212 protein-coding genes, 1 tRNA gene, 2 pseudogenes and 1 riboswitch (2 of these 216 cut by a window edge) are annotated in these 227,882 nt (G+C 75.2%); of the genes and pseudogenes, 85 read left to right on the top strand and 130 right to left on the bottom strand.

What is annotated here, in order from left to right:
* The 3 genes from WCD58_RS08840 to WCD58_RS08830 all read left to right on the top strand — a co-directional run.
* Positions 1 to 997, top strand: partial view of a M1 family aminopeptidase gene (locus tag WCD58_RS08840; RefSeq protein ID WP_337701716.1) — the 3' portion only. Its footprint begins 347 nt before the window's first position; 997 of the gene's 1,344 nt are visible here — the last part of the coding sequence; its start codon lies off the left edge, out of view; it ends in the stop codon at positions 995 to 997.
* Positions 998 to 1,006: 9 nt separating this feature from the next.
* Positions 1,007 to 2,227, top strand: coding sequence for a heparan-alpha-glucosaminide N-acetyltransferase domain-containing protein (locus tag WCD58_RS08835; protein WP_337701714.1), 1,221 nt, complete (start codon positions 1,007 to 1,009; stop codon positions 2,225 to 2,227).
* A gap of 108 nt (positions 2,228 to 2,335) precedes the next feature.
* On the top strand, positions 2,336 to 3,826 hold the full coding sequence (locus WCD58_RS08830) for an Hsp70 family protein (protein ID WP_337701713.1): 1,491 nt from the start codon (positions 2,336 to 2,338) through the stop codon (positions 3,824 to 3,826).
* A 124-nt stretch (positions 3,827 to 3,950) separates the two neighbouring features.
* Here the strand turns inward: WCD58_RS08830 and WCD58_RS08825 are convergent, their stop codons facing one another.
* Positions 3,951 to 4,694, bottom strand: a complete 744-nt coding sequence (locus tag WCD58_RS08825; protein ID WP_337701711.1) for an HAD-IA family hydrolase — start codon at positions 4,692 to 4,694, stop codon at positions 3,951 to 3,953.
* The gene (locus WCD58_RS08820) at positions 4,691 to 5,647 is read right to left on the bottom strand and encodes a phosphoribulokinase (RefSeq protein WP_337701709.1); all 957 of its coding nucleotides are present in this window, start codon (positions 5,645 to 5,647) and stop codon (positions 4,691 to 4,693) included. The genes WCD58_RS08825 and WCD58_RS08820 overlap by 4 nt, the downstream gene beginning before the upstream one ends.
* Before the next feature lie 114 nt (positions 5,648 to 5,761).
* Here WCD58_RS08820 and WCD58_RS08815 point away from each other — a divergent pair, with 114 nt between their 5' ends.
* Genes WCD58_RS08815 through WCD58_RS08790 form a run of 6 tightly spaced genes read left to right on the top strand, consistent with a single transcriptional unit; the run spans position 5,762 to position 11,532 of the window.
* The gene (locus WCD58_RS08815) at positions 5,762 to 6,424 is read left to right on the top strand and encodes a response regulator (RefSeq protein WP_337701707.1); all 663 of its coding nucleotides are present in this window, start codon (positions 5,762 to 5,764) and stop codon (positions 6,422 to 6,424) included.
* A gap of 28 nt (positions 6,425 to 6,452) precedes the next feature.
* Positions 6,453 to 7,682, top strand: a complete 1,230-nt coding sequence (locus WCD58_RS08810; protein ID WP_337701704.1) for a GAF domain-containing sensor histidine kinase — start codon at positions 6,453 to 6,455, stop codon at positions 7,680 to 7,682.
* A gap of 35 nt (positions 7,683 to 7,717) precedes the next feature.
* On the top strand, positions 7,718 to 9,142 hold the full coding sequence (locus WCD58_RS08805; protein WP_337701702.1) for a form I ribulose bisphosphate carboxylase large subunit: 1,425 nt from the start codon (positions 7,718 to 7,720) through the stop codon (positions 9,140 to 9,142).
* A gap of 10 nt (positions 9,143 to 9,152) precedes the next feature.
* On the top strand, positions 9,153 to 9,614 hold the full coding sequence (locus WCD58_RS08800) for a ribulose bisphosphate carboxylase small subunit (protein ID WP_337701700.1): 462 nt from the start codon (positions 9,153 to 9,155) through the stop codon (positions 9,612 to 9,614).
* On the top strand, positions 9,601 to 10,596 hold the full coding sequence (locus tag WCD58_RS08795; RefSeq protein ID WP_337701697.1) for an AAA family ATPase: 996 nt from the start codon (positions 9,601 to 9,603) through the stop codon (positions 10,594 to 10,596). Before WCD58_RS08800 ends, WCD58_RS08795 begins: the two co-directional genes overlap by 14 nt.
* 60 nt (positions 10,597 to 10,656) lie before the next feature.
* Positions 10,657 to 11,532 (top strand): LysR family transcriptional regulator, encoded by an 876-nt coding sequence (locus tag WCD58_RS08790; RefSeq protein ID WP_337701695.1) that lies wholly within the window; start codon positions 10,657 to 10,659, stop codon positions 11,530 to 11,532.
* 3 nt (positions 11,533 to 11,535) lie between these two features.
* On the opposite strand, the gene WCD58_RS08785 is transcribed toward WCD58_RS08790, so the two are convergent.
* The gene (locus tag WCD58_RS08785; RefSeq protein WP_337701693.1) at positions 11,536 to 12,555 is read right to left on the bottom strand and encodes a class I fructose-bisphosphate aldolase; all 1,020 of its coding nucleotides are present in this window, start codon (positions 12,553 to 12,555) and stop codon (positions 11,536 to 11,538) included.
* Between the two features lie 215 nt (positions 12,556 to 12,770).
* Here WCD58_RS08785 and WCD58_RS08780 point away from each other — a divergent pair, with 215 nt between their 5' ends.
* Positions 12,771 to 13,364 (top strand): hypothetical protein, encoded by a 594-nt coding sequence (locus WCD58_RS08780; RefSeq protein WP_337701691.1) that lies wholly within the window; start codon positions 12,771 to 12,773, stop codon positions 13,362 to 13,364.
* Between the two features lie 2 nt (positions 13,365 to 13,366).
* Here WCD58_RS08780 and WCD58_RS08775 read toward each other — a convergent pair whose 3' ends face one another.
* The 5 genes from WCD58_RS08775 to mftA all read right to left on the bottom strand — a co-directional run bounded on the left by WCD58_RS08775 (position 13,367) and on the right by mftA (position 16,378).
* Positions 13,367 to 13,693 (bottom strand): hypothetical protein, encoded by a 327-nt coding sequence (locus tag WCD58_RS08775; protein WP_337701688.1) that lies wholly within the window; start codon positions 13,691 to 13,693, stop codon positions 13,367 to 13,369.
* 97 nt (positions 13,694 to 13,790) lie between these two features.
* Entirely contained in the window at positions 13,791 to 14,624 is an 834-nt protein-coding gene (locus WCD58_RS08770; RefSeq protein WP_337701686.1) for an alpha/beta fold hydrolase, read from the bottom strand.
* 112 nt (positions 14,625 to 14,736) lie between these two features.
* Positions 14,737 to 15,954 (bottom strand): mycofactocin radical SAM maturase, encoded by a 1,218-nt coding sequence (gene mftC / locus WCD58_RS08765; RefSeq protein ID WP_337701684.1) that lies wholly within the window; start codon positions 15,952 to 15,954, stop codon positions 14,737 to 14,739.
* Complete coding sequence (gene mftB, locus WCD58_RS08760) at positions 15,951 to 16,268, bottom strand: mycofactocin biosynthesis chaperone MftB (protein WP_337702036.1); 318 nt, start codon at positions 16,266 to 16,268, stop codon at positions 15,951 to 15,953. Before mftB ends, mftC begins: the two co-directional genes overlap by 4 nt.
* A gap of 35 nt (positions 16,269 to 16,303) precedes the next feature.
* Positions 16,304 to 16,378, bottom strand: coding sequence for a mycofactocin precursor MftA (gene mftA / locus WCD58_RS08755; RefSeq protein ID WP_274283867.1), 75 nt, complete (start codon positions 16,376 to 16,378; stop codon positions 16,304 to 16,306).
* A 142-nt stretch (positions 16,379 to 16,520) separates the two neighbouring features.
* Between mftA and WCD58_RS08750 the strand changes: the two genes are divergently transcribed.
* Both WCD58_RS08750 and WCD58_RS08745 read left to right on the top strand, forming a co-directional pair.
* A complete protein-coding gene (locus tag WCD58_RS08750) occupies positions 16,521 to 17,111 on the top strand; it encodes an acyl-CoA-like ligand-binding transcription factor (RefSeq protein WP_337701682.1) in 591 nt (196 codons plus the stop codon).
* Positions 17,108 to 17,473 (top strand): GntR family transcriptional regulator, encoded by a 366-nt coding sequence (locus WCD58_RS08745; RefSeq protein ID WP_337701679.1) that lies wholly within the window; start codon positions 17,108 to 17,110, stop codon positions 17,471 to 17,473. Before WCD58_RS08750 ends, WCD58_RS08745 begins: the two co-directional genes overlap by 4 nt.
* 76 nt (positions 17,474 to 17,549) lie before the next feature.
* Here the strand turns inward: WCD58_RS08745 and WCD58_RS08740 are convergent, their stop codons facing one another.
* Entirely contained in the window at positions 17,550 to 18,257 is a 708-nt protein-coding gene (locus WCD58_RS08740; protein WP_337701677.1) for an SDR family NAD(P)-dependent oxidoreductase, read from the bottom strand.
* Positions 18,258 to 18,517: 260 nt separating this feature from the next.
* Between WCD58_RS08740 and mdo the strand changes: the two genes are divergently transcribed.
* The 4 genes from mdo to mftM all read left to right on the top strand — a co-directional run bounded on the left by mdo (position 18,518) and on the right by mftM (position 23,671).
* A complete protein-coding gene (mdo, locus tag WCD58_RS08735; protein WP_337701675.1) occupies positions 18,518 to 19,810 on the top strand; it encodes an NDMA-dependent methanol dehydrogenase in 1,293 nt (430 codons plus the stop codon).
* A 97-nt stretch (positions 19,811 to 19,907) separates the two neighbouring features.
* A complete protein-coding gene (locus WCD58_RS08730; protein ID WP_337701672.1) occupies positions 19,908 to 21,164 on the top strand; it encodes an AAA family ATPase in 1,257 nt (418 codons plus the stop codon).
* A 30-nt stretch (positions 21,165 to 21,194) separates the two neighbouring features.
* The gene (locus WCD58_RS08725) at positions 21,195 to 22,736 is read left to right on the top strand and encodes a VWA domain-containing protein (protein ID WP_337701670.1); all 1,542 of its coding nucleotides are present in this window, start codon (positions 21,195 to 21,197) and stop codon (positions 22,734 to 22,736) included.
* The gene (mftM, locus tag WCD58_RS08720; protein WP_337701668.1) at positions 22,733 to 23,671 is read left to right on the top strand and encodes a mycofactocin oligosaccharide methyltransferase MftM; all 939 of its coding nucleotides are present in this window, start codon (positions 22,733 to 22,735) and stop codon (positions 23,669 to 23,671) included. Before WCD58_RS08725 ends, mftM begins: the two co-directional genes overlap by 4 nt.
* Positions 23,672 to 23,746: 75 nt before the next feature.
* On the opposite strand, the gene WCD58_RS08715 is transcribed toward mftM, so the two are convergent.
* Positions 23,747 to 24,922: a nitric oxide synthase oxygenase gene (locus tag WCD58_RS08715; protein WP_337702029.1), complete on the bottom strand. Its 1,176-nt coding sequence runs from the start codon at positions 24,920 to 24,922 to the stop codon at positions 23,747 to 23,749.
* A 608-nt stretch (positions 24,923 to 25,530) separates the two neighbouring features.
* Positions 25,531 to 25,662 (bottom strand): hypothetical protein, encoded by a 132-nt coding sequence (locus WCD58_RS08710; protein ID WP_337701666.1) that lies wholly within the window; start codon positions 25,660 to 25,662, stop codon positions 25,531 to 25,533.
* A 205-nt stretch (positions 25,663 to 25,867) separates the two neighbouring features.
* Between WCD58_RS08710 and WCD58_RS08705 the strand changes: the two genes are divergently transcribed.
* On the top strand, positions 25,868 to 26,851 hold the full coding sequence (locus tag WCD58_RS08705) for a hypothetical protein (protein WP_337701664.1): 984 nt from the start codon (positions 25,868 to 25,870) through the stop codon (positions 26,849 to 26,851).
* Positions 26,852 to 27,679: 828 nt separating this feature from the next.
* Positions 27,680 to 28,834 (top strand): globin domain-containing protein, encoded by a 1,155-nt coding sequence (locus WCD58_RS08700; protein WP_373696198.1) that lies wholly within the window; start codon positions 27,680 to 27,682, stop codon positions 28,832 to 28,834.
* 125 nt (positions 28,835 to 28,959) lie between these two features.
* On the opposite strand, the gene WCD58_RS08695 is transcribed toward WCD58_RS08700, so the two are convergent.
* Positions 28,960 to 29,484, bottom strand: coding sequence for an OsmC family protein (locus tag WCD58_RS08695; RefSeq protein ID WP_337701660.1), 525 nt, complete (start codon positions 29,482 to 29,484; stop codon positions 28,960 to 28,962).
* Between the two features lie 32 nt (positions 29,485 to 29,516).
* Positions 29,517 to 30,899 carry an MFS transporter gene (locus tag WCD58_RS08690; protein ID WP_337701658.1) on the bottom strand — a complete coding sequence of 461 codons (1,383 nt, stop codon included), beginning with the start codon at positions 30,897 to 30,899 and terminating at the stop codon, positions 29,517 to 29,519.
* Between the two features lie 58 nt (positions 30,900 to 30,957).
* Here WCD58_RS08690 and WCD58_RS08685 point away from each other — a divergent pair, with 58 nt between their 5' ends.
* Positions 30,958 to 31,494, top strand: coding sequence for a winged helix-turn-helix transcriptional regulator (locus tag WCD58_RS08685; RefSeq protein ID WP_337701656.1), 537 nt, complete (start codon positions 30,958 to 30,960; stop codon positions 31,492 to 31,494).
* Between the two features lie 68 nt (positions 31,495 to 31,562).
* Here WCD58_RS08685 and WCD58_RS08680 read toward each other — a convergent pair whose 3' ends face one another.
* Positions 31,563 to 32,015 carry a carboxymuconolactone decarboxylase family protein gene (locus WCD58_RS08680; RefSeq protein WP_337701654.1) on the bottom strand — a complete coding sequence of 151 codons (453 nt, stop codon included), beginning with the start codon at positions 32,013 to 32,015 and terminating at the stop codon, positions 31,563 to 31,565.
* Between the two features lie 81 nt (positions 32,016 to 32,096).
* Between WCD58_RS08680 and WCD58_RS08675 the strand changes: the two genes are divergently transcribed.
* Complete coding sequence (locus WCD58_RS08675) at positions 32,097 to 32,975, top strand: sigma-70 family RNA polymerase sigma factor (RefSeq protein ID WP_337701651.1); 879 nt, start codon at positions 32,097 to 32,099, stop codon at positions 32,973 to 32,975.
* A gap of 61 nt (positions 32,976 to 33,036) precedes the next feature.
* On the opposite strand, the gene WCD58_RS08670 is transcribed toward WCD58_RS08675, so the two are convergent.
* From WCD58_RS08670 to WCD58_RS08640, 7 genes are all read right to left on the bottom strand, one after another.
* Positions 33,037 to 33,714, bottom strand: coding sequence for a MadR family response regulator transcription factor (locus WCD58_RS08670; protein ID WP_337701649.1), 678 nt, complete (start codon positions 33,712 to 33,714; stop codon positions 33,037 to 33,039).
* The gene (locus WCD58_RS08665) at positions 33,711 to 35,144 is read right to left on the bottom strand and encodes a MadS family sensor histidine kinase (RefSeq protein WP_337701647.1); all 1,434 of its coding nucleotides are present in this window, start codon (positions 35,142 to 35,144) and stop codon (positions 33,711 to 33,713) included. Before WCD58_RS08665 ends, WCD58_RS08670 begins: the two co-directional genes overlap by 4 nt.
* A gap of 34 nt (positions 35,145 to 35,178) precedes the next feature.
* Positions 35,179 to 36,411, bottom strand: a complete 1,233-nt coding sequence (locus WCD58_RS08660) for an iron-containing alcohol dehydrogenase (RefSeq protein WP_373696197.1) — start codon at positions 36,409 to 36,411, stop codon at positions 35,179 to 35,181.
* Positions 36,412 to 36,625: 214 nt separating this feature from the next.
* Positions 36,626 to 37,330, bottom strand: coding sequence for a PIG-L family deacetylase (locus tag WCD58_RS08655; RefSeq protein ID WP_337701643.1), 705 nt, complete (start codon positions 37,328 to 37,330; stop codon positions 36,626 to 36,628).
* Entirely contained in the window at positions 37,327 to 37,629 is a 303-nt protein-coding gene (locus WCD58_RS08650; protein WP_337701641.1) for an AzlD domain-containing protein, read from the bottom strand. Before WCD58_RS08650 ends, WCD58_RS08655 begins: the two co-directional genes overlap by 4 nt.
* On the bottom strand, positions 37,626 to 38,342 hold the full coding sequence (locus tag WCD58_RS08645; protein ID WP_337701639.1) for an AzlC family ABC transporter permease: 717 nt from the start codon (positions 38,340 to 38,342) through the stop codon (positions 37,626 to 37,628). The genes WCD58_RS08650 and WCD58_RS08645 overlap by 4 nt, the downstream gene beginning before the upstream one ends.
* Positions 38,343 to 38,561: 219 nt before the next feature.
* Positions 38,562 to 41,201, bottom strand: a complete 2,640-nt coding sequence (locus WCD58_RS08640) for an AAA family ATPase (RefSeq protein ID WP_337701636.1) — start codon at positions 41,199 to 41,201, stop codon at positions 38,562 to 38,564.
* Between the two features lie 152 nt (positions 41,202 to 41,353).
* On the opposite strand from WCD58_RS08640, the gene WCD58_RS08635 reads away from it, so the two are divergent.
* On the top strand, positions 41,354 to 42,190 hold the full coding sequence (locus WCD58_RS08635) for a class I SAM-dependent methyltransferase (protein ID WP_337701634.1): 837 nt from the start codon (positions 41,354 to 41,356) through the stop codon (positions 42,188 to 42,190).
* 7 nt (positions 42,191 to 42,197) lie between these two features.
* On the opposite strand, the gene WCD58_RS08630 is transcribed toward WCD58_RS08635, so the two are convergent.
* From WCD58_RS08630 to WCD58_RS08620, 3 genes are read right to left on the bottom strand one after another with little or no spacing between them, the layout of a single operon-like run.
* Positions 42,198 to 43,352 carry an XdhC family protein gene (locus WCD58_RS08630; RefSeq protein ID WP_337701631.1) on the bottom strand — a complete coding sequence of 385 codons (1,155 nt, stop codon included), beginning with the start codon at positions 43,350 to 43,352 and terminating at the stop codon, positions 42,198 to 42,200.
* Entirely contained in the window at positions 43,345 to 44,574 is a 1,230-nt protein-coding gene (locus WCD58_RS08625) for a vWA domain-containing protein (protein ID WP_337701629.1), read from the bottom strand. The genes WCD58_RS08630 and WCD58_RS08625 overlap by 8 nt, the downstream gene beginning before the upstream one ends.
* On the bottom strand, positions 44,571 to 45,461 hold the full coding sequence (locus WCD58_RS08620; RefSeq protein ID WP_337701626.1) for an AAA family ATPase: 891 nt from the start codon (positions 45,459 to 45,461) through the stop codon (positions 44,571 to 44,573). Before WCD58_RS08620 ends, WCD58_RS08625 begins: the two co-directional genes overlap by 4 nt.
* 532 nt (positions 45,462 to 45,993) lie before the next feature.
* Between WCD58_RS08620 and WCD58_RS08615 the strand changes: the two genes are divergently transcribed.
* A complete protein-coding gene (locus tag WCD58_RS08615) occupies positions 45,994 to 46,632 on the top strand; it encodes a LysM peptidoglycan-binding domain-containing protein (RefSeq protein WP_337701625.1) in 639 nt (212 codons plus the stop codon).
* Between the two features lie 413 nt (positions 46,633 to 47,045).
* A complete protein-coding gene (locus WCD58_RS08610; RefSeq protein ID WP_337701623.1) occupies positions 47,046 to 47,738 on the top strand; it encodes a transglycosylase family protein in 693 nt (230 codons plus the stop codon).
* Positions 47,739 to 47,864: 126 nt separating this feature from the next.
* On the opposite strand, the pseudogene WCD58_RS33595 reads toward WCD58_RS08610, so the two are convergent.
* The 5 genes and pseudogenes from WCD58_RS33595 to WCD58_RS08580 form a co-directional block, all read right to left on the bottom strand.
* Positions 47,865 to 48,817, bottom strand: a pseudogene (locus WCD58_RS33595) (molybdenum cofactor biosynthesis protein MoaE).
* Positions 48,789 to 49,277, bottom strand: coding sequence for a cyclic pyranopterin monophosphate synthase MoaC (gene moaC / locus WCD58_RS08595; protein WP_337701617.1), 489 nt, complete (start codon positions 49,275 to 49,277; stop codon positions 48,789 to 48,791). The pseudogene WCD58_RS33595 and the gene moaC overlap by 29 nt, the downstream one beginning before the upstream one ends.
* A gap of 27 nt (positions 49,278 to 49,304) precedes the next feature.
* Positions 49,305 to 50,765, bottom strand: a complete 1,461-nt coding sequence (locus WCD58_RS08590) for an NAD-dependent malic enzyme (protein ID WP_337701615.1) — start codon at positions 50,763 to 50,765, stop codon at positions 49,305 to 49,307.
* 25 nt (positions 50,766 to 50,790) lie between these two features.
* A complete protein-coding gene (locus WCD58_RS08585; protein WP_337701613.1) occupies positions 50,791 to 51,402 on the bottom strand; it encodes a nucleotidyltransferase family protein in 612 nt (203 codons plus the stop codon).
* A gap of 54 nt (positions 51,403 to 51,456) precedes the next feature.
* On the bottom strand, positions 51,457 to 51,660 hold the full coding sequence (locus WCD58_RS08580) for a hypothetical protein (protein WP_337701611.1): 204 nt from the start codon (positions 51,658 to 51,660) through the stop codon (positions 51,457 to 51,459).
* A gap of 85 nt (positions 51,661 to 51,745) precedes the next feature.
* Between WCD58_RS08580 and WCD58_RS08575 the strand changes: the two genes are divergently transcribed.
* A complete protein-coding gene (locus WCD58_RS08575) occupies positions 51,746 to 54,091 on the top strand; it encodes a helicase-associated domain-containing protein (RefSeq protein WP_337701609.1) in 2,346 nt (781 codons plus the stop codon).
* A gap of 9 nt (positions 54,092 to 54,100) precedes the next feature.
* Here the strand turns inward: WCD58_RS08575 and WCD58_RS08570 are convergent, their stop codons facing one another.
* The 4 genes from WCD58_RS08570 to WCD58_RS08555 are packed head-to-tail and all read right to left on the bottom strand — an operon-like array spanning position 54,101 to position 60,332.
* A complete protein-coding gene (locus WCD58_RS08570; protein WP_337701606.1) occupies positions 54,101 to 54,703 on the bottom strand; it encodes a GTP-binding protein in 603 nt (200 codons plus the stop codon).
* Positions 54,684 to 55,370: a DUF742 domain-containing protein gene (locus WCD58_RS08565; protein ID WP_337701604.1), complete on the bottom strand. Its 687-nt coding sequence runs from the start codon at positions 55,368 to 55,370 to the stop codon at positions 54,684 to 54,686. Before WCD58_RS08565 ends, WCD58_RS08570 begins: the two co-directional genes overlap by 20 nt.
* 22 nt (positions 55,371 to 55,392) lie before the next feature.
* Complete coding sequence (locus WCD58_RS08560) at positions 55,393 to 55,815, bottom strand: roadblock/LC7 domain-containing protein (RefSeq protein ID WP_133825801.1); 423 nt, start codon at positions 55,813 to 55,815, stop codon at positions 55,393 to 55,395.
* Positions 55,812 to 60,332, bottom strand: a complete 4,521-nt coding sequence (locus tag WCD58_RS08555) for a sensor histidine kinase (protein WP_337701597.1) — start codon at positions 60,330 to 60,332, stop codon at positions 55,812 to 55,814. Before WCD58_RS08555 ends, WCD58_RS08560 begins: the two co-directional genes overlap by 4 nt.
* Before the next feature lie 474 nt (positions 60,333 to 60,806).
* Here WCD58_RS08555 and WCD58_RS08550 point away from each other — a divergent pair, with 474 nt between their 5' ends.
* Positions 60,807 to 62,519: a DNA repair helicase XPB gene (locus WCD58_RS08550; RefSeq protein WP_337701596.1), complete on the top strand. Its 1,713-nt coding sequence runs from the start codon at positions 60,807 to 60,809 to the stop codon at positions 62,517 to 62,519.
* On the opposite strand, the gene WCD58_RS08545 is transcribed toward WCD58_RS08550, so the two are convergent.
* A complete protein-coding gene (locus WCD58_RS08545; RefSeq protein WP_337701595.1) occupies positions 62,516 to 63,070 on the bottom strand; it encodes a TetR/AcrR family transcriptional regulator in 555 nt (184 codons plus the stop codon). The two genes, WCD58_RS08550 and WCD58_RS08545, sit on opposite strands and share 4 nt — an antisense overlap.
* Before the next feature lie 96 nt (positions 63,071 to 63,166).
* Between WCD58_RS08545 and WCD58_RS08540 the strand changes: the two genes are divergently transcribed.
* Entirely contained in the window at positions 63,167 to 64,054 is an 888-nt protein-coding gene (locus tag WCD58_RS08540) for an LLM class flavin-dependent oxidoreductase (RefSeq protein ID WP_337701593.1), read from the top strand.
* On the opposite strand, the pseudogene WCD58_RS08535 reads toward WCD58_RS08540, so the two are convergent.
* Positions 63,997 to 64,362, bottom strand: a pseudogene (locus WCD58_RS08535) (MaoC/PaaZ C-terminal domain-containing protein); the annotation flags it as partial. The gene WCD58_RS08540 and the pseudogene WCD58_RS08535 sit on opposite strands and share 58 nt — an antisense overlap.
* Before the next feature lie 395 nt (positions 64,363 to 64,757).
* On the opposite strand from WCD58_RS08535, the gene WCD58_RS08530 reads away from it, so the two are divergent.
* Entirely contained in the window at positions 64,758 to 66,185 is a 1,428-nt protein-coding gene (locus tag WCD58_RS08530; protein ID WP_337701591.1) for an HNH endonuclease signature motif containing protein, read from the top strand.
* Between the two features lie 49 nt (positions 66,186 to 66,234).
* Here the strand turns inward: WCD58_RS08530 and WCD58_RS08525 are convergent, their stop codons facing one another.
* Entirely contained in the window at positions 66,235 to 66,675 is a 441-nt protein-coding gene (locus WCD58_RS08525; RefSeq protein WP_337701589.1) for an ester cyclase, read from the bottom strand.
* 247 nt (positions 66,676 to 66,922) lie between these two features.
* Here WCD58_RS08525 and WCD58_RS08520 point away from each other — a divergent pair, with 247 nt between their 5' ends.
* The 7 genes from WCD58_RS08520 (at position 66,923) to WCD58_RS08490 (ending at position 72,040) form a co-directional block, all read left to right on the top strand.
* The gene (locus tag WCD58_RS08520) at positions 66,923 to 67,495 is read left to right on the top strand and encodes an OsmC family protein (RefSeq protein ID WP_337701587.1); all 573 of its coding nucleotides are present in this window, start codon (positions 66,923 to 66,925) and stop codon (positions 67,493 to 67,495) included.
* A gap of 69 nt (positions 67,496 to 67,564) precedes the next feature.
* The gene (locus WCD58_RS08515; RefSeq protein WP_337701585.1) at positions 67,565 to 68,620 is read left to right on the top strand and encodes an NAD(P)/FAD-dependent oxidoreductase; all 1,056 of its coding nucleotides are present in this window, start codon (positions 67,565 to 67,567) and stop codon (positions 68,618 to 68,620) included.
* Positions 68,621 to 68,630: 10 nt separating this feature from the next.
* Positions 68,631 to 69,029 (top strand): hypothetical protein, encoded by a 399-nt coding sequence (locus WCD58_RS08510; protein ID WP_337701582.1) that lies wholly within the window; start codon positions 68,631 to 68,633, stop codon positions 69,027 to 69,029.
* Positions 69,030 to 69,052: 23 nt separating this feature from the next.
* Positions 69,053 to 69,523 (top strand): GNAT family N-acetyltransferase, encoded by a 471-nt coding sequence (locus tag WCD58_RS08505; protein WP_337701581.1) that lies wholly within the window; start codon positions 69,053 to 69,055, stop codon positions 69,521 to 69,523.
* A complete protein-coding gene (locus tag WCD58_RS08500) occupies positions 69,520 to 70,410 on the top strand; it encodes an AAA family ATPase (protein WP_337701579.1) in 891 nt (296 codons plus the stop codon). The genes WCD58_RS08505 and WCD58_RS08500 overlap by 4 nt, the downstream gene beginning before the upstream one ends.
* Positions 70,411 to 70,485: 75 nt before the next feature.
* A complete protein-coding gene (locus WCD58_RS08495) occupies positions 70,486 to 70,905 on the top strand; it encodes a YciI family protein (RefSeq protein WP_337701577.1) in 420 nt (139 codons plus the stop codon).
* The gene (locus WCD58_RS08490; protein ID WP_337701575.1) at positions 70,892 to 72,040 is read left to right on the top strand and encodes an RNA polymerase sigma factor; all 1,149 of its coding nucleotides are present in this window, start codon (positions 70,892 to 70,894) and stop codon (positions 72,038 to 72,040) included. Before WCD58_RS08495 ends, WCD58_RS08490 begins: the two co-directional genes overlap by 14 nt.
* A gap of 11 nt (positions 72,041 to 72,051) precedes the next feature.
* On the opposite strand, the gene WCD58_RS08485 is transcribed toward WCD58_RS08490, so the two are convergent.
* Positions 72,052 to 72,603, bottom strand: coding sequence for an NAD(P)/FAD-dependent oxidoreductase (locus WCD58_RS08485; RefSeq protein ID WP_337701573.1), 552 nt, complete (start codon positions 72,601 to 72,603; stop codon positions 72,052 to 72,054).
* 162 nt (positions 72,604 to 72,765) lie between these two features.
* Here WCD58_RS08485 and WCD58_RS08480 point away from each other — a divergent pair, with 162 nt between their 5' ends.
* The gene (locus WCD58_RS08480; RefSeq protein ID WP_337701571.1) at positions 72,766 to 73,347 is read left to right on the top strand and encodes a GNAT family N-acetyltransferase; all 582 of its coding nucleotides are present in this window, start codon (positions 72,766 to 72,768) and stop codon (positions 73,345 to 73,347) included.
* A gap of 17 nt (positions 73,348 to 73,364) precedes the next feature.
* Positions 73,365 to 73,892, top strand: coding sequence for a cysteine dioxygenase family protein (locus WCD58_RS08475; protein ID WP_337701569.1), 528 nt, complete (start codon positions 73,365 to 73,367; stop codon positions 73,890 to 73,892).
* Between the two features lie 62 nt (positions 73,893 to 73,954).
* Here WCD58_RS08475 and WCD58_RS08470 read toward each other — a convergent pair whose 3' ends face one another.
* The 6 genes from WCD58_RS08470 to WCD58_RS08445 all read right to left on the bottom strand — a co-directional run bounded on the left by WCD58_RS08470 (position 73,955) and on the right by WCD58_RS08445 (position 80,106).
* Positions 73,955 to 74,386 carry a YccF domain-containing protein gene (locus WCD58_RS08470; RefSeq protein ID WP_337702027.1) on the bottom strand — a complete coding sequence of 144 codons (432 nt, stop codon included), beginning with the start codon at positions 74,384 to 74,386 and terminating at the stop codon, positions 73,955 to 73,957.
* Positions 74,387 to 74,441: 55 nt separating this feature from the next.
* Positions 74,442 to 75,740, bottom strand: a complete 1,299-nt coding sequence (locus WCD58_RS08465; RefSeq protein ID WP_337701568.1) for an MFS transporter — start codon at positions 75,738 to 75,740, stop codon at positions 74,442 to 74,444.
* A gap of 65 nt (positions 75,741 to 75,805) precedes the next feature.
* Positions 75,806 to 76,840 carry a zinc-dependent alcohol dehydrogenase family protein gene (locus tag WCD58_RS08460; RefSeq protein WP_337701566.1) on the bottom strand — a complete coding sequence of 345 codons (1,035 nt, stop codon included), beginning with the start codon at positions 76,838 to 76,840 and terminating at the stop codon, positions 75,806 to 75,808.
* Position 76,841: 1 nt separating this feature from the next.
* Positions 76,842 to 78,503: an AMP-binding protein gene (locus tag WCD58_RS08455; protein WP_337701564.1), complete on the bottom strand. Its 1,662-nt coding sequence runs from the start codon at positions 78,501 to 78,503 to the stop codon at positions 76,842 to 76,844.
* Entirely contained in the window at positions 78,500 to 79,309 is an 810-nt protein-coding gene (locus WCD58_RS08450) for an alpha/beta fold hydrolase (RefSeq protein WP_337701562.1), read from the bottom strand. Before WCD58_RS08450 ends, WCD58_RS08455 begins: the two co-directional genes overlap by 4 nt.
* Positions 79,309 to 80,106, bottom strand: a complete 798-nt coding sequence (locus tag WCD58_RS08445) for a MaoC/PaaZ C-terminal domain-containing protein (protein WP_337701560.1) — start codon at positions 80,104 to 80,106, stop codon at positions 79,309 to 79,311. The genes WCD58_RS08450 and WCD58_RS08445 overlap by 1 nt, the downstream gene beginning before the upstream one ends.
* Before the next feature lie 97 nt (positions 80,107 to 80,203).
* Here WCD58_RS08445 and WCD58_RS08440 point away from each other — a divergent pair, with 97 nt between their 5' ends.
* The 3 genes from WCD58_RS08440 to WCD58_RS08430 all read left to right on the top strand — a co-directional run bounded on the left by WCD58_RS08440 (position 80,204) and on the right by WCD58_RS08430 (position 82,879).
* Positions 80,204 to 80,824, top strand: coding sequence for a TetR/AcrR family transcriptional regulator (locus WCD58_RS08440; protein ID WP_337701558.1), 621 nt, complete (start codon positions 80,204 to 80,206; stop codon positions 80,822 to 80,824).
* A gap of 91 nt (positions 80,825 to 80,915) precedes the next feature.
* The gene (locus WCD58_RS08435; RefSeq protein WP_337701555.1) at positions 80,916 to 82,283 is read left to right on the top strand and encodes an MFS transporter; all 1,368 of its coding nucleotides are present in this window, start codon (positions 80,916 to 80,918) and stop codon (positions 82,281 to 82,283) included.
* A gap of 23 nt (positions 82,284 to 82,306) precedes the next feature.
* Positions 82,307 to 82,879, top strand: a complete 573-nt coding sequence (locus WCD58_RS08430) for a hypothetical protein (RefSeq protein ID WP_337701553.1) — start codon at positions 82,307 to 82,309, stop codon at positions 82,877 to 82,879.
* A 330-nt stretch (positions 82,880 to 83,209) separates the two neighbouring features.
* Here the strand turns inward: WCD58_RS08430 and groL are convergent, their stop codons facing one another.
* Together groL and WCD58_RS08420 are read right to left on the bottom strand one after the other, a co-directional pair.
* Positions 83,210 to 84,841: a chaperonin GroEL gene (gene groL / locus WCD58_RS08425; protein WP_337701551.1), complete on the bottom strand. Its 1,632-nt coding sequence runs from the start codon at positions 84,839 to 84,841 to the stop codon at positions 83,210 to 83,212.
* Between the two features lie 190 nt (positions 84,842 to 85,031).
* Positions 85,032 to 86,555 (bottom strand): serine/threonine-protein kinase, encoded by a 1,524-nt coding sequence (locus tag WCD58_RS08420; protein ID WP_337701549.1) that lies wholly within the window; start codon positions 86,553 to 86,555, stop codon positions 85,032 to 85,034.
* 143 nt (positions 86,556 to 86,698) lie between these two features.
* Here WCD58_RS08420 and moeA point away from each other — a divergent pair, with 143 nt between their 5' ends.
* The 4 genes from moeA to WCD58_RS08400 all read left to right on the top strand — a co-directional run bounded on the left by moeA (position 86,699) and on the right by WCD58_RS08400 (position 92,395).
* Positions 86,699 to 87,913, top strand: a complete 1,215-nt coding sequence (moeA, locus tag WCD58_RS08415) for a molybdopterin molybdotransferase MoeA (protein ID WP_337702025.1) — start codon at positions 86,699 to 86,701, stop codon at positions 87,911 to 87,913.
* Between the two features lie 338 nt (positions 87,914 to 88,251).
* A complete protein-coding gene (locus WCD58_RS08410; RefSeq protein ID WP_337701547.1) occupies positions 88,252 to 89,049 on the top strand; it encodes a phosphatidylserine decarboxylase in 798 nt (265 codons plus the stop codon).
* Complete coding sequence (gene pssA / locus WCD58_RS08405) at positions 89,046 to 90,125, top strand: CDP-diacylglycerol--serine O-phosphatidyltransferase (RefSeq protein WP_337701545.1); 1,080 nt, start codon at positions 89,046 to 89,048, stop codon at positions 90,123 to 90,125. The genes WCD58_RS08410 and pssA overlap by 4 nt, the downstream gene beginning before the upstream one ends.
* Complete coding sequence (locus WCD58_RS08400; RefSeq protein WP_337701543.1) at positions 90,122 to 92,395, top strand: AAA family ATPase; 2,274 nt, start codon at positions 90,122 to 90,124, stop codon at positions 92,393 to 92,395. The genes pssA and WCD58_RS08400 overlap by 4 nt, the downstream gene beginning before the upstream one ends.
* A gap of 68 nt (positions 92,396 to 92,463) precedes the next feature.
* Here the strand turns inward: WCD58_RS08400 and WCD58_RS08395 are convergent, their stop codons facing one another.
* On the bottom strand, positions 92,464 to 93,198 hold the full coding sequence (locus WCD58_RS08395; RefSeq protein WP_337701541.1) for a LytR C-terminal domain-containing protein: 735 nt from the start codon (positions 93,196 to 93,198) through the stop codon (positions 92,464 to 92,466).
* Between the two features lie 77 nt (positions 93,199 to 93,275).
* A complete protein-coding gene (gene napA / locus WCD58_RS08390) occupies positions 93,276 to 93,575 on the bottom strand; it encodes a nucleoid-associated protein NapA (RefSeq protein WP_116707140.1) in 300 nt (99 codons plus the stop codon).
* 146 nt (positions 93,576 to 93,721) lie between these two features.
* Between napA and WCD58_RS08385 the strand changes: the two genes are divergently transcribed.
* From WCD58_RS08385 to thiD (WCD58_RS08365), 5 genes are all read left to right on the top strand, one after another.
* Complete coding sequence (locus tag WCD58_RS08385; RefSeq protein WP_337701538.1) at positions 93,722 to 94,309, top strand: peptide deformylase; 588 nt, start codon at positions 93,722 to 93,724, stop codon at positions 94,307 to 94,309.
* Positions 94,310 to 94,479: 170 nt separating this feature from the next.
* The gene (locus WCD58_RS08380; RefSeq protein WP_337701536.1) at positions 94,480 to 95,388 is read left to right on the top strand and encodes a S1C family serine protease; all 909 of its coding nucleotides are present in this window, start codon (positions 94,480 to 94,482) and stop codon (positions 95,386 to 95,388) included.
* A 66-nt stretch (positions 95,389 to 95,454) separates the two neighbouring features.
* Complete coding sequence (locus WCD58_RS08375) at positions 95,455 to 98,646, top strand: ATP-binding protein (RefSeq protein WP_337701534.1); 3,192 nt, start codon at positions 95,455 to 95,457, stop codon at positions 98,644 to 98,646.
* Positions 98,647 to 98,753: 107 nt separating this feature from the next.
* Positions 98,754 to 99,581, top strand: a complete 828-nt coding sequence (gene thiD, locus WCD58_RS08370) for a bifunctional hydroxymethylpyrimidine kinase/phosphomethylpyrimidine kinase (protein WP_337701532.1) — start codon at positions 98,754 to 98,756, stop codon at positions 99,579 to 99,581.
* Between the two features lie 60 nt (positions 99,582 to 99,641).
* Positions 99,642 to 100,481 (top strand): bifunctional hydroxymethylpyrimidine kinase/phosphomethylpyrimidine kinase, encoded by an 840-nt coding sequence (thiD, locus tag WCD58_RS08365; protein WP_337701530.1) that lies wholly within the window; start codon positions 99,642 to 99,644, stop codon positions 100,479 to 100,481.
* Between the two features lie 28 nt (positions 100,482 to 100,509).
* On the opposite strand, the gene WCD58_RS08360 is transcribed toward thiD (WCD58_RS08365), so the two are convergent.
* Positions 100,510 to 101,187: a hemerythrin domain-containing protein gene (locus WCD58_RS08360; RefSeq protein ID WP_337701527.1), complete on the bottom strand. Its 678-nt coding sequence runs from the start codon at positions 101,185 to 101,187 to the stop codon at positions 100,510 to 100,512.
* A gap of 79 nt (positions 101,188 to 101,266) precedes the next feature.
* On the bottom strand, positions 101,267 to 102,010 hold the full coding sequence (locus WCD58_RS08355) for a hemerythrin domain-containing protein (protein WP_337701525.1): 744 nt from the start codon (positions 102,008 to 102,010) through the stop codon (positions 101,267 to 101,269).
* A gap of 173 nt (positions 102,011 to 102,183) precedes the next feature.
* Between WCD58_RS08355 and WCD58_RS08350 the strand changes: the two genes are divergently transcribed.
* Positions 102,184 to 102,999, top strand: coding sequence for a hypothetical protein (locus WCD58_RS08350; RefSeq protein WP_337701523.1), 816 nt, complete (start codon positions 102,184 to 102,186; stop codon positions 102,997 to 102,999).
* Between the two features lie 69 nt (positions 103,000 to 103,068).
* The gene (locus tag WCD58_RS08345) at positions 103,069 to 104,355 is read left to right on the top strand and encodes a cytochrome P450 (protein ID WP_337702023.1); all 1,287 of its coding nucleotides are present in this window, start codon (positions 103,069 to 103,071) and stop codon (positions 104,353 to 104,355) included.
* Between the two features lie 471 nt (positions 104,356 to 104,826).
* Here WCD58_RS08345 and WCD58_RS08340 read toward each other — a convergent pair whose 3' ends face one another.
* The 3 genes from WCD58_RS08340 to thiO form a co-directional block, all read right to left on the bottom strand.
* Complete coding sequence (locus WCD58_RS08340; RefSeq protein ID WP_337701521.1) at positions 104,827 to 105,582, bottom strand: thiazole synthase; 756 nt, start codon at positions 105,580 to 105,582, stop codon at positions 104,827 to 104,829.
* 6 nt (positions 105,583 to 105,588) lie between these two features.
* Positions 105,589 to 105,792: a sulfur carrier protein ThiS gene (gene thiS / locus WCD58_RS08335; RefSeq protein ID WP_337701519.1), complete on the bottom strand. Its 204-nt coding sequence runs from the start codon at positions 105,790 to 105,792 to the stop codon at positions 105,589 to 105,591.
* Positions 105,787 to 105,895: riboswitch (TPP riboswitch) on the bottom strand. (Overlaps the previous gene by 6 nt.)
* Before the next feature lie 20 nt (positions 105,896 to 105,915).
* Positions 105,916 to 107,040, bottom strand: coding sequence for a glycine oxidase ThiO (gene thiO, locus WCD58_RS08330; RefSeq protein WP_337701517.1), 1,125 nt, complete (start codon positions 107,038 to 107,040; stop codon positions 105,916 to 105,918).
* Between the two features lie 53 nt (positions 107,041 to 107,093).
* Between thiO and thiE the strand changes: the two genes are divergently transcribed.
* On the top strand, positions 107,094 to 107,765 hold the full coding sequence (gene thiE / locus WCD58_RS08325) for a thiamine phosphate synthase (RefSeq protein ID WP_337701515.1): 672 nt from the start codon (positions 107,094 to 107,096) through the stop codon (positions 107,763 to 107,765).
* Here the strand turns inward: thiE and WCD58_RS08320 are convergent.
* The 6 genes from WCD58_RS08320 to WCD58_RS08295 form a co-directional block, all read right to left on the bottom strand.
* Positions 107,743 to 108,681 carry a S1 family peptidase gene (locus WCD58_RS08320; RefSeq protein ID WP_337701513.1) on the bottom strand — a complete coding sequence of 313 codons (939 nt, stop codon included), beginning with the start codon at positions 108,679 to 108,681 and terminating at the stop codon, positions 107,743 to 107,745. The two genes, thiE and WCD58_RS08320, sit on opposite strands and share 23 nt — an antisense overlap.
* Before the next feature lie 100 nt (positions 108,682 to 108,781).
* Complete coding sequence (locus tag WCD58_RS08315) at positions 108,782 to 110,026, bottom strand: hypothetical protein (RefSeq protein WP_337701511.1); 1,245 nt, start codon at positions 110,024 to 110,026, stop codon at positions 108,782 to 108,784.
* A 219-nt stretch (positions 110,027 to 110,245) separates the two neighbouring features.
* On the bottom strand, positions 110,246 to 110,950 hold the full coding sequence (locus WCD58_RS08310; protein ID WP_337701509.1) for a DUF3159 domain-containing protein: 705 nt from the start codon (positions 110,948 to 110,950) through the stop codon (positions 110,246 to 110,248).
* Positions 110,947 to 111,387 (bottom strand): VOC family protein, encoded by a 441-nt coding sequence (locus tag WCD58_RS08305; protein WP_337701506.1) that lies wholly within the window; start codon positions 111,385 to 111,387, stop codon positions 110,947 to 110,949. The genes WCD58_RS08310 and WCD58_RS08305 overlap by 4 nt, the downstream gene beginning before the upstream one ends.
* Positions 111,388 to 111,479: 92 nt before the next feature.
* Positions 111,480 to 112,124 (bottom strand): TetR/AcrR family transcriptional regulator, encoded by a 645-nt coding sequence (locus WCD58_RS08300; RefSeq protein ID WP_337701504.1) that lies wholly within the window; start codon positions 112,122 to 112,124, stop codon positions 111,480 to 111,482.
* A 61-nt stretch (positions 112,125 to 112,185) separates the two neighbouring features.
* A complete protein-coding gene (locus tag WCD58_RS08295; RefSeq protein WP_337701502.1) occupies positions 112,186 to 112,593 on the bottom strand; it encodes a hypothetical protein in 408 nt (135 codons plus the stop codon).
* Between the two features lie 151 nt (positions 112,594 to 112,744).
* Between WCD58_RS08295 and WCD58_RS08290 the strand changes: the two genes are divergently transcribed.
* From WCD58_RS08290 to WCD58_RS08280, 3 genes are all read left to right on the top strand, one after another.
* Positions 112,745 to 113,764, top strand: coding sequence for a helix-turn-helix domain-containing protein (locus tag WCD58_RS08290; protein ID WP_337701500.1), 1,020 nt, complete (start codon positions 112,745 to 112,747; stop codon positions 113,762 to 113,764).
* Between the two features lie 70 nt (positions 113,765 to 113,834).
* The gene (locus WCD58_RS08285) at positions 113,835 to 115,670 is read left to right on the top strand and encodes a helix-turn-helix domain-containing protein (RefSeq protein WP_337701498.1); all 1,836 of its coding nucleotides are present in this window, start codon (positions 113,835 to 113,837) and stop codon (positions 115,668 to 115,670) included.
* Between the two features lie 228 nt (positions 115,671 to 115,898).
* Positions 115,899 to 116,942 carry an alcohol dehydrogenase catalytic domain-containing protein gene (locus WCD58_RS08280; RefSeq protein WP_337701496.1) on the top strand — a complete coding sequence of 348 codons (1,044 nt, stop codon included), beginning with the start codon at positions 115,899 to 115,901 and terminating at the stop codon, positions 116,940 to 116,942.
* A 24-nt stretch (positions 116,943 to 116,966) separates the two neighbouring features.
* Here WCD58_RS08280 and WCD58_RS08275 read toward each other — a convergent pair whose 3' ends face one another.
* The 4 genes from WCD58_RS08275 to WCD58_RS08260 all read right to left on the bottom strand — a co-directional run bounded on the left by WCD58_RS08275 (position 116,967) and on the right by WCD58_RS08260 (position 118,012).
* A complete protein-coding gene (locus WCD58_RS08275) occupies positions 116,967 to 117,194 on the bottom strand; it encodes a hypothetical protein (protein ID WP_337701494.1) in 228 nt (75 codons plus the stop codon).
* Positions 117,195 to 117,306: 112 nt separating this feature from the next.
* The gene (locus WCD58_RS08270) at positions 117,307 to 117,465 is read right to left on the bottom strand and encodes a hypothetical protein (RefSeq protein WP_337701491.1); all 159 of its coding nucleotides are present in this window, start codon (positions 117,463 to 117,465) and stop codon (positions 117,307 to 117,309) included.
* A 16-nt stretch (positions 117,466 to 117,481) separates the two neighbouring features.
* Positions 117,482 to 117,730 carry an ANTAR domain-containing protein gene (locus WCD58_RS08265; protein ID WP_337701489.1) on the bottom strand — a complete coding sequence of 83 codons (249 nt, stop codon included), beginning with the start codon at positions 117,728 to 117,730 and terminating at the stop codon, positions 117,482 to 117,484.
* Positions 117,731 to 117,936: 206 nt separating this feature from the next.
* A tRNA-Thr gene (locus WCD58_RS08260) sits at positions 117,937 to 118,012 on the bottom strand.
* A 302-nt stretch (positions 118,013 to 118,314) separates the two neighbouring features.
* Between WCD58_RS08260 and WCD58_RS08255 the strand changes: the two genes are divergently transcribed.
* The gene (locus tag WCD58_RS08255) at positions 118,315 to 119,727 is read left to right on the top strand and encodes a threonine/serine exporter family protein (RefSeq protein ID WP_337701487.1); all 1,413 of its coding nucleotides are present in this window, start codon (positions 118,315 to 118,317) and stop codon (positions 119,725 to 119,727) included.
* Positions 119,693 to 121,093, top strand: a complete 1,401-nt coding sequence (locus tag WCD58_RS08250; RefSeq protein WP_337701485.1) for an alpha,alpha-trehalose-phosphate synthase (UDP-forming) — start codon at positions 119,693 to 119,695, stop codon at positions 121,091 to 121,093. The genes WCD58_RS08255 and WCD58_RS08250 overlap by 35 nt, the downstream gene beginning before the upstream one ends.
* Here the strand turns inward: WCD58_RS08250 and WCD58_RS08245 are convergent.
* The gene (locus tag WCD58_RS08245; RefSeq protein WP_337701483.1) at positions 121,086 to 122,177 is read right to left on the bottom strand and encodes a LacI family DNA-binding transcriptional regulator; all 1,092 of its coding nucleotides are present in this window, start codon (positions 122,175 to 122,177) and stop codon (positions 121,086 to 121,088) included. The genes WCD58_RS08250 and WCD58_RS08245 overlap by 8 nt on opposite strands.
* Positions 122,178 to 122,354: 177 nt before the next feature.
* Here WCD58_RS08245 and WCD58_RS08240 point away from each other — a divergent pair, with 177 nt between their 5' ends.
* Genes WCD58_RS08240 through WCD58_RS08225 form a run of 4 tightly spaced genes read left to right on the top strand, consistent with a single transcriptional unit; the run spans position 122,355 to position 126,626 of the window.
* Positions 122,355 to 123,302, top strand: coding sequence for a metal ABC transporter solute-binding protein, Zn/Mn family (locus WCD58_RS08240; RefSeq protein WP_337701481.1), 948 nt, complete (start codon positions 122,355 to 122,357; stop codon positions 123,300 to 123,302).
* Between the two features lie 25 nt (positions 123,303 to 123,327).
* Positions 123,328 to 124,128: a metal ABC transporter ATP-binding protein gene (locus WCD58_RS08235; protein ID WP_337701479.1), complete on the top strand. Its 801-nt coding sequence runs from the start codon at positions 123,328 to 123,330 to the stop codon at positions 124,126 to 124,128.
* Positions 124,125 to 124,976 (top strand): metal ABC transporter permease, encoded by an 852-nt coding sequence (locus WCD58_RS08230; RefSeq protein WP_337701477.1) that lies wholly within the window; start codon positions 124,125 to 124,127, stop codon positions 124,974 to 124,976. The genes WCD58_RS08235 and WCD58_RS08230 overlap by 4 nt, the downstream gene beginning before the upstream one ends.
* Before the next feature lie 42 nt (positions 124,977 to 125,018).
* Positions 125,019 to 126,626 carry an adenylate/guanylate cyclase domain-containing protein gene (locus WCD58_RS08225; protein WP_337701475.1) on the top strand — a complete coding sequence of 536 codons (1,608 nt, stop codon included), beginning with the start codon at positions 125,019 to 125,021 and terminating at the stop codon, positions 126,624 to 126,626.
* 24 nt (positions 126,627 to 126,650) lie between these two features.
* Here WCD58_RS08225 and rlmB read toward each other — a convergent pair whose 3' ends face one another.
* Together rlmB and cysS are read right to left on the bottom strand one after the other, a co-directional pair.
* A complete protein-coding gene (gene rlmB, locus WCD58_RS08220) occupies positions 126,651 to 127,673 on the bottom strand; it encodes a 23S rRNA (guanosine(2251)-2'-O)-methyltransferase RlmB (protein ID WP_337701474.1) in 1,023 nt (340 codons plus the stop codon).
* Positions 127,674 to 127,678: 5 nt separating this feature from the next.
* On the bottom strand, positions 127,679 to 129,079 hold the full coding sequence (gene cysS / locus WCD58_RS08215) for a cysteine--tRNA ligase (RefSeq protein WP_337701472.1): 1,401 nt from the start codon (positions 129,077 to 129,079) through the stop codon (positions 127,679 to 127,681).
* 162 nt (positions 129,080 to 129,241) lie between these two features.
* Here cysS and WCD58_RS08210 point away from each other — a divergent pair, with 162 nt between their 5' ends.
* From WCD58_RS08210 to WCD58_RS08200, 3 genes are all read left to right on the top strand, one after another.
* Positions 129,242 to 130,366: an NDMA-dependent alcohol dehydrogenase gene (locus WCD58_RS08210; RefSeq protein ID WP_337701470.1), complete on the top strand. Its 1,125-nt coding sequence runs from the start codon at positions 129,242 to 129,244 to the stop codon at positions 130,364 to 130,366.
* A 152-nt stretch (positions 130,367 to 130,518) separates the two neighbouring features.
* Positions 130,519 to 131,418: an AAA family ATPase gene (locus WCD58_RS08205; RefSeq protein ID WP_337701468.1), complete on the top strand. Its 900-nt coding sequence runs from the start codon at positions 130,519 to 130,521 to the stop codon at positions 131,416 to 131,418.
* Positions 131,419 to 131,477: 59 nt separating this feature from the next.
* Entirely contained in the window at positions 131,478 to 132,404 is a 927-nt protein-coding gene (locus tag WCD58_RS08200; RefSeq protein ID WP_337701466.1) for a VWA domain-containing protein, read from the top strand.
* Between the two features lie 268 nt (positions 132,405 to 132,672).
* Here WCD58_RS08200 and WCD58_RS08195 read toward each other — a convergent pair whose 3' ends face one another.
* The 5 genes from WCD58_RS08195 to WCD58_RS08175 all read right to left on the bottom strand — a co-directional run bounded on the left by WCD58_RS08195 (position 132,673) and on the right by WCD58_RS08175 (position 136,851).
* Positions 132,673 to 133,494: an ESX secretion-associated protein EspG gene (locus WCD58_RS08195; protein WP_337701464.1), complete on the bottom strand. Its 822-nt coding sequence runs from the start codon at positions 133,492 to 133,494 to the stop codon at positions 132,673 to 132,675.
* Positions 133,491 to 135,086 (bottom strand): hypothetical protein, encoded by a 1,596-nt coding sequence (locus WCD58_RS08190; RefSeq protein WP_337701460.1) that lies wholly within the window; start codon positions 135,084 to 135,086, stop codon positions 133,491 to 133,493. Before WCD58_RS08190 ends, WCD58_RS08195 begins: the two co-directional genes overlap by 4 nt.
* A 63-nt stretch (positions 135,087 to 135,149) precedes the next feature.
* Positions 135,150 to 135,614 carry a 2-C-methyl-D-erythritol 2,4-cyclodiphosphate synthase gene (gene ispF, locus WCD58_RS08185; RefSeq protein WP_337701458.1) on the bottom strand — a complete coding sequence of 155 codons (465 nt, stop codon included), beginning with the start codon at positions 135,612 to 135,614 and terminating at the stop codon, positions 135,150 to 135,152.
* 31 nt (positions 135,615 to 135,645) lie between these two features.
* Entirely contained in the window at positions 135,646 to 136,338 is a 693-nt protein-coding gene (gene ispD / locus WCD58_RS08180) for a 2-C-methyl-D-erythritol 4-phosphate cytidylyltransferase (RefSeq protein WP_337701456.1), read from the bottom strand.
* Positions 136,339 to 136,368: 30 nt separating this feature from the next.
* Positions 136,369 to 136,851: a CarD family transcriptional regulator gene (locus WCD58_RS08175; RefSeq protein ID WP_116707106.1), complete on the bottom strand. Its 483-nt coding sequence runs from the start codon at positions 136,849 to 136,851 to the stop codon at positions 136,369 to 136,371.
* Positions 136,852 to 137,068: 217 nt separating this feature from the next.
* On the opposite strand from WCD58_RS08175, the gene WCD58_RS08170 reads away from it, so the two are divergent.
* Positions 137,069 to 137,611, top strand: a complete 543-nt coding sequence (locus WCD58_RS08170) for a copper chaperone PCu(A)C domain-containing protein (protein WP_337701454.1) — start codon at positions 137,069 to 137,071, stop codon at positions 137,609 to 137,611.
* Positions 137,612 to 137,622: 11 nt separating this feature from the next.
* Here WCD58_RS08170 and WCD58_RS08165 read toward each other — a convergent pair whose 3' ends face one another.
* Entirely contained in the window at positions 137,623 to 140,178 is a 2,556-nt protein-coding gene (locus tag WCD58_RS08165; protein WP_337701452.1) for a TIR domain-containing protein, read from the bottom strand.
* Positions 140,179 to 140,444: 266 nt separating this feature from the next.
* Between WCD58_RS08165 and radA the strand changes: the two genes are divergently transcribed.
* The gene (radA, locus tag WCD58_RS08160; protein WP_337701450.1) at positions 140,445 to 141,854 is read left to right on the top strand and encodes a DNA repair protein RadA; all 1,410 of its coding nucleotides are present in this window, start codon (positions 140,445 to 140,447) and stop codon (positions 141,852 to 141,854) included.
* Here radA and WCD58_RS08155 read toward each other — a convergent pair.
* Complete coding sequence (locus WCD58_RS08155; RefSeq protein ID WP_337701448.1) at positions 141,851 to 142,759, bottom strand: hypothetical protein; 909 nt, start codon at positions 142,757 to 142,759, stop codon at positions 141,851 to 141,853. The two genes, radA and WCD58_RS08155, sit on opposite strands and share 4 nt — an antisense overlap.
* Before the next feature lie 111 nt (positions 142,760 to 142,870).
* Here WCD58_RS08155 and WCD58_RS08150 point away from each other — a divergent pair, with 111 nt between their 5' ends.
* The 3 genes from WCD58_RS08150 to WCD58_RS08140 all read left to right on the top strand — a co-directional run bounded on the left by WCD58_RS08150 (position 142,871) and on the right by WCD58_RS08140 (position 144,985).
* Complete coding sequence (locus tag WCD58_RS08150) at positions 142,871 to 143,836, top strand: HhH-GPD family protein (RefSeq protein WP_337701446.1); 966 nt, start codon at positions 142,871 to 142,873, stop codon at positions 143,834 to 143,836.
* Between the two features lie 4 nt (positions 143,837 to 143,840).
* Positions 143,841 to 144,155 carry an antibiotic biosynthesis monooxygenase family protein gene (locus WCD58_RS08145; protein WP_337701444.1) on the top strand — a complete coding sequence of 105 codons (315 nt, stop codon included), beginning with the start codon at positions 143,841 to 143,843 and terminating at the stop codon, positions 144,153 to 144,155.
* An 83-nt stretch (positions 144,156 to 144,238) separates the two neighbouring features.
* Positions 144,239 to 144,985 (top strand): SIR2 family NAD-dependent protein deacylase, encoded by a 747-nt coding sequence (locus WCD58_RS08140; RefSeq protein ID WP_337701442.1) that lies wholly within the window; start codon positions 144,239 to 144,241, stop codon positions 144,983 to 144,985.
* Positions 144,986 to 145,035: 50 nt separating this feature from the next.
* Here the strand turns inward: WCD58_RS08140 and WCD58_RS08135 are convergent, their stop codons facing one another.
* Positions 145,036 to 146,178 carry a DNA glycosylase AlkZ-like family protein gene (locus WCD58_RS08135; RefSeq protein ID WP_337701439.1) on the bottom strand — a complete coding sequence of 381 codons (1,143 nt, stop codon included), beginning with the start codon at positions 146,176 to 146,178 and terminating at the stop codon, positions 145,036 to 145,038.
* A gap of 62 nt (positions 146,179 to 146,240) precedes the next feature.
* On the opposite strand from WCD58_RS08135, the gene WCD58_RS08130 reads away from it, so the two are divergent.
* Together WCD58_RS08130 and WCD58_RS08125 are read left to right on the top strand one after the other, a co-directional pair.
* Entirely contained in the window at positions 146,241 to 147,305 is a 1,065-nt protein-coding gene (locus WCD58_RS08130) for a YihY/virulence factor BrkB family protein (protein ID WP_337701437.1), read from the top strand.
* 33 nt (positions 147,306 to 147,338) lie between these two features.
* Positions 147,339 to 148,334, top strand: a complete 996-nt coding sequence (locus WCD58_RS08125) for a helix-turn-helix transcriptional regulator (protein WP_337701435.1) — start codon at positions 147,339 to 147,341, stop codon at positions 148,332 to 148,334.
* A gap of 10 nt (positions 148,335 to 148,344) precedes the next feature.
* Here the strand turns inward: WCD58_RS08125 and WCD58_RS08120 are convergent, their stop codons facing one another.
* From WCD58_RS08120 to WCD58_RS08075, 10 genes are all read right to left on the bottom strand, one after another.
* Positions 148,345 to 149,061: an acyltransferase gene (locus WCD58_RS08120; RefSeq protein WP_337701433.1), complete on the bottom strand. Its 717-nt coding sequence runs from the start codon at positions 149,059 to 149,061 to the stop codon at positions 148,345 to 148,347.
* Complete coding sequence (locus tag WCD58_RS08115) at positions 149,051 to 150,160, bottom strand: GNAT family N-acetyltransferase (protein ID WP_337701431.1); 1,110 nt, start codon at positions 150,158 to 150,160, stop codon at positions 149,051 to 149,053. The genes WCD58_RS08120 and WCD58_RS08115 overlap by 11 nt, the downstream gene beginning before the upstream one ends.
* Complete coding sequence (locus tag WCD58_RS08110; RefSeq protein WP_337701429.1) at positions 150,157 to 151,584, bottom strand: oligosaccharide flippase family protein; 1,428 nt, start codon at positions 151,582 to 151,584, stop codon at positions 150,157 to 150,159. Before WCD58_RS08110 ends, WCD58_RS08115 begins: the two co-directional genes overlap by 4 nt.
* 11 nt (positions 151,585 to 151,595) lie before the next feature.
* On the bottom strand, positions 151,596 to 152,879 hold the full coding sequence (locus WCD58_RS08105; protein WP_337701427.1) for a glycosyltransferase family 4 protein: 1,284 nt from the start codon (positions 152,877 to 152,879) through the stop codon (positions 151,596 to 151,598).
* Entirely contained in the window at positions 152,876 to 154,174 is a 1,299-nt protein-coding gene (locus WCD58_RS08100) for a beta-galactosidase (protein ID WP_337701424.1), read from the bottom strand. Before WCD58_RS08100 ends, WCD58_RS08105 begins: the two co-directional genes overlap by 4 nt.
* Positions 154,175 to 154,199: 25 nt before the next feature.
* A complete protein-coding gene (locus WCD58_RS08095) occupies positions 154,200 to 156,131 on the bottom strand; it encodes an ArnT family glycosyltransferase (protein WP_337701422.1) in 1,932 nt (643 codons plus the stop codon).
* Positions 156,132 to 156,259: 128 nt separating this feature from the next.
* Positions 156,260 to 157,714 (bottom strand): glycosyltransferase family 4 protein, encoded by a 1,455-nt coding sequence (locus WCD58_RS08090; RefSeq protein ID WP_337701420.1) that lies wholly within the window; start codon positions 157,712 to 157,714, stop codon positions 156,260 to 156,262.
* Between the two features lie 191 nt (positions 157,715 to 157,905).
* The gene (locus tag WCD58_RS08085) at positions 157,906 to 158,637 is read right to left on the bottom strand and encodes a glycosyltransferase (protein WP_337701418.1); all 732 of its coding nucleotides are present in this window, start codon (positions 158,635 to 158,637) and stop codon (positions 157,906 to 157,908) included.
* A 146-nt stretch (positions 158,638 to 158,783) separates the two neighbouring features.
* On the bottom strand, positions 158,784 to 159,872 hold the full coding sequence (locus tag WCD58_RS08080; RefSeq protein ID WP_337701416.1) for a GNAT family N-acetyltransferase: 1,089 nt from the start codon (positions 159,870 to 159,872) through the stop codon (positions 158,784 to 158,786).
* Positions 159,869 to 160,654 carry a PIG-L deacetylase family protein gene (locus tag WCD58_RS08075; protein ID WP_337701414.1) on the bottom strand — a complete coding sequence of 262 codons (786 nt, stop codon included), beginning with the start codon at positions 160,652 to 160,654 and terminating at the stop codon, positions 159,869 to 159,871. Before WCD58_RS08075 ends, WCD58_RS08080 begins: the two co-directional genes overlap by 4 nt.
* Before the next feature lie 276 nt (positions 160,655 to 160,930).
* Between WCD58_RS08075 and WCD58_RS08070 the strand changes: the two genes are divergently transcribed.
* Entirely contained in the window at positions 160,931 to 161,872 is a 942-nt protein-coding gene (locus WCD58_RS08070; RefSeq protein WP_337701413.1) for a hypothetical protein, read from the top strand.
* Between the two features lie 150 nt (positions 161,873 to 162,022).
* On the opposite strand, the gene WCD58_RS08065 is transcribed toward WCD58_RS08070, so the two are convergent.
* Together WCD58_RS08065 and WCD58_RS08060 are read right to left on the bottom strand one after the other, a co-directional pair.
* Positions 162,023 to 164,560, bottom strand: a complete 2,538-nt coding sequence (locus tag WCD58_RS08065; protein ID WP_337701411.1) for an ATP-dependent Clp protease ATP-binding subunit — start codon at positions 164,558 to 164,560, stop codon at positions 162,023 to 162,025.
* A gap of 332 nt (positions 164,561 to 164,892) precedes the next feature.
* On the bottom strand, positions 164,893 to 166,182 hold the full coding sequence (locus tag WCD58_RS08060) for a M23 family metallopeptidase (protein WP_337701409.1): 1,290 nt from the start codon (positions 166,180 to 166,182) through the stop codon (positions 164,893 to 164,895).
* Between the two features lie 160 nt (positions 166,183 to 166,342).
* Here WCD58_RS08060 and WCD58_RS08055 point away from each other — a divergent pair, with 160 nt between their 5' ends.
* Positions 166,343 to 167,038 (top strand): Crp/Fnr family transcriptional regulator, encoded by a 696-nt coding sequence (locus WCD58_RS08055; RefSeq protein WP_337701407.1) that lies wholly within the window; start codon positions 166,343 to 166,345, stop codon positions 167,036 to 167,038.
* 11 nt (positions 167,039 to 167,049) lie between these two features.
* On the opposite strand, the gene WCD58_RS08050 is transcribed toward WCD58_RS08055, so the two are convergent.
* The 4 genes from WCD58_RS08050 to exaC all read right to left on the bottom strand — a co-directional run bounded on the left by WCD58_RS08050 (position 167,050) and on the right by exaC (position 170,229).
* Positions 167,050 to 167,421: a histone-like nucleoid-structuring protein Lsr2 gene (locus tag WCD58_RS08050; RefSeq protein ID WP_337701405.1), complete on the bottom strand. Its 372-nt coding sequence runs from the start codon at positions 167,419 to 167,421 to the stop codon at positions 167,050 to 167,052.
* 125 nt (positions 167,422 to 167,546) lie between these two features.
* Positions 167,547 to 168,158 carry a cysteine hydrolase family protein gene (locus WCD58_RS08045; RefSeq protein ID WP_337701402.1) on the bottom strand — a complete coding sequence of 204 codons (612 nt, stop codon included), beginning with the start codon at positions 168,156 to 168,158 and terminating at the stop codon, positions 167,547 to 167,549.
* Positions 168,159 to 168,268: 110 nt separating this feature from the next.
* Complete coding sequence (locus WCD58_RS08040) at positions 168,269 to 168,706, bottom strand: DUF779 domain-containing protein (RefSeq protein ID WP_337701400.1); 438 nt, start codon at positions 168,704 to 168,706, stop codon at positions 168,269 to 168,271.
* On the bottom strand, positions 168,706 to 170,229 hold the full coding sequence (gene exaC / locus WCD58_RS08035; protein WP_337701398.1) for an acetaldehyde dehydrogenase ExaC: 1,524 nt from the start codon (positions 170,227 to 170,229) through the stop codon (positions 168,706 to 168,708). Before exaC ends, WCD58_RS08040 begins: the two co-directional genes overlap by 1 nt.
* Before the next feature lie 267 nt (positions 170,230 to 170,496).
* Between exaC and WCD58_RS08030 the strand changes: the two genes are divergently transcribed.
* The gene (locus WCD58_RS08030) at positions 170,497 to 172,008 is read left to right on the top strand and encodes a GAF domain-containing protein (protein ID WP_337701396.1); all 1,512 of its coding nucleotides are present in this window, start codon (positions 170,497 to 170,499) and stop codon (positions 172,006 to 172,008) included.
* 3 nt (positions 172,009 to 172,011) lie between these two features.
* Here WCD58_RS08030 and WCD58_RS08025 read toward each other — a convergent pair whose 3' ends face one another.
* The 21 genes from WCD58_RS08025 to dacB all read right to left on the bottom strand — a co-directional run bounded on the left by WCD58_RS08025 (position 172,012) and on the right by dacB (position 193,927).
* Positions 172,012 to 172,836 carry a type III pantothenate kinase gene (locus WCD58_RS08025; protein WP_337701394.1) on the bottom strand — a complete coding sequence of 275 codons (825 nt, stop codon included), beginning with the start codon at positions 172,834 to 172,836 and terminating at the stop codon, positions 172,012 to 172,014.
* A 14-nt stretch (positions 172,837 to 172,850) separates the two neighbouring features.
* A complete protein-coding gene (gene panD, locus WCD58_RS08020) occupies positions 172,851 to 173,438 on the bottom strand; it encodes an aspartate 1-decarboxylase (RefSeq protein WP_337701392.1) in 588 nt (195 codons plus the stop codon).
* A gap of 1 nt (position 173,439) precedes the next feature.
* On the bottom strand, positions 173,440 to 174,339 hold the full coding sequence (gene panC, locus WCD58_RS08015) for a pantoate--beta-alanine ligase (RefSeq protein WP_337702021.1): 900 nt from the start codon (positions 174,337 to 174,339) through the stop codon (positions 173,440 to 173,442).
* 14 nt (positions 174,340 to 174,353) lie between these two features.
* Entirely contained in the window at positions 174,354 to 175,298 is a 945-nt protein-coding gene (locus tag WCD58_RS08010; protein ID WP_337702019.1) for a Rossmann-like and DUF2520 domain-containing protein, read from the bottom strand.
* A gap of 257 nt (positions 175,299 to 175,555) precedes the next feature.
* The gene (locus tag WCD58_RS08005) at positions 175,556 to 176,809 is read right to left on the bottom strand and encodes a PrsW family intramembrane metalloprotease (RefSeq protein ID WP_337701389.1); all 1,254 of its coding nucleotides are present in this window, start codon (positions 176,807 to 176,809) and stop codon (positions 175,556 to 175,558) included.
* 135 nt (positions 176,810 to 176,944) lie between these two features.
* Entirely contained in the window at positions 176,945 to 177,832 is an 888-nt protein-coding gene (locus tag WCD58_RS08000; RefSeq protein WP_337701387.1) for a DUF6779 domain-containing protein, read from the bottom strand.
* A 68-nt stretch (positions 177,833 to 177,900) separates the two neighbouring features.
* Positions 177,901 to 178,383 carry a DUF3180 domain-containing protein gene (locus WCD58_RS07995; RefSeq protein ID WP_337701385.1) on the bottom strand — a complete coding sequence of 161 codons (483 nt, stop codon included), beginning with the start codon at positions 178,381 to 178,383 and terminating at the stop codon, positions 177,901 to 177,903.
* Positions 178,384 to 178,396: 13 nt separating this feature from the next.
* The gene (gene folK / locus WCD58_RS07990) at positions 178,397 to 178,906 is read right to left on the bottom strand and encodes a 2-amino-4-hydroxy-6-hydroxymethyldihydropteridine diphosphokinase (RefSeq protein ID WP_337701383.1); all 510 of its coding nucleotides are present in this window, start codon (positions 178,904 to 178,906) and stop codon (positions 178,397 to 178,399) included.
* Positions 178,903 to 179,277, bottom strand: a complete 375-nt coding sequence (gene folB / locus WCD58_RS07985) for a dihydroneopterin aldolase (RefSeq protein WP_337701381.1) — start codon at positions 179,275 to 179,277, stop codon at positions 178,903 to 178,905. The genes folK and folB overlap by 4 nt, the downstream gene beginning before the upstream one ends.
* Positions 179,274 to 180,092 carry a dihydropteroate synthase gene (gene folP / locus WCD58_RS07980; protein WP_337702017.1) on the bottom strand — a complete coding sequence of 273 codons (819 nt, stop codon included), beginning with the start codon at positions 180,090 to 180,092 and terminating at the stop codon, positions 179,274 to 179,276. The genes folB and folP overlap by 4 nt, the downstream gene beginning before the upstream one ends.
* 67 nt (positions 180,093 to 180,159) lie before the next feature.
* Positions 180,160 to 180,834, bottom strand: a complete 675-nt coding sequence (gene folE, locus WCD58_RS07975) for a GTP cyclohydrolase I FolE (protein ID WP_337701379.1) — start codon at positions 180,832 to 180,834, stop codon at positions 180,160 to 180,162.
* A 74-nt stretch (positions 180,835 to 180,908) separates the two neighbouring features.
* Positions 180,909 to 183,518, bottom strand: a complete 2,610-nt coding sequence (gene ftsH, locus WCD58_RS07970; protein WP_337701376.1) for an ATP-dependent zinc metalloprotease FtsH — start codon at positions 183,516 to 183,518, stop codon at positions 180,909 to 180,911.
* Between the two features lie 173 nt (positions 183,519 to 183,691).
* The gene (locus WCD58_RS07965) at positions 183,692 to 185,257 is read right to left on the bottom strand and encodes a helicase HerA-like domain-containing protein (RefSeq protein WP_337701373.1); all 1,566 of its coding nucleotides are present in this window, start codon (positions 185,255 to 185,257) and stop codon (positions 183,692 to 183,694) included.
* A 133-nt stretch (positions 185,258 to 185,390) separates the two neighbouring features.
* The gene (locus WCD58_RS07960) at positions 185,391 to 185,996 is read right to left on the bottom strand and encodes a hypothetical protein (protein ID WP_337701370.1); all 606 of its coding nucleotides are present in this window, start codon (positions 185,994 to 185,996) and stop codon (positions 185,391 to 185,393) included.
* A 22-nt stretch (positions 185,997 to 186,018) separates the two neighbouring features.
* Positions 186,019 to 187,227 carry an ABC transporter permease gene (locus tag WCD58_RS07955; RefSeq protein ID WP_337701368.1) on the bottom strand — a complete coding sequence of 403 codons (1,209 nt, stop codon included), beginning with the start codon at positions 187,225 to 187,227 and terminating at the stop codon, positions 186,019 to 186,021.
* Positions 187,224 to 187,922, bottom strand: coding sequence for an ABC transporter ATP-binding protein (locus tag WCD58_RS07950; protein ID WP_337701366.1), 699 nt, complete (start codon positions 187,920 to 187,922; stop codon positions 187,224 to 187,226). The genes WCD58_RS07955 and WCD58_RS07950 overlap by 4 nt, the downstream gene beginning before the upstream one ends.
* Positions 187,919 to 189,619 carry an efflux RND transporter periplasmic adaptor subunit gene (locus WCD58_RS07945; protein ID WP_337701363.1) on the bottom strand — a complete coding sequence of 567 codons (1,701 nt, stop codon included), beginning with the start codon at positions 189,617 to 189,619 and terminating at the stop codon, positions 187,919 to 187,921. Before WCD58_RS07945 ends, WCD58_RS07950 begins: the two co-directional genes overlap by 4 nt.
* A 73-nt stretch (positions 189,620 to 189,692) precedes the next feature.
* Positions 189,693 to 190,238, bottom strand: a complete 546-nt coding sequence (gene hpt / locus WCD58_RS07940) for a hypoxanthine phosphoribosyltransferase (protein ID WP_337701361.1) — start codon at positions 190,236 to 190,238, stop codon at positions 189,693 to 189,695.
* 14 nt (positions 190,239 to 190,252) lie between these two features.
* Positions 190,253 to 191,311 carry a tRNA lysidine(34) synthetase TilS gene (gene tilS / locus WCD58_RS07935; protein ID WP_337701359.1) on the bottom strand — a complete coding sequence of 353 codons (1,059 nt, stop codon included), beginning with the start codon at positions 191,309 to 191,311 and terminating at the stop codon, positions 190,253 to 190,255.
* 6 nt (positions 191,312 to 191,317) lie between these two features.
* The gene (locus WCD58_RS07930) at positions 191,318 to 192,394 is read right to left on the bottom strand and encodes an Rv3626c family coenzyme F420 biosynthesis-associated protein (protein ID WP_337701357.1); all 1,077 of its coding nucleotides are present in this window, start codon (positions 192,392 to 192,394) and stop codon (positions 191,318 to 191,320) included.
* A gap of 66 nt (positions 192,395 to 192,460) precedes the next feature.
* Positions 192,461 to 193,927 carry a D-alanyl-D-alanine carboxypeptidase/D-alanyl-D-alanine endopeptidase gene (gene dacB / locus WCD58_RS07925; protein ID WP_337701355.1) on the bottom strand — a complete coding sequence of 489 codons (1,467 nt, stop codon included), beginning with the start codon at positions 193,925 to 193,927 and terminating at the stop codon, positions 192,461 to 192,463.
* Between the two features lie 199 nt (positions 193,928 to 194,126).
* On the opposite strand from dacB, the gene WCD58_RS07920 reads away from it, so the two are divergent.
* On the top strand, positions 194,127 to 194,627 hold the full coding sequence (locus WCD58_RS07920; RefSeq protein ID WP_337702015.1) for an inorganic diphosphatase: 501 nt from the start codon (positions 194,127 to 194,129) through the stop codon (positions 194,625 to 194,627).
* Between the two features lie 40 nt (positions 194,628 to 194,667).
* Here the strand turns inward: WCD58_RS07920 and WCD58_RS07915 are convergent, their stop codons facing one another.
* Together WCD58_RS07915 and WCD58_RS07910 are read right to left on the bottom strand one after the other, a co-directional pair.
* Positions 194,668 to 197,295: an MFS transporter gene (locus WCD58_RS07915; protein ID WP_337701354.1), complete on the bottom strand. Its 2,628-nt coding sequence runs from the start codon at positions 197,293 to 197,295 to the stop codon at positions 194,668 to 194,670.
* Complete coding sequence (locus tag WCD58_RS07910; protein ID WP_337701352.1) at positions 197,292 to 197,813, bottom strand: MarR family winged helix-turn-helix transcriptional regulator; 522 nt, start codon at positions 197,811 to 197,813, stop codon at positions 197,292 to 197,294. The genes WCD58_RS07915 and WCD58_RS07910 overlap by 4 nt, the downstream gene beginning before the upstream one ends.
* Positions 197,814 to 198,258: 445 nt before the next feature.
* On the opposite strand from WCD58_RS07910, the gene WCD58_RS07905 reads away from it, so the two are divergent.
* Complete coding sequence (locus WCD58_RS07905) at positions 198,259 to 199,038, top strand: enoyl-CoA hydratase/isomerase family protein (RefSeq protein WP_337701350.1); 780 nt, start codon at positions 198,259 to 198,261, stop codon at positions 199,036 to 199,038.
* Between the two features lie 224 nt (positions 199,039 to 199,262).
* Here WCD58_RS07905 and WCD58_RS07900 read toward each other — a convergent pair whose 3' ends face one another.
* From WCD58_RS07900 to WCD58_RS07890, 3 genes are read right to left on the bottom strand one after another with little or no spacing between them, the layout of a single operon-like run.
* On the bottom strand, positions 199,263 to 200,474 hold the full coding sequence (locus WCD58_RS07900) for an acetyl-CoA C-acetyltransferase (protein ID WP_337701348.1): 1,212 nt from the start codon (positions 200,472 to 200,474) through the stop codon (positions 199,263 to 199,265).
* Between the two features lie 19 nt (positions 200,475 to 200,493).
* A complete protein-coding gene (locus tag WCD58_RS07895; protein WP_337701346.1) occupies positions 200,494 to 200,946 on the bottom strand; it encodes a MaoC family dehydratase in 453 nt (150 codons plus the stop codon).
* Between the two features lie 12 nt (positions 200,947 to 200,958).
* Entirely contained in the window at positions 200,959 to 202,014 is a 1,056-nt protein-coding gene (locus WCD58_RS07890) for an LLM class F420-dependent oxidoreductase (RefSeq protein WP_337701344.1), read from the bottom strand.
* A gap of 51 nt (positions 202,015 to 202,065) precedes the next feature.
* Here WCD58_RS07890 and WCD58_RS07885 point away from each other — a divergent pair, with 51 nt between their 5' ends.
* On the top strand, positions 202,066 to 202,500 hold the full coding sequence (locus WCD58_RS07885) for an acyl-CoA thioesterase (protein WP_337701342.1): 435 nt from the start codon (positions 202,066 to 202,068) through the stop codon (positions 202,498 to 202,500).
* On the opposite strand, the gene WCD58_RS07880 is transcribed toward WCD58_RS07885, so the two are convergent.
* Together WCD58_RS07880 and WCD58_RS07875 are read right to left on the bottom strand one after the other, a co-directional pair.
* Positions 202,464 to 203,099: a flavin reductase family protein gene (locus WCD58_RS07880; RefSeq protein WP_337701340.1), complete on the bottom strand. Its 636-nt coding sequence runs from the start codon at positions 203,097 to 203,099 to the stop codon at positions 202,464 to 202,466. The two genes, WCD58_RS07885 and WCD58_RS07880, sit on opposite strands and share 37 nt — an antisense overlap.
* Before the next feature lie 2 nt (positions 203,100 to 203,101).
* Positions 203,102 to 204,616 (bottom strand): hypothetical protein, encoded by a 1,515-nt coding sequence (locus WCD58_RS07875; RefSeq protein ID WP_337701338.1) that lies wholly within the window; start codon positions 204,614 to 204,616, stop codon positions 203,102 to 203,104.
* 553 nt (positions 204,617 to 205,169) lie between these two features.
* Here WCD58_RS07875 and WCD58_RS07870 point away from each other — a divergent pair.
* The 3 genes from WCD58_RS07870 to WCD58_RS07860 are packed head-to-tail and all read left to right on the top strand — an operon-like array spanning position 205,170 to position 206,970.
* Positions 205,170 to 206,258 carry a sulfite oxidase gene (locus WCD58_RS07870; protein WP_337701336.1) on the top strand — a complete coding sequence of 363 codons (1,089 nt, stop codon included), beginning with the start codon at positions 205,170 to 205,172 and terminating at the stop codon, positions 206,256 to 206,258.
* Positions 206,259 to 206,284: 26 nt separating this feature from the next.
* A complete protein-coding gene (locus WCD58_RS07865) occupies positions 206,285 to 206,653 on the top strand; it encodes a YidH family protein (RefSeq protein ID WP_337701334.1) in 369 nt (122 codons plus the stop codon).
* The gene (locus WCD58_RS07860) at positions 206,650 to 206,970 is read left to right on the top strand and encodes a DUF202 domain-containing protein (protein WP_337701332.1); all 321 of its coding nucleotides are present in this window, start codon (positions 206,650 to 206,652) and stop codon (positions 206,968 to 206,970) included. Before WCD58_RS07865 ends, WCD58_RS07860 begins: the two co-directional genes overlap by 4 nt.
* Here the strand turns inward: WCD58_RS07860 and WCD58_RS07855 are convergent.
* Positions 206,942 to 207,847 (bottom strand): DMT family transporter, encoded by a 906-nt coding sequence (locus tag WCD58_RS07855; protein ID WP_337701330.1) that lies wholly within the window; start codon positions 207,845 to 207,847, stop codon positions 206,942 to 206,944. The two genes, WCD58_RS07860 and WCD58_RS07855, sit on opposite strands and share 29 nt — an antisense overlap.
* 1 nt (position 207,848) lies before the next feature.
* Positions 207,849 to 209,093 (bottom strand): acyl-CoA dehydrogenase family protein, encoded by a 1,245-nt coding sequence (locus WCD58_RS07850; RefSeq protein ID WP_337701328.1) that lies wholly within the window; start codon positions 209,091 to 209,093, stop codon positions 207,849 to 207,851.
* A 180-nt stretch (positions 209,094 to 209,273) separates the two neighbouring features.
* On the opposite strand from WCD58_RS07850, the gene WCD58_RS07845 reads away from it, so the two are divergent.
* Positions 209,274 to 210,266: an MSCRAMM family protein gene (locus WCD58_RS07845; protein WP_337701326.1), complete on the top strand. Its 993-nt coding sequence runs from the start codon at positions 209,274 to 209,276 to the stop codon at positions 210,264 to 210,266.
* Positions 210,263 to 211,102 carry a YceI family protein gene (locus WCD58_RS07840; RefSeq protein ID WP_337701324.1) on the top strand — a complete coding sequence of 280 codons (840 nt, stop codon included), beginning with the start codon at positions 210,263 to 210,265 and terminating at the stop codon, positions 211,100 to 211,102. Before WCD58_RS07845 ends, WCD58_RS07840 begins: the two co-directional genes overlap by 4 nt.
* An 80-nt stretch (positions 211,103 to 211,182) precedes the next feature.
* On the opposite strand, the gene WCD58_RS07835 is transcribed toward WCD58_RS07840, so the two are convergent.
* Both WCD58_RS07835 and WCD58_RS07830 read right to left on the bottom strand, forming a co-directional pair.
* A complete protein-coding gene (locus WCD58_RS07835) occupies positions 211,183 to 212,262 on the bottom strand; it encodes a DUF1275 family protein (RefSeq protein ID WP_337701322.1) in 1,080 nt (359 codons plus the stop codon).
* A gap of 83 nt (positions 212,263 to 212,345) precedes the next feature.
* Positions 212,346 to 214,379, bottom strand: a complete 2,034-nt coding sequence (locus WCD58_RS07830; RefSeq protein WP_337701320.1) for an MFS transporter — start codon at positions 214,377 to 214,379, stop codon at positions 212,346 to 212,348.
* 126 nt (positions 214,380 to 214,505) lie between these two features.
* Here WCD58_RS07830 and WCD58_RS07825 point away from each other — a divergent pair, with 126 nt between their 5' ends.
* On the top strand, positions 214,506 to 215,027 hold the full coding sequence (locus WCD58_RS07825; protein WP_337701318.1) for an FBP domain-containing protein: 522 nt from the start codon (positions 214,506 to 214,508) through the stop codon (positions 215,025 to 215,027).
* An 18-nt stretch (positions 215,028 to 215,045) separates the two neighbouring features.
* Here WCD58_RS07825 and WCD58_RS07820 read toward each other — a convergent pair whose 3' ends face one another.
* The 6 genes from WCD58_RS07820 to WCD58_RS07795 form a co-directional block, all read right to left on the bottom strand.
* Positions 215,046 to 215,705, bottom strand: coding sequence for a hypothetical protein (locus tag WCD58_RS07820; protein WP_337701316.1), 660 nt, complete (start codon positions 215,703 to 215,705; stop codon positions 215,046 to 215,048).
* A gap of 135 nt (positions 215,706 to 215,840) precedes the next feature.
* On the bottom strand, positions 215,841 to 216,236 hold the full coding sequence (gene pcaC, locus WCD58_RS07815) for a 4-carboxymuconolactone decarboxylase (RefSeq protein ID WP_337701314.1): 396 nt from the start codon (positions 216,234 to 216,236) through the stop codon (positions 215,841 to 215,843).
* Entirely contained in the window at positions 216,233 to 217,582 is a 1,350-nt protein-coding gene (locus WCD58_RS07810) for a lyase family protein (RefSeq protein WP_337701312.1), read from the bottom strand. Before WCD58_RS07810 ends, pcaC begins: the two co-directional genes overlap by 4 nt.
* Positions 217,583 to 217,589: 7 nt before the next feature.
* On the bottom strand, positions 217,590 to 218,174 hold the full coding sequence (locus WCD58_RS07805) for a type 1 glutamine amidotransferase domain-containing protein (protein WP_337701310.1): 585 nt from the start codon (positions 218,172 to 218,174) through the stop codon (positions 217,590 to 217,592).
* A gap of 77 nt (positions 218,175 to 218,251) precedes the next feature.
* Positions 218,252 to 218,728 carry a DUF309 domain-containing protein gene (locus WCD58_RS07800; RefSeq protein WP_337701308.1) on the bottom strand — a complete coding sequence of 159 codons (477 nt, stop codon included), beginning with the start codon at positions 218,726 to 218,728 and terminating at the stop codon, positions 218,252 to 218,254.
* A gap of 10 nt (positions 218,729 to 218,738) precedes the next feature.
* The gene (locus tag WCD58_RS07795) at positions 218,739 to 219,827 is read right to left on the bottom strand and encodes a TerC family protein (RefSeq protein WP_337701306.1); all 1,089 of its coding nucleotides are present in this window, start codon (positions 219,825 to 219,827) and stop codon (positions 218,739 to 218,741) included.
* A 405-nt stretch (positions 219,828 to 220,232) separates the two neighbouring features.
* Between WCD58_RS07795 and WCD58_RS07790 the strand changes: the two genes are divergently transcribed.
* Positions 220,233 to 221,351: a phosphodiester glycosidase family protein gene (locus WCD58_RS07790; RefSeq protein ID WP_337701304.1), complete on the top strand. Its 1,119-nt coding sequence runs from the start codon at positions 220,233 to 220,235 to the stop codon at positions 221,349 to 221,351.
* A 354-nt stretch (positions 221,352 to 221,705) separates the two neighbouring features.
* Here WCD58_RS07790 and WCD58_RS07785 read toward each other — a convergent pair whose 3' ends face one another.
* From WCD58_RS07785 to WCD58_RS07775, 3 genes are all read right to left on the bottom strand, one after another.
* The gene (locus WCD58_RS07785) at positions 221,706 to 222,269 is read right to left on the bottom strand and encodes a DUF4190 domain-containing protein (protein WP_337701301.1); all 564 of its coding nucleotides are present in this window, start codon (positions 222,267 to 222,269) and stop codon (positions 221,706 to 221,708) included.
* A gap of 256 nt (positions 222,270 to 222,525) precedes the next feature.
* On the bottom strand, positions 222,526 to 224,526 hold the full coding sequence (locus WCD58_RS07780; protein ID WP_337701299.1) for an acyl-CoA dehydrogenase family protein: 2,001 nt from the start codon (positions 224,524 to 224,526) through the stop codon (positions 222,526 to 222,528).
* Positions 224,527 to 224,568: 42 nt separating this feature from the next.
* On the bottom strand, positions 224,569 to 225,270 hold the full coding sequence (locus WCD58_RS07775; protein WP_337701297.1) for a TetR family transcriptional regulator: 702 nt from the start codon (positions 225,268 to 225,270) through the stop codon (positions 224,569 to 224,571).
* Between the two features lie 109 nt (positions 225,271 to 225,379).
* Here WCD58_RS07775 and WCD58_RS07770 point away from each other — a divergent pair, with 109 nt between their 5' ends.
* Both WCD58_RS07770 and WCD58_RS07765 read left to right on the top strand, forming a co-directional pair.
* Positions 225,380 to 226,681 (top strand): acetyl-CoA C-acetyltransferase, encoded by a 1,302-nt coding sequence (locus tag WCD58_RS07770; protein ID WP_337701296.1) that lies wholly within the window; start codon positions 225,380 to 225,382, stop codon positions 226,679 to 226,681.
* A gap of 3 nt (positions 226,682 to 226,684) precedes the next feature.
* On the top strand, positions 226,685 to 227,882 hold the 5' portion of the coding sequence (locus WCD58_RS07765) for a 3-oxoacyl-ACP reductase (protein ID WP_337701294.1). Its footprint extends 176 nt past the window's final position; 1,198 of the gene's 1,374 nt are visible here — the first part of the coding sequence; it begins with the start codon at positions 226,685 to 226,687; the stop codon falls past the right edge of the window.

Here is a 227,882-nt window from a genome sequence, read left to right as displayed (position 1 = left end):
CGTGCGCGCCGACCTCGGGTTCACCCTGCGCCTCGGTGCGGACGCCGACGAGCGTCTCGGGACGTCGGCGGGCACGGCCTGGTTCGGCTCCGGCTTCCCGCTGCTCGCGTGGGTGCGCGGGCAGGGCTGGGTCCGCGACGACGCCGTGCGCATCCCCGGCGAGACCGCCGTCAGCGAGGAGTTCCGCCTCGACGCGCTGCGCGTCACCGCCCCCGAGGGGGCCGCGGTGTCCGGGGTGGGCCGTCCCGACAGCGTCGTGCCCGGCGCGCGCCCCGGCACCGCCACGCACACGTTCCGCGCCGACGGCGTCCGGGACGTCAGCGTCGCGGTCGGCGCCTACCGGATGCTCGAGCGCGACCTGTCCGACGGCACCCGGCTGCACCTGCTCACGCCCGTCACCGGCACCCGCGTCGCCCCGGAGCGCTGGGCCGGCGAGATCGACGGCGCGCTCGGGCGCCTCGAGGAGCTCCTCGGCCCGGTGCCGCACGACGACCTGTGGGTGGCGATCGCGCCGTCGCAGTCCTCGGGGATCGAGTACCCGGGCGCGCTGCAGTTCGGCGACACCGCCCCCGGCGAGCTGCCCGAGCTCGTCGCCCACGAGCTCGCCCACCAGTGGTTCTACGGGCTCGTCGGCAACGACCAGGGCCGCCACCCCTGGCTCGACGAGGCCTTCGCGACCTATGCGGCGGCGCGCGTCACCGGTGCCGAGCGGGACTACGTCGTCGACGACGGGCGCGCCGACCTGGGCCTGCCCATGGCGGCGTGGGCCGAGCGCGGCTTCGGGCCCTACAACACCGGCGTCTACACCCAGGGCGCCGCGGTGCTGCTCGCCGCCCGCGAGCGCGCCGGCGCCGACGCGTTCGACGACGCCCTGCGCGCCTACCTGGCCGCGAACGCCCACGGCGTCGCGACCCCCGACGACGTCGCCCGCGCCTTCGCCGGGCTGCCCGCGGTGACCGACGCACTCACCCGCGCCGGGGCGCTGCCGCCGACCTGAGGAGGGACCATGACCGCCACCCTGCAGACCGGCCCCCGGCACGCCGCGCCACCCCCCGAGGACACGGGACGCGTGCTCGGCGTCGACGCCGCCCGCGGTGTCGCGCTGCTCGGGATGATGGCCGTGCACGCGCTGTACCTCACCGACGCGCGCGGCGAGGAGACGTGGGTCGGCACGATCGCCACCGGCAACGCCGCGGCGCTGTTCGCGGTGCTGGCCGGCGTGGGCATCGCGTTCCTCACCGGCCGCGCGCGGGTGCGCGGCGCGGTGGACGCCCGGCGCGCGGCGGCCTCGCTGACGGCCCGGGCCGCGGTGATCGGGCTGCTCGGGCTGCTCGTCGGGAGCCTCACCGACCCCGAGGTCGCGACCGTCATCCTCGTCTACTACGCGGCGCTGTTCCTGCTGGCGATCCCGCTGGTGCTGCTCCCGACCCGGGCGCTGGTCGCCGTCGCCGTCGCGGGGGCGGCCGGGATCCCGGTGCTGAGCCAGCTCGTGCGCGGCCACCTGCCGCCGCCGGCGCTGGACAACCCGTCCCTGTCGTGGCTGGTCACCGACCCGCTCGAGCTCGTCCGCGAGCTCTTCCTCACCGGCTCCTACCCGGCGCTGTCCTGGATCCCGTACCTCGCGGCCGGCCTCGCGGTCGGGCGGGCACGCCTGCGCTCGCCCCGGCTCGCGGCCGGGCTCGCCGGCGGCGGCACGGCGCTCGCGGCGGCGGCCGCGGGGACGTCGGCGCTGCTGCTCGGACCCGGCGGCGGGCTCGCGCGGATCAGCGAGGCGTCGACCGCCCTGGAGCCGCAGGAGCTGCGCGAGATGCTCACCGTCGGCCCCGACGGCACGACGCCGACCACGACGTGGTGGTGGCTCGCCGTCGACAGCCCGCACTCGTCGACCCCGCTCGACCTCGCGCGCACGACGGGCATCGCGCTCGCCGTGCTCGGGGTGATGCTGCTGCTCGACCGGGTCCGGCGCCCGGCGGCGCGGACCGCGCTGACCGTCGTGCGCGCCCCCCTGGCCGCGGCCGGGGCGATGACGCTGACCTTCTACACGCTGCACCTGCTGTTCCTGAACTCGCCGGTCGACGTGTACGACCCGGTGCCCGGCTACGTCGTCCAGGTCGTCGCGGTGCTGCTGCTCGGGCTCGCGTGGCGGGCCAGCGCCGGGCGCGGGCCGCTGGAGACGCTCGCGTCGGCGGCGGGCGCGCGGGCGGCCCGATGGGTGACTCCCACCTGATTTCGGCGGGTCCGCCCCGCGCCGGGTCGGGTCTTCCCTACTCCTCCTCCGGCTTCCGGCGAGCACGCTGATCATCACATCAGCAGGAGCCCGCCGGAGGAGACGACGATGACCTACCAGCTCGGTGTCGACCTCGGCGCCACCATCACCACCGCCGCCGTGCACCGCGCCCCTTGGGCCGGCGTCGTCCCCTTGGGCGAGCACAGCGCGGCGATGCCGTCGGTCCTGCTGTGGCCCGCCGAGGGCGCCCCGCTCGTCGGCGACGCCGCCGTGGCGCGGGCCGTTGACGAGCCCACCCGCGTCGCCCGCGGCATCCGCCCCCGCCTCACCGACCCGCACCCGTTCGTCCTCGACGGCTCCCCCTTCGCGGCGGGCGCGCTGCTCGGCGTCCTGCTGCGGCGGGTCGTCGACGTCGTCGCCGAGCGCGAGGGCGGCGCGCCCGAGGGCGTCGTGCTGACCCACCCCGCCACATGGGGCCCCGCGGAGCTCGAGGCGTTCGGCGCGGTCGCCGGGTCGCTCGGGCTGGGCCAGGTCGGGTTCGCGTCCACCGCGGAGGCGGCCGCCACCGAGTACGCCGCCGGGCGCACGCTCGCCGACGGCGCGACCGTCGCGGTCGTCGAGCTCGGCGTCGGCAGCGTCGACACCGCGGTGCTGCGCCACCGGGCGGGCCGGTTCACCGTCATCGGCACGCCCGAGGCCAAGCCGCACGAGGAGGACGCGGAGCCGAGCGACCGGGTGATCGCCGACCTCCTGAAGCGCACCCTCGCGAGCGCGCACGTCGCGCCCGCCGACCTCGACGGCGTGCTGCTCGTGGGCCGCTCGACCCGGATGGGGTCGGCGGCCGCGGCGCTCGGCGGCGAGATCGGGCGCCCCGTCACCACCGGTGTCGAGCCCGAGCACGCGGTCGCCGTCGGCGCGGCGATGGTCGCCGGCCGGCGCACCGTCACCGACGTCATGACCGGGCTCGCGTCCTTCGCGCCCGGCCTGACCTCGCCCCGGGCGGCGCACCCGCGCCCCGCCGCCGCCTCCGCGCAGGACCCGGTGACCGGCCCCGTGGGCCCGCCGGTGTCCGGCCCCCTCGCCGCCCCGCTCGCCGCCCCGCGGCTCGCGGCCCCGGCGCCGAAGCGCTCCCGGCGCCACGGCCTGGCGGTCGCCCTGGCCGCCGGCGCGATCGCGATCGGCGCGCTGGGTGGCGGCGCGATCGCGCTGTTCGGGGCCGTGTCCCCGGCGGCGGCCGAGTCGCCCGCGGTCGCCCCGCCGCCCGCGCCCGTCGCGGTCGCCGAGACCACCACCAGCGAGCCGGCGCCCGCGACCCCGGAGACGGCCGCCGTCACCGCCCCGTCCACCCGGTCCTCCGCCACCGAGCGCGCGACCCCGCGGACCCGCGAGACCACCCGCGCCGCGCGCCCGCAGCAGAGCTCGGGCTCGTCGAGCTCGTCCGACCACCGGCCGGGCAGCTCGAGCAGCGGCTCACACAACGACGACGACCACGACGACTCGGACCACGGCGGCGACGACACCGGCACCACCCCGGGCGGCGACACCGGCACGACCCCGGGCGGCACCGACACCACCCCCGGCACCAGCCAGTCCTGGTGACCGGTGCTGGTGACCGCGGCTGTGTCAGCGTGGCGGCCACGCTGACGTTGAACGTCAGGAAAGCCCCCACGATCTCGACGGGGCCGTGATCACGTCGAGCTGGTGGAGAAACTGACGTCGGACGTCAGCGTGGCCGCCACGCTGGAACATCCTCACCAGGCGCGGACGCGGGGGTGCGGACGAGGGCGGTGCCCAGTTCGGCCGCGGTCAGCGGGGTCGGGGTGTCGAAGGCCTCGCGGACGATCGCGGCGCCGGTGAGGTCGTGGTCGGCGGTGTAGTCGTTGGTCACCACCACCGTCGCCAGCCCCGCCGCCAGCGCCGCGGCCAGCCCGGGGGCCGAGTCCTCGATCGCCACGACCCGCGCGGCGTCCACGTCGAGGCGGGCGAGCGCGAGCCGGTAGGCCTCCGGGTCCGGCTTGAGCGCCGCCACGTCGTCGCCGCACACCACGACCTCGGCGGTGCCCTCGCCGAGCAGGTGGGAGAGCAGCGGCTCCACCCACGACCGCCGGCCCGTCGTCGCGACCGCGATCCGCACCCCGTGGGCGCGCAGGTCGTCGACGAGCGCCGGCAGCCCCGGGCGCGGCCCGATCTCCCCGCGCCGCACCACCTCGGTGAACAGCGCGGTCTTGGTGCGGTGCACCGCCGTCGCCACGGCGTCGGGGTCCTCGACACCCCGCTCCCGCAGCGCAGCCGCCACGCGCCGCCGCCCGCCGGTGATCGTGAGGAGTTCCCCGTAGCGGTCGACGTCCCAGCACAGGTCGAGACGGTGCGCCGCGAACGCGTCGTTGAACGCGATCCGGTGCCCGTCGCGCTCGGTGTCCGCGAGGGTGCCGTCGACGTCGAAGACGACCGCCTCCGGGAGCGTCACCGCGCGGCGTCCGTCAGGTGGTAGAGCAGCAGGAGCTGGGCGATCGCGAGCGGCTCGCTGCGCGCGTCACCCAACCGCCCCAGACAGTCCGGGGTCTCGGTGTCGGGCGTGCCCAGCGAGGTCCAGATCGCCTTCTCCACGGCGAGGCTCTCCTCGCGCGGCACGTAGCCGTGCACGTGCAGCGACTCGACCGGCCGCCCGTCGGGGTCGCGCTCGAGTTTGAGGTGCATCGCCCGCGACAGCCCGGGCTGCAGGGCCTCGGTGAGGTCGGGGTGGTCGATGGTCGGGCGCATCATCATCGTCGCCGAGAGCGGCGTGTCCGGCGGGTCGTCGCGGCCCTCGATCGGCGCGAACCGCACGACGAGGTCGGCGTTCGCGCGCTGCGGGCGGATGTACGCCTCGGACTCGGGCTCGCGACGCTCCAGCTCGGCGAGCACCTTCTCCTCGGTGTAGCCGCGCTTGCTGGTGTCGCGGGCGACCTTCCAGCCGCGGCGGATCTCCTCGGGAGGGTCGAGGAAGACGGTGACGTCGAAGCAGGCCCGCGAGAGCTTGCTCCACAGCGGGAAGAGCCCCTCGACGATGACGAACTCGGCGGGCTCAACCAGTTCGGGGCGCACGAGCTGCCCGGAGCCGTGGTCGTAGACCGGCTTGAGCACCGGCGAACCCGTCGCGAGCAGCTGCAGGTGCTGCTCCATGATCTCGAGGTGGTTGCAGTCGGGGTGGAGCGCGGTGAACGGCAGCTCCTTGCGCTCCTCCCGGTCGTAGGCGTGGTAGTCGTCGGTGCACAGTGAGACGCACCGCTCGGGGCCGAGGGCCTCCACCAACCCCTTGGTCATCGTCGTCTTGCCGGCGGCGCTGTCCCCGGCGATCGCGAGCATCACCGGGCGGCGCGGCGGCACGGCGTCGCGGCCGGAGCCGCCGGCGCGCCGGATGCGCAGGGACTTGTCGGGCACGAGGTCTCCCTTCCTCGACCGCGACGCTAGGGACCGCCACTCCACGTGTGCTCCCCCGTCACGGGGGGTCCGACGGGGGAGACGGGACCACGGAGCGTCCCTAGGGTGGTCAGGATGACGGCGACCGCACCGCTGCGCGTGGTCCTCGTCGACGACCACGAGATGGTGGTCGCCGGGCTCAAGGCGATGCTCGCGCCGTTCGCCGGGCGGGTCCGGGTGGTGGGCAGCGCCAACACCGCCCGCGAGGCCCTCGACGTCGCCGTGTCGCTCGCCCCCGACATCGTGCTCTGCGACGTGCGCCTGCGCGGCGACAGCGGCCTCGACCTGTGCCGCAGCCTCGCCGAGCGCGCCCCCGGCCAGAAGGTGGTGCTGCTGAGCGTCTACGACGACGAGCAGTACCTCTACCAGGCACTGCGGGCCGGCGCGGCCGGCTACCTGCTCAAGCACATCGGCGGCGAGGAGCTCGTGCGCCACCTGGAGCTCGCGGCGTCGGGCACGACGGTCGTCGACGTGACGATGGCCGGCCGCGCGGCGGCGTCGGCGGCCCGCCTCGAGCGCGACGAGTTCTGGCCGGGCGCGCACCTCGGGCTGACCCAGCGCGAGAGCGAGGTGCTCGCGCTGCTCGTCGCCGGGCACAGCAACCGGGCGATCGCCGCGCAGCTCGTCATCGGCGACGAGACGGTGAAGAGCCACGTGCGGGCGCTGCTGCGCAAGCTCGACGTGCCCGACCGCACGGCAGCCGTCGCCGCGGCGCTGCGGGAGGGGGTGTTCCGGTGACGGACACGAAGCGCAGCGGAGCTGGACCATGAATCCGGCCCCCCGGGGCCTCGGCCTCGCCGACCCCGAGCGCGAGAACGCCGTCCTGCTCGCGATCATCGAGGCCGCCACGAGCGGGCCGGGCGTCGAGCCGCTCGCCGCCGCCGTCGCGCGCGTCATCACCGAGGCCACGGCCACCGACGTCTGCTTCGTGCACGTCCTCGACGACACCGAGCCCTCGCTCACCCTCGCCGGCGCGACGCCGCCCTTCGACGCCCAGGTCGGCACGGTGCGGCTGCCGCTCGGGACGGGCGTGACGGGCTGGGTCGCGAGCCACCGCGAGCCCGTCGTGATCCCCGCCGACAAGCAGGACGACCCGCGCTACGTCGCGATCCCGGGGCTGCGCGGCGAGCAGTACACGTCGATGGTGTCGGTGCCGATGGAGAGCGAGCCGGCCGGGCTGGTCGGGGTGCTCAACGTGCACACCGTCGCCCGGCGCGAGTTCGACGACCGCGACGTGCGCGTGCTGCGCACGATCGGGCGGCTGGTCGCGGGCGCGGTGCACCAGGCGCGGATGCACCGGCGGCTCGCGGCCCGCGAGGAGGCGCACGGGCGGTTCGCCGAGCAGATGGTGGCCGCGCAGGAGGCGGAGCGGCAGCGGCTGGCGCGCGACATCCACGACGGCATCTCCCAGCGGCTGGTCACGCTGTCGTTCCACCTCGACGCCGTGCGCACGTTCCTCGACCGGTCCGAGGGGCAGGCCGCGCGGACCGACCTCACCACCGCGTGCGACCTCGTCCTCACCACCCTCGACGAGGCCCGCGCGGCGATCGGGGCGCTGCGCCCGCCGGTGCTCGACGACCTCGGGCTCGCCGGTGCCCTCGCCGCGCTGGCGCGCGGGCTGCCCGACGTGCACGTCGTCCTCGACCTCGACGACCGCCGGCTGCCCGAGCACGTCGAGGTCGCGCTGTACCGGATCGCCCAGGAGACCCTGCAGAACGTCCTCAAGCATGCCGGCGCCGAGGAGGTCGAGGTGCGCCTCGACGTCGCCGACGACGCGGCCCATCTCGTGCTCGCCGACGACGGCGTGGGGTTCGACCCCGCGACCCGAAGCCGCGGCTACGGCCTGGCGTCGGTGCGCGAGCGCGCGGAGCTGGTCGGGGGCACCGTGCGCGTGATCTCGCGACCCGGCACGGGGACCACGGTCACCGTCACCGTCCCCCTCGACAGCCAACCGAACACTCAACCGAACAGCGAAGAGTCCGCCGAGAACACTTGATTGTCCTGCGCACGGTCGGGCCGCACCCTCGTGCCATGGCCGATCGATGGAGTGCGGGCGTCATCCCCTACGCGGAGATGGGGTACTGGCAGCCCGACTACGAACCGAAGGACACCGACCTGCTCTGCGCGTTCCGCGTGACGCCGCAGGACGGCGTGCCCCCCGAAGAGGCGGGCGCCGCGGTCGCCGGGGAGTCCAGTACCGCGACGTGGACCGTCGTCTGGACCGACCGGCTCACGACCTTCGAGCACTACCAGGCGAAGTGCTACCGGGTGGAGCCCGTCCCCGGTGTCGAGGGGCAGTGGATCGCCTACATCGCCTACGACCTCGACCTCTTCGAGGAGGGGTCGATCGCGAACCTGACCAGCTCCATCATCGGCAACGTCTTCGGCTTCAAGCCGCTCAAGGCCCTGCGCCTGGAGGACATGCGCATCCCGGCGCACTACGTCAAGACGTTCCAGGGGCCGGCGCACGGGATCGTGACCGAGCGGGAGTACATCAACAAGTTCGGCCGCCCGCTGCTCGGCGCCACCACGAAGCCCAAGCTGGGGCTGTCGTCGCGCAACTACGGCCGCGTCGTCTACGAGGCCCTGCGCGGCGGGCTGGACTTCACCAAGGACGACGAGAACATCAACTCGCAGCCGTTCATGCGCTGGCGCGACCGCTTCCTCGCCTGCATGGAGGCGGTGAACAAGGCCCAGGCCGAGACCGGCGAGGTCAAGGGCCACTACCTCAACGTCACCGCCGCGGACATGGAGGACATCTACGAGCGCGCCGAGTTCGCCAAGGACCTCGGCAGCGTCATCGTCATGGTCGACCTGACCGTCGGCTACACCGCGATCCAGTCGCTGGCGAAGTGGGCGCGGCGCAACGGCGTGATCCTGCACCTGCACCGCGCGGGCCACGCGACCTACACACGCCAGAAGAACCACGGCGTGAGCTTCCGCGTGATCTCCAAGTGGATGCGGCTCGCGGGTGTCGACCACATCCACGCCGGCACCGTCGTCGGCAAGCTCGAGGGCGACCCGGCGTCGGTCCACGGGTTCTACGACGTGCTCCGCAAGGGCCGCTACGACGCCGACCCGTCGAAGGGCCTCTACTTCGAGCAGGACTGGGTGTCGATGCCCGCGACGATGCCCGTCGCGTCCGGCGGCATCCACGCCGGCCAGATGCACCAGCTGCTGCACCACCTCGGTGAGGACACCGTCCTGCAGTTCGGCGGCGGCACCATCGGCCACCCGATGGGCATCGCCTCGGGCGCCGAGGCCAACCGCGTCGCCGTCGAGTCGATGATCAAGGCGCGCAACGAGGGCAGGGACTACCTCGCCGAGGGCCCGGAGATCCTCCGCGACGCCGCGAAGCGCAACAAGCCGCTGGACATGGCGCTGTCGACCTGGGGCGACGTCACCTTCGACTACGCGTCCACCGACACCGTCGACGCCACCCCGACGCCCGCCTGAGGAGCTGGTCATGCGCATCACCCAGGGGACGTTCTCGTTCCTGCCCGACCTGACCGACGACGAGATCACCGCGCAGATCGCCTACGCGCTCGAGCACGGCTGGCCATGCTCGGTGGAGTTCACCGACGACCCGCACCCCCGCAACACCTACTGGGAGATGTGGGGCCTGCCGCTGTTCGACCTCGCCGACCCGGCCGCGGTGCTCGACGAGGTGCGCGCCTGCCGCGACGAGCACCCCGAGCACTACGTGCGCGTCAACGCCTACGACGCCTCGCTGGGCCGGCAGACCGTGGCCCTGTCGTTCATCGTCAACCGGCCGAGCGAGGAGCCCGGCTTCCGCCTCGACCGCCAGGAGGGCGTCGACCGGCGGATGCACTACTCGATCCACTCCTACGCCACCGAGCGGCCGTCGGGCTCGCGCTACGCGCCCGCGGTGCCGTCGGCCCGGGGGAACGGCAATGGTCACCACTGAGAACTCAGCGAACGGCCGCGTCTCCTTCGCGACGGGCGGGCGGGCCTCCCGCCCGGCCGTCGCGCCGGAGCCCGCGTCGAAGGAGTCCGACACGACCCTCGCTCCCGACGCCGTCGTCGACCTCGACGCCGTCCGCCGGGAGGCGGGTGTCGACGACGTCCTCGACGCCCTCGACCGCGAGCTGGTCGGGCTCGCGCCGGTCAAGGAGCGGCTGCGGGAGCTGGCGGCGCTGCTGGTCGTCGACCGGATCCGCGAGCGCTTCGGCGTCGCCACCGACCGCCCGACGCTGCACATGTGCTTCACCGGCAATCCGGGCACGGGCAAGACGACCGTGGCGCAGCGGATCGGGGACCTGCTCCGGGGCCTCGGCTACCTGCGGCGCGGGCACCTCGTCACCGCCACGCGCGACGACCTCGTCGGCCAGTACGTCGGGCACACCGCGCCGAAGACGAAGGAGATCGTCGGCAAGGCGCGCGGCGGCGTGCTGTTCGTCGACGAGGCGTACTACCTCCACCGGCCCGGCAACGAGCGCGACTACGGCGGCGAGGCCATCGAGATCCTGCTGCAGGCGATGGAGGAGCACCGTGACGACCTGGTCGTCGTGCTCGCGGGCTACAGCGACCGGATGGCGACGTTCTTCGAGGCCAACCCGGGGATGCAGAGCCGGATCGCGCACCACGTGGACTTCCCGGACTTCACCGCCGACGAGCTGGTGACGATCGCCGAGGGGATGGTCGCCGAGCAGGGGCTGGGGTTCTCGGCCGAGGCGCACGAGGCCTTGCGGGAGTACCTCGCGCTGCGCCGCGAGCAGGAGTGGTTCGCGGGCGCCCGCAGCGTGCGCAACGCGCTGGACCGCGCCCGCATGCGCCAGGCGCGCCGGCTCTCCGAGGGCGGCGGCGCGATCGGCCTCGCCGACCTCACCACCCTCCAGGCCGCCGACCTGCGCGCCAGCCGCGTCTTCGCCGGCGGCCACCGCAGCTGAGTCCCATGTGAGCGCTTTCCTGCCCTATAGGGCGGGAAAGCGCTCACATAGGTTCGGCGGGTGACCACCACCGCGCGCCTGCGGGCGTTCGTCGCGCTCGCCGACCAGGGGTCGGTGCGCGGGGCGGCGGCGGCGCTGGTGGTCACCGAGTCCACCGTGTCCGCCGCCGTGCGCGCGCTGGCCGACGAGGTGGGCGTCGCTCTCCTGGAGAAGGAGGGCCGCGGCGTGCGCCTGACCCCGGCCGGCGCCCGCTACGCCGACTACGCCCGGCGCATCCTCGGGCTGCTCGACGAGGCCACGACCGCCGCGCGGGGCGAGGCCGACCCGGAGCACGGCCACGTGCGCCTCGGCGCCGTCACCACCGCCGGCGAGCACCTGCTGCCCGCGCTGCTCGCGTCGTTCCGCGCCCGCCACCCGCACGTCGGCGTCGGGGTCGAGGTCTCCCCCAGCGCCGCGGTCTGGTCGATGCTGCGCCACCACGAGCTCGACGTCGTCGTCGCGGGCAGCCCGCCGGGCGACATCGACGCGCGGGTCCGCGCCCGCCGCGAGAACACCCTCACCGTCGTCGGCACCCCCGACGCCGCCGACGGCTTCGACCCGGCGATCGCCACCTGGCTGCTGCGCGAGCGCGGTTCGGGCATCCGCGCCACGCTCACCGCGCTGCTCGAGGACCTGCCCGGCGACCCGCCGCGCATGGTGATGGGCTCGCACGGCGCGACGATCGCCGCCGCCCGCTCGGGCCTGGGGGTGACGCTCGTGGCGCGCGAGGGGGTGGCGCGGCTGCTCGCCGAGGGCGCGCTGGTGGAGCTGGCGATGCCGGGGGTGCCGATCGCGCGCCCGTGGCACGTCGTGACCCACCCCGACGCGACCGCCAGCACCGAGCTCCTCGTCCGCCACCTGCTGGCCGACGAGGAGCTCGGGTGGCGCCGGGTGTGACCGTCAGGCCGCCACGGCCCGGGTGACCTCGCGGCGCAGCGCCGCCCGGCCCGCGTCCTGCGCCGCCGGGTCCCCGCGCCACGCGAGCAGCGCCGGCGACACGAGCGCCCGGCCGAACGAGAAGGTCAGCGCCCACGGCCCGCCGCGGCGGCGGATCGCGGCGAGGTTCGCGGCGGCGATCGCCGAGGGCTGGCCGCCGGAGAGGAACGCGACGCCCGCGAGCTCGTCGGGCATGGTCGCGCGCAGGGTGTCGACGGTGGCGCGCGCGACCTCGTCGGGTCCCGCGGTCTGCCGTGCGCCCTCGCCGGCGGTGACCATGTTCGGCTTGAGCACCATCGCCGCCGGGTCGACGCCGGCGCGGTCCAGGGCGCGGGACAGGGTGGCCAGGGTCCGGGCGGTCGCGGCGGCGCAGACCTCGATCCGGTGCCCGCCCGCGCTGAGGATCTCGGGCTCGACGACGGGCACCAGGCCGCCGTCCTGGCAGACGCGCGCGTAGGTCGCGAGGGCGTCCGCGTTGGTCTGGAGGGCGCGGGGCGACGGGCGGCCCGCGCCGAGCGGGAGCACCGCGCGCCACTTCGCGAACTCCGCGCCGAGCGCGACGTACTCGGCGACCCGGCCGGCGAGGCCGTCGAGGCCCTCGGTCAGCGTCTCGCCGTCCTCGCCGCGGGCGAGGGGCACGGTGCCGGTGTCGACCTTGATGCCGGTCTGGATCCCGGCGTCCTCGAGCGCGGCCGGGAACGGGCGGCCGTCGGCGAGGTGCTGGCGCAGCGTCTCGTCGCAGAGGATGACGCCGCTGACGCCGTCGGCGAGGTCGTCGGCGCCCAGGAGCAGCTCGCGGTAGGCGCGGCGGTGCTCCTCGGTCGGCGCGACGCCCGCGTCCTCGAGGCGCCGCGACATCGTCCGCGGGCTCTCGTCGGCGGCGAGGATCCCGCGGCCGCCGGCGACGAGGCGCGCGGCGGTGGCGCGGAGGTCGTCGGTGCTGGGCGTGGTGGTCGTGCTCGGCGTCGTGGCGGTCGTGGTCACGGCGGTCTCCTCGGCGTTCGGGTGACCCCGACGCTAGGAACCCGGGAGCGACGCGGCGTCCCCTGCGCGGTGGAGCGGGCGGGGGAACCGTCAGCGGTGGGCCACCGCTGACGTCCGGCGTCCGTATCGCCACACGCTCGCACGGAGAATGCCCGCGCGGCGATGACTACTCAGCGTCTTGTCAGTCACGGCGAACGGGGTAATACTCCTCGCTCATGAGCTTCCCGTTCGACGGAGCGTCACCAGGGGGCGGATCCGGACGGGCCGGGCTCCTGCTCGCCGTCGCGATCGTCGTCGAGGCCGTCGCGGTCCTCGCCTTCGTCACGGCCGTGGTGTCGGTGACCTCGATCCCGACCGGCTGGTTCGTCGCCGCGGTGCTGGCGTTCGTCGTCGCCACCATGCTCACCGTGCTCGCGGCGCTCAACCTCGTCCGCTCCCGCTTCCGCGCGGCGATGCTCGGCTCGGCACGGTCGGTCATGGCCGGCGCGGGACCCGGCGGGTACCGCGTGTCCGGAGGACCCGGGCCGTCCGGACGCTTCGGACACGTCGGTGGTCCGTGGGGCGGACCCGGGCCGTGGCCCGACCCGACGTGGGAGTACGGCCACCACGACGAGCACCACCACGGTCACCACGGCCATCACAGCCACCACGACCATCACCACGGCGGTCACCACGACCACGGCAGCTGGTCGGACTCCGGGTCGTGGAGCGACGGGGGCTCGTCGGGCGACTCCGGTTCCTCGTCGTCCAGCGACTCCGGATCGTCGAGCAGCGACTCCGGATCCTCGTCGAGCAGCTCGTCGGACTGACCTCAGCCCTCGCGGAGCACCCGCAGCGCCGGCCGGGCCGCCGGCGTCTCCTCGACCCCGTCGCTGTCGTGGACCAGCCGCAGCCCCGGCCCGGGCGGGTCCGCCGGGGTGCCGCCCTCGTCGATCACGGAGAGCGCCTCGACGAGGCAGTGCAGCAGTCCCTCCCGCGGCACCGACCGCGAGATCCACACCTGCCGGCTGTCGACGTCGGCGACCCACGCCGTCCGCCCGTCGAGCGGGACCCAGTAGACGCTGACGCCCGCCTCCGCGAGCAGCGGCAGGGCGGCGAGGGGTTCCGGCTCGGGCGCGGACGGTGATGACCCGGTCATGTCCGGTGAACGAGCTGATCATGGAACCGGATCGGAAGTGGGTACGTCCGGCCCGACCTGTCTCCGCACAAGGCGCAGCGGGCTCCGCGGATCGGAGTCAGGTCGCGACCGGGGACGACGCCGCGAGCCGCGCGAGCAGCGGGCGCACGATCTCCGCGTACTCGGGCAGGTGGGTGGCCTGCGGGAGATGCGCCCCGGGCGTCTCGACCAGCGGCGCTCCCAGCCCCTCGGCGACCCACTGCGCCGCCCCGTACATGCAGTGCAGGTTCGCGGCCGGGTCGCGGTTGTCGGCACCGGCGAGCACGACGGCGGGCACGGCGATCCGGCCGAGCTGGTCGGGCGTGGGCAGGTAGCTCAGCATCGGTTCCATCTCGGCGAACGAGGCTTCGCCGTCGTCGAGCATCCGGGCGCGGAACTCCGGGTCGAGCGCCTCGTAGACCTCGTTGCCGTCGGCCCAGCGCAGGAACAGCTCCATGGTCAGTCGCGGCCCCCCGCGTGCCATGGCGTCGCTGACGAGCCCCTGGAGCCCGTCGAGCACCTCCCGGCCGGCCGCGGTGACCGTGAAGTAGGCCGGCTCGTGGAAGACCGCGCCGCGCAGCACCCCGGGGCGGCGCATCGCGAGGCTCGTCAGGATGACCCCGCCGCCGCTGTGCCCGTACGCCACCGCGGGCGCGAGGTCCAGCGCCTCGAGCAGCGCCGCGGTGTCGTCGGCCTGCTCGTCCATGGTCGTCGCGGTCGGGTTCTCCGGCCGCGGACTGCGCGAGGTCCCTCGGCGGTCGTAGCTCAGCACCGTGAACTCGTCCGCGAGGAGATCGCCGATCTCCGTCCAGAACCCCGCGTCACCCGGTGCACCGGAGATGAACACGACCGGCGGACCGTCACCGCGCAGCTCGTAGTAGAGGGTCGTGCCGTTCACCGCGATCGTCGCCATCGGAGCAGCGTGGCGCCCAGGAGAGCCGCCGATCGCGTCCGGGCGGGAACTGCGTACGCCGGCGGCGGTCACCCCGGTGCCGCGAGGATCGCCCGCGGCACCGGGGGAGAATTCAGCCGACGCGGATACCCGCGGGAAGGCGCGTGCCCTCCCCGGCGAGGGGGTCGGAGTCGCACGCACGGTCCGGCCGCCGCACCGACAGCGTCAGCGGCACCGGCCCCCCGGCCCTCTCGCGGGGACTGGTGCGGTGCGAGTGGTCGAGCGACGGCTTGGGGATGACGGTGTCCATCTCCAGCTTCGCCAGCTCGCGCTCGCCGTTGCCGAGCACGCACTCGGGGTCGGGACCGTCGAGGGGCAGGCCGGTGAAGAACTTCGCCGCCATGCAGCCGCCCTGGCAGGCGTCGTAGTGCGAGCACTTGGTGCACGCCCCGCCCGACTGCGGCCCGCGCAGCTCGGCGAACAGCTCGCTGTCCTGCCACACCGTCCGGAACCCGCCCTCGGACCGGACGTTGCCGGCGAGGAACTGGTCGTGGATGGCGAACGGGCAGGCGTAGACGTCGCCGACCGGGTCGATCAGGCACACGACGCGCCCGGCGCCGCACAGGTTGAGCCCGGGCAGCTCCTCGCCGAACGCGGAGAGGTGGAAGAACGAGTCGCCGGTGAGGACGTCCTCGCCGCGGGCGACGAGCCAGTCGTAGAGCTGGCGCTGCTGCTCGCGGGTCGGGTGCAGCTCGTCCCACGAGTCGGCGCCGCGGCCGCTGGGACGGAAGCGGGTGATGCGCAGCTGGGCGCCGTACCGGTCGGCGATCGCCTTGAACTCGTCGAGCTGGTCGACGTTGTGGCGGGTCACGACGACGCTGATCTTGAACTGGCCGAAGCCCGCCTCGTGCAGGTTCTCCATCGCCCGGATCGCGGTGTCGTACGAGCCGGGGCCGCGGACGTGGTCGTTGACCTCGGCCGTCGCGCCGTCGAGGGAGATCTGGACGTCGACGTAGTCGGTCGCCGCGAGCTGGGCGGCGCGCGCCTTGTCCAACTTGACGCCGTTGGTGGAGAACTTGACGCCGACGTCGTGGGCGATCGCGTAGTCCAGCAGCTCCCAGAAGTCGCTGCGGACCGTCGGCTCGCCCCCGCCGATGTTGACGTAGAAGACCTGCATGCGCTGCAGCTCGTCGATGACGGCCTTGGCCTCGTCGGTCGACAGCTCGTTCGGGTCGCGACGACCGGAGCTCGACAGGCAGTGCACGCAGGACAGGTTGCAGGCGTAGGTGAGCTCCCAGGTCAGGCAGATCGGTGAGGTCAGGCCTTCGACGAAGTGCTCGACGAGCTTCATGGTGTGGTGTCCCCCTGTCGGCGGAGCTGGATCGTGCCCGCCTTCGCGAGGCCGGCGAGGGCCTTGAGGTACTGCTCCCGCTGGTGTGCAGGAACCTCGGCCGCCTCGAGGGCGCCGTGGACGTCGGGGTGGTCGGCGAGCGTCTCCACGACCCGGACCAGGAGCCGGGTCTTGAGGAACGACAGCCGCCGCGTGTGGAAGTCGTACACGAGGGCGCCGAAGGTCTCCGGACGCACCGACACCGATCCGGAGATGGCGTAGGGCACGTCGGGCGAGAAACCGTCGACGCCGGCGGGGGAGGCACCTCGGTGCATGCCCTGCGGTCCCGCCCCCGCCGCCGTCGTCGGCATCAGTAGACGCCGCACATACCGTCGATCGAGACCTCTTCGACGAGGGTCTCCTCGACCAGCTCCTGCTCCTCCATCGCGTCCTCCTCACCAGGGGTGCCTCGGGCGGAGGGAACGCTAAGCGGCACTCGGTGCCACCGCCAGGCCCGGTCCGGGTGGGATACACCCCTCCGGACAGGGGGGACGACGTGCCCCTCCCCGTGGTAGAGGATGGGCGGCGTGCCGACGACGAGAAGCGCGCGCACGGTGCCGGTCGCGCAGCGCCTCGAGAACGTCGCCCTGGAGCTGTTCGCGTCGCAGGGGTTCGACGAGACCACCGTCGACGAGCTCGCGGTGGCCGGCGGCGTCGGCCGGCGGACGTTCTTCCGGTACTTCCCCACCAAGCTCGACGTCGTCCTCGGCGAGCTGGACGACGGGCTGGCGGCGCTGGTCGCGGTGCTCGCCGACGAGCCGGGCGGCGACCCGATCGCCGCCGCCCGCGCCGCCTTCCTCGCCGTGAACCACTACGCCGACGCCGAGCTGCCCGCGCTGCGCCGGCGCCTCGGGCTCATCGAGGAGGTGCCGGAGCTCGCCGCGCGGGCCACGGTCCGCTACCGCGACTGGGAGCAGGCCCTCGCCGCCGACGCCGCCCGCCGGTGGGACGACGACGCCGGGTCGCTGCGCGCGCAGGTCTTCGGCCGGGCGGTGGTGGCGTCGATGCGCGCGGTGTTCAGCGCCTGGCACGACCGCCCCGAGGCCGACGCCGACGCGCTCGGCGCGCTGGTCGAGGAGGCGTTCGACGCCCTGTCGCGGGGGTTCGCGCCGCGGTGAGCACGGACCTCATCGACCTCGACCCCGACTCGACCGACCCGCCCTACGAGCAGCTGCGCGCGCGGGTCACCGAGCTCGCCCGCACCGGCGCGCTCGCCCCGCACACCCGCCTGCCCGCCGTGCGGCGCCTGGCCGGGGACCTGAACCTCGCGCCCGGCACCGTCGCCCGCGCCTACCGCGAGCTCGAGGCCGCCGGCGTCGTCGAGACCCGCGGGCGCCTCGGCACGTTCGTCGTCGGCGGCGACACCGCCACCGACCCGGCTCGCGAGCTCGCCGCCGAGTACGCGCGCCGGGTCACGGAGCTCGGCGTCTCCCGCGAACGCGCCCTCGACCTCGCCCGCGCGGCCCTGGCCGACTCGTAGCCCCGGACCGGCGGCGAGCGAGGGACTCCCTCGCTGCCTCCCAGGCACCCAGGGACGCCCTCGCTCCACCACCCCGCTACCAGGGCACCTCGGTCCGGTCCTCCCACAACCGCCCGGTGGGCGCCGGGTCCGACGGCGTCGAGGCCCGGCACGCGAGCCAGATCGCCGTGTCCGCGCCCTGGTCGATGGACCGGGGCGCGTCCGGCCCGCCCATGTCGGTGCGGCAGTGCCCGGGGCAGGTGGCGTCGACGAGCACGCCCCGCCGACCGAGGGCGAGCTCGTGGGCGAGGTTGCGCGTCAGGGCGTTGAGACCCGCCTTCGCGACGCGGTAGGGCGCGAGCCCGCCGGCCGTGCCCGGACCCGACATCCGCCCGAGGCACGCGCTCAGGTTGATCACGCGACCCCACCGCCGGCGCGCCATCCCCGGCACCAGGGCCGAGAGCAGGGCGAAGGGCGCGTCGAGGTCGACCGCGCGCACGTCCCGCCACTCCGCGAGCGACGCGTCGAGGGTCTTCGAGCGCGGGGAGCTCATCACCGCGGCCGCGTTGACCAGCACGTCCACCTCGAGCCCGTCGACGCGGGCGGCGATCCCGTCGACGTCGGCGAGGTCGTGCGCGAGGGCCCGGCCACCGAACGCGTCGCAGGCCTCGGCGAGGGCCGACGCGTCCCGCGCCATCCCCACCACCGTGGCCCCCGCGGACGCCAGCCCCGCGGCGACGGCCCGGCCCAGTCCCCGGCTCGCCCCGGTGACGAGCGCGGTGCGCCCGGACAAGTCCTCTGCCACCGGACCGAGGTTCCCCACCGCCGCCCCTTCCACCCACCGCGCTTGTCGCGTATGAATGGCAACAACCTGCTGGCCACAACGCCGTCGAGAGGGCAGGCCCGGAACCTGTCCGAAGGTCCAGGACGGGCACCGTCGCCGTGGTCGGGATCACCGCGTGCCTCTGTCCCCGTGACCGGGGCCACCCTTAGCGTCGCGCCGGATCGCGAGGGGCCCGCCTGCTGGGCAGGGCTCCCGGACCGACCCCGGACGAGAGGACTGCCATGCAGGTTGACGAGCTGCTCAAGCCCTTCCCGATCAAGGAGTTCCACCCGTTCCCCCGGGCGCTCCTCGGGCCCGGCTCGCACGAGATGATCGGGCCGGAGGCGCTGAAGCTCGGATTCAAGAAGACCCTGATCATGACGTCCGGCCTGCGCGGCACGGACATCGTCCACAAGATCAGCGAGTCCATGAAGTACCACGGGATCGACACCGTCATCTACGACAAGGTCGAGTCCAACCCCAAGGACTACAACTCCATGGACGCCGTGAAGCTGTACCAGGAGAACTCCTGTGACAGCTTCGTGTCCATCGGCGGCGGCTCCTCGCACGACGCCTGCAAGGGTGCCCGCGTCTCGGTCGCGCACGACGGCCGCAACGTCAACGAGTTCGAGGGCTTCAACAAGTCCGAGAACCCGAAGAACCCGCCGCACATCGCGGTGTCGACCACGGCCGGCACGGGCTCGGAGACCTCCTGGGCCTACGTCATCACCGACACCACGACGGACCCGAACAACCCGCACAAGTACGTCGCGTTCGACGACGCCTCGGTGACCACGCTGGCCATCGACGACCCGGTGCTCTACTTCGACTGCCCGATCGACTTCACCGCCCAGTGCGGGTTCGACGTCCTCGCGCACGCCTCGGAGCCCTACGTCTCGCGGCTGAACTTCGAGCCGAGCCTCGGCAACGCGATCCGCGCCATCGAGCTCACCGCGCAGAACCTGCGCGAGGCGGTCTGGAACGGCCAGGACCTCCCCGGCCGCGAGGGCATGATGTACGCGCAGTACATCGCCGCCCAGGCGTTCAACTCCGGCGGCCTCGGGATCATCCACTCGATCTCGCACGCGGTGTCGGCCTTCTACGACACCCACCACGGCCTGAACAACGCCATCGCGCTCCCCCGCGTGTGGGCGTTCAACATGCCGGTCGCCTACAAGCGCTTCGCCCGGATCGCCGAGGCCATGGGCGTGGACACCACGCACATGACCGACGTCCAGGCCGCGGAGGCCGCGCTCGCCGCGTCCATCCGTCTGCTGCGCGACGTGGGCATCCCGGAGAAGTTCACCGACGTCACCCAGGACTCGTACTCGAAGAACCGTCTGGGCCAGGGCCCGACGAAGTTCTACGAGAACGAGAAGACCATCACGGGCAACGACGCCGACGTGGACCGCATCACCAACCACGTCCTCGGTGACGCCTGCACCCCGGGCAACCCCAAGGAGTGCACGTTCACGACCGTGCGCCCCGTGGTCGACCACTGCCTCAACGGCGACCTGGACGACCTGCTCAGCTGATCGCCACCCCGGTGCCCGGTGCGGCCGGCCTCTGCGCTGGCCCACCGGGCACCGGTGTGTTTCCCTCGATCTGCCTCTTTCCCAGGAAGGACCCCGCGTGACCAGCACGACCGAGCAGCCCCCTTCGCCCTTCGGTTCGGTCGACGAGGTGGTCGACGCGCTCGCGAAGCAGGGCTACATCGCCGACCGGCGCCTCGCCACGACGGTGTTCCTGCTGACGCGGCTCGAGAAGCCGCTGCTGCTCGAGGGCCCCGCGGGGGTCGGCAAGACCGAGCTGGCCAAGATGCTCGCGCTGGCCACGGGACGGCGCTTCCTGCGCCTGCAGTGCTACGAGGGCCAGGACGAGACCAAGGCCCTCTACGAGTGGGACTACGGCAAGCAGCTGCTCTACACCCAGATGCTGCGCGAGAAGATCGCCGAGATCGTCCAGGACGCTCCCGACATCAAGACGTCGGTCGAGCGCATCGCGGCCCAGGACAGCGTGTTCTTCTCCGAGGAGTTCCTCGCCGAGCGGCCCCTCATGGAGGCCATCCGCTCCGACGAGCCCGTCGTGCTGCTGATCGACGAGGTCGACAGGGCGGACGAAGCGTTGGAGGCCGTCCTCCTCGAGACGCTCGGCGAGTTCCAGATCTCGGTCCCCGAGGTCGGCACGTTCCAGGCCGAGAACGCGCCCTACGTCATCCTGACCAGCAACAACACGCGTGACCTCGCCGCCGCCCTCAAGCGGCGCTGCCTGCACCTGTTCCTCGACTACCCGAGCGCCGAGCGCGAGCTGGAGATCGTCCGCTCGAAGGACACCGGGCTCCCCGAGGCCACCGCGCGCGAGCTCGTCGAGGTCGTGCGCGGGCTGCGCGAGCTCGAGCTGCGCAAGGCGCCGAGCATCTCCGAGACGATCGACTGGGCGCGCACGCTCGCCGTGCTCGGCGTCGAGGAGCTGAACAGCTCGATCCTGTCCGACACGGTGTCGGTGGTCGTCAAGTACGACAAGGACGTCACCAAGGCCCTGGGCGCGCTGCCGAAGCTGGTCGACCCGAACGCCGAGATCGACGACCACGGGCACGGACACGGCCATGGGCACGGCCATGGCCACGGGCACGAGGACAACGGCCACTCCGGCGGCCCCGCCCCGGCGACGTCGCGGCGCGTCCAGGACGACGACGAGGAGGACGGCCCCGACGGCCGGTCGGTGCGGGCGTCCAAGGACCAGGAGGGCCGCCACGTCGGGCACTACGCGGCCGGTGTGGAGCAGAAGGAGAAGGCCCGCAGCGGCGAGCTCGAGCCGGCCAAGCCCCGCAACGTGAGCTCCGGGCAGGGCAGCCGCTCGTTCGGGCTGGGCAAGAAGCGGGCCCTCTAGCAGCGGCGAGCACGTCAGAGGAGGCACCGCATGGAGGCCAGCATCCACCGGTTCGTCCGCCTGCTGCGCATCCGCCAGGTCCGGGTCTCGACCTCGGAGGTCGTGGACGCGATGCGCTGCGCGCGCGAACCGGGCGTCCTGCACGACCGCGAGACGCTCAAGGCAGGGCTGCGCGTCGCGCTGATCAAGGACATCCGCGACGACGCGACCTACGACGAGATCTTCGACGCCTTCTTCGCCCTGGTGCGGATCGGTGACGAGGAGCGCGGGCACGGCCACGGGCACGGCCACGAGGACCTGTCGGACGAGGGCAACCTCGAGAACTTCACGCTCTCCGACGAGCCGGGAGAGACCCCGCAGCAGGGGCACGACCACGGCAAGCCGGTGGACATCAAGGAGTTCTTCGACCCCGACGACCTGGCGCAGCAGTACAACCTGCACCAGGAGGCCAACAAGATCGACCTGGCGTCGATGACCGACGAGATCGTCTTCTCCAAGGACGGCGCCACCGACCAGACGAGCACCGGCGAGAAGGTCCAGATCGAGACCGACCGTCTGCACGGCGGCGGGCTGCCCGGCGAGATCTCCGACGCGGCGGGGACGAAGGTCGACGCCGACCTCAACGTCGCCCAGCAGGAGGCGCTGCTCGGCTGGCTGCAGGGCGTCGAGGACGGCATCGACGACGGGGGCGACGAGAGCGACGCGATGGCGCTGCGGCGGCGCCTGGCCGGGATGCTCGAGAACCTCCCCGAGGCGATCAAGCGTCACCTCGAGCGGCTCATGGAGATCGAGCAGCGTGTGATCGACGGCGGGCACGCCGACGAGGCCAACAAGGCCGAGGTCGACCGCGCCGAGGAGCACGAGCGCCAGCAGCTCGAGGACTCCCTGCGCCGGCTGGCCAAGACGCTGCACGGCGCCCTCACCCACAAACGCCGCGAGTCCCCGCGCGGGCGCATCGACCCCGGCCGCACGATGCGCCGCAACATGCGCTTCGACGGCATCCCGTTCCGGCCGGTCACGGTGTCGCGCGCCGAGGACAAGCCACGCCTGGTGATCCTCGCCGACGTGTCGCTGTCGGTGCGGGCCACCGCGCGCTTCACGCTGCACCTGGTGCACGGGCTGCAGGACATGTTCGGCCAGGTGCGGTCGTTCGCGTTCGTCTCCGACCTCATGGAGGTCACCGACCTGTTCGCCGACCACACCGTCGAGGACGCCCTCGGGCTGATCTTCGGCGGCGACCTCATCGACGTCGACGCCAACTCCGACTACGGCACGGCCTTCGGGACGTTCCTGGAGGACCACGGGTCGGCGGTGAACCGGCGCTCGACGGTGATCGTGCTGGGCGACGGCCGGGGCAACGGCAACGACCCGAACATGGAGGCGTTCGCCGAGATCACGCGCCGGGCGCGCGAGACGATCTGGCTGACGCCGGAGCCGCGCTACTCCTGGGGGCTCGGGGCGTGCGACCTGCCGCAGTACGCGGAGTTCGTCGACCGCATCCGTGTCGTCCGCGACCTCACCGGGCTCTCCGAGGTCAGCCACGACATGGCGGCCGAGATGATCGGGCGGTGACGGGCCTGGCTGACGTCTCGGCGGCGGCCACCGGGGTCGTGCGCATCGACCCGCTGGCCGCGTCGCACCCCGGGCGCTGGGAGGACGCGGACGTCGTCGTGTGCCACGTGGACCGGGCAGCGGTCCCGGTGCGCCTCGTCGCCGCGCGCCCGCCCGAGCGGGTCACGGCACACTTCGAGGTGCACCGCCCCGGCGAGCGCCTGCTCGTCCTGCACCGCCTGCGCCCCGACGAGCTCGACGACGACATCGCCGGGCTCGTCGCGAGCGAGCTCGCCGGGCTCGTGACCTCGGCCGCCGACTTCGAGCGGGTGTTCACGGGCATCGTGCGCTCGACGATCAGCGACCCGCTCACGGCCTGGTCGACGTTCTACGCCAACAGCCTCGCCGTCCTGCGCGATCCCCGGGCACCCGTCGACCCCGACGCGCCCCCCGAGTCGTCGCTCGCCGCCTTCGCGCCCGTGCACGAGCGCGCGATCGCCGAGATCCGGGGACGCACGGTGCTCGACGTGGGCTCGTGCTTCGGCTTCCTGCCGCTGCGCCTGGCGCAGGAGGGCTTCGACGTCGTCGCCACCGACCACACCCCCGGCACCATGGCGCTGCTCGGTGCCGTCGCCGAGCGCCGCGGCCAGTCCGTGCGCCCGGCGGTCGCCGACGCCCGCGCGCTACCCGCCGCTGCGCGCTCGGTGGACACCGTGACCGCCGTGCACCTGCTCGAGCACCTGCCGGCCACCGAGACCGTCACCGTGCTCGACGAGATGCTCCGCGTGGCCCGCCGGCGCGTCGTCGTCGCCGTGCCCTACGAGGACGTCCCGGAACCCGTCTACGGACACCTGCGGACCTTCGACCACGCCGCCCTGCACGCCCTCGGCGAGCGCACCGGACGCCCCTTCACCGTCGCCGACGACCACGGCGGCTGGCTCGTCGTCGACGTCTGAGCGGTGTCAGCGGTGGGCCACTGCTGACACCGAGCCTGTCCGAGTCCTGTTGAGCACGCCGATAGGGCCACACGCTCAGACCGGGCAGCCGCCCGCCCGCGCCGCGGCCTGGTCGTCGAGGCGGAACATCGGGCCGGTGTCGGTGGGCTCGTCGTAGTACCGGTGGAACACCGGCGTGAGGCCACCGGAGATCGGCGGGACGATCCAGCTCCAGTCCACCGGGCACTTGCGCCCGGAGGCCTCCTCCTTCTCGACGAAGCGCAGGAAGCGGCGGGACTCACCGTGGTGGTCGGCGAGCGAGACGCCGGCCTCGTCGAAGGAGTGCTGCACCGCGGCGGTCAGCTCGACGGCCGCGCGGTCGCGCCACAGCGTGCGGTCGCTGGAGGTGTCGAGACCCATGGCCTCGGCGACCTCGGCGAGCATGTCGTAGCGGTCGGCGTCGGCGAGGTTGCGGGCCGCGATCTCGGTGGCCATGTACCAGCCGTTGAACGGCGCCGCGGGGTAGGAGATCCCGCCGATGTCCAGGCGCATGTTGCTGATCACCGGCAGCGCGTGCCAGCGCAGCTCCATCTCGGCGAACCACGCGTGGTCGGGGTGGGTCAGCGGCACCTCGAGCACGGCGTCGGCCGGGATCTCGTGGACCTGCGGGCCCTCCTTGACGTGCTCCCCGCCCCCGCTCACGACCAGCGGCAGGACGTCGAACCGGCCCATCGGGCTCGGCGGCATCCAGCCCAGGGTGCGGGCGGTGTCGGTGAAGCCCGCGGTGCGCGGGTCGCCGAGCACGCGGCCGCCGGCGCGGTAGCCCGCGTAGCGGATGAGCTGCTCGTTCCAGATCCTCGGCCCGCGGCTCGACGGCCCATCCGGGGCGAAGATCGTGATCGTCGACCGGATGCGGCCCTTGCGGGTGGCCTCGCGCAGGTGCCCGACGCACTCGGCCGCGACCTCGTCCGGCGCGGTGACGTGGCGGCGGTCGCGCAGGTGCAGGCTGCGCCAGTAGAGGCGGCCGATGCAGCGCGCGGAGCTGCGCCAGGCGACGCGGGCGCCGAACTCCAGCTCCTCGCCGGTGTGGACGTAGGTGCCGGTGCGGTCGATCTCCTCGCGCACCGCGGCGACGCGCGGCTCGGCGGGCCCGGCGTTCGGGTTCTCGGCGTGGAAGAGCCGGATGAACTCCTCGGCCTCGGCCGGGTCGACGCCCGGACGGCTCGAGGGCTGCTCGGCGGGGGCGTCCTCGCCGATCCGGGCGGCGGGCACGACCGCCTGCGCGCCGGAGCCGACCTCGACCGTGCTCCCGGGAGCGGTCACGTCGACGGGCCGGGCGGTGTCGGCGGGCAGCGGCACCGCGACGGACGGCACGACGGCCGGCCCGGCGGCGGGGGCCACGGCCGGCGGCGCCACGGGCGCGCTCACCCGGGTCGCGCTCGGCGCGCCGGCGGCCGCCACGAAGGGCCTGCCGTTGCCGCGACCGCCGGCGGGCCAGCCGCCCGAGGCGGGCGGCGCGTCGGGGCCGGCCGGGTCGGAAGGGCCGGAGGAGCCCGGCGTGCCGTGCGGGTGTCCGGGGCCGTGCGGGTCGCCCGGGACGGCGGGGGGAGCTGTCGGCGCGGGAGCAGCGGTCCCCCCGACCGAGGGGACCCGGGGTGGGGTCCGCCCGTCCCGGGGGTGTGGGGAGGGGGACGTCCGGTCCCCGGAGCTCACGACATCGATCGCCGAGCCGCGCGTCATGCCACCTCCGTGTCTCGAGCCGTCCCCACGCGGCCGCCGTCCACTCTGCCGCCCCGGTGCCCGGAACGGATCTCGCTGTTCGGATCAATCTCCCCGGAGGACATCCGAACCGTGATGGTCTGTTCGGCGCAGCGGCGCACTCACGACCCGAGCACCTGCTGATGGAGGGCCGGGAGCACGAACACCACGATCGGGTTCGCGGGGGCGACGTCCGCCACGCGGCGTCCCGATCGCGACACCGCGCGCGGGCCGACGCGCTGAGACGGCTCCACGGCGGCCCACTGTAGAGGGTGGCTCGGCCACCCTGCGCACACACCGTCCGCTTCTCGACCGGCTGTCGCATCGTCCCAGCGCACGGGTCGTCCGTCGCCGGTCGATCGCATCTGGCACGCTGTCCGGTCGACAACGTGTGATGACCTCGTATACAGCGCGTGACGTCGTGGGGACGACACGCTCGCCGGGGTCGGGAGGTGCACCGTGACGCGAGCCCCGTGGCCCGCGAGCCACGAGCCGAACGGCACAGGTGGGACGCGCGCGCCCGGTTCCGGTCCGGCGGGGCCGCCCCCCGACGACCGCGAGACCGCCGTCCTGCCGGTGGTCCCGCCGGGCCCCCGGCCCGGCTCCGCTCCGGGCCCTGTCCCCGGCTCTGTCCCCGGCCCGGCCGACACCGGCCGGACCCCGCCCGCGGTGCCCGAGGTGCCGGCGATCGCCGACATCGCCGCGCCCGGACGTCCCGACGTCGACGCCGTCGTCGCCGCCGAGGGGCCGGGAGCGACCGGAGCCGCGGGGTGCCGCCGTCCGCGCCCGTCGCGGCACATGCGCGCCCGCGCGGACGAGATGGCCCGAATGCTCGGGCGCGCCGCGCCCGCGGCCCGCCGGCGCGGGCTCTCGTCGGTGCCGGCGGCCGCCGCGGTGATGGCCGCCGTCGCGGTCGGGGGCGTCGGGATCGCCCTGGGGCTCGACGCCCAGCGCACCGGCGCCGAGCTCGCGCTCCCCGGGCTGCCGGCGGTCCCCGCCGAGCAGACGCCGGTCCCCGAGACCCCCGCCGCCACGGTCCCGACCGTCGACACGAGCGTCGTCGACGCGCTCGACCCCGACGCGTCGAGCCGCGTCCCGGAGCCCTCGTCGGCCGCGGCGGCCGCGCGGCGTGCCCCGCAGCCCGCCTCGCCGCCCCGCGCCACGGCCCCGACCTCGCGGCCGCGGCCGACCTCCACCACGGCGAGATCCACCACACCCGATCGCTCGACCACGACCTCGACCCGCACGCCGCGCTCGAGCACGCCGTCGAGCCCGACGCCCCGGGCGGACGCGGGGACGAGCAGCGGGGCCGGCGGCGGCACCCCCGGGGACGCGGCCGTCGCGAGCCGCGGGACCGGCGGGCTCGAGGATCTCGACAGCGGGTCCGGGGACGCGCCGGCCCCGTCGTCACCCCTGGACGGCGGGGCCACCACCGCGGGGTGAGGCCCGTCCGGCGACCCGCCCCGATCGGACTCCACGGGCGCCGAGATCGACCACGGGGAACGGTCGTCGTACGACGCCGGATGACGCGCCCGTTCGGCCCTGTCACCCGATGTGGGCGCCCCCGGGTCCCGTTCACCGGGCGTGGCCCTACGCTGACCGCACGAACACACGTCGGGGCGGCGGTGTGCTCGACCCGGAGTAGCGTCTCTGGGTCGAGGACAACCGCTAGGGTGGCGCGACGCCGGGGGAGATCAGTCATCCGGGACGAGGAGTCGACCAGACGTGACCGCAGCGAGGGACGATCGCTCCCTGGCCGGGGGACCGCTCGGCCGGTCCCGCGCCACGGGTGCCGCCCACCCCGACCGTGACGACGCCCACACCGCCGACGCCTGGTACGGATCACGGTCCGAGCCCGACGGCTACGAGACGTCCACGACCGGCATCTCCCGCCCCCTCGGCACGGGTCGACCGACCGGCCCCGACGAGTCCGACAGCTCGGTCTTCGACATCGCCGACGACCACCGCGACGGGCCGTACCGCTCGTACCCGCCGACCGCACCCGGGCAAGACCGCACGGGTTCCTACCGCTCCGCGTCCGAGGGGAGCTCGATGACCTACCCGCCCGGGCCGTCCGGTCCGCCGTCCGGTGCGCGGTCCCCGTATCCGGGGTCCGCTCCGGCGGCCGCGCCGCCGCCGCCGTTCACCGGCGGCCGGCACACGGGCCCGCCGTCGGGACCGACACAGTTCGGTCCGGTCCCGACCGCACCCCCGCCGCCCATGCCGCAGTCCGCCGCGCCGGCTCCCGACGCGTCGTGGGCGCCCGACGGCATGGGCCTGCCCGCCCCCCGCGAGGCCTCGTCGTCCAACGACGTCAACCAGATGGTGACGTTGATCCGCACGAGCTTCAACGCGGTCTCGCACCGCACCGACGAGCTCGGGTCCCTGTTCTACGGGCTGCTGTTCCGCATCGCGCCGGAGACGCGCGACCTGTTCCCCGTGACGATGGAGCTGCAGCGCACCCGGCTGCTGCGCGCTCTCGTCCACGTGGTGCAGATGGTCGACCGTCCCGACGAGCTGTCGGTCTTCCTGCGCCAGCTCGGCCGCGACCACCGGAAGTTCGGGGTCATCGGCGAGCACTACGACAAGGTCGGCGAGGCCCTCCTCGGCGCCCTGGCGGAGATCGCGGGGCCGGCCTGGACCCGCGAGGTCGAGGACGCCTGGACCGGCGCCTACGAGCTCGTCGCCCAGATCATGCGCGAGGCCGCCGACGCCGAGCGCGGCCCGGCGGTGTGGATGGGCCGCGTGATGGAGCACCGGCGGATCTCCCAGGACCTCGCCGTGGTCCGGGTGCAGACCAGCCAGCCGGTGCCCTACCTCGCGGGCCAGTACGTCAGCGTCGAGACCCCGCAGCGCCCGCGCATGTGGCGCTCGATGTCGCCGGCCAACGCCCCCGGCCCGGACTGCGTGCTCGAGTTCCACGTCCGCACGGTGCCCGGCGGCTGGGTCAGCCGGGCGATCGTGTCGCACGCCCGCGTCGGCGACGTGTGGCGCATCGGCCCGCCCATGGGCCAGATGACGCTCGACCCGCGCTCGCGGTCCGACCTGCTCATGGTCGCCGGCGGCACCGGCCTCGCGCCGGCGCGGTCGATCATCGAGCAGCTCATCGTCGAGGGCACCGACCGCAAGGTCGCCCTGTTCGTCGGCGGCCGCACCTGGGCCGACCTCTACGACATCGAGGCCCTCCGGCGCAGCGCGCAGGAGAACCCCTGGCTGTCCGTGATCCCGGTGGTCGAGGACGACGGCCGTCAGCACGGGGCCGAGACGGGGACGGTCGGCGAGGTCGTCGCCCGCTACGGCGCCTGGGCCGACCGCGAGATCACCGTCAGCGGCTCCCCGCCGATGGTGCGGGCGACCGTGAGCGCGCTGCTCGACGCGGGCACGCCGTTCCTCAACATCCACTACGACCCGTACCACACGGACTGACCCGTCCGGCCCGGCGCGCTGGGCCGGCTGCGCCCGCCTCGTGACGAACGAACGGCGCTCTCGCTGCTTCGGTAGCAGCGAGAGCGCCGTTCGTTCGTTCCGGAGGGGCTCGCCGAGGGCCGTGCCTAGGCGGTGGCGGCCTGGCGCGGGGTCATCTCGACCGAGAGCTCCGGCGGCTTGGCGAGCGTCTGGAAGACGACGCAGTACCGCTCGGTGAGCTTGTGCAGGGTCGCGAGCGTGTCGGCGTCCGCGTCCGTGTCGAGGTCGAAGCGCAGGCGGACCTCGCGGAACCCGACCGGCGCGTCCTTGGCGACGCCCAGGGTGCCGCGGAAGTCGAGGTCGCCCTCGGCGTGCACGTTGCCGCCGCGGATCTCGACGCCCATCGACGTCGACACCGCGCGCAGGGTGACGCCCGCGCAGGCGACGAGCGCCTCGAGGAGCATGTCGCCCGAGCACAGCTGGGTGCCGTCACCGCCGGTGGCGGGGTGCAGGCCGGCCTCGACCAGCGCCTGCGAGGTCTGCACGCGACACGCGATGCCCGAGCCGTCGACGTCCCCGTCCGCCTTGAGCGTGACGACCGCCGACTCGGGGTCCTCCTTGTACTGCGACTTGAGCGGGCCCTGGGTCTCGGCGAGCTGCGACTTGTCCATACCCGTGATCCTCCCCCGGACGTGGCGCTGCGTCACCCGGTCGTCACGGGGGTGCGCACCCGTCGGGGCCGGCAGGCCGCCACCGCAGCCGCCCCGACCAGCGAGAACGCCACCGCGATCGGCACCGCGTCGTTCCAGCCCGCGACGAGCGCGGCCGGCCCGGCGCCGAGGGACGGGCGGGTGGCCACGACGGCGACGATCGTGACGCCGATGGCCGACCCGACGTAGCGGGCGGTGTTGTTGGCGCCGCCGCCCATCGCGCCGCGCCCCGGGGGCACGCTGGCGACCGCCTCGCGCCCGAGGGCGGCGTTGACGACGCCGGTCGCCGCGCCGGCCAGCGCGAGGCCGGGGGCGAGCGTCACCGGGGAGTCGCCCGGCTCGAGGCCGAGGAGCAGGAGCTGCCCGGCGGCGATGACGACCAGCCCGCCCGCGAGCAGCAGGCGACCCGACCAGGCCGCCGGGAGCCGGCGCGCCAGCAGGGCCGTCAGCACGCTCGTGCCCGACCACGCGAACAGCAGCGTCGCCCCGACCACCGCGGTGCTGCCGAGCCCGCGCTCGACGACCGTGGACAGGAACGACGACGACGCGATGATCCCCAGCCCGGTCGCGAGCGCGCCGACCGTCGCCGCGACGAACGCCGGCGTCGCGAAGAGCCCCATGTCGAGCATCGGGGAGGTCCGGCGCCGTTCGACGACCACGAACAGGGCGAGCAGCACCACGCCCGCCGCGAGCAGGGCGAGCACGCCGGGCCGCCCGAACCCGGACCGGCCCTCGGTGAGCCCGGCCAGCAGCGCGGCGAGCCCGGCGGCGAGGACGATCACGCCGGGCAGGTCGATCGGGCGGGGCTCCGCGGCGCGGGACTCGGGGACGAGCCGCTGGGTGACGATCGCGAGCACGGCGGCCGCGGCGGCCGCGGCCCAGTAGGCGCCGGACCAGCTCACCGCCCGGTCCAGGCCCGAGGACAGGAACGGCCCGACCGCGATCCCGGCGGCGAGGCTGGCGCCCCAGATGCCGCTGGCCGAGCGCGCCTCCGGGGTGCCGGCCGGGAACGCGTGGCCCAGCAGGCCCTGGCTGCACGCGACCAGCGCCGCCGCCCCGATGCCCTGCAGGATGCGCGCGACGACGAGCACGAGCGCGTTCGGCGCGAGCGCCCCGAGCACCGACGACGCGGCCAGCACCACGGCGCCGAGCACGAGGACGCGGCGGCGCCCGAGGTCGTCGCCCAGCGCGCCGACGCTCAGCAGCGCGACGCCGAGGCCGATGCTCATCGAGCTGAGGATCCAGGCCTGGGCCTCGGGGCCGGCGCCGAGCGCCGCGGCGGTCGAGGGCAGCGTCGCCAGCGGCGTGGTGAAGACCACGAGCGCGAGGAACGTGGCGGTGCCGGCGACGGCGAGGGTGGCGCGGGGCGAGCTCACGAGCGGGGACGCTAGCAGGTCCGGTTCGTTCATTGAACCGAACTGCTACCGTGGTCACGTGCCGCTGGGCCGCGACTACGACCGCCAGGACTGCGCGCTCGCCCGCGCTCTCGAGGTGGTCGGCGAGCGCTGGACGATGCTCGTGCTGCGCGACTGCTTCTTCGGCGTCCGCCGCTTCGCCGACCTGCGGGCCCACCTCGACGTCCCGCGCGCCGTGCTGTCGGACCGGCTCGCGACCCTCGTCGACGCCGGCATCCTCGAGCGCCGGCCCTACGCCCCGGGGCGCGAGGAGTACGTCCTCACCGGGACCGGGCTCGACCTCTGGCCGGCGCTGTACTCGCTGTCCCGCTGGGGCGACCGCCACCGCGTGGGCCCGGGCGGCGGGCGGCGCCGCTTCCGCCACGCCGACTGCCCCGCCGGCGGCGCCGACCTCGCCGCCGGCGCCGTGTGCCCGGCGTGCGGGACGCTCCCGGCCCCGGCGTCGCTCGAGACCCGGCTGCTCGACCTCGACGACGACCCCGACCGGCCGCTGCGCGACGACGCCGTCAGCGTCGCCCTGCGCCGGCCCCACCGCCTGCTGACGCCGCTGCCGTGAGGGCCTGACGGCCAGGTGAGGGAATGGGTCGCCGGGGCGACCCATTCCACTCACGTGGCCGGAGGCCATCACCAGGCGCCCACCGGGCGGCGGATGGCCACGTTGGCGTGGTTGAACAGGTTGGTCAGGGCGATCTGGGCGACGAGACCGGCCAGCGCCGTCTCGTCGAAGTGCCGCGCCGCCTCGTCCCACACCTCGTCGGGGACGGCGTCCGGGCGGTCGGCGATCCGCGTCGCCGCCTCCCCCAGCGCGAGCGCGGCCCGCTCGGCGTCCGAGTAGCCCGGCGCCTCCCGCCACACCGGCAGCATGTCGATGCGCTCGTCGGGCTCGCCGTTCTTGCGCAGGCCCTTCGTGCCCGTGTCGACGCAGAACGCGCACCCGTTGATCTGACTGACGCGCAGGTGGACGAGCTCCAGCGTGGTGTCCGGGACCCCCGCGGCGCGGATGGTGCCGATCATCGCGCCGACCGCCTCGCCGAAGCCGGGGAGGGCGCGGGTGAAGTGCTCGAGTCGTACGGTCATGACGGTCTCCCTGTCCCTGGTCACATCCGCCGGTGCGCGGCGGTCATCAGGGAGACGCCCCCGAGCGACGGGATGTGACCGATGGACGAGACCGATCTCGCCGAGCGCTTCGAGACCCACCGCCCCCACCTGCGCGCCGTGACGCTGCGGCTGCTGGGCAGCCCGGCCGAGGCCGACGACGCGGTGCAGGAGACCTGGCTGCGCCTGGCGCGCACCGACACCTCCGAGGTCGAGAACCTCCGCGCCTGGCTGACGACGGTCGCGAGCCGCGTCGCCCTGTCGATGCTGCGCTCGCGGGGGACCCGCGCGGAGTCGCCGATCGACGACGCCCCGGAGGCCGCCGACCCGGAGCCGAACCCCGAGGCCCGCGCGGCGCAGGCCGACGCGCTCGGCGGCGCGCTGCTCGTCGTGCTCGAGCGCCTCGACCCCGCCGAGCGCCTGGCGTTCGTGCTGCACGACATGTTCGCCGTGCCGTTCGACGAGATCGCGACCGTCGTCGAGCGCAGCCCCGCCGCGGCCCGCCAGCTCGCGAGCCGGGCGCGCCGGCGCGTCCGCGGCGGGTCGGCCGAGACGGACGCCGACCCCGCCCGGCGCCGGGAGGTCGTCGAGGCCTTCCTCACCGCCGCGCGCGAGGGCGACTTCGCCGGGCTGCTCAGCGTCCTCGACCCCGACGTGGAACTGCGGGCCGACCGCGTCGCCGTCGCCGCGGCCGCCGCGAACCCCGGGGCGCCGGCGGTGACCGACGCGATGCACGGCGCCGACGCCGTCGCCCGCGTCTTCTGCGGGCGCGCCCGGGCCGCCCAGCCGGCGCTGGTCGACGGCGCGCTCGGTGCCGCCTTCGCCCCGGGCGGGACGGTCTACTCGGCGTTCGACCTCGTCGTCGTCGGCGGCCGCATCGTCGCGATCGAGATGATCGCCGACCCCGACGTCCTCGCGAGCGTGGACGTCGAGCTGCGGTGATCGTGGCGGCTTTCCTGACGTTCAACGTGAGCGTGGCCGCCACGCTGACACACCCCGTGCGTCAGATCAGCCCCATCTTCGAGGCGGCGTAGACGGCCTCGGCGCGGCGGGTGACGTCGAGCTTGCGCATGAGGTTGCCGACGTGGAACTTCACCGTCGTCTCGGAGATGAACAGCTCGCGACCGATGGTGCGGTTCGACATCCCGCGGGCGAGCAGGCGCAGGACGTCGAGCTCGCGGCCGGTCAGCGGGTCGCCGTGGGGCTGCTGGCCGTTGAGCGAGCGCACGACGGCCGCCGCGGAGCGCGAGTCGAACGCCGACTCGCCGCGCGAGACCGCGCGGATCGCCGAGGTCAGCTCCGTGGTGTCGACGTCCTTGACGACGTAGCCGCGCGCCCCGGCGTGCACGGCCTCGACGACGAGGCGGTCGTCGAGGAACGTCGTCAGCACGAGCACGCCCACGCCCGGGTGCGCCTGCGTGAGCTGGCGGCACAGCTGCAGGCCCTCGGAGTCGGAGCTGGTCGAGAGCTTGAGGTCGAGCAGCACGATCGTCGGCCGCTGGTGGGCGACGACGGCGAGCGCCTCGGCCGCGCTGGACGCCTCGCCGACGATCGCGAACTGCGGCTCGCGCTCGAGCACCGAGCGCAGGCCCTGCCGGACGATGGCGTGGTCGTCGACCAGGACGATGCGCACCTCCCCGCGCTTGGCGGTGGAGCGTGCTGGCACGCGGATCTCGGTCATGACCTGCTCCTGGCTTCCTCGGCGTGCGGTGAGGGGTTCTCGGTGGGCTCGGTGGGCTCGGCGGGCGCGGACGGCGCCGCGGTCGGGCAGGGGGCCAGCGGCACGCCGACCTCGACCCGGATGCCGCCCTGGGGTGCGCGGCGGATGCGCAGGGTGCCGCCGATCTCGCGGGCCCGCTCGGCCATGTTCACCAGGCCGCGGTGGGAGCCGTCGAGGTCGCCGGCGGCGGCGACGCGCAGCGAGCGTCGCACGTGCTCGGGGTCGCCGGTGCCGTCGTCGGACACCGACAGCACCAGGCGGTCCTTGCGGTAGGCCAGCCGGACGACGGCGACGGTCGCCTCGGCGTGCACGGCCGCGTTGAACAGCGCCTCGCCGGCCACCCGGAACAGCGAGCGCTCGGCCGCCGACGACAGCGCGAGCGGCCGGCCCTCGATGCGCACCTGGACGCGCAGGTCCGACGGCATGTGCACCGTCGAGAGCTCCTCGAGCATCGCGGGCAGGCTCTGCGGGCCCCGGTCGCCGGAGTGGTTGAGCGCGTAGATCGCCGAGCGCAGCTGCTCGACGGCCCGCCGGGTGAGCGCCTTGGCGGTCTCGAGACGCTCGCGCTGGCGCTCGTCGCGGATCTCCGAGCGCACGACCTCGATCTGCATGCCGGCCGAGAGCGCGTACTGGGTCACCGAGTCGTGCAGCTCGCGCGCGATGCGGTGGCGCTCGGAGTCGAGCACCTCGCGCTGGCGGGCGACGGTGAGCGCGTCCCGGGTGCGCTGGAGCTGGTCGTTGCGCGCGGCGAGGTCCTCGGCGTGCCGGCTGGCCTCGCCGTAGAGGCGCATCGTGCGCTGGTGCAACGCCGAGTTCTGCAGCGCGGCGGCCGTCTGCCCGGCGAGGACGCGCAGCACCGAGGCGTCGGTGGCGTCGATCGCCCGCTCGGCGCCGGTCCAGGCCACGATCTCGCCGACGACGTCGCCGTCGAGGTGCACCGGGACGTGCAGGTGGTGGGGGTCGTGCTCGACGTCCGCACCATTGGTGGCGGCCCCGCTGTCCTCGTGGCGGTGGCCCTCCCCCGAGCGCACGGCGTGCAGGTGGGTGACGACCCACGGCGGCAGCTCCGGGTCGTCGGCGTCGACCTCGTCGCCGGCCGGGCCGAGCACCAGGTGGCGCGGCGCGGCCTCGGGGAGCGCGCCGTCGGCGAGGGCGAACACCACCCAGTGGGCGGTGAGGTGGTCGGCGGCCGCCTCGGCCACCGAGCGCACGAGCGTGCCCGGTCCCTCGGTGGTGCGGACCAGCGCGCGGGAGATCCGGTCGAGGGCGTGGATCACCCGGCGCAGCCGCTCGGCCGAGGCCAGGTACTCGATGTAGAAGGACGGCTTGCCCGACCGGATGCCGGTGAGCTGGTCGAGGTCGTGGTGGTCGGTCTCCGTCCGGCTGCTCACGGAGCGCTCCGCGCCCACATGACGCGCGACAGCACTACAGCGCCGCCCGGAACAGCGCCTCGATGTCGGCCTGGTCGGCCTCGCGGGGGTTGGTCGACAGGCAGGCGTCGGCGAGCGTCATCGTCGACAGGATCGGGACGTCGGCCTCGGTGACGCCGATCTCGCCGAGGCCCTTCGGCACCCCGAGCTCGTCGGCGATCCGGCGGACCTCCCCGGCCGCCCACTCCGCGGCCTCGACGGCCCCCGCGGTCGAGTCCGGCGCGACCCGCCCGGGCAGACCCAGCGCCTGGGCGATCGGCACGAACCGGTGCGGGTCGGGCTCGGCGTTGAAGCGGATGACGTGCGGCAGCAGCACCCCGTTGATGACGCCGTGCGGCAGGTCGAGCAGCCCGCCGATCTGGTGGCTCATCGCGTGGGCCGCCCCGAGGATCGCGTTGGTGAACGCCAGCCCGGCCTCCAGGGCCGCCTGGGCCATGTTGGTGCGCGCGTTGTCCTCGGCCGGGTGGTCCATGGTGCGCTCGAGGTTCTCGCCGACCAGCGCGATCGCCTGCAGCGCGTGGTGGTCGGTGAGCGGGTTGTGGGCGCGCGAGACGTAGGCCTCGATGCCGTGGGTGAGCGCGTCGAGCCCGGTGGCGGCGTTGAGCCAGTCCGGCATCGTGGTGAGCAGGTGCGGGTCGACGATCGACATGTCGGGCACCAGCGCCCGTCCCAGGATCGTGATCTTGGTGTTGCGCGCCGTGTCGGTGACGATGCAGAACTGCGACACGTCCGCGCCCGTGCCCGAGGTGGACGGCACCATGACCATCGGCGGGATGGGCAGCGCCATCCGGTCGACGCCCTCGTAGTCGGTGATGAGCCCGCCGTTGCCGGCCAGCAGCGCGATGCCCTTGGCCGCGTCGATCACCGAGCCGCCGCCGAGCGCGACGATGACGTCGCAGCCCTGCTCGCGGTAGACGACGTGCCCGGCCGCGATCTCGTGGTCCTTCGGGTTGGGCGTGACGCCGTCCCACACGGTGGTCCGCAGGCCCGCCTCCGCCAGGTGGGCGCACAGCTGCGTTGGCCAGCCGGCGGCGCACAGCCCGGGGTCGGTGACCAGCAGGGGCCGGCGCGCGCCGAGGCGCACCGCGGCGTGGGCCGCCTCGGACAGCGACCCGGGGCCGAAGAGGATCTCCGGGACGTGGAACTTCGCGAGGCGGGGGGTCCCCGTGCTCGAGCGTGAGGTGGCCCGTTCGGCCGGGCTCCGCGTCGGGGCGACGGCTCCCCCCACCGGCTCCTGCGAGCGGCGATGGGCGATGACCGACTCCCCGGCCCGGGTCACGCTGTCGACGAGGACCACGCTGCCCCCTCTCTGCCGACCGGCCGAATGGCCGACCAGCACGACGATGTTGCCCACGTTACAGAGAGACAGCGGGCGACGGCAGGGTGACGGACAGGTTCCTGTGGTGCCCGATCGGTGCAGGTCGCGACGCAGGTCACACCGGTCAGGCCGCCTGCGGCGAGGCCGGTCGATCCACGAGGAAGGCCTCCTCGGACCACCACCGCCGGAACGTCGCCGGGCCGGCCCCTTCGACCAGACGGCGGGTCTGGCTGTCCTGGGCCAGCATCGCCTCGATCTTGCGGTCCAGCCGGTCGCCGGAGAGCCGCAGGTGCAGGCCGGGGTCGACGTCGGCCGCGGGGTCGTCCATGAAGACGCCGAACGCGTCGTTGACCGCGGCGAACCGGCGGGTGAAGCCGGGCGCGAGCACGGCCCGCAGCAGCTCGACCTCCGGCGCGACGGCGTTGCGCGCGCGGGTGGTCCAGCGCCCCACCGCGCGGTGGTCCTCGTGGCCGGTCACGCCGTCGGGACCGAAGGTGACGATGGTGTCCGGGCGGACCTCCTCGATGACGGTGGCGATCCGCCGCGCCGCGAGGGGCTCGGCGGCGTCGGCGCACGCACCGTCGCCGTAGCCGAGGAAGCGGTGCTCGTCGACGCCCAGGACGGCGAGCGCGGACTCGAGCTCGCGCTCGCGCAGCCGTCCGAGGCGCTCGGGCGGCCAGCACGCGGGGTCGTCGGTGCCCTGCTCGCCGCGGGTGGCGGTGACGAGGACGACGCGGTCGCCGCGCTCGCGCGCCGCGAGGATCAGGCCGGAGGACAGGAAGGTCTCGTCGTCGGGGTGGGCCCAGACGCCGAGCAGCGTGCCGGTCATGACAGGACCTCCACGACGATCGCGACCGCGACGGCGGCCAGCACGGGCAGGGCGGGGTTCCGGAAGCGCCAGGCGACGAGGCCGGCGACCACGAGCGCGAGGTGGGTGGGGCCCGGCACGACCAGCGCCGCCGGGCCGGCGTGACCGACGACCGCGGTGACGACCAGGCCGGCGAGGGCGGCCGGCGCGAGGTGGGGCAGGCCTCGGCGCAGCGCGGCGGGCAGCCGGTGTGCGGGGACGAGGGTGATCAGGACGATCCGGAGGCCGTAGGTCGCGACGGCCGGGACGAGGAGGGTCATGACGCGCTCCGGTCGGTGAGGGTCGCCGCGACCACACCGGCGGCGATGCCGCACAGCAGGCCGAGGCCGGCGGGCAGGGACGCGGCGAGGGCGGCGGTGACCCCGGCGACGGCGGCACCGACACGGGCGGTGCGGGCGCGCAGCTGGGGCACGAGCATCGCGAGGAACATCGCGGGCGCCGCGACGTCGAGCGCCGACGACGTCGGCAGCACGGGGGCGAGCAGGGCGCCGACCGCGGTCAGGGCGGTCCACGCGATCCCGAGACCGACGCCCGCCGCCGTCCAGTAACGACGGAACGTGACGGGGTCGTCGAGCTCGGCGCCGGACAGCTCGCGACGGCGCGTGACCATCGCGTAGGTCGGGTCGACGACGAAGTGCGGGGCGACCCAGCGGAACCAGCGTGGCTGGCCGCGGAAGTGCGCCTCGAGCGCCGCGGCGTAGAGCAGGAAGCGCGCGTTGACGAGGCTGACCGCGGCGAGCACGGCACCGAGGCCGGCGCCGCCCGCCATCAGGGTCAGCGCGGTGAGCTGGCCGCTGCCGCCGTAGAGCAGCGGGGCGCTGAGGATGCCGGTACCCGCGCCGACGCCGCTGCGGACGGCGGTGACGCCGATGAGCAGCGCGAAGGGCGTGAGCCCGAGGACGACCGGCGCCAGGTCGCGCACGGCCGTGCGGACCTCGCCGCCGCGGAGGGTGTGACGCTCGGTGATGAACATGGGATGACCATGCCGTCGCGAGCCGGTTCCCTACATCGGTGCCTGCTCCCCATGTTGCTCTGCGTGCCCACCCACGCCAGGGGAGCGGGACTGCCCATCCCCGCCGGCGGAAGGGCACGGCTGGACGCGTGACGGCAGCTCCCCGCGAGCGGCACGTCCGGCGAGTCGGTCGACCCCTCGATCATGCCCACCGTGCCGGTCGCCGGCTCCCGGACGGGCCTAGCTGGGCTGCCTGACCCGGCGGTCCGGCACCACGCCCAGGGCCCGGGCGGCCGCGGCGGCCTCGCGCCGGGTGGGGACGTCGAGCTTCCCGAGGATCGCCGAGACGTGGTGGTCGGCGGTCTTCTCGGAGATGTAGAGCCGCGCGGCGATCCCCGCGTTCGTCAGCCCCTCGGCGAGCAGGCGCAGCACGTCGACCTGCCGCGCGGTGAGGCCCGCCGGGTTGGTGCGCGTCGTGGTCCGCGGGCGGGCGGGTACGCCGGTGACGCCGCGGGCGCGCAGGTCGCGACGGACCTTGGCGGCCACGGCGTCCGCGCCGAGCCCGTCGAGCAGCTCCAGGGCGGCGAACGCGTCCGTCGGCTCGCCGGTGTCGACCAGCGCGAGGGCCTGCTCGTAGGGCGAGCCGAGCTCCGCCCACGCCCGCGCGGCGCCGGCGGCGTCGCCGTCGAGCAGCAGGCGGTAGGGCCCGTCGGCGGGCGGGACGGGCGGAGTGGCCCAGTGCCCGAGCCGTCGCAGCCAGAGCGCGAGCTCCGCGGCCGACCACTCGGTGCCCGGGCGCGCGCCGATCTCGGCGAGCAGGTCGAGCACGTCGGCGAGGCGGGCGTCGGGCGCGCCGGTGACCCAGCACCGCTCGGCGAGCGCGGACGCGGCCGGGAGCAGGCGCAGCGGCTCGCCGAAGCGGACCGCGATGTCCCAGCCCCGCGCGAGGTGCGCGTCGGCGTCCTCGCCGCCCCGGCGCAGCGCGACCAGCCCGAGCATCAGCGAGGGCCACGTGTGCGTCAGCAGCGACCCGGAGTCGGTGAGCACGCCGCGGGCGTCGTGCGCGGCCTCGTCCCAGGCGCCGCGCAGCACGCGCAGCCGCGAGCGCACGCCGCGCTGCCAGTGCTCGCAGATCGGGTACTCCCACTGCACGGTCAGCGGCAGGCTCCGGTCGAGCACCTTCTCGGCCGCGTCGAGGCGCCGCTGCTCCACGTCGAGGTTGGCGAGCTGCGTCCAGCACGTGGAGTGCTCGACCTTGACGTCGTCGCCGACGGCCTCGAGGGCGCCCAGGAGCCGGTCCCGCCCGGAGGCGTCCCCGGTCATCATCGCCACGACGGTGTCGAGGAGCAGCAGCCGCACCTCGAGGGCGTCGTCGGCCGCGTCGGCGGCGTCCGCCGCGGCGGTGCGGGCGCGCTCGAGGAGCTCGCGGGCGGTGGCGAGGTCGTTGTCCTGCATCGCCAGGAACCCCTGGGCCGCCAGCGCGTGCCCGAGGAGCCCGGCGGCCGACGTGCCCGGCTCGGCGCGGGGACCGAGGACGTCGATGGCCGTGGTCGCGTGCTCGACGGCCCGGGCGCGCTCGCCGTGGTACCACTCGAACGACGCCAGCGACCGGTGCCCGGCGCCGACGCCGTCGGTGTCCCCCTCGACCTGCCGCCAGCGGATGGCGCGGTGGGTCGCCGCGATCGCCTCGTCGAGCCGGTTGGTGAGGAAGAGCTCGTGCGCGAGCAGCTCGCAGAGCCCGGCGCGCGCGGCGAGGGCCTCCTGCGGGGCGTGCTCCAGGGCCGTCGTGAAGAACCGTGCGGCCTCGGTGTGCGCGCCCGCCGTCGCGGCGCCGCGGCCGGCCCGCGCCGCGTACCGGAACGCGCGCCCGTCGTCGCCCGCGGCCAGCGCGTGGTGGGCGAGGACGGCCGGGTCCGGGTCCGGGAGCGTCTCCAAGGCGTCGATCATGCGGCGGTGCAGCGCGACCTCGCCGCCGGGCGGGATGGCGCCCGCGACCGCGAGCCGGCAGATGTCGTGGCGGTAGGTGACGCCGCGGCGGTCGCGGCCGATGAGGCCCGCCGAGTCCAGCGTTCGCAGCGGCGCGATGCCGACGCCCAGGGCGGGCAGCAGGGTGTCCGGGACGGGGCCCGGCGCGCAGGCGAGCAGGTCGGCGAGGTCGCGGGCGTCGGTGTCGAGGCCCGCGGTCCGGGCGAGGACGGCGTCGCGCACCGACACCGGCAGTTCCCCGGTGCCCTGGCTCACGACCTCGGTGACGAAGAACGAGTTGCCCCGGGTGAGCCGGTGCAGGTGGCCGGGGTCGATGCCGCGCCCGCCCACCAGCGCTGTCACCGCCGCGACCGACAGCGGGCCGAGCTCCAGCCGCGTCGCGGACGGGGTGCGGGCGACGTCGCCGAGCAGGGCGCGCAGGGCCGGCTGCGGATCCGGCTCGTCGGCCCGGTAGGTGGCGAGCACCAGCGAGCGCGTGCCCCCGACGCGGCGCAGCACGAAGCGCAGCAGGTCGATCGTCGCCTCGTCGGCCCACTGCAGGTCGTCGACGACGAGGAGCAGCGACCGGTCGCGCAGCATCGTGAGGAGCGCGCGGTGGATCTCGTGGGGGTGCACACCGGCGTGCAGGAGGCCCGCGACGGGCTCGCCGAGGTCGGCGGCGACGTCGTGCAGCGGGCCGAGGGGGCGGGGCACGCCGAGCGGGTCGCACACGCCCCACAGGACCTGCACCTCACCGGAACCGTCGTCGAGACCGGCCGCGAACTCCCGCGCGAGCGAGGTCTTGCCGATCCCCGACTCCCCCGCCAGCAGGACGACCGAACCCGCCCCGGCGCGCGCCTCCTGCCACGCGCGCGCGAGGAGGCGCTGCTCGGCCTCGCGCTCGAGAAGGTCCACTCCAGTGACGGTACGTGATCATCATCACCCACGAAATGTCCCGAACGGCCTAGTCATCCCGGCGGAACCTAGGGAGGTCCTCCCGATGACTGCTGCGCTGCGTGAGCGGAGCCTTCTCCTCACCAGCCGCACACCCGGACCGGGAGCACCTCATGACCGAGACGACCACCGCCACCGACGTCGCCGCCGACCAGGCCCTCAAGGCGCGCCACCGCACGATGTGGGGCCTCGGCGACTACCCCGACGTCGCCGCCCGGCTCATCGCCGAGCTGGGCCCGCGGCTCGTCACCGCGACCGGCATCAGCCCCGGGGAGCGCGTGATCGACGTGGCCGCGGGCACCGGGAACGTCGCCGTCCCCGCCGCACTCGCCGGCGCGGACGTCGTCGCCTCCGACCTCACCCCGGAGCTGTTCGTCGCCGGCCGCGAGTTCGCGGCCCGTCACGGCGTCGCGATGCGCTGGGAGGAGGGCGACGCCGAGGCGCTGCCCTACGACGACGACACCTTCGACGTCGCCACGTCCTGCGTCGGCATCATGTTCGCGCCGCACCACCAGCAGGCCGCCGACGAGATCGTCCGCGTCGTCCGTCCGGGCGGGCGGATCGGGATCATCAGCTGGACGCCCGCGGGCTTCGTCGGCGACCTGTTCAAGACGATGAAGCCGTACGCGCCGCCGCCCCCGCCGGGCGCTCAGCCCCCGCCGCTGTGGGGCGACGAGGAGCACGTGCGCACCCTGCTCGGCGACCGCGTCACCGACGTCGAGGCGCGCACGCAGACCGTGCGGGTGTCGTCGTTCGGCTCGCCCGAGGCCTTCCGCACGTACTGGAAGGTGACCTACGGGCCGACGATCGTGGCCTACCGCAACGTCGCCGACGACGCCGAGCGCACGGCCGCGCTCGACGCCGACATCGCCGGCGTCGCCGCCCGCCACGACCGCGGCGACGGGTCGATGGACTGGGAGTACCTGCTCCTGACCGCCCGGGTGGTCTAGGGGTCGTCTAGAGCGAGGCCGCGGAGATCGCCGGCTCGACGTTGGACTCGGAGTGGATGGGGCCCTCGCGGTCGGACAGCGGGGTGCCCCGTCCGCCCCACTGCTGGGCGATCATCTCCGCGGCGATGGACACCGCGGTCTCCTCCGGGGTGCGGGCGCCGAGGTCGAGGCCGATGGGGCTCGACATCCGGGCCAGCTCGGCCTGGGTCACGCCGGCCTCGATGAGCCGCTGCTCGCGGTCCTCGTGGGTGCGCCGCGACCCCATCGCCCCGATGTAGCCGATCTCGGGCAGCCGCAGGGCGACCTCGAGCAGCGGCACGTCGAACTTCGGGTCGTGGGTGAGCACGGCCAGCGAGGTGCGCGAGTCGATCCGCCCGGCCTCGGCCTCCTTGGCGAGGTAGCGGTGCGGCCACTCGACGACGACCTCGTGGGCCTCCGGGAAGCGGCTCGACGTCGCGAACACCGGGCGGGCGTCGCAGACAGTGACCCGCATGCCGAGGAAGGTGCCCATGCGCGCGACGGCGGCGGCGAAGTCGATGGCACCGAACACGATCAGGCGGGGCGGCGGGGCGAAGGACTCGACGAAGACCTGCAGGCCCTCGCCGCGGCGCTCGCCGTCGGTGCCGTAGGACACCAGCGCCGAGCGCCCGGCCGCGAGCAGGCCGCGGACGTCGTCGCGCAGCGCGTCGTCGAGGCGAGCCGAGCCCGTGCTGCCCTCGACCTCCTCGGGCCACACGACCAGCCGGCGCCCGATCCGGTCGGCGGGACCCGAGACGACGGTGGCGACGGCGACCGAGCGGTGCTCGCGCACGGCGGCGGCGATGGCCCCGAGCTGCGGGAACGACTCGCGGTCGACCTGCTCGACGTAGACGTCGAGGATGCCGCCGCAGGTCAGGCCGACGGCGAACGCGTCGTCGTCGGAGACGCCGTAGCGCTGCAGGGTCGCCTCGTCGGTGCCCTCGAGGATGCCCGAGCCGAGCTCGTACACCGCACCCTCGACGCAGCCGCCCGACACGCTCCCGACGGCCTGGCCGTCGTTGCCGACGAGCATCGAGGCCCCCGGCTGTCGCGGGGCGGACCGGAAGGTCCCGACGACGGTGGCGAGCGCCGTCGGACGGCCCTCCGACCACCAGGACTCCAACGTGGGCAGTACGTCACGCATCCCGCAGCACCTCCAGCAGCTCGGCCAACGTGGTGAGGGAGTGGCCCGCCAGCAACCGGTCAACGTGCGGGAGGGCCGCCGCGATTCCCCCCTGCACCGGCGCGTAGCCGCTCTTGCCGGCGTGGGGGTTCACCCAGACCACCCGATGGGCCAGACGGGCGAGCCGCGCGGCCTGCTCGCCGAGCAGGTCGGCGCCCCCGCGCTCCCAGCCGTCGGAGAACACGACGACGACCGCGCGCCGCGCGACCCCGCGCTGTCCCCAGCGGTCGAGGAACGCGCGCAGGACCTCGCCGAGCCGGGTGCCGCCCGACCAGTCCGGGATCGCGCGCCCGGCGTCGGCGAGCGCGCGCTCCGGGTCGCGCTGGCGCAGCTCGCGGGTCACCCGGGTCAGGCGCGTCCCGAGCGTGAACGTCTCGACGGCCTGCGGCGTGCGCCGGGTGACGACGTGCGCGAAGCGCAGCAGCGTGTCCGCGTAGGGGCTCATGGAACCGGACACGTCGATGAGCAGCACCACCCGGCGCGGGCGCTCGCGGCGGGCGCGGCGGCGCAGGTCGCCGATCTCGCCGCCGTTGGCCAGCGCCGCGCGCAGCGTGCGCCGTGGATCGGGCTCGCCGCGGCGGGCGGGCCGGCGGCGCCGGGCGCGACGCTTCGGCGGGGCGGGGCGCAGCAGGGCGAGCAGCTGTTTGAGGTGCTCGCGCTCGCCGATGGAGAGCTCGGCGATGTCGCGGTCGCGCAGCACCTCCTCGCCGGAGGCGGCGACTCGCAGCTCGGGGGTCTCCTCGTCGTCGCCCTCGCCGGAGCCGGGCGGCGGCTCGGTGAGCGCGGCCATCGTCGAGATCCGCGGCTTGGGCGGCGCGGGGCGGCCCATCCGCTGGTCGCGCGGGTCGGCCGAGAACCAGGCGGCGAACGCGTGGTCGTAGCGCACGACGTCGTCGGGGTCGGCGCACAGCGTCAAACGCCCGGCCCAGTAGGTGGCGACCTCGCTGGCCAGGTCCGACAGTCGTAGCGCCTGCAGGTAGGCGGCGACGCGGTCGGTGGTGACGGGGACGCCGGCGTTGCGGACGAGCCGGGTGAAGGCGACGAAGTCCTCGAGGACGGCGTCCTCGTCGGGCGGCGCGGCACCCCCGCGGAGGTCCTCGACGACCCCGGACGCCAGCACGGCACCGGCGTGGGGGCGGGGAGCCGGCGTGTCGCTGCTCCCACCCCTGTCGCTCGTGGTCATGAGGCGAGCAGGGCGTCCAGCTTGTCGCGCGCCCGGTCCGCGTCCTCGCGGTACTTCAGCACCGCGCCCAGCGTGGCCGTCGCCGACGCGAGGTCGAGGTGGCGGGCCCCGATCAGCTGCAGCGCCTGCGCCCAGTCGATCGACTCCGCGACACCGGGCGGCTTGAGCAGGTCGAGCCCGCGCAGCCCGTGCACGGCCTGGGCGACCTGGGCGGCGAGCTCCTCGGGGAGGTCGGGCAGGCGCCGGCGCAGGATCGCGGTCTCGCGGGCGAGGTCCGGGTGCTCGAGCCAGAGATAGAGGCAGCGGCGCTTGAGGGCGTCGTGCACCTCGCGCGTGCGGTTGGAGGTGAGGACGACCAGCGGGGGCGTCTCGGCGCGCACGACCCCGATCTCGGGGATCGTCACCGAGTTCTCGGCGAGCACCTCGAGCAGGAAGGCCTCGAACTCGTCGTCGGCGCGGTCGACCTCGTCGACGAGCAGCACGCACGGCGCGTCCTGCAGGGCCTGCAGCACCGGCCGCGCCAGGAGGAAGCGGCGGTCGTAGAGGGAGGACTCGACGGCGTCGACGTCGAGCTCGGTGTGCGAGGCGCTCGCCGACGCCTCGAGCGCGCGCAGGTGCAGCAGCTGGCGCGGGAAGTCCCAGTCGTAGAGGGCCTGCGAGGCGTCGATGCCCTCGTGGCACTGCAGGCGCACGAGGGGCAGGCCCAGGGACTCGGACAGCGCCTGCGCCAGGGCCGTCTTGCCGGTGCCCGGCTCGCCCTCGCAGAAGAGCGGGCGACCCATGCGCAGCGCCAGGAAGGCTGCGGACGCGAGGCCCTCGTCGGCGAGGTAGCCGGTGGTGTCGAGGGCCCGCGCCAGGTCGTCCGGGCTGCTGGGTTCGGTGGTCACGCTCACTGCTCCAGCATGTCCTAGCGCCGGTGGGGTAGCCACCGGACGGGCCTGTGACCGCTCCCGCGCCTGAGATGCGTTGGGCTGAACGGCCGTGTGGATGGCGTGAGGCCACGCACAGAACGGATCTGCGACGCGCCGGACGGAAACGCTTGCGCGAGAGATCGACTCCGTGCGTGAGCAGGAGATCCGTGCCCTCGTCCAGCACGACGGCGTCACGAACGGTCACGAGCGGGTGACGGCGGTCGCATGAGCACGGCTTGAAAGACGCGGTGTGCTCCGTACCGTCCCTGGCGGCCCTCTGCGAGCACCCGACCGGTGCCGAGGGCCCGACACCCTCGGGACCGCCGCGCCGACGCTCGTCCAGCGTTCCCGGGTGACCTGCCCCGAAACGAAAGTGGCGGACCGGACGAGCGCGAGGACAGCAGGGCCCCGGGTGCCCCTGAGCACCCACGGGCGGTGAGGCCGCGTGGAACCGGCCGTCGACCCGCTCGCGAGGCTCCGCCCGTGCGGCGCGGTACGGAGAGAGGTCATGGCTCGGAACACCGATGAGTCGCTGGCGCGCGCCCTCGGACGGCGCGCCGCCCAGTTCGCCCTGGTGGGCGCGGTCGCCGCGGCACCGATGGCCCTGACCACGGGCCTGGCGTCCGCCGACACGGACTGGGACGAGCTCGCCCAGTGCGAGAGCAGCGGCGACTGGAGCACGAACACCGGCAACGGGTTCGGCGGCGGCCTGCAGTTCACCGACTCCACCTGGCGCGCCTTCGGCGGCTCCGGCCAGCCGGAGGACGCCAGCCGCGAGGAGCAGATCCAGGTCGCGGAGCGCGTCAAGGCCGAGCAGGGCATGAACGCCTGGCCGACGTGCTCGAAGAAGACCGGCAACACCGACGACTCGGCGAACACCGAGTCCGACTCCGGTTCGTCGAGCTCCAGCTCGTCCGACTCCGACGACTCGGACTCCGAGGGCATCCGGTCCGCCGCGCCCGCCGAGAAGCCGGCCCAGCCGGCGGCCGCCCCGGCCGCTCCCGGCGCCGCCCACACCGTCGCCTCCGGCGACACCCTGAGCTCGATCGCCGCCGCCAACGGCGTCTCGTGGCAGTCCGTCGCCGAGCGCAACGGCCTGGCGAACCCGGACGACCTCAGCGTCGGGCAGCAGCTCGCCCTGCGCTGATCTCAGCCGTACCGCGCACCCGACGGCCCCGGCTCCCGCGTGGAGCCGGGGCCGTCGTGTATGTGAGCTGACTCACAGGTCTCAGGTACGCGGCGTTCCGTCCCGCTCACGGTCGGCCACATCGAGTCCCCGGAGCTGCACTTTCGTCACCCGTTCGTGACTTCCGCGGATTCTCACGAACCTGAGAGCCACGCGCCGTGACGCCGCCGGAGATCTAACCTCGGTCCGTCGGCCCGCGCGGCGGCGCCGACCGAGGCCCGGGCGCTCCCCCTGTCCGACGGGCTCGTTCCCCCGCATCATCTGTGCCCGGACAGGGGCGCCCGCGACCGGTGCTCCCCCGTCCGCTCCCCCACGCGACGGCCCGGCGCGACGCGCGCGCGGCCCCGTGGAGAAGCGTGGACATCGTTGACCCCGTGCTGCCCGCAGCACTCGCCGCTCGTGGACGTCACCGCGCGGCGCGCCGCCCCGGCCGCGTCGGCCGCGCCGCCCTCGCCGTCGTCGCGGCCGGCGCCCCCGTGGTCCCCGCCGCCCTGCTCGCGGCCCCGGCCGCGCACGCCGACACCGACTGGGACGCGCTGGCCCAGTGCGAGAGCGGCGGCGACTGGGGCATCAACACCGGCAACGGCTTCGGCGGCGGCCTGCAGTTCACCGACTCGACCTGGCGCGCCTTCGGCGGTTCGGGCCAGCCCGAGGACGCCAGCCGCTCGGAGCAGATCCGCGTCGCCGAGCGCGTCAAGGCCGAGCAGGGCATGAACGCCTGGCCCACGTGCTCCCGCAAGACCGGGCAGACCGACAACTCGCCGAACACCGGGTCGTCGGGCTCGTCGGGCTCGTCGTCGGCGTCCAGCGACTCCGACGACGATGATGATGACGACTCCGGCAGCAGCTCGAGCAGCAGCCGCTCGGAGACCCGCCAGGTGCGCGACTCGGGGTCGTCGTCCTCGTCGTCCTCGTCGGCGGGGTCCTACACCGTGAAGAACGGCGACACGCTCAGCTCGATCGCCGCGTCGCACGGTCAGACCTGGCGCACGCTCGCCGCGGCGAACACCGACGTCATCAGCGACCCGAACATGATCCTGCCGGGGCAGACGCTCTCGATGAGCTGACGGCTCCGCCCCGAGCACCGAGGGGTGGAGCGGCGGCGGGTGGCTCGGTGCGAGGGCCTCCCTGGCTGCGTCCCACGCATCCGGGGAGTCCCTCGCTCCCCACAGGGCGAGCCACCGGGGCGTGGGTCAGGGGCAGTTGACCCATTCCTCGGTGCCGTCGGTGAACTCCTGGCGCTTCCACACCGGCAGCTCGCGCTTGACGGCGTCCACGAGCTCGCTGCAGGCGTCGAACGCCTCGCGGCGGTGCTCGGCGGCGACGGCGCAGGCCAGCGCCACGTCGCCGATCCCCAGGGGGCCGACGCGGTGGGTCACGGCGAGCGCGCGCACCCCGGGGAACTGCCCGGCGACCTCGGCGGCGACCTTCTCCACCACGGCCGCGGCGCTCGGGTGGCCCTCGTAGTCCAGGGCGGTCACCGAGCGGCCGTGGTCATGGTCGCGGACGACGCCCGCGAAGGTGACGACGGCGCCGGCGGCCGCGTCGTCGACCATCGCGGCGTGCTCGGAGACGTCGAGCGGCTCCTCGGTGACGGTCGCGCGCAGGACGCGGGCGGTCTCCGGTGCACTCACTGGTGGTCCCCTCCCAGGATCTGGTCGACGGCGTGGGCCAGCACCGGCTCGAGCACGGCCAGCCCGTCGCGCACCCCGCCCGGGGAGCCGGGCAGGTTCACCACCAGGGTGCGCTTGGCGACCCCCGCCACGCCACGTGACAGCACCGACGCCGGCACCTTGTCCGCGCCGGCGCGGCGGACCGCGTCGGCGAGGCCCGGGATCTCGTAGTCGATGACCGCCCGGGTGGCCTCGGGCGTCGCGTCGGTGGGCGAGATGCCCGTGCCGCCGGTGGTGACGACGACGTGGGCGCCGTCGGCGACCGCCTCGCGCAGCGCCGCGGCGACGGGCTCGCCGTCCGGGACGACCACGGGGTCGGGCGTCGTGAACCCCTGCCCGCGCAGCCACTCGACGATGATCGGGCCGCCGCGGTCGGTGTAGACGCCGGACGCGGCGCGGTTGGACGCCGTGACGACGCGCGCCCGCCGGGTGGGGTCGGGCGGCTCAGCGGCCGTCGGGTCGGGTCCAGACACCGGAGCGGCCCCCTTCCTTGTGCTCGAGGCGCACCGCGTCCAGCGTCGCCGCCGGGTCGAGCGCCTTGATCATGTCGTGCAGGGTCAGCCCGGCGACGGCGACCGCGGTCAGCGCCTCCATCTCGACGCCGGTGCGGTCGGCGCTGCGGGCGGTGGCGGTGATGGCGACGTGGTCGTCCCCCACCTCGAGGTCGACGGTGACCCCGGCCAGCGGGATGGGGTGGCACAGCGGGACGAGGTCCGGCGTGCGCTTGGCGCCCATGATCCCCGCGACCCGCGCGACGCCGAGCGCGTCGCCCTTGGGGACGGTGTCGTCGCGCAGCGCCGCGGTGACCTCGGCCGTCGTGTGCATGACGCCGGTCGCGGTCGCGGTGCGGCGCGTGACCTCCTTGTCGCCGACGTCGACCATGCGCGCGGCGCCGGTCGCGTCGACGTGGGTCAGCCCCGAGCTCTCACTCATCGGTCCAGCTCCGCTTCGCTCCGTGTCCTACTCATCCGCCGCCTCCGTCGCCCTCGCGGTCTCCTCGCCGACGGCCAGCGCCTCGCCGACGGGGACGCGGTCGCCGTCGCGGTCGGACTCGGCGACCTTGCGCACCGCCGACGCCACCGCGGTCGCGACCGTGCTGTCGAAGACGCTGGGCACGATGAACAGCGGGTTCGGCTCGGCGACGACGTCGGCGATCGCGGCCGCCGCGGCGAGCAGCATGACGTCGGAGATGCCGCGCGCGTGGGCGTCGAGCAGCCCACGGAAGATGCCCGGGAAGGCGAGCACGTTGTTGATCTGGTTCGGGTAGTCGGACCGGCCGGTGGCCACCACCGAGGCGTGCCGCTGCGCGATCGCCGGGTCGATCTCCGGGTCCGGGTTGGCCAGCGCGAAGACCACGGCGCGCTCGGCCATCCCGGCGACGTCGGCCTCGGAGAGCAGGTTCGGCGCCGACACCCCGATGAACACGTCGGCGCCGGGCATCGCGTCGCGCAGGTCGCCGGTGCGGTGCTCGGCGTTGGTCTGCTCGGCCACCCACCGCAGGCTCTCGTGGAGGCCGGGGCGGTCCGGGTGGATGATCCCCTCGACGTCGACGGCGAGCAGGTCCTTCGGGGCGAGCGGCAGCAGCAGCCGGATGATCGCCGACCCCGCGGCGCCGACGCCGCAGACGACGATCCGGCAGTCGTTCATCTCCTTGCCGACGACGCGCAGCGCGTTGCGCAGGGCGCCGAGCACCACGACGGCGGTGCCGTGCTGGTCGTCGTGGAAGACGGGGATGTCGAGCATGTCCCGCAGCCGCTCCTCGATCTCGAAGCAGCGCGGCGCGGCGATGTCCTCGAGGTTGATCCCGCCGTAGACGGGGGCGAGCGCGCGGACGATCGAGATGATCTCCTCGGTGTCCTGGGTGTCGAGGCAGACCGGCCAGGCGTCGACGCCGGCGAAGCGCTTGAACAGCGCCGCCTTGCCCTCCATCACCGGCATCGACGCAGCGGCGCCCAGGTTGCCGAGCCCGAGCACCGCGGAGCCGTCGGTGACCACGGCGACCGTGTTGCGCTTGATCGTCAGGCTGCGGGCGTCGTCGGGTCGCTTCGCGATGGCCTGGCAGACCCGGGCGACGCCCGGCGTGTAGGCGCGCGAGAGGTCCTCACGGGTGCGCAGGCCGACCTTGGGGTTGACCTCGATCTTCCCGCCGAGGTGCACGAGGAAGGTGCGGTCGGAGACGTTGCGCACCCGCACGCCGTCGAGCGCGTCGAGGGCGTCGGTGATCTGGACCGTGTGCTCCTCGGACAGCGCGTTGCAGCTGATGTCGACGATGATCGAGTCGGTGCGCGACTCGACGACGTCGAACGCCGTCATGACGCCGCCGACGCGCCCCACGGCGACGGCGAGGTCGCCCGCCGCGGTGGCGCTCGCCGGCGCCTCGACGCGGGCCGTGATCGCGTAACCGGGTCCCGGGACGGTCACCGTGTCTCCTCTCGTCGAGCCGCACTCACCGGTCCGGCTCCGCTCCGCTTCGCGTCCCCACCCAGCGCTGCAGGTCGTCGGGGGTGTCGAGGTCGTCGTCGACGGCGACGTCCCCGATCTCCACGGCCGCCACGTCGTCCCGGCCGCGCAGGAAGCCCCGCGCCCCGGCGTCGCCGGCGGCCGCCGCGTGCACAGCCTCCCAGTGCGCCCGGCCGATCAGCACGGGGTGGCCCGCCCGGCCCCCGACGGCGCCGCGGGCGAGCACGTCGGGGCCCTCGGCGCGGGACGCGACCCGCGCGAGGGCCTCGGGCCCGATGCCCGGGGTGTCGACGAGCGTGACGAGCGCGGCGACGGCGTCGGTCTCCTCGAGGGCCTCCAGCCCCGCGCGCAGGGAGGCGGCCTGGCCCTCGGTGTCCCAGCCGGGCGCGGGCACCCAGGTGGTCCCGGGGTCGAGGAGCGCGGCGGTGTCGGGCAGGCCCGCCCCGAGCACGACGACGACGGGCGCGAGCCCCGCGGCCCTCAGCGCCCGGGCCGCGCGGCGCACCAGCGGCTCGCCGTCGAGCTCGACGGCGGCCTTGGGGCGGCCCATGCGCCGGCCCCCGCCCGCCGCGAGCAGGAGACCGGCGACAGGGCTCATGTCGATGGTCCGGCTCCCCTATCGGCGTGCTGAGCTCACGGCTTCGCGCCCTGTCTAGCGGTTGATCTCCGTGACCGGGTGCTCGTAGCCGAGCTGGTCGGCCGGCAGGGGGAACTCCGTCTCGCCGAACGGCGACGGCGAGCCCTGCGTGGGCGCCATCAGCTCCGTGATCGGGTGGCCGCCCTCGACCTCCGGCCACCAGGGATCCTGGCGCGGCGGGGTGTCGTGCTGTGCTCCGGTCGCGTGGTCGTCGGCCATCTCTCCCTGTCCTCCCGGTCGTCGGAGCCCCAGTCTGCCGCACCTCGGGGGTGTGCGCGCCCGGCCCCGACTACCGTGGGACGTGATGTCCGGCCGGACCCTCCTCGACCACCTGCGCGCCCAGGACGACGACACCCTGGGCGCGCTGCTGCGCGCCCGCCCGGATCTCGCCCTGCCCGCCCCCGCCGACACCGGCGTGGTGGCCACCCGCGCGAGCGTGCGGATGTCGGTCGGGCGCGCGTGCGAGGACCTCGACGCGTTCGGCCTCCAGGTGGTCGACGCGCTGCTCGTGGTGCGCGCCGACGAGGGCGCCGTGGCCGCGGGCGACGTCCTCGCGCTCCTCGGCCCGGACCGCGCGCAGGCCGGCCGGGCCGCGCTCGCGGACCTCGAGAGCCGCGCGCTGTGCTGGCCCGACGGCACCACGCCGGTCCCGGAGCTCGCGGCCGCCGACCCCGCCGCCCGCACGGGCCTGCGCGCGGTGCCGGCGTTGCGCGACGTGTCGGTGCGCTACCCCGGCGGGCTCGGGCGCCCCGCACCGGAGTTCTCGGAGATCGCCACCGCCGACGACCCCGCCGCCGTCGTCGACGCCCTGTCCGCCGACGAGCGCGCGGTCGTCGAGGCCCTGTCGGCGGACGGGCCGATCGGCCGCAGCCGCGCCCAGGGCCCCGACGACGGACCGGTGGGCCGGCTGCTCGCCGCGGGCCTGCTCGTGCGGGTCGACCACGAGACCGTCGAGCTCACCCGCGAGGCCGCCCTCGGCGTGCGCGGCGACCGCCCGCTCGGCGACGTCGCCCTCACCGACCCGATGCCGGCGCCGCGCGTGCGGGCTCCCGCCGACGTCGACGCCACCGCCGCCGGGGAGATCCTCGAGGTGGTGCGGCGCGCGGAGGCCGTGCTGACCGCGTGGTCGGACGCCCCGCCCGCGGTCCTGCGCTCCGGCGGGCTCGGGGTGCGCGACCTGCGCCGCGTCGCCCGCGACCTCGGGCTCACCGAGGCGGACGCGGCGCTGCTGGTGGAGGTGCTCGCCGGGGCCGGGCTCGTCGCCGTCTCCGAGGGGGCTGACGCCGCCTGGACGCCGACCGTCACCGTCGACCGCTGGTTCGCCGCGGGCCCCGACGTGCGCTGGGTGATGCTCGCCCGGGGCTGGCTCGACACCCCGCGCGCGCCCTCGCTGGTCGGGGCGCGCGACGTCGGCGACAAGCTCATCGGCCCGCTCTCCGACGAGGCCCGCCGGCCCTGGGCCCCGGCGCTGCGTCGCCGCGTGCTCGACCGGCTGCGCGAGTTCGACGACGGCGAGGGCCCGCCGAGCGCCGACGACCTCATCGCCTCCCTGGCCTGGCGCGCGCCGCGCAAGGGCGGGCGCCAGCGCGACGAGATGGTCCGCACGGTGCTGCGCGAGGCGACGACGATGGGGCTGGTCGCCCACGACGCGATCACCTCGGCGACCCGCGAGCTGCTCGTCCCGGTGCGCGGCCCGGGCGACGACCCGGACGCGGCCGCCGCCGCGGCGCTGCGTCGCGCGCTGCCCGACCCCGTCGACCACGTGCTGCTGCAGGCCGACCTCACCGCGGTCGCGCCCGGGCGCCTCGAGCCCGAGCTCGCCGCCGCGCTCGACCGCGTCGCCGACGTCGAGTCCGCGGGCAGCGCCACCGTCTACCGGATCAGCGAGGCCTCGGTGCGCCGCGCGCTCGACCTCGGGCAGACCGCGGCCGACCTGCACGAGCTGTTCTCCACGCGCTCGGCCACCCCGGTGCCCCAGGGCCTGACGTACCTCGTCGACGACGTCGCGCGCCGCCACGGGCGCCTGCGCGGCGGGGCGGCGGCGTCCTTCCTGCGCTCGGAGGACGAGGCGCTGGTCGCCGAGGTGATGGCGCACCCCGAGGCCGAGCGCCTCGAGCTGCGCCGCATCGCGCCGACCGTGCTCGTCAGCCCGCAGCCGCTGGTCGAGGTGCTCGAGGCGCTGCGCGCCGCCGGGCTGTCACCGGTCGCCGAGGACGAGGTCGGCGGGGTGCTCGACCTGCGCCCCCGGGGCCGGCGCACTCCCGCGAAGCGCCCCGAGCGCGCCGTCGGCACCACGCCGTCGCTCTCCGAGGACCAGATCACCGCGCTCGTCGCCCAGCTCCGCGCCGGCGACCGCGCCGCCACCGCGAACCGGGGCCGCCCGACCGGGGCGGGGGCCGGGCGCACGGCCACCTCGGCCACCGTCGCCGTCCTCGCCGAGGCCGCCCGCACCGGGCGCAGCGTGTGGATCGGGTACGTCGACGCCCACGGCACCGCGTCGCAGCGCGTCGTGCGCCCGCTGCGCGTCGGCGGCGGTGTGCTCGAGGGTGTCGAGGACGACGGCGAGACCAACGGCACCACGGTCGGCGCCACCCCGCTGTCCTTCGCGCTGCACCGGATCACCTCGGTGAGCGTGCTCGCCGACCGCTAGCCGGCGCGCTCAGGCCCGCGCGCCGACCGCCCACACCTGCATCGCGTGCTCCACGAGCGCGATGAGCGCCTGCTTCGTCGACTCCCGGTCGCGGGCGTCGACGGTCAGGATCGGCACCGCCGGGTCGATCGCGAGCGCCTCGCGGACGTCCTCGAGCTCGTGGCGCAGGATGCCGTCGAAGACGTTCACGCCGAGCACGTAGGGCAGGCGCCGGTCCTCGAAGAAGTCGACCGCCGCGAAGCAGTCGGCGAGCCGCCGGGTGTCCGCGAGCACCACCGCGCCGATCGCGCCGCGCACCAGGTCGTCCCACATGAACCAGAACCGGTCCTGCCCGGGGGTGCCGAACAGGTAGAGGATCAGGTCGGAGTCGAGCGAGACGCGGCCGAAGTCCATGGCCACCGTGGTGGTGCGCTTGTTCGGCACCGCCGAGAGGTCGTCGACGCCGGAGCTGGCGTCGGTCATCACGGCCTCGGTGGTCAGCGGGTCGATCTCGGAGACCGAGCCCACGAACGTGGTCTTGCCGACCCCGAACCCCCCGGCCACGACGATCTTGGCTGAGGTGGTGGTCGGGACCGGCTCGGCGCCCCCCGCGTCAGAGCCGTCGTAGTCCACTCAACACCCTTTCCATCAACGCCAGGTCCGGGACGTCGCCCGAGGTCGAGGCGGTCTGATGCACCACGACGGTGCCCTGCGAGGCCATGTCGCCGATGACCACCCGGGCCACGCCGAGGGGCAGCGTCAGCAACGCCGCCACCTCCGCGACGGACCGGGGTTCGCGACACAGCTCCGCCACGGCGCGGTGCTCGTACTGGGGGATCCGCGAGAGCTCGCGCCCCGCGGGGCCGACCGAGACGAGGGTCTCGACGGCGAGGTCGTAGACCGGGCGGGTCCGCCCGCCGGTCCAGGCGTAGGGACGCACGATCGCGACGTCGTCGGCGCGCTCGCCCGGTGGCTCGGGTTCCGGGAGCTCGTGCCGCGGGGGGCCGGCCTGCGGGACGCCGTAGGGAGCGGTCGGCGGCTCCCCGGGCGCCAGGGCGTGGGCGCCGTCGGGCACGCCCTCGCCGTACAGGTAGCCGTCGGGGGCGACGGTGCCGTCACTCGGCGGTCCGGCCTCGTCGCCCGCCGGCGCGGCGGGCGCCGACGGTGCCGGGGACTCCGGCGCCTCCTCGGCGTCGCGGCGTCGCCGGAAGAGCCCGCGGCGTTCGCCGCGCGGCGCCTTCGGTGCCCCGCTGATGCCGTTGAGGACGTCGGCGAAGGACTCGCCGGGGTCATCGCTCACCGGTCGTCACCCCCTCGTGACGTCATCGCACCGCCGACCCCTGGAGCTCGGCACGGAGCTCGGGGGTCAGCAGCTGCCCGACCCGGTCGACCAGCAAGGTCATCTCGTAGCCGACCAGCCCGATGTCGCAGTTCGGGGCGGCGAGCGTCGCGAGGCACGACCCGTCGCTGATCGACATGAGCAGGACGATGCCCCGCTCCATCTCCACCACCGTCTGCACGACCTCGCCGGCCTCGAAGCAGCGCGCGGCGCCCTGCGTGAGGCTGATGAGGCCGGACGCGACGGCGGCCAGCTGGTCGGCGCGGTCCCGCGGCAGGCGGTTCGACGCCGTGAGCAGCAGCCCGTCGGCCGACACCACGACCGCGTGCGCCACCCCCGGCACCCGCTCGGCGAAGTTCGAGACCAACCAGCCGAAGCGGCTCGGCTGCGACTGGGCTCCGGTCACTGCTCCTCCTCATCCCCGGGGCGAGCGTCCTGCTGCTCGCCCTCGGTCTCCCCCGGCCGGCCCCGGCGGGTGGACCGCCCGTCGGCCACGCCCTGCTGGTAGCTCGCGAGACGTCCGCGGATCGCGTCGGCGCTGCGCCGCGGGATCGCGGGCCCCGCCGGGCGGTCGCCCGGTGCCCCGCCCCCACCGGAGCGCGCGGCTCCCGGCACGAGCTGGGCGCGGGGCCGGCGCTTCGGCAGGCCCGACTCCGTCGTGCCGTCCCCGCTGACGCCGGCGTCGAGGGCGTCGGCGGTGGCCGCGGCCGCGCGCCAGCCCTCGTCGCCCGACGTCGAGGCCCACTCGGCCTCGTCCGGCCCGGCGGCCGGCGGCGCCTCGCGGAACCACGCGGACGCGACCTCGTCGTAGATCGGCGTCCGCTCCCGCTGCGGGCGCCCGGCCCGGCCGGGCAGTCGTTCCGGCACCGCCCGCGCGGGCGCGCCGTTGCCGCCGTTGCGGGTGTGGCCGTTGCCCTCGGCCGCCGGCGCCGGGTCGAAGAGCCGGTCCGGTGCGCCGCCGGTGGGTACCTGCGGCGCGGACGGCGGGGGCGGGACCTGCGGCGCGCCGCGGCGCGGGAGCGCACCGGGGGCCTGGGGACCCGCGGCCGGGCGCGGCGGCTCCTCCGCGGCCGGCGGCTCGGGGGGAGTCACCGGCTCGGCGAGCGGGGCCTCGTGCGCCACCGGGGTCTCCGGAGCGGCCTGCGCGTCCTCGGGCTCCCCGGTCGTGCGGCGCGGACGCAGTCGGGGGGCCATCCCCGGGGAGAAGGCCGCGCCGGTCGGCGGGAGACGCCGGCCCGACGGCCGCATCCCCCGCGGCTCGCCCGGCTCCGGCGGGGTCTCCGGCTCCGGGGACGCCGGCGCCTCGAGACCCTCCGCCGGTGTCTCCGCGGGACCACCCGGCTGCGGGGCGACGGGCGCCGCCCCGTCCGCTGGCGCCGCGGCCTCGGCCTCCGGCGAGCCCTCCTGCCACGCCGGGCGCGCCGCCGGGCGCACCACGCGCGGACGCAGCGGGAGCATGCCGCGGCGGTTCGGCAGCGCGTCCGGGGCCGGGGTCTCCTCCGGGGCGACCTCGTCGTCCACGGGGGCGGGCGCCTCGGCCTGCTCCTCGGCGAGCGCGACGGCCTCGTCGTGCGCCGCCTGGCCCTCGACGACCTCGGCGGGGACCTCGGCGCCCTCGACCTCCTGCGGCGGCTCCTCGCCGGCCGCGGGCCCGGGCGGCGGCACGACCGGCGCGCCGTTCCACATGGGCGGGCCGTCCGCGGGCCGCCGCGGCGGGGCGCCGTGCGGCGGCGGGCCGTACGGGCCACCAGGACCGGCCGGACCGCGCCCGGGCGGAGCCCCACGCCAGCCGGGAGGCGGTCCCTGACCGGGCCCAGCACCGGGACCGCCGGGCGGCGGGCCCCACACCGGGCCGCTCGGGCGGCCGGGCGCGCCGGGGGTCGGCGCGGCGCCGCCGCCACCGAAGCCGCCGGGGCCCGTGGGCGCCCCGGGTCCGCCGGGCCCGCCCGGCTGACCCGGACGGCCCGGGAGCGGGCCGTGCGGCTGACCCTGCGGCTGACCCTGCGGCGGGCCCTGCTGGGGACCCTGCGGCTGACCCTGCGGTGGGCCCTGCAGACCCTGCGGCGCGGCGTCGGGGGACTCGGCGCCCTCGACGGGCTCCTCGGTGTCCTCGGCCTGCGGCGCGACCTCCGGCGGCGCGACCTCCCCGGCCTGCTCGTCGGGGGCCTGCTCGTCGGGGGCCTGCTCGCCCGGGGCCTGCTCGTCGGGGGCCTCGCCGGCGGGCACGCCCTCGCCGGGCTCCTCCGGGCGGCGGCTGCGCCGGCGCGCGGCGGCCGCACCGATCAGCGCGGCGGCACCGCCCCCGGCCGCCGTGCCGCCCACGAAACCGTGACGGCCCTGCTCCTGGGCCTGCTCGGGGGCCTGCTCCGGAACCTGCTGCGACTCCTCGTCGACGACCTCGTCGCCGACCTTGGCGACGCGGTCGTCGTCGGCGTCGTCCAGGTCGTCGTCGTACGCGTCCGGGGCCTCGAGCTCCTCGAGCTCGTCGGCGGGCTCGGGCTCCGGGCGCTCGGGAGTCCCGGGCGGCGGTCCGCCCGGACGCCCGGGCGGGGGCGCGCCGGGGCCGGTCGGGCGGCCGGGCCCACCCGGTCCCGCGTGCCCGTTCGTCCCGTGCCCGTTGGTGCCCGGCGCGCCGGTCGAGGCCCCGCGGCGGGGCAGCAGCGGCCGGCGCTCGGCGCCGTTGTCCGGGGCCGGGCGGCCCTGCTCCTGCTCCGGGTCGACGCCAGGCGCGAAGAACGCCCCCGGCGCGCCGACCGCCCGCCGCTCCCGCTGGGGGAGGCCGGGAGCGCCGCCGCGCGCCTGCTCGGGCACACCGTTCGGGGCGCCGTTGAGAGCGCCGTTCGGAGCGCCGTTCGGAGCCCCGTTGGGGGCACCGTTCGGGCCGCCCTCGGGACGGCGGGCGCCGGCCGCACCGAGCGCCGGGCGGCCGTCCGTGCTGCCCGCGAGCACCGCGGACGCCGGGACCAGCGCCGTGGCGGCGACGCCGCCGTCGTCGCGGTTGCGCAGCTCGACGGTGATGCCGTGGCGGGTCGCGAGGCGGCCGACCACGAACAGGCCCATGCGCCGGGACGCCGACACGTCGACGGTCGGCGGCGAGTCGAGCCGCACGTTGGCCTCGTGCAGGTCCTCCTCGCTCATGCCGACGCCGGAGTCGAGGATCTCGACGAGCACCGAGCCGTCACCGTTCTGCGTCGCCTGCACCCGCACGCGGGTGTCGGGGGCGGAGAACGTGGTGGCGTTCTCGAGCAGCTCGGCCACGAGGTGCACGACGTCGCTCGCCGTGCGGCCCAGCAGCTGGGCCTGCGGCGGCGGGGCGAGGTCGATGCGCTGGTACTGCTCGACCTCCGACGCCGCGGCGCGCAGCACGTCGACCAGCGGCACCGGGCGGCTGCCGCGCCGCGAGAGGTCGGTGCCGGAGAGCACCAGCAGGTTCTCCGAGTTGCGGCGCATGCGCGTCGCGAGGTGGTCGAGCTGGAAGAGGTTGGAGAGCGCCTCCGGGTCCTCCTCGGAGTTCTCCAGCTGCTCGATCAGCCGCAGCTGGCGCTCGACCAGCGCCTGGGAGCGGCGCGACAGGTTGACGAAGATCGAGTTGAACGCCGAGCGCAGGCCGGCCTGCTCGGCGGCCAGGCGGACCGCCTGCTCGTGCACCTGGTCGAACGCGCGGGCGACCTGCCCGATCTCCTCGCGGGTGTTGATCGGCGTCGGGACGATCGTGGTGTCGGGCGTCTCGCCCTCGCGCAGGCTCTTCACCGCCTGCGGCAGGCGCCGCTCGGCGACGTCGAGCGCGGTGCGCCGCAGCAGCCGCAGCGGGCGCAGCAGCGAGCGGGTGACGAAGAAGACCACCGCCGCGCCGGCCATGAGCGCCAGCAGCAGGATCACCGACGAGATGCCGGCGTCGTTGCGCGCGGCGGCCTGCAGCGAGCCGGCCTGCTCCTGGAGCTGGCCGCGCAGCTGCTCGGAGGTCGCGGCGTCGCGGTCCTCGACCGCGGTGGACGCGCGCTCCCAGTCCGGGCCCGCGACCTGCAGCGGCAGGCCCGCCGCACCGCGGCCGAGCACGACCTGGGCGAGCAGGTCGCGGTTGTCGACGTCGGGGCCGACGACGGCGTCGGCCAGCGCGGCGTTGTCGGTGCCGACCGCCGAGCGGAAGTCGTCGACGGCGATGGAGCGGCGCAGCGTCGCGTTGCGCGCCTGGTCGATCGAGGGCGCGTCGATGCGGCCCGCGGCGATGCCGGCGGCGACGACGGCCTGGACGTAGGCGTCCTCCTCGCGCACCACCGAGAGCGAGTAGAGCCCGGAGGCGAGCCCGGCGACGCTCGGGTCGGCGGCCTCGCGGGAGAGCGAGCGGTCGAACACCTCGAGGGTGTCGATGGTCTCGGTGTAGCGCGCGATCGCGCCGGCGGCGTCGACCCGGCCGTCGATGACGTCGTCGCGCAGCCGGTCGAGCTGGTCGATCTCGTCGTCGGCCTGGTCGAACGCCGTGATCGTCTGCTGGTCGAGCGAGTCGGCCGCGCCTGCGGAGCGGCGCAGCTCGGAGGTCGCGTCGCGGGTGGCCTCGATGCGCTGCTCGACGGGCCCGGAGCCGCCGGCGCGGTTCGCCGCGACGTAGACCGCCGCCGCCGACCGCTCGTCGGCGAGGTCGCCCAGCACGCGGGACGTGCCGTCCTCGAGGGCCACGGCCTGCTGGACGCTGTCGTAGGACGCCGCCTCCTGCGTCTGCTCGACGATGCGCAGCACGCCGAGGGTCAGCACGAACAGTGTCGGCACCAGCAGGACCGCCGTCAGCTTGACCGGCAGGCTCCAGTTGCGCAGGGCCAGCCGCTCGGTCCAGTCGCCGCCGGAGCGGTCGTCGGCACCGGGGCGCCCGTCGTGCGGATCGTGGTACCGCACGGGGGTGCGCCCGGGTGCTCGCTCAGGGGTGGTCACGGACGGGTCCTCCCGGTTCCGCCGGTCGGTCGGACTTCGCCGGGCGACGCCACGCGCCGAAGGCGTCCCTGGTCGACGCTCGGTGACCAGGGATGGGCTATGGTCGCGGCCGTCCGGTTCGTGGAGTGGCACGTGGGTGACACCGTGCGGCCTCGCGGAGACACGTCGGTCCGACGATCGGGGAGCAGGGCGAGCGGGCGCATCAGTGTGGTCAGGCGTCCAGTGCGGTCGGCGCGAGGACCGGTGAGGGCCTCGCAGCGGACGAGCTCATGACGTGAAGGTGAGCTCGAGCGGGTCGGTGGTCGCTCCTCCAGGGCGGGTTCGAGCGGGCCCACTGTAGCCGTCCGGTGACGGGGAATGTCCGGCCCGCCTTCAGCGCTCCCCGAGCGGCGTCCCTGCTCCGCCCGACGGTGTGTCGGTCCCCCGGAGGAGAATGGGACGGACCACCCGCCGACGAGCCCGGAGGTCGAGAGGTTGAGTCAGCCCGGCAACGGACCGCTCATCGTCCAGTCCGACAAGACCCTGCTGCTCGAGGTCGACCACGAGGCGGCCCCCGCCGCTCGTCAGGCCATCGCGCCGTTCGCCGAGCTCGAGCGCGCCCCCGAGCACGTCCACACCTACCGGGTGACGCCGCTCGCGCTGTGGAACGCGCGCGCCGCGGGTCACGACGCCGAGCAGGTCGTCGACGCGCTCGTGCAGTACTCCCGCTACGCGGTGCCGCAGGCCCTGCTCGTCGACGTCGTCGACACCATGGGCCGTTACGGGCGCCTGCAGCTGACGAACTCCCCCGTGCACGGCCTGGTCATGCTGTCGAACGACCGCGCCGTGCTCGAGGAGGTCCTGCGCAACAAGAAGATCACCCCGATGCTCGGCGACCGCATCGACGACGACACCGTCGCGGTGCACCCGTCGGAGCGCGGGCGCCTCAAGCAGGCGCTGCTCAAGGTCGGCTGGCCCGCCGAGGACCTCGCGGGCTACGTCGACGGCGAGGCCCACCCCATCGAGCTCGACCAGTCCGACTGGGAGCTGCGCGACTACCAGGCCGACGCCGTCGAGGGCTTCTGGCACGGCGGCTCCGGGGTCGTCGTGCTGCCCTGCGGGGCGGGCAAGACGCTCGTCGGCGCCGCGGCGATGGCGAAGGCCGGGGCGACGACGCTGATCCTCGTCACCAACACCGTCGCCGGGCGGCAGTGGAAGCGCGAGCTCGTGGCGCGCACGTCGCTCACCGAGGACGAGATCGGCGAGTACTCGGGCGAGCGCAAGGAGATCCGCCCGGTCACCATCGCGACCTACCAGGTGATGACCCGCAAGACGAAGGGCGAGTTCCGGGCGCTCGAGCTGTTCGACACCCGCGACTGGGGCCTGATCATCTACGACGAGGTCCACCTGCTGCCCGCGCCGGTGTTCCGCATGACCTCGGACCTGCAGTCGCGGCGGCGCCTCGGCCTCACCGCGACGCTCGTGCGCGAGGACGGCCGCGAGGGCGACGTCTTCTCGCTCATCGGCCCGAAGCGCTACGACGCCCCGTGGCGCGACATCGAGGCCCAGGGCTGGGTGGCGCCCGCCGACTGCGTCGAGGTCCGCGTCACGATGACCGACAACGAGCGGATCATCTACGCCACCGCCGAGGCCGAGGAGCGCTACCGGCTCTGCGCCTGCGCGCGCACCAAGATCCCGGTGGTCAAGAGCATCCTCGCGCGCCACGAGGGCGAGCCGGCGCTGGTCATCGGCGCCTACCTCGACCAGCTCGACGAGCTCGGCGTCGCGCTCGACGCCCCGGTGATCCAGGGCTCGACGAAGAACAAGGAGCGCGAGGTCCTGTTCGACCAGTTCCGCCGGGGCGAGATCCCGGTGCTGGTCGTGTCGAAGGTCGCGAACTTCTCGATCGACCTGCCCGAGGCCTCGGTCGCGATCCAGGTGTCGGGGACGTTCGGGTCCCGCCAGGAGGAGGCCCAGCGCCTCGGCCGGCTCCTGCGCCCCAAGGGCGACGGCCGCCAGGCGCACTTCTACTCGGTGGTCGCGCGCGACTCGGTGGACGCGGAGTACGCCGCCCACCGCCAGCGCTTCCTCGCCGAGCAGGGCTACGCCTACCGGATCGTCGACGCCGACGACCTGCTCGGTCCCGCCATCCCGGGCACCGAGGCCGAGGACGAGCCGGAGTCCGAGCGGCCCGATCCCTCGAGCTAGGTCGCGCGCAGCCCGTCGAGCAGCACGCCGACCATCCGGCGGGCGTCGTAGCGGGCGTCGTCCGCGCCGATGCAGAGGTTCCCGACGGCCCGCATGAGCTGCAGCGGGGGCACGTCGTCGCGGATCTCGCCCGCCGCGGCGGCGGCGTCGAGCAGGCGCCCGCACACCGGCACGAGCCGGTCGAGGAAGTAGGCGTGCAGCGTCTCGAACTGGGGGCTGTCCGACTGCAGCGCGCCGGCCAGGCCGTGCTTGGTGACGAGGAAGTCGACGAACCGGTCGATCCAGCCCGCCAGCGCGTCGAACCGGCCGCCGGCCCGCTCGAGGGCCTCCTCGCCCGCCGCGACGCAGGCGTCGACCTGGTGGCGGTAGACGGCGACGACGAGGTCGGCGCGCGTCGGGAAGTGGCGGTAGACCGTGCCCACGCCGACGCCGGCCTTCGCCGCGACGTCGCGCACCGGCGCCTCGACCCCGGAGGTCACGAACACCGCCGCCGCGGCGTCGAGCAGCGCGCTCTCGTTGCGCCGGGCGTCGGCCCGCCTCTTGTCCGCCATCCGTCCCCTCGTCGACAAACGGAACTATGTTCCGTAGCGTTGACGGAACACGGTTCCGCCTCGGCTCAGGATAGGCGGCCGTACGAGGAGGACGCCATGACGACACCCAGCTTCGGCATCGTGACCGCGCCGCAACAGGTCGACTACGCCGACGTGGCGCGGGTGTGGCGCGAGGCCGACGCGATCCCGGAGATCGACCACGCGTGGCTGTTCGACCACCTCAAGCCGATCGGGGGCGCCGACCCCGAGGGACCGATCCTCGAGGGCTGGACGCTGCTCGCGGCGATGGCGGCGCAGACGGAGCGCCTGCGCCTCGGGCTGCTCGTCACCAGCAACCGGTTCCGGCCCCCGGCGCTGCTCGCGAAGATCGCGACGACGGTCGACATCGTGTCCGGCGGGCGGCTCGACCTCGGCATCGGCGCCGGTTCGCGCCCGAGCATCCCGTGGGCGCGCCGCGAGTACGACGCGCACGGCCTGCCGTACCACGACTTCGGCGACTCGGTGGCGGCGCTCGACGAGGCCTGCACGGTGATCCGCCGGCTCTGGACCGAGCCGGAACCCTTCGACTTCCACGGCGAGCACGTGCAGCTCACCGGGGCCTTCGGCAACCCGAAGCCGGTGCAGCGCCCGCACCCACCGATCCTCGTCGGGGGCCGGGCCGCGAAGACACTGCGCGTGGTGGCCCGTCACGCCGACGTCTGGAACATCCCGGGCGGCGACATCGCCGACTGCGTCGAGCGCAGCGCCCTGCTCGACCGCTACTGCGCCGAGATCGGCCGCGACCCCGCCACGATCACCCGCTCGATCCACCTGCCCGTCTCCTACGACGACCCCGGCGCGGTCCGCGCGGCGATCCGCGAGGCGCTCGACGCCGGGTTCACCCACGTCGTGCTCGGTCTGCCGGCGCCGTGGCCCGAGGGTGTGGCTCAGTGGGTCGCCGACGAGCTGGTGGTGCCGTCCCGGTCGTCGGTCGCGGTCGGCTGAGGTCGCGCCGTCCAGCAGACCGCGGCGCCCTCGACGGCGACGACCTCGTCGTCCCGCGTCACCCGCACGGCGAGCGCGGTGATCGGCTTGTCGGCCCGCGCCGCGGTGACCTCGGCCGACCCGGTGATGACGTCGCCCGGGCGCACCGGCGCGAGGAAGCGCAGGTCCAGCTGGAGGAAGACGCTGCCGGGACCGGGGAGGTCCTCGGCGACGACGGCGTTGAGCACGGCCGTGGTGACGCCGCCCTGGACGACGAGGCCGCCGAAGCGGGTCGCCGCGGCGAAGTCCTCGTCGTGGTGCAGGGGGTTGCGGTTGGTAGAAGCTCAGGGCGGGGTTCATCGGGCCTCCTCCGCAGGGGCGGTCGTCGTACCGAGGAGCTTGCGCGCGGGGTGCGGCCCGGCCGTCGGCAGCGATCGCTCCTGTCGGTCGGCGCCGCTGCCCAGGTCACCGCGGCGCGGCCGATCGCCGACGCACCGGGCCCGAGCGGCACATGCAGCATGATCGAAAACGCAGGCATCGGCGGAACGTGCCGCTCGCGCACCGGCCGCGCGGACGACACACGCGACCGGCGCGTTCCTCATGATCATCCGGTCGCTGAGCTGCGGAAGGTGCCGGTCGCGGGGTCGCTGAGGCGGTATCGACCCTACGAGATGAGCTGACGCGGCTGTCGCCGATGGCGCGCAGAGCTGGTAGACTCGAACACATGAGCGAACGGGTGCTCGGGCCGGTGGAACGGGAGGTGCTCGAGCGCGCCCGCCTCGGCGAGATCACCCGCCGCCGCGAGGGCTACGCCCGTCTCGAGCAGGTCGCCGAGCTCGACCGCGCCCAGGTCGCCGAGCTCTCCGGGGACCGCTGCACCCGCCGACTGCTCGAGACCCTGTGGCGCATCCCCGCCACCGAGGCGAAACGCCTCGTCGGCGAGGCCCGCGACCTGTGCCCCCGCAGCTCGCTGTCCGGTGAGCCGCTGCCGCCGCGGCTGCCGGCCACCGCGACGGTCGCGGCGGCGGGGGAGGTCGGGCCGGCGCACATCGCGATCATCCGCACCACCATGCGACGGCTCGACCGCGTCGACTCCCTGCCCGTCCACGACTGGACCGCCGCCGAGCAGACCCTCGCCGACGAGGCGACCCGGCTCGGACCGAAAGGGCTGCAGGCGGTCGCGGACCGGGTGTTGGCCCACCTCGACCCCGACGGCGAAGAACCCCCCGAGGAGGACGCCGGCCGGGATGACGAGCTGTGGTTCGTGCGCCGCCGCAACGGGATGTTGCTGTTCCGGGGGCGGATGTCGGATCCGGTCGACGCCGAAGCGTTCGTCGAGACCATCGACACCCTCGCGACCCCGTGCGGGCCCGACGACCAGCGCGAACTCAAACTGCGGCGCATCGAAGGACTCAAAGACCTCGTCAACGACGCCACCGGCCCCCACGGCATCGCCACCGACACCCGCCGCGACCCGGGCGAGACCAACGACGCGACCGACGACAGCACGACCGACGACAGCACGACCGGCGACAGCACGACCGGCGACAGCACGACCGGCGACACGGTCGCGGATGCGCTGATCCCTGCGCCCCGCCGCCCGGAGCCGACCGGGCACCCGGCGGGACGTACCGCGCGGGCCGCGCGGCCGGGGCGGGCACCGCTCACGATCACCCTCGACCAGCGCTGGCTCACCGACACCCTCACCACCCGCGGCCGCCACCGTGGCTACGGACTGCTCGACTCCGGCGCCCCCGTCCACCCCGCCACCCTGCGCCGCTGGGCCTGCGACGCCGACATCGTCCCCATCGTCCTCGGCCCGAAATCAGAACCCCTCGACGTCGGACGCCTCCAACGCACCGTCACCGACGCCATCCGCCGCGCGCTGAACCTGCGAGACGGCGGCTGCGCCTTCCCCGACTGCACCCGCCGCCCCCGCCGCTGCCACGCCCACCACATCCACCACTGGCGCGACCACGGCCCCACCCGAATCGACAACCTCGTGCTGCTGTGCAGCTACCACCACCAACTCCTGCACCACGGCCACTGGACCGTCACCATCCAAGACGGCCGACCCTGGTTCACCCCACCCGACTGGATCGACCCCCACCGACAACCCCGCCTCGGCGGACGACCCCGCGTCCCCGTCTGACCGCGGAACGCTTCGAAAATCGAAGCAATCCCCGAAAAGAGAACCGGTCCTACCCGGCCAGCGCGAGCACGCCCAGCCGGTGCAGGTTCGTCAGCTCGTCGGCGACCATGACGATCTCGCTGATCCGCCCGTCGGTGAGGGTGAGGACGTCGATCACGCGGATGTCCACGGGCCGGCCGGTGGCGGGCACCGTGCCCATCGGCGTCGCGATCGGGCCCGTGTGGGTCCCGAGCATGCGGAAGGCGACGACGAGTTTGCCCGGGGCCTCGACGCGCTCGAGGATCTCGCGGTCGAGGTCGCCGTAGGCGCCCTGGGTCGCGCGGGCGCGGGTCAGCAGGTCCGCCAGCGACATGTCCGTCCCGTTGATCCGCACAGGGTCGGTGTACAGCTCCCCGAACGCGGCCCGCGCGGCCGCGTCGTCCGCCGGCAGCGGGGTCGACCACAGGTCCATCAGGCGGGTCACGAAGTCGGTGGTGGTCGGGCTGGTCATGGCTCCTCCTGACGGCGCTCCGGCGGTGTCCTGTCCCGACGCTAAGGGCCGGCAGGGCGAGCGGTCAGCGCCACGACCACCTACTTCTCCGGCTCCGCCACCCAACTCGACACGGGTGTCGGTGACGCGGCCCGCGACGTGGGCACCTGCCGTCCCGGCTTGGGCATGCGCTGCCGATGCCCGCACCGTGCCCAGGACCGACGGTGGTGACACCGAAGAACGGCCCCGCGAACCCCCGGAGCACACGATGACCGAGACGATCACCCACACCGTCCGCAACGGCGTGGACACCACCAACCTCTTCGCCACGCTCGACGTGCTGAAGGCCCAGCCCGACCTCGCGCGGTTCCGCTTCCGGGCCCGCAACCAGTGGATGGGCGGCTCGCACAACCGCAGCACGATCAAGGACTTCTACGCGGCCGGCGGCGAGGACACCTCCCGCGCGGAGGCCTTCACCCTGGACGCGGGCGAGCCCGCGATCCTCATCGGCGAGGACGACGGCCCCAACCCGGCCGAGTTCCTGCTGCACGCCCTCGCCGCGTGCGTGACGACGTCGCTGGTCTACGCCGCGGCCGCCCGCAAGGTGAAGCTCACCGCCGTCTCCTCGGCCCTCGAGGGCGACCTGGACGTCCAGGGCGCCATGGGTCTCGACGACGGCGTGCGCAACGGCTTCGAGCAGATCCGCATCACGATCCACATCGCCGGCGAGGCGACCCCGGAGAAGCTCCGCGAGGTCGTGCAGCGCGGCACCGACCGCTCGGTGGTGTTCGACAGCATCACCCGCGGCGTGCCGGTGTCCGTCGAGGTGATCACCCCCTGAGTCCCCTCCGGTGGCCGGGCGCGACCCGCCCCGGCCACCGGTGGCCTCCAACCCCTGGGAGAGCCCGCCATGAGCACCCCGATCCGGCGCCACGACGCGATCGTCGTCGGTGGCCGCGCCGCCGGCGCCGCGACCGCGATGCTGCTGGCCCGCGGCGGCCGGGACGTCCTCGTCCTCGAGTCCGCCCGGCCCGGTACCGACACCCTGTCCACCCACGCGCTGATGCGCGGCGCCGTCGTCCAGCTCGAGCGCTGGGGGCTGCTGCCGACCATCGTCGCCGCCGGCACCCCGGCCGTCACGAGCACCGAGTTCCACTACGGCGACGACGTCCTGACCGTCGGCGCGCGCCCGGGGACGACGCCGCTGCGCGCCCCGCGCCGCACGGTCCTCGACCCGGTCCTCGTCGACGCCGCGCGCGGCGCCGGGGCGCAGGTCGTGTTCGGCGCCGACGGGCGGCGTTCCACGGTCGCCGAGGCCGTCGACGCGCCGGTCGAGCACGTCGGCACGGCGTCGAGCGCCGTCCTCTACTCCTACCTGCCCGGGTTCGGGACCGACCGCTACCGCTGGCACTACCGGCCGGGGTTCACCGCGGGCGTCATCCCGACCACCGGCGGCGACGCCTGCGTCTGGGCCGGCGTGCCCACCGCGCGCTTCGACGACGTCCGCGGCGACCTGGAGGGCGCCTACCGCACGCTGCTGGCACGCGACCTGGGCGAGCTCGACCCGGGGCCGCTGCGCGTCCGGGGCTTCCCGGGCGTCCCGGGGTTCGTCCGCCGCGCCGGGGGCCCGGGGTGGGCGCTGGTCGGGGACGCCGGCTACTTCAAGGATCCGCTGACCGCGCACGGCATCACCGACGCGCTGCGCGACGCCGAGCTGCTCGCCCGCGCGCTCCTGGGCTCCACCGACCGCACCCGCGACGACGCCCTGCGCGACTACCAGGACAGCCGCGACCGGCTCTCCGCCGACCTCGCCGCCATCACCGAGCGGATCGCCTCGTACCGCTGGGACCTCGCCGAGCTGCGCGAGCTGCTGCCCACGCTCAGCCGCGCGATGCGCCCCGAGGTCGAGGAGATCCGCGGCTTCGACGACACCGCAGACGACACCCCCACCGCCCTGGCCGCCTGAGGAGGACGCCATGCCCACCATCACCGACCCCGAGCTCGACGTCCGCCTCGGCGTCCTCGATGCCGCCGACACCGAGCGGATCGACCGCTACGCGACCGCCGCGTTCCTGTGGCGCCGGCTCAGCCAGCCCGACGCCCTCGACGTCGCCCGCGGCCTGCACTGGCGCGCCGTCGGCCGTGACGTCGCCGCCGACGCCGGCGAGGTCGTCGACGCCCTGTGCCTCGTCCCGCCGCCGGACGCCGAGCGCGCGCGCCTCGCCGCGGTGCTCACGACGCACTGGCAGCTCGACCACGCCGGCCCGGACCGCGCGATCGGCGACGGCGCCCCGCGGATCGACGACCTGCGCCGGCTCGGGCGACGCCTGTCGCTGGCGCTCAACCTGCTCGACAGCGCGCGCACGATCGCCTGAGGACGACCGGCAAGGGGGACGCGATGACCACCGGAGAAGGTCACGTGCGCGCGGCACGCGTCGACGAGGTGCCCGCGCTGGAGGACCTCATGCGCGAGGCCTCGCTGATGTGGCCCGACCACCGCGACGACCTGCTCGCCCACCCCGACGCGATCGAGGTGCCGCTGCGCGACGTGCGGGGCGGGCGGGTCCGTGTGCACGAGGTCGACGACGTCGTCACGGGCTTCGCGACGGTGCTGGCGCTGCCCGACGGCGACGCCGAGCTCGACGCGCTGTTCGTCCGCCCCGCCCTCATGCGCCGCGGCATCGGCGCCCGGCTCGTCGCGGACGCCGCGCGGCGGGCGCGTGACGAGGGCGCGGCGCGGATGGTCGTGACCGCCGACCCACGCGCCGAGGCGTTCTACGGACGCTGCGGGTTCCGCACGGTCGGCGAGGCGCCGACGCGCTTCGGCCCGGCGATCCGGATGCTGCTCGACCTGGCTCCACGGCCATGAGCACCGCCTACCGTGTCCCCGTGGGGGTGCGGGTGCTCGAGCGCGACGAGGTCCTCGCGGAGCTCGACGCGGCACTCGCGGACGCGCGGGCCGGCGAGGGCCGCACCGTCCTGCTCGCCGGCGAGGCGGGGCTCGGCAAGACGACCGTGCTGCGCACCTGGACCGACCGGCTCGACCCGTCGGTGCGCCTCCTCGAGGGCGCGTGCGACGACCTCGTCACCTCCCGCACGCTCGGGCCCTTCCACGACGCCGCCGCGGGCGCGCCCGCCCTGCGCACCGCGCTGGCGGGCGACACGGACGCGGTGCACGACGCGGTGCTGTCCGCGCTGGGCGAGCCCACGACCGTCCTCGTCGTCGAGGACGTCCACTGGGCCGACGAGGCGACGCTCGACGTCCTCGCCGTCGCCGCGCGCCGGGTCGCCCGTCTGCCCGCGGTGCTGGTGCTCAGCTACCGCGACGACGAGGTCGACCCCGGCTCGCAGCTGCAGCGCCTGCTCGGCGCCCTGCCCGCGGCATCGACCCGGCGCCCGGCGCTGCGCCCGCTGTCGGTCGGCGCGGTCACGGCGCTCGCCGGGGCCGCCGGCCTGCGCGTGCACGCCGCGACCCTCGGCAACCCGTTCCTCGTCACCGAGCTGGTCGCCGCGCAGAGCGAGGGGCTGCCGGTGTCGGTGCGCGACGCCGTCCTCGCCCGGGTCGCGGACCTCCCCCGCCCCGCCCAGGAGCTGCTCGACCTGCTCGCCGTCGTCCCCGGCCACGCCGACGCCGACCTCCTCGACGACCTGCGCCCCGGCTGGCGCGAGGACGTCGACCACCACGTCTCCGCGGTGCTCGCGAAGCTCGGCGTCGGCTCCCGCGAGGAGGCCGCGCGACATTTCCGGGATGCGTGAGGGCAAGCTGTCGAGAATCCGGTGATCGCTCCGTCCCCGGGGTACGAGCCGCACTCACGACGGAGGAGAACGACCATGAGGTACCTGATCCTCAAGCACTACCAGGGCGGCCCGGGGCACCCCGGGATGGACTACACGCCGATGGACCAGTGGCAGCCCGACGAGGTCGACGCGCACATGCAGTACATGTCGGACTTCGCGCACCGCCTGCAGGAGACCGGCGAGTTCGTCGACAGCCAGGCGCTCTCGGGCGAGGGCGCGTTCGTGCGCTTCGACGGCGAGGGCAGGCCGCCGGTCACCGACGGCCCGTTCGCCGAGACCAAGGACCTCATCGCCGGCTGGATGATCATCGACGTGGAGTCCTGGGACCGCGCGCTCGAGCTCGCCGGCGAGCTGTCGGCCGCGCCCGGGGCCGGCGGGGAGCCGATCGCCGAGTGGCTCGAGGTCCGCCCGTTCCTCACCGCGGCGCCGGGGAAGTTCGTTGACGCCGACTGAGCTGCGGGACCTCGTCCCCGCGGTGATCGCGGTCCTCGGCCGGCGCGGCGCGGACTTCGCGTCGGCCGAGGACGCCGTGCAGGAGGCCCTCATCCGGGCCCTGGAGACCTGGCCCGACGACCCGCCCCGCGACCCCAAGGGCTGGCTGGTCCAGGCCGCGTGGCGCAAGTTCCTCGACGCCACGCGCGCCGAGACGTCGCGGCGGGGCCGGGAGGTGGCCGTCGACGCCGAGCCGCCCGCCGGCCCGGCCGCCGCGACCGACGACACGCTGCGCCTCTACTTCCTGTGCGCCCACCCCACGCTGCCGGCGAGCGCCGCGGCGGCGCTGACCCTGCGCGCGGTCGGCGGCCTGACCACCCGGCAGATCGCGGCGGCCTACCTCGTCCCCGAGGCGACGATGGCCCAGCGGATCAGCCGGGCCAAGAAGCGGATCACCGGGCTGCCGCTGGACCAGCCCGGCGACCTCGCGACGGTGCTCCGGGTGCTCTACCTCGTGTTCAACGAGGGCTACAGCGGCGATCTCGACCTGGCCGCCGAGGCCGTCCGCGTCACCCGCCAGCTCGCCGCGCTGACCGACGAGCCCGAGGTCGCGGGCCTGCTCGCGCTCATGCTGCTGCACCACGCGCGCCGCGACTCGCGCACCGGGCCCGGCGGGCGCCTGGTCCCGCTCGCCGAGCAGGACCGGACGCGCTGGGACACCACGCTGATCGCCGAGGGCGTCGCGATCCTGCAGGCCGCCCTGGCCCGCGACCGGCTGGGCCAGTACCAGGCGCAGGCCGCGATCGCCGCCCTGCACGCGGACGCCCGCAGCGCCGACGAGACCGACTGGACGCAGATCGTCGGCTGGTACGACGAGCTGCTGGCGCTCACCGACAGCCCCGTGGTGCGCCTCAACCGCGCGGTGGCGGTCGGCGAGGCCGACGGCGCCGGGGCCGGTCTCGCGGCGCTGGCCGCCGTGGACGCCGACGTGCCCCGGTACGCGGCCGTGGCCGCGCACCTCCACGAGCACGCCGGCGACCTGGAGCGCGCGGCCGGCCTCTACGCCGACGCCGCCCGCGCCGCGGCGAGCGTGCCCGAGCGCGACCACCTCACCCGCGAGGCGGCGCGGGTGCGCGGGCGGCGCGCGACGAGCTGATCGGCGAGGTACTAGGCGTCGGGACCCACGCCGTCGAGGAAGCTCGACGAGCGCCGGGCCGGGCGCGGCAGCCGCGCCGGCTCGCGCGGTGCCTCGAGCCCGGTGCGCGTCACGTAGCCGTCGACCCGGGCGCGGAAGCGCACCGCGTTCTCCTCGGCCTCGGCGACCGAGGCGGGCAGGGAGTCGTCGAAGGCCGCCGTGCCGCCGCGCACGGCGACGAGCCGGCCGTGCGGGACGACGCCGTCGGCGACGAGCCGGTGCAGGTCCAGGTCCCGCGTCCCGCCGGCGAGCACCGCGTTGGGTGTGCGGGTCGCCGACGGGTCGGACAGCGAGTCCCGGGTGCGGGACAGGGTGCCCATGCGGTCCATCCACCAGTAGGTGTCGTGACCGCGGTAGCGGCGCGGCAGGCACTTGTGGCGCCCGACCGCGAGGTGGACCGTGCGGCCGGCGCGCGCGAGCTCGGCGGCGATCTGCTGGCCCGACGACCCGGCGCCGACGACGAGCACGCCGCCGGGCGGCGACTGGTCGGGACGGCGGTAGTCGCGGGTGTGGAGCTTGCCCATCCCGGGCCGTTGCCCTGCCCACCTCCCGGCGTGGGGACCGGCATGGGTACCGCCGGGTCGCGAGATGGGGAGCGTTCACCGACGAGGAGGGGCAGCGGCGCGGAGCACGCTCTGTGACGTCGCCGGGCACCGAGGTCCGGCACCGTCACCGGAGGTCCCCTCATGGCTGCCCTGCACCTCGTCACGAGCACTCCGGCCACGTCGATCGTGCCGGCGGGCGAGCAACCCCTGTTCCGACCCCGCGGTCGCCCTCCCGGGGTGACGCTGCGCGAGCTCGGTCCCGACGAGACCGACGTGCTCGACACCGTGTTCGCCGGGCTGTCGGACCAGAGCCGCTACCTGCGCTTCCACGGCGCCACCCCGCGCCTGCGCGGCGCCGTGCGCCGCAAGCTGGCCGCCGTCGACGGGCGCCGGCATCTCGCCGTCGCCGCGTTCGACGCCGACGGCGAGCCGATCGGCATCGCCCGGCTCATCGGACTGGGGCTCAGGGACGCCGAGCTCGCCATCGAGGTCGTCGACGCCTGGCAGGGCCAGGGTGTCGGGCGCCGGCTGCTCGCCGCGGTCGCCGTCCTGGGCCGCGAGCAGTGCTACTCGCGCCTCGTCGCCGACGTCCTGACCGAGAACACCGGGATGCGGGTCGTGCTCGCGTCCGTGCTGCCGATCCTCACCGTCGAGACCGACGGCTACGAGACCACCCTCACCGCCGACCTGCGCGCCGGGAGCCCGGCGTACGTCGCAGCCTGAACCTCGTGGAGCGCACCATGACCACCTCCGTCATCACCCCGCTGGCCGCGCTGACCTCCGACCTCGACGTCGCCGTCCGCCACTCGACGCCGGGCCTCGCCCGGGTCGACGCGGTCGGCGACGCCCTGGCCCCGTACCTCGGCGATCCACGACTGCTCTCGCCGGCCCAGTGCGTCGGCGACCCGGAGCACTACCGCCAGCACCTCCTGCACGTCGCCGACGACGGCGCGTTCTCGCTGGTGGCGCTCGTGTGGCTGCCGGGCCAGACGACCCCGATCCACGACCACCTCTCGTGGTGCGTGGTCGGCGTCCACACCGGCGAGGAGCACGAGACCCGCTACCTGCGCGTCGCCGACCGCCTCGTCGTCGACGGCGAGGACGTCGCGGGCCCGGGCACGGTCACCGGCCTGCTCCCGCCCGGCGACATCCACCAGGTCACCAACACCGCGCCGACCACGACGATCTCGCTGCACGTCTACGGCGTCGACGTGCGCAAGCTGGGCTCGAGCATCCGCCGCCGCTACGACCTCCCCGTCTACGGCTGAGGACGTGTCAGCGACGTGGCGTCGCTGTCATTGAGTGTCCGTAACGCCACGCGCTCGATCGCTCAGCGCGCGCCGACCGGCGGGGCGGCGCGGTGGCCGTCGACCCCGAAGCCGCGCGGGTCGTCGGTGTCGACGATCCGCCGGCCCAGCGGCGTGAGCGACACCGGGATCATCTTGAGGTTCGCCCAGGCGAACGGGATGCCGATGATGCTCACGGCCAGCGGGATCGCCGTGACGACGTGCCCGATCGCGAGCCACCACCCGGCCACGACGAACCAGATGACGTTGCCCAGCGTCGAGCCCACGCCGGCGTCGGCCCGGCGCTCGATGCTGCTGCCGAAGGGCCACAGCGCGAACAGCGCGATGCGGAACGACGCGATCCCCCACGGGATCGTGACGATGAGGATGCAGCAGATGATGCCGGCGACGAGATAGCCGAGCGCCATCCACACGCCCGCCAGCACCAGCCAAATCAGGTTGAGCAGTGTCCGCAGCAGGCCCATGGCTCCAGAGTGCCACCGGCTGCCCGGTTCGTCCGCTACGGAACCGCTACGTCAGCTGGCGGCCCTTCGTCTCCGGCAGCGTCAGGATGATCAGGAACGCCACGAGCGCGCCGCCCGAGACGTACCAGAAGAAGAGCTGCGGCCGGTCGGCGCTCGACAGCGCCGAGATCAGCAGCGGCGCGGTGCCGCCGAACAGCGCGACCGTGAGGTTGTACCAGGCCCCGATGCCCAGGGCGCGCAGCTCGGTCGGGAACAGCTCGCTCATGATCGCCGGCGCGATCGACGACATGAACGTGTAGAGCCCGAGGCCCACCGTGAACACGATGATCAGGTTGATCAGCGGCGGCCGCTCGGTGATGAGCAGGCTCAACGGCACGGTGATCACGGTCATCAGCGCCGACCAGATGAGCAGCTGGGGTCGCCGGCCGTAGCGGTCGGCGGCGTAGCCCATCGGGTACTGCAGCGCGATGAAGACGATGGTGCCGATCGAGAGCGCGAGGAACACCTCGCCGCCCGCGGCGTCACGGAACTGCACCGCGTACGGCGTCAGCGCGCTGAAGAACGTGTAGAAGCACAGCGTCGAGAGCAGCGTGAAGCCGAAGAGCTGCAGCACCGCCTTCGGGTGCTCGCGCAGGGTCAGCATCAGCGGGTTGCGCACGGCCTTCGCGCGCTCGCGGTTCTCCTCGAACTGCTCGGTCTCGGCCAGCGCCCGGCGCAGCCACATGCCGACCAGGCCCAGGACGCCGCCCACGAGGAACGCGATCCGCCAGCCCCAGGACTCGAGCTCGGGACGCGACAGCGTGGTGGTCAGCACCAGGCCCAGGACGCTCGCGGCCAGCAGGGCGATGCCGGTGGAGATGTAGAAGAAGCTCGAGTACCGCCCGCGGTGGCTCGCCGGCGCGATCTCGGCGAGGTAGGCGCTCGCGTTGGAGACCTCGCCGCCGAGGCTCAGGCCCTGCGCGATCCGGGCGAGCAGCAGCAGGATCGGCGCCAGCCAGCCCACCGCCTGGTAGGTCGGCAGGACCGCGATGACGAACGAGCCGCCCGCCATCAGCAGGATCGTCACGAGCATCGCCCAGCGCCGTCCGCGGATGTCGGCGAGGCGCCCGAGCAGGATGCCGCCGAGCGGGCGGAAGAAGAACGCGAGCGCGTAGGTGCTCGTCGTGCCGATCAGCGCCAGCGTCGGCGAGCTCTTGTCGAAGAACTGCGACGAGAAGTAGACGGCGAACGTCGCGTAGATCGTCCAGTCGAACCACTCGATCGCGTTGCCGATGCTGGCCGCGACCAGCGTCCGAACGGGCAACCGGTGGCGCTCGGTGCTCGTCGGATCGGACACCTGGCTCATCCGCGCTCCTTCCGCTCGCCCCCGACGCCACGCACGGTAGGCGAGCGGACGCCGTCGGTACAGGCTCAGTCGCGCACGATCCCCACCTTGCCGCGCGCCCCGGCGTCGGCGACCTCGTACGCGCGGGCCGCGTCGGCGAGCGGGAACCGGTCGGTGACCACCCGCTCGGGGTGCAGGTCCCACCGCGCGAGGCGCTCGAGCAGCTCGGTCATCCGCCAGGTCGGCGCCACCCAGGAGCCGTGCACGGTGAGCTGGCGGTGGATGAGGACCTCGCTGACGTCGACGGTCAGCGTCCCGCCCTCCCCGACCAGCGCGCAGCGGCCGTGGCGGCGGGTGTGGCGCAGGGCGGTCAGCTGGGCGACGCCCGCCCCCGAGCAGTCGACGGTGACCTCGGCGCCGTCACCGAGCAGGTCGTGGAGCTCGGCGTCGTCGGTGTCGGAGCCGTCGACCGCCACGTCCACGGCGCCCAGGTCGCGGGCCAGCGCGCGCCGGTCGGGCGACGGGTCGGTGCCGACGACCCACGGCGAGCCCATGGCCGACGCGAGCATCCCGGCCGCGAGCCCCACCGGCCCGAGGCCGGTGATGAGCACCTGCTCGCCGCCCGCGAGCGCCACGCGGCACAGCGCCTCGTAGGCCGTCGCGAACCCGCAGGCCACGCACGCCCCGTCGAGGAACGTGAGGCTGTCGGGCAGCGCGACGAGGTCGCGCTCCTCGGTCAGCAGCAGGTCGGCGTGCCCGCCGTCGCGCTGCCAGCCGTAGGCCGCGCGCCGCGGCGAGGTGCAGCTGATCTGGTAGCCGCGGCGGCACTCGTCGCACTGCCCGCAGCCGCTGATGTGGTAGACGACGACGCGGTCGCCGACCCGGATCCGCTCCACCTCGGCGCCCACGGCGACCACCTGCCCGCACGGCTCGTGCCCGCCGATCACGTCCTGGTAGGCCTCCGGCCCCTGGCCGAGGTGCTCGCGGTAGATCGCCCGCAGGTCGCTGCCGCAGATCGTCGAGGCGCGCATCTCGACGACGACCTGGCCGCGCCCGGGCTCCGGGTCGGGCACCTCGCGCAGGTCGACCCGTCGTCCCCCGGGCAGGTAGACACCTCGCACGTCAGCCCCTCTCGACCGCCCGCTCCGCCGCCCACCGGCGCAGCTCGGCCGCCTTGATCTTCGTGCCGTTCGTGCCCGACGTCGTCGGCATCGCGTCGACGACGTGCACCGCCGCCGGCACCTTGAACCCGGCGAGCGTCTCCCGGCACCACGCCACCAGATCGTCGCCCGTCGGCGTCGCCCCCGCCGCGCCGACCACGAAACCGACCGCGGACGTGGCCCCGTCCGCGCCGGTCACGCCGACGACCTTCGCCGTGTCGACGCCCGGGTGCGCGGCGAGCCGCAGCTCGATCTCGGCGGGGTCGACGAGGAAGCCGCGCAGGCGCAGGGCGTCGCCGCGGCGGCAGACGTAGACGAACACGCCCTCGTCGACGAGCACGCCGAGGTCGCCGGACCGGAACCAGCCGTCCGCCGTCCACACGTCCGGGGCCCCCGCGCCGAGATAGGCGTCGACGACGTTGGGCCCGCGGAAGTGCAGCTCGCCCTCGCGTCCGGGCTCGAGGACGGCCTCCGTGTCGGGGTCGACGACGCGGACCGCGATGTCGGGGTGCACGACGCGCCCGCCGCCGGCCCAGCGCGCGGGCGCGGGCTCGTCGGCGGGCCAGGCGGCGGTGAGCGCGAAGACCTCCGACGAGCCGTAGACCCCGCTGACCTGCGTCCCGGCCTCGTCGCGCAGCCACGCCGCGAGCTCCTGGCTGCGGCCCTGGAAGTCGGCGACACCCCACCAGCGCCAGCTCGAGAGGTCCCGCGGGCGCGCGGTCCACGCGTCGTGCAGGCGCAGCACGAGGTCGTCGCCGGAGCCGAGGTGGGTGACGCGGTGGGCGGCGATGTGGTCGAGCACGCGGTCGGCGTCGAAGGTCGGCTCGAAGAGCACCGTCGCGCCGGCGGCGAGCCCCGCCATGACCGCGTTGTAGCCGAACACGCCGGACATCGGCAGCGCGCCGAGCACCACGTCGCCCTCGCCGATCCCGAGGACCGCGGCGTCGGCCACCGCGTGGGACAGCACGGCGGCGCCGGTGTGCGCGGCGAGCTTCGGCAGCCCGGTCGAGCCGGAGGTGGTGAACGCGACCGCCAGCGCGCCGGGGTCGGAGGGCGCCGGCTCCGGGCCGTCGGCGCGCGTCGGCGTCCAGGCGCCGGCGCCGACGTCGCACGCGGCGGGGTCGGGAACCGGCCCGCCGGGCCCGGTGACGACGGCGACCTCGGGCGTCACGCCGGAGTGGTCGGCGGCGGCGCGGAGGCGTTCGAGCAGGTCGAGCCCGTGGAAGCCCCGGGCCAGCGCGACCAGCCGCGGGCGCGCGCGGCCGAGCACGTGCCCGGACTCCTCGATCCCGTAGCGGGTGTTGACGCCGACGACGTGCGCGCCGCGGGCGGCCACCGCGAACTGCCAGACCAGCGCGTCGCTCCAGTTCGGCATCCAGACCGCGACGGCGTCGCCGGGCCCGACGCCGTGCTCGCGCAGCTCCTCGGCCAGCGCGCGCACCCGTCGCCACAGCTCGCCGCGGCTCACGGCGTGGGTGGCGCCGTCGGGGGTCGTGTCGAGCACGACCGTGGCGTCGGGGTCGCGGTGGGCGAGGCGTCCGAGCAGGTCGGGGAGGTCGGTGGGCATCGCGCCCGGCGCGGGGAAGGGGCCGACGGGGTGCGGGGTCACCCCTCGCTCGGTCATGCCGGCACCGCCGTCAGCTCGGTGAGCCAGCCGTCGAGGACGGCGTCGAAGTCCGCGATCTCCTCCATCGGATAGTGCCCGATGCCCGCGAGGACCGTGCAGCGCGCGCCGGGGATGCGCGCCGCGGCCGCGCGGACCCGCTCGACGTCGAGCCACAGGTCGTCGTCGCCGACGACGAGGTGGGCCGGGCACGTGAGGCGGGGCAGGGCGTCGCGCAGGTCGTGGGTGGCCCAGCCCAGCAGGTCGGAGGTGGACACGGCCGGGTCCTCCCGTCGGTGCATCGTCGCGATGAGCTCGGCGCGCTCGCGCGGGACGTCGCGGCCGACGACCGCCAGTGTGCCGAGGTACGTGCGGTCGGTGCGGCTCGGCGCGGCGACGTCCGAGAGCTCGCGGCGCAGCCCCGACACCGACGGGCGCCCGCCGGTGTGGGCGTCGGCGGCCATGGCGACGACGGCGGCGAGGTGCTGCGACTTCACGGCGACGTCGAGGGCGATCTTGCCGCCGATCGAGCAGCCGACGACGGCGGGCCGCTCGAGGCCCAGCCGGTCGATCAGGGCGAGGCACCAGTCGGCGTAGACACCGAGGTCGGTGACGGGTCCGCCCGGCGCCGGCTCGGAGCGGCCGTGCCCGGGCAGGTCGGGGACGACGACGCGGTACCCGCGCGCGGCGAGCGCCGGGGCGACGTGGCGCCACTGCACGCCGCTCTGCCCCGCGGTGTGCAGGCAGAGCACGGGCGGGGCGTCCTCGGCTCCGTGCTGCTCGACGAAGGCGAGGGTGCCGCCCACGGTCAGGTAGTCGGCGCGCATCAGGCGATCTCCCGGGCGGCGTCGGCGAGGCGGTGGAGCGCGGAGGTCAGCCGCAGGTACTCGTAGCCGTCGCCGGTGACGGTGAAGCGCCCGGCCATCGCCAGGCGCATGAAGGGGTTGTCGGGGGCCTCGACCAGCTCCAGCCAGGTCGCGGGGTCGGCGCCGAGGGTGAAGGTCGCTCCCCGCGGGGCGCGGCGGGACACCTCGATGACCCGCCCGCGGTAGACGCGCAGGTGCGCCTCGTCCCCGCCGCTGTCGTCCCCGCTGCGCAGCCCGATCGTGCCGTCCCAGCCCGCGAGGTCGTCGGCGAGATCGACCTCGTCGGCCAGCGCCTCCGCCCAGGCCACCGTGCCGAACGCGCGCCCGACGGCGTCGGGCCCCTCGCGGCGCGCGGCGATCATCGCGGCCGTCGTGCCCTCCTGGACGGTCTCGCCGGCGTCGTTGCGCAGCCGCATGGCCCGCGTGACGACGCCGCGGTCGCCGGCCGACGTGCGCCGGCAGCGCACGATCGTCACCTCGAGGGTCAGCACGTCGCCGACGCGCACGGGTCGCCGGTAGGCCCAGTGGGTGTCGAGCAGGCCGAGCACGGCGTCGCCGTGGATGTCGAGACGCTGCAGCAGCCCCATCGCCACGGCCACCCCGAAGGGTCCCTGGAGGATCGCGTCGGGCCCGGCGTGCAGCGGGTGGTCGTCGCCGCTGACGCGGGTGAAGTCGGCGAGGTCCTCGGCCGTGACGGGGCGCGGCGGGCTGGTCCACCGCTCCCCGACGGCGAAGTCCTCGAACCAGCGATCGGCCACCCCGCCACCTCCACACGAACGACTGTTCGTATGCCAATCCATCATCCGGCGCGCCGACCCGTCAAGCGGGGCCTCGCGGGCCCTTACGCTGGCCGACATGAACGCGCGTTCGACGGTCTCGCTCGTCGGGGACACCGGCCGGGGCAACGAGGCCGCGATCCTCAACGCCGCGCTCGAGGCGTTCGGGGCGAAGGGGTTCCACGGGGCCTCGATGCGTGACGTGGCGCGCGGCGCCGGCACCAGCCTGTCGAACCTCTACAACTACTTCCCCTCGAAGTCGCGACTGCTCGCCGAGGTCCTGCGCCACGCCAACGACGAGCTCGTGACGCGCCTGCACGTGGCGGTCGACGAGGCCGGCGACGACGCGGTGTCGCGCATGCGGGAGGCGGTGCGCGCGTACGTCCGCTTCGTGGTGGACCACCAGCTCGCGATGGTCGTGTCCACCAACGAGGTGCGCTACCTCGACGGCGAGGACCGCGAGCGCCTCGTCGTCGACCGCGACGCCACGCAGGCGGTCTTCGAGCAGATCGTCGCCCAGGGCGCGGCGTCCGGCGAGTTCCGCACGCCGCACCCGGCCGACGCCGCGCGCACCGTGCTCTCGGGTCTGGCGGGCGTCGCCCAGTGGTACCGGCCCGACGGGCGGCTCTCGCGCGGCCAGCTCGCCGAGCAGCAGGCGCGCTACGCCCTGGCGCTGCTCGAGAGCCCGCTCGCGCACTGAGCCGCTCTTGCCGTGAGCGCCGCCACGCTCGTACGGTACGAACGATCGTTCTTGTGAACGCTCGCACCGTCGCGACCGAAGGGCAGCCGCCGTGACCCAGACCCACCCCGACGCTCCGCCCCGCATGGGGCGGCTCGCGACGGCGGCCGTGTTCGCCACGACCCTCGAGTGGTTCGACTTCCTGATCTACGCCACCGCGGCGGCGCTGGTGCTCGGGCCGCAGTTCTTCCCGTCGTCGAACCCGGTGGCCGGAACGCTGGCGTCGTTCGCGACGTTCGCGGTCGGCTTCGTCGCCCGTCCCCTCGGCGGGATCATCGCGGGCCACGCGGGCGACAGGTACGGCCGCAAGCCCCCACTGGTCGCCGCGATGCTGGTCATGGGCGTGGCGACGTTCGCGATCGGCGTGCTGCCCGGCTACGCCGCCATCGGCATCTGGGCGCCCGTCCTGCTCGTCGTCGCCCGGCTCGTGCAGGGCCTCGGGGTCGGCGCGCAGTGGGGCGGGGCGGCGCTGCTGCTCACCGAGCACGCGCCCGTCGAGCGCCGCGGCTTCTACGGCAGCCTCGTGCAGACCGGTGCCGTGCTCGGCGCCGTCGCCGGCAACCTGTTCTTCCTCATCCTCACCGCGACGCTGACCGACGAGCAGTTCACGAGCTGGGGATGGCGCGTCCCGTTCCTGTCCGGGCTGGTGCTCGTGCTGATCGGGCTCTACGTGCAGCTCAAGATCGAGGACACCCCGGTCTTCAAGGCGCTCCAGCAGAGCTCGGCGACGGCGAAGCGCGAGGCCGGCCTGCGCAAGGCGCCGCTGGTCGAGGCCGTGCGGAAGTACTGGAAGGAGATCCTCCAGGCGACCGGCGCGTTCTTCGTCGTCAACGCGACCTTCTACATCCTCATCAGCGGCGTGCTCGACTACGCCACCAAGACCGTCGGGATGAGCCGGACCTCGATCCTGCTGTGCGTGATGGGCGCCGGGCTCACCCAGGTGATCACGATGCCGTTCTTCGGCGCGCTCACCGACCGCATGGGCACACGCAAGAAGCTCTACCTCGCCGGCACGGTCGGCATGGCGATCTGGGCGTTCCCGCTGTTCTGGCTCATCGACACGGGCTCGGTGCCGCTGGTCTTCCTCGCGCTGCTGGTCGGGTTCACGATCCACGCGACGATGTACGGGCCGCAGGCCACGCTCTACGCCGAGATGTTCCCCGCCGACGTCCGCTACTCGGGCGCATCGCTGGGCTACCAGTTCGCGTCGGTGTTCGCGGGCGGGCTGGCGCCGTTCGTCATGACCGCGCTGCTCGCCGCCACCGGGGCCTCGTGGTCGGTGTCGCTGTACATCATCGGCACCGCCGCCCTGACCTTCCTCGCCGTGGTCACCATCCGCGAGCGCTTCCGCCGCGACCTCTACGAGACCTCGGCCGACGAGGAGGCCGCGCAGCAGGCGGAGCCCGCCACCACCCGGTGACGTGATCCGGTAGAAGTTCGCCCGTGACCACCAGCTGGATCCTGCTGATCGTCTGCGTCGGGCTGGGGGTCGGCTTCTACGCCCTCGGGGTCTGGGTGCTGCGCCGCGGGCAGGGACTCCGGGGCGCCCTGCTCGACCGGCGCCTGCTGGGCCTGCTCGTGGGGAGCCTGGTGTTCGGGGTGTTCGCGTACGTCGTCAACCAGTCGACCGCGCAGACCACGCTGTACGAGGTGGCGGTCGAGACGGGCGGGGTGCCGGTCACCCAGCCCTTCGCGATGACCGTCGAGCACCCCGGCGCCGAGCACACGATCCTCGTCGACCTCGACGCCCCGTCCCAGGTCGCCGGGGCCGCCGAGTTCGAGATCCGGGTGGTCGACGCGACCGGGCGCGTGCTCGCCGAGGGCCCCCGGTCGACGCCGTGGGAGTGCCGGGGCGACAGCGCCTGCGCGTTCGGCGGCTACTACGAGTACGTGACCCCGGGCGTGGGCGGCGCGCTGACGGTCACGATCACCGTGCTCACCCCGGGCATCGACGTCCTGCACGTCGCCGTCTTCGACGAGGACAAGACCGACGGCGAGCGGATGCCGGGGTACTGACCGCGGCCGCCACGGGTTCTGACCGAAGGGCACCTTCGGTCGGATAGATCGGCGAGGGGAACCCTCGGCCAGATCCTCGGTGGGCTGCCGGCGGCGTCGGGTCCCCGCGACCGGCCCGGTGCACATGATCGTCGGGCTCCGAGACTCGCGGACCGTGCCGCTCGCCGCCGCGTGCCTGGCGCGCGGTCCTGCCCGGCGGAGCGAGGGACTCCCTCGCTGCCTCCCACGCAGGCAGGGAGTCCCTCGCTCCCCACCACGCCACCCCGGGAACGACGAAGGGCCGCACCCCGGTGGGGTGCGGCCCTTCTGATGCCGTGGAGGCAGGGACTCCTAGAAGTCCATGCCGCCCATGCCGCCGGTCGGGTCGGCAGCAGCGCCGCCGCCCTTCTCCGGCTTGTCCGCGACCACGGCCTCCGTGGTCAGGAACAGCGCGGCGATCGACGCGGCGTTCTGCAGCGCCGAGCGGGTGACCTTGGCGGGGTCGATGATGCCCGCGGCGATCAGGTCCTTGTACTCGCCGGTGGCGGCGTCGAGGCCCTCACCGGTGTTGAGTCCACGGACCTTCTCGGCCACGACGCCGGGCTCGTGGCCGGCGTTGTGGGCGATCTGCTTCAGCGGCGCCTCGAGCGCGGTGCGCACGATGTTGGCGCCGGTGGCCTCGTCCCCGTCGAGCCCGAGGCCCGAGAAGACGTCGCCGACCGAGGCCTGCAGGAGCGCGACGCCGCCGCCGGCGACGATGCCCTCCTCGACCGCGGCCTTGGCGTTGCGGACCGCGTCCTCGATGCGGTGCTTGCGCTCCTTCAGCTCGACCTCGGTCGCGGCACCGGCGCGGATGACCGCGACGCCGCCGGCGAGCTTGGCGAGACGCTCCTGGAGCTTCTCGCGGTCGTAGTCGGAGTCGCTGCGCTCGATCTCGGAACGGATCTGCTGCACGCGGCCCTGGATCTGGTCCGCGGAGCCGGCGCCGTCGACGATCGTCGTCTCGTCCTTGGAGACGGTGACCTTGCGGGCACGGCCCAGCAGGCTCAGGTCGGCGGTCTCGAGCTTGAGGCCGACCTCCTCCGAGATGACCTCGCCGCCGGTGAGGATGGCCATGTCGGCCAGCATCGCCTTGCGGCGGTCACCGAAGCCGGGGGCCTTGACGGCGACCGACTTGAAGGTGCCGCGGATCTTGTTGACGACCAGGGTGGCCAGGGCCTCGCCCTCGACGTCCTCGGAGATGATCGCCAGCGGCTTGCCGGACTGCATGACCTTCTCCAGCAGCGGGAGGAGGTCCTTCACCGACGAGATCTTGGAGGACATGAGGAGGATGTACGGGTCATCCAGCTCCGCCTCCATCCGGTCCTGGTCGGTGACGAAGTAGGGCGAGATGTAGCCCTTGTCGAAGCGCATGCCCTCGGTGAGCTCGAGCTCGAGCCCGAAGGTCTGCGACTCCTCGACGGTGATGACGCCTTCCTTGCCGACCTTGTCCATCGCCTCGGCGATGAGCTCGCCGATCTGCGAGTCGCCGGCGGAGATCGACGCGGTGGCGGCGATCTGCTCCTTGGTCTCGACCTCCTTGGCCGACTTCAGGAGCTGCTGCGAGACGGCCTCGGTGGCCTTCTCGATGCCCTTCTTGAGCGACATCGGGTTGGCACCGGCGGCCACGTTGCGCAGACCCTCGCGGACGAGGGCCTGGGCGAGGACGGTCGCGGTGGTCGTGCCGTCACCGGCGACGTCGTCGGTCTTCTTCGCGACCTCCTTGACGAGCTCGGCGCCGATCTTCTCCCAGGCGTCCTCGAGCTCGATCTCCTTCGCGATCGAGACGCCGTCGTTGGTGATCGTGGGGGCGCCCCACTTCTTCTCCAGGACGACGTTGCGGCCGCGGGGGCCGAGGGTCACCTTGACGGCGTCCGCGAGGCTGTTCATGCCCCGCTCGAGGCCGCGACGGGCCTCCTCGTCGAACGCGATCATCTTGGCCATGCGGGTGGTCCTCCGATGAGAGACACGTACTCGGCCAGGCTCGGTGCCCGCGACGGACGACCGGCATCCAGACCACCGGTCTCACCGTCCCGACCTGGCACTCGACGATACCGAGTGCCAAATCCATGTTGGCACTCGGGTCGGGGGAGTGCAACCGACCCCCACCCCGGTGTCGTGCAGGGCGTGCCGCTCAGAGCAGCAGCAGCACGAGCAGCACGACGACCGCGAGGACGGCCACGCCGCCGATGATCAGGACCAGCGGCTTCGGACGGTCCGACGCCGCGCGGACGAAGGAGCCGTCGCGGTCGGGTGGCATGGGGTCGCGCAGCCGCATCGGCGGCGCGACCGACGAGCGCGTCAGCGGACCGGGCGGCGGGCTCCCCGGGGGCGGGCCGGGCGGACCCTGCGCCGCGAACGGGCCCGACGGCGGGCGACCCGGCGCCGGGAAGGGCCCGGACGGCGGACCGGGTGGCCGCCCGGCCGGACCGCCCCGGGGCGGGGTCGGTGGGGGCGGACCCGGGGGCGGGGTCGACGGCGGGGTCGACGGCGGGGTCGTCGGCGGGGTCGACGGCGGGACGGCTCGGCCCGCGGGCGGGCCGGACGGAGCGCGGGGCGGGACGCCGTTCGACGAGGCCGCCGGGCTCGCGACGTCGTCCGGGACGGACGTCGCGGGCTCCTCGACCGGCGTCGCGGGAGCCTCGGCGACGGGGTCCGCGGGCGCTGCCGCGGCCGGGGGCACCGGCGGGACGGGGGCCACGGGAGCGACCGGGGCGACGGGCGGCACCGCGGCCGCCGGGGGCACCGGACGTCCGTGCGGGGGCGGTCCGGCCGGGCGGCGAGCAGGCGGCGGGCCGACCAGCGGGCGCGGACCCGGCCCGGTCAGCGCGCCCCGGGCCGCCTCGACGACGGCGCTGGCGCTCTCGTGACGCCGGGGCCGGTCGGGGTCCATCCCGCGGCGCACGACGTCGTCGACGCGCGGGTCGAGGCCGACGAGGTCGGCGATCGAGGGCACGTCGCCCGCGAGGTGGCCGTCGATGACCTCGGTGACCGACCCGAGGTACGGCGCGCGCCCGGTGAGGCAGGTGAACAGCACGCAGGTCAGCGAGTAGACGTCGGTGCGGGCGTCGACGGGCTCGCCGCGCAGGTGCTCGGGGGCGGCGTAGGTCGGGGAGCCGAGGAAGTCGCCGCCCGAGGTCCGGTGGCCGGTGGCGCCGCGGCGGGTGAGGCCGAAGTCGGCGAGGTAGACGTGCTCGCCGGCCGACTCCCGCGTCGTCACCAGCACGTTCGCCGGCTTGACGTCGAGGTGCACGAGGCCGCGGGCGTGCACCGCGTCGAGGGCGTCGGCGACCTGCCCGAGCAGGCGCAGCGTCCGCGCGACCGTCAGCGGGCGGTTGTCGATGACGCTCGCGAGGTCCGGGCCCTCGACGTGGCGCATCGCGATGTAGAGGTGGCCGTCGGTCTCGTCGAAGTCGTAGAGCGGGACGACGTGGGAGTGGTCGACGGCGGAGGTGTTGCGGGCCTCGTCGACGAAGCGCTCGCGGAACTCGCGGTCGGCGGCCAGCGCCTCGTCGATGACCTTGAGCGCGACGCGGCGCCCGAGCCGGGTGTCGGTGGCGCGGTAGAGCACGCTCATGCCGCCGCGGCCGATGACGCCGTCGACGCGGAAGTGGCCGAGCCGCTGCCCGGTCAGGTCCTGCGCGCTCCGGTCCGCCACGCGGTGACCCTAACGCCGCGAGCGCGCCGTGCCGGGCAGATCGGCGCGCCCCGACGAGCAGGGACGCCGGCCCGCGCGGCACGATGCCCGCCGTGACGGGACACGGGCACGCACACGGTCACGACCACGGCGACCCCGCGGCGATGCGGCCGGTCGCCGAGCACGCCGCCACCGTCGCCGCGCTGCTCGGCCCGACAGCGACCGAGACGGTCCCGCTCGCGGACGCCCGCGAGCGGATTCTCGCCGAGGACCTCGTCGCGCCCCACCCGCTGCCGCCGTTCGCGAACTCGGCGATGGACGGCTACGCGGTGCGCGGCGCGGACCTCGCCGACACCCCCGTCCAGCTGCCCGTCGCCGCCGACATCCCGGCCGGGCGCACGGACGGCCCGCCCCTGGCGCGAGGCACCGCGCACCGGATCATGACCGGAGCCGCGATGCCCGAGGGCGCGGACGCGGTGGTGCAGGTCGAGTGGACCGACGGCGGCACCGACCGGGTGCGGGTCGACCGCGCGGTCGCCGCGGGCCAGAACGTGCGCGGCGCCGGCGAGGACGTCACGTCGGGCCAGGTCGTGCTGACGGCCGGCACGGTCCTCGGGCCCGCGCAGATCGGGCTCGCGGCCGCGATCGGGGCGGGCTCGCTGCGGGTGCGCCGCCGGCCGCGGGTGCTCGTGCTGTCCACCGGCTCGGAGCTCGTCGCGCCGGGCGAGCCGCTGCGCCACGGGCAGATCCACGAGTCCAACGGCCCCATGCTCGCCGCCGCGGTCGACGACGCGGGCGGGCGCGGCGAGCTGCTGCGCTTCGTCCCCGACGACGTCGAGCAGTTCACCCGCACGCTCGACGAGGCCCTCGCCGCCCGCGCCGACGACCCCGTCGACCTCGTCCTCACCTCCGGCGGGGTCAGCGCGGGCGCCTACGAGGTCGTCAAGGACGCGTTCACCGGCCGGGGCGTCACGTTCTCCAAGGTGGCGATGCAGCCGGGCATGCCACAGGGCGCCGGGCACCACGCGGGACCGGTCGGCGAGGTCGCGGTGGTGACGCTGCCCGGCAACCCGGTGAGCTCGCTGGTCTCGTTCGAGGTGTTCGTCCGGCCCGTCCTGCGCCGCGCGACGGGGCACCCGCAGCCCGACCGGGCGCGGGTGCGGGCACGCCTCGCCGAGCCGCTGGACTCCCCGGCGGGGCGCCAGCAGTTCCGGCGGGGGCGGATCGACGCGATCGCGGGCACCGTCGCCCCGGTCGGCGCGGCCGGGTCGCACCTGCTCGCCGCGCTCGCCCGCGCCGACTGCCTGGTCGTGGTCGACGCGCAGGTCACGCGCGTGGAGGCCGGCGAGGACGTCGAGGTCTGGCTCCTGGACGGGTGATCCTCAGGGGGCTCGATGGAGCCCCTCGAGCCCTGGTCGAGCGTCCCGTCGAGCAATCCCGTTGGACCGTTGGGGCGACTCGGACTTCCGCAGTCGCGCGACATCGGGCACCATGTGTGACAGGTGTCATGGACCCGCATCTGCGTGTGTCCGGGCACCGACCGGATGAGGACCAACCGCTTGTCGCTGGGGAGCGGACGAGCGGTTCCCGGCCGGGGTCGCCGACTCGGGGGTTGGCGGCCCCGGCCCCATCCGGCCCTTCCCACCTCGTCCCGGACACGGCCAGGCCGATAGGTTTTCTCCTCGCGCGCCGTCGAGGAGAGGGATCCGTACCGACGATGGTCAACTCCGACCAGTCCCCCGCCCAGCACGACACCCCCACGGGTCTCGGCGGCACGGTGCGCCACGCACTCGCCCTCGTGCGCGACACGATCCCGCCGCTGCACCCCGGCGGCGCGCCCGTCATCGGCGCGGTGGCCGCCGCCGCGTTCGGGGCCCGGGCCCTGCGCGGGCGCGGCACGTTCGGGGCGCTGGCCGTCACGGCCGGGGTCGCCGCGTTCTTCCGCTCGCCCCACCGCACGACGCCCCGCCGCCCCGGCATCGCGGTGGCGCCCGCCGACGGCACCGTGAGCCTCGTCGACACCGCCGAGCCGCCCGAGGATCTCGTCGCCCGGGGCCTGCCGCCCGGCCCGCGCCCGCGGGTCAGCGTCTTCCTCTCGGTCTACGACGTGCACGTCCAGCGCGTGCCCGTCGACGGGCAGGTCCGGGCCGTCGAGCACCGCCCGGGCAGCTACCTCTCCGCCGACCTCCCCGCGGCCAGCGACACCAACGCGCGGACGGCGGTGTGGGTGCACGGCACCGAGGGGCACGACCTGGCGGTGCTCCAGATCGCCGGGCTCGTGGCGCGCCGCATCGTCTGCGACGCCGCGCCCGGCGACGAGGTCCGCGCCGGCGACGTCTACGGGCTGATCCGCTTCGGTTCGCGGGTCGACCTGCTCCTGCCCCCGGGCAGCACCGTGCGCGTCGAGCCCGGGCAGCGGGCGGTGGGCGGCGAGACGGTGCTCGCCGATCTGCCCATTCCGGGCAGCGGGGCACGTAGCGCCGCGGAGCCGGACCCGGGTAGAAGGTCCCGATGACTCCCGAGACCGCGGCGGGGCGCGGCGGCGGGCGCGGCGTGCGGCTGCTGCCGAACGCCGTCACCGTGCTGGCGCTGTGCTCCGGGCTGTCCGGTGTGCAGTTCATGCTCGCCGAGAACCGCGTCGCCGCCCTGGCCTGCATCGCGCTGGCCGCGATCTTCGACGCGCTCGACGGCCGCCTGGCCCGCCTGCTCGACGCGACCAGCCGCATGGGCGCCGAGCTCGACTCCCTGTCCGACTGCGTGTCCTTCGGCGTCTCCCCCGCGCTGATCCTGTTCCTCTGGACGCTGAACGACATCCGGATCGGCTGGGTGGTCGCGCTGGTGCTGGTGGTGTCCGCCGCGCTGCGCCTGGCCCGGTTCAACACGCTCTCCGACGACGAGGAGGCCCCGCCCTACGCGGGCGAGTTCTTCGTCGGCGTCCCCTCGCCCGCCGGGGCGCTGGTGGCGCTGGCCCCGCTGGCGCTCGAGATCCAGCTCGGCCCGGGGTTCTGGTCGCTGCCCGCGGTGATCGCGGTCTGGACGATCATGGTCGGGACGCTGATGATCAGCCGGGTGCCGACCGCCTCGCTCAAGAGCGTCCGGGTGCCGCCGACGCTCGTGGCGCCGCTGCTGGTCGCGGTCGCGTTCGCCGCGGCGGCGCTGGTGACGTTCCCGTTCGTCGTCTACGCCGTGGCCGTCGCGGTCTACCTGCTGCACATCCCCTGGGCGGTCAGCCGCTACCGCTGGCTGGGCCGCCACCCCGAGGTCTGGCACGTGCCGCCGCGCCAGCGCCGCGCCGTGCGCCGCGCCCACCGCCGGCTCGGCCTCGCGCCGCCGCGGCGCAACCTGCGCCGGCGGGTGGCGGGCGCCGCGGCCCGTGCCGGCAGCGCCGCCCGCAACATCGGGCGCGACCGCGACCGGCGCGGCGGCGACCCGACGGCACCGTTCCCGCCGCCGGGCCCGCCCGAACGGTCCACCGAGCGGCCCCGGGAGCGGGGCACCAACGGCACGGGCGACGGGGTGCGCGACCGCCGGCCGCGGCCCCGCGGCTCGCGCCGCCTCGGTCTGCGCCGGCACCGGGACGACCGCCCGTGAGCGCCCCGGTCGGCGTCGACCTCCTCGCCCGCCTGGGCACCTCCGCCGGTGACGCGCGGCGCGGCGTCGTGCGCCTGCACCCCGAGGTGATCACCGCGCTGGGCCTCGAGGCGTGGGACGCGGTGCGCGTGACGGGCGTGCGCGCGACCGCCGCCCTCGTCGCCCCGGCGGCCGCCCCCGCCGCGCCGGGCACCGCCGTGCTGGACGAGACGACCATGGTCAACGCGGGCGTCGTCGACGGGTCGACCGTCGGGGTCGCCGCCGCGCCGGTCGCCGTCGCGCGCCAGGTCGAGGTCGCGGGCTCGCGCCTGGCCACCGCGTCGCTGCCGCCCGAGACGCTGCGCCTGGCGCTGACCGGCAAGGTCATGCTCTCCGGCGACACGCTCTCGCTGCTGCCCCAGGACCTCAGCCCGATCCCCGGCGCCGACGCCGCCGGGGCCCGCCGCGGGCTCGCTGCCGCGCTCGGCGGCACCTGGACCACCGAGCTCGTCACCGTCACCGCCGCCGAGCCGCCGAGCGGCGCCGACCCCGCCTCGGCGCTGGTCGTGGCGCCGACGACGGTCGTGCGCTGGCGCAACGGGGCGAGCACCGGGACGCCGACGGTCGTCGAGCCCCGCCCGGTCGCGGCGACCCCGGTCTCCGCGCCGGTCTCCGCGCCCGTCGCCCCGGCGGCCCCGGCCGCGCCGGTCGTCGAGGAGCCGGCCGTCGCCGTGGCCGACCTCGTCGGCCAGGCCGAGCCCGCCCGCCGCCTGGGCGAGTGGTTCGACCTGGTCTTCCGCCGCCCCGAGCTGCTCGAGCGCCTCGGCGCCGCGCCGCGGCTCGGGGTGCTCGTCAGCGGGCCCGAGGGCGTCGGCAAGACGACGCTCGTGCGGGCGGTCGCCGCGGACGTCGACGCACGGGTGGTGTGCCTGTTCGCCCCCGACGTCGCGGCGATCGAGGCGGGCGCGGCCGCGGCCCGGGTGCGCGAGGCCGTCGACGACGCGACCGCGAGCGCCCCGACGGTGCTGCTCGTGACCGACGCCGAGGTGCTGCTGCCCGCCGCCGACCCGCCGCCGCTGTCCACGCTCGTGCTCGAGGCGCTGCGCCGGGCCGCGGGGACGCCGGGCACGGCGCTGGTGCTCACCTCCTCGCGCGCGGAGGCGCTCGACCCGCGGGTGCGCGGCGCCGACCTCGTCGACCGCGAGCTCACCCTGCCCGCCCCCGGCGACCGCGACCGCGCCGAGCTGCTGCGGGTGCTGCTGCGCGGGGTGCCGCTGGCCAAGGACGTCGACCTGGCCTCGGTCGGCGCGCGGACCCCGGGGTTCGTCGCCGGGGACCTCGTCGCGCTGCGCCGGGAGGCCGCCGTCCGGGCCGCGTTGCGGGTGGGCGGCGACGAGGGCGACCCCTCCCTGACCACCGACGACCTCCTCGGCGCGGTGAGCTCGGTGCGCCCGGCGTCGCTGTCGTCGGGGTCGCAGACGCTGTCGTCGGGCGGGCTGACCCTGGACCGGGTCGGCGACATGGTGGAGACCAAGCAGGCGCTCACCGAGACGATCCTGTGGCCGCTGCGCTACCCCGACTCGTTCGCGCGGCTCGGGGTGTCGCCGCCGCGGGGCGTGCTGCTCTACGGGCCGCCGGGGTGCGGCAAGACGTTCCTCGTGCGGGCGCTGGCGGGCACCGGCTCGCTGAACGTGTTCGTGGTCAAGGGCGCCGAGGTGCTCGACAAGTTCGTCGGCGAGTCCGAGCGCGCCGTGCGCACGCTCTTCCGGCGGGCCGCGGCCGCCGCACCGGCGCTGGTGTTCCTCGACGAGATCGACGCGCTCGCCCCCCGCCGCGGCGGCTCCACCGACGCCGGCGTCTCCGACCGGGTCGTCGCCGCCCTGCTCACCGAGCTCGACGGCGCCGAGCCCCTGCGCGACGTCGTCGTCCTCGGCGCCACCAACCGGCCCGAGCTCATCGACCCGGCCCTCCTGCGCCCCGGGCGCCTCGAGCGCCGCGTGTACGTCCCGCCTCCGGACGCCGCGGCGCGCGCGGACATCCTGCGCGCCTCGGCCCGCGACACCCCCCTCGCCGACGACGTCGACCTCGACGCCCTCGCCGAGGACCTCGACCGCTACTCCGCCGCCGACTGCGCCGCGCTCATCCGCGAGGCGGCGCTGACGGCGATGCGCACCTCGCTGGAGTCGACCGAGGTGTCGGCGAGCGACCTCGCCACCGCCCGCGAGGCCGTCAAGCCGTCGCTCGACCCCCGCCAGCTCGCAGAGCTCGAGGCGTACGCGGGCGAGAACTGAGGTGTCAGCGGCGTGGCGTCGCTGACGTTGAGTGTCCGTAACGCCACGCGCTCGACCGGGGAGTACCGCTATCCGCGGCTCTGGCCCCAGTTGTTCGTCGCGATGACGATGACGCCGGGCGAGGCGTTCGCGATGCCGTCGAACCGGGGCATCGAGCGCAGCCCGAACTCGCCGGCGATGGCGTCGGCGGCGCCCTGCTCGCCGGTGCCGGGGCGGTAGTAGACGGTGCTCTCGGGGATGACGCCGCTGGGGTAGTTGCCGACCTCGACGACGTTCCAGCCCTGGGCGCGCATCTCGCCGGCCGCGCGGTCGGCGAGGCCCTGGATGGTCGAGTTGTTGAAGACCCGCACCGCGACCGCGGAGTTCACGCCACCGCCGCCACCGCCGCCTCCACCGGAACCGCCCCCGGACCCGCCGGAGCCACCGCCGGCCGGAGCGCCGCCGGCGCCGCCGCCGGGGACGATCGGCGCGCCCACCGCGGGCCCACCGGCACCGCCGGGTGCGGGGGTGCCGCCGACACCGCCGGGCGGCACCGGTCCGCCGGGCGGCACGGGGCCGCCGGGCAGACCCTGGCCGGGCACGCCGGCCTGGTTCGGGGCGGGAGCGGGCGCCGGCGCGGGCGAGCCGTTGCCGGTCGCGCCCGGGAGCGGCGCCGCCGGGCTCGCGGGCGCGGCCGTGGGGCTCGACGGCCCCTCGCCCCCGAGAGCGAGCAGGCCGACCACCGCGGCGACACCGGCGATCGCGAGCAGCACGATGCCCGCGATGCGCATGCGCGAGGCGTCGGCGGACCCGGGCCCAGTCATGTCCTGCTCCCCACCGCGGACCGTCGTCCGCTTCCTGCTCGCTCGGCGGAATGCCGCGTCAGGGAGTCAGGAGACCATCAACGAGGCTCCACACCGAGGCGACGCGCCGCACGGGCCCGCTGCCGGCTCTGTCTCAGGCGCCTCAGGCGTTTCACGAGCATCGGGTCGGCCGCAAGGGCCTCCGGCCGGTCGACCAGGGCGTTGAGCACCTGGTAGTAGCGGGTGGCGGACATGTCGAAGAGCTCGCGGATCGCCTGCTCCTTGGCGCCCGCGTACTTCCACCACTGGCGCTCGAACGCGAGGATCTCGCGGTCGCGACGGTCGAGCCCGTCCGACGGCTCGTCCTGCGGGGGATGCACCCGGACCGCGTCCGCCACGCTTCTCGCCTCCTGCCCACCACGGCGTCCCGCTGGCCTCGAATGACACGCCTGTCATTCGGGCTCCTCCATTCAATCACGGCGCCCCGACAGCGCGGGGCTCCACGCGTGGGAAGCCGTCGAACGGCGGGCACTACGGTGCGGCCGTGACCGTCAGGCCCGTCGTGATCGTCGGCGACCCGGTGCTGCACCGGCCGACCCGGCCCGTGACCCCCGAGGAGATCGGCGGGGAGTCGCTGCGCACCCTCGTCGAGGACCTCTACGAGACGATGGACGCCGCCAACGGCGTCGGCCTCGCCGCGAACCAGATCGGCGACGACCGGCGCGTCTTCGTCTTCGACTGCCCCGACCCCGAGCTGGACGGGGAGCGCCGGCGCGGCGTCGTCGTCAACCCGGTCCTCACCGCGGACGCGCCCTCGGGGACCATGCCCGACCCGGACGACGACGAGGAGGGCTGCCTGTCCGTGCCCGGCGAGTCCTTCCCGACGGGCCGGGCCGAGTGGGCCGAGGTGCGCGGGGTCGACGTCGACGGCGCCGAGGTCGTCGTCACGGGCACCGGCTATCTCGCCCGCTGCCTCCAGCACGAGACCGACCACCTCGACGGGTACCTCTACCTCGACCGCCTCGTCGGCCGGCACCGCCGCGCCGCCAAGCGCGCCGTGCGCGACCACGCCTGGGGCGTCCCGGGGAACTCGTGGATGCCGGGCGTCGACCCGGATCCGTTCGGTCACTAGAGGCGCCCGACGCCCCGGGGCCGTCGCCGAGAACGAACGAACGGCGCTCTCGCTGCTTCCGAAGCCGCGAGAGCGCCGTTCGTTCGTCACCGGGCGCACCTCCGCACCCCGGTTCCGCCCTCAGCGGACACGCCGACCGGAACGCCTGCAACGGTGTAAGCACGGTAGGTATGGACGAGCTCGACGCCTACTCCCGCACCGTGAGCACGGTCGCGGCCGCCGTGGGCCCGTCGGTCGCCGCGGTGCGCGCCGGCCGGGGCAGCGGGTCGGCCGTGGTCGTCGACGACGGTGTCCTGGTCACCAACGCCCACGTCGTCGCCGGCAACCGCGACGGCTCCGTCGCCTACGCCGACGGCACCGAGGGCCGGGTCGTGGTGCGCGGCACCGACCCGCTGTCCGACCTCGCCGTCCTGACGACGCGCGACCCCACCCCGCCGCCGCTGCCCCTGGGCGACGCCGCCGAGCTGGTGGTCGGCCAGCTCGTGGTGGCCGTCGGCAACCCGCTGGGGCTGGCCGGGTCGGTCACCGCCGGCGTCGTCAGCGGACTCGGGCGCGCCCTGCCCGTGCGCAGCGGCCGGGCGAGCCGGGTCGTCGAGGACGTCATCCAGACCGACGCCGCGCTCAACCCCGGCAACTCCGGCGGCGCGCTCGCCGACGCGTCGGGGCGCGTGGTCGGCATCAACACCGCGGTCGCCGGGGTCGGGCTGGGCCTCGCCGTGCCGATCACCGGCACCACCCGGCGCATCCTCGACGCCCTGCGGGAGGACGGCCGCGTCCGGCGCGGCTACCTCGGTCTCGTCGGCGCGCCCGCGCCGCTGCCCGCCGACATCGCCGCCCGCCTGGGCCGCGGGAAGGGCCTGCGCGTGGCCGAGGTCGTCCCCGGCAGCCCCGCGGCCCGCGCCGGGCTGCACGCCGGCGACCTCGTCGTCTCCGCCGACCGCGAGCCGGTCAGCGACGCCCAGGGGCTGCAACGGCGCCTGTTCGCGCCGTCGATCGGGCGCTCGATGCCGGTGACGGTGCTGCGCGGCGAGGCGATGGTCGACGTCATCGCGGTGCCCGCGGAGCTCACCGACGCGTGAGGACCACGACATGACCCCGGCCGGGTGACGCTGCCGGGGGCCGGAGGAACGACCTAGGCTCGGCCGGTGGGGGTAGACCGGTCCGCCGTCGAGATCGGTGTCCTGGGCCCGTTGCGCGCGGCCGTCGACGGCAGCCCGGTCGAGCTGGGCGGGCCGGCCCGGCGCGCGGTTCTCGCCCGGCTGGCCGTCGCGGGCGGAGAGGTCGTCACCGCCGACCGCCTGGTCGACGACCTCACCGGTGGGCGCCCGGGCCCGAACGCGCTGTCGTCGCTGCAGGTCCACGTCTCGCACCTGCGCCGGGCCCTGGAGCCGGGACGAGCGCCGCGGACGCCGCCGCAGGTCCTGGTCACCGCCGCCCCCGGCTACGCGCTGCGCCTGCCCGACCCCGACGCGCTCGACGCCGCCCGCCTCACCCGCCTCGTCGAGCGCGCCCGCGGCGAGGAGCCCGCCCGCGCCGCCGCGCTGCTGCGCGACGCCCTGGAGACGAGGCGCGGCCCCGCGTACGCCGAGTTCGCCGACGAGCCCTGGGCCCGCACCGAGGCGGCCCGGCTCGACGAGCTGGTGCTGACCGCGCGGGAGCGCCTCGCCGCCGCCGAGCTCGCGCTGGGCCGGCACGCCGACGTCGTCCCGCTGCTCGAGGGCCACGTCCACGACCACCCCCTGCGGGAGGAGGGCGTGCGCCTGCTCGCCACCGCCCTGCATCGCGGCGGGCGCACCCCGGAGTCGCTGGAGCTGCTGCGCCGCACGCGCGACCGCCTGCGCGAGGACCTCGGCCTCGATCCCGGGCCGGCGCTCGTCCGCCTCGAGGGCACCGTGCTGCAGCCGGAGGTCCCGCGTGAGGCCGCCGCGCCCCTCGGCCGCGACCACGAGCTCGCCCGCTGCGACGCCGCCGCGGACCGTGTGGCCCGGGGCGCCGTGGAGCTGGTGCTCGTCGCCGGCGAGGCCGGGTCGGGCAAGACGACGCTGGTCGACGCCGTCGCCGAGGGCCGCGCCCGCGCGGGCTGGACGGTCGCGCGCGGCCGGTGCCCCGAGGTCGACGGCGCGCCGCCGGCGTGGCCGTGGACCGAGGTGCTGCGCGACCTGGGCGTCTCCGCCGTCCCGGACGCCGACGAGGCCACCCCCTTCGCCCGCGGCCGGGCGGTCCTGGAGGCGCTCGTGGACCGCGCCCCCGTCCTCGTCACCCTCGACGACCTGCACCGCGCCGACGACGAGACCCTGCGCCTGCTCCGCATGGTCGCGACGGGCGCGGGCGCGGGGCTGCTCGTCGTCGGTACCCACCGCAGCGAGGAGGACACCGCCGCGCTCGACGCGACGTGGGCCGCGCTCGCGACCGTCGTGTCCGACCGGCTGACCGTCGGCGGGCTCGCCCCCGACGCCGTCGGGGCCCTGCTCGCGCGGCACGGGCTGCGGGCCGACGCCGCCACGGCGTCCGCCGTCACCGACCGCACCGGCGGCAACCCGCTGTTCGTCCGCGAGGTGGCCCGGCTGGTGGCGACGACCGGGGACGGCGGGACCGTGCCGGCGGGGGTCCGCGACGTGCTGCGCCGCCGGCTGCGCGAGCTGCCCGGGCGCTCGCGGGCGGTGCTGGCGCACGTGGCCCTGCTCGGGCGCTCCGCCGACGTCGACCTCGTGCTCGCCGTGGAGGCCGCGGTCGCGGGCCGCACGGTCGCCGAGGTCGAGGAGGAGGTGCTCGACGGGCTCGAGGCGGCCGTCGCCGCGGGGGTGATCGGCGAGGACGACGGGGCCCGCGCGGTGCGGTTCGTCCACGACCTGTGGCGCGAGGTCGTCGCCGACGAGGTCCCGCGCCTGCGGCGGGCGCGCCGGCACGCGCGGATCCTCGACGTGCTGGAGGCGGGGGTGGCGGGCACGGAGGGGCCCGCCGCGCTCGCCCACCACGCCCTCGCCGCCGGCGACCGCGTCGCCCCCGAGCGGATGCTCGCCCACGTCACCGCGGCCGCCGACGCCGCGATGGCGCGCGGGGCGTTCCGGTCGGCGGTCGCGCTGTGCCGGGGCGCGCTCGTGGCACCGGGCCCTCCGTCGCCGGCGGTCGTCGGGCTGCGCTGCGCCCTGGTCGCCGCGCTCGCCGCCTCCGGCGCCGGGGAGCACGCCCACGCCGAGCGCGAGATCGCCGTCGAGGCTGCGCGGGCGTCCGGCGACCCGGGGCTCCTCGCGCGGGCCCTGACCAGCCTCGACGCGCCGATGCCGTGGCCGGTGCGCGGGACGGGCGGGCGGATGGCGCCGCTGTTCGTCGCGCTGCTGGACGGTCCGCTGGACGACGGGATGCGCACCCGGCTGCTCCTCGCCCTCGCCCGCGAGGTGGAGTTCGTGGAGCCGGAGCGGGCCGCGGCGCTGGCCCGGGAGGCGCTGGAGCGGGCACGCGCGTCGGGGCGGACCCGGCTGCTGTGCACCGCGCTCAACACGGTCTTCCTCGTCAACTCGCAGCCCGAGTGGTGGGGCCGGATCGAGCCGGTGGGCCGGGAGATGCTCGACGCGGCGACCGCGGGCGGGCACGCCGACCACCGCGCCGAGGCCCACCACGTGCTGTTCTGCGCGGCCGTGGTGCGCGACGACCTCGCCGCCGCCCGCCACCACGCCGACGCCGCCCTGGCCGCCGCCACCGACGGGCAGCTCGAGATGACGCTGGCCTTCGTCGGGCTGCACGACGCGATGCTGGCGCTGACGCGCGGCCGCGACGATGTCGCCGAGCGCACCTACGCCGAGGAGGGCGGGCGCCTGGCCGCCGCCGGGGTGCCGCACGCGGGGGTGCTCGTCGAGGTCGCGCGGTTCACGCTCGCGCTCGCCCGCGGGGACACCTCCGGGACGCTGCCGGCGCTGCGCCGGATCGACGGGTCGTTCCCCCGCTACGTGCACGACCTGCTCGCCCTCGCGCTGCTCGACGCCGGGCGCGAGGAGGAGGCACGGGGGCTGTGGGCGCAACGCCTGCCGGTGCCGCGGGACTGGAGCTGGGGCGGGCTGCTCACCGTGCAGGGGCTCGTCGCCGCGCGGCTCGACGACCGCGAGCGCGCCGCCGAGGCGTTCGCCGCGCTCGAGCCGTTCGCGGGGCGGTGGGGGCTGTCGGTCACCGGGATCCTCGCCTTCGCGCCGATCGACCTGGTGCTCGCCCGGCTCGCGCGCGTGCTCGGGCACGGGGACGACGCCGTCGCGGCGCACCTGGCGCGGGCGCTGACCGTCGTCGGGGACTCCGGGCCGTGGCGTGACCGGGTCGACGAGTTGCTCCCCCTCGACGCGCGCGGTTAGCGTCCGCGCCGATTCGTCACGCGGGAGCCCGTCATGACCGGGCTGAGAGGGCGGGGAGCCGCCGACCGCTGGACCAGCCGGGTCATGCCGGCATGGGAGGAACGTCCGTGTCCGACACCCCGCCCGTCGCCCTCGCGATCGCCGGCACCGACTCCGGCGGCGGCGCCGGCCTCACCGCCGACGTCCGCGCCTTCACCGCCTGCGGGGTGCACGGCGCGGTCGCCGTCGCCGCGGTGACCGTGCAGAACTCCGTCGGCGTCCAGGACTTCCACCCGATCCCGCCCGAGGTCGTCGCCGCGCAGATCCGCGCCGTCGCCGGGGACATGGGCGTCGACGCGGCGAAGACCGGGATGCTCGCCTCGACCGCGATCATCACCGCCGTGGTGGAGGCCGGCGACCAGGTCGGGCTGGGGACCCGTGTGCCGTTCGTCGTCGACCCGGTGGCGGCGTCGATGCACGGGCACGCGCTGCTGGCTCCCGAGGCGCTCGAGGCGGTGCGCACGCTCCTGATCCCCCGCGCCACCCTCGTCACGCCGAACCTCGACGAGGTGCGGCTGCTGGTGGGGGTCGAGGTCGTCGACGACGACACCGCGCGCGAGGCCGCCCGCGCGCTGCTGGACCTCGGGGCGGGCGCGGCGCTGGTCAAGGGCGGGCACCTGGAGGGCTCGGCGGACGTCGTCGACCTGCTGGTCCTGGCCGACGGGACCGAGCACCGCTTCACCTCACCCCGCCGCTCGACCGAGCACACCCACGGCGGCGGCGACTCGCTCGCGTCGTCGATCACCGCCGGGCTGGCGCGCGGGATGGCGCTGGTCGAGGCGGTCGCGCTCGGGAAGGCGTACATCACCCGCGCCGTCGAGCACGCCTACCCGCTCGGCGCCGGCCACGGCCCGGTGTCGTCGGTGTGGTCGGTCGCGGCCTGGGAACGGTCGTGAGCACTTTCCGGCGCTATAGGGCCGGAAAGTACGCACGTACCGGGACGCGATGATGGCGTGATGGCCGAGACCCCACCGCGCGCGCTGACGATCGCCGGTTCCGACTCGGGCGGCGCCGCCGGGCTCGAGGCCGACCTGCGCGCGATGACCGCCTGCGGTGTGCACGGGTGCGTCGCGGTCACGGCGGTCACCGTGCAGAACTCGCTCGGCGTCTCCGGGGTGCACCTCGTGCCCCCGGAGACGGTCGCGGCGCAGGTCCGGGCGGTGGTCACCGACATCGGCGTGGGCGCGGCCAAGACCGGCATGCTCGCCTCGCGGGAGATCATCGACGCGGTCGCCGACGTCGTCGACGAGGTGGGGATCGGGCGCGGTCCCGGCGCCGTCCCGTTCGTCGTCGACCCCGTCGCCGCGTCCATGGCCGGCGAGCAGCTGCTCGCCGACGACGCGATGGAGGCCATCCGCACCCGGCTGTTCCCCCGCGCGGCGCTCGCGACCCCGAACCTCGACGAGGTGCGCCTGCTCGCCGGCATCACCGTCACCGACGCCGAGACCGCCCGCGAGGCCGCCCGGGCCCTGCACGCGATGGGCCCGCGGTACGTGCTGGTCAAGGGCGGGCACCTCCGCGGGTCGCCCGAGGTGATCGACCTGCTCTTCGACGGCGAGCAGACCTGGGAGTTCTCCGGCCCGCGCATCGACACCCCGCACGTCCACGGCGCCGGCGACGCCCTGGCCAGCGCGACCTGCGCCGCGCTGGCCCGGGGAGCCACCGTGCCCGACGCCGTCGCGGCCGCCGAGCGCTACATCCGCCGCGCCGTCGCCGAGTCGTACCCCCTCGGCGCCGGCGTCGGCCCGGTCTCGCCGCTGTGGGCGATCGATGATGCGCTCCGCGCACGTGAGTGAATCGGGTCGCCGGGGCGACCCGGAACGCTCACAAGCGCGAAGCGCCTCCGAAGACCAGCTTCTCCGCCCGGCGCAGGCGCCGGCGGGTGATCGGCAGCAGGACCATCAGGACCGGGCCGGCGGCGCGGCGCAGGTCGGCCATCTGCTCGGGGCTCGCGACGGCGGCGACGCGCGGCAGGACGAAGCCCATGTCGCCGCCCCGGTCGCGCACGGCGGCCTCGACGGCGCGCCACTCGTGCTGCGGGACGTGCGCCAGGATGATCGGGAAGACCTCGCGCTCCTCCTCGGCGATGTGCTCGGCGAGGACGTCGGCGAGCGCCGCGAGGTGCTGGGCGAGCGCGCGGGCCGCCGCGGCGTCGGTGGGCGCCCGGGCGAGGTCGCCGGCGGCGGCGCGGACCTCCGCGAGCAGCGGGTCGAGCGCCGCGTGGTCGTCGGTGAGCGCGGCGAGGTCGACGCGGTCGCCCGCCCGGGCCTCGAGCACCGGCCAGAGCACGTCGTCCTCGGCCTCGTGGTGGTGCCCGATCTCGTCGGCGAGGCGCCCGACCCAGCGCGCGATCGCGGCCGCGCGGGCCCGGTCGACGCGTTCGGCGCCGGTGACAATGCGGGACGCGAGGTCGGCGAGGCGGCGGCTGTCGGCACACATCGCGCGGTGCCCGAGGGTGATGCCGAGCAGGTCGTCCTGGCGGGTCGGGGTCGCGGTGGTCATCGTGGGTGCTCCGTTCGTGGCGGTCGCCGACCCTCGTGATCGGCATGGCGCGAGCATCGGCCGCGCGACTTGCGAACGACTAGGCGCCGAACACCAGCCGCTCGCGCCGGCGCAGGGCGCGCCGGGCCAGGACACCGGGCAGACCCCGGCCGCCGAGCGCGGCGTCGACGGCGGCGACGTCCTCGGGACCGGCCGTGACGTGGGCGCGGGCCGCGGTGAACGCCGGGTCGGGGGAACCGGTGTGCAGGGCGCGCACGGCGCCCAGCCAGTCCGCGCGCGGCACCCGGGGCAGCACGCCGACCAGCTCCCGCTCGGCGTCGTGGCGGTGCTCCTCGAGGAGCTCGGCCAGCTCGTCCAGCAGGCGCGCGAGGCGGCCGATGCGGGCGAAGTCCTCGGCACTCGCGACCGCGATCGGGCGCAGCAGCAGGGCGCCGACCATCCCGCGGGTGGCCCGCCGGACCTCGCCGAGCAGGCCGCGCAGGGCGACGTGGTCGTCCCGCAGCCCGGAGAGGTCCAGCGTGCGCCCGGCGTGCCGCTCGAGCACCGGCCAGAGCACGGCCTCCTCGCTCTCGTGCCGGTGGCGCACGGCCTCGCACACGCGCTCGGCCCAGTCGCCGACGGCCAGCGCACGCCGTTCGCCGAGGGCCACCGTCCCGGCCGCGATGCCGTCGGCGAGGCGCGCCAGGCGCCGGACGTCGGCGAGCAGGGCGCGATCGGTGACGCGCAGCGGCGCGCGGTCGCGGTCGGTCGGGGATGCGGGGCCTGTCTCGGGGTCGGTCTCGGGGTCGCTGGCGGTCTCGCTGGCGGGCGGGGCGATGGTCACGCCGGGCTCCTGGGGCTCACGTGCTCGTCGGATGCCCACAGGGTGGTCCTCACCGCTTGTCGTCGACTTGTCGCACGCTTACCGCCTCATCACCCGCCAGGGTGATCGATCGGTGACGTCGTGTCATCCGACTTGCGGGTGTGCTCCCCGGCGCCCGGGGGCACACAGCCGCCGTGACCGCCGACGCCCCCGTCCTGCGGCCGACCCGCGCGGGCTGGCCCGTCTACGCCGAACGCCCCCGGCGGCGGGCGCGCCAGTTCAGCGCCGACGTCGCCGTGCTCGTGTGGGTGGCGGTCGTCGTCTCGCTCGCGGTCCTGCTGTACGACGCCGTGCTGACCCTGCAGGGCCCCGGGCGGCAGATTGGCGCGGCGGGGTCCCGGGTGCGCGACACGTTCGCCGGGGCCGCCGACACCGCGTCGGGCGTGCCGTTCGTCGGCGACGACCTGGCCCGCGTCCTGTCGAGCGGCGCCGGGGCGGGCGACGACATCGTCGCGGCCGGCGACCAGCAGATCGCGGCGGTCGAGGCGCTCGCCACGGGGCTGGCGTGGGCGGTCGCGCTGCTCGCGATCGTCCCGGTGGTCGCCGCGTGGCTCTGGTTCCGGGTGCGCTGGATGATCGCGGCGCGGGCCGTGCTCGCCCTGCGCGACGGCCTGCGCGGCGGGGCGGGCGACGCCGACCTGCTCGCCCTGCGGGCCCTGGTCCACGCCACGCCGCGCCGGCTCGCGCGGGTCCCGGACGCGGCCGTCGGCTGGCGCCGGGGCGACCCCCACGTGCTGTCCCGGCTCGCCCAGCTCGAGCTCGCGCGCCTCGGTCTGCGGGCCCCGACCCTCGTGCGCGCCCCGGTCGGAGGCGTACCGTCGCGGGCGTTACCGGACGAATCGGACGACGCCGTGGAGGCGCCACCCGGGCATCTCCCCCGGGTCGACCCCGACGAACGGTGGGGTGACACACCCCCACCACCGGGTCCATCGGGCACTCAGACGTCCTAGCCTCGGCCCCCGAGCGGCGTCGTCCGGTGCGGGGAGGGCAGAGTGGACACAGTGGTGGACCGTTCACGACTGGCCGCGCTGCGGTCACGGGTCGTGGGCTGGGCGGCACGCCGGTACCTCGCCTGGCGCAGTCGCCGCGGCCTCGACCCGGTGACGCTGCTGCCGGACCACGCTCTGATGCCACTGCGGCGCGACGGCCTCGACCCGGTGCCCGCGCTGCGGGAGGCCCGCGAGGACAACCCGGTGCGGCACTTCCCGCTGCCGTTCGGGGTCACCGCGTGGCTGATCACCGGCCACGAGGAGGCGCGCGCCGTCCTCGGGCGCACCCGGGGGCTGTCGAACGACTTCGGCCACCTCGTCGGGCAGGCCGGCGTCACCGACGGGCAGAACCCCGGCGGGCTGGGCTTCACCGACCCGCCCGAGCACACCCGGCTGCGGCGCCTGCTGACCCCGGAGTTCACGTTCCGGCGCCTGGCGCGCCTCGGCCCGCGGATCACCGAGATCGTCGAGGGCCGCCTGGACGCCATGGAGGAGCTGGCCGCGGCGGGCGCGCCCGTCGACCTCGTCCGCGACTTCGCGACCCCGATCCCCTCGCTGACGATCTGTGAGCTGCTCGGCATCCCCTACGACGAGCGCGACGAGTTCCAGGCGCTGTCGACCGCGCGGTTCGACCTGTTCGGCGGCGCCGGCGCGGTGTTCGACAACATCTCCGGCTCGCTGCAGTACCTGCGCGGCGTCGTGGAGCGCCAGCGCGTCGAGCCCGGCGAGGGCCTGCTCGGCCAGCTGATCCGCGAGCACGGCGACGAGCTCGACACCGACGAGCTCGCCGAGCTCGCCGACGGCCTGCTCACCGGCGGCCTGGAGACCTCGGCGTCGATGCTCGCCCTCGGCGCCATGGTGCTGCTGCGCGACCCCGACAGCTTCGCCCTCGTGCGCGACGAGCCCGACGCCGTCCACGGGTTCGTCGAGGAGCTGCTGCGCTACCTGACCGTCGTCCAGATCGCGTTCCCCCGCTTCGCGACCGAGGACATGACCCTCGGCGGAGTGGAGATCAGCAAGGGCGACGGGCTGCTCGTGTCTCTCTCGGCCGCCGACCGCGACCCGCGCCTGGTCTCCGACCCCGAGACGTTCGACCCCCGCCGCCCGCCGACGCCCCACCTCGCGTTCGGGCACGGCATCCACCGCTGCATCGGGGCGGAACTCGCGCGGATGGAACTGCGCACGGCCTACCCGGCCCTCCTGCGCCGCTTCCCGCACCTGCACCTGGCCGACGACGCGGGCACGCTGGACGACCAGCCGTTCCGCAAGACGTCGATCGTCTACGGCGTCGACGCCCTCCCCGTCGCCCTGCGCTGACCCCCGACCCCGTACGAGCGATGCGGCGTTGCTGGCGTCTCATGCCAGGATCGCCACATCCTCGGTGGCGCGACACGCCGGTGTGGGCGTGGTGCGGGGTGTTTCAGCGTGGCGGCCACGCTGACGTTCAACGTCAGGAAATCCGCCCGCTCGATGAGGCCAAACCCGCGAGGCGAGCCTCCCGGCCGTGAACATCGGTTCCGTTGCGCCAGGCGCCTGCCTGAGCACGAACGCGCGCTCGCGCGCGCAGACGATCGATCGTGTCCGAGCCAGGCAGAGGAGGTCCGAGCGCTCGGGTCGACCTGATGATCGTGGGGGCTCTCCTGACGTTCAACGTCAGCGTGGCCGCCACGCTGGAACACCACGCACCTCGCCGACGCGGCTCCCCGGCGTGTCGCGCTGGCGAGGTTGTGGCGATCCTTGCGTGAGACGCCAGCAATGCCGCATCGCTCGTACCGCGAGAGGGCTCGGTCAGTCCACGTGCGGGCTGGAGGCCTGGGCCCAGTAGCGGCGGGGGATGCGGCCCGCGCCGTGGGCCAGCCGGCCCGCCTCCACACCCAGGCGCATGGCCGTCGCCATCGCCTCCGGGTCCGACGCGCGCGTGACCGCCGTGGCGAGCAGGACCGCGTCGCAGCCCAGCTCCATCGCCTGCGCCGCCTCGGACGCCGTGCCGATCCCCGCGTCGAGCACCACCGGCACGGAGGACGACGCAGTGATCATCTCGATGTTGTGCGGGTTCCGGATGCCCAGCCCGGTGCCGATGGGCGCGCCCAGCGGCATCACCGCCGCGCACCCCGCGTCGGCGAGCTTCGCCGCCAGCACCGGGTCGTCGTTCGTGTACGGCAGCACCGTGAACCCGTCGTCGACGAGCTGCTCGGCGGCGTCGAGGAGCTCGATCGGGTCGGGCAGCAGGGTGCGCTCGTCGGCGATCACCTCGAGCTTCACGAGGTCGGTCTCCAGCGCCTCGCGCGCCATCCGGGCCGTGTGGACGGCCTCGGCGGCGGTGCGGCACCCCGCGGTGTTGGGCAGGGCCTCGATGCCGAGGCGCCCGAGCAGCGCCAGCACCCCGGGACCGCCGCCGGCGTCGAGGCGCCGCATCGCCACCGTCGTCAGCTCGGTGCCCGACGCGACGAGCGCGCGCTCCAGCACCGCCAGCCCCGACGCGCCCCCGGTGCCCATGATCAGGCGCGACGAGAACTTCCGGCCGCCGATCACCAACGGGTCCACGAACGATCAGCCTCCCTGCACCGCGGTCAGCACCTCGACGTGCGAGCCCTCGAGCAACGCCACCGTCGCCCAGCTCGCGCGCGGCACCACGGTCCCGTCGACGGCCACCGCGACTCCGCGGGCGGGAACGCCGTGCTCGGCCATCAGGGCGGCGAGGGTGGTGCCGAGGCCGATCTCGCGGCGCTCGTCGTTCAGCCAGACGGTGGTCATCGCTGCCCTCCCTCCCTGCGCCGGCATGACCCGGATCAGGTTCGACGGTCGGAGCCCCGATGGCTCCCTCTCAGCCCGTGCCCGGGCTCCCGTGGTGTCCGTTTCCCACCGTACGCGCGGACGTCAGCCCCTCGCGACGGCCGACCGGTCGGCGGCCGCCGCCCGCGCCTCCTCCGGCAGCGGCTCCCCCCGCAGCACCGCCACCAGGGCGGACACCGTCACCGCCACCAGCAGCATCCCGTTGCGCCCGTGCCCCGTCGCGGCGACGAGCCCGGCGGGCCCGACCGGCCCGACCGGCCCGAGCAGCGGCAGGTTGTCGTCGGTTCCCGGACGGAACGAGGCGGCCGACTCCTCCAGCGCGTAGTCGGCGATCCCCGGCAGCACGCGCTCGACGTCCGCGACGAGGTCGCGCACGCCGCCCACCAGCACGTCCGCGTCGAAGCCGGCCTCGTACTGCGTCGCGCCGACCACCAGCCCGCCGCCGTCGCGCGGCACCGCGTAGACGGGCCGCCCGCTCACCGAGGCGCGCACGGTGCGTGACGGCGGCGGCAGCGACGACCGGCGCGCCCGCACCCGCAGGATCTCCCCCTTCACGGGACGCACCCGCCCCGCGAGCACCGGGTGCAGCCCCGCCGACCACGCCCCGGCGGCCACGACCACGCGCGAGGCCTCCAGCTCCCCGCCGTCCGCGAACGCCACCCCCGTCACCCGCTCCCCGTCGTCGACGACGCGCGCCACGGACCGCCGGGAGACGACCACCCCGCGAGAGGCCCCCGCCCGCGACAACGCCCCCAGCAGCACCCGGTTGTCGACGGCCAGGTCGTCGGGGATCGCCAGCCCCGCCCGCACCGACGGCCCCAGCGACGGCTCCAGGCGCCGGACCGCGCGCCCGCTCAAGCGCTCGACCACCCGCCCCCACGCGCGCAGGTGCTCCGCCACCCGGTCCAGGTCCTCGACGTCCGCGGCGTCGACGGCCACCTGCAGGGTCCCCTCGCGCCGCAGGCCCACCGAGCAGCCGGCATCGCGAGCCACCGCAGCGGCGAACGACGGCCACGCCGCCAGCGACGCCGCCCCCAGCTCGAGCACCTCCCGCTCGCCGGGCCACGCCTCGCTGATCGGCGCGAGCATGCCACCGGCCACACGCGAGGCCCCGGAGCCCGGGTCCGGGTCGACGAGCACCACCTCGCCCGCGAGCCCCTCGCGCGCCGCCGCCCAGGCGACCGCGCAGCCCACGGCCCCTGCACCCACGACGACGAGCCGGTCCCGCACGGTCGCCGAAACTACGCGATACCGTCGTCACGGTGAGTGCACCGAGGATCCGCAGCGACCGCCGCGCACGACTGCTGGACGCCCGCCTCTACCTGTGCACCGACTCGCGTTCCGCGCGCGGCGACCTCGCCGCGTTCGCCGACGCCGCCCTCCGCGGGGGCGTCGACGTCATCCAGCTGCGCGAGAAGGGCCTCGAGGCGCGCGACGAGCTCGCCGCGCTCGAGGTCCTCGGACACGCCGCGCGTCGCCACGGCGCGCTGCTCGCCGTCAACGACCGCGCCGACGTCGCCCTCGCCGCCGACGCCGACGTGCTCCACCTCGGCCAGGACGACCTGCCCGTCGAGTGGGCCCGCCGGGTGGTCGGCGACGACGTGCTCATCGGCCGCTCCACCCACGACGCCGACCAGGCCGCCGCGGGCGCCACCGAGGCGGGCGCCGACTACTTCTGCACCGGCCCGTGCTGGCCCACACCCACCAAGCCGGGCCGCCCCGCGCCGGGCCTCGACCTCGTCCGCACCACCGCCGCCGCGGCCCCCGCGCGCCCCTGGTTCGCGATCGGCGGGATCGACCACGCCCGCCTCGACGAGGTCCTCGCCGCCGGCGCCACGCGCGTCGTCGTCGTCCGGGCGATCACCGAGGCCGAGGACCCGGAGGAGGCCGCCCGCCGGCTGAGGGACCGCCTCAGCGCGCCACCGACAACGTGAGCCGCTCCGTTGCGAGCACCTCGTCGATCGGCTGGTAGAGGCTCGTGCCGCCGGCGGTCGTGCAGTCGCCCGTGCCGCCGGAGAGCAGCCCGAGCGCCGAGCTGCCCGACACGAACGGTCCGCCCGAGTCGCCGCCCTCGCTGCACGCGTCGGTGAGCACGAGGCCCTGCACGGGGCCCGCCGCGTAGTTGGCGGTGACGTTCACCGCGGTGACCTTGCCGCAGCGCCAGCCGGTCGTGGAGCCCGAGCGGCAGACGGTGGCGCCGACGGGCGCGGTCGCGGTCCCCGTGATCGACCGGGTCGTCGACCCCTCCGCGGCCACCGACGAGGTCGCGCGCCAGCCCGGTCCGACGTCGACGACGCCCCAGTCGCCGGTGCGGTCGAACACCGAGCTGCGCACGGGCCCGATCGGGCCGTTGTTCGCCCCGCTGACGTCGCCGCCGCGGTTCGTGCAGTGCCCCGCGGTGATCAGGCGGGGGTCGCCCGACGGGGCGGTCGCCGTGAACGCCAGCGAGCACCGCGTGCCGTTGACGCGGATCGCGTCGCCGCCGACGAGGTCGTACACCGGCGGGTCGGCCGGCGGGGCGGGGGCCGCCCGCGGGGTCGGCGCCGCCACGCCCTCGACGACCCGCACCGACGCGTCGACCTCGCGCGCCTCCCGGACGTACCCCGCGCTGCGCGCGTCCCGGGGGGCGGTGTTGAGCGCCAGCACGACCGAGCCGGTCGCGAGGTCCACCCACCACGCGCTCACCGCCGCCGGCGCGCCGCGGCGCTCCGCGAGGGCGTCGAGACGGTCCTTGACCGCGCCCAGCTCCGCGGGGCCCTCGGCGGGCGCCGCGCGGGCGGGCGACGGTGCGCCGACGAGCAGGCCGATCACCACGACGGCACCGAGCACCAGGCGCGCCGGCCGCCCCATGCCCACCTCCGACTCCGCTCGCGTCCGCCGGCACAGACACCGACGGCCGGACGAACGCTAAGGCGTCCGTCCGGCCGTCGGTGGGAGCCGGGGCGAGATCTCAGCCGTTGGTGGAACCCCCGCCGGACCCGCCGCCCGAGTCCCGCGGGACCAGGTTCGGCAGGAGCCCGTTCTGCGAGGACCGCGTCGACGGCTGGGACGTGCTCGTGTCGGGCTGCTGGGTGCCGGTGTTGCCCCCGCCGCCCTGCTGCTCGTCCTGCTGCTGCGAGGTCGTCGTCTCGCTCGGGGCGGTGGTGTCCTCGGTACCCAGGTCCTGGGTGGTGGTGGCCTGGGAGGTGCCGGTCTCCTGACCGAAGAGGCTCCCCACCGACGTCCCGCTCTCCCCGCCGGAGAGCGGACGCCCGGCGGCGGTCTCGACGCCGAACGTCGCCAGCAGGGCGATGACGAACACGCTGGCCGTGACGCCGCCGAGGGTCACCCAGGTCTTCCACCCGAGGCCCTTGAGCGCCGCGAGCATGCCCGCGAGGGTGACCTTGCGGCGCGCCGGCTCCGGCTCGAGCGGCGCGACCGTGGTCACCGCGTCGCCGGGCCCGCTCGGAGGGCCACCGGGACCACCCGGGCCACCGGGGCCACCAGGGCCCGTCGGACGACCCGGCTGCCCCATCACCGCGGTCGGCCCGCCGCCCGGGGGCGTCCCCGGCTGGCGGCTCTGCGGGATGAACGCGGTGGGCCGCACCTCGGTGGGAGCACCCGGCGCACCCGGGGCCAGCGACGTCGCCGGCGCGTTCGGGTCGACCCGCGCGTGCACCCGCGTCGGGTCGGCGCCCTCGGCGCGCACCGCCACACGGGTCTGGGGCACCGGCTGCTGGCCCGGCTGGCCCGGCTGACCGGGACGTCCGGTCGTCGGGCCCGCGGCGCCGGGCACCCGGCGGGTCGGGTCGGCCGGCGGCATCCCGGGCCGCACCTGGCGCTGTCCCGGCGGCATCGGGACGCCGGGACCGGGCGTGGGCGGCCCGGCGACCGGACGGGCCGGCTGACCGGGCTGACCGGGCTGGGCGGGCTGACCGGGCTGCTGCCCCTGGTTCGGGGCGGGCCGCACGCCCGCGACCTTGCCGACCGCGGTCGCCACGCGGGTGTTGTTCGGCCCGGCGACGACGAGGCGTTCCTTGACGCGGTCGCGCGTCACCTCGAGCGAGCGCTGGTAGAGCGCCGAGCCGATCGTGGTGACGATCGACGCCACCGCGGCGCCGCCGATGGTGCCGAGCACGCCGAGGAACGACCCGAGGATCGACGCGGTGGCCGCCGCGAGGGCGGCACCGATGATCTGGGGGAAGGTCAGTCCCACGCCGGAGGACTTGGTCTCCGACTTCGTTTCAGGGTTCGCAGGTGACATGGCTCCCGGTGGGCACGGATCGGGGTGGATCGGGCAGGTCGGGGTGCCGTCCGACGCGGCATCCCACAACGGACGACGCCCACCATGGTGCCGCGTTGTCCACCGGTGAGAGCGTTCACCCTTGGACCAAGTCAGCCCTGGCAGAAGGTCGTCGTCGCTGACCCGAACGGATCAAGCAGCGGGCACGACGGGATGCCGTGGGCCCGGATGCCCGGGAGGCAGGGCCGAACGAACCAACGGCCAGGACGCTGCGACGCACACCACGACGAGCGGCCACGTCAGCACGAGCTGGGCGACGGCCAGGGCCGCCGTCTGACCGGCGATCCACAGCCCGACGAACACCACGACCCGCACCGCGTACTGACCCGCCCACACCCAGCTCGCCCGGCTGTAGCCGCGGACGAGGTCCGGATCCCGGCGCCACAGCGTGGGGTGCCCGGTGAGCGTGCCCACGACGACGCCCAGCAGCGGCCAGCGGATCGCGATCGAGACCAGCCACGCGATCAGGCTGCCGGCGTTGGCGACGATGCGGGGCAGGAAGAAGTCCTCCGCGCGGCCCGTGTACAGCGCGAGCAGCGCCGCCCCCACCGCGAGCAGCAGGCCCACGGCGAGCGCCCGCGGCCGCTCCCCCCGCCGCAGGCGCCAGACCGCGATCACGGCGGCGACGGCGACCGCGGCGATGCCGCCGACGAGGATCGGCTGCGCCCACGCCAGCGCGTCGGCGGTCAACCAGACGGCGACGAACACCACGCCGGGCACCGAGGCGTCGATCGCCTGCCCGCGTCCCCCGAGGATCTCGGTGAACGGATTCGCCTCGCGCCGACGTCCCGGTGCCCGCTCCTCGCGCGTCTCCCCCACCCCAGGGTCGTCGGTCAACCGAGGGGCTCCGCGGTGCGGCCGCGGCGCGCGAGCTCGGCGGTGAAGGCCGGCGACGGCGTGCTCGGGCTCGAGATCTCCACGAGCATGCCGTTGGGGTCGGTGACGAGCATCTGGCGGCGGCCGTGGAACAGGTCCCGGGGCGGCGCCACGAGCGGCAGGCGCAGCCGCCGGGCCTCGGCGTGCACCGCGTCGACGTCGTCGACCATGAACGTGAGGATCACCCCGGCCGGCTCGGCCCGGTAGGGCGGCGGGACCAGCTCGTGGCCCACCGCCCAGATCGCGAGCTCGTGGACGTCGTCGCCCTCGGAGCGGGTGAGCGCCACGTACCAGTCGCTGTCGAAGGCGACCCGGAACCCGAGCAGCGCGACGTAGAAGTCCCGCGTCTCCGGCAGCCGGTCGGACAGGACGGTGGGGAACGAGCGGCTCATCGCCATGCCTCGGCATCCTCTCTCCGGCGGGCCTCCATCGTCCCGCATCACCGGCGTTCCCCCGGTCGGGGGGCCGATCTCGGGAGATCACGGCTCCGTCACGGGTCGACGGGGCCGACCGTCACCCGGATGACCGCCCAGCACGCCTCGGTGAGCTGGGTGGCGAGCTGGTCGCGCGTGGCGCCGTGCGGCGCGTCGAGCCAGTGCGCGCTCGCGGAGTCGACCATGCCCACGAGCCCGAAGGCGAGCGGGTGCGCGACCGGCGGCGCGATCTCCGCCCCCAGCGAGCCGTCGATCAGCATCCCCGCGACGTGCTCGGCGACGGTCGCGCGCACGTTGGTCGTCGCCGACTCGCCGCCGGTGCCGAACGAGGTGCGCTTGAGGTAGCGGTAGACGTTCGCGTTCGCCTCCAGCCAGCCCAGGTGCGCCCGCAGCGCCTTGGCCAGCATCTCGAACGGCCGTCCCGACGGGCGCCACACCGGCTCGAGCACGTGCACGAGGCGCTCGACCGAGCGCGCGGCGATGGCGCTCTGCAGGTCGTCGCGCCCCTCGAAGTGCCGGTAGAGCCCGGGGCGCGAGACGCCGGCCCGCGCGGCGATCTGCTCGGTGGTGACCTCGGGTCCGTGCTCGCCGATGGCCGCCACCGCGGCGTCGACGAGCTCGAGCCGGCGGGCCTCCCGGTGCCCGGCCCACCGCGCGGCACGCCCGTCCACGGGGGCGTCGTCGGGGATCTCCTCGGTCATGGTCCGACCAGGGTGGCACCGCGGGGGGTGACCGGCCAGTGAAACGCAGGTCAGGAGCGGGTCAGGTCCGGGTGCCGACGTGCTCGCTCGCGCGCCCGACCAGCACGAGCAGGCATCCGGCGAGCACGCCCGCGACCACGGCGCGGCCGCCGTGGGTCGGGTCGGCGAGGGCCACGAGCGAGGAGAACACCGTGACCGCCCACCCGAACACCGCGAGCCAGCTCGAGATCGGCCGCAGGCCGTCGACGGTCGTGGTGTCCCGGCGGGCCCGCACCGACCGCCACGCCGCGAGCACGAACGCCAGGACGACGGCCACGACCACGGCGGTCGTCCGGCCCGGACCCGGCGGCACCAGCCCCACGACCAGCAGCGTCGCCGCCGCCACCACCAGCGCCGCCCCGGTGACGAGCCAGCCGGCGCGGCGCACGCGGGCGTCCCCGCCCTCGCCGGCGGTGGTCCCGATGGGCATGGGCGAGAGGGTATCGGCGCGGTGGCCGATCGGGCGCGGGCGTGCTCGGTCGTGCGCGTTATGATTGCCGGCCCATCGGTTGACGTCCCAGCCGCTCGCCCGGCTGAGCGATGCCCATGGCCGGGCGGACCCTCGCCCGAGGAGAACCGCGATGGACTCGACCGCTCCCCCCGCGCCGAACCACACGGCCCGGAACGGCCCGCTGCGCCTCGACGCGGAGCAGGTCCCGGTCCCGGACCTGACGCGCCTGTGCCGGCACGCGCTGCGGGTGGCCGACGCGGTGCGGTGGGTGCAGATCGCGGTGCCGGTCCGGCACGGCACCACCGTGACCTCGTCGGCCGGGGAGCTCTCCGCCGCGGCCGTCGACGCCGTCGGGCGGGGCCCGCGCGCGACCGCCGCCCGCTCCGGGGTCCCGGTGGTCGTCGACGACGTCGCGACGGACTCGCGCTGGCCCACCCTGCGGCGCGAGACGGTCGGCGCCCCGGCGTCGCTGCTCGTGCTGCCGCTCGGTCCCGTGGGCGGCACGCTCACGCTCGCCGCCGACGCCACGCTGACCTTCGGTCCGGAGGTGCGCGCGGTCGCGGGCGAGGTCGCGCGCCTCGCCGGGCGCACGCTGGCCGCGCTCGACCACCCCGGCGCCGGCGACCCGGGCGTGCGGGCGCGCGACGTCCTCGTGGCCGCCCGCGCCCTGCTGGCCCGGCACGAGCAGGTGTCCCCGGACGCGGCGTTCGAGCTGCTGCTCGAGCGCGCGCACCGGCACTCCGAGACGGTCCTCGCCTGCGCCGAGCAGGTGCTCGACGAGCTCGGCGGCGTGCCGTCCGACGAGTACGGCCGCCCGCCCGAGCCCGCGACGCTGCGCCGGGCGATCGCGTACCTGGAGGAGCACGCGGCCGCCGACGTCGACGTCGCCGACGTGGCCGCCGCCGCGGGCCTCGGGGTGCGCGGGCTGCAGATGGCCTTCCGCCGCTGGCGGGACACCACCCCGCTCGCCTACCTGCGCGAGGTGCGCCTCTCCCGCGCCCACCAGGAGCTGCGGGCCGCCGACGCGCGCACCGGCGGCGAGACCGTCGCCGACATCGCCGCCCGCTGGCACTTCACCCACCCCGGGCGCTTCTCGGTGACCTATCGGGAGCGGTACGGCTGCTCGCCGAGCGAGACCCTGCGCGCCTGAACCTTCCCGGCGACGAGGAGACGCGCCTGAGCCCTCCCCGAGCCCGCGTCGGCCGTCTACCGTCGCGGGAGTGGGCCACGCGCGGGAGGTGGACGCCGCGCGGCGGCGCTTCCTGCGCCACGGCCGGGACGCGGTGATCCCCGGCGTCGTGCGGCCCGAGGTCCTCGCGTCGTGGGAGCGCTCGTCCGGGGTCGACACGTCGCGTCTCGTCGCGGCGCCGGGCGCCCTGGACGACGGGCCGCGCACGGCGGCGGCGCGCCGGGTCGCCGACCGCGTGCACCCCCGCGACCCGGACCTCGACGCCACCCTGCTCGTCGTCGACCGCGACGGGGTGGTGCTCGTGCGCCGCGACGGCGACCCGGCGCTCGCGGAGATCCTCGACGCGCTGCACCTCGTGCCGGGCGGCGCGTACGGCGAGCAGGTCGTCGGCACCACCGCGGCCGCGCTCGCCCTGCACGAGGGCGTCGCGACGACGGTCGAGGGACCCGAGCACCTGCACCCCGCGCTGGCCGTCCTCGCCGGGGCCGCGGCGCCGGTCGACCCGGGCGACCTCGCCGTCGTCGTCGTGCGCCACGCCGAGGACGGCGCGGTGCGCGACCTGCCGCTGGCCCGGGCGCTGGCCCGCGAGATCGCCGACGAGGACGCCGCCGGGCGCCGCGGGCGGATCCTCGCGGTGCACGACGCCCTCGCCGCCGCAGCCGCCGACGGCGCCTCGTGGGTGGTGGCGACCGACGGCGACGACCTCGTGCTGGGCGCCGGCGCGCGCCGTCTCCCGCCCGCCGACCAGCAGGTGCTCGCCGACCTCGCCCTCGCCGGCCTGGCCCTGGAGCGCCCGGACGCGCCGTACCACGTCGACCTGCCCTCGGGCGGCTGCGCGGAGGTCGCCGTGCGCGAGATCCGCCACGAGGACCGGCTCGTCGGGTGCGTGGTGGGCGGGCGGCCCGCCGTCGACGAGGGGGGTCGCCGGGAGGCGGAGGCGCGGCGTCGTCAGGGCTCGCACGTCGCGCCCACCTCGCGGCGCGACTTCGCCGCCGACGTCCGTGGCGACGAGCGCGCCCACGCCGAGGCCCGGGTGCGCGCCAACCGCGACCTGCTCACCCCGTCGCTGCGCGCCCGCCAGGAGCTGGCCGCGAACCTCGGGCAGCGCCGCCACCAGGTGCTCGTCGGCGAGGCCGGGGTCGGCAAGCGCACGCTGGCCGTCGAGCAGTTCGTCCGCCTGCACCGCGACGGCACCGTCACCGTCGTCAGCACCGACGCCTCCGACGACGGGGCGCGGGCCGTCGAGCCGCTCGAGCGCCTGGTCCACCGGCCGCCGGCGCGCCCGCACCTCGTCGTGCTCCGGGGGCTGCACGGCGTGACCCCGCTGGCCGCGCGGCGGCTCGACGAGCAGCTCGGCCTGCTGCTGGCGCGCTCGTCCCACGCGGTCGTCGTCGCGTGCCTGGACACGACGTCGGTGGACGCGAGCCGCCCCTACGGCCTGCTGCTGCGGCACTTCCACGAGACCGTCCGCGTCCCCGCCCTGCGCCACCGCGCCGACGAGCTCGCCGACATCGCGCTCTCGGTGCTGCACGCCATCGGCGGCGGACGCTCGCTGCGCCTGTCGCACCAGGTCATCCGCGTGCTCGAGGGCTACGCGTGGCCGGGCAACATCAACGAGCTCGAGGACGTGCTGCGCTACGTCGTCGCCCGCAAGCCGGTGGGCGTCGTCCAGGCGCCGGACCTGCCCGCGCTGTGCTTCACCAGCCGCCCGCGCCTGACGATGCTCGAGACCGCGCAGGCCGACGCGATCATCCAGGCGCTCTACGAGGCGCGGGGCAACCGCTACCAGGCGGCCGCGATGCTCGGGATCGCCCGCTCGTCGCTGTACCGCAAGATCGACGCCTTCGGGATCAGCTACATCGCCTGAGGGGCTCCGCCCAGGTGAGTGAAACGGGTCGCCCCAGCGACCCGTTTCACTCACCTGCGCCGCAGGCGCATCTGTCCCGGGACCGGGTCAGTGATCATTTCGGTGTCGTCGGGGGCCGGACGGGACGTCCCAGGATGGGACAGGCTCCTGTGTCCGGCGCCACTAGCGTCGGAGGGCGGCGGCACCGGGGAGCGGCCGGACCGCCGGAGCGAATCGACGGGAGTGGCGATGAAGGCACTGGTGTACCACGGCCCCGGCAACAAGGCCTGGGAGGACGTCCCCGACGCGAGGGTCGAGGAGCCCACCGACGTCGTGGTCAAGGTCGAGACGACGACGATCTGCGGCACCGACCTGCACATCCTGCAGGGCGACGTCGCCGCGGTCACCGATGGGCGCATCCTCGGCCACGAGGCCGTCGGCACGATCACGGCGGTCGGCGACGCCGTCCGCGGCTTCTCCGTGGGCGACCGGGTCCTCGTCCCCGCGATCACCAAGTGCGGGCGCTGCGAGTACTGCCAGCGCGGCATGCCCTCGCACTGCCAGACCGTCGGCGGCATCGGCTGGATCTTCGGCCACCTCATCGACGGCACCCAGGCCGAGTTCGTCCGCGTGCCCTACGCCGACACCTCGCTCTACGCCGTGCCGTCCGGGGTCACCGACGAGCAGGCGATCTTCCTCGCCGACTCGCTGCCCACCGGCTACGAGGTCGGCGTGCTCGCCGGCGGCGTCCGCCCCGGCAACACGGTCGCGGTGGTCGGCGCCGGCGCGGTCGGGCTGTCCGCGGTGCTGACGACGGGCCTGTGGGGCGCCTCGAAGGTGATCGCGGTGGACTCGAACAAGTTCCGCCTGGAGAAGGCCCTCGAGTTCGGCGCCACCGACGCCGTCGAGGTCGGCCCGGGCACGGTCGGCGACGTCGTCGCGCTCACCGACGGGCTCGGCGTCGATGTGGCCATCGAGGCCGTCGGCTACCCCGAGACCCTCCTGACCGCGGCCTCGCTGGTCCGGCCGGGCGGCACGATCGCGAACATCGGCGTCCACGGCACGCCGGTCGAGCTGCCGATGCAGGACATGTGGATCAGCAACGTCACGATGACCATGGGTCTCGTCGACACCGTGTCCATCCCGACCCTGCTCAAGATGGTCGCGTCCGGGCGCATCCCGGCCGAGAAGATGGGCACGCACTCGTTCACGTTCGCCCAGATCGACGAGGCCTACGACGTCTTCGCGAACGCGGCGGCGAACCTCGCCCTCAAGGTCGTCATCACGCCCTGAGATCGCTCGCCCGGTCCCCGTTGATCAGGGGACCAGCACGAGGACGGCGACCAGGCCGACCGCGACGAGCAGCGCGAGCCGGCCGACCCACGAGACGGTCGCCGCCTGGGACACGAGCCGGGCGGCGACCAGCTCCGGGTGCTCGTCCTGCTCGACCCTCGCGGCCCGCACGGTCATCGGCACGATGGCCGGGCGGGCCGCGGGCGTGCGCGGCGCCGGGATCGCGACGTGCTGGACCTCGGTGATCATCATGTGCCCTCTCCCCGCGGAGTCCGTGTCTCGCCGGGGACGTCGAGGCAGGTCAGGGCTTCGTTAGCGGATCTCCGCGGAGATCCACCCACCGGGTGGCGTGTCGCCCCGGCGGCTACGCCCCGTCGACGAGATGCCGCCCGAACGAGCCGTGGACGAGACGGGCCTCGCGGGCGTAGTGGGCGAGGTCGATGACGTCCTGGTCGGCGATCCACACCGACAGGTCGACCTCCTCGAAGCCTCCGGTGGGACGGGGGTCGTCGTGGTCCGGCACGGGGCCTCCTCGGCGCCTACGGGTTGCGGCGCCAGATGGCGCTGATGTCGTCGATCAGCCAGGCGGCGACGAGCGGGACGTCGATCGCGGTGTCGCGCGACCAGTCGGCGAGGCGCTGGGCGGCGGCCTCGGCGTCACAGCCGTAGCGCTCCATGAGGATCCCGGTGGCGCAGCTGACGGCGTCGAACGGATCGACCGCGGCCGCCGGCATCTCGATGGGATGTGCCTGCCGCTGATCGGGCGTGCCGTCCTCGTGCAGGGCCAAGTCCTGTCGCCTCCCGCACGGCCGTCTGGCCGACCGTGGAACGGCGACGGTACACCTCGCTCGTTCCACGTACACCGGGCCGCCATCCGGCGTCCCACGCGAGTTCACGAGCGACGTCATCCACTACGGCGCGGCCGCGCGGGTGCGTGAGGACGCCGCTGATCACCACGGAGCGGCGCGCCCGGCGTGTGCGACGCAGGCACAGATGGAGCCGGCGCGGGGAATCGAACCCCGGACCTTTCGCTTACAAGGCGAGTGCTCTGCCGATTGAGCTACGCCGGCACGGGGACCCATCGTACGAGGCCCCGTGCGTGCGGAGAGACCCCGCCCACAGGTGCAGGAAGTAATCTCTGTCGGTCGGCACGGTGGTCGGGCGGGGGTCGCCACCGCCCGTCGGGGTGGGACGTGGCGCACGCTCCCCGCCGGCAACCCTGATCGACTCCCGCACGTCTGGGCAGGTGGCCTTGATGAAGTTTCCCGGGGTGCCCCGTCCGCGGTTCGAGCACTCCGACGAGCAGGGAGAGGAAGGTCCGCCCGTGGGGGTGGCCCAGCGAGCCCGCGGTTCGCTCCGTCGACAGTTCCCCGTGGACGACATCCGTCGCGCCGCCGTGGACGCGCCGACCGTCCGCGACAACCTCCTCCCGGCGATCACCGGGCCGGAGGTCGCCGACGACACGCTGGTGCTGCGCGTGCTCGACCTCGCGCTGCGCATCGGCGAGGTGCAGATCGCCTCGGGCGCCGGGGCGGCGGTCGCGCACGACACGATGCTCGCGATCGCCGGCGCGTACGGCCTGCCGGCCTGTGACGTCGACATCGCGTTCTCGACGATCACCATGTGCTGTCACCGCGGCAACGAGGCCGGTCCGGTGACCACCATGCGCAACGTCCGCTACCGGACCCAGGACTACACGCGCCTCACCGAGGTCGACGAGATCATCGCCGCGATCGTCGACCGCGAGGAGCCGATGCGCGTCGAGGAGGCGATCACCCGCCTCGGCAACGCCGTGCGCGCGCCGCACCCGTACCCGCGCTTCGTGGCCGGGATCGCCCGCTCGCTGTTCGCGGGCGCGGTCGCCTTCCTGCTCGGCGGCGGCTTCTTCGTCGCCGCGCTGGCCACGGTCGCCACCGGCATCATCTGGGGCGTCGCCCGCTGGCTGGGCCGGCGCCGCGTGCCGATGTTCTTCCAGCAGATGGTCGGCGCCACCATCGTGACGCTCAGTGCGACGACGCTGGCGTGGTCCGGGACGCTCGACGACTCGCCGGCGTTCGTGATCGCGGCCGGGATCGTGGTGCTGCTCTCGGGGCTGTCCCTGGTCGGCCTGGTGCAGGACGCGATCTCGGGGTTCCCGCTGACGGCGGCCGGCCGGGCGGTCGAGGTCGTGCTCGCGTCGGCGGGGCTGCTGGTCGGCGTCGTCGTCAGCATCAAGCTGGTCGGGGCGGTTCTGGGCACCGACGCGGGCGCCTACGCGGCCGTGGTGCCGCCCAGCCCGGCGCCGTCGCTGCACCCGATCTCGCTCCTCGCCGCCGCGGCCGCCGGGATGCTGTTCGCCCTGTCGGCGTATGCGCCGTGGCGTTCGCTGCCGCTGGCGGCGGCCGCGGGCGCCGTGGCGTGGGGCGGCTACGGGCTCCTCGGCATCCTGGGCGCCGGGGAGGTCGTCGCCGCGGCCCTCGCGGCCGCCGCGCTCGGTCTCGTCGCGATGCTCCTGCCCCGCATGCTGGGTACACCCCCTCTGGTGCTGGTGATCGCCGGGATCACGCCGCTCCTACCGGGTCTGACGATGTACCGCGGGTTCTCGCAGCTCGCGTACGGCAGCGTCGCCGTCGGGGCGGTCACGATCCTGCTGGCCCTGACCTTCGGACTCGCGCTCGCGGCCGGGGTCTCGGTCGGGGAACAGGTCGGCTGGCCCCTGCAGCGGCTCGCCCGCCGCCTGCTGCCCGGAGTCTCCGCGGAGGACAGAGAACGTGACGCACGCCGAGGACGCCCACGGGTCTTCTGACCTGCTGGTGGTGGCCAACCGGTTGCCCTTCGACCTCGACGCCGACGGGGAGTGGCACCGCAGCCCGGGCGGGCTGGTGACCGCGCTCGAGCCGACCCTGCGCGCCCGTGGCGGCGCGTGGGTCGGCTGGCCGGGCCGCCCGGACGCCGACCCCGAGCCGTTCGACGACGACGGGCTCGCGATCCGGCCGGTCCCGATCAGCGCCGACGAGGTCGCGGCCTACTACGAGGGCTTCGCCAACGCGACGCTCTGGCCGCTCTACCACGACGTCGTCGCGACGCCGCGGTTCGAGCGGTCCTGGTGGGAGGCCTACCGGCGGGTGAACGAGCGCTTCGCCGACGCCGCGGCCGGGGCGGCGGCGGACGGGGCCACCGTCTGGGTGCAGGACTACCAGCTCCAGCTCGTGCCGCAGATGCTCCGCGAGCGCCGCCCGGACCTGCGGATCGGCTTCTTCCTGCACATCCCGTTCCCGCCCGCCGAGCTGTTCGCCCAGCTCCCGTGGCGGCGCCCGGTGGTGGAGGGCCTGCTCGGCGCGGACGTCGTCGGGTTCCAGACGGCCGGGGGCGCCGAGAACTTCCGGCACGTCGCGACCCGGCTCACCGACGCCACCCGGGACGGCGCCGGGCTCACCGCACCGGACGGGCGCGCGGTCGCCGTCGACGCCCACCCGATCTCGGTCGACTCCTCGCACCTCGACGGGACGGCCCGCGAGCCGGACACGGCCAAGCGCGCCGAGGCCCTGCGCCACGAGCTCGGCGACCCGCGCACGGTGCTGCTCGGCGTCGACCGCCTCGACTACACCAAGGGCATCGACGTGCGCCTGCAGGCGTTCGCCGAGGTCCTGGGCAGCGGGCGCCTCGACCCGGCCGGGACCGTGCTCATCCAGGTCGCGACGCCGAGCCGCGAGCGCGTCGAGCACTACGCCGAGATGCGCGACGACATCGAGCTCACCGTGGGGCGGATCAACGGCGAGTACGGCGCGGTCGGGCGCCCGGTCGTGCACTACGTGCACCAGTCGACCCCGCGCGACGAGCTCGTCGCCTTCTACCGCGCCGCCGACGTCATGCTCGTGACGCCCTACCGCGACGGCATGAACCTCGTCGCCAAGGAGTACGTCGCCTCCCGGCCCGACGGCGACGGCGCGCTCGTGCTCTCGGAGTTCACCGGCGCCGCCGACGAGCTGGCCGAGGGCGCGTACCTCGTCAACCCGCACGACCTGGACGGCGTCGCCGACGCGATCGTCGCCGCGGCCTCCCAGGACGCCGACGAGGCCCGCCGGCGGATGGGCCGGATGCGCGAGCAGGTGCTCGAGCACGACGTCGAACGCTGGGCCGCCGGATTCCTCGAGGCCCTGGGCGTCACCTGAACTCGCGGGCCGGCCCCGACGTCGCGCGGGCGAGCAGTTCGGTGGGCAGCAGGAGCGTGCGCGAGCGCTGGCGATCGCCGCGGTCGAGCAGGAGCTCGCCGGCCGCGCGGCCCTTGTCCAGGGTGGGCTGGCGGATGGTCGTCAGCTCCGCGCGCTCGGCGGCGGGGACGCCGTCGAACCCGGTGACCGCGATCTCGTCGGGCACCGCCCGCCCGGCCGTGCGGGCGTGGCGCAGCGCGCCGAGGGCGAGGATGTCCGAGGTGCACACGATGGCGGTGACGTCGTGCTGGGCGAGCAGCTGCTCGGCGGCCGAGGCCCCCGCCGACTCGCTGTGGTCGTAGCGCTCGACCACGGGCACCGCCGACCAGTCCACCCCGGCCTCGGCGAAGCCCTCGCGCAGCCCGGCGAGACGTCGGCGCTGGACCTCGTAGCGGGCGCGCTGCTGGCGTTCGACGCTCGCGAAGCCGTCGTTGCGCTCGGTGGACAGGCGCATGCAGAGCACGCCGACACGGCGATGGCCCAGGCCCGCGAGGTGGCGGGCCATGTCGACCATCGCGGCGTGGTCGTCGATGCCGACGCGGTCGACGTCGGGCACCGCGGTCGGCTGGTCGCACACGACGACGGGGACGGGCCGCTCGAGCACCGCATGGAAGTTGTCGTCGTCGTCTGGCATTGAGTAGACGACGAAGCCGTCGACGCCCGCCCGCGCGACGGCGCCGGGGTCGTCGGCCTCGGGGCTGACCGGGACGAGCAGCAGGCCCGAGCCGTTGTCCTCGCAGGCCAAGGCGAGGCCCTCGAGGAACTGGACGGCCACCGGGTCGCGGAACGCGTACGACAGGGCCTCGGTGAGCAGCAGGCCGACGGCGCCCGCCTTGCGCGTGCGCAGCGACCGCGCGACCGGGTCCGGGCCGGGGTAGCCGAGGCGCCGTGCGGTGTCCAGCACGCGGCGCCGCAGCGCCGGCGAGAGCTGGTCCGGGCGGTTGTAGGCGTTCGACACCGTGGTGCGCGACACGCCCAGCTCCGCCGCCAGCGAGGCCAGCGTGGCGGTGCGCCGCGATCGGCGCCCCTCGAGTGCCTCGGCCACCACCCGACGGTAGCGACTGTTTCGATCTAGGGCCACTCCACGCGACCGATGGACGTCCAGATGCGCCCGGTGTGACCTGGTCGGACCACCTCCCGACTCCCACTCGCAATCGATAACCGTTATCGTTTGCACGCCGGACACGATCGTGTCGGCTGGATCGACAGGAGGAGACGCCCCGTGCCCGTCCGTTCCGTGCCCCTGGTGGCCACCCTGCTCGGGGCGCTGCTGGTCCTGGTCGCCTGCGGGGGCTCCGGCGGCGCACCGGCCCCGTCCGCGGCGCCGGCGCCCGCCCCGGAGTCGCCCGCCCCCGCCCCGGGGCGCACGCTGACGGTCGTGGCCACCACGAACGTCTGGGGATCGGTCGCGAGCGCGATCGCCGGCCCCGGCGTCGAGGTGCGGTCGATCATCCAGGACCCCGCCGCCGACCCGCACTCCTACGAGAGCACGCCCGCCGACGCCGCCGCGCTGACGAACGCCGACCTCGTCGTGTTCAACGGCGGCCACTACGACGACTGGGTCGAGCAGGTCATCGACGGCGACCCGGCCGTGCGCGAGCGCTCGATCGAGGCCTTCGCCCTGCGCGGCGACCAGGCCCAGGAGAACGAGCACGTCTGGTTCGACCCGACCGCCGTCAAGGGCGTGGTGAACCAGGTCGCCGAGCGTCTCGCCGCCGTCGAGCCCGCCCAGGCCGCGGCGCTGCGCGAGCGGGCCGCCGCCTTCAACACCCGCGTCGACGACCAGGCCGCCCGCCTCGCGCAGATCGGGCAGGCCCGCCCGGGCGCCCGCGTCCTCGCCACCGAGCCGATCGCGCAGTATCTGCTGACCACCGCGGGCGTCGCCGACGCCACCCCGCCGGCGTTCAGCGAGGCGATCGAGAACGAGACCGACCCGGCCGCCGCCACCCTCGCCGAGGCGAACCAGCTGGTCGCGAGCCGCGGTGTCAACGCGCTCGTGTTCAACCCGCAGACCGAGACCCCGATCACCACCGGTCTGCGCGACGCCGCCACGGGGGCCGGCGTGCCGGTGGTGAACGTGACCGAGACACTGCCCGCCGGGCAGGACTACCTGACCTGGCTCGACGCGACCCGCGCCGAGCTCGCCCGCGCCCTGGGCGCCCCGGCCTGAGGTTCGACCGCGTGAGGTACCGATCGTGAGCAGTCCGTCCATCCGCCTGTCCGGAGCCGAGGTCCGCCGCGGCGGCCGCACGCTCTGGACGGGTCTCGACCTCGACGTCGCGCCCGGCGAGTTCGTCACCGTGCTCGGGCCCAACGGCTCGGGGAAGACGACGCTGCTCACGGTCCTGCTCGGCCTGCTCCCGCTGGCCGCGGGGACCTGCGAGGTCGCCGGGAGCCCGCCGCGCCGCGGCAGCGCCGACGTCGGGTACGTCCCGCAGCAGACGAGCGTCGACCCGCTGACGCCCCTGCGCGGTCGCGACCTCGTCGGGCTCGGGCTGGACGGGCACCGCTTCGGCCTGCCGTTCCGCGGGCGGGCCGAGCGCACGCGCCGCGTCCACGAGGCGCTGCTGCAGGTCGACGCCCTGGAGCTCGCCGACGCGCCGGTCGGCGCGCTCTCCGGCGGCGAGCAGCAGCGCCTGCGGATCGCGCAGGCGCTCGTCGGGGACCCGTCCCTGCTGCTCGCCGACGAGCCGCTGCACTCGCTCGACCTCGCCCGCCAGCGCACCGTCGTCGAGCTCCTCGAGCGCCGCCGCCGCGACCACGGCACGGCGATCGTGTTCGTGACCCACGAGCTCAACCCGGTCCTGCCCGTCACCGACAAGGTCCTCTACCTCGTCGACGGGCAGTTCCGGATCGGGACGCCCGACGAGGTGATGACCTCGGAGACGCTCTCCGAGCTCTACCGCACCGACGTCGACGTCGTCCGGGTGCGCGACCGGATCGTCGTCGTCGGCGCCGAGGACCGCCTCGTCCACACCGGGGGCGGGCCGCGGTGAGCACCCTCGACCTGCTCGCGCTCGACTTCGTCCGCAACGCGCTGATCGCGGGCGTCGTGCTGGCGGTGCTCGCGGGCCTGCTCGGCCCGATCGTCGTCGGGCGCGGGATGGCGTTCTCGGTGCACGGCACCGCCGAGCTCGCGTTCGCGGGCGGGGCCGGGGCCCTGCTGGTGTTCGGCACCGACGCGATCGGGTGGGGCGCGCTCGTGGGCGCCGTGCTCGTCGCGCTGCTGTTCGGGGCGCTCGGGCGGGCCCAGCGCGAGCGCGACTCCGTGATCGGTGTGCTGCTGTCGTTCGGCCTCGGGCTCGGCGTGCTGTTCCAGTCGCTCTACACCGGGCGCTCGGCCAACAAGTTCGGCCTGCTCGTGGGCCAGATCGTCGGCGTCGACGTCGGCGACGTGCTCACGCTGGCGGTCGTCGGCGTCGCGGTGCTGCTCGTCTTCGCCGTGGTCCGCCGGCCCCTGCTGTTCGCGAGCCTCGACCCCGACATGGCGGCCGCCCGCGGCGTGCCCGTGCGGGCGCTGTCGATCCTGTTCGCGGTGCTGCTGGGCGTCACCGTCGCGCTGGGCGTGCAGATCGTCGGCGCGCTGCTCGTGCTCTGCCTGCTCATCACGCCGGCCGCCGCGGCGGCGCAGGTGACGGCGTCGCCGACGCTCGCGTCGGTGCTCGCGGTGGTGTTCGCCGAGGTGGCGGTGATCGGCGGGATCGTGGCCTCGCTCGACGCCGGGCTGCCGATCAGCCCGTTCGTCGCGTCGATCGCGTTCGTGATCTACCTGGTCTGCCGCGGGCTCGGCTCGCTGCGGACCCGGCGGCGTGTCGCCCGAACGGCGGTTGCCACCGCCCGGTGAGCTGCCCCGCCCCGCTCGCCGGCCGACGATAGAGTTCGCCCCATGTCCGGAGCCACCCGCGGCGTGCGCGCCGAGGACCCCGAACACAGCGGCCTCCGACTGGTCACCCGGGTCGCCCTCGGCCTGGTCGTCGTCACCCCGAACATCGTGGGTGCCGGCGTCGTGCTGGTCGTGGCCGCGTGGGTGCTCCCGCTCGGCGAGCTGGTCGCGTTCGACCCCGCCGCGCTGTGGCGCAACCTCGTCGCGTTCGGCGCCTACCTGGTCGCGGCGATCCTCGTCGGGGCGATCTGGGGCCACTTCCGCGTGCGGGTCCCGCCCGCACCCGGGCCGGGTGCCGACGACGCCGCCGTCCGCCGGCACCGCAAGCGCGTGCGGCGCGTCGTCCTGCGCGGGCCGCTGCGGCTGGCGACGGTGCAGAGCGTCCTGTGGGCCGCGGCGCTCGTCCTGTTCGTCATGATCAACGTGTTCTCCAGCCCGCGGCTCGGGCTCTCGGTCGGCGTGACGGTCGCGCTCGGCGGGGTCGCGACGGTCGCCGTGACCTACCGGCTCGTCGAGCGGGTCCTGCGCCGCGAGGTCGCGCGGGTCCTCAACGACCGCCCGCCCCAGGGCCGCCCGCTGCCCGGGGTCGTGCTGCGGTCGGTCGGCTCGTGGTGGCTGGGCACCGCGGTGCCGCTGGTGGGCGTCCTGCTGGCCGCGGCGTCGGCGCTGGCGCTCGGCGGCTACTCCGTCGACCGGCTCGCGATCGTCGTGCTCGTGCTCGGCGGGGTCGCGCTCGTCGTGGGCTTCCTGGTCACGGTGCTGACGGCGATGTCCACGGCCGCGCCGGTGCTGGCCGTGCGCCGCGCGCAGCGCCGCGTCGAGGAGGGCGACTACGACGCCGAGGTGCCCGTCTTCGACACCACCGAGCTCGGCGTGCTGCAGGCCGGCTTCAACACGATGGTCGCGGGGCTGCGCGAGCGCGAGCGGGTCCGCGACCTGTTCGGCCGCCACGTCGGCGAGGACGTCGCCCGCACCGCGCTCGAGAACGACGTCGAGCTCGGCGGCGAGGTCCGCGAGGTCGCCGTACTGTTCGTCGACCTCGTCGGCTCCACGCGGCTCGCGGCGACCCGCCCGCCGCAGGAGGTCGTCGAGATGCTCAACGACTTCTTCGCCGTCGTCATCGACGTCGTCGAGCAGAACGACGGCTGGATCAACAAGTTCGAGGGGGACGCGGCGCTCGCGGTGTTCGGCGCGCCGATCGAGCGCGCCGACGCCGCCGCCTGCGCCCTGCGCGCCGGCCGCGAGCTGGGCCGGCGGATCGCCACCGAGCTCGACGACATCGCCGCGGGCATCGGCGTCTCGGCCGGCGAGGCGGTGGCGGGCAACATCGGCGACACCCGCCGCTACGAGTACACGGTGATCGGCGACCCCGTGAACGAGGCCGCCCGGCTCACCGAGGCCGCCAAGGAGATCGACGGCTGCGTCGTCGCCTCCGGCGCGGCGCTCGAGCGCGCGGGCAGCGAGGCGCAGCGCTGGGTCGTCGTCGACTCGCGCACCCTGCGCGGCCGGGACGCCGAGACCGAGCTCGCGGTCCCGCGCGAGCACGCGGGGACGTGCGTGGAGTCGGGGTCCGCCGAGGAGCCGGAGCGAGCGGGGAGTCTGCGCGCCTAGAAGCAGCGAACGCCACGTTCGCTGCTACCCCTGCGCGCGCCTCCGCCGGGCGACCTCGGCGAGCGCGACGCCCGCGGCGACCGAGGCGTTGAGCGACTCCACCTCGCCCGCCATCGGGATCGACACGACGCCCGTGCAGGTCTCGCGCACGAGGCGGGACAGGCCCTTGCCCTCGGAGCCGACGACGATCACCAGCGGCCCGCGCGCGGCGTCGGGGCCGGCGACGTCGTCGAGGTGGTCGATGTCGGCGCCCGCCTCGCCGTCGAGCCCCACGGTCACCAGGCCCTCGTCGAGCCAGGCCGACAGCGTGCGGTTGAGGTTGGTGGCGCGCCCGACGGGGACGCGTGCCGCCGCGCCCGCCGAGGTCCGCCACGCCACCGGCGTCACGCCCACCGAGCGCCGCGACGGCAGCAGCACCCCGTGCGCGCCGAACGCCGCCGCCGAGCGCAGCACGGCGCCGAGGTTGCGGGGGTCCTGCACCCCGTCCAGCGCCACCAGCAGGGGCTCCACCTTGTCGAGGTGGGCCCGCTGGCGCGCCTCCTCGAGCAGGTCGTCGGGGTGCCGGTACTCGAACGCCGGCACGGCGAGCGCGAGCCCCTGGTGCACGGCGCCGTCGGCCATCTTGTCGACGTCGCCGCGCGGCACCTCGAGCACCGAGACGCCCCGCTCGGAGGCCATCTTGATCGCCTCGCGGACGCGGTCGTCCACCTCGATGTTCTGGGCGACGTAGAGCGCAGTCGCGGGGCTGTGCGCCCGCAGGCTCTCGACGACCGGGTTGCGGCCCAGCACCGTCTGCGGGCCGTCGGGGTCCTCGCGACGGCCCGGGGCGCGCCGGGCGGGGGCCCGGTCGTCGCCCGCGGGCTTGCGCGGCGCCGACGACGCGGCCCCGCCGGAGCGGTAGGCCTTGTGGTTCGGGCGCTTGTCGGCGGGCGGGGTCGGACCCTTGCCCTCGAGGCTCTTGCGCCCCTTGCCGCCCGAGCCCTTCGTGGGGCCCTTCTTGGAGCCCGGGTTGCGCCGGGCTCCGGGGCGGCGGGAATTGCCGGCCATGAGGGCTACGCACCGTCCTTGAGCGTCCAGGTGGGGCCGTCCGCGGTGTCCTCGACGACGACGCCGGCCGCGGTGAGCTCGTCGCGCAGCGCGTCGGCGCGGGCGAAGTCGCGGTCGGCCCGCGCACGGGTGCGCTGCTCGAGGAGGGCGTCGACCAGCGAGCCCAGGGCCTGCCGGGCGGCGTCGCCCGGGCCCCCGGCGCCGGGCGCCTCGGCCCACACGACGGGGTCGAGACCGAGCACGCCGGTCATCGCGCGCACCGCGCCCGCGAGCGTGAGTGCCTCGGTGCGGTTGCCGGCGTCGAGGGCGGCGTTGCCGCGACGCACCGTCTCGTGCACCTCGGCGAGCGCGGCGGGGGTCGCGACGTCGTCGTCCAGCGCGGCGGCGAACGCGTCGCTGATCCGGCCGACCTCGACCGCCCCGACCCGGTCGTGCACGCGGTGCACGAAGGTCTCGATCCGGTGGTACGCGGCGGCGCCCTCGGCGAGCGCCTCCTCGGAGTACTCCAGCGTCGAGCGGTAGTGCGGCGCGACGAGGTAGTAGCGCAGCTCCACCGGGCGCACCCGCTCGAGCACCGCGGGGATCGTCAGCGTGTTGCCCAGCGACTTCGACATCTTCGCGCCCGACATCGTCACCCAGGCGTTGTGCAGCCAGTACTCGGCGAACCCGTCGCCCGCGGCGCGCGACTGCGCGAGCTCGTTCTCGTGGTGCGGGAAGACGAGGTCGAGCCCGCCGCCGTGGATGTCGAAGCGCGGCCCGAGGTAGCGCGTCGCCATGGCCGAGCACTCCAGGTGCCAGCCCGGGCGCCCGCGGCCCCACGGCGTCGGCCAGTCCGGCTCGCCGGGCTTGGCCGCCTTCCACAGCGTGAAGTCGCGGGGGTCGCGCTTGCCGCGGGGGTCGCTGCCCTCGCCCTGCTCCATCTCGTCGAGGCGCTGCCCGGAGAGCTCGCCGTACGAGGGCCAGGTGCCGACCGCGAAGTAGACGTCGCCGTCGACCGCGTAGGCGTGCCCGCGGTCGATGAGGCGCGCGATCAGCTCGACCATCTCGGTGACGTGGCCGGTCGCGCGCGGCTCCGCCGACGGCGGCAGGCAGCCGAGCACGTCGTAGGCCGCGGCGAACGCCCGTTCGTGGGTGGCGGCCCACTCCCACCACGGCCGGCCGGCGGCCTCGGCCTTGGTGAGGATCTTGTCGTCGATGTCGGTGACGTTGCGGACGAACAGCACGTCGTAGCCGCTGTGCGCGAGCCAGCGGCGCAGCACGTCGAAGTCGAGACCCGACCGGACGTGGCCGACGTGGGGGACGCCCTGCACGGTGGCCCCACACACGTACATCGACGCCGTGCCGGCGTGCTGCGGACGGAACTCCCGCAGCGCGCGTCGTGCGGTGTCGTACAGGTGCAGGCTCACCGCCCGGATCCTACGGAACGACGGATCCGTCGTTGTCGGCCCATCAGCCTACGCAGGGAGCCCGACCGATCGATCGTTCGGTAAGCCTCTTCCCAACCTGTGAGGGGGGACATAGAGTCGCGCTCGTCATTCGACGTTTCGCTACGCAAGGAGTGGTCAGCGTTGTCCATCACGTGCCGGACGTCTCTCGTCCGCCAGGCCCCGGGCAAGTACGAGACGGCGACGGTCGAGGTCGACGACCCGCGTCAGGACGAGATCCGGGTGAAGATGGTCGCCTCGGGCCTCTGCCACTCCGACGACCACATCGCCACCGGTGACATCCCCGTCGGCACCTACCCCTTCGCGGGCGGCCACGAGGGCGGCGGCATCGTCGAGTCGGTCGGCCCGAACACCTCGGGCTTCGCGCCGGGCGACAAGGTCCTCTTCTCGTTCCTGCCCGCCTGTGGGCAGTGCCGCTGGTGCGCCACCGGGCACTCGAACCTCTGCGACCTCGGCGCGGGCCTGCTCGCCGGCACCCGCTGGACCGAGGACTCCACCCGCCTGCACCTCGAGGACGGCACCAACGTCGGCCAGATGTGCGGCATCTCGACGTTCTCCGAGTACACGACCGTCGCGGTCGACTCGGCGATCAAGGTCGCGCCGGACACCAAGCTCGAGGTCGCCTGCCTGCTCGGCTGCTCGGTCGGCACCGGCTGGGGCACCGCCGTGAACACCGGCGAGGTCAAGCCCGGCGACACCGTGATCATCCAGGGCATCGGCGGCATCGGCGCCAACGCCGTCCAGGGTGCCGCGCACGCGGGCGCCGCGAACGTCCTCGCCGTCGACCCGGTCGCGTTCAAGCGCGAGAAGGCCCTCGAGCTCGGCGCCACCGAGGCGTTCGAGTCGATCGAGGAGGCCACCGAGGTGGCCAAGGGCTACACCAACGGCCAGGGCGCGGACGTCTCGATCGTCACGATCGGCATCACCAAGCCCGAGCACGTCGGCAACGCCTTCGCCTCGATCCGCAAGCAGGGCACGGTCGTCGTCACCGGCCTCGGCGACATCACCGAGGTCGGCGTGCCGATCCCGATCGGCGAGCTCACCCTGTTCGAGAAGAAGCTCAAGGGCTCGCTGTTCGGGTCGTCGAACCCCAAGGCCGACATCCCGAAGATGCTCGACCTCTACAACAAGGGCAAGGTCAAGCTCGACGAGCTCGTCACCAAGCAGTACAAGCTCGACGAGGTCGCCCAGGGCTACGAGGACATGCACGCCGGCAAGAACATCCGCGGCGTCCTGATCTTCGACTGATCTCCGGACAGAGGTAACCGACACCCGTGACGAACGGTTCCGCGGCCCCGGTGTCCCCAGAGCCCGAGGGCGCAGCTCCGCTGCGCTCCGTGCCCCAGGACGCCGGGGCCGCCCCCGGTCTGCCCACCGCCGGACCGCTCCCGGTCCGGTCCATGATCGACGCTTCCCACGCCCGGGTCGTCGGGCGCGTGCGCGAGTCCGAGGTCATCGCCGCCGCGCTCGCCGCCGGGCGCAGCATCCTGCTCGAGGGCCCGCCCGGCACCGGCAAGACGACCCTGCTGCGCGCGCTCGCCGAGGGCGCCGGCGTCGGCCTCGAGCTCGTCGAGGGCAACGCCGAGCTGTCCCCGGCGCGCCTCGTCGGGCACCACGACCCGTCCCGCGTGCTCACCGAGGACTACACGCCCGAGAACTTCGTGCCGGGCCCCTTGGTGCGCGCGCTGACCTCGGGCGCGCTGCTCTACGTCGAGGAGCTCAACCGCGTCCCCGAGGAGACGCTGAACGTGCTGCTCGGCGTGCTCTCCGAGCGCCGGCTGCACGTGCCGCGGCTCGGGATCGTCGACGCCGCGCCGAGCTTCCGGCTGGTCGCGGCGATGAACCCCTCCGACGCCGTCGGCACCGGGCGGATCACCCCGGCGCTCTACGACCGCTCCTGCCGCGTCGGGTTCGCGCACCAGAGCGCCGACGAGGAGACCGCGATCGTGCGCCGCGACCACGGCGTCGTCGACGCGGCGTTCGTCGAGCGGGCGGTGCGCGCCACGCGCTCCACCCGCGAGCACCCCGACCTGCGCCTCGGGTCCTCGGTGCGCGGGGCGCTCGACCTCGTCGCCGTCGCCGAGTCACTGGCCGAGCTGCGGACCGTGGCGCTCGCGGGCCGGCTCGCCCCGGCCGCGGAGTCGACGGGCACCGACGCCGCGCTCGCCGCGCTGTCCGGGCGCGTGCAGCTGCTCGAGGGCTCGACACGCACGGTCGAGGAGGTCGTCGCCGAGCTGTGGGCGGCGAGCGCGCCGGCCGATCCCGCGTCGTCCGGGAACGGGGACCCGGGAAAAGCCTGAGCCCCGGTGAGTCGCCGCCGCAGGAGTCGGGGCGCTCGCCCGGGGCACCGCCGCGCGTGGTGTCCGACCCCAAGGAGGTCGAGCAGCTGCTGCGCGACCAGGCCCGGCGCACCGAGACCCGCGCCGACCTGCAGCGCCGCCACGACGACCTCCAGCAGGTCAGCCCGACGGTCGGCGTGCTCGACGAGGCCGCCGTCGCCGGCGCCTACGACGAGGACCCGGACACGACCGTGGACCTGCTCGCCGACCTCGCCCGCGCCACCGACCCGACGCTGCGCGCGGCCGCCCGGCGACTGGCGGTCCGGCTGCTCGTGCCGCCGGCGCGGGCGGGCGAGACCGAGCGGCGGGGCTCGAGCCGGCTCACGACCGTCGCCGGCGACGGCCTCGACCTGGACCTCGACGCGACCCTCGAGCGCTCGCTGGCCCACCGCCCCATCCGCGCGGAGGACCTGCGCTGGCGGGGCTGGCGCTCGCCCGCGCGGGCGCTGATCCTGCTGGTCGACGCGTCCGGGTCGGTGGCCGGCAAGCCGCTGACCACGGCGGTGACGACGGCGGGCGCCCTGGCGGCGGGCCTCCGGGGTGACGACGAGCTCGCGGTCGTCGCGTTCTGGTCGCGCGCGGTGGTGCTGCGCCACCTGCACTCCCCCGCGCCCGCGTCCGCGGTGCTCGACTCCCTGCTCGACCTGCGCGGGGGCTCGACGACGGACCTGGGTCTGGGCCTGCGGGTGGCCCTGGCGCAGGCGACGGCGGCGCGCGTCCCCCACGCCGACGTCCTGGTGCTCACCGACGGGGCGTGGAACGAGGGCGAGGACCCGGCGCCGATCGCGGGCGGGTCGGGCGCGGCGCGCGTGCACACGCTGGTGACGGTCGACGACGAGGAGGCGCGTACGTCCTGCGCGCGCCTGGCCGCCGCGGGCGGCGGGCGCTCGGTGCCGCTGCACAAGCCCTCGGACGCCCCGGCGGCGGTGCGGGCGGTGCTGCGCTGAGGGGCGCGTCGCCGGCGGGGAGGAGGCGGCCTCTTTCACGGAAACGCTTTGCGGATCGAAGCATCGCGGGGTGTCAGCGGCGTGGCGTCGCTGTCATTGAGTGTCCGTAACGCCACGCGCTCGCCTCGAGATGTCAGCGGTGGGCCACCCCTGACACTGGGCGTCCGTCATGCCACACGCTCGCCTCGGATGTCAGCGGCGTGGCGTCGCTGACACCGAGCGTCCGTACCGCCACGCGCTCGCCGCCCGGGATCGCGGCGTTCGCGGGCTACGCCGGGCCGCGTCGGCCGGCGACGTCGCGGGCGTGCCCGTCGAGGAGCGCGCTCAGTTCCGCGCGCAGGCGGGACCGGTCGAGCGGATCGACGAGGACACGGCCGCCGGTGCCGTCGAGGCCCCACGCCACGCAGCCGACCGCGGTGTCGAGGACGGTGACGGTGCGCGGCCCGCGGCGGGGCGCGCCGTCGGCGTCGCGGGCGGTGACCCCGAAGGTCATCGCCCGGTCGGGCGCCGGCGTCCAGAGGGCCCGGAGGCGCTCGACGTGGTGCGGCGGGACCCCCGCCCGGCGCAGGCGTCGCGAGCGCTCGTCGAGGGTCAGCCCCGGCCCGAACAGGGCGTCCGCCGGCAGCGCCATCGGGACACCGGGCGCCGGGCGGACGTCGGGGAGGCGGGCGAGCAGGGCGCCGGCGAGGTCGTGCGGGTCGGTCGTCTCGAGCAGCAGGCCGTCGTCGTCGAGGCGCGCGACGAGGCCCAGCGCGCCGCGCGCCGCCGCCAGCGTCGCCCGGGTCGCGTGCCCGTCGGCGCGCACCACGACGTCGAGCTCGCAGGCCGGGCGCGCGAGCACCCCGAGCGCGTCGGCGAGCCCGGGGTCGGGGTCGCCGCGCTCGTCGACGAGCCCCTGCGCCGTCAGCCGACCCCACGCGGCGGCGTCGAGGGCGTCGCGCTCGTCGTAGGTGCGGCCGTGGTCGAGGACGTGCAGGACGACCGGGCGTGCGCCGAACCCCAGCCGGCGCCACAGCGCGAGGTACTGGCCGACGTCGAGCCGCGCGCCCGCGAACTGCGTGCCCAGCGCCATCGGCAGGACGCCCCTCACTCGCCGATCACCGGCGGCGCGGTCGCGGGCAGCACGCCGGCGATGGCGTCGGGATCGTCCTCGGAGAGGTAGTCGGGGCGCCGGCGCTGCCCGTCGCCGCCCTGGCCGCCGACCATGCCGGCGGGCGGGATCATCGGGACCGCGCCACCCCGGCCCTCGGCCGCGGCCGCGCCGGCCGCCCGCGCCGCGACGGTCTCCGCCGCGGCCCCACCGCCGACGCCGGCGCGCGCCCCCGAGCCGAGCTCGCCCGCCGCGCCGCCCCCGCCGGCGCGCGCGCCGGATCCCGGCTCGCCCGCGGCGCCACCGAGACCGCCCGCACGGCCCCCGGCCGCACCGCCCTCGCCGGCACCGACCGCCGCGCCCGGCAGCCGGGGCACGACACCGCCCGCACCGCCGGCCCGCCCGGCCCCGCCGGCGTCTCCCGTGGCGCCCGGCAGCCCGGGGACCCGCCCCGAGCCCGCCGCCGCGCCGGGTGAGGCGCCGGTCGTCGCGCCACCCGGCACGCGCCCGGACGCACCCGGGACACCGCCCACCGGCGGCACCACCGCGCCACCCGCGCCGGGTGCGCCCGCCCCGCCGGCACCGGCTCCCCCGGCCCCTCCTGCTCCGGGAATGCCACCGGGAGCTCCGGGAACAGCCGTACCCGGGGCCGCGGGCACCCCGGCTGCCGTCGTCGACGAACCGCCGGGCACGCCCGCAGCACCTCCCGGAACGGCGCCACCCGGAACAGCCCCAGCCGGAACAGCCCCAGCCGGAACAGCCCCACCCGCTCCGCCGCCACCCGGACCACCGGCGCCACCGGCGCCACCGGGCACCGCACCACCCGGCTCGACGCCCGGCACGACGCCCGGCACGACACCACCCCCGCCGGCTCCCGGCACACCGCCCGCACCGGGCACACCGCCACCCGGCACACCGCCACCCGGCACACCCCCGCCGGGCAGCCCCAGCGCCCCCTGCTGGGTCGCGGTGACCGGCGGGCCCGCTCCCGGCTGCACCGCGGACCCGTCCGGTCCGACGAACTGCGGCAGCGTCCCCATGCCCTGGCCGCTCGCCTGCTGGTAGGTGGTCATCGCCTCCTGGGCGAACTGCTCGGCCTGCTGGTAGCGCAGCATCGAGGCGACCGCGTCGGCACCGCCGATCGGCACGGTCAGCGGGGCGGTCGGGCCCACCGGCGGCACGGTGCCGAAAAGCGTGGAGCCGTCGAGGAAACCGTCGATGCCGGCCTCCATCGCCGACCCCGCGGACGGCGGCCCCTGGTCGAAGACGGCGTTCTGCACGGTGGTCAGCCGGTCGCCCTGCTCGACGTTGACGTTCTTGACCTGGGCCGCCAGCTCGCGCGCCTGGTCGGCCCACGGGCGCAGCGGCTCGATGCGCTCCTGCGCGGCGACGGAGGCGTCGCCGCCCCAGGCCACGCCCAGGGTGGCGTTGGCGCGGCCGACGGAGTCGGTGACCGCGATCATCCGGTCCGCCAGCCCCTGCCACCGGCCGCCGGCACCGCCGAAGCCGTCGCCGGCCTGCGGTTGCAGGGCGTCCCAGATGGCCTGGTGGGACACCGCGTTCCAGTGATGGTTGAACGGCTGCTCGGGCACAGGCCACCCCCTCGCGCGGATCGTAAGAAGCCCGCGCGGGCCGTGGGTGCGGTTTCGGGAAAGTCAGGCCGCGATCAGCAGCGCCGTCGCCACGGCGGCGAGACCTTCTCCACGGCCGGTGAGTCCCAGCCCGTCGGAGGTCGTGCCCGACACGGCCACCGGGCCCCCGAGCGCCTCGGAGAGCGCCGCCTGTGCCTCCGTCCGCCGGGTGCCGATCTTCGGCGCGTTGCCGATCACCTGGACCGCCGCGTTGCCGAGCACCCAGCCCTCCGCGCCGACGAGCCGGCGCACCTCGCCCAGCAGGCGCACCCCGGGCGCCCCGGCCCACTCCGGCCGTCCGGTGCCGAAGACCGCGCCGAGATCGCCGAGCCCGGCCGCCGAGAGCACGGCGTCGCACAGGGCGTGGGCGGCGACGTCGCCGTCGGAGTGCCCGGCGCAGCCGTCGACGCCCTCCCAGTAGAGACCGGCGACCCAGCACGGCACACCCGCAGAGACCGGGTGCACATCCGTACCCAGGCCTATCCGCATGGTCGAGCTCCGCAAGCTCCGTCTCCCGCCCTCACGCCGGCCCCGCCGTCACGAGCGCTTCGGCCATGGCGAGATCCAGCGGCGTCGTGACCTTGAACGCACGAGGATCACCCGGAACGGTCACGACGGGGACGCCGAGGTCCTCGGCGAGCCCGGCGTCGTCGGTGGCGACGACCGGCCCGCCGCCCGCGCGCAGCGTCCGGGCCCGCTCGTGGGCGGCCCGCAACGTCGCCGGGTCGAAACCCTGCGGCGTCTGGACGGCCGCGAGGCCGCTGCGGTCGACGGTGGCGGTCACGACGCCGGCGTCACCGGTGCGCTTGAGGGTGTCCGCGACGGCGGTCGCCGGGACGACGGCGGCGTGTCCCGCACGCACGGCGTCGATCACCGCGCGCACCACCTCGGGTGGGCACAGGCACCGGGCGGCGTCGTGCACGAGCACCACGTCGGTGTCGCCGGGCAGCGCGTCGAGCGCGGCCCCGACCGAGCCGACGCGGTCGTCGGCACCGGGCACGACGACGGCACGCCGCGCGCCGAGGGCGTCACGCACCGCCTCCTCGTCACCGGGCGGGGCGACCACCACCACGGCGTCCACACCACCGGCGACGAGGCCGTCGACGGCGCGCGCCACCAGCGCGAGCCCGCCGACGACCGCGAGCGCCTTCGGCCGGCCGAGGCCGAGCCGTTCTCCACGTCCCGCCGCCGGCACGATCGCCGCGACGGTCACCGCGTCTCCGCGGTCATCGTCCGTGCTGGATCAGGACGCCAGGACCTGGTCGAGCAGCGACTCGGCGGCCACCTCGTCGGTGCCCTCCGCGAGCGCGAGCTCACTGACCAGTATCTGCCGTGCCTTCGCCAGCATCCGCTTCTCACCCGCGGACAGGCCGCGGTCCTTCTCCCGGCGCCAGAGATCGCGGACGACCTCCGCCACCTTGTTCACGTCGCCCGACGCGAGCTTCTCGAGATTCGCCTTGTAGCGGCGCGACCAGTTCGTCGGCTCCTCGGTGTGAGGCGCACGCAGCACCTCGAACACTCGATCCAGCCCCTCCTGGCCCACCACGTCGCGGACGCCGACGATCTCGGCGTTGTCCGCGGGGACCCGGACGGTCAGGTCGCCCTGAGCAACCTTGAGGACGAGGTACTTCTTCTCCTCGCCCTTGATCGTCCTGGTCTCGATGGCCTCGATGAGAGCGGCACCGTGGTGCGGGTAGACGACGGTCTCGCCGACCTTGAAAACCATGTGTCCCGAGCCCCTTTCGCTTCTCCCAGGTTAACACGTCCGACGCACGGGCATTGCAGGGGATTGAGCCGTCTTCGCAGGTCAGGGACTTGACAACTCGCAGTGCGCCGTGCTCCCCCCGGTCACGCCGCGCGCCCGGACGGCCGGGGTGCGGCGCTGGTACTAGGGTGTCGCTGCCGCTGGAGCCCTGACCCCCACCCGAGAGGACGCTCGGATCATGAGCCGCCGCCCGCGCGGGCCCCGACCCGGGATCGTCGCCGCGACCCTGCTGACCGCGGCTCTCGCCCTCGCGGGCTGCAGCGCCGGGGCCGTCACCCAGACCGACACCATCGTCTCGCAGGCCGACGGCAGCACCGGGCAGGTCGGGCCGATCGGTGTCCAGGACGTCTCCCTGCTGGCCGGGCCCACCGGGTCCACGCCCTCGGGGAGCGAGGTCCCCGTCCGCGGGACGGTCGTCAACGACGGCCCCACCGCCGACCGCCTGGTCTCGGTGTCGACGCCCTACGCGCTGAACGTGCGCACCGAGGGCGCCACGACCATCCCGGCCGGCAACGCCGTGCGCATGGTCGGCGCCGAGCCCGGCCCGGTCGGACCGGCCGACGCCGCGCTGGGTGCCGGCGGCACGATGCGGGTGGTCCTCACCGGCACCACGCAGACGCTGGCCGGCGGCCCGACCTACCCGGTCACGTTCACCTTCGAGCGCGCCGGCGCCGTGACGATCCCGGTGATCGTCAGCGCCAACGAGCCCGCCGTCGGCTGACCGCGAACCGCTCAGCCGGGGATCTGGCTGCTCGGCCGCAACGGGAGCGCGGACAGCAGCTCGGCGGACTCCGCCAGGGTCCCGGTCGTGATCAGGAACCCGTACGGCACGTCGTCGTAGACGGCGGAGGTGGCGACGCCGGGAGCGGTGGACCGAGCGTGCACCGTGCCCTGGGGCACCCCGCCGACGGTCCAGCGATCGGTCCCCTCCAGGCTCTTCCCCTGGCGGATCTGGCTCGCCTGCCACCTCTGCGTGTCGGCGACGCTGTCCCACGCGAAGTAGACGACCTTCGCGTCCGGGGCCACCTCGGCGTGGGGGCACTCCACCGCCGCCGTCGCGGTCTGGTCGGGCCCGACGGCGACGGGTCGGCACGGCGAGCCCGGGTCCTCGATCTCCGGGAACGCCACGGCGAGCGTCGCCACACCCGTCGGCGACGCCCCGTCCGGCGGTGATCCGGGCTCGTCGGGCGGCGCGGACGTCGGGGCAGCCGCGACCGTCGGTGGCGAGGCGGGCGACGGGCCGATCGCGCTGCCGACCCCGACGGCCAGACCGATCACCGCCGCGGCGGCCGTCACGGCGCCGCCCACGAGCGTCCACCGGGTGCGACGGCGCGGGTCACGGGCAGGCTCGGGAGGCGGGGTTCCCGAGGGCCCCAGGGGCCCGAAGGGCGGCGGCATCGGTGACCGGGGCTCGGCGGGCGGGCGCGGCGACGGGATGCGCGCCGTGGGCGGAGCTCCCGCGACCGGCTCCGGCGACATCGACGCGGTGGCGAGGGGCGGGGGCGTCCCCGCCCGAGCGGGAGGGGACCCGACGGGGTCTCCCGACGGCGGCGCCGTGGGTATCCGCGCCCAGTGCAGCGCCCCGATCTCGGGCGGCGGCAGCCGCTGCGCCGGGTCGGCCGGCCGGGGCTCCTCCCAGTACACGGGGCGGATGAAGCCCTCGCGCCCCAGGCGCAGGGCGAACTCCCATTCGCGGCGGACCTGCGGCGACCGCATCGCGTGCCGCGACCAGAAGAGCTGGAAGACGTCCGCCCGCTCGATCAGCTCGTCCAGCCGCGGCTCCCATCGTTCACCGCTGCGCAGCGTCTGGCTGTCGATGACGTACCGGTCGCCGGTCACGGCGACGTAGTCGGCCACCGCCCGCACGACCGCGACGTCCCGCCGCGAGTAGGACGCGAAGATCTCCCGGTAGAAGCGGGCCGACACGGGTTCGGCCGAGTCCGCGAGGGCGGCCGACGCCGACACGGAGAGGGTGAAGGTGACGTCGCTCACGAGGACGACGCCGAGGTACACCCGTAGGCCCCCGGCGAGCTTCCTCCCGTCGTGCTCGGCGGGGACGCGGAGCCGGAAGGGGAGGCGGTGGACGGGCTCCTCCCACGCGAGCCACGCGCGGGGCGGGTTGACGACGCCCCCGTCCAGCCACGGCTCGACGACCAGCGTGCTGCCGCGGGCGAGCGGCATCGCGGTGTCCGCGACGACCGCGCCGAAGACGCCCTCCTCGTCGGCCAGGAGGCCGTCGGCCTGCTTCCGGACCATCGCGAGCGGGTCGAGGCTCCGCCCGGTGTCCGCGTCGATCGTCGGCTCGGAGCGGTGGACGAAGGCGAGCAGCGTGTACCACCGTTCCGGCCGGATGCGGGTCGGGCGGTAGACGGTCACCTGGACGTCGTCGTCGAGCTCCGGCGGCGCGGCCGGCGGCTCGGACGCCTCGAACGCGTCGCCGGCAACCGGTGCCCGCACGGCATCGCTCCCGACGGCCGCGGCCGCGCCGAGGACGACCGTCATCTCGGGGTCGGGGTCGACCGAGACGGCGCGCCCGAGGAGCTCCGAGAAGAGCGACGCGAGGCCCGGTTCCCGGCTCCACCTCCCGACCAGGAGCACGTCCTCGACGGCCCCGAGCTCCGTCCCCGCGTCGCGCAGCGCGCGGTGCACGGCCTCCGTCGAGGAGGAGGTGCCCGCCGGCGTCACGGACGGACGGCGCTCGGGCGAGAACGTGCTCGCCGGGCCCGCGAGCTCGGGGCCGGCGCGGTCCGCCCGCAGGACGGCCGCCTCGACACCCCGGTCGTCGAGACGGACCACGACGGCGTGTGCGCCGTCGGGGAGTCGGTCGCGGTGCCCCCGGAGGGCGGCGACCGGGGCCGGGACGAGACGCACCGACGCCGCGCACGCCCCGCGGGCGATCCGGACGAGGTGCGCCAGCGCCGAGTACGGGCAGGTGGCGGGATGCGTGAGCACCAGCTCGCCGGGTGGCCCGCCCTCGCGGGCGACCACCCGGGCCAGGACCTCGTCGATGAGGGCACGCACCCGCTCGGCCGTCGTGGGTGCGGTGCCGTTCGCTCCCGGGCTCGCGGTGGGGTCGAGATCGCTCAGGTCGAGGAGCGACGTCGGGGCGTCGTCCGGCTCGTCCACCACGACCGCTCCCGCGGGCGAGGAGCGCACCTCGGTCGACATCCAGGTGTGCCGGGGGTCGAGCGGAACGGCGGTGGCGACGCCCGCACGTCCGAGGGCGGCCGTCACCGTGGTGGTCCCGAGGTCGATCGCGAGGACGTAGGACCCCGGCCGGGCGGTCATCCGGTCCCCCGCGGGGGCGCGGCTCCGATCAGCCGCCCGACGATCGGCGCGTGGGGCGGCCGGGCGCAGGCTCGGACCTCGTCGCCGGACAAGAGCTTCTCCCCCTGAAGTACTGACAGTGACCATGCGCCGCGAGGACACCGCGTGGTACCGCCAGGCGTGCTACCCAGCGTGCGCATCGTCCGGCCACGTGACGGCACGGCGTGACCGTCGCCGGACATCGCGGCGCCACCACCGCTGTCGGGGGGCGGTCGTACGGTGCGCTCGTGCCAGCACGCGCCCGCGCCAGCCGCTTCGAATGCACCGCCTGCGGCCACCTCGCCGCGAAGTGGGTCGGTCGCTGCCCCGACTGCGGAGGGTGGGGCACGGTCGAGGAGGCGCCGGACATGTCCGGCGCCGGCCGCAGCGGGCGGCCCGGTGTCGCGCCGGCGCCCGCCGCGCGCCCCTCCAGTCCCGTGCGCCAGATCGCCGAGGTCAGCCTCGAGACCGCGACCGCCCGGCCGACGGGCGTGGCCGAGCTCGACCGGGTGCTCGGCGGCGGGCTGGTGCCCGGGGTGGTCGTCCTGCTCGCGGGTGAGCCGGGTGTGGGCAAGTCCACGCTGCTGCTCGAGGTCGCGGCCCGGCGGGCGCGCAGCGGGGCCACCGTGCTGTACGTCACGGGAGAGGAGTCGGCGGGCCAGGTCCGGCTGCGCGCCGAGCGCACCGGCGGTCTCGCGCCACACCTGTTCCTGTCCGCCACCGGCGATCTCGAGGAGGTCGCCGCGCACGTCGAGGCGGTCGACCCCGAGCTGCTCGTCGTCGACTCGGTGCAGACGGTCGGCACCGCCACCGCCGAGGGCACGCCCGGCGGGGTCTCACAGGTCCGCACGGTGACGACGGCGCTGGTCGCGCTGGCCAAGCAGCGCGATCTGCCGGTGGTGCTCATCGGCCACGTCACCAAGGACGGGGCGGTCGCGGGCCCGCGCACGCTCGAGCACCTGGTCGACGTGGTGCTGTCGTTCGAGGGCGAGCGCCACTCCCCGCTGCGACTGGTGCGCGGGCTGAAGAACCGCTTCGGGGCCACCGACGAGGTCGGCTGCTTCGAGATGAACGACGGCGGCATCGCCGAGGTCACCGACCCGTCGGGACTGTTCACCGGCGGCCTCGAGCGCACGGTCGCCGGGCAGGCCGTCACGGTGGCGATGGAGGGCAAGCGCCCGCTGATGGCCGAGGTGCAGGCGCTCGTCGCCCAGCGATCCGGCGACACCCCGGCCCGGCGCGTCGTGTCGGATCTCGACAGCGGACGCGTCGCCAAGATCCTCGCGGTCCTGCAGGAGCGGTGCGGCATCCGCCTGCACGACAAGGACGTGTTCGTCGCCACGGTCGGCGGCATGAAGCTGCGCGAGCCCTCCGCGGACCTCGCGGTGGCCATCGCCATTGCGTCGGCGTTCCGCAACGAGGCCGTGCGCTCCGGGTTGGTCGCGATCGGCGAGGTCGGGCTGGGCGGCGAGGTCCGTCGGGTGGTCGCGCTCGAGCGCCGTCTCGCCGAGGCGGCGCGGCTGGGCATCAGCCGCGCGATCGTGCCGCCCGGGCCGGTGAGCACACCGACGGGGCTGACGGCCGCGGCGGTCGACGATCTCCACGGGGCGCTGGAGCGCACCGGGATGCTGCGGGGCACGATCCGGCCCGACTTCTAGCCCTCGAGAGTGAACGGCGCCGGGTCGCTGACGATCCCGTCGAGCCGGGCCAGCAGCTGGTACGAGCCGGGCGGCACGACCGTCCGCTCCCCGGCGCACCCCGGGTTCGACGTGCGGCCCGACCAGGTCACCGAGAACACCGCCTCCTCGCCCGGGGCGAGCGTGCGCACGTCGTCGGTGTCGCCCGGGGAGCAGTCGTTGCTGCCCCACAGCCCGTCGCCGACCTTCTTCACCACCGCGACGGCCTGCTTGGCGGCGTCGAGGTCGCGCACGCAGGCGGCGTCGCTCGTGTTCTCGACGACGAGGCTCAGCACCGGCTTGCGACCGGCCGCGTAGCTCGGCGCGTCGGTGCGCGCGGTCACGCGGAGATCGCCGTCGGCGCAGGGGCCGGGCGCGGGGGCGGGCGCCGACCGCTCCTGCGCGGGCGGCTGGGCGGGCGGCTGGGCCGGTGCCGGGGTCGTGGCGGGAGGCGGCGTCGTCGTGGGGGTCTCCAGCAGCGGGCCCGCCGAGCCGGTCGGCACCCCGGGCGGGAGGAAGCCGCGGAAGTTGCCGCCGCCCGGCGGCACGAGCAGCGCGTCGCCGGGAGCCGGTGGCTGCGCGAGACCCGGCGCGTCGCCGGGCGGCAGCACCGAGGGCAGCGCCGCGGCGATGGGGCCGGGGGTGTCCTGCGGCGGGGCGACGTCGGGGGGCACGTCGGTCGCGGTGTCCGAGGTCTCCGGCGCCGCGGTGCCCTGCATCGCCGCCGCGCGGGCGCGCGCCTCGACCGTCGCCGGATCGGGCTCAGTGCCCGCCAGACCCGCGAGCGCCCAGACGAAGCCGCCGAGGACGAGGACCACGACGCCGAGCGCGAGCGACCGGCGCCGCCAGTAGACCGACGGCGCGAGCGGTCCGACCGGCTCCCACACGTCACGGAAAGTAGGGTCGCGCTCGCGGACCGCGACCGTTCGGCACGCGGTGGCCCGGCCGTTTCACCCGACGGTGGCGACGGCGGGGGCTCGGGGCAGGATCGGCGGTCGATGGGCACCACCACGTCCTCCACGTCCGCCGCGCCGACGGCCACCGCAGACGGGACCACGCTCGCCGACGTCCTCGTCCCGTGGTTCCGCGCGCACGCCCGCGACCTGCCCTGGCGACGCCCGGAGACCACCGCCTGGGGCGTCCTCGTCTCCGAGATCATGCTGCAGCAGACGCCGGTGGCGCGGGTCGAGGAGCCGTGGCGGGCGTGGCTGGAGCGCTGGCCGCGGCCGTCGGCGATGGCCGCCGCGCCCGCGTCCGACGTGCTGCGGGCGTGGGGGAAGCTCGGCTACCCGCGGCGTGCGCTGCGCCTGCACGCGGCGGCCCAGGCCATCGCCGCCGACCACGGCGACGTCGTCCCCGACGACGTCGCGACCCTCGAGTCGCTGCCGGGGATCGGGACGTACACCGCGCGGGCGGTGGCGGCGTTCGCACACGGGCAGCGCGTGCCGGTGGTCGACACCAACGTGCGGCGGGTGGTGGCCCGGGCGGTGCACGGCGACGCCGAGGCCGGGGCCGCGGCGGCGCGGGATCTCGCGGACGTCGAGGTGCTGCTGCCGGGCGCCGGAGCGGGGGACGCAGCGGAACGGAGCTCGACCCGGCACGACGACGCGGCGACGATGTCGGCGGCGTTGATGGAGCTCGGCGCGACCGTCTGCGTCGCCCGCGGCCCGCGGTGTGCCGACTGCCCGATCCTCGACCGCTGCGCCTGGCAGCGCCGGGGCCGACCCGCCTGGGACGGGCCGGTGCGCAAGGCCCAGACCTGGGCGGGCACCGACCGCCAGGTGCGCGGGCGCCTGCTCGACGTGCTGCGCGGCGCGCCGGGACCCGTCACCGCGGAGGCGCTCGAGGCCGCCTGGCTCACCAACCCCGCCCAGCGCGCCGGCTGCCTCGACTCGCTGCTCGTCGACGGTCTCGTGGAGCAGCTCGCCGACGGACGGTTCGCGCTGCCGGGGGACGTAGGCTGACGGCATGGCCGTCGTGAAGATCAACGCCATCCACATCCCCGAGGGCAGCGGCCCCGAGCTCGAGAAGCGCTTCGCCGCGCGGGGCGAGTCGATCAAGGACACCCCCGGGTTCCTCGGCTACGAGCTGCTGCGCCCCACCGCCGGCGAGAACCGCTACTTCGTCTACACGAAGTGGGAGTCCGAGGAGGCCTTCGCCAACTGGCGCGACGGGGGCGCCGCGGCCGCCGCGCACGCCGGCGAGCGCAAGCAGCCCGTGTCCTCCGGGGCCGACCTGCTGGAGTTCGAGCTCGTGCTGCGCGTCGACGGCGCCGGCTCCTGAACGAGGCCGATCCGGACGCCGTCGCCGAGGCCGCCGGGCGCCTCGGCGGGGCGTCGGCGCTGCTGATCTGCGCCGGCGCGGGGATGGGCGTCGACTCGGGCCTGCCCGACTTCCGCGGGCCCGAGGGCTTCTGGCGCGCCTACCCGCCCTACCGGCGTCTCGGGCTGCGCTTCGAGGAGATCGCCGACCCCGAGCACTTCGACGACGACCCCGAGCTCGCCTGGGGCTTCTACGGCCACCGGCTCGCGCTCTACCGCCGGACCGCGCCGCACGCCGGCTACGCGGTCCTGCGCCGGTGGGCCGACCGGTGGCCGGCGCGGGTGTTCACGTCGAACGTCGACGGGGCGTTCCAGGCGGCGGGCTTCGCCGACGGGGACGTCACCGAGTGCCACGGCGCGATCGGCATGCTCCAGTGCACAGGGCCGTGCCACGAGGGCACCTGGCCCGCCGACGACGTCGACGTGGCGATCGACGAGGACACGATGCGCGCCCGGCCGCCGCTGCCGGCGTGCCCGCGCTGCGGTCGCGTGGCGCGCCCGAACATCCTCATGTTCGGCGACGGCACCTGGGTGCCCGGCCACCACGCCGCCAAGGAGGCCGCCCACCGCGACTGGCTGCGCGGGATCGACGCGCGCCGGCTCGTCGTGGTCGAGCTCGGCGCGGGCACCGCCGTGCCGACCGTCCGCCGCCACGCCGAGCTCGCGTCGGCCGCCTCGGGCGCGCTGATCCGGATCAACGTCCGCGAGCCGGAGATCCGCCACGGGCGCGGGACCGCGCTCGCCTCGGGCGCCCGGGCGACGCTGGAGGCGATCGACGCGACCCTGGGCTGAGCGATCGACGGGGACGTCGCGCGTAGAGGCCGCGAGATACCCGTTCGCTGCTACACGCCCGTGGTCCCCGCCAGCCGCAGGCCCCGGGCGGCGGCGACGCGTTCCGCCTCCTCGTCGAGGCGGGCCCGGAAGTCCGGGGCCAGGGGCACGACGGGCGCGAGGTCCAGCGTCAGCTTCTTCCCCGACGCCTTCGGCCGCCAGGTGCCGACGATCTCGCCGTCGGCCAGCAGCGCGCCCGGGTTCCCGATGATCTTGTACAGGTCCTTGCGGAGGGCCTCGTCGGGCGCGAGCAGCGGGCGGTCGCGGGCCTGGAGCATCGGGTCCCACGGCGGCAGGAACCGGACGAGGTCGGGCTCGGGCGCGCCGAGGGCGGCGTCGAGGTCGTCGGCGGGCAGCCAGGCCCGGCGCCGATCACGGGTCGAGCTCCGCTGCGCTGCGTCTCCCACCTCGACGTCCACCTCGACCAGCCCCGGCAGCGCCGCCTCCCACGCCGGCGCGAACGCCGCGGCGGACGTCCCGACGAAGTCGGCGACCTCGCGCGGGCCCGCGGGGCCGAGCACCCGCAGGTAGTCGAGCACCAGGCGCGCGGCGCGCCCGGCGTCGCCGTCCACGGGGCGCGACCAGCCGGCGGGCGGCGGCGTCAGCAGCAGCGTCCTGCCGGTGGGGTCGAGGCCCACGCCGACCGGGAACGCCGAGAGGCGGAAGAGCTGCTCGTTGACGTGGACGCACCCACACGGGCGGCAGTCCCGGAGCAGGGCGTCCGGCAGCAGCTTCGTGACCCCGCCGCTCGCCGCGCCCTTGGTCATCGGCTCGGTCACGACGGCGACGAGCGCGTCGGCGGCGCGGTCGACGGCCTCGCGGGCGGGGATGCCGACGCGCCGCTGCTCGGGGCCGCTCCAGTGCAGGCGCGCGCCCGCGTCGGCGTCGTCGAAGGGGTGCGCGGCGGCGGCGATCGCGTTGCGCTCGGCGGGCGGGTGGTGGTGCGGCGCGCCGCGGTGGGTCCAGCCGTCGGCCAGCCCGCGCGCGAGGGGATCCGTCTCGCCGTCGGTGCGCGCCGCGAGCGCGAGCCGCGCCGTCGGCCCCGAGTCCTGCAGGCCGAGCGAGAACAGCGCATCGAGGGGCCGGTCGCGGTGCAGCCCCTGGGCGGCGATGCGGTGCGCCATGACCTGCTCGCGGGTCAGCGTGTCCACCATGGGACGAAGCTTCCCCCATCGAGGCTGACATCTCCGGTCAGCATCCTGGGCAAGATGGTGCCGTGAGCTCTGTGCGCGCGGTGCCCGTCACCACGGACATGGACGGCGACCTGCTGTCCGCCGACGACGCGTGGCACACCGCGCGCCGCGTCGGGCTCGTCACGCTGCTGCGCCACGCCCTCCAGCGCTTCCGCTTCGGCGACGGGTTCAGCCACGCCCGCGGGTTCGCGCTGCAGCTCGCGCTCGCGATCGTCCCGCTCGTGATCGCCGGCAGCGGGCTGGCGACGGCGGTGGGCGCCGAGTCGGTCGCGCAGGTCGTCGCGCGCACCGTCGTGGCGGTGTCCCCCGGCGCGGGCGACCAGCTGCTCGCCGACGTCGTCGCCCGCGGCCCCGCGGAGCTCCCCGAGGAGGACGGCGAGCCCGAGGACTCCCGCAGCGAGAACGTCGGCGAGCTCGCGGTCGCGTTCGGTCTGATCACCGCGTTCCTCGCGATGACCAGCGCCATCGCCCAGCTCGAGCGCGGCACCAACCGCATCTACGGCACCGAGCGCGACCGGCCGTTCCTGCGCAAGTACTCCCGCGCAGCCCTCCTCACGCTGACCGCGGGCACGTCGCTCGGGGTGGGGCTCGTCCTGATCATCGCCGGGGGCCCGCTCGGCGACGCCGTGGAGGACGTCTACCGGTGGGGCGACGTCGCCGAGACGATCTTCGACGTGCTGCGCTGGCCCGTCGGGCTCGCCGCGCTCGTCCTCGCGGTGACCGTGCTGTTCCGGTTCTCGCCGCGGCGACATCAACCCGGCCTGTCGTGGCTCGCGCTCGGCGCCGGGCTCACGGTGGTGCTCTGGCTCGCGGCCTCGGGCTGCGTGGCGCTCTACGTCGCGGTCTCCGGCGACTTCAGCGACACCTACGGCCCGCTCGCCGGGATCATGGCGCTGCTGCTGTGGGCGACGGTCACCGGCGTGGCGCTGCTGCTGGGCGTGGCCGTCGCCGCCCAGCTCGAGGCGGCCCGCGCCGGTCAGGGCGATCCGCTGCTCCGCGACGACGACGAGGACGGCATCCCGGACGAGCTCCAGCCCGCCGACGAGCAGTCGGTGGAAACCGTAGGCCCGGACGGGGGACGTGCCTGACAGCTCCTGTCAGCCATGGGGTACCACTGACGTGTGCGCGCCAGCCGCCTGCTCTCCGTCCTCCTGCTGCTGCAGAACCGCGGCCGCCTGACCGCGCGCGAGCTGGCCGACGAGCTCGAGGTCTCGATCCGCACGATCTACCGCGACATGGACGCGCTCTCGGCGTCCGGCGTCCCGGTCTACGCCGACCGCGGCCCGGACGGCGGCTATTCGCTGCTGGAGGGCTACCGCACCCACCTGACGGGCATGACGGCCGACGAGGCCGACGCCCTGGCGCTGTCCGGGATGCCCGACGCCGCCGCCGAGCTCGGGCTGGGCCGGGTGCTGGCGGCCGCCCAGCTCAAGGTCCAGGCGGCGCTGCCGGGCGAGCTCTCGGACCGGGCGGGGCGGATCGCCGAGCGCTTCCACCTCGACGCCCCCGGCTGGTTCCGCGAGGCCGACCACGTCCCCACGCTCACCGGCGTCGCCGACGCCGTGTGGAACCAGCGCCTGCTGCGCGTGCGCTACCGCCGCTGGGCGACGGGTGGGCGCGAGCCGGAGGTGGAGCGCGAGCTCGCCCCGCTCGGGCTCGTGCTCAAGGCGGGCACCTGGTACCTGGTCGCCCTGCCCGGTGACCAGGCCGACGCCGAGCCCCGCACCTACCGCATCGCGCGCATCCTCGAGCTCGAGACCCTCGACGTGCGCTTCGACCGCCCCGAGGGCTTCGACCTCTGGAAGTACTGGCACCAGCGCACCCAGGAGCTCACCGACGCGCTGTACCAGGCCGAGGCCGAGGTCCGCTTCTCGCCGCGGGCCCTCGAGCTCGCGCCGGTGATCCTGCGCCCGCACACCGCCCGCGCCCTCGCGGAGAGCAGCTGGCCCGCCGACGACGAGGGCTGGGTGCGGGCCGTGATCCCGATCGAGTCGCTCGCGCACGCCCGCTCGGAGCTGCTCGCGCTCGGCGCCGAGGTCGAGGTCCTCGGCCCGCCCGCGCTGCGCGAGCAGATGGCCGAGACCGCGCGCACGATGGCGTCGCTCTACCCGGTCTGAGCGCGCGGGGTCAGAGCTCCCAGGAGACGTCCTCGTCGACGACCCGCGCAGGGTGACCGCTGACGAGGCTGCGCGCCGGGACCGACTCGCGCACCACCGACGCCGCGCCGACCACGCTGCCCGCACCGAGGTCGACGCCCTTGAGGACGGTGGCACCGGCTCCGATCCAGACCCGGTCGCCGACCGTCACCGGCCTCGTCCTGCGGGCTGCGCGGCCGCGACGGACCAGCTGGTGCACGTCGCTGTCGGAGACGGTGACGTTCCACGAGATCGCGCAGCCGTCACCGATCGTCACGGATTCCGCGCACCAGACCGTGGTGCCGGTGTTGAGGAAGGTCTGCGCACCGATCGTGAGGTGGGCCCGGTCGTCGACGACGACGTGCGAGCCGCTCATGACGGTCACGACACCGCGGACGTCGAGCGTGGCACCGGGCTCGACCCGGATCTGCGTCGTGCGGCGTGGCATGGGTGACGTGCCCACGGACAGCACCGCGCCCGGGGCCATGCGCACCGTTGCATCCCGCGCCACCGAGAGTCGGGCTCCGCGACCCACCAGCACCGGCGCGCGGAAGCGCAGCGTCGCCCGCAGCGTGCGCAGCGGGGAGCAGCCGGTGACCAGTTCGGTGAGGACGCCCGGCCGGTAGCCCTGGGTCGCCGACGAGCCGCTCAGGCGCGCGAGCACGCTGTAGCTCCACCGTTCGAGCCGGAGGCCCACCTCACCGGTCACGAGCAGCCTCCCGACGCCTCGCGTGGATCTCCGAGGCCTTGGCGACGACGTGGCGCAGGCCCTTGTCCGCGCGCGTGAGCGGGAGCCGCTCGAAGCGCAGCGCCTCGTAGGAGATCGACGCGGCCCCGAAGTAGGCCTTGTAGCGCTCGGGGGCGGAGCCGGGGTCGGACTCGCCCATGTGGAACCAGTGCACGCCCTCGGCCGCGGCGTCGGCGAACGAGCGGGTGTGCAGGACGTAGGTCGCGAGCGTCTCGCGGGACAGCGCGTCGTCCATCGCCGACAGCCACCCGAGCGCGTGGCGCCCGTGCTGGAGGACGACGTTGACCGCGACCGGCCGGCCCTCGTGGAACGCCGACCACACCACGCACCGCTCCCCCATCGCGGCCGCAACGGCGGCGACCTGGCCGGGGCGGTCCTGCGCGGCGGCGACCCGGTGCGCGAGCCACAGCGGCTGCCCGCGCTGGGCGGCCCAGCGGTCGACCTGCTGACCGTAGAGCTCGGCGAACGCGCGGACGCCCACGCCGTCGGGGTCGTCGCCGCGCTCGCGGCGGACGTCGAGCGAGAAGCGCTCGGCCTTGCGCACGGAGTTGCGGACCTGGCGCTTGAACACCTTCTCCCACAGGTGGTCGTAGCCCGGGGAGAGGTCGACGACCTGCGCGGTGTACGGCACGCGGATCGCCCGCTCCGGCGCGGCGTCCGCCCAGGCCGCGCCGGCGAGCGATGTCGGGACCACCCCGGTGCGGACCACCGGGCGGCGCGCGAGGTCGGCGAGCACGACGCGGCAGTCGTCCGCGGTCACGCCGCCCTCGGCGACCAGCCCGCCGTAGCCCCATCCGTACGGGAACGACTCCTCGGCCACCGGCACCCCGGCGACGGTCCTCGCGACCAGGGGCAGGACCCCCCGGCGCCCGCCGGGGAGGTCGTAGAGCCTGCTGGCGTCGACGGTCTTCCAGGGTCGAGCTCCGCTGCGCTTCGTCTCCCGCCCGGTCCGAGCGCACAGGCAGTCGAGCCACTCGGGGGTCTGGGTGGCGACCGCCTGCGGGTCGGCGGCGAGGAGCCGGCGCCACTCGTCGCGGGGGGCGGGGCTGGTGATGCTCACGCGACGGCCTCCTCGACAGGCGCACGGCGGGTCAGGCGGGCGAGCAGGTCGCGGACGCGGGCGACGTCCTGCGCGGGCACGACGCCCCACCGGACGGCGAGCACCGCGTAGCCGACCAGGCCCAGGACGATCAACGGCAGGTCGAGCCCGGCGCCGGCCACGGCGGCGGCGACGAGCAGCCCGGCGAGCACGGCGAGCGCGGCGCTCCAGGCGACGGCGACGCGGGCCCGGACGCGGCCGGGGCGGTGGTGGCGCACGTACACCGAGGCCAGCGCGGCGACGCCGACCCAGGCGCCGACGGCGAACCCGGCGGCCGCGCCCATCGCGCCGTGGCCCGGCACCAGCACCACCATCGTCGCGACCTCCGCGATCGCGGCGAGCGGGATGCGCGCCGCGGCCTGCCCGGCGAACCCGCGGGCGAACAGCGCCTTGAGCAGCATGTCGCCGACGATCAGGCCGAGCGCGCCGATCGCCACGACGCGCGTGGGGCCGACGGCGGCGAGGTACTCGGCCGGGAACAGGCGCCCGACCAGCGTCTCCGGGGTCACGACGAGCACGAGCACGACGGGCGTCAGGGCCAGCGGGACCCAGCGGAACGCGGTGACGAACCATCCGTGCGCCTCGGCGGCGCCACGGGAGCGGGCGATGAAGGGGAAGACGGCCTCGGACAGCGCGCTGCCGGCGAGGAACGGCGCCTTGGCCAGGATCGCGGCCACCTGGTAGATGCCGACGGCGGCGAACGTGACGCCGTGGCCGTGGCCGAGCGCGCCGAGCAGCAGGACGTCGAGGGTGCCGATGAGGCCGAAGCCGGTGGTGCCCGCGGCCATCGGGGCGGCGGCGGCGAACGAGCGCCAGCCGGCGACCGCGCCGCGCAGGCTCGGGAGGCGGTCGCGCAGCGTCCACCAGGCCCAGCCGGCGGCCCCCGCGGCGCCGACCAGCAGCGCCCAGCCGACGCCCACCGCGCCGGAGCCGAGCAGCGCGACGATCCCGACGCCGAGCACGACCTTGACGATCACCTCGACGATGCGGGCGGTGCCGACGGCGGTGAACCGCTGGGCGCCCTGCAGCCCGCCGACCAGGACCTGGCCGAGCGCGAGCAGCACGATCGTGCCCGCGACCAGCAGCGTCAGCCCGGCACCGACGCCGGGCAGGATCGCGCCGGTCGTCAGCTGGACGGCGGCGAACCCGCCGGCGAGGGCGACCCCGAGGCCGACGTTGCCGAGCAGGGCGCCGCGGAAGGCGGAGTCGGTGTCCTCGTCGGCCTTCGCGATCGTGCGCGCGAGCGCCCACGGGAAGCCGGCGGCGAGCACCGAGGTCGCGAGGAGCAGCACGGTCAGCAGCACGCTCACCACGCCGAACTCCGCGGTGGGCAGCAGCCACGCCAGGGCGAGCCCGAAGCCGTAGTTCAGCGGTGCGGTCAGCACGATGCCGATCATCAGGACGGCGGTCCCGGTGGCTGCGGACTGGTGTCCTCGAAGCGCTCGCATCCTGGTTCGCCCTCCCCGTTCGCTGGTGGGACCAGCGTCGTCCCGGGGAGATCGACCGACGAGGGAGCCGACCCCCGAGGGGCGGGGGCTGTCCCTACTCCTGCGCGGGGCTCGGGGATCCGGTCGCCGACGTCGGGGACACCGGCGGCGACCTCCTCGAGCACCGCGAGCTGCGCCGCGGCGAGCGCGTCCCAGTCGTACGCACGGGCGAAGTCGCGCCCCGCGGCGCCCATGGCGGCCAGCCGGTCCGCGTCGGACGCCGCGTCCACCAGGCGCGCGGCCAGGGCGTCGGCGTCGAACGGCGGCACCGTCCACCCGACCTCGGGCGGGATCACCTCGCGCAGGCATGGGATGTCGAACGCGACGACCGGGGTGCCCGTCGCGAGCGCCTCGACCGCGACCATCCCGAACGTCTCGTGCCGCGACGGGACGACGACGAGCCGCGCGCCGGCGAGCAGCGCGGTCTTCCCGGGTCCGTCGCACCAGCCGAGGAACCGCACGTTCTCGACGCCGAGCTCCTCGGCGAAGCGCCGCACGCGGGGCTCCTCGGGGCCGCCGCCGGCGATGAGCAGCTCGCCGCCGACCTGCGCGCCGATCTTCTTCCAGGCCGTGAGCAGCAGGTCGAGGCCCTTGCCCTCGAGCTCCAGGCGCCCGAGGAACACGACGTCGTGGCCGACCCCGGCCGGAGCCTCGAGCAGGGCGCGGTCGACGCCGTTGCCGACGACGTCGACCCGCGCGGCGGGGTTGAGCCCGCGCAGCTTCTCGGCGGTGCCCTCGGAGACGGCGACGAGACGGTGGTGGCGGCGCACGCCCGCGCGCTCGACGAGGTGGAACGGCAGCTTGTACTGGCGCGCCTTGTCCCGGGCGTGCAGCCACTGGACGACGCCGACGGTCGGGCGCCCGGTCCACCGCGGCGCGGCCATGGTGGAGAACGGCGCGAAGAAGTCCTCGACGACCACGTCGGCGCCCGCGCGGTGGCGGCGCACGGCGGCGGGCAGGCCGAGCACGTACCCGGCGAGGCGGCTCAGCCGGTTGGTCCCCGTCCACGGCCCCACCGGGACGTAGCGCACGCCGTCGACGACGGCGTCGGTCGCCCCGGGGTATCGGGTGGTGAGCACGGTGACCCCGTGTCCCCGTGCGGCGATCCGGCGGTCGATCTCGTGGGTGCGCCGGGACCCGCCGCCGGCGCCGGGCATGCGCGGGTGCTCGAAGCCGAGGTGGAGGATCCTCATGACCCCGCCCCGGCGATGACGCGCCCGTAGGACTCCGGGTCGACCCCCGAGCCGGGCGTGAACAGGTCGTCCTCGAACGCCAGGTACAGCGCCTCGACGCCGCAGTCGCGGGCGTACCGCGCGGCCTGCACCATCTGGTCGGCCTCGCTGTCCGAGTACGGCGAGCCGCCCGTCGTCGGCCCGGGCGGGCCCGGGTTCTCGCCCACGACGCCGAGCCCCGCGGCGCGCGCGACCGCGATCGTCCAGCGCTGCGCCGCGCCGCGCTCGAGGCCCGCCGCGGCCAGGCTCTCCGGGGTGTCGCCGGGCGCGCACGTGTCCTGCGGGGCGTCGGCGGCACGGGCGCGGGTCGCGGTGTCGTCGTCGAGGCCCGTGTAGCCGACGAGGACGCGGCCCCGGCCGGCGAGATCGGCGAGGACGCCGAACTGCCGGGGGTAGTCCAGGCCCCGACCGAGGGCACCGTCCGGGTTGCCGCTGCCGTCCAGACGGCTGGCGATCGCCTCCTGGCGGTCGTCGGGGAGCACCCCGCGCCCGGCCGCCGGCACGTGCAGGTCCCCGGTGAAGCCCGCGGCGCGCCAGGTGTCGGCGAGCCAGACGACGCTGCCGATCAGCGAGGCGGTGTACCAGTCGTACCACCCCGCCACCTGCTCGTCGGTGACCTGCGCGCCCTGCCAGACCGGGACGGCCGGGAGCCAGCCGGGCATCGGCGAGGGCGACACCCCGTCCGCCAGCCCCGGGCCGCCCTGCGCGGCCTCGTCGAACGCCCAGAACGAGGGCCCCTGGACGGGGTCCGCCGGCGCCGGGTAGCCGAGCTCCCCCACCAGCCGCACCGCCGCCACGCCCTCGAAGCCGACGCCCGCCGCGACCCGGCGCACGTAGTCGGCGGCCGCCTCCCGGGCGGCGGCGCTGAACACGAGGTTGGCCTCGCCCTGAGACGACGTCGTGCCGAACTGGTCGACGTAGCCGGCGCCGGGCAGACCCAGCACCCAGGACGGCGGGTTGTGGATGCCCGCCCCGAGCACCACCCGCATGCCCGCGCCGGCGCAGGTCGCGATCCGCTGCCGGACCCCCGCGAGGTACCCGGCGTCGACGGCGCCGGGGGCGGGCTCGGTCGCGGCCCACTGCATCTCGACCATGACCGTCGTGACACCGGCCCGGCGCAGGGCGTCGATCCGGTCCGGATCGCACGAGGACCCGAGCACACCGAACGCGGGGCCGCCCGCGGGCGGGCGGGCCTCGGCGCGATCGCCCGACCCGCAGCCCGCGAGGACCGCGGTCAGCGCCACCACCAGAGCCACGACGGACCATCCGTGCGCCACGGTGTCACCCGCTCTCGGAGACCGGCGGCACGTCCTGACCGGCGGCGATCGCGGCGTCGAGCTCGGCCCGGTCGACCTTCCAGACGACGGTGTCGCCGTTGGAGGGCCCGTGGGCGACGAACACGGGCTCGGCGTTCTGCTCGAGCCAGGTGAGGACCTCGGGAGCGGCGTCGCCGTAGCCCTGCTGCAGCGGGCGCTGCGAGGTCAGGACGTACTGGGCGTCGTTGTCCCGCATCGCGGTCAGGCTCGGCCAGTCGCCCCAGTTCGGGCGGGGCAGGAACGCGAGCTGGGCGACGGGACCGGTGAGGCCGACCCGCGCGTCCGGCGGCAGCGTGTCGAGGTACGCCCGTGCCTGCGGGAAGCCGTCGTCGACGGTGAGGCGGGCGGTGACACCCAGCACCAGCGTGGCGGCGACGAAGACCGCGCCGGCGACCGCGAGCGGGCGGCGCAGCGGAGGCCTGCGGTCACGGAGCTCGGCGATCGCGGTCGCGCAGACGACGACCGAGACGACCACGGTGTAGTAGCCGAACTGCTCCTCGAGCGCCCCGGCGGACGCCGCGTAGACCCCGAACAGGCCGGTGGAGACCCCGATGAGCCCCATGAGGCGCCGGCCGGTCGGCTTCGCGAAGACCGTGCCGATGCCCGCGAACAGGCACAGCCCCAGCAGGACGTAGCTCGTGCCGAAGCGCGAGAGCTCCGCGATCAGGCGGTCGAGCAGGCTGACGTTGCTGGCGTGGAACCCGGTCATCTGGTCGATGCCGAACATCCGCCGGACGCCGCTGAGCTTCTGGGTGGTGAACTCACCGAGCAGGCCGTTCGCGGCGATCACCGCGATGAAGACGACGTAGGGCACCGCGGCGCCGAGCGCGATGCGCCCGACCTGCACCGCGGCGAGCGTCCTCCGCCAGAAGATCGCGAGGACGAGCGGCACCAGGATCTGGAAGACCGTCATGTCCTTGGTGGCCAGGGCGAGCCCGAAGACGACGCCGACCCCGACCTCGCGCCACTGCCGCACACGCGCGTCCGCCGGGTTGGTCAGCACCCCCAGGAGCAGCAGCCAGGCCGCGAGCGTCCACATGGTCGCCGGGGTCTCGAGCATCACCCGGCTGTCGCTGCGCAGGACGAACGGGTCGAACGCGAGCACCGCGGCGCCGCCGAGCGCGATCGGCAGCGGCGTGACCTTGCGCAGCAGGCGGAAGGCCAGCACTACGGTGATCGCGCCGAGGATCGCGGTGAGCCAGCGCAACCCGTAGACGAGGTCCATCACCGGCAGCGAGCCCAGACCGAAGGCCTTGATGAACACGGCGTCGAGCAGGAACGAGCCCACCGGGTGCAGGAAGAACGGGCTGTTCTCGAACGACGGGAGGTGGCCGTCGGCGACCGAGTTGCCGATCTGGGCGTAGAGCAGCTCGTCGACGAACAGGTCGTTGGCGCGCCCGAGGCCGATCGCCCGGATGACGAAGGCGACGACCCCGATGGCGATGGTCAGCGGCCACGCGCGCCCGACGGTCAGCTCGCCGAGCTTCTCGCGCGAGGCGAGCGGAACCAGCATCGTGCCCGCGGACGGGGCGCCGGCCGGGGCCGGCGTCGCGGTCCTGGCCTTCTCCTTCGTGCCCTTGTCCTTCTTGTCCTTCTTGCCCTTCGGGTCGCCCAGGGCCGGGGGCGGGGTGCCGGGAGCGAGAGGGGTGACGCCCTGCCCGCCGGGCCCCTGAGGGGCCTGAGGCGCCGGGGGGCGCTGCGGACCGGGGCCGCGCGGCGGCTGCTGGGGTGGCTGCTGGGGTGGGCGGCCGCCGGGCTGGGCGCCGGGACGGCCTGGCGGCGGACCCATCGGGCGGCCCGGTGCCGGGCCGTTCGGGCGCCCCGTCGGCGGGCCCGCGGGTCGCGGCGGGGGAACGGGCCGTCCGGAGCCGGGCGGCGTGCGGTGGCCGTCGCGCACGCCCCCACCTCCCCCTCGCCGACCATGGTGTGGCGTCGCCACTGACGGTGACGATGTCGCCTTCTGCTCGTGATCCATCACTCTAAAGCCTGACTCCCGGTCACGGACAGTCCCGAATTCTCGGCCGCTCACGCCGCGACGCCGACGCTCGCGGAGGGGCCGGCGAGCAGGTCGCGCTTCTCGGCGAGGCGGAACTGCGCGCCCGTGACACCGAGGCGCGCGAGCACGGCGGCGGCGTCGGTCTCGTCGCAGCCGGTGAGCAGGACCGCGACCTCGTTGCCCTCGACGTGGACCTGGTCGGTGCTGCGCAGGCCCGCGGTCAGCGCGTGGGCGTCGACCCCGGCGGGGCGGCGGAAGCGGGCGACGGTGGCCAGGTCGGAGCGGGCCGGGCGGGCGTCGGCGAGCAGGGCGCCGGCGAGCAGGTCGGCGCTGCGCTCCCAGGTGAACGCACCCGCCCACTCGCGGCACGCGGACTCCCAGACGGTCGCGCGGTCGTCGTCGGCGAGCTCGCGGAGGACCTCGGTGATCGCCGCGCCCATCGCGCTGACGTCCGGGACGAGGCGGCCGGTGACCCCGTCGACGACGGAGTCGCGGATGCCGGGCACGTCGACGGCGACGCAGGGCACGCCGTGCGCGGCGGCCTCGACGACCGTGCAGCCCCAGCCCTCGGCGTCGCTGGTGGACGTCGTGACCCAGGCGCGGCCGACGATCGCGTCGCGGACCTCGTCGGGGGCGAACCCGCGCAGGGTGACCGTGCCGGACAGGCCGAGCTCGGCGACGAGCGCCTCGAGGCGCGGGCGCTCCGGGCCGTCGCCGACGATGTCGACCTGCAGGCCGGGGACGGCGCGGGCGACCTCGGCGACCTGGCCCAGCAGCACGTCGACGCGCTTGTGGGGCACCAGGCGGCTGACCACCGCGACGGTCGGGGCCGCGGCGCGCTGGGGGCGCCGCGTGGGCAACGGCGCGCTGCCGTTGGGGACGATCGCGACCGGGCCGCGGAAGCCGAGCCGGCGGCGCAGCTCGCGGCGCGTCGACGGCGAGACCGCGGCGACGGTGCGCCGGCCGTAGACGCGACGGGCGGCGCGACCCTCGAGGAACCGGCCGAGCGCGGCGAGCGGGGCCGGGAAGCGGGTGGCGAACTGGTCCTGGTGCACGTGGTGCAGCACCTGCAGGACGGGCAGGTCGCCGGCGACCAGCGGGGAGAAGAAGGGGATGCCGTTCTGGCAGTCGACGATCGCGTCGAAGCGGCCGCGGGTGCGGGCCAGGCGGGCGAGCACCCGCGGGTAGAGGGTGAGCTCGCCGCCGCAGCGGACGATCTCGATGCCGTCGACGACCTCGCGGCGCGACAGGCCCTCGGGGCGGGCGGCGTACCAGGTGACCCGGACCCCGGCGGCGACCCAGCGGCGCGCGATCTCGTGCATGTACTGCTCGGCGCCGCCGGCCTGCGGGTGGCGGACGTCGCGCCAGTTGAGCACCAGCACGTGGCGGCCGGCGAGGCGGGCGATCTGGTGGTCGGACGGCGCCGGGGCCTCGCGACGGGCGCGACGCTCGGCGGCGAGGTCGATGATCTGCGTGGCGCTCATGGTGTGCTCCTCGGGCCGTTCTCCTGCTGCTGGGGACGACCCTGCTCCGCTCGCGCCGGTGATCGAATGGTGCGGACCCGCCGCCGTGCGGGGAGGACCCGCCGACCGGGGTGGGGTTCTCCCCCCAGGGGCTGCGCCCAGGTGAGCGATATGGGTCGCCGGGGCGACCCATATCGCTCACGTGCTGCGCATCAGGCCGCGTGCAGCTGCAGGACCGCGAGGAAGCTGGGGATGCCGTCGCGGACCGGGTGGAAGGTGGAGCGGGCGTCGTCGGTCCAGGTCACCGGGACCTCGACGATGTCGCCGCCGGCCTGGCGCACCCGGCGCAGGAGCTCGACGTCGAAGGCGAAGTTGGTGACCCGGCACTCCTCGAGCGCGCGGACGACCAGCTCGCGGGAGAAGAACTTGAACCCGCACTGGGAGTCGTGCACCCCGGGGACCAGCGAGCGGCTCAGCGCCCGGAACGCGGCGCCGCCCACGCGGCGGCCCAGCGGCTGCGGCTCGGCGAACGCGGCGCCGGGGGCGTGGCGGGAGGCGATGACGGCGCCGGCGCCCATCTGCAGGTGGTACATCGCGGCGGTCAGCGTCTCGACCGGCGTGCTCAGGTCGGCGTCCATGAACCCGACGAACCGCGCGGTGCTCGTCGACAGCCCGCGGGCCACGGCGGCGCCCTTGCCCTTGGTCGAGCAGCCGATGACCTCGATCTCGACGGTCCCAGCCCAGCGGGCGGCGACCCGGCGGGCGACCTCGGCCGTGTCGTCCACGCTGCCGTTGTCGACGACCACGATCCGCACGTCCCACGGCTGGCGCGCGAGGAACGCGGCGGTCGCCTCGAGGGTGCGGGGCAGCCGCTCGGCCTCGTTGTACGCGGGGATGACGATCTCGAGGTCGGCGGCCCGGCGGGTGGCGGTCACGGCGTTCACGGCGGGCTCCTGGGGCGATCTGCGATCCGTTCTGGCAGGAACCAGAGTCGTGAGTGATCGCCGTCGAGCCACTGGTGCCGACCCGCCGACCGGCGGTGGGGACCCGCCTCCCGGGGTGGGGTGATCCCCCGCTCCCCGGGTGGGGTTCAGCGCTGCAGGCGGTTCCTGAGCGCGAGGAGGCGCTCGCGCGTGGGCCCGGAGAGGCGGGCGACGGCGGCCTTGCGGAGGTCGGCGACCGCCTCGGTGCCCTTGCGCTGGACGGTGCCGAGGCCGGGCGTGGGGTAGACCCGCAGGCGCACCTGCTCGCGCACGCCGCTGGCGAGGTCGGCCTTGTAGGACTCGTTCTCGCCGAGCAGGTCGAGCTCGCGGACCTCGGGCTGGGCGAAGGCGTGGTCGATCAGCTGCTTCGTGATCATCATGCCGGGCCCGAGCTTGGCGTGGTCGTCGTCCATCCCGAGCTTGAGGAAGTGCAGCGTCGGGCCCTGCTGCAGGCAGTAGCCGAACGCGATCGCCCGCCCGTCGAGGCGCAGGAAGGCCAGGCGCAGGACACCGGCGTCCGCGGCCCACCGCGCCGCCTGCGTGTAGAAGCTGACGCGGGCGGGGCTGGACGCGATCGCCGAGCCGGCGGCGAGCTTCCACTCGCGGGCCTCCAGGCGCAGGCCGTCCCGGAGCAGCTCGCCGAGGTCCTCCTCGCGACCGTGGTGGACGTCGAAGGAGACCTCGCCGGCCTCGGCGAGGCGCTTGGCGAGGCGCTTGAGCCCGTGGCGGCGGTTCCTCGACAGGCGCTGGGGGAAGTCGGCGGCGTCGCCCGAGGTGTCGACCCAGGGCGACGAGCAGCGGACGGTCTCGGTGGCCGGGGTGCTCCCGGCTGCTGCGCGGACGGCCCTGGTCAGCGGGTGGTCGGCGAGGACGGCATCGAGATCGACCGTGCCGACGCGGCGCGCGAGGAGCCGCTGCGCGAGCTCGCCCGCGGCGTCGTCGTCCGCGGTCACCGGCGCGATCAGCGCGGTCTCGGAGTTCGTCGGCGTGCGCACGGCGAGCGGGCCGGCGGTCACGGGGAGCACGCCGACCAGCGCGCCGTCGCGGTGCACCGTGAGGGCCCGGAGATCGTCGCGCCTGCCGAACGCGTCCGCCCACGCCGTCAGCCAGCCGGGGCGCGCGAAGACCGGGGCGCCCGTGCGGAGGGCGAGCGCGTCCCAGGGGTCGATCAGGTCGGGGTCGAGCGGCTGGATCACGGGACGCTCGCCGGGTAGTAGATCTCGGGCGTCGCCGGGATCGTGCCGTCGTGGAAGAGGGCGTCGACCTGGGTGGCGTAGCCGCGGACCAGGCGCTCGCGGTCGGCGGCGCCGTCGGTGAAGGCGCGCCTGGTGGTGCCGTGGCCGGCGAGGAAGGCCGGGTCGGTGGGGTGGGTGAGGTCGTAGGGGAAGTCCGAGTAGTGGATCACCCGGAGACCCAGGGCCTCGCCGATCCGCCGGGTGAGCAGGTGGTCGACGTGGCGTCCGACGCCGACCGGGCAGAACACGGTGCGCGCCCCCGCCTCGTCGGCGAGCGCCCGGACGCGCGGGGTCACGGCCTCCACGAGCTCCCGGTCGCCGGCCGACACGCGGCCGAGGGCGATGTCGAACCGGTAGGTCGGGTAGCGGTGGACGAGCTCGGGGACACCGATCCTCTCGACGCGCGCCGGCACGTCGCGGCGCCGGAAGAGGGCGTCGACCTCGCCGAGGTGCTCGGTGCGCGCGCCGAGCCCGTCGAGCACCGCCCGGTCCTCGGCGCGGCGTTGCGCGAACAGCGACGCGGCGTCGTCGGCACCGCACTGGCGCAGGAACGTCCGCGCGGCCCGCGTGTGCGGCGGCTCCCCCGCCTCGCTGAAGATCGTGACGACGAGCAGGGGATGCCGACCGCTCACGGCGGCCATGAGCCCGCCGCACGAGAGGACGGCGTCGTCGAGGTGGGCGGAGAGGAACAGCAGCGCCTCACCCGGTGGCGTGTCGGCGAGGAAGGCCGGCGGACCCGTCACGGCGCCTCCTCTGCCTGCCTCTGCCCGCCCCGGGCTCTACCCGGCTGATCGATCGTCTCCGGCCGGGATCGTAGCCCCGCCTCCTGTCAGCGACGTGGCGCTGCAGACGTTGAATGTCCGTAACGCCACGCGCTCGATGCGACCGCCTCGATCCACAGGCCGCGGATCGCGAGAACGACGTGCCCGAAGTTGTCCACAGGCGACCCGAAACGGCGCACACGCTCGTACGGGGTTCGCGATCCTCGATCCGTGCGACGAGGGAAGTGGGCCCAGGAGTTGGAGCGGCTGCGCGCTGCGAGCTGGGAGGGCGTCATCTCGATCGACGAGCTGACTGCTCAGGGAGTGCCGGAGCGCACGGCGTACCGGCGAACCCAGGAGGACGGCCCGTGGCAGCTCATGGCACCGGCGACGTTCCTCCTGTCCAGCGGGGAGCCCACGTACCGGCAATGGGAGATCGCGGCGCTCGTCTACGCGGGCGAAGGGGCCATGCTGACCGGACTCGGCGGAGCCCGACACCACGGCATCCGGAGCGGTGACGATCCGACGACCGTGCACGTCCTCATCCACGATCCGCGTCGGGTCCTGAGCACGCCGAAGATCGTGATCGAGCGGACCAAGCGCCTTCCGAAGCCGATCAAACGCGGCGGGCTCGCTGTCGCCCCTGTCGTTCGCTGCCTCACCGACTGGTCGCGACGCCAGAAGGACCTCACGGCGATCTCCGCTGTCCTGGCCGAAGCCGTGCGGGAATGGAAGACGACCCCTGCCGACCTGCTCCAGGAACTCGATCACGGCTGCCGCAAGGGATCGGCGGCTCCGCGTCGGGTCCTGGCGGCCGTCGACGAGGGCGTCTGGTCGGCGGCGGAGTACGAGCTCCGGGAGTTCTGGCACCAGTGGGCCGACCTGCCGGAGATCGAGTGGAACGTGAAGCTCTACGACGAGGACGGCCGGTTCCTGGCCATCGCCGACGGATTCGTCAAGGACCTCGGATTCGTCCTGCAGGTCGACTCCGTCGAGCACCACTTCGCCACACCGGACCAGGTGCAGGAGACCCTCACCTACCACCGCCGCCTCCGAGCAGCCGGCCTGCAGGTCTTGAGTGTGCGTCCGGCTCAGCGGCGTGACGACCCCGACGGCCTGCACACCGACGTCCTCGACGCGCTGGCGACCGCCGCGCTCCTTCCCGCGCCGCGTGTGCGGTACGAGCCGGCTTCGGCCTGAGCACTCAAGATCGAAGCGAGCGCGTGGCGTTACGGACACTCAGCGTCCGCGACGCCACGTCGCTGACACCTCGCCGACCCCGGAAAACGCCGGAGCCCCGGGCCTTCGCGGACGAAGGACCGGGGCTCCGGGACGTGCGGGCGAGCGGGGTTACTCCGCCGCCGCGACCTCCGGGGTGTCCGGGACCGGGGTCGGCTTGGCCTCACCGCGGAAGGTGAAGGTCGCCGACTCCGGGGCCGGCTTGGTGACCCCGTTGTCGTCGGTCTCGGGCGACCAGCCCTCGACGTCGACGAGCACGATCTGGCCGGACTCGACCTCGCCGAAGAGGATCTTCTCGGAGAGCTGGTCCTCGATCTCGCGCTGGATCGTGCGGCGCAGCGGACGGGCGCCGAGCACCGGGTCGAAGCCGCGCTGCGCGAGCAGCTTCTTCGCGGCGTCGGTGAGCTCGATCGACATGTCCTTGTTCTGGAGCTGCTTCTCGGTGCGACCGATCATCAGGTCGACCATCTGCACGATCTCGTCCTCGCGCAGCTGGTGGAACACGATGATGTCGTCGATGCGGTTGAGGAACTCGGGACGGAAGTGCTTCTTGAGCTCGTCCGTCACCTTGTTCTTCATGCGCTCGTAGTTCGAGCCCGAGTCCTGCCCGGACTGGAACCCGAGGCCGACCGCCTTCGAGATGTCCTGCGTCCCGAGGTTCGACGTGAACACGATGACCGTGTTCTTGAAGTCGACGATGCGGCCCTGACCGTCGGTCAGGCGGCCGTCCTCGAGCACCTGCAGCAGCGTGTTGTAGACCTCGGAGTGGGCCTTCTCGATCTCGTCGAAGAGGACCACCGAGAACGGCTTGCGGCGCACCTTCTCGGTGAGCTGGCCGCCCTCCTCGTAACCGACGTACCCGGGGGGCGCGCCGAAGAGCCGCGAGGCGGTGTAGCGGTCGTGGAACTCGCCCATGTCGATCTGGACGAGCGCGTCGTCGTCGCCGAACAGGAACTCCGCGAGCGCCTTGGTGAGCTCGGTCTTCCCGACGCCCGAGGGGCCGGCGAAGATGAACGAGCCCGAGGGACGCTTCGGGTCCTTGAGGCCGGCGCGGGTGCGCCGCATGGACTGCGACACGGCCTTGACCGCGTCCTCCTGGCCGATGATGCGCTTGTGGAGCTCGTCCTCCATGCGCAGGAGACGCGTGGTCTCCTCCTCGGTCAGCTTGAACACGGGGATGCCGGTCCAGTTGGCCAGCACCTCGGCGATCTGCTCGTCGTCGACCTCCGCGACGACGTCGAGGTCACCGGACTTCCACTGCTTCTCGCGCTCGGTCTTCTGCCCGATGAGGGTCTTCTCCTCGTCGCGCAGGCGCGCCGCCTTCTCGAAGTCCTGCGCGTCGATCGCGGACTCCTTCTCGCGACGGACGTCGGCGATCTTCTCGTCGAACTCGCGCAGGTCCGGCGGCGCGGTCATGCGGCGGATGCGCATGCGGGCGCCGGCCTCGTCGATGAGGTCGATGGCCTTGTCCGGCAGGAAGCGGTCGTTGATGTAGCGGTCGGCCAGGGTGGCCGCCGCGACCAGCGCCGGGTCGGTGATCGAGACGCGGTGGTGCGCCTCGTACCGGTCGCGCAGCCCCTTGAGGATCTCGATGGAGTGGGCCACCGAGGGCTCCCCCACCTGGATCGGCTGGAAGCGGCGCTCGAGGGCGGCGTCCTTCTCGACGTGCTTGCGGTACTCGTCGAGCGTGGTGGCGCCGATGGTCTGCAGCTCGCCGCGGGCCAGCATCGGCTTGAGGATCGACGCGGCGTCGATCGCGCCCTCGGCGGCACCCGCGCCGACGAGCGTGTGGAGCTCGTCGATGAACAGGATGATGTCGCCGCGGGTGCGGATCTCCTTGAGGACCTTCTTGAGGCGCTCCTCGAAGTCACCGCGGTAGCGCGAGCCCGCCACCAGCGACCCGAGGTCGAGGGTGTAGAGCTGCTTGTCCTTCAGCGTCTCGGGCACCTCGCCCTTGACGATGGCCTGGCCGAGGCCCTCGACGACGGCGGTCTTGCCGACGCCGGGCTCGCCGATGAGGACCGGGTTGTTCTTGGTCCTGCGGGACAGGACCTGCATGACCCGCTCGATCTCCTTCTCCCGGCCGATGACCGGGTCCAGCTTGCCCTCGCGGGCCGACTGGGTGAGGTTGCGACCGAACTGGTCGAGCACCAGCGAGGACGACGGCGTGCCCTCGCCGCGCTGGCTGCCGGACTCCGCGGGCTCCTTGCCCTGGTAGCCCGAGAGCAGCTGCAGCACCTGCTGGCGCACACGGTTGAGGTCCGCGCCGAGCTTGACGAGCACCTGGGCGGCGACGCCCTCGCCCTCGCGGATGAGCCCGAGCAGGATGTGCTCGGTGCCGATGTAGTTGTGCCCGAGCTGCAGCGCCTCGCGCAGCGACAGCTCCAGCACCTTCTTGGCGCGCGGGGTGAACGGGATGTGGCCGGACGGGGCCTGCTGGCCCTGACCGATGATCTCCTCCACCTGCTGGCGCACGCCCTCCAGGGCGATGCCCAGCGACTCGAGGGCCTTGGCGGCGACGCCCTCGCCCTCGTGGATCAGCCCGAGCAGGATGTGCTCGGTGCCGATGTAGTTGTGGTTGAGCATCCGGGCCTCTTCTTGGGCCAGGACGACCACCCGCCTCGCGCGGTCGGTGAACCTCTCGAACATTCGTCACTCCTGACTGCTGCGCCGGCGGTCCTCCACCGAGTGTCCCCGAAGGAACGTCCCGGTGGCCCCTTGGCTGGTGCCCGATGACGGATCGGGACCCCCACGGTGCCCGAACTGCCACTGCACCGTAAGGCCATCCTAGTCGTCGCGCGTGACGTCACGGGACGGTGACGGTTGCACCACCGTGACGGGCGCCACCCGCGACGGGGCCCGATCCTGTCCCCCGGCCCATCGAGCACGGGGTCTTGCCCGTCCAACGATGCCCGGGGCCCGCGTCATCCCCGCCCGGTGTTCGCCGCCCGCGAAAACACCCGGGAGGAGGAAGCCCCGCGCTACGGACCGGGCGGGTAGGACATCACGTCGAGCACGAGCGGCATGGTCCCGCCGCGCGGACCGGCGCCGGCGCGGTCGACCCGGAACGGCACCGGCCCCTGCGCCCCCTCCTGCAGCGACTCCTGGGACACCACGCGGCCGTCGACGGTGTAGCTGTCGAACACGAACGGCAGCCCGTTCGACGCCAGCGGGTCGGGCCCGTCCATGACGTGGAAGTGCAGGTGCGGCCCGTCGGTGTTGCCCGAGTTGCCGAGCTTCCCGAGCACCTGGCCCCGCCGCAGCTGCTGCCCGACGGCGAGGTTCAGCGGGTTCCCGCTCTGCAGGTGCGCGTACAGCGCGTACCGGCCGTTCCCGAGGTCCTGCACGACGTGGTCGCCGCTGTACTCGTCGAGGCGCAGGCCGGTGGGGTCCGCGCCCGGCGGCTGCTGCGGGAGGTCGCCGACGAGGCCGACGATCGGGCCGTCGGCGACGGCGAGGATGTCGGCGCCGTCGAAGGGGTAGCTCGCGATGTCGGTCGGCGGGCCGGTCATCTGGCGGTCCTGCGCGTCGAGCCGGACGTAGTCGATGGCGAAGCGCTCCGGGGCGAACAGCCGCCCGTCGATCGGGCTCACCGCGGCCCGGTGGGCGGTGACCGTGCAGCAGCTGTTGCCGTCGAGCCAGCCCGCGCCGGCCAGGGGCGGGGAGATGCTCACTGGGGGCGTGCGGTCGACGGTCGTCGGGGCCACCGGTTCGGTGAGCGCGGCCGGGACCAGCGGCGGGTTCGGCTGGGCGAACTGCACGTCGAGGCGGTGCAGGAGCTGCGCCGGGACGGGGTCGGTCGGCGCCAGGGAGACGTCCAGCCACACCAGCGCGCCCTGCCCCGGCTGGAGCACGCGCGTGCCCAGGTCACTGCCGAACGGCTTGATCCACGGCGCGAGGCCGTCGCCCTCGAGGCGCAGCAGCGACCGGCCGTCCCCGACCACCTCGACGCCGCCGATCGTGGCGGGCTGGCCGATCGTGTTGGTCAGCACCAGCTCGTAGGCCAGGTGCACGCGTCCGTCCGAGGTCGGGACCGGGATCGGCGCGGCCGTCGTCGACGCCGTCACGGGCGTGAACGTCGACCCGGTGCCCGGCGTGGTGTCCGACGACGACGGGCCGCCGAACGGCCCCCGGACGACGCCGGCGGCGGCCGACGGCGCCCCGGGCGCCGGGGCCGGACCGGCGGCCGGGGACCCGCATCCCGCCACCACCAGTGCCGTCGCGAGCAGGGCCCCGACCAGCCCCGCCCGCCTGTTCCTCCACGTCCGCACGTCGGCCTCCCCGGCGTCCCGTGACCTCCGCTGTCGCAGATCCGACGGGAGCGTCGACGTGGGAGCCAAGCGCACCGATGATCGACGCGCTGTCGTCGCGACGACAGCGTCACTGGTCCGAACAGGTGAGAGATCACGACGCGACCTACGGAGGGTGTCCATGACGGTGACGTCGCCGGAGCTGGCCGGCCGCGGGGTGCGGTCCGCCCTGCGCACGTGCCCGCAGCTGCGCGCGCTGCACCCCGAGGCCCTCGAGGTCCTCGCCCGCGCGGCCGTGATCCGGCGGTACGCGTCCGGCGAGGCCCTGTTCCGGGCGGGTGACGCGGGCGACGCGATGTTCGTGCTGCTGCGCGGGTCGGTCGTCTCGCGGATCACGTCACCGGCCGGCGACGTCGTCGACCTCGGCGTCGCGTCGGTGGGCCACGCCTTCGGCTACTTCGAGCTGGTCGACCCCGGTCCGCGCACCGAGGACGCCGTCGCGACCCGCGACTCGGTGGTCCTCGCGCTGCCCGCGGCCGCCGCCCTGCGCGCCCTGCGGGTGAGCCCCGACACCCTGCTGGCCCTCGCCGGCGACCTCGTCCGGATCGTGCGCCAGTCCAACCGCGCCCGCGCCGGGCGCTCGTTCCACCCGGTGCCGCGCCGCCTCGCCACCCTGCTGCTCGAGCTCGACCACCACGGCGACCGCGTCGACTTCGGCGGCCCGCAGACCCTGCTCGCCCAGCGCCTCGGCATCGCCCGCCAGACGCTGAACACCGCCCTGCGCGGGCTGGCCGAGCGCGGGCTCATCGCCGTGCACCCGGGCGGGCGCGGGGCGACGCTCGACCGCCCCGCGCTCACCGCGTACGCCCTGCGCTGATCAGCGGGCGCTCAGTGCGCCTTGTGGTACGCCTCGCTGACCTCGCTGGGGATGCGCCCGCGCTCGGACACCGTCATCCCCTGCTTGCGCGCCCACTCGCGGATGGCCTGGTTCTGCTCGCGGTCGACCGCCGCGCGCCCGCCGCCGCGACGCGACGCGGGGGCCGCGGTCGCCGTCGACGCCGCGGACGCCGACGACTTCCGCCGGCCTCCGCTGCGCCGGGCGTGGGCGACGTAGTCAGCGAGCTTGTCACGCAGCGCCGACGCGTTGGCGTCGGAGAGGTCGATCTCGTACGTGGCACCGTCGAGGCCGAACTCGACGGTCTCGTCGGCTTCCGACTGGTCCAGGTCGTCGACGAGGGACACCACGACTTTCTGCGCCATCAGGCGACCTCCGCAGCCGATCCTCGGAATGAATAGGGCGGACCTTATTTCCGCGATCGGGACGTTGTCGAGTGATCCACGCCGCGATTCCGCACGGGATCGTGGGAGCGGGCGTGAATTGCGCGTCAGTCGGGGATCGCGGCGGTGTCGGGAACGACCACGGCGAACATGTCCGAGAGCGCGGCGAGACTGGCGCTCTGCAGCGACGACGCGGGAACCGTGCCGTCGGGACCGGGCAGGGCGCGGGTCGCCGTGGCCCCGGCGACGACCGCGGGCGCGAAACCGGCGTTGAACGCACCGCGGGCGGTGGAGTTCACGCACATGTGCGTCATGAAGCCCGCGAGCACGAGGTTCGACGCGGACCTGCTGCGCAGGTGGTCCTCGAGGTCGGTGCCGACGAACGAGTTCGGGAAGTTCTTCACGATGACGTGCTCGCCGTCGCGGGGCGCCACGCGGTCGACGATCGCCCCGATCTCGGCGCGCACGTCGTAGGGCGTGCCCTCCCCGGCGTCGTGCTGGACGTGGATGATCGGGATGCCCGCGCTGCGCGCGCGGTCGAGCAGGGCGGCGGCCTCGTCGATGGCCGGCTCGACGTTCTCGAGGGCCATCACGCCGCGCGTGTAGGTGTTCTGCAGGTCGATCATCACGAGCGCGGACTCGCGCAGCGACGCGGGCGCGGCCGGCATGCCGGTGAGCTCGCGCAGGGTCGTCGAGGGGGTGGCGGACGGGGTGCTCATCGTCGAACTCCTTCGTCGGGGAGGGGTGTCCGGACGTGCGAGGGGCGCCCCGGCTGCGTCGCGCGCAGCGGGGGCGCCCCTCGGTCCTACTCGGTGCGTCGGGGACCGCGCTACAGGTCGCCCAGGTCACGCATCTCGTCGTCGGTGAACAGCCGCGAGCGGATGATGAAGCGGACGCCCTCGGGCGCCTCCACCGAGAACCCGCTGCCGCGGCCCTTCACCACGTCGACGGTGAGGTGCGTGTGCTTCCAGTACTCGAACTGCGAGGCGGACATGTAGAAGCCGATCGGCTTCTCCAGGCCCTCCACCGTCAGGTCTCCGAGGTGCACGTCCTGGCCCCCGATCTTGAAGTCCCCGTCCGGGTAGCACATCGGGGCGCTGCCGTCGCAGCACCCGCCGGACTGGTGGAACATCAACGGGCCGTGGATGTCGGTGAGCGTGACCAGGAGCTCGGAGGCCTGCGGGGACAGGGCGACGCGACCCGTTCCCGACCCCGGCACCTCCGGCACCGCTTCGGTGACGTCGGTACTGGTGCTCACGGCGTCCATCAGAAGAATCCGAGCGCGTTGTCCGAGTAGCTCTGCAGGATGTTCTTGGTCTGCTGGTAGTGGTCCAGCATCATCTTGTGGTTCTCGCGGCCGATGCCGGACTGCTTGTACCCGCCGAAGGCCGCGTGGGCCGGGTAGGCGTGGTAGTTGTTCACCCAGACACGACCGGCCTGGATGTCGCGGCCGGCGCGGTAGGCCGTGTTGGTGTCGCGCGACCACACGCCGGCGCCGAGGCCGTAGAGCGTGTCGTTGGCCTGCTTCATGGCGTCCGCGTAGTCGTCGAACCGCGCGACCGAGAGCACCGGGCCGAAGATCTCCTCCTGGAAGATCCGCATCGAGTTCTGGCCCTCGAAGACGGTCGGCTGCACGTAGTAGCCGCCCGACAGGTCGCCACCGAGGTCGGCGCGCTCGCCGCCGGTGAGGACCTTGGCGCCCTCCTGGCGGCCGATGTCGATGTAGGACAGGATCTTCTCGAGCTGGTCGTTCGAGGCCTGCGCGCCCATCATCGTGTCGGTGTCGAGCGGGTTGCCCATCTTGACCTGCTCGGCCCGCTTGACGCCCTGCGCCACGAACTCGTCGTAGATCCCGCCCTGGACGAGGGCGCGCGACGGGCAGGTGCAGACCTCGCCCTGGTTGAGGGCGAACATCGCGAAGCCCTCGAGCGCCTTGTCGTAGAACGCGTCCTGCTGCGCGGCGACGTCGTCGAAGAAGATGTTCGGGCTCTTGCCGCCGAGCTCGAGCGTGACCGGGATGAGGTTCTCCGAGGCGTACTGGGAGATCAGGCGCCCGGTCGTGGTCTCGCCGGTGAAGGCGATCTTGCGGATGCGCGGCGACGACGCGAGCGGCTTGCCCGCCTCGACGCCGAAGCCGTTGACGATGTTGAGCACACCGGCCGGGAGGAGGTCGCCGATGACGTCCATGAGGACGTGGATCGAGGCGGGGGTCTGCTCGGCCGGCTTGAGGACGACCGCGTTGCCGGCGGCGAGGGCCGGGGCCAGCTTCCAGATCGCCATGAGGATCGGGAAGTTCCACGGGATGATCTGGCCGACCACGCCCAGCGGCTCGTGGAAGTGGTAGGCGATCGTGTCCTCGTCGATCTGCGACAGGTGACCCTCCTGCGCGCGGATCGCGCCGGAGAAGTACCGCAGGTGGTCGATCGCGAGCGGGATGTCGGCGACGAGGGTCTCGCGGACCGCCTTGCCGTTCTCCCAGCTCTCGGCGACGGCGATCTTCTCGAGGTTGGCCTCGATCCGGTCCGCCATCTTGTTGAGGATGTTGGCGCGCTCGCCGACGGAGGTCTTGCCCCACGCCGGAGCGGCGGCCTCGGCCGCGTCGAGGGCCTTCTCGATGTCGTCGGCCGTGCCGCGGGCGACCTCGGTGAACGTCTGCCCCGTCTGCGGGGTCGGGTTCTCGAAGTACTGGCCCTTCGCCGGCGCGACGTACTCGCCGCCGATGAAGTGGTCGTAACGGGGCTTGAACGAGACGACGCTGTCCGCCGACCCCGGTGCCGCGTAGATGGCCATCGGTGTTTCCCTCCACATCGTGGAATCCTGCGCAGTGGGACTACGTGATCGCGGACACTAGGTATGGGAGGGTTGCACCGGCGTTGCAACGCATCTGCGGCGTTGCTCTTGCCGAGAAGCCGCGCACGAGGGTTTGATGAAGGGTTGCCTAACCAGACGGGATGCAGGACCATCCTGAGGGAGGGGGCTTCCTCGTCCCCGGGCGAGCAGCATCGGTGCCGTGGCGGCGCCGACCCGCCCGTCACGCTCGGAGTGCAGGGGGCGCCGATGCCGGAGAGCCAGCGCGCCGCGCGCGGGGCGACCCGCCTGAAGGTCCCCGGGACGCTGTCGAGGCCGCTCACGCCCTCCGACCCGCTCGAACGCGCCCGCCTGCTCGAACGCATCCGCGACGCCGTGCTGTCCGGCTCCGCGAGCCCCGCCTCGCCCCGCGACGTCGTGTCGGCGTCCTGGCAGCGCTCGCTCGAGGCCCACGTCGACCCGGAGCGCGGTCGCCCGCGCCACGTCTACGAGAGCGACGAGCTCCGCGACGTCCGCGGCGGGCACCTGCTGGCCCCGGTGCTCCCGCTGCTGCGGCGCACGCTGCTCGACGTCGCCGACGACGCCGTGCACATGATGATCGTGACCGACGTGCGCGGGCACATCCTCTGGCGCGAGGGCAACACCGAGGTCCTGCGGCGCGCCGACAGCGTCGAGCTCGTCGAGGGCACGCGCTGGAGCGAGGACTCGGTGGGCACCAACGCGATGGGCACCGCGCTGGCCTCGGGCAACGCGGTCCAGATCCACTCCGCCGAGCACCTCGTGAAGCTCTACCACTCGTGGACCTGTGCCGCGGCGCCGATCCACGACCCCGACAGCGGCGCGGTCGTCGCCGCCATCGACCTCACCGGCCCGCTGCAGACGTTCCACCCGAGCACGCTGGCGCTGGTCAAGGCGGCCGCCGAGCTCGCCGAGGTCCACCTGCAGGCGCGGCTGGTCGAGCGTGACGAGCGGCTGCGCCACCGCAACCAGCCCCACCTCGAGGGCCTGCACGGCGCCCCCGGCGCGCTGCTCGCCCCGGGCGGGCGCGTGATCACCGCCCAGTCGGCCGACTGGCTGCCCGAGCGCCTGACCATCCCCGACGGCGGCGGGCGCGTCGATCTCGGCGAGCGCGGCGAGGGCGTCGTCGAGCCGCTCGCCGAGGGCTGGCTGCTGCGCGTGGCCCCACGGTCGTCGTCCGGGCCGACCCTGTCGCTGTCCTTCCTCGGGGCCGAGCGCCCGGTCGCCCGGCTCGACGGGCGCCCGGTGCGGCTGAGCCTGCGGCACGCCGAGATGCTCGTCGTGCTGGCCCTGCACCCCGACGGGCTCACCGCCGACGGCCTCGCGCAGGCGCTCTACGGCGACGCGGGCAACCCCGTCACGGTGCGCTCCGAGGTGCACCGCCTGCGCAACGCGCTCGGCACCTCGATCCTCAGCACCCAGCCCTACCGGCTGCGCGCCCGCGTCGACGCCGACTTCCTCGACGTCCGCGCCGCCCTGCGCGACCGCCGCCTGCCCCCGCCCGCGGTGCTGCGCCGCGGTGCGCTGCTCCCCACGTCCGACGCCCCCGGGGTGCGCGAGGAGCGCGACCACCTCGAGGTGGCCGTGCGCAGCGCCGTCCTGCGCCGCGGCGACGTCGAGGCCCTGTGGGCTCTCGCGCACACCCGCGCCGGCGGCGGCGACCCCGAGCTCGCCGATCGCCTGCGCCTGCTGCTGCCCGACGGCGACCCCCGCCGCGACGAGCTGGGCTCTCCGGTCCCCTGACCCTCAGGAGCGGGCGGCGCGGCGGGCGGAACGCTCGTCGCGCCGCTCGAGCCAGCGCCGGTGCACCGTGCGCAGGCCCAGCAGGGTCAGGTCGGGGACGTGCTCGGTAACCGTCGCGCACTCGTCGACGACCACCGGCGCGAGCCCGCCCGAGGCGACGACGGCGACGGGCGCGCGGCCCTCGGGATCGCGGGCGGTGATCTCCCGGCTCACCCGCGCGACGAGGCCGTCGACCTGCGCGGCGGCCCCGAGCACGAGACCGGCCTGCATGCTCTCGACCGTGGTGCGCCCGAGCACCGAGCGCGGCACCACGAGCTCGACCGGGCGCAGCGCCGCCGCCCGCATGGCCAGGGCCTCGGCGGACACCGCGACGCCCGCGGCGATCGCCCCGCCGAGGAACTCGCCGCGCGCCGACACCCCGTCCACCGTCGTCGACGTCCCGAAGGTGACGACGACGCAGGGCCCGCCGTGGCGCTCGAACGCCGCGAGGACCTGGACGACGCGGTCCGCGCCGACCTCCTTGGGGTTGTCGACGAGCAGCGGGACGCCGGTGCGCACGCCGGGCTCGACGAGCAGGTGGTCGAGCCCCGCGAAGTGCCTGGTGACCATGCCGCGCAGCTCGCGCAGCAGCGCCGGGACCGTGGAGAGCGCGGCCACCGAGGTCACGTCGCCGACCCGTGTCCCGAGGACACCGCGCACGAGCAGCGCCATCTCGTCACCCGTGGCCCGGGGCTCGGTGCGCAGGCGGGCGTCCCAGACCGCCGGGCCGTCCTCGGGGTAGAGGGCGAGCGCCGTCTGCGTGTTGCCGACGTCGATGCAGAGCAGCACGACGTCCCCCGGCCTCAGCTGTCCGCGGAGAGCAGCGCGTCGAGCCGGCGGGCGTCGGTGGTCTCGGCGCTGCCGCGGCGGCGGCGACCCTGGCCCGCCTGCTCCTGCGGCTCCGCGCCCCAGCTGCCGCTCACCGTCGTCATCGCCGGGCCCGCGGCAGCGCCGTGGCGCCGCGCCGGGCGGGCCTCGGTGCCCGGCCGCAGCAGCGACGTGGTGGGGGCGGCGTCGGGCACGTGCGTCGGGTCGGCGCCGCGGTCGAGGACGCGGTTGGCCTCGTCGACGAACACCACCCGCGGCTGGTAGGTGCGGGCCTCGGCGTCGTCCATGACGCCGTAGGAGATCAGGATGACGAGGTCGCCGGGCGAGACGAGGTGCGCGGCGGCGCCGTTGATCCCGATGACGCCGGAGCCGGCGGGACCGGTGATCACGTAGGTCTCGAGGCGCGCGCCGTTGGTGACGTCGACGATCGCGACCTGCTCGCCGGGCAGCAGGTCGGCCGCCCGCATGAGGTCCTCGTCGACGGTCACCGACCCCACGTAGTGCAGGTTCGCGTCCGTCACCGTCGCGCGGTGGATCTTGGACTTCAGCATCGTGCGCTGCACGTCAGACTCTCCTCACGAGGGACACCGCGGCGTTGTCGATCAGGCGGGTGGTGCCGGCCCGCGCGGCGACCAGCAGCCGCGCGGGGCCGATGTCGGGGGTGGGGCCGAGGTCCTCGTCGCGCAGCTCGAGGTAGTCGACCTGCAGGCTCGGCTCGGTGGCCAGGACGTCGCGGGCGGCGTCGAGGACGGCCTGCGGGCCCTGCTCGCCGGCGTACTGGCCGGCCGAGAGCGCCGCGGACAGGGCCACCGCGGCGTGCCGCTCGTCGGCGGACAGGTAGGCGTTGCGGCTCGAGCGCGCCATCCCGTCGGGCTCGCGGACGGTCGGCACGCCGACGACGTGGATGTCGATGTCGAGGTCGCGCGCCATGCGGCGGATCAGCGTGAGCTGCTGGTAGTCCTTCTCGCCGAAGAACGCGACGTCGGCCACGGAGATCGCGAAGAGCTTGTTGACCACCGTCAGCATCCCGGCGAAGTGCCCGGGCCGGACCGCACCCTCCAGCTCGCCGCCCAGCGGGCCGGGGTCGACCGAGGTGGTGAAGCCCTCCGGGTACATGTCCTCGACCGACGGCGCGAAGACCAGCTCGACGCCCTCCTCGCGGCAGATCTCGAGGTCGTTCTCGAAGGCGCGGGGGTAGCGGTCGAAGTCCTCGCCCGGCCCGAACTGGCGCGGGTTCACGAAGATCGACACGACGGTGGTGGCGCCGGGAACGCCGCGGGCGCGCCGCATGAGCTCGCGGTGGCCGTCGTGCAGGGCGCCCATCGTCGGCACGAGCGTGACGCGGCGCCCAGCCATGCGCAGGGCGCGGGTGACGCGGCGCAGGCCGGCAGGCTCGCGGTGCACGGTCAGCCGGTCGGCGCTGTACTGCGGGCGGGCGCGCCCGACGAGGTCGTTCGTGCGCAGGCTGGAGGGTCGGGTCACCGTCGGGGCCTCTCGAGGGCGGCCACCACGTCGTCGGCGGCGGCGGGGTCGACCAGTCCGCCGGCGCGGGCGCGCTCGGCGGTGCGCCGGGCCAGGGCCCGGTAGAGCGGGGCCGCGTCGGGGGCGCGGTCGTCGAGGTGGCGCAGGTGCGTGGCCACCGTGCCGGCGTCGCCGCGGACCACCGGGCCGGTGAGCGCGCGGTCGCCGTGGCGCAGCGCGTTGTCGAGGGCGGCGGAGAGCAGCGGCGCGAGGACGCGCTCGGCGGGCTCGATGCCGGCGCCGGACAGGATGTCGGCGGCCTCGCGCACGAGCGTGACCAGGTGGTTCGCGCCGTGGGCCAGCGCCGCGTGGTACAGCGGGCGCATCGCCTCGGGGATGCGGACCGGCTCGGCGCCCATCTCGACGACCAGCGCCTCGCCGACCAGCCACGCGGCGTCGGCGTCCTCGGAGACGGAGCTTGCGGAGGTCGACCATCGATCCGAGCCCTCGGGACCGGTCACCCCGATGCAGGCACCGGACAGGCGCGCGACGTCCTCGCGGCGTCCGGTGACCGTCATCGCCGGGTGCAGCGCGATCGGTAGCACGTCGTGCTCGGCGGCGGGCGCCAGGACGCCGACCCCGGCCGCGCCGCAGGTGTGGACGACGATCTGCCCGGGGCGCAGGCAGTCTGAGGCGGCGAGCCCGCGGACCAGGCCGGGGAGCACGTCGTCGGGGACCGCCAGCAGCGCGAGGTCGGCGCGGCGCACGACCTCGTCGGGCGGGAGGATCTCGGCGCCGGGAAGCAGCTCCTCGGCGCGGGCGCGCGAGGCGCGGGAGACCGCGGAGGCGGCGACGACCGTGTGCCCGGCGTTCGCGAGCGCGGCGCCCAGCACGGCGCCGACCCGCCCCGCGGACACGACGCCCACCGCGAGCCGGGATCCTTCGCGCGGGGTGGGGTGCAAGGCAGCGTCACTGCCCTCGTCCCACCGCCCGGCGCCCTCGCCGTCGGTGCCCACGCGCCACCTCACTCGTTCGGCTCGTTCCCGTCCCGCTCCCGCGGGTACCGGACGATCACTGCTGCCCACGGTAACCGTCCGGACGCCCCGCGGCGGGCGCGGTGAGCGGGTTCACGCCCCTTTGCGAGCGATGCGGCATCGCCGGCGCCTGGCGCCAGGATCGCCACATGCTCGCCCGCGCGACACGCCGAGGGGTCGTGCGCTCAGCCCATCGGCGGGCGCGGGGGCGCGCCCGGTCCGTAGGGCCCGGCGGGCCCCTGGGGAGCGCCGGGCCAGTTCGGCGGCGGGCCCCCGGGACCGGGCGCCGGGCCACCGGTCGGTCCCTGCACGCCCGGCGCGTTCACCGCGGCGAGCCGGGTGCGGACGACATTGTCGAGCAGTTCCGCGTGCCAGTCCGAGCGCGGCGGCAGCGCGCCCCGTTCCGCGCGGGCGCGCAGGAAGGCGAGCTCGGTGACGGCGTGCTGGTAGTCCTCGACGGCCCGGGCGGCCTGGGCGCCGGCGCGGCGGTGCACCGCGGTGCGCCAGCGGCGACGGCCGGCGAGGCTCGAGAGCAGCGGCACCTCGCTCGGCGCGATCCACCCGGCGGCGGCGAACCCCGGCATCTGGCGCGCGAGGACGTCGGCCTCGCGGCGTCGTTGCCACACGACCAGCCCGATCATCCCGGCGAACAGCGGCAGCATGATCAGCACGTAGACGCCGAAGAACCCGGCCCCGAGCTGCGTCGACGAGTTCCACAGCGCGTGCAGGACCACCGCGAGCACGTAGCCGCCGAGCACCGCCAGCGTGCCGACCACCCGCGACCGCGCCTGCGACGCGATCCCGACGCCGATCCCGATCATGGCCGTGAACAGGGGATGCGCGAACGGGGAGAGGACTCCGCGCAGCACGAACGTCGCGAGCACCGCGGGGCCGACGGCGCCCTCGGCGTCGGCGAACGCGCGGCCGAAGTAGATGATGTTCTCGGTGAACGCGAACCCCGCGGCCGTGATCCCCGCGTAGACGACGCCGTCGACGATCCCGTCGAACTCCCGGCGCCGCCACAGCAGCAGGCCGACCACGAACGCGCCCTTGACGAACTCCTCCACGAGCGGCGCCGAGATCACGGCACCGACGACGTCGCCCTGCCCGCGCCCGAGCAGCAGCTCCGCGGCGATGATCGCGCTGGAGTTGATGACGACCGCGACGAGCGCCGACAGGCCCGCGCCCCAGAGGAAGGCGCCGAGGAGCAGGCGCGGCGGCTCGGGCTCGAAGCGGTCGATCCACAGGAACGTCGCGACGACCAGCGCGACCGGCAGCAGCGCGAGCACGACGCCGATGACGACGCCGACCACCCCGATCTCGGTGCTGGCGAGGCCGACGGTCACGAGGGCGCAGATCCCGAGGAAGATCAGGCCGACGACCGGCCACACGAGCGTCCGGCGCTGTTGCGGCGCCAGGCGGACGGGAGGGGCGATCACCCTGCCGGAGGGTAACGACTCCGGCCCCGCCCCACCGGCCCCAGGGGTGTCCGGATCACGACGAGCCCGTCACGAACGCGGAGTTCGGACGCACAGAGGCAGCGAACAGCCCGTTCGTGGCGATCCGGGCGAGCCTCAGGGCTCGCGACGCCGCCGGCCGACGGTGCCGCCGGAGGCCGCGTGCGCGGCGAGGAGCTCGGCCACCGTGCGGCCCGAGGTCGCCGAGTCGGCGGGCGCGCGGCGGGGGCGCTCGTCGGGCGGCGGGTCGGCCGGGCGGTCGTAGCCCGCGGAGCGGACGTACTGGTCGACGAACGACCCGCCGGCCAGCACCGACGGGTCGGCCTGCGGGGCCTCGGGGTGCGCAGGCGGGGTGGGGCGCACCGGCGGGGACGGGACCGCGCGGGCGGCGGGTGGTGCCGGCACCCGCGGGGCCGGAGCGACAGGAGCGACCGGCGCCACGGGCCGGCGCGGCGCCGGCGGCGGGACCGACGGCAGGCCCGGCTGCGGGCCGGAGTCGCCGACGACGCGCAGGCGCGGGGTGCGGGGACGCGGCGGCGCACCGGCCGCGACGGGGAAGCCGACGCCCTGCAGCGTCACGGCGTCGGCGCTGCGCGACCGCTCGAGCTCCTCGCGCAGGGACGCCGCGTCCTCGCGGGCCCGGACGGCGTCCTGCTCGGCCTCCTCGCGGGCGGCGACCTCGCGGGCCACGCGGTCGTCGGCGTCGCGCTCGAGGGCGGCGAGCCGCTCGCCGGCGTCCTCCTCCGCCGCGGCGAGCTCGTCGGCGGTCTCACGGGCCTGCGCGGCGAGGTCGGCCTCGGTGCGGGCGCGCCGGGCGAGCACGACGGCCGCGAGCACCGCCGCCCACAGCGCGGCCACCACGGCCAGGCGCAGCAGGCGGGCGTCGTCGGACAGGAGCGTGGCGACGCCGGCGAGAGCGGCGAGCACGGCCGCGGCGGTCAGCAGCGCGGCGCGTCGGCGGTCGGGGCCGGCGCCGGTGCGCTGCTCCCCGTCCGGGGTGCTCATCGCTGCAGGATACCGAGCCTCCACCGGCGCCCCGCCGCCCCCGCGGACGCGGCCCGCCGGCACCGCGGTCACGATCGGCCGCGCGCGGAGTCGCGGGGGTCGTCGCTGCGCGGGTCGTCGGGCGTGCGCAGGCTGTGCTCCAGCCACAGGCCCGCCCCGACGAGCACCGCCGACCCGACGACGCCGACCACCGCGCTCGCGGTGTCCGCGCCGGCGGCGTCCACACGGTCGCGCAGCGGCAGCACGTAGGCGAGCAGACCGAGCCACGCGCCGCCGACGAGCGCCCCGGCCAGCGACGACGCCTTCGCCAGCGCGACGGCCCGCGCGGCGGCGAGCGCGTCGACGGGGCGGGCACCGGGCCGGCGGCGGATGCGGGCGCGCAGGACGGCCGCGAGCACCAGCTCGGCGACCCCGAGGACCAGCGGCGTCAGCCCCGCGAGCAGCGGCAACGGCGGCAGCTCGCCGTAGGCCGCCTGGACGAGCACGTTGACCGCCAGACCGGCGGCGACGGCCGCCACGACCAGCAGCGACGGGCTCGTCCGCGTCCTCACGGGGCCGTCCTCCTCACCGAGCCGCCTCCAGCGCCGTGTCGTCGCGGCGCACGCCGTCGCGCTCGTCGGCGGGCAGCGCGGCGAGCAGGTCCGCGACCCGCCCCCGGCCGGCGACCTCGGCGTCCGGGTCGACGTCGAACCACGGCACCAGCACGAACGCCCGCTCGTGGGCGCGCGGGTGCGGGAGCGTCAGCTCGGGGTCGTCGTCGACGGTCCCGTCCACGTCGAGGACGTCGACGTCGAGCGTCCGCGGCCCCCAGCGCACGTCACGGGTGCGGCCGGCGCGGCTCTCCGCGGCGCGGGCGCGCGTGAGCCAGTCGCGGGGCCGCGACACCGGGTCCTCGACGACGACGACGGCGTTGAGGAAGTCGTCCTGCTCGACCCCGCCCCAAGGTGCGGTCGCGTAGACCGGCGACACGGCGACCACCCGGGCCCCCGCGGCGCGCAGGGTGGCGAGGGCGCCGCGCAGGTTGCCAATGCGGTCGCCGATGTTCGAGCCCAGGGACAGGACGGCGCGGCTCATCGGGTCGCCCGCTCCCGCCGCAGCACCACCGCGACGTCGTCGAAGGGCACCGTGATCGGCGCCTGCGGCTTGTGCAGCGTCACCTCGACGGCCGCGACGCGGTCGTCGGCGAGCACCCGGGCGGCGACCTCGCCGGCCACGGCCTCGATCAGTCGCCGCGGCGGGCCCGCGACGATCGCCGCGGCGCCCTCGGCGAGCGCGCCGTAGTCGACGGTGTCGACGAGGTCGTCGGAGGACGCGGCGGCGGTGAGGTCGACCTCCAGCGCCAGGTCCAGCACGAAGTCCTGGCCGTCGCGGCGCTCGTGCTCGAACACGCCGTGGTGCCCGCGGACGCGCAGCCCGCGCAGCACGATCCGATCGGTCGAGGTCACGGCTCGACCTCCGCCGGCGACGTCCCCCACGACCACGCCGCGGCGACCGCGACGGCGTCGAGCGACGGGCCGACCTCGTGCACGCGCACGCCCCAGGCGCCGTTCGCCGCCGCGAGCGCGGACACGGCCGCGGTGGCGATCTCGCGCCCGTCGGGCGGGCGCGGGGTGCCGTCGTCGTCGGCGAGCAGCGCCCCGAGGAACCGCTTGCGCGACGCCCCGATCAGCACGGGGAAGCCGAGCCCCGTGAACACGGGCAGCTTGCGCAGCAACTGCCAGTTGTGCGCCGCGGTCTTCGCGAAGCCCAGGCCCGGGTCGAGCACCAGCAGCGACGGGTCGACGCCCGCGAGCACGGCCCGGTCGACCTGCTCGACCATCTCGGCGCGCACCTCGCCGACGACGTCCTCGTAGGAGGCGAGCGCGGTCATCCGGTTGCTCGGACCGCGCCAGTGCATGATCACCCAGGGCATGCCCGTCTCGGCGACCGTGCGGGCCATGTGCGGGTCGGCGAGGCCCCCGGAGACGTCGTTGATCATCGTGGCGCCGGCCTCGACCGCCGCTGCCGCGACCGCCGCGCGGGTGGTGTCGACGCTGACCCGCACGCCGTCGGCGACGAGCTCGCGGATCACCGGCACGACGCGCTGCGTCTCGGTCTGCGCGTCGACGCGCTCCGCGCCGGGCCGCGTGGACTCCCCGCCGACGTCGACCAGGTCGGCGCCGCGGCGGTGCAGCTCGATGCCGTGGGCCACCGCGTGGTCGCGGTCGAGCCAGCGCCCGCCGTCGGAGAACGAGTCGGGCGTGACGTTGAGGACGCCCATCACGACGCAGCGCCCCGGCTCCGGGAGGCGGTGCGCACGGGGTGTCGGGTCGGGCGGACCGCCCACGTCAGCCGCTCCGGATGAGGTTGAGGGCCTCCGCCCGCGTGCTGGCCGACGTCTTGAAGATGCCGCGGACCGCCGACGTCGTGGTGCGGGCGCCGGGCTTGCGCACGCCGCGCGCGGACATGCACTGGTGCTCGGCGTCGATCACCACGAGCGCGCCCCGGGTGTCGAGCTTCTGGTCCAGCGCGTCGGCGACCTGGCTGGTCAGGCGCTCCTGGACCTGCGGGCGCCGCGCGTAGAGGTCGACGAGGCGGGCGAGCTTGCTCAGGCCGGTGACGTGCCCCTGCGGCCCCGGGATGTAGGCGACGTGCGCCACCCCGTGGAACGGCAGCAGGTGGTGCTCGCACATCGAGAACATCGGGATGTCGCGGACGAGCACGAGCTCCTCGTGGTCCTCGGAGAACGTCCGCTCCAGCGCCTGCGCCGGGTCGGCCCGGAGCCCGGCGAAGAGCTCCTGGTACGAGCGGGCCACGCGCGCCGGCGTGTCCCGCAGGCCCTCGCGGTCCGGGTCCTCGCCGATGGCGATGAGCAGCTCGCGCACGGCGGCCTCGGCGCGCTCGGCGTCGAACCCCGGCCACGCCGGGGCGACCTCGGCGCCGACCGGTCCGCCGGTGCCGTCGTCGGTGGGGCGCACCCGGGCGTCGTCCAGGTCGCCGTCCAGTTCCTGACTGGTGGTCACGTCTCCCTCGCGGTCTCCCTCGACCCGGCCGGCCCGCCCGTCAGGACGCGCCGGCCCTCTCAGCCCTGGCCGTGTCAGCCGCGCGGGGTGTCGGAGGCGCCGGTCGACCCGGTGCCGCCGTCCGTGCCGGTGGTGCCGTCGTGGCCCCAGCTCGGGGACGTCCCCGAATGGCGGCCCTCCGAGCGGCCCTCACGGGTGCGGCCATCCGGGTCACCGTACGGGTTCGCGACGGACTCGCCAGCCGAGCGTGACGTGCCGTACGGGCTGGTCGCGCCGTCGCCGTACCCGCCGGAGCCGGCCTCGCCGTACGGGCCGGCCCCGCCGCGGCCGGCGCCGCCGGGGTTCCAGGTGGTGCCGTGCGGCACGGTCGCCGGGGTCCACCCGGGCGGGGCGCCGTAGTTCGGTGCCACCGACGAGGGCTTGTCGCCGCTCTCGCCGGCCCGCCGCCCGTTGGCGCCCGTGCGGTAGACGTCCGGGATGCCCGTCGCCGGCATGCCCGCCGGGGGCGTCGGCGTCGAGCCGCCGTCGGGGCCCTGCTGCCCCGGCTGCCCCGGCTGCCCCGGCTGCCCGGCGCCGTAGCCCGCGTCGTGGCCGTTGCCCGCGTGGGCGCCGGCGTAGCTGCCGTTGGCGCCGTGCGCGGCCTGCCCGTTGCCGCTGCCGTTGCCCGCGACCGACCCGACGGCCGTGCGCTCCGTGCGCTCGGTGTCGGTGGCCTCGCCGGGCGGCGGCCAGGGCTCGCCCCGCTCGGTGGCCAGCTCGCGCCGCGTCTTGATCGGCGGGCGGTCCGAGGGCAGGCGCTCGCCGAAGTCGTTGAACGTCGTGATGCGCGGCCGCTTGGTGACCGACGCGAAGATGCGCTCGAGGTCGCGACGCTGCAGCGTCTCGTGCTCGATCAGCTCGCCGGTCAGCGCGTCGAGCGCGTCGCGGTGGGTGTTGAGGATGTCCCACGCCTCGGTGTGCGCGGCCTCGATGAGCTTGCGCACCTCCTCGTCGATCTCGTGGGCCACCTCGAGCGAGTAGTCCGGCTGGCGTCCCGCCGAGCGGCCGAGGAACGGCTCGCCCTGCTCCTGGCCGTACTTCACGGCGCCGAGGCGGGCGCTCATGCCGTACTCGGTGACCATCGCGCGCGCGATCTTGGTCGCCTGCTCGATGTCGGACGACGCGCCGGTGGTCGGCTCGTGGAACACCAGCTCCTCGGCCGAGCGCCCGCCCATGGCGAACACCAGCCGGGCCAGCATCTCCGAGCGGGTCATGAGCTCCTTGTCGTCCTCGGGGACGACGAGCGCGTGCCCACCGGTGCGCCCGCGCGGCAGGATCGTGACCTTGTAGACCGGCTCGATGTCGGGCATCGCCCACGCGGCCAGCGCGTGGCCCGCCTCGTGGTAGGCCGCGACCTTCTTCTCCTGCTCGGAGATGATGCGGCTCTTGCGCGCCGGGCCGCCGATGACGCGGTCGACCGACTCCTCGAGCGCCGAGCCCGTGATCTGCGTCTGCCCGAGACGGGCGGTGAGCAGCGCGGCCTCGTTGATGACGTTCGCCAGGTCGGCGCCGGAGAACCCGACGGTGCGCTTGGCCAGGCCGTCGAGGTCGGCGTCGGGCGCGAGCGGCTTGCCCGCGGAGTGCACCTGCAGGATGGCGCGCCGGCCGGCGAGGTCGGGCGCCGCGACCGGGATCTGCCGGTCGAACCGGCCGGGGCGCAGCAGCGCCGGGTCGAGGATGTCGGGCCGGTTGGTGGCGGCGATGAGGATGATGCCGCCGCGCGAGTCGAACCCGTCCATCTCGACGAGCAGCTGGTTGAGCGTCTGCTCGCGCTCGTCGTGGCCGCCGCCCATGCCGGCGCCGCGGTGGCGCCCCACGGCGTCGATCTCGTCGACGAACACGATGCACGGGGAGTTCTGCTTGGCCTGCTCGAACAGGTCGCGCACCCGGGAGGCGCCGACGCCGACGAACATCTCCACGAAGTCCGAGCCGGAGATCGTGTAGAACGGCACGCCCGCCTCGCCGGCGACCGCGCGGGCGAGCAGCGTCTTGCCCGTGCCGGGCGGGCCGTAGAGCAGCACGCCCTTGGGGATCTTGGCGCCGAGCTGCTGGTAGCGCGTGGGGTTCTGGAGGAAGTCCTTGATCTCGTAGAGCTCCTCCACCGCCTCGTTCGCGCCCGCGACGTCGGCGAAGGTGGTCTTCGGCATGTCCTTGTTGAGCTGCTTGGCCTTGGACTTGCCGAAGGACAGGACGCGGTTGCCCCCGCCCTGGGAGTTCATCATCCAGAACAGCAGCAGCAGGACCAGGCCCAGCGGGATCAGGTAGATCAACATCTGGGTGAGGAACGAGTCCTGCGTGACCCGGGTGTCGAAGCCCGAGGGGGCCGGGTTGTCGCGGACCAGGGCGAACACCTGGTCGGTCGCGGCGGCCGGGTACTGCGCGTAGATCTGGTTGGTCGTCGTCGGCTGGGCGCCCTCGACGCCCGGCACCTGCACCGGGTTGGTGAGCGTCAGCCGCAGGCGCTGTTCCTTGTCCTCGATCGTGATCTCGGACGCGTTGCGGGCCTCGACCTGCTGCAGGGCGAGCGACGTCGGGGCCTCGGTGTACCCGCGGGTGTCGCTGAGCAGCGACGAGATCCCGAGGTAGACCAGGAAGAACACCACGATCCAGATGAGTGGATTGCGGAGAAGGCGCTTGCGGTCCATGCGGTTGCGGCCTCCAGGCGGCCCTCGACCCTCCCCGGGTGGACCCTGCGGTCGGTGTCAGTCGTCTCGGCTCGGGGTCCGCGCACGCACGGACGTCCGTGGGGCCCTGATCTGCTCAATGTACCCCCCGGTCACGACACCGGTCCGCGCGCGACCGGCCGGACCGGACGGGCCTACCGTCGCCGGCGCGCCGTCCCGAACAGACCTCGCGTGATCTCGCGGCCGAGCTGGCTCGCGAACGAGCGCACGAACGACTTCACCGCCGGGTTGGCCATCGCCTTCTCCACCAGCCCGGGCTCCTCGTCCTGCTCGGGCGGCGGGGCCTGTGGCGGTGCGGGCTGCGGGGGCTGGTCGGCCGGGACGGGCTCCGCCGGGGCGGGCGCGCCGGTCGCGCCGGTGGCCGCGGAGAGCTTCTCGTAGGCCGACTCGCGGTCGATCGGCGTGCCGTACTTCCCCCACAGCGGCGACGCCTTCGCCGCGTCGGTGACGGCAGACTCGCCGATCGCGGCCATGAGCGAGCGCGGCGCCCGCACCCGCGTCCACGCCACGGGCGTCGGGGCGCCCCGCTCGGAGAGCACGGTGACGATCGCCTCGCCGGTGCCCAGCGACGTCAGCGAGGTCTCGATGTCGTAGACCGACGACTTCGGGTAGGTGCGCGCGGTACGGGAGAGCGCCTTCTGGTCGTCGGGGGTGAAGGCGCGCAGCGCGTGCTGCACCCGGGCGCCGAGCTGCGAGAGGACGTCGTTGGGGACGTCGGTGGGCTGCTGGGTGCAGAAGAAGACGCCGACGCCCTTGGAGCGGATGAGCTTCACCGTCTGCTCGATGCGGTCGAGGAACGCCTTCGACGCGTCGGTGAACAGCAGGTGCGCCTCGTCGAAGAAGAAGACGAGCTTGGGCTTGTCGATGTCGCCGGCCTCGGGGAGGTCCTCGAAGAGCTCGGCGAGCAGCCACATGAGGAACGTCGAGTAGAGCATCGGGTCGGCCTGCTGGTCGGCGAGCTCCAGCAGCGTCACGCGGCCCTTGCCGTCGGGCTCGACGACGAGCAGGTCCGCGGGGTCGAACTCGGGCTCGCCGAAGAACTTGTCGCCGCCGCGCGCCTCGAGGTTGACCAGCGCGCGCAGGATCACGCCCGCCGTCGACGTCGAGACCCCGCCGATGCCCTTGAGCTGCTCCTTGCCCTCGTCCGAGAGCAGGTGCTGGATCACCGAGCGCAGGTCCTTGGTGTCCAGCAGCGCGAGACCCTGCTGGTCGGCCCAGTGGAAGATCAGGCCGAGCGTGGACTCCTGGGTCTCGTTGAGCCCGAGCACCTTCGACAGCAGGATCGGCCCGAACCCGGTGATCGTCGCGCGCACCGGGATGCCGATGCCCTCGCCGAGCGAGAGGAACTGCACCGGGTAGGCGGTCGGCGCCCAGTCGTCGCCGGTGTCGGTGGCGCGCTGGGTGACGCGGTCGTTCTTCTCGCCCTCGCGCGCGAGCCCGGAGAGGTCGCCCTTGATGTCGGCGAGCAGCACCGGCACCCCGGCGCCCGAGCACTGCTCGGCGAGGTTCTGCAGCGTCTTCGTCTTCCCGGTGCCCGTCGCGCCGGCCACCAGCCCGTGCCGGTTCAGCGTCGCGAACGGGATCCGGACCTTCGCCGCGGGGTCGACGGCGCCGTCGACGACGACGGTGCCCAGTTCGAGGGCCGCGCCCTCCGTCGCGTACCCGGCGGCGATCTCTGCAGCAGCTCCCTGATCGGCCACGGGGGCAGGCTAGCGGTGACCGTCCTCGCGGGGGTGGATCAGCGTGGCGCGGGGTGCCGGGGCGCGGAGCGAGGGCGTCCCTCGCTGCCTGTGACGCAGCCGGGGAGTCCCTCGCTCCCTCACCGGGGCGCGCTCAGGGGCCCGCGGGGACGTCGACGCGCACCGCGGTGATCGCGCCGTCGGTGCCGCGCTCCGCGTGCACGGTCACCTGCTGGCCGACGCGCAGGCCCGCGGGTCCGTCGAGGCGGGGCACGGCGACGCTCGTGCCGGCCGTCGTGCGCAGCGCGGTCTGCGTGCCGTCGCCCGCGCGGACCGTGACGATCGGGAAGCCGCCGCCGGTGGGCTGCACGGACTCGACGACGCCGAGCAGGTCGGGCACCGAGCCGGGCCCGGTGTCCGGGGCCGTCGCGCGGCCGACGAAGGCACCGAGCGCGAGGCAGACGATCCCGCCGAGCACGAGCAGCAGGATCCGCGTCGAGCGCGCCAGGCCGGGACGTCGCAGGCGGGTCGCGAGGTCGACGTCGTCCACCGGCTCGTCGAGCACCGTCGCGGCGTGGTCCTGCTGCGTCCGGTCCTCGTCGCGGTCCGGGTCCGCGCGGTCCGGGTCCGGGCGCTCCTGCTCCGCCGTGCGGGAGCTGCGCGGCGGCGGGTCCGAGCGGCGCGCGGCCTGCGGCACCGGGATCTGCTCGGTGGTCGAGGACGTGTCGGTCGGCCGGTCGCCGTCGGATGGCTGGGTCACGAGGTCCTCCCGGGGGCGCGCCTCACTCGCGGCGCAGCGCTTCGATGGGCCGCAGGCGCGCGGCACGGCGGGCGGGGTAGGCACCGAAGAAGATGCCGATGGCGGCCGAGACGCCGACCGCGGCGACGACGGCGGAGGGCAGCACGACCGGCCGGAAGTCGCCGAGCGGCACCAGCGTCCCGGCGTAGCCCACCGCGACGCCGAGCATGCCGCCGACCACGCTCAGGATGATCGACTCGACGAGGAACTGGCCGAGGATCGCCGACGGCGGCGCGCCGAGGGCCTTGCGGATGCCGATCTCGCGGGTCCGCTCGGTCACCGACACGAGCATGATGTTGGTGATCCCGATGCCGCCGACCACCAGCGAGATCGCCGCGATCGCCGCCAGCAGCAGCGTGAACGCGCCGAGCGTGTCGTCGAGGACGTCGGCGAGCTGGCGGGCGCTGAGCACCTGGTAGTCGCGGTTGTCCGGGTTCTCGATGCCGTGCCGGCGGTCCAGGATGCTGTTGATCTCGCTCTCCGCGGCGGCCTGCGCCTCGGTCGAGCGCGCCTGCACGACGATCTGGCTGAGGTCGCCGAAGCCGGTCAGCGATCCCTGCACGGCCGTGATCGGCGCGAGGACGTTCTCGTCGGGGTTCGCCAGGCCCTGCCCCTGGCCGGCCGGCGCCAGCGTGCCGATCACGTCGAACGGCACCCCGCGCACGAGCACGTCGCGCCCGACGGGATCGGAGCCGACGCCGAAGAGGTCGTCGGCGACCGTCCGCCCGAGCAGGATGACCTTGCGCCCGGCCTCGACGTCGGCGTCGGTGTAGGCGCGCCCGGTGCCGATCTGGACGTTGGCGCCCGGGAAGTAGGACGGGGTGCTGCCGACGACGGTGGCGTCGGTGCGCGACCGTCCCGCGTCGACCGACGCCGACAGCTGCGCCACCGGCGAGACCGACGCGACGTCCGGGGCACCCTGCGGGTCGGCGAGCGCGCGCACGTCACCGGTGGTCAGCGGGCGCCCGCTGGTGCCGGCGCTCTCGGGGGGCTGGCGCGGCAGGACCGTGATGCTGTTGGCGCCCAGCCCCGCGATCTGGCCCTGGATGTACTGCGACGCCCCGTTGCCCAGCGCGGTGAGCAGGATGACCGCCGCGATGCCGATGATGATCCCGAGCATCGTCAGCAGCGAGCGGAGCCGGTTGGCGATCAGGCCGCGGACCGCGAAGCGGACGATCTCCACGACGCTCATCGCCGCGCGCCGGCTTCCGTCAGGCGCCCGTCGGAGACCACCACGACCCGCTCCGCCCGCTCGGCGACCTCGTCGTCGTGGGTGATCAGCACGATCGTCCGGCCCGAGGCGTGCAGGCGGTCGAACAGGGCGAGCGCGTCGGCGGTGCTCTGCGAGTCGAGGTTGCCGGTGGGCTCGTCGGCGAGCAGCAGGGCCGGGGACGTGACGAGCGCACGCGCGACGGCGACGCGCTGCTGCTGGCCGCCGGAGAGCTGGTTGGGGCGGTGGTCCTCGCGGCCCTGCAGTCCGACGAGCGCCAGGGCGGCCATCGCCCGCTCGTGCCGCCGCCGCCGGCCCACCCCTGCGTAGACCAGCGGCAGCTCGACGTTCGCGAGCGCGGTGGTGCGCGGGATGAGGTTGAACGCCTGGAACACGAAGCCGATCTGCCGGTTGCGCAGCACGGCCTGCTGGCGCTCGTCGAGGTCGGCGACGTCGAGGCCCTCGAGCAGGTAGCGCCCGGAGGTCGGGGCGTCGAGGCAGCCGAGCATGTTCAGCAGCGTCGACTTCCCGGAGCCGGACTGGCCGATCACCGCCACGTACTCGCCGCGGCGCACGGTCAGGTCGACGTCGCGCAGCGCGTGGACCGCGGTCTCGCCCGCGCCGTAGACCTTCGAGAGCTTCCGGACGTCGAGGACGTGCTCGACCTTCCCGGTCATCCCCCGCCGCCCTGACCGCCCTGGGTGCTCGGCGGCGGGCCCTGGCCGGGACCGAACGGGTTGGCCGTGTCGGGGCCGGGCAGGACGACGAGCTCGCCCGGCGCGAGGCCCGAGCGGACCTCGGTGGTCGTGTCGGAGCTCAGCCCGAGGCCCACGGTGCGCGGCTGCGGCGTGCCGTCGGGCCCCAGCACCTGCACCGTCCCGGCGGTCGCCCCCTCGCCGCCGATCGGGATGACCGCCACGGACGGCAGGAACGCCACGTTCGGCGACTCCTGCACGGTGACCGCGACGCTCGCCGACATCCCGGGGCGCAGGTTCGGCGGCGGCCCGGTCAGCGTCACGACCGTGCCGTACTGGACCGACGTGCCGGCGCCGGGCAGGAGGTCGATCGCGGTCACGGTGCCCGGCAAGGCCTGCCCGGGCAGCGCGTTCACCGACACCTCGACCGGCTGGCCGACCGCGAGCCGGCCCACGTCGAGCTCGGGGACGTCCGCGCGGATCTGCAACGACGTGAGGTCGAGGATCGTCAACGCGGCCGGCGTGCTCGGCGAGCCCGTGACCGACGAGCCGCCCCCGCCCGTGGCGCCGCCACCCCCGGCGCTGCTCGCCCCGGAGGCGCCCGCCGCCGCCGCACCGGCCGCGGCGCCCGTGCCCCCGGCCGTGCCGTCGGGCAGCGTGCCGCCGGTGGGGTTGCCCGACGACGTCGAGCTCGTCGTCGTGCCGCCGGCGGGAACGAGCTGGCCCGGTCCGATGTCGAGGCTCACGACCGTGCCGTCCTGCGGCGACGAGAGCTCGAGGTCCTCGGCGGCGTTCTCGGCCTGGATCACCGACGCCTCCGCCTGCGCCAGCTGCGCCTCGGCGGACGCGACCTGACCCTCGGGCGTCGTCGCGGCGGCGCCGCCACCGGCTCCGGCGCCCGCCCCGGACGCGCCGCCCGCGGCGCCACCGCCGGCGGGAGGCGTCGTGGTCGGCGGCGCCGGCGCGGCGGCGGGTGCGGCCTTCGGGTCGGCGGTGGGCATGCTGCGCAGTCCGTTGACGCCGATGAGCGGTGCGTTCTGCTGTTGCTGCTGGGGCGCCGCGGGCGCCTGCGGACCACCCGCGCCGCCGGCTCCGCCCTGACCACCGTGGCCGCCGTTGCCGCCGATGAGGCCCGGCCCGCCCTGACCACCGGCGCCGCCGGGCCCTCCGGGACCGCCCGGCCCGCCGGGAGCGGGGGCGGGTGCGGGTGCGACGGGCTGCATGCCGGCTGCGGGAGCACCCGCCGCGCCCGCCGCCGGCTGCTGCGCCGGCGCCGCCGCGCTGGTCGTCGGGTTGTCGCGCGCCTCGCGGGCGTCACGCAGCGCCTGGCGGGCGGAGTCGCGCTGCGCCCGGGCGGCGTCGAGGTTGGCGTCGGCGTACTCGGCGTCGAGGGTCGCGACGACCTCGCCGGCCTCTACGCGGTCGCCGACCGCGACGCGCACGTCCGCGACGCGCCCACCCCCGGCGAAGTTCAGCGTGGAGCTCCGGGCGCTGGTGACCGCGCCGGACGCGGTGACCGTCTCGGCCACCGTGCCGCGGCCGACGGGGGTGGTCCGCAGGCCCGCGTCGTCGGTACCGCCGCTCGCCGTGAGCGCGACGATCGTGCCCCCGGCGGCGAGCAGCACCACCAGAGCAATGGCTCCGTTGACGAGCCACAGAGAGCGACGCGAACCCGCCATGTGGCGGACGCTATCCAGTGGTCACCGAGCGCTTCCGCCCGGGGTCCCGTTTGACTGAGTGAACGTTCAGCGATCAGGCGTACACGTGCGGGTCGAGCGTGCCGATGTAGGGCAGGTCCCGGTAGCGCTCCGCGTAGTCGAGCCCGAAGCCGACGACGAACTCGTTCGGGATGTCGAAGCCGACGTACGCGACGTCCACGTCGAGCTTGGCCGCCTCCGGCTTGCGCAGCAGCGTCACGACGTCGAGCGACGCCGGCCCGCGGGACTCGAGGTTCTTGCGCAGCCAGGACAGCGTGAGGCCGGAGTCGATGATGTCCTCGACGATCAGCACGCGGCGCCCGGAGATGTCCCGGTCGAGGTCCTTGAGGATGCGCACGACACCCGAGGACGACGTCGACGACCCGTACGAGCTGACCGCCATGAACTCGAGCTGCGTGGGCATCGGCAGCCGGCGGGCAAGGTCCGTCATGAACATCACGGCGCCCTTGAGGACGCCGACGAGGACGAGATCCGAGTCGCCCTCGCCGTACCCGGCCGCGATCTCCTCGGCCAGCTCGGCGATCTTGTCCTGGATCTGCTCCTCGGTGATCAGTACGGACGCGATGTCGCCGTCGTACACCGTTGTCGGGCTCCTCACCGGTTCGGGGACGGCCCGGCGGGGCGGGCCGGGACACCCGGGTCGTCGCCGGGGCCCTCGAGCACCCGAAGCCTGCCACGTGCCCGGACCACCACCAACTCGCCCGGGAGGGGCGGGACGCCCTGGCCACGCCACTGCGCGACGACGTTGTCCACAGCACGAAGGTGGGCGTCGGACAGCTCCCGGGCGCCCGCCGCGGCCAGCCACGACCGCAGGACGCGCCGGCGCACGGCGGGAGGCTCCGCGGCGAGGGCCACCGCGTCGAGGGACCCGTCGGCGTCCACGAGCACGTCCAGACGCTGCCCGGCCAGGGCGGAGAGCGCGGCGTCGTCGTCGGCGAGCTGCGCGGCCGTGCGGGCGAGGGCGGGCGCGACACCGCCGCCGAGGGCCTCCTCGAGCGCCGGCAGGACCTCGTGACGCAGCCGCGCGCGGGTGTAGCGCGGATCAGCGTTGTGAGGGTCGTCCCACACCGGGAGATCCAGCGCCGCGCACGCCGCCCGGGTCGTCGCCCGGCGCACGCCGAGCAGGGGTCGGCACCACGGCGGGTCCCACGCGGCCATGCCCGCGAGCGAGCGCGCCCCCGAGCCGCGCCCGAGCCCGAGCAGCACCGTCTCCGCCTGGTCGTCGAGCGTGTGCCCGAGCAGCACCGGCGCGTCCCCGTGCGTCCGCGACACCGCGCGCAGTGCCGCGTACCGCGCCGCGCGCGCCGCCGCCTCGGGCCCGCCCGCGGTGCCGACCTCGACGGCGACGACCTCCGCGCCCGTCACCCCGAGCCCGCGCAGCTGCCCCGCGACCCGCGCGGAATGCGCGGCGGAGCCGTCCTGCAGGCCGTGGTCGACGACGACGCCGTGCACCTCGCCGGGCGCCACGGCCACCGCGGCCGCGGCGAGCGCGAGGGAGTCCGCGCCGCCGGAGCACGCGATGATCAACGGGGAGTTCGCGCGCGGAGAGGCAGCGAATTCAGGGGAGCGCGCCGATAGGACGTTCGCTGCGTCACCCAGCACCTCGCGCACCGCGCGCCGGACCTCGGCGACCGGCTCCGGCACGCGCGCCACGGGAGGTCAGCCGTGGACGCGGGCGACCCAGGCGTCCGGGTCGGTGATCTCGGCACGCCGGGGCAGGGTGTCCGGCGAGGTCCACACCGCGTTGAGGCCGTCGAGGCCCACCCGCGCGACGACGTGGTCGACGAACACGCGGCCCTGCTCGTACTGCCGGATCTTCGCGTCGACGCCCAGCAGCGTGCGCAGCAGCCGGTCGACGAGGCTGCCGCCGCGGCGCCGGTGGGTGAAGCGCGCCCGGATCGTCGCCACCGACGGCACCACGGCGGGCCCGACGGCGTCCATGACGTGCTCGGCGTGGCCCTCGAGCAGCGTGGTCAGGGCGAGCAGCCGGTCGAGGACGGCGCGCTGCTCGGGGCCCTGGAACATCTCGACCAGCGCCATCCCGTCACGCGGCGGCTCGCGGCGGATCGCCTTGACGATCTCGGGCAGCCGGTCGACCGCCCCGGACGCGGAGCGGTCGAAGCCGCCGGCGAACGCCGCGACCTCGCCCTGGAAGTGGTCGCGCAGCCAGTCGACGGCGGTGAACTGCAGCCGGTGGGTGGCCTCGTGCAGGCACACCCACAGCGCGAAGTCGTCGCCGTCGACCTCGAGCGCCTGACGGGCGGCGACGACGTTCGGCGCGACGAGCAGCAGGCGCCCGGCCTGCTCGGGGCCGCCGAACGGGTCGTACTGCCCGAGCACCCGGCTGCCGAGGAACGCCAGCAGCGTGCCCATCTGCAGCCCGGCCGCCGAGCGCGTCACGCGCCCGACGGTGCTGCCGACGATCCCGTCGGGCGGGCCGGGCAGCGGCGCGTCGGCCAGCAGCGCGGCGATGCCGTCGACGGCGGAGTGGATCCACCCGGGGCGGTCGACGACGTCGGCCTCGGGCACCGGCAGGCCGGCGCCGAGACCGGTGAGCGCGCGCACGTGGCCCTCGGAGATGCGGGCGCCCTCGCGCAGCCGGGCCACCTCGGCGGCGGCCTCGGCGGGCGAGACCGCGGGGCCGGCGGGCACCAGGCGCGTGCCGGTGGCGATCGCGACGCCCCAGTCGACGGGCAGCCCCGTGCCGCGGGGCGCGGAGGTCAGGTCGACGGTCACCGCTCCACCGTACGTCGCGGGAGACGGAGCCTGCGGAGCTCGACCCGGGACGGCAGGCGGCGGCTCCTACCGGCAGCCACAGTCGTGCAGCGCCGCGGCCAGCGCGTCCAGGCGCGGGCGGGCGGTGCCTTGGTCGACGCCGTTGCTCATGAACGAGAAGACGAGCGTGCGCCCGTCGGCGGTGTCGACGACGCCGGCCAGCGCGTTCGCGGCCGTCAGCGTCCCCGTCTTCGCCCGCACCCACCCGCGGCCGTCGGCGCTCGGCGTCCCGGGCACGTAGCGCTCGGCGAGGGTGCCGCCCCCGCCCGCCACGGGCAGCCCGTCGAGCAGGGGGCGCAGGGCGGCGGTGCGCGGGTCGGCGCCGGTCGGGGCGGCGGCGGGCGCGAGCACCCCGGACAGGGCGTTCGCGGGCACCCGGTCGTTCACCGAGAGCCCGCTGGTGTCGGAGAGCACCACGCCGTCGGTGTCGATCTGCGCCTCGCCCAGCACGCGGATCACGGCCCGGGCGGCACCCTCGAAGGTCGTCGGCTCCCCGACGGCGCGGGCGACCTCGCGCCCGAGGGCCTCGGCGAGGACGTTGTCGGAGTTCTGCAGCGCGGTGCGCACGAGCTCGGTGACCGGCGGCGACTGCACCTGGCCGAGGACCGCCGCGTTCGGCGGCGCGGTGCCGACGGCCACCGTCGGCGCGGCGCCGCCGCGGGTGAGGCGGGCGCCGAGCTCGCGGGCGGCGTCGGAGGCCGGGGTGGCGGTGCGCGGCACGTCGAGGAGGGTCGGGTCACTGCGGCCGCCGTCGAGCATCACCGGCACGATCGGCGCCACGAACCCGCTCGCGACGTCGGTGGGGTCCCAGCCGGCGGCGACGCCGTTGCCGCCGCCGTTCTCGTAGTGCGAGACGTCCACCAGCACGCGCGTCACCGGCGGCTGGCCGGCCCGCGACGCGTTGACCGCGGCGACGAGGTCGTCGAGCCGCGCGGCGTCGGGGTAGACGGTCTGGCGCCCGGCGGGCAGCGACGAGAGCGTCGGGTCCCCGCCCCCGACCAGCACGATCGTGTCCGGGGTCGGGCCGGCGACCACCGAGGTCGTCAGCCGCATCGTCGGGTCGAGGCGCAGCAGGGCCGCGGCGCTGGTCAGCAGCTTCGTCACCGACGCCGGCACCTGCGGGTCGTCGGGGCGGCGGCTCCAGAGCGCGGTGCCGGTGGCCGGGTCGAGGACGGCGCCGGTGAGGTCGCCGAGGGCGGCGGCGCGCGCGTCGAGCGCCGTCGCGAGCCCGGCCGGGGTCGGCGCGGGCGCGTCGGCGCCGACCGCGGCGAGGCGCAGCCGGGGTGTCGTGGGGTCCGGCGGGTCGGCGGCCTCGCCGCCGAGCAGCGTCACCGGCAGGCCCGCGGCGCGGGCGAACGACGGCGCGGTGAGCGTCACGCCGACGACGACACCGGCCAGCAGGGCGACGACGACCGCGACGCTCAGGAGGCGCAGGCCCCACCGGCGAACGGCGGATGACGCGTCGGGGACCGCGCGGTGACCGTCGCCGCTCAACGCCCCGCACCCCTCCTCACCTGCAGTTCACCTCACCCGGACGAGAGCCGGGTCACCCGACGGTGTGCCGGGTCACCCCGGCCGGTGCCCCACACTAGAGAAGGGCGGGGACCCTCGGCCGACCCACGGGGGCGGGTCCACGCGAGGAGTCGCGGCCGACGTTGTGAAGAACCGAGCACAGGAAGCGGTGAGCGACGCCGTGGAGTTCGACGTACTGATCGAGATCCCCAAGGGGGTCCGCAACAAGTACGAGATGGACAAGACGACCAACCGGCTCCGGCTGGACCGCACGCTCTTCACGGCCACGCAGTACCCGGCCGACTACGGCTACATCGAGGAGACGCTCGGCCAGGACGGCGACCCGCTCGACGCGCTGGTCCTCATCCAGGAGCCGACGTTCCCGGGGTGCCTGGTCTCCGCCCGTGCGATCGGCATGTTCCGCATGACCGACGAGGCCGGCGGCGACGACAAGGTGCTCTGCGTGCCGGCGGGCGACCCCCGCCAGGAGCACCTGCGCGACATCCACCACCTCTCCGAGTACGACCGCCTGGAGATCCAGCACTTCTTCGAGGTCTACAAGGACCTCGAGCCCGGCAAGAGCGTCGAGGGCGCCTCCTGGGTCGGGCGCGCGGAGGCCGAGGCCGAGATCAAGGCGTCGCTGAAGCGGGCCGAGGACCTCAAGCAGCCCGCCACCTCGTAGGACCCGCCGGCCGCCGGGACCGTGGTCCCGGCGGCCGTCGTCAGCGGCCCGTGCGGGTCAGGTCGGCGTCCGGCTCGCGCTCCTCGTGACGCCCCGACGGGGCGGGCTGCGGGGGCGTGACCAGGAGCTCCACGCCCTCGGGCGTGACACCGCCGTCCACGACGACCTGCCTGCTGACCGGCGCGAACCCGCTCGCGGTGAGCATGTGCCGGCCGGGCGCGAGGTCGTCGAAGCGGAACCGGCCGTCGGCACCCGTGACCGCCGAGGCCACCACGCCGCCGTCGCGGCCCACGAGCACCACCAGCGACTCCGGCACCGGCGCCCCGCTCGCGGTGCGGACCGCGCCGACGAGGCCGTAGCGCGCCGGCGGCACCGTGACGTCCCCGCGGGCACCCTCGTCGTCGACGTCGACGCGCGAGGCCTGCGGCCCGCGGCCCGGGGCCAGTACGGTGAGCGTGTAGCCGCCGGGCGACAGCTCCCCGGCGTCCCAGCGGCCGTCGGCGTCGCTGCGGCGCACGCCGACCACCCCGCCGGCCCGGTCGGTGACCGTCACCGTGGCCCCTGCGACCGGCGTCCCGTCGGTCTCGGTGACGCGCCCGCCCAGCGTCGCGACGCGGGCCAGCGCGACGTCGCGGCGCACGGGCACCCCGTCGACGGTGACGAGCTCCGCGAACGGGCGGCGCCGGGGCGAGGCGGCGATGAGCACGTAGGTCCCCGCGGCCGGCGCGGCGAGGGTGTAGCCGCCGCGGTCGTCGATGCCCGTGCGCCGGATCGGCGCACCGTCGAGGCCGTGCAGGGAGACGGTGACCTCGTCCTGCGCGGTGACCGGGCTGCCGCCGGTGCCGGTGATGCGTCCGTGGACGGTCGGGCCGGCCGGGCCGGTCGCCGCGGCGTGCACCGGGCGGGCGTCCGCGGTGTCCGGCGGGCCCCAGTCGGCGGCCGTCGCGGCCGGGACCGGCGGCGTCGAGGCCGGCGTGTTCATCGCGGCGGCCGGCGCCGCGCCCTCGGCCCCGTCCGCTCCCTCGGCGCTGCGGGCCTGGATCCCGGACTGGGTGCGCAGCGGCACCTCGCGCAGGAACAGCACGAGCACGAAGCCGACGGCGATGACGCAGGCGGCGATGAGGAAGACCAGGTCCATCGCGTTCGAGAAGCCGACGAGGTAGGGCTCGGCCAGGCGCGGGTCCATCCGCTGCAGCACCGAGGAGTCCTGGGCGACCTGCGCCGCGCCCGTCACCGGGTCGAACGCGACCCGGTTGGCCGGGTTCGCGAGCGCCGCGGGGTCGGCGAGGGCCGCCTGGAACCCCGGGGTCGGGGCGATGGAGGTGAAGGCGTCGCGGATGCGGTCGCCGACGGTCGAGAACAGCACCGAGAGGAAGACGGCGACGCCGAGCGTGCCGCCCATCTGCCGGAAGAAGGTCGCCGACGCCGTCGCGACGCCCATGTCCTTGGCCGGCACGGCGTTCTGCACCGCGAGCACGAGGGTCTGCATGCAGTTCCCGAGCCCGAGGCCGAACACGACCATGAGCAGCGCGATCTCCCAGTACGGGGTGTCGGCGTGCAGCCGGAAGTGGAACAGCAGCATGCCCGCGGTCATCAGCCCGAGGCCGATCACCGGGAAGATCTTGTAGCGCCCGGTGCGGCTGGTCAGCTGGCCGGAGACGATCGAGGCGACCATGATCCCGCCGACCAGCGGGATCATCTGCAGGCCCGCCTGCGTGGGGTCGGAGCCGGTGACGATCTGCAGGTACTGCGGGACGATCGCGATGCCGCCGAACATGCCGACGCCGGTGATGATCGCGATGATCGAGGTCAGGCTGAATACGCCGTTGCGGAACAGGCGCAGGGGCAGCAGCGCGTCCTCGCCGTAGGCGCGCTCGGCGAGGTAGAAGGCGACGAGCCCGACGGCACCGATGGCGTAGCAGACGATCGCCGACGTGGAGCCCCAGCCCCACTCGCGGCCCTGCTCGGCGACGATCAGCAGCGGCACCAGCGCGACGGCCAGCGCGGCCGCACCCGGGAAGTCGAGCCGGTGCTCACGGCGGGTGTGCGGCAGGCGCAGGACGTTCCAGACGACGAGGAACGCGATCGCGCCGATCGGCACGTTGACGAGGAAGACCCAGCGCCAGCCGGTGATGCCGAGGATCGTGTCCTGGCCGGCGAGGAAGCCGCCGACGACCGGGCCGATGACGCTGGACGTGCCGAACACCGCGAGGAAGAAGCCCTGGTATCGGGCGCGCTCCCGCGGCGGGACGATGTCGCCGATGATCGTCAGGGCCAGCGACATGAGGCCGCCGGCGCCGAGGCCCTGGACGGCGCGGAAGGCCGCCAGCTCGTACATCGTCGTCGAGATCGTGCACAGCACCGAGCCGAGGACGAACAGCGCGATGGCGGTGAGGAAGAACGGCCGGCGCCCGTAGAGGTCGGAGAGCTTGCCGTAGAGCGGCGTCGTGATCGTCGCCGTGATCAGGTACGCCGTCGTCGCCCAGGCCTGGAGGTTCAGGCCCTGCAGGTCGTCGGCGATCGTGCGGATCGACGTCGAGACGATGTTCTGGTCGAGGGCGGCCAGGAACATGCCCAGCATGAGCCCCGAGAGGATCACGAGGATCTGGCGGTGGGTGAAGCCGGTGCTGCTGGTGGGGGGCGCCGCGGTGGTGGCGGGCGTGCTCATGAGGCCTCCTGGCCGCGCACGGCGGCCGACGGCGGGGTGGGGGCGTGGTGGCGCTCGAGGTCGCCGGCCAGCTGCTCGAGCAGTTCGACGAGGCGGACGCGGTCGCCCTCGTCCCAGTACTCGGTCATGGCGCCGATCTCGCGGTTGCGGCGGTCGCGGTTGGCGTGGAACACCCGCAGGCCCTCGTCGGTGGGCGCGAGCAGCGTGGCGCGGCCGTCCTCCGGGTCGGGGCGGCGCTCGACGAGCCCGGCGCGGACCAGCCCGGCGACCTGCCTGCTGACCGTCGACGGGTCCGAGTGCACGGACTCCGCCAGCGCGTTCGACCGGCGCGGTCCCTCGAGCACGAGGCGGGCGAGCAGCACGTAGGCGGCGCGCTCGACCCCGTCGGGACCCACGGACTTCCCGGCCTTCGCCCGCTCCACCGCGCGCATGACGCGGATGAGCTGGTGACCGAGGCGGTCGGAGACGAGCCAGCGGTCGTCCACCCCGGGCGGGGCCGGGAGCCGGGGAGATTCCATTGCATGCTCCGTACAATCGGTTGCTGCGTACAAGCATGCGCCTGCTGCCGCGGCGAGCGCCAGCCGGGTCCCCCCAACGAGCGCGTCACACTCGCGGGGCCCGGCGTTGTCGACCGAAGGGCACCGTCGATCGAACTAGCGGGTGAGGGGTGACCTTCGCCGGAATGCGGGGCGGGGGCTCGGGTCGGCGAGGGGCGCGGTGCGCAGGTGCGCGGGCCGTCCACGACGCGGAAGGTGCTTCTCGCGTCGCGGTGCCGCGCCATCGTGGTGATCAAGAGTGTCATATCCACCCTCGCCGGCGACGCGAGGTGGACGACGCGCTCGTGATCTTCGAGGACCCCGTCCCGGGCGTCGTCGGCGCTCCCCGGGCCGCAGGACCCAGAACCGTGGAGCGTTCGCTCCGGAGTCCCAGATCGTCGCGACAGGGGCTCTACGGTGTCGGACCGTGGAGAGCGAGCGCGTCACCTACGAGCGCGACGGGCACGTCGCGACGATCACCTACTCCCGCCCGGAGAAGCTCAACGCGATCGACGGGGCGATGCGCGAGGGGCTCAACGAGGCGTTCGACCGCTTCCGCGCCGACGACGAGGCATGGGTCGGGATCGTGACCGGCGAGGGGCGCGCGTTCTGCGTCGGCGCCGACGCGCGCGGCGAGGGCAACCCGGCCGGCGACTTCCCCGGCTCCTTCTGGGAGCGGCCCACCGTGAACTCGTTCGAGAGCGGCTGGGAGATCTACAAGCCGGTGATTGCGGCGGTGAACGGGCACTGCCTGGGCTACGGGCTGACGCTGGTGACCTGGTGCGACCTCGTGATCGCCAGCGAGCGGGCGACGTTCGGCTTCCCCGAGGTGCGCCTCGGCATCCCCACGATCGTCGGCGCCATCCGCCTGCCCCAGCGCATCGGGTGGCAGCCGGCGATGGAGCTGCTGCTCACCGGGGAGCGCGTCGACGCCGAGCGGGCGCGCGAGATGGGGCTGGTGTCGCGGGTGGTCCCGCACGACGAGCTCCTCGCCGAGGCCCGGGCGCTCGCCGACCGCCTCCTCGCCGGCGCGCCCCTCGCCCAGCGCGCGATCAAGGAGATGGCGCGCCGGGCCCCGTACCTGGGCGAGACCGACGCGATCCGGTTCGGCGAGGCCATGCGCCGCGTCGCCGGGGCCACCGAGGACGCCGCGGAAGGCGCGGCCGCCGCGCGCGAGCGTCGGGAACCCCGCTGGCAGGGGCGGTGATCACTCCGGGTGCTCCGACGGGTCGATGTGATCGACCGGCAGGAGCACCCGGGCGGATCATGAACAGCACGCCCCCGCTCGGGCGAGCTGGGGGATTTCCTGACGTTGAACGCGAGCGTGGCCGCCACGCTGACTCACCCCGTGCGTCGACGAGCTCGGCGTGTCGCGTCACCGAGGATGTGGCGATCCTGGCGTGAGACGCCAGCAACGCCGCATCGCTCGAACTAGGCGACGCGCTCGAAGACCGCGGCGAGGCCCTGGCCGCCGCCGATGCACATGGTCTCCAGGCCGTAGCGGGCCTCGCGGCGTGCCATCTCGCGCACCATCGTCGTCAGGATCCGCACGCCCGTGGCGCCGACCGGATGCCCCAGCGAGATCCCCGAGCCGTTGGGGTTCACGCGCTCGTCGGTGACCAGGTCGATGCCCCACTCGCGCCCCACCCCGAGCGCCTGGGCCGCGAACGCCTCGTTCAGCTCGATGACGTCGATGTCCGAGAGAGAAAGACCGGCGCGGCCGAGAGCGGCGGAGGTCGCCGGCACCGGCCCGATCCCCATCACCTCGGGCCCCACACCGGCCAGGCCCCACGACACCAGCCGCGCCAGCGGCCGCAGCCCCAGCTGCTCGGCGCGCTCCGGCGTCGTCACGATGCACACCGCCGCGCCGTCGTTCTGCCCCGACGCGTTCCCGGCGGTCACCGTGGCGTCCGGGTCCTGCTTCCCCATGATCGGCCGCAACCCCGACAGCGACTCCAGCGACGCGTCCGGCCGGATGTGCTCGTCGGCGTCGACGATCGTGTCCGACTTGCGCCCCGGCACCGTCACCGGCACCAGCTCGTCGGCGAACCGGCCGTCCTTGACCGCCGCGGTGGCCTTCTCGTGCGACCGCACCGCGAGGCGGTCCTGCTCCTCGCGCGGGATCGAGTAGCGCTCGCGCACGTTCTCCGCGGTCTCGATCATCCCGCCCCACACCGGGTGGTTCTTCCCGCCGGCGTGCACACGGCCCTGGGCCAGCGCGTCCTTGAACTCGAACCCGCCGGCCTTGGTGCCCCACCGCGGCGCCTGGCTGTAGTACGTGGCGCCCGACATCGACTCCGCGCCCCCGGCCAGCACCAGCGACGCCCCGCCGGTCTGCACCGCCATCGCCGCGTACAGCACGGCCTGCAGCCCCGACCCGCAGCGCCGGTCGACCTGGATCCCGGGCACCGACACCTCGAGCCCCGCGTCCAGCGCCGCCACGCGCCCGATCGCCGGCGCGTCCATCGTCGGGTAGCAGTGCCCGAAGATCACGTCGTCGACCTGGTCCGCCGCGAGACCGGTCCGCGCGACCAGCTCCCGGATCACCGTCGCCCCCAGCTCCTGGGGCGCCACGTCGCGCAACGCACCCCCGAACCCGCCCACCGGCGTCCGCAGGGGCTCACAGATCACCGCATCGGCCACGGCCGACCTCCTCGAAGAGCTAGAGCGCGTACCGCAGGATGACCTCGGCGACGCACGCCGGCTTCGGCCATCCCTCGATCTCCACCGTCCCCCCGATCGTCGCCTGCACGCCGTTCGCGACGTCGGTGACGTCCACCAGACGGCAGTGACCTCGCACACGGCTGGGCACCGGGACCGGCGCCGGGAACCGCACCTTGTTCAGCCCGTAGTTCACGGTCATCGACACCCCCTTCACCTCGAAGGTGTCCCAGCCGAACTTCGGCATGAGGGCGACGGTGAGGAAGCCGTGCGCGACGGTCTTCCCGAACGGCCCGTTCGCGGCGGCCTCGGGGTCGACGTGGATCCACTGATGGTCGTCGGTGGCGTCGGCGAAGATGTCGACGCGGCGCTGGTCGACCGTGACCCACTCGCTCGTCCCGAGGTCCTCCCCCACGGCAGCACGCAGCTCATCGACGTCGGCGAAGACACGCATCTCGGGAGGCTCCTAGAGATCGGCGGCGAGTTCCTTGACCTGCCCGACCAACGACACCCGCTCCGCCGGTGTCCCCGCCAGCGGCGTGACGTTGATCGTCGTGACGCCCGCGCCCGCGAAGGCCTGCAGCCGCTCGGCGACGTAGGAGCGCGGCCCGATCAGCGACATCGAGCGCACGAGGTCCTCGGGCACCGCCGCGGCCGCCTCGTCCTTCTTGCCGTCGAGGTAGAGGTCCTGGACCTTCGCGGCCTGCTCCTCGTAGCCGTAGCGCTGGGCGAGCTCGTTGTAGAAGTTCTTGCCCTTGGCGCCCATGCCGCCGACGTAGAGCGCGACGAACGGGCGCATGCCGTCGAGCATCTGCTGCGCGACGTCCGCGTCCTCGGTGATGCACAGCGACGCCTGGAGGTAGGTCTGCAGCGGGCCCAGCGAGGGGTCGCGCTTCGCCGTGCCGGCCTCCAGCGACTCGCCCCACACCTCGTGCGCGCGCTCGGGCACGAACAGGATCGGCAGCCAGCCCTCGGCGATCTCGGCGGTCAGCGCCACGTTCTTCGGGCCGATCGCGGCGAGGACGATCGGGATCCGGTCGCGCACCGGGTGGTTGATGATCTTCAGCGGCTTGCCGAGCCCGGTGCCCTGGTCGGGCGGCAGGGGGATGTCGTAGTACTTCCCGGAGTGCTGCACCTTCTCGCGGCGCCACACCTGCCGGCAGATGTCGACGATCTCGCGGGTGCGGCCCAGCGGGGCGTCGTAGCGCACGCCGTGGAAGCCCTCGATGACCTGCGGGCCCGACGCCCCGATGCCGAGCGTGAAGCGCCCGCCGGAGACGTAGTCCAGGCCCGCGGCGGTCATGGCCGTCAGCGACGGCGTGCGGGTGTAGATCTGCAGGATGCCCGAGGCGATCTCGAGCCGGGTCGTGCGCGCGGCGATGAAGCCGAGCTGGCTCACCGCGTCGAAGCTGTAGGCCTCGGGCACGAACGCGATGTCGAGCCCGGCCGCCTCGTGCTCGGCGAGCTCGGCGACCGTCTCCTCGAACCCGCCGCTGTAGTTCAACCCCATCCCGATGCGCACGGGGGCACCCTGCCACGATCGCGGCGATCACGGGCGGGCGGAGGAGGCCGGGTGTTCTCGACGACGGTGACGGTGCGCGGCTACGAGTGCGACGCGAACGGGCACGTCAACCACGCGGTCTACCACCAGTACGGCGAGCACGGCCGCACCGAGACGCTCCGGGACCTGGGCATCGAGATCGCCGACATGACCGCGGCCGGGCTCGGTCCCGTGATCCTCGAGACGACCGTGCGCTTCCTCGCCGAGCTGCGCGCCGGGGACGACGTCGACATCCTGCTCGACCTGCGCTTCGGCGAGGGCAAGACGTTCCGCATGGACATCGAGCTGCGGCGCCGCGACGTCGTCGCCGCCACGATCACCGGCACGATGGGCCTGCTCGACCACGACACCCGGCGCCTCGTCGCCGACCCGCGCGGACGGCTCCGGGCCCTCGCCGACCCGGAGGGCGTTCAGCTGCTCGACGACCCCGACGACTCCGTGAAGTGACCGGGCCAGTCGCTGTAGCGGATCCGCGGGGTCGCGACGACCTCGCCGAGCGTCGACCACTCGTCGCCCCCGAGACGCGCGAGCGGCGCCAGTCGCCGCACGTCGGGCTTGCCGTCGACGAGCACGTCGTCGGAGACCGCGATGTGCACGACCCGGCCGAGGACGAGCGTGCAGTTGCCGACGTCGAGGGTCTGCTCGAGACGGCACTCCAGCGCCACCGGTGACTCGGCGATCCGCGGTGTCTTCACGAGCAGCGAGGGCTCGCGGGTCAGGCCGGCCGCGTCGATCTCGCTCTCGTGCGACGGGAAGTCGGTCGCGGTGGCGTTGATGTGCTCGAGCAGCGGCTCGGGCGTCAGGCAGACCGTGAACTCCTCGGTGGCCTGCGCGTTGCGCAGCGAGTCCTTCTCCCCGACCGAGGTGAACTGCACGATCGGCGGGTCGGTGCTCGCCACCGTGAAGAACGAGTGCGGCGCGAGGTTGTCGACGCCCTCGGCCGAGCGCGTCACCACCCAGGCGATCGCGCGCGGCACGATCACCGCGGTCAGCAGCTTGTAGACGCCGCGGGCCCCCACGGCGTCGGGGTCGAAGTCGGTGCGCACGCTCAGTTGTTACCCGGCAGCAGCCCGGACGGGACCAACTGTGGGGCGCGCGACGTGGTGGTCGTCGACTCCGGTTCGCTGGTCTCGTCGGCGCCGCTCGTCGTGGTGGCCGGCGCCGAGGTCTCCTCGGAGCCGCCCTCGGGCGCGCTCGAGGTGGTCTCCGGCGCCGACGGGGCCGTGGAGGTCTCCGGGGCCGTGCCGAGCACCGAGCCGACGCTCGTGCCGGACTCCCCGCCGGACAGCGGCGAGCCCTTGATCCGCTCGATGCCGGTGACGGCCAGCATCGCGATCAGGAAGATCAGCAGCGCGGTGGCGGCGAGGAGCGCGTAGCGCCGCCAGGGCGGACGATTCGGGGGCGGGTCGTCGTCCGGGTCGTCGGGACCCCCGGGCGCACCGACCAGCGCGGTCTCGTCGTCCTCGGGCGAGTCCATCACCCGCGTGCCGGGCCCGACGACCTGCGTCCGGTCGTCGCCGGGGGTCACGCGGGTCGCGTCGTCCGACCCGATGACGACGGTCGGGGTGTCGTCCGGGACGTTCGTCGCGCGCGTCCGGTCGCCCGCGGGAGGGATGCCGGTGACCCGGGTGCGGTCGCCGGCCGCGCCGTCACCGACGGCCATCGCGCTGGCGACCATGGTGCGGTCGTCGGCGCGCTGCTCACCGCGCTCCGGGGCGTCGGGGCGGCGGGTGCGCAGGCGGCGCCGCACGGTGTCGCGGGTCCGCTCGATCGAGCGCTGGTACACCGCGTCGCCGACGGTCGTGATGACGGCGGCGATCCCCGCGCCGGCGACGGTGCCCATCGCACCGCCGACGAACGAGCCCACGCCGGCCGTCGTCACCGCCGCCGCGGCGCCGCCGCTGAGCTTGACGATCGACAGCGAGGACGCCTCCGGTGCGGCCGCGTGGGTCGTGGTGGCTTGGGTCGTCGGGGCGTCGGACGGGGCCGCACGGGTCGCCGGCGCGTCCGTGGGCGTCGCGTACGGCGGGGCCGCGTCGGCGGGTGCGCGACCGGGGGACGGCGCCCCGGGCGACGGCGGGCCACTCCAGCCGTTCGGGGCGGGCGGCCCGTACGGACCGCCCGGCGGGCGGCCGGGAGGACCGCCCGGCGGACCGGGCCGGCCCGCGCCGGGCGGGCCGTAGGGCGGCGGACCCTGGGGACTCTGCGGACCCTGCGGGCCGGCGCCCGGGGGCGGAGCCCCCGGACCCCCCGGACCCTGCTGACCCGGCTGGCCCTGCGGACCGGCGCCCGGGGGCGGGCCCGCCGGGCGCGACGGCATCGGTCCCGGAGGACCAGGCTGCTGGGGAGGCTGCTGGAGTGCGGACCCACCGGCCTGGTCCGCGCCGTGCCGGCCCCCGAACGCCGGGGCGTCGGGCGCCCGGAAGTCGGGCGGGACGTCGGGCGGGACGTCGGGCGGGACGTCGGGGTCGGCGCCGTGCCGCGACACGGCGGCGTCGTCGGGACCCGGCCCGGGCGCGGCGTGGCGCCCGCGGGCCCCAGGGGGTCCGGACTGCTCGCTCATCCTGCCCTCGCTGACCTCGACGATCCCCCGCGCCGGCACGGGGCGGGCGCCCTCAACCCTGCCCCACGGCCCCGGCGGCCCGCGGTCGGGGCCCCGGGAGGACACCGGGACGGGACACCGGGACGGCCGTCCGGGAGCGGACGATCAGCGGGCTCAGTCGCCCGAGCGCCGGTGCCGACCGCCGTTGCCACGGAGCATCACCGGCCGGGAGGGACGGTCCTCGCTCCCGCCCGCTCCGTCCTCGCGGAACGCACGCCGTTCGAAGCCGCGATCGGTACGACCGAACGCCCGGCGGACTTCCTCGTAGATCGGCGTCTGCGACATGTGCGGCACCCTACGACTCCGTCCGGGGGTGCCGAGCAGCACACCGACCCACGGTGCCATGCGTGTGATTCGGCCCCTGACCTGGGAACACTCCTCGGATCGCGGCGTCGCGGTGATCGTGTTCACCGGGCTCCGCCGGGTCGATCACGGACCCGGATCCGAGGTCCACCCGGTCGGATCAATCGGCCCCGCGACGCCCTCACCCGGTGTCGCCGAACCCAGGAGCAGCATGGACACCCAGCCGGCGGAGATGACCGTCCACTCGGCGCAGCCGTACAACGCGGAGCCCGCGCGGACCGCCCTCGCCGGCCGCGAGCTGACGCCCGTCGCGTCCTTCTACCACCGCAACCACGCCGCCGAACGGCCCGCGATCGACCCGGCGACGTGGACGCTGCGCGTCGACGGGATGGTCGAGCGCCCGGCGACGTTCTCGCTCGGCGCGCTGCGGGAGCGCTTCGCGGAGCACGCCGAGGTCGTGACGCTGCAGTGCGCGGGCAACCGCCGGTCGGGCCTCATGGAGGTCGCCGACCTCCCCGGCGAGACGCCCTGGGGCCCGGGCGCCACGGGCACCGCCCGGTGGGCCGGCGTGCGCCTGGCCGACGTGCTCCGCGACGTCGGGGCCGACCCGGCGGCGAGCGACGTCGTCCTCACCGGCGCCGACGTCGCCGACGAGCCCGGCGAGCCCTACGCGGTGTCCGTCCCGCTCGAGAAGGCGCTGGCGCCCGAGGTGCTGCTGGCCTGGTCGATGAACGACGCGCCGCTGCCCGACGCCCACGGGGCGCCCGTGCGCGTCGTGGTGCCCGGCTGGATCGGGGCGCGCAGCGTCAAGTGGCTCGATCGCGTCACCGTCGCGGACGCGCCGTCCTCGGGCTTCTACCAGTCGGTCGCCTACCGGCTCCTGCCCGCCGACGCCTCCCCCGCGCCGGGACGCGGCGTCGCGCTCGGCCCGATCGCGGTCAACGCCGACGTGCTCTCCCCCGCCGACGGCGCCGAGGTGCCGGCGGGCAGCGTCCGCGTCGCCGGGTACGCGCTGGCCGGCGGCGACCGGAGCGTCGTGCGGGTCGACGTCTCCACCGACGACGGGGCGACGTGGACCGAGGCGGAGCTCGCGCCGCAGGCGAGCCGCTGGAGCTGGCGGCTCTGGCACCACGACCTGGACCTGCCCGCGGGCACGACCCGCGTGGTCGCCCGCGCCTGGGACTCGGCGGGCGGGGTGCAGCCCGCGGACCCCGCCGAGCTCTGGAACCCCAAGGGCTACGTCAACAACTCCTGGGCGCGCGTGACGCTGCACGCGGTTCCCGGCACCATGGAGCGATAAATGTCCCGACATTAGGGAGACAGTCCGTGGGTGAGGCGCCCGACGAGCAGCGCGGCACCGAGCACGAGCCCGACTACCGCTTCACCCTCGCCAACGAGCGGACGTTCCTCGCCTGGCTGCGGACCTCGCTGTCGCTGCTCGCGGCGGGCGTGGCCGTCGTGCAGCTGCTCCCCGAGTTCGCCGTCCCGGGCACCCGCGGGGTCGTGGGCGCCCTGCTCGCCGCGCTCGCGGTCGTGACCGCCGCGGGCGGGGTGCTGCGCTGGCGCGGGGTGGAGTCCGCGATCCGGCGCAGCATGCCCCTGCCCCGCCAGCGCCTGCCCTGGGTGCTCGCCGGCGGGCTCGTGGTGCTCGCGCTGTTCGGGCTGGTCCTGGTGGCGATGCGGGCCACGGCGTGACCTCCCCGTCGGACGCCGGCCTGCAGGCCGAGCGCACCGGTCTCGCGTGGAGCCGCACGTCGCTCGGCGTCGGCGCCAACGCCGTGCTGCTCGCCGTCCGGGAGCTCACGCACGACAGCCCGGGCCCGTCGCTCGTGCTCGCCGGGGCGGCGGCGGTGCTCGCGGTGGTCGTCGCGGTCTACGGGCGGTTCCGCACCGCGCAGATCGTCCACTCCCCGCTGCCCTCCCCGCTCGCCGCGACCCGGGCCGTGCCGCTGCTCGGGATCGCGGTGGCGGTGCTGGCGCTCGTCACCGGTGTGGTGCTGTCCCTGCGGTAGCCGGGGCCCGCTGCTCCGGGGTGGGCCCGGAGCGGATGAGCGTGACGAGCCCCGTCACCGCGACGACCGCGCTGACCCCGGCGAGGACCGCCCCCGAGACGCCGAGGGAGAACCGCTCGCCGAGCACGACGATGCCGATCGCCATCGCGGCGACCTGGTCGACCGTGATCTGCGTCGACAGGCCCGCGTCGAGCCCGCCGTCGCGATAGGCGGTCTGCAGCAGCATGATCGACGCGACGGGCAGGATCGCGGCCGCGGCGAGCACGGCGGCGATGAGCCACGGCGAGCGCCCGTCCTGGACCAGCCGGAACGTCAGGCGGACCAGCCCCGAGGTCGCGCCCGCGCAGAGCCCGGAGACCGCGGCCCGGACGACCGCCCGGGGCACCGCCGGCGCGCGCCCGCTCGCGACCGTGACCACCGCCGCCACGACGAGGACGACGAGCACCGTGCCGAGCACGAGGTCCGCGTCCGGCGGCATCTGCGAGGGCTGGTGCTCGGCGAGGCCGAACAGCCCGGCGAGCCCGATCACCAGCACCACGGCGCCGACCCACTCCGCCCTGTGGATCCGGCGCTTCTCGAGCCACGCGTCCAGGGGCAGGGCGAGGATCAGGGCGGTCACGCCGATGGGCTGGACCAGCGTGATCGACCCGAAGCCGAGCGCGACGACGTGGATCATCGCCCCGACGACCATCGCCGCCACGCCGCCCCACCACCACGGCCGCCGCAGCAGCGCGCCGAAGAACGGCAGGCCGGCGCCCGTGCGTTCGCCGGCGTCGACGGTGCGGGCGGTCTCGCGCCGCTGCAGGGCGGCCGAGAGCGCGTAGGCCAGCGCCGAGCAGCAGGCGAGGGCGACCGCGATCGTCGAGTGGGCGGTCACGTCAGCGCACGAACGCGCTGTGGCCGGTGACCGCCTTGCCGACGATCAGCGTGTTCATCTCGCGCGTGCCCTCGAAGGAGTAGAGGGCCTCGGCGTCGGCGAAGTAGCGGGCGACCCCGTTGGCCAGGATCACGCCGTTGCCGCCGACGAGCTGGCGCGCCCAGCTGACGGTCTCGCGCATGCGGGTCGCGCAGAACTCCTTCGCGAGGGCGGAGTGCGCGTCCGACCCGCCCCCGGCGTCGAGGAGCTGGGCGTTGCGCACGGCCATCCCCAGCGAGGCGGTGACGTTGCCCAGCATCTGCACGAGCAGCTCCTGCATGAGCTGGAACCCGGCGATCGGGCGGCCGAACTGCTCGCGCTGCTGCGCGTAGGACACGGCCATCTCGTAGGCGCCCATCTGCGTGCCGGTCGCGCCCCAGGACGCGTTGGCGCGCGTCACCCGCAGGACCCCGCCCGCGTCGGCGAACGTGCCCGAGCCACCCGCGAGGCGGTGGTCGTCGGGCACCCGCACGCCGCGCAGGGCGATGTCGGCGTTCTGCACGATCCGCAGCGCCGTCTTGCCCTCGATCTTGACGATCGTCATGCCCTCGGTCTCGCGGGGGACGACGAACCCGCGCACCTCGTTCGTCTCGAGGTCCTTCGCCCAGACGACGATCAGGTCCGCGAAGGTCGCGTTGCCGATCCAGCGCTTGTCGCCGTCGAGGATCCAGTGGTCACCGTCACGGCGCGCGGTGGTCTCCATGCCGCCCGCGACGTCGGAGCCGCCGTGCGGCTCGGTGAGCCCGAAGGCGCCGATCGACTCCATCCGCGCCATCGCCGGCAGCCAGCGCTCCCGCTGCTCGGGGGTCCCGCCGGCCCAGATCGAGCCCATCGCGAGCCCCGAGTGGATGCCGAAGAAGCTGTTGACCGACGGGTCGACCCGCGCGATCTCGGCGGCCACGAACCCGAGGAACAGGCGTCGCGCGGGCTCGTCGGCACTCGCGCCCAGCCCGTAGGGCAGGCCGGCGAGGTCGAGGTCGGCGAACCCCTTGACCAGCTGCATCGGGAACTCGGCGCGCTCCCAGGCGCCCTCGACGAGCGGGACGACGTCCTCGGCGAGGTAGGTGCGCAGGCGGCGCAGGGTCGCCGTCTCGTCGGCCGTCAGCAGGTCGGCGTAGTCGTAGAAGTCGGCGATCGCGTCGCGGTCCGGGTCGAGATCGAGCGCGGGACGCGGCAGCGCGGGGAAGTCCGACGGGAGCTCGGGCATGCCCCCAGCCTGGACCGCACCACCATCGGGGCGCCAACCGGTCGCCGGCGAGCCACCGCAGGATGATGCTTGTACTATCCAAGCAAATGCTCCCCGTCGAGGGACCGTCCCGGCGCGGGGTGCGTGATCGGTGGACGATGGGGCGCGCAGACGCGGCGCGTTCGAGAGAGGTGGACGTCGGTGGACGGACAGGAACCGATCATGATCTTCGGTCGGGTGACGCGGAGCGACGGCGCGCCGGTGCCCGGCGCGGCGCTGACGCTGTGCGACCTCTCCGGTGACCAGCTCGACCGCGCGGCCGCGGACGAAGGCGGCCACTACCAGCTCGTGCCGCCGACGGGCGGGACCTACCTGGTCATCTGCGCCTCGTCGACCCACCAGCCGCAGGCCTCGCTCGTGGCCGTCGCCGACCGCCCGCTGCGCCACGACGTCGGCCTCGCCGGCGGCGGCGCCTCGCTCGGCGGCACCGTCGGCGTCCGCCACGGTGGCGGCACCAACGGCGCCGGCACGGGCGTCAGCAGCGGGTGGGGCGACGTCGTGCTCACCCTCACCGACGTGCGCGGCACCGTCGTCGCCGTGACCCGCTCGGCCGCCGACGGCAGCTACCGCTTCGCGGACCTCAGCGAGGGCACCTACACGCTCACCGCCGCCGCCCCGCGCCTCGCGCCGGTCGCCGAGACGGTCCGCGTGCCCGCCGAGGGCCACGTCGCGCACCACATCGCCCTCGCCACCCGCACCCAGCTGTCGGGCACGGTCCGTTCCGCCGGCGCCGGGCGTCCGGTGGCCGAGGCACTGGCGACCCTGGTCAGCGAGGACGGCCACGTCGTCGGCTCGCGCGTCACCGGCGAGGACGGTTCGTTCCGCTTCGACGACGTCGCCCACGGCGTCTACACGATCACCGCGAGCGGCTACGCCCCGGTGGCCTCGGAAATCGAGATCGGCCCGGGCCACCCGTCGGACGTCGTGCTGAGCCTGGTGCCGCCGGCCGTCGACGGGGCGGCGGACGCCCCGCCGCGTCCCGACGCGCCGCGCGGCGACGACGGCGCGGCCGCGGGCGGCGCCACGAGCAGCACGAGCGGTGCCAACGGCACCAACGGCTTCGGCGGGCGGCACGGGCAGCACGGGGAGGCCCCCTCCGAGCGCGAGAGCCAGTCCGGCGGCGAGCGCTGGTGAGCGCGGGCGAGTCCACCTCGTCCCTGACCGAGACGCCCCGCGGCCGCGGCTGGATCCGCGGCTCCGCCGTCACCAGCGACGGGTGGCCGGTGCCGTTCGCCGTGGTGACGGTGATCGACGCCGCCGGCACCCAGATCGGCGGGGCCTCGGTCGGCGGTGACGGGGTGTTCCTCGTCGAGGGGCTGCCGGAGGGCCCGGCCACCGTGATCACGTCCGCGGTCGGCCACACGCCCGCGGCGCGCCCGACGGCCGGGTCCGGCGACCTCGGCCGGGTGGTGCTCACGCGCTCGGGCGCGCTGAGCCTGCCCGCGCCCGGGCGCTGGGACATCGACCCCGTGCACTCGCGGATCGCGGCGTCGGCGTTCCACCTCGGCATCACCAAGGTGCACGGGCGCCTGCGCCGCTTCACCGGCGCGATCGAGATGGGCACCGACCTCGCGAGCAGCCGCGTGCACGCCGCCATCGACCCCGCGAGCGTCGACACCGACGACGACGCCCGCGACCAGCACCTGCGCGCCGGCGACTTCCTCGACGTCGTCGCGTTCCCGCGCATCGACTTCACGTCGACCGCGATCACCGGCCACAGCCCGGACCACTGGACGATGACCGGCGACCTGGTGCTCAAGGGCGTGCGCAACCCCGTCGCCCTCGACGTCGTCTACCACGGCGCGGGCCCGGACCTCTGGGGCGGCGAGCGCGCCGGGTTCTCGGCGACGACCCAGCTCTCCCGCGACGACTTCGACATCCGCTGGAACCAGTCGGTGATCGCCGGCATCTTCGCGGTCGGGCGGACCCTGCGCATCGAGATCGACATCGAGGCGGTCCGCGCCGCCTGAGGGCGGGGTCGCCGGTCGGGAGATCACGGGCGATGTCATCCACCTCGCGGGCCCGGCCGGGTGCACGAGGTCGCCCCTGATCACCGGGAGGCCGGCGTCGTGGGCTCGCCGGCGGCGGCGCCCAGGACGACGTCGTGGGCGACGGGGTGCCCGTCGACCGAGATCACCGCGGCGCGGGGGCGCGCGGCACGCCCGCCCATCCGGTGCGGGGTGCAGACGAGCATGAACTCCCCGGAGCCGGGCGGCTCGAGGCGGTAGCTCCCGTCGGGCTCGGTGTGCACGCGCCCGACCTGATCGCCGTCGCTCGAGACCAGCGTCAGCACGGCCGGGCGGGCCGCGCCGTCCTCCCCCAGCACGCGGCCGTGCACCGGGCCGACGGTGTCGCCGGCCTCGTCCTCGCCCGCCTCGGGCACCTCCTCGCGCGGGTCCGGGGCGAACTGCGGCTCCCCGGCGGTCAGGCCGCCGCTGTTCGCGCGGGTCACGACCGCCATCAGCACGATCGCGACCGCCACGAGCACGACGGGCGCCACGAACGACCAGTCGGGGGCGAGGCGCTGCACCACGGCGTTGCCCCCGGCCGCGGCGACCACGGCGACCAGGCGCAGCGGGGAGTTCCAGTTCCACGTGAACGGTCTGTGCAGCTCGACGAGGCTCGAGACCCAGTTCGTCACCGTGCCGGACAGGAAGCTCGTCGGCGTGCCGGCCGGACCGACGTAGCGCAGGGCCGCGGCCTGGATGCCCATCGCCAGCCCGGCGCCGACGACGAGCACGACGACCTTCCACGGCACGAGCGGGCCGTCGTCGTCCACGCCGTACCAGAAGGCGCCGAGCAGGAGCAGCAGCGCGAGCTCGAACGTCAGCGTCGCCCCGACGGCGTTGCGCCACGGCCAGCGCCGCATCGCCAGCCCGCAGAAGACGGTGCCGGCGATCAGCCCGCCGCAGTAGCCGCCGATCGCGCAGATGTTGTCGACGATCTGCCCGACGTCGCCCTCCCCCAGCCCGAGGCCGAGCAGCACCAGGTTGCCGGTCATCGTGCTGGCGAAGACCTGGTTGAAGGCGAAGTAGGTCACCACGTCGATCGCGCCCGCCGCGGCGGTCAGGATCACGGTCGCGGCGCCGAGCGTGCGCGGGCGCCGTTCCGGTTCGTCGAAGCCGGTCATCTCGGGCTCGACGTTCGCAAGAGTGCTTTACGAACAGATTACCGTTCGTCGCGCATGTGGGTCAGCGCACAGGACCGGGCGGCTCAGCGCGGCAGCGCCGCCCGCTCCCGCAGGACGACGTCGATCTGCACCGGGGAGCCGTTGACCGTCACGCGCGTCACCGCCGGGGCGGCGGCGCCGGGCCCGCGCGGGCTGGCGATCACGAGGTAGTCGCCGGAGCGCCCGTCGGCGCTGAGCGTGAAGTGCCCGGCGTCGTCGGTGGTCGCGCGGTCGGCCTCGTGCCCGGCGGCGTCGACGAGCGTGAGCACCGCCGCCGCGGGGCCCTCGTCGGGCGCCAGGATGCGCCCGGCGACGGCCACAGGACGCGACGGGGCGGGCGCCGGGTCGTCCGACTCCTCGCCCAGCGCCTCGCCCGGCGCCTCCGCCTCCTGCAGCGAGGGCTTGGCGGTGTCGAACAGGGACGCGACGGCCGCCACGAAGCAGCAGGCGGCCGCGAAGCCGAGGGCGAGGAACAGGCCGTCGGCGAAGGGCCCCGAGATCAGCTCCGGGAAGAAGCTGCGGCCCGTGAGGAAGCCCGCCTGCTCGGGGCCGACCTGGGCCAGCACGCCGGGGCCCAGCAGGGTCTCGATGGGGTTGTAGCCCAGGAGCGCCGCGAACAGCGTGCTCACCGGCGGGAGCTCGGCGATGCGGCCCGCGACGTCGGCGGGCACGCCCTGCCCGGTCAGGCCGCCGAACAGCGCCGCCGGGAGCGTCGAGGCGAGCCCGAGGATCAGCATCGAGAAGAAGATGCCGATCGAGAGCACCGTCGCGCCGTTCATGAACGTCGCCGTCATGCCCGCCGCGGCGCCGCGCTGGCGGGCCGGGACGCTGTTCATGATCGAGGCGCGGTTGGGCGAGGAGAACAGGCCCATCGCGAGGCCGTTGACCGCGAGCAGGAGCGCGAACAGCGGGTAGGGGAAGTCGACGGGCAGGAAGCCCATGAGCAGGAAGCTCGCGGCGGCCACGATCATGCCGCCGGCCGCGTACCAGCGGGCGCCGTGCCGGTCGGAGAGGAAGCCCGAGACCGGTCCGGCGATGAGGAACCCGATCGTCAGCGGGACCATGTAGATGCCGGCCCACAGCGGCGTCGACTCGTAGTCGTAGCCGTGGCGGGGCAGCCAGATGCCCTGCAGCCAGATGATGAGGATGAACTGCAGGCCGCCGCGGCCGAGCGCGGAGAGCAGGTTCGCGATGTTCCCGGCGGTGAACGAGCGGATGCCGAACAGCGACAGGTGGAACATCGGGTGCGGCACCCGCCGCTCGATCGCCACGAACACCGCGAGCACCACGACGCCGCCGATGAGGCAGACGAGCACCGTCGGGCTCGTCCAGCCCATGACGTGCCCGCCGTAGGGCTGGATGCCGTAGGTGATGCCCATGAGCACCGCGATGAGGCCGACGGCGAAGGTGACGTTGCCCCACCAGTCGATGCGGCCCTCGTGGCGCTCGCCGGTCTCCTGGAGCTTGGCCCAGGCCCAGATCGTGCCGCCGACGCCGATCGGCACGGACACGATGAACACGAGGTGCCAGGCCACCGGGGCGAGCACGCCGCCGATGATCAGGCCGAGGAACGAGCCGGCGATCGCGGCGATCGAGTTGATGCCCAGCGCGAGGCCCCGCTGCCGGGCCGGGAAGGCGTCGGTGAGGATCGCCGTCGAGTTCGCGAGCAGCAGCGCCCCGCCGATGCCCTGCAGGACGCGCATGCTGATCAGCCAGATCGCGCCCGCGTCGCCCTGCAGCCAGGTGACGGCGAGCAGGATCGAGAACACGGTGAACACCGCGAACCCGAGCGTGTACATCCGCGTGCGGCCGTACATGTCGCCGACCCGGCCGAAGGTGACGACGAGGACGGCCGTCACCACGAGGTAGCCCATGATCAGCCACAGCAGGTAGCTGATGTTCTCGGGCCGCAGCGGGTCCAGCGCGATGCCGCGGAAGATGTCGGGCAGCGCGATCAGCAGGATCGACATGTTGATCGTCACGATCAGCACGCCGAGCGTCGTGTTGGTCAGCGCGACCCACTTGTACCGCGGGCCCAGGTGCGCCACCGCCGGCGCCACCGCCGTCTCGCTCGCCACGTCGCCTCCGGGCTCACACCAAGATTATTAGTATCGGGCAACTATCCTAAGCATGCCGCACCCGCCGACGGGATGTGACGTCGTCGATCCGGAATCCGCTCGCGTCCGTCGCTAGCGTGGCGAGCCATGTCCACCCTGCTCACGGCCGACGCCGTGCGCCGCTCGATGATCAACTGTTCGAAGGGCGACGCGAAGCGGATGACGGTCGTCGACGCCGTCGTCGGCACCGACCTCGAGGCCGTCGAGTTCGCCGGCTGGCAGGACCCGCGCATGCCGCAGCGCGCCTACCTCGTGAGCCTCCACGACGGCGTCGTCACCGGGGTGCTGCTGCGCCCGGCCGCCGGCGGCGGCGCCCGCCGGACGGCCATGTGCGCGCTCTGCCGCACCACCCACAGCGACGGCGCGGTCACCCTCTACACCGCCCCGAAGGCCGGGGCCGCGGGTCGCGAGGGCAACAGCGTCGGCACCTACGTCTGCACCGACCTGGCCTGCCCCGCGACGACCCGCCTCGAGCGCAAGCCCGGCGCGAGCGTCACCCCCGACCTCGGCCTGCCCGTCGACGAGCGCGTGGCCGGTCTGCGCGTGCGCGTCGACGGGTTGCTCGCCGCGATCCACGGGCGGGAGGACGCGGCCCGGAGGCCCGCCTGAGCGTCAGGAACCCGGGCCTCAGGATCCTGACTGCGGCACGAGCACCGGCAGGGCGCGCAGGGCCAGGTCGACCAGCACCGGCTGGGCCTGGTCCACGGGCACCGGGCGGTCCGGGGTGAGCGTGAAGCTCGCCGTCACGCGGCCGTAGACCACGACGAGCACGGGCCCGTCGGGGTCCGGGTAGTAGACGGCCTCGGCGGCGCCCATCGGCACCGGCTGGGCCGGGACCCCGGCGCTCGCCTGGGCGTCACGGTTGACCCGCGACTGCGCGGACGCGGCCTGCGGGTCGGTGTAGCCGCTGGTGAGCACCTTGAGCACGAGCGTGTTGGACGGCGGGGCGCCCGGGCCGCCCTGCGAGAGGTAGTTGCAGGTGACGCGCTCGAGCCGTCCGACCGACGGGGCCGGCACGTCGCGCAGCGCCGTCACGCGCACCGAGCCGAGCGGGAGCCCCAGGTAGTTCGGCATCTGCTCGGACGACAGCACCTGGTCGCACTCGGTGGGCAGGATGCTGTTGCGCGGCGGCGGCGCGCTGGTGGCCGGGGCGGCGCCGGGGCCGGGGAACTCCGGGATCGGCGGGGTGCCCGCCGACGCCCCGGACGAGCAGGCGGCCGCGACGAGGGCCGCGGCGGCCAGCGTGCCCGCGAGCAGCGCGCGTCGTGCCCTGTACCGACGGCTCACCGCCGGTGCCGCTCCCGCGCGCTCCATCGCCCCCGCCCGTCCGTGCTGCGTCTCACCGCTGCGTCTCGCCGTGAGGACCGTACTGGCCGTCCACCCACGGTAGTGCCGTCCTCCGCGGCCCGGCGCGGCGCGGGGTCAGTCGTCGTCCATCTCGCCCAGCACGCGCTGCGCCACCGCGAACGCCCGGTTGGCTGCGGGGACCCCCGCGTAGACGCCGACCTGGAGCAGGACCTCCTGGATCTCCTCCCGGGTCAGCCCGTTGCGGCGGGCGGCGCGGACGTGCATGGCCAGCTCGCCGTCGTGGTGCAGGGCGGCGAGCACCGAGAGCGTCACGATGCTGCGCTCGCGCCGCTCGAGCCCCGGACGCGTCCAGATGCCGCCCCAGGCGTAGCGGGTGATGAAGTCCTGGTAGTCGGCGGTGACGTCGTCGGTGTTCGCGACGGCCCGGTCGACGTGGTCGTCGCCGAGCACGGCCCGGCGCACCTCCTCGCCGGCGGGGTCCCAGTGCTCGGTGGAGGGATGCGGGCTCACGTTCTCTCCTCACGGTCGATGGGTCGCGCTCCGCTGCGCTCCGTCTCCCGAGATCGCAGGAAGTCGTCGACGAGCGCCGTCGCCTCGCCCACGGCGCCGGCGGGGTCGAGCAGGGCGCCGACGTCGCCGCCGACCGCGTCGGCCAGTACCTCGGCGAACGGGCGGCCCTCGTCCTGGGCGGTGGCCGCGGCGGTGGTGACGAGGTCCTTCGCCGCCGCGTGGCCGAGCCGCGCGCGCAGGCCCGTCGTCGCCTGCTCGGCGAGCAGCAGCCCGCCGGTGACGTCGAGGGACCCCGCGACCCGGTCCGGGTCGACGGCGAGGTGGCCGACGGCGTCGGCGAGCCACGAGGCGCCGGACCCGACGGTGCGCAGCAGCTCGGTGAGCGGGCGCCACTCGGCGTGCCACGGACCGGCGGCGCGCTCGTGCTCGTGCAGCGACGCGCCCGTGAGCACCGACGCCACGAGACCGGGCGCGGCGATCGCGGCGGCGCGGGCGGACACGGCGGCGACCGGGTTGCGCTTGTGCGGCAGCGTCGAGGAGCCGCCGCGGCCCGGGACGTCCTCGCGCACCTCGCCGACCTCGGTCTGCGCCAGCAGCACCAGGTCCGTCGACACCGAGCCGACGGCGGCGCCGGCGCGGCCGAGGAGGCCGGCGAGCTCGGCGATCCGCCCGCGCTCGGTGTGCCACGCCAGCAGGGGCTCGGCGAGGTCGAGGCGGCGCGCCAGCGCGGCGCGGATCGTCTGCCCGTGGCCGTCGAAGGCCGCGAGGGTGCCGACGGCGCCACCGAGCTGGACCGCGGGGCGCCACGCCGCCAGCGCGTCGGCGGCCGCGTCCAGGCCGCTGCACCAGCCCGCGAAGCGCAGGCCGGCGGTGATCGGGGCGGCCTGCTGGAGCAGCGTGCGCCCGGCCGCGGGGCGGTCACGGTGGGCCGCGGCGAGGCCGGCGGCGGCGTCGGCGGCCGCCCGCAGATCGGCGGTGATCGCGGTGACCGCGCGCCGGGCCACCAGCATCGCCGCGGTGTCCACGACGTCCTGGCTGGTGGCGCCGCGGTGCACGCCGCTCGCCGCGTCCCCGTCGAGGCGTCCCCGCAACCGCGCGACCAGCGGGACGACCGGGTTACCGGACGACGCCGACTCCGCGCCGAGCGCGGCGGCGTCGACGGGCTCCCGGCAGGCGTCGGTGATCGCGTCGGCGTCCGCGCGCGCGAGGGTCCCGACGTCCGCGGCGGCCTGGGCCAGCGCGGACTCGACCTCGAGCAGCGCGGCGACCCAGGCGTCGTCGGCGACCGCCGCCCGGGCGTCCCCGCGGGCGAGCACGGGGTCGAACAGGCCGGGGCGGTCGGTCACCGGGGCATCATGCCTGCGCGGTCGCGCCCTCGTCGTGGACCGGGTGCGCGCCCTCGCCGAACTCCTCGACGATCTTGGCGCAGAAGGCGTCGAGGTCGTTCGGGTTCCGGCTGGTCACGAGGCCCTTGTCGACGACGACCTCCTCGTCGACGGCGTGGCCGCCGGCGTTGCGGATGTCGGTGCGCAGGCTCGGGTACGACGTCATCGTGCGCCCGCGCACGAGGTCGGCCTCGACCAGCGTCCACGGGGCGTGGCAGATCGCGCCGACTGGCTTGCCGGCCGCGAAGACCGCCTGCACGAAGGACACGACGTCGCCGCTCTGGCGCAGCTGGTCGGCGTTGATCGTGCCGCCGGGCAGCACGAGCGCGTCGAAGTCGTCGGCGGAGACGTCGGAGATCGCCGCGTCGGGCGTGAACGTGTCGCCCTTGTCGATGTCGGAGTTCATCGCCTGGATCGCGTCGGTCGAGAGCGACACGAGCGTGGAGCGCGCGCCCGCCTCGTCGACCGCCCGGCGGGGCTGCTCGAGCTCCACCTGCTCGACGCCGTTCGTGGCGATGATCGCGACCCGCAGTCCGTCCAGTGCGCCGGCCATGCCGGGTTCCTCCTCGAGGGGTTGACGGTCGTTCCTGTCACCCGCCGGGTTGCCGACGACCGCCCGGCCCGAAACGGTCACCGCCGTCTCAGCACCAGCCCGGGGGCGTCCGGGCCGGACTCCTCACGGGCCGCGGCCCAGCCCGCGAGCGCGGTGAGGTCGACGCCGTGCCGGGCGGCCGCCTCCGGCGCCTCGGCGGCGGTCCCGGCGCCGCGGCGCAGCAGCGACGCCGCGCCCCGGGCGTTGCCGCGCTGCTCGTGGGTCAGGCCGACCGCGAGCTGCGCGAGGCCCTTCCACAGCAGCCGTTCGTCCTCCGGCGCGGCCTTCCACGCCCCCTCGAGCACGTCGTGCGCGTCGAAGGGACGGTCCGCGTCGAGCAGCTCCTGCGCCCGGGCGAACACCTCGTCGGGCGCGAGCTCCTCGTCCTCGTCGTCGTCGCGCGGCACGCCCGTCGCCCCGTAGGGCAACGGGCGCCCGCTGGCGTCGCGGGGTCGCGCGTTGCGGGCGCGGCCCGCGGCGTCCCGGTCACGGTCGGACGGCTGGTCCCGAGCCATGCGCCCGACCCTAGGACGTGGAGCGGGACTCCTGCTCGCTGCCGCCCGACCCGGTGGTGCCGGTGGTGCCCTGGTGGTCGTCCGCGGACTTCTCGCCGGACTCGATCTCCGCCGGCTCCCCGGACGCCTCGGCCTTCGCCTGCCCGTTCCGCGTCGAGCGCAGGCTGGTGACCGTCACGACCGCCAGGGTGACGACGATGACCACCAGCGACAGCCATGTGGGGATCTCGGGGATCGCCGGCGACACGTCCTCGTGCAGGTACAGCAGGATCAGCTTCACGCCGATGAACGCCAGGATGAACGCCAGCCCGTAGGACAGGTGGACCAGGCGGTCGAGCAGCCCGACGAGCAGGAAGTACAGGGCCCGCAGACCGAGCAGCGCGAACGCGTTCGCCGTGAACACGATGTAGGCGTTCTGCGTGATGCCGAAGATCGCGGGGATCGAGTCGAGGGCGAAGACGAGGTCCACCGAGAGGATCACGGCGACGACGATGAACAGCGGGGTGACGCCCCACTTGCCGTTGACGCGGGCGGTGAGCTTGCCGTCGTCCTTGTAGCCCTCGTGGTCGCCGGCGTCCTCGTGCACGGTGACGAACCGGCGGACCAGCTTCACCGCGCGGTTGTCGTGCATGTCCTTCGGCTCCTCGCCGTGGGACCGCACGAGCGTGTAGGCCGTGTAGATCAGGAACGCGCCGAAGATGACGAAGACGAACGCGAACGCGGAGATCACCGCGGCGCCGATCGCGATGAAGATCGCGCGCATCACCAGGGCGCCGATCACGCCCCAGAGCAGCACCTTCTGCTGGTGGCGCTTGGGCACCGCGAACTGGCCCAGGATCACCGCGAAGATGAACAGGTTGTCGACCGAGAGGCTCTTCTCGACCAGGTAGCCGGCGAAGTACTCGGTGCCCGACTGCGTGCCCATCGTGAACAGCAGGATCACGCCGAAGATCACGGCGACGACGATGTAGATGACCGACCAGAGCGTCGCTTCCCGGAAGCTGACCTCGTGCGGCGACCGCGCATGCCAGATGTCGATGGCCACGAGCACGGCGATGCCACCGACCGTGGCCGCCCAGACCCAGAAGGGGACCGTCACGCCTGCTCCTCCACCATTTTGCCGTCGCTTTACTCGAAACTCGCGGTCGGCCAACGCGTACGTCGCCGTCAGGGTTCCCCGGTGTGACGATACCGACGCGCGGGCGGTTTGCTCCGCGATGTCGCTTCCCGCCTCGCCTCACTCGTCCGAGCGATGCGCACGCGGCGCCCGTGTGTCGACCGCGAGACGCCGGTCCTCGACGCCCAGTGTGCCGGTCGGTCGACGGTCCCGTCGGTCGGCTGTCGATCGGGCGGAGGAACAGGCGTGGCGGCGGGCGTGGCGGCGAGACCGTGGCGGGTGGCTGTCGCGCTGGCCGTCGCGGCGGGTCTGACGCTCGGGGCGGGGGCGCCGCCGCCTCCGTCACCACCTTCTCCCCCGTCTCCGCCGTCTCCGCCGCCCGGGCGCGTGCTCGGTGAGGTCCTCGCCCCCCGCGGCGCGCCGGATCTGCCCGGCACCGCCTACCGCGAGTTCACGACGGCGCTGCCCGACCCGCGCGGCGGACCCCTGCGCGGTGATGTCGTCGAGGTCGACCTCGCCTCCGGCGCCGTGCGCGTCGACCTGCTGACCCCGCCGGTCGTGCCCGCCGTCGCGACGGTGCCCGAGCTCGCCGGGCGGGCCGGGGCGATCGCCGCGGTCAACGGCGGGTTCTTCGACGAGGGCGGGACGGGCGCGCCGGTGGGCGCCGAGGTCGTCGACGGGGCGGCCCGCACCTCCGGGGTGCCGGTGGGCAGGCGCCCCTCGCCGCCGGCGCCGCCGGGCGAGGGGTCGGACACGGTCGTGGGGATCGACGCCTCCGGCATCGCGCACCTCGCGCGGGCGCGGTTCCGCGGGACCCTGGAGGTGCGGGGCCGCTCGGTGCCGCTGGCGGGCCTCGACGGCTACGCGGTGCCCGTGGACGGCGTCGGGGTGTTCGACGCGGCGTGGGGCGACGCGCCGCGGGCCCCGGCGACGTGTGGGTCCGACACCGACCCCGACGCCCCGTGCAGCGCGGACACGCTCGAGGTGCGGGTCGCCGCGGGCCGGGTCGTCGGCGTGGGCCCGCCCGGCGCGGGGCGGCTGCCGGCCGGGACCGTGGCGCTCGTCGGGCGCGAGCGCGGGGCCGTGGCGCTGCGGGGGCTCGCGGTCGGGACGGCGGTGACCGTGGGCTACGGGCTCGACGCGGTCGGGGCGCCGCCGCTGCGCACGGCGCTCGGCGCGCTGCCCCTGGCCCGGGGCGGGCGGGTCCTGCCCGGCCTGCAGGACACGGAACGTGCGCCGCGCACGGCGGTCGGCATCGCCGCGGACGGCCGGCGGCTGTGGCTGGTGACGGTCGACGGGCGCCAGGAGGCGAGCATCGGCGTCACGCTGGCCGAGCTCGCCCGCCTGCTCCTCGACCTCGGCGCACCCGTCGTGGCGTCCCTGGACGGCGGCGGCTCGACGACCATGGTGCGCCGCGGGCGTGACGAGGACCTCACGATCGTCAACGACCCCGCCGCCGACCCCCTCCGCGCCGTCACCGACTCCCTCGCCGTCCTCCCCCGCTGACCTGCGAGCGATGCGGCATCGCTGGCGTGTGACGCCAGGATCGCCACAGGCTCGGTATCGCGAGACGCCGTGTCGTTCTCAGCGCAGTCACGCCGCGTGGCGGACAGCCCGGACGAATCCGTCCGCATCCCCGGGAACACGCGGCGCCGTCATGGGGTTCAATGGGGTGTCCGGACCGGGCGCCATGTGCCCCCGGGTCTCATTAATAAGAGCCGCCAGGGAAGATCGTTCGGCTGAAGCCCTGGTGTGCCACGCGCCGCGAGGCGGCTCATCGCCCGGTTCGGACACCTGACGCGGAACGGCCCCCGCACCCATCCGGGTGCGGGGGCCGTCGCGTGTGTGCGGGGCGGCGGCTCAGCCGCCGTCGCCACCCTCGGGCTGGCTGCCCGGGAGCTGCTGGTTGAACTGCTGGCCGCACTGCTCGATCGCCTGCTGCACCGCGGCGGGGTTCGGCTGGTTGGAGGCCTGCGAGAGGCAGTCCTGGAACTGCTGGATCGACTGCCCGCCGCCGAAGTTCAGGAAGGCGATGCCGGCGAAGAACACCAGGATGCTCAGGACGATGTTGAGGATCAGGGTGATGATGCCGAGGACGAGGCCGGTGGTGGCCATGCCCTTGTTGTTCGCCTCGAGACGCTTCGCCCGGCCCCGCCCGACGACGCCGAGGATGATCGCGACGATGCCGAGCAGGCCGCCGACGACCGGCAGCCACCAGCACGTCAGCAGCGCGAGGATGCCGAAGATCAGCGCGGCGACGCCCATGCCGTTGCGCGGCTTCGTCGGGACGGCCGGCTGACCCCACCCCGGCGTCTGGCCGCCCGGCCCGCCGTAGCTCGGCTCGCCGTACGGCTGCTGCCCGTAGCCACCCTGTTGCCCGTAGCCCTGTTGGCCCTGGCCGTAGCCGTCGCCCGGAGTGCTCACATCGACGTCCCTTCGGAGAGGCCCGGCCCGCCGCCGGGTCGGCCATCGTGCCACCGGTACCCGTTTCGCCCGGAGCCCACCGAAGGTGTCGACATCGAGCGGGTGGATTTCCTGACGTTGAGTGTCAGCGTGGCCGCCACGCTGACTCACCCCGTGCGTCGCGAACACGGCGTGTCGCGCGAGCGAGGATGTGGCGATCCTGGCGTCACACGCCAGCGATGCCGCACCGCTGCGTACCGGCGGACCCCGAGGGCCGTCAGGACAGGGAGTCGGCGTGGGCGCGGGCCTCGTCCTGGCGGCGTTGTTCCGCCCCCGTGGCGATCGGGGCCCCGATCCACGACTCCGGGATCCCGAACGCGTCGACCAGCGCGCGGGCGTGGGGGCGCAGTTCCAGGCACAGGCGGTTGACCTCCGCGGTGATCGCCTTCGACCGCGCCGCCGAGATGCGCCCGTGCTCGAGGAACCAGCCCTTGTCCTCCTCGATCAGCGACAGCGCGTAGAGGTCGCACACCTTCGCCAGGAGCGCCTGCGCCGACGGGTCGACGCACGTGTCGATCCCGCGCACGAACGCGTCGAGCACCAGCCCGTCGAGGTGCGCGCGGGCCGCGCGCAGGAGGTGGTCCTGGGCGCTGTTGAAGATCGCGAACTGGCGCTCGGGCGAGATGCCCTTCTCGCGCGCGGGCCGCAGACGCCGCACGAGCCCGTCGAGCGTGTGCTCCTCGCGGTCGTCGAGGAGCTTGACCTGCCACGACCGGTCTCGCACGTCCTCCTCGTCGCGGCCCGGGGCAACGGCGCGCAGGCGCTCGGCGAGCTGGCGCAGCGAGGTGCGCTCGGCGACGGTGTCGAGCACCTGGTCGGCGACGAACCGCACGGTGCCGAGGGTGTCGAGGTGGCCGAAGTCGTCGGCGTACCCCGAGATCAGGCCCTTGGCGACGAGCTGGAGCAGGACGGTGTTGTCGCCCTCGAACGTCGTGAACACGTCGGTGTCCGCGCGCAGGGCGCCCAGCCGGTTCTCCGACAGGTAGCCCTGCCCGCCGCACGCCTCGCGGCACGCCTGGATGGTCGCCGTGGCGTGCCAGGTCGTGAGCGCCTTGGTGCCGGCGGCCCGCGACTCGAGCTCGCGCTGGCGCTTCTCGTCGACGTCACCGCCGGCCTCGCGGGTCGACTGGATGTCGTGGAGCATCTCGACGAGCTCGTTCTGCGCGAACCGCAGTGCGTAGGTGCGCGCGAGCCCCGGGAGCAGTTTGCGCTGGTGGGCGAGGTAGTCGAGGACGACGATCTCCTCGTCGCTCCCGGGCCCGGCGAACTGCCGGCGCGCCTCGCCGTAGCGGATCGCGATCGTCTGGGCCAGCGACGCCGCCCCCACCGCGCTGCCCGAGACGCTGACCCGCCCGCGCACGAGCGCGCCCAGCATCGTGAAGAAGCGGCGGTTCTCGCTCTCGATCGAGCTGGAGTACGTCCCGTCCGGCGCGACCGTGCCGTAGCGGTCGAGCAGGTTCTCGCGGGGGACGCGCACGCCGTGGAACGACAGGCGCCCGTTGTCGACGCCGTTGAGGCCCTCCTTGTGCCCGTCGTCGAGGATCTCGACGCCCGGCAGCACCTCGCCCTCGTCGTTCCGCAACGGCACCAGCACCGCGTGCACCCCGTGCCGCTCGCCACCGCTGTAGAGCTGCACGAACACCGCCGCCATCCGCCCGTCCCGCGCGGCGTTGCCGATGTAGTCCTTGCGCGCCGACTCGGTCGGGGTGTCGATGACGAACTCGCCGGACGACGCGTCGTACGTCGCCGTGGTGTGCACCGACTGCACGTCCGAGCCGTGGCCGGTCTCGGTCATCGCGAAGCAGCCCGGCAGCGACAGGTCCATGACCCCGGGCAGGTAGCGCGCGTGCTGCTCCTCGTTGCCCAGCGCCTGGATCGCGCCGCCGAACAGGCCCCACTGGACGCCGCTCTTCACCTGCAGCGACAGGTCGGCGTACGCCAGCATCTCGAACGACACCACCGACCCGCCGATGTCGCCGCGCCCGCCGACCGCGACGGGGAAGCCGTGCAGGGCGTGCCCCTCGTCGGCCAGGCGAGCGAGCATCTCCCAGATCGCGGCGCGGTAGGTCTCGACGTCGGTGCCGGGGTCGACGTGCAGGTGGGCGAAGTCGTCGCGCGCGCGGACCTCGTCACGCAGCGCGTGCCAGCGGCCGTCGAGGGCGCGCTGGACGGCGGCGACGGTGGCCGGGGTGACATCGGTGGACGGGCGGGTGCTCACGGGAGTCCTCCGGAAGGCGGTACGTGATCACCGAGTGCCCGGTCAGGAGGCCGACGACGCAGCCGTTGGTGTGACGGTGCGCGAAAGACCCGACCAGGCGAGGTCCGCGAGCTGGCCCGCGAGGGCGTCGCGCTCGAGGTCCGGGCGGGCGGCGAGCCACTGGTCGCCGGCGGCACGGACCATGCCGACGAGGGCGTGGCCCCAGGTCTGGGCGGGCGCGGGGTCACGGTTCTGACGGCGCAGCTCGGTGGAGATGATCTCCGCGATGTGGTCGCCGATGACCGTGCAGAGATCGCTGACGGGGTCCTCGCCCTCGGGGCGGTCGAGCTTCGGCGGGCGCATCACGTAGCGGTAGACCTCGGGATCGGCCTCGATGAGCCCGAGGTAGGCGTCGATGCCGGACACCAGCGTCTGGCGGGGGTTCTCGGCGGCGTCGCGCATCGCGCTCTGGAGCTGGCCGACGAGGACGGCCGCCACCCAGTCGCACACCGCGAGGTAGAGGTCGTTCTTGTCGGCGAAGTGCCGGTACACGACGGTCTTGCTGGTGCGCGCCTGCGCCGCGACCTGGCTCATGCCCACCTCGGCGCCGTGGGCGCGGATGGCCACGATCGTGGCCGCGGTGAGCTCCTGGCGCCGGGCCCGGCGATGCTCGTCCCAGCGACTGGACCGCCGGTCGCGCCGCGGGCGGGCGTCGCGCTCGCTGTCACGCCCGCTGTCGGGGTGATGCGTGGAACGACGGCTCACGTTACCGACGGTACCTGATACTTTCGGGTAACTACGGCCGGACGGCGAGCGTCACGCCGCCGTGACCGCCTCGCGCTCCAGACCAGAACCGGACTTCCCGGGAGGAATCGTGCCCTCCGCTCCATCCGCCCCGCGCCGAGCGGCGATCGTCGGCGCCAACCGCATCCCCTTCGCCCGCTCCAACGGCGCCTACGCCCGGGCGTCGAACCAGGACATGCTCACCGCCGCGCTCGACGGGCTCGTCGCGCGGTTCGGGCTGGCCGGCGAGCGTCTCGGCGAGGTCGTGTCCGGCGCGGTGCTCAAGCACAGCCGCGACTTCAACCTCACCCGCGAGGCCGTGCTCGGCAGCCGCCTCTCGGCCGCGACGCCGACCTACGACCTCCAGCAGGCCTGCGGCACCAGCCTGCAGACGACGCTGCAGGTCGCCAACAAGATCGCGCTCGGCCAGATCGAGAGCGGCGTCGCCTCGGGCGTCGACACGACCAGCGACGCGCCGATCGAGGTCAACGACGACCTGCGCCGCGTGCTGCTCGCCGCCAACCGCGCCAAGTCCACCGCGGGCGTCCTCAAGGCGCTCGCCGGCCTGCGCCCCGGCCAGGTCGTCCCCGAGATCCCGGCCAACCGCGAGCCGCGCACCGGCATGGCGATGGGCGAGCACGCCGCCCAGACCGCCGCCGCGTGGGGCATCAGCCGCACCGCGCAGGACGAGGTCACGGTCGCGAGCCACCGCCACCTGGCCGCCGCCTACGACCGCGGCTTCTTCGACGACCTGATGACCCCCTACCTGGGGCTCACCAAGGACAACAACCTGCGCGCCGACTCGACCCTCGAGGGCCTGGCGAAGCTCAAGCCGGTGTTCCGGCCGAAGGGCTACCCGGACACCGAGGCGACGATGACCGCGGCGAACTCCACGCCGCTCACCGACGGCGCCGCCACCGTCCTGCTCGCCAGCGACGAATGGGCCGCCGAGCGCCACCTGCCCGTGCTCGCGCACTTCGTCGACGCCGAGACCGCCGCCGTCGACTACGTGCACGGCGACGAGGGCCTGCTCATGGCCCCGACCTACGCGGTGCCGCGGCTGCTCGAGCGCCAGGGCCTCACGCTGCAGGACTTCGACTTCTACGAGTTCCACGAGGCCTTCGCCTCGACGATCCTCGCCACGTTCGCGGCGTGGGAGGACCCGAAGTTCTGCAAGGAGCGCCTCGGCCTCGACGGCCCGCTGGGCACGTTCGACAAGAGCAAGCTCAACGTCGCGGGGTCGTCGCTGGCCACCGGACACCCCTTCGCGGCCACCGGCGCCCGCATCGTCCCGACCCTGGCGAAGCTGCTGCACGAGAAGGGATCCGGCCGGGGTCTCATCTCCATCTGCGCGGCCGGCGGTCAGGGTGTCGTCGCGATCCTGGAGGCCTGAGAGATGTCCAACGACTGGTACTCCGACTTCGTCAACTCCGGCATCGGCAAGTCCATCGCCGGCAGCGTCGGGCTGCCCCCGGTGCCGCGGCTGCGCCGCTACGAGCCCGGCCAGCCGCTGCTGTCGGGCCCGGCGCTGCTGGGGACGGCCACGGCGAACGGGCGCGTCGCGAAGGTCGTGCGCTCGCTGCTGACCGACCTGGGCGTCGAGGTCCACGAGGACCCGCAGGCCCCCGTCGGCGGCGGCAGCTCGTCGTCCAAGGTGGCCGCCGGGATCGTCGACGCCACCGGGCTGTCGTCGCCCGCCGACCTCGCCGAGATCCAGGCCTTCCTCACCCCGGTGATGCGCCGCGTCGGCCCGTCCGGGCGCGTCCTGGTGATCGGCGACGTGCCCGGCGAGGCCACCGCGCCGTCGGTGCGCGCCGCCCGCCGGTCGCTCGAGGGCCTCGTGCGCTCCGCGGCCAAGGAGGCCCGCTACGGCGCGACGGTCAACCTGATCCACGTCGCCGACGGTGCCGAGAACGACATCGAGTCGACGCTGCGGTTCTTCCTGTCCTCGCGCTCGGCGTTCGTCGACGGGCAGCGTCTCGAGGTCGGCACGGTGCCCGGCTTCGCGGGCTCGAGCCAGGGCGTCGACTGGGACAAGCCGCTCGCCGGGCGCACCGCCGTCGTCACCGGGGCGGCCCGCGGCATCGGCGCGACCGTGGCGAAGACGCTGCGCCGCGACGGCGCGACGGTGATCTGCGTCGACATCCCCGCCGCCGGGGACGCGCTCGCCCGCACGGCCAACGACGTCGGCGGCAGCGCGCTCCAGCTCGACATCACCGCCGACCACGCGCCGGCGACGCTGCTCGACCACGCGCAGCGCCACGGCGGGCTCGACATCGTCGTCCACAACGCCGGCATCACCCGCGACAAGCTGCTGGCCAACCAGGACCGCGACCGGTGGAACTCGGTCATCGACGTCAACCTCAACGCCCAGCTCGCGATCAACGACGCGCTGCTCGCCTCCGAGCACTTCCACCGCGGCGGGCGCATCGTCACCGTGTCGTCGATGGCCGGGATCGCCGGCAACCGCGGCCAGACCGCCTACGGCGCCTCGAAGGCCGGCGTCATCGGGATGGTCGACGCCACCGCCCCGCTGCTCGTGGAGAAGGACGCGACGATCAACGCCGTCGCGCCGGGCTTCATCGAGACCGCGA

Source organism: Actinomycetospora flava (assembly GCF_037400335.1).
GTDB lineage: Bacteria > Actinomycetota > Actinomycetes > Mycobacteriales > Pseudonocardiaceae > Actinomycetospora > Actinomycetospora flava.
This window is presented reverse-complemented; position numbering and strand designations above follow the sequence as displayed.

Bases quoted from the DNA above. Each gene is read 5' to 3' on its own strand.
- WCD58_RS08835 (WP_337701714.1), top strand. From the start codon at position 1,007: ATGACCGCCACCCTGCAGACCGGCCCCCGGCACGCCGCGCCACCCCCC.
- WCD58_RS08830 (WP_337701713.1), top strand. From the start codon at position 2,336: ATGACCTACCAGCTCGGTGTCGACCTCGGCGCCACCATCACCACCGCC.
- WCD58_RS08815 (WP_337701707.1), top strand. From the start codon at position 5,762: ATGACGGCGACCGCACCGCTGCGCGTGGTCCTCGTCGACGACCACGAG.
- WCD58_RS08810 (WP_337701704.1), top strand. From the start codon at position 6,453: ATGAATCCGGCCCCCCGGGGCCTCGGCCTCGCCGACCCCGAGCGCGAG.
- WCD58_RS08805 (WP_337701702.1), top strand. From the start codon at position 7,718: ATGGCCGATCGATGGAGTGCGGGCGTCATCCCCTACGCGGAGATGGGG.
- WCD58_RS08800 (WP_337701700.1), top strand. From the start codon at position 9,153: ATGCGCATCACCCAGGGGACGTTCTCGTTCCTGCCCGACCTGACCGAC.
- WCD58_RS08795 (WP_337701697.1), top strand. From the start codon at position 9,601: ATGGTCACCACTGAGAACTCAGCGAACGGCCGCGTCTCCTTCGCGACG.
- WCD58_RS08780 (WP_337701691.1), top strand. From the start codon at position 12,771: ATGAGCTTCCCGTTCGACGGAGCGTCACCAGGGGGCGGATCCGGACGG.
- WCD58_RS08775 (WP_337701688.1), bottom strand. From the start codon at position 13,693: ATGACCGGGTCATCACCGTCCGCGCCCGAGCCGGAACCCCTCGCCGCC.
- WCD58_RS08770 (WP_337701686.1), bottom strand. From the start codon at position 14,624: ATGGCGACGATCGCGGTGAACGGCACGACCCTCTACTACGAGCTGCGC.
- mftC (WP_337701684.1), bottom strand. From the start codon at position 15,954: ATGAAGCTCGTCGAGCACTTCGTCGAAGGCCTGACCTCACCGATCTGC.
- mftB (WP_337702036.1), bottom strand. From the start codon at position 16,268: ATGCACCGAGGTGCCTCCCCCGCCGGCGTCGACGGTTTCTCGCCCGAC.
- mdo (WP_337701675.1), top strand. From the start codon at position 18,518: ATGCAGGTTGACGAGCTGCTCAAGCCCTTCCCGATCAAGGAGTTCCAC.
- WCD58_RS08725 (WP_337701670.1), top strand. From the start codon at position 21,195: ATGGAGGCCAGCATCCACCGGTTCGTCCGCCTGCTGCGCATCCGCCAG.
- WCD58_RS08700 (WP_373696198.1), top strand. From the start codon at position 27,680: ATGGGCCTGCCCGCCCCCCGCGAGGCCTCGTCGTCCAACGACGTCAAC.
- WCD58_RS08695 (WP_337701660.1), bottom strand. From the start codon at position 29,484: ATGGACAAGTCGCAGCTCGCCGAGACCCAGGGCCCGCTCAAGTCGCAG.
- WCD58_RS08680 (WP_337701654.1), bottom strand. From the start codon at position 32,015: ATGACCGTACGACTCGAGCACTTCACCCGCGCCCTCCCCGGCTTCGGC.
- WCD58_RS08675 (WP_337701651.1), top strand. From the start codon at position 32,097: ATGGACGAGACCGATCTCGCCGAGCGCTTCGAGACCCACCGCCCCCAC.
- WCD58_RS08670 (WP_337701649.1), bottom strand. From the start codon at position 33,714: ATGACCGAGATCCGCGTGCCAGCACGCTCCACCGCCAAGCGCGGGGAG.
- WCD58_RS08655 (WP_337701643.1), bottom strand. From the start codon at position 37,330: ATGACCGGCACGCTGCTCGGCGTCTGGGCCCACCCCGACGACGAGACC.
- WCD58_RS08650 (WP_337701641.1), bottom strand. From the start codon at position 37,629: ATGACCCTCCTCGTCCCGGCCGTCGCGACCTACGGCCTCCGGATCGTC.
- WCD58_RS08645 (WP_337701639.1), bottom strand. From the start codon at position 38,342: ATGTTCATCACCGAGCGTCACACCCTCCGCGGCGGCGAGGTCCGCACG.
- WCD58_RS08635 (WP_337701634.1), top strand. From the start codon at position 41,354: ATGACCGAGACGACCACCGCCACCGACGTCGCCGCCGACCAGGCCCTC.
- WCD58_RS08630 (WP_337701631.1), bottom strand. From the start codon at position 43,352: ATGCGTGACGTACTGCCCACGTTGGAGTCCTGGTGGTCGGAGGGCCGT.
- WCD58_RS08625 (WP_337701629.1), bottom strand. From the start codon at position 44,574: ATGACCACGAGCGACAGGGGTGGGAGCAGCGACACGCCGGCTCCCCGC.
- WCD58_RS08615 (WP_337701625.1), top strand. From the start codon at position 45,994: ATGGCTCGGAACACCGATGAGTCGCTGGCGCGCGCCCTCGGACGGCGC.
- moaC (WP_337701617.1), bottom strand. From the start codon at position 49,277: ATGAGTGAGAGCTCGGGGCTGACCCACGTCGACGCGACCGGCGCCGCG.
- WCD58_RS08585 (WP_337701613.1), bottom strand. From the start codon at position 51,402: ATGAGCCCTGTCGCCGGTCTCCTGCTCGCGGCGGGCGGGGGCCGGCGC.
- WCD58_RS08580 (WP_337701611.1), bottom strand. From the start codon at position 51,660: ATGGCCGACGACCACGCGACCGGAGCACAGCACGACACCCCGCCGCGC.
- WCD58_RS08575 (WP_337701609.1), top strand. From the start codon at position 51,746: ATGTCCGGCCGGACCCTCCTCGACCACCTGCGCGCCCAGGACGACGAC.
- WCD58_RS08545 (WP_337701595.1), bottom strand. From the start codon at position 63,070: ATGGCGGACAAGAGGCGGGCCGACGCCCGGCGCAACGAGAGCGCGCTG.
- WCD58_RS08540 (WP_337701593.1), top strand. From the start codon at position 63,167: ATGACGACACCCAGCTTCGGCATCGTGACCGCGCCGCAACAGGTCGAC.
- WCD58_RS08530 (WP_337701591.1), top strand. From the start codon at position 64,758: ATGAGCGAACGGGTGCTCGGGCCGGTGGAACGGGAGGTGCTCGAGCGC.
- WCD58_RS08525 (WP_337701589.1), bottom strand. From the start codon at position 66,675: ATGACCAGCCCGACCACCACCGACTTCGTGACCCGCCTGATGGACCTG.
- WCD58_RS08520 (WP_337701587.1), top strand. From the start codon at position 66,923: ATGACCGAGACGATCACCCACACCGTCCGCAACGGCGTGGACACCACC.
- WCD58_RS08515 (WP_337701585.1), top strand. From the start codon at position 67,565: ATGAGCACCCCGATCCGGCGCCACGACGCGATCGTCGTCGGTGGCCGC.
- WCD58_RS08510 (WP_337701582.1), top strand. From the start codon at position 68,631: ATGCCCACCATCACCGACCCCGAGCTCGACGTCCGCCTCGGCGTCCTC.
- WCD58_RS08505 (WP_337701581.1), top strand. From the start codon at position 69,053: ATGACCACCGGAGAAGGTCACGTGCGCGCGGCACGCGTCGACGAGGTG.
- WCD58_RS08500 (WP_337701579.1), top strand. From the start codon at position 69,520: ATGAGCACCGCCTACCGTGTCCCCGTGGGGGTGCGGGTGCTCGAGCGC.
- WCD58_RS08495 (WP_337701577.1), top strand. From the start codon at position 70,486: ATGAGGTACCTGATCCTCAAGCACTACCAGGGCGGCCCGGGGCACCCC.
- WCD58_RS08485 (WP_337701573.1), bottom strand. From the start codon at position 72,603: ATGGGCAAGCTCCACACCCGCGACTACCGCCGTCCCGACCAGTCGCCG.
- WCD58_RS08480 (WP_337701571.1), top strand. From the start codon at position 72,766: ATGGCTGCCCTGCACCTCGTCACGAGCACTCCGGCCACGTCGATCGTG.
- WCD58_RS08475 (WP_337701569.1), top strand. From the start codon at position 73,365: ATGACCACCTCCGTCATCACCCCGCTGGCCGCGCTGACCTCCGACCTC.
- WCD58_RS08465 (WP_337701568.1), bottom strand. From the start codon at position 75,740: ATGAGCCAGGTGTCCGATCCGACGAGCACCGAGCGCCACCGGTTGCCC.
- WCD58_RS08455 (WP_337701564.1), bottom strand. From the start codon at position 78,503: ATGACCGAGCGAGGGGTGACCCCGCACCCCGTCGGCCCCTTCCCCGCG.
- WCD58_RS08450 (WP_337701562.1), bottom strand. From the start codon at position 79,309: ATGCGCGCCGACTACCTGACCGTGGGCGGCACCCTCGCCTTCGTCGAG.
- WCD58_RS08440 (WP_337701558.1), top strand. From the start codon at position 80,204: ATGAACGCGCGTTCGACGGTCTCGCTCGTCGGGGACACCGGCCGGGGC.
- groL (WP_337701551.1), bottom strand. From the start codon at position 84,841: ATGGCCAAGATGATCGCGTTCGACGAGGAGGCCCGTCGCGGCCTCGAG.
- moeA (WP_337702025.1), top strand. From the start codon at position 86,699: ATGCGGCCGGTCGCCGAGCACGCCGCCACCGTCGCCGCGCTGCTCGGC.
- WCD58_RS08410 (WP_337701547.1), top strand. From the start codon at position 88,252: ATGGTCAACTCCGACCAGTCCCCCGCCCAGCACGACACCCCCACGGGT.
- pssA (WP_337701545.1), top strand. From the start codon at position 89,046: ATGACTCCCGAGACCGCGGCGGGGCGCGGCGGCGGGCGCGGCGTGCGG.
- WCD58_RS08395 (WP_337701541.1), bottom strand. From the start codon at position 93,198: ATGACTGGGCCCGGGTCCGCCGACGCCTCGCGCATGCGCATCGCGGGC.
- WCD58_RS08380 (WP_337701536.1), top strand. From the start codon at position 94,480: ATGGACGAGCTCGACGCCTACTCCCGCACCGTGAGCACGGTCGCGGCC.
- thiD (WP_337701530.1), top strand. From the start codon at position 99,642: ATGGCCGAGACCCCACCGCGCGCGCTGACGATCGCCGGTTCCGACTCG.
- WCD58_RS08360 (WP_337701527.1), bottom strand. From the start codon at position 101,187: ATGACCACCGCGACCCCGACCCGCCAGGACGACCTGCTCGGCATCACC.
- thiS (WP_337701519.1), bottom strand. From the start codon at position 105,792: ATGACCACCGTCTGGCTGAACGACGAGCGCCGCGAGATCGGCCTCGGC.
- WCD58_RS08320 (WP_337701513.1), bottom strand. From the start codon at position 108,681: ATGGGGCGGCCGGCGCGCCTGGTGCTCGGTGCCGTCGTGGTGATCGGC.
- WCD58_RS08305 (WP_337701506.1), bottom strand. From the start codon at position 111,387: ATGGCGATGAGCCGCTCGTTCCCCACCGTCCTGTCCGACCGGCTGCCG.
- WCD58_RS08300 (WP_337701504.1), bottom strand. From the start codon at position 112,124: ATGACCGAGGAGATCCCCGACGACGCCCCCGTGGACGGGCGTGCCGCG.
- WCD58_RS08295 (WP_337701502.1), bottom strand. From the start codon at position 112,593: ATGCCCATCGGGACCACCGCCGGCGAGGGCGGGGACGCCCGCGTGCGC.
- WCD58_RS08290 (WP_337701500.1), top strand. From the start codon at position 112,745: ATGGACTCGACCGCTCCCCCCGCGCCGAACCACACGGCCCGGAACGGC.
- WCD58_RS08280 (WP_337701496.1), top strand. From the start codon at position 115,899: ATGAAGGCACTGGTGTACCACGGCCCCGGCAACAAGGCCTGGGAGGAC.
- WCD58_RS08275 (WP_337701494.1), bottom strand. From the start codon at position 117,194: ATGATGATCACCGAGGTCCAGCACGTCGCGATCCCGGCGCCGCGCACG.
- WCD58_RS08225 (WP_337701475.1), top strand. From the start codon at position 125,019: ATGTCCGGAGCCACCCGCGGCGTGCGCGCCGAGGACCCCGAACACAGC.
- rlmB (WP_337701474.1), bottom strand. From the start codon at position 127,673: ATGGCCGGCAATTCCCGCCGCCCCGGAGCCCGGCGCAACCCGGGCTCC.
- WCD58_RS08205 (WP_337701468.1), top strand. From the start codon at position 130,519: ATGATCGACGCTTCCCACGCCCGGGTCGTCGGGCGCGTGCGCGAGTCC.
- ispF (WP_337701458.1), bottom strand. From the start codon at position 135,614: ATGCGGATAGGCCTGGGTACGGATGTGCACCCGGTCTCTGCGGGTGTG.
- WCD58_RS08175 (WP_116707106.1), bottom strand. From the start codon at position 136,851: ATGGTTTTCAAGGTCGGCGAGACCGTCGTCTACCCGCACCACGGTGCC.
- WCD58_RS08170 (WP_337701454.1), top strand. From the start codon at position 137,069: ATGAGCCGCCGCCCGCGCGGGCCCCGACCCGGGATCGTCGCCGCGACC.
- WCD58_RS08165 (WP_337701452.1), bottom strand. From the start codon at position 140,178: ATGACCGCCCGGCCGGGGTCCTACGTCCTCGCGATCGACCTCGGGACC.
- WCD58_RS08150 (WP_337701446.1), top strand. From the start codon at position 142,871: ATGGGCACCACCACGTCCTCCACGTCCGCCGCGCCGACGGCCACCGCA.
- WCD58_RS08145 (WP_337701444.1), top strand. From the start codon at position 143,841: ATGGCCGTCGTGAAGATCAACGCCATCCACATCCCCGAGGGCAGCGGC.
- WCD58_RS08140 (WP_337701442.1), top strand. From the start codon at position 144,239: ATGGGCGTCGACTCGGGCCTGCCCGACTTCCGCGGGCCCGAGGGCTTC.
- WCD58_RS08135 (WP_337701439.1), bottom strand. From the start codon at position 146,178: ATGGTGGACACGCTGACCCGCGAGCAGGTCATGGCGCACCGCATCGCC.
- WCD58_RS08105 (WP_337701427.1), bottom strand. From the start codon at position 152,879: ATGAGGATCCTCCACCTCGGCTTCGAGCACCCGCGCATGCCCGGCGCC.
- WCD58_RS08090 (WP_337701420.1), bottom strand. From the start codon at position 157,714: ATGAGCGCCACGCAGATCATCGACCTCGCCGCCGAGCGTCGCGCCCGT.
- WCD58_RS08065 (WP_337701411.1), bottom strand. From the start codon at position 164,560: ATGTTCGAGAGGTTCACCGACCGCGCGAGGCGGGTGGTCGTCCTGGCC.
- WCD58_RS08055 (WP_337701407.1), top strand. From the start codon at position 166,343: ATGACGGTGACGTCGCCGGAGCTGGCCGGCCGCGGGGTGCGGTCCGCC.
- WCD58_RS08050 (WP_337701405.1), bottom strand. From the start codon at position 167,421: ATGGCGCAGAAAGTCGTGGTGTCCCTCGTCGACGACCTGGACCAGTCG.
- WCD58_RS08045 (WP_337701402.1), bottom strand. From the start codon at position 168,158: ATGAGCACCCCGTCCGCCACCCCCTCGACGACCCTGCGCGAGCTCACC.
- WCD58_RS08040 (WP_337701400.1), bottom strand. From the start codon at position 168,706: ATGGACGCCGTGAGCACCAGTACCGACGTCACCGAAGCGGTGCCGGAG.
- exaC (WP_337701398.1), bottom strand. From the start codon at position 170,229: ATGGCCATCTACGCGGCACCGGGGTCGGCGGACAGCGTCGTCTCGTTC.
- WCD58_RS08030 (WP_337701396.1), top strand. From the start codon at position 170,497: ATGCCGGAGAGCCAGCGCGCCGCGCGCGGGGCGACCCGCCTGAAGGTC.
- WCD58_RS08000 (WP_337701387.1), bottom strand. From the start codon at position 177,832: ATGAGCACCCCGGACGGGGAGCAGCGCACCGGCGCCGGCCCCGACCGC.
- folK (WP_337701383.1), bottom strand. From the start codon at position 178,906: ATGAGCCGCGCCGTCCTGTCCCTGGGCTCGAACATCGGCGACCGCATT.
- folP (WP_337702017.1), bottom strand. From the start codon at position 180,092: ATGGGCGTCCTCAACGTCACGCCCGACTCGTTCTCCGACGGCGGGCGC.
- ftsH (WP_337701376.1), bottom strand. From the start codon at position 183,518: ATGGACCGCAAGCGCCTTCTCCGCAATCCACTCATCTGGATCGTGGTG.
- WCD58_RS07955 (WP_337701368.1), bottom strand. From the start codon at position 187,227: ATGAGCGTCGTGGAGATCGTCCGCTTCGCGGTCCGCGGCCTGATCGCC.
- WCD58_RS07950 (WP_337701366.1), bottom strand. From the start codon at position 187,922: ATGACCGGGAAGGTCGAGCACGTCCTCGACGTCCGGAAGCTCTCGAAG.
- WCD58_RS07945 (WP_337701363.1), bottom strand. From the start codon at position 189,619: ATGGCGGGTTCGCGTCGCTCTCTGTGGCTCGTCAACGGAGCCATTGCT.
- WCD58_RS07915 (WP_337701354.1), bottom strand. From the start codon at position 197,295: ATGAGCACGCCCGCCACCACCGCGGCGCCCCCCACCAGCAGCACCGGC.
- WCD58_RS07910 (WP_337701352.1), bottom strand. From the start codon at position 197,813: ATGGAATCTCCCCGGCTCCCGGCCCCGCCCGGGGTGGACGACCGCTGG.
- WCD58_RS07895 (WP_337701346.1), bottom strand. From the start codon at position 200,946: ATGCGTGTCTTCGCCGACGTCGATGAGCTGCGTGCTGCCGTGGGGGAG.
- WCD58_RS07875 (WP_337701338.1), bottom strand. From the start codon at position 204,616: ATGAGCGAGCAGTCCGGACCCCCTGGGGCCCGCGGGCGCCACGCCGCG.
- WCD58_RS07870 (WP_337701336.1), top strand. From the start codon at position 205,170: ATGGACACCCAGCCGGCGGAGATGACCGTCCACTCGGCGCAGCCGTAC.
- WCD58_RS07850 (WP_337701328.1), bottom strand. From the start codon at position 209,093: ATGCCCGAGCTCCCGTCGGACTTCCCCGCGCTGCCGCGTCCCGCGCTC.
- WCD58_RS07835 (WP_337701322.1), bottom strand. From the start codon at position 212,262: ATGACCGGCTTCGACGAACCGGAACGGCGCCCGCGCACGCTCGGCGCC.
- WCD58_RS07825 (WP_337701318.1), top strand. From the start codon at position 214,506: ATGTCCACCCTGCTCACGGCCGACGCCGTGCGCCGCTCGATGATCAAC.
- WCD58_RS07805 (WP_337701310.1), bottom strand. From the start codon at position 218,174: ATGGCCGGCGCACTGGACGGACTGCGGGTCGCGATCATCGCCACGAAC.
- WCD58_RS07800 (WP_337701308.1), bottom strand. From the start codon at position 218,728: ATGGCTCGGGACCAGCCGTCCGACCGTGACCGGGACGCCGCGGGCCGC.